The following is a 229893-nucleotide window of genomic DNA, read 5'->3' on the forward strand; positions in this document are numbered from 1 at the left end:
TTCCATGGCCAAGCGCACACCGAAGAACCGTCGCCGGCCTCGCGAGGTCGCGTCCGACCGACCCGTCGTCGTGGTCTGCCGCGGCGGTGACTGCGGCAACCGGACCAAGCACCCCGGCTTCGACCACGTCGCGCAGCTGCGCCGGATCCGCCTGGACCTCGACGGCGTCGCCGACGTGGTCTCGAGCAGCTGCCTCGACGCCTGCGACCACTCGAACGTGGTCGTCGTCCTTCCCGGGGAGGACGGCAGGGCCGCGGGCGCCGACCCCGTGTGGATCGGTCGGGCCAACGACGCCGACACCACCGCCGACATCGTCGGCTGGGTCGAGGACGGCGGGCCCGGGACGGCTCACGAACCCACGCTGGTCGCGATCAACGCCTTCCGGCCCAATCGGCTCAACCGGCACGAGCTCGAGGAAGCCGTCGGTACCGGCTGACGCCGTCGACCACGACGACACCCCCGCCTCCGTGCGGGACGAGCCGTCGCCGCCACGTCGTGCCGTCCGGTCAGCCGTGGGCCGGGTGGGCCCGGCCCGCCTTGCGGGCGGCGAAGGCACGGAGGACGTTCGTGGTGATGCGCTCCTCCAGCTTCCGGCTGCGTTCCCCGCGGCTGCCGGTCAGCCCGACGACCCAGCTCATCGTGCCCACGTCGAAGACGCCGGCCCCCGAACTTGTCGAGTAGTAGGTGGCGTCGGCGTGCGTGTAGGGGCCGCAGTAGACCGGTGACCGGAAGACGACGTCGAGCGGGTGCGGGGCGGGCATCCCCGGGACGACGGCATCGAACTCAGGGCCCAGGACGTCCGGGATCGTGTCGCCCATGCCCAGCCCGGTGCCGGCCAGGAGCCAGCTGGACGGGTCGAACACGACCAGCGCACCGGCCCCCGGGAAGCAGGCGTACGACTCCCCGACGAGGCTGCTCTCCGGGTCGGGGCTGGGGTTCGCGGGCCAGTCCGCGGTGGTCTGGCGGGGGTGGGTCCGGCTCACCGGGTCCTCCGCGGGGTCCTTGTAGTTCACCTCCAGCCGGTAGCGGCCGAGGGCGGTGGACTGGAGCCGGATCCTGCGGAAGACGGCGTTCGCCCCGAGGAACGCGAGGTTGGTGCCCTTGTCCCGCGCGGCCGTCAGGTTGGCGCGCATCCTGACCGAGTAGTACTCGTCGTGGCCCATCGACACGACCCCGGCGGCCCCGTCGAGCAGGTGCCTGTCCCGCTCGAGGTCGATGTCGTCGGCGTAGGCGAGCGGCAGCCTCAGCCGTTCGGCCAGCGCCACGACCGGGAGCATCCGGTTCAGGAACTCGCCGGCGCCCTTCCCGTAGGCGTAGGGCCGGTCGAAGGTGACCGCGCGGGCGCGACGGGCGGAGTCGCTCTTGCTCGTCGGGCCCCAGTACAGGTTGCGCCCGCCCCAGTCGTTGTACGCCTGCCAGGTGGTGTCGGGGGCCAGCAGCACGAGGCGCCCGCGCGTGCTCGGCGAACGCACGGTCAGGGGGACGTAGCTGGCGTGGTGCGAGACCTCGAGCCGGATCAGGTAGCTGCCGGGCCGCCAGCCGGCGGTCGAGACCGAGAGCGACCGGTGCCAGTCCGCGACCGGGGTCGAGGTCGAGCCCGAGGTGCGGGCACGGGCCTGCCTCGTGCCCTGGTGCCAGCCGCTCCGCCAGACCGACGCACCCTGCTTGCCCCCGTACCAGCCCATCCGGTACGCGGTGGCGCGCCACCGGTCCGCCGAGGTCGAGACGAAGAGCTGCACGCGACGACCGGGGGCGACGCTGCTCTGGTCCGCGTAGCCCTCGACGGGCGGCGACGGACGGGTGCCCGGCGACCTCCCGAAGTCCGGGCTCGGGTCGGACGTGATGCGCCAGCCCCGGTCGGGCTTCTCGGCGACGTACCGCGGGGTCGCCGGGGGCTGCGGCGAAGGCGGCACGGTCGGACCGGAGGAGGGCCCCGGTGCTGTCGCCGTGACGGCGGGGGGCGTGTCCGTCGGGCGGTCCTGTGGCGGGACCGTGCCGCAGCCGCCGACCAGGAGGGCGACCGCCAGGAGCGACGCCGGCAGCACGCGGCGCGGCCGGCCGGAAGCAGTCCGGGCGGCCACCGCGTTGACCTTCGTCACCAGCGCCAGCCCCCTCGCAGGTCCGGGCCGAGGACGGGTCGGACGACCTCGGGCCGTCGACCCAGCCGCAGTCTAGGCACGGTGCACACGCGCTGACCCGTCCTCCGCCCGCCTGTCGCGGACGCAGGTCGCGCCGCCGGCGGCGTGCCGTGCCGGGGTGCGCATCCCTCCGAGGGGTGGTCGGTCGGGCGGCCCGTGGGGACTCGCGTCCGCGCGCTCCCACGACCCCCGCTCGACGAGCGTGGCCGCTCCCGCCGGTCGCGGGTCAGAGGGGGCGCTCGACCTCGAACGGCGGCTCGCCGGAGCGGAGGTCCTCGTCGGAGTCCCGGAGGGCGTAGCGCATGGCGGCCTCCGCGGCTCCCGGGTCGGTGGCCCGGACGGCGTCGAGCACGGCCCGGTGGTCGGGCACCGGGTCCATCCAGCCCGCCCCGGGGTGGTGCTGGATCCGGTTCCGGGCCTCGAGGGCGTGCGTGACGACCATGTCGAGACGGGCGTAGAGCTCGTTGTGGGTCGCCTTGAGCAGCAGCAGGTGGAACTCCAGGTCCGCGGCTGCGAGCTTGTCGACGTCGCGGCCGGCGGCGGCGAAGGCGGCAAACGCTGCGTCGAGGGCGACGAGGTCCTCGTCGGTGCGGCGGATCGCGGCCAGCCGGGCGGCGGCCGGCTCGATCGCGTCGCGCAGCTCGGAGAGGTCGGCCAGCAGCCGGTCGTCCTCCCGGCGTGCCTCGCGGCGCCACATCATGACGTCGCTGTCGAGCAGGCTCCAGGCGTCGCGCTCCCGGACGAACGTGCCCCGCTTGGGTCGCGAGTCGACCAGGCCCTTGGCCCCTAGGACCTTGAGGGCCTCCCGGATGACGGTCTTGCTGACGCCGAACTCGGGCTCGAGGGCGTCGATGTCGATCACCGAGCCCGGCGGGTAGTCGCTGCGGATGATCCGCAGGCCCAGCGCGGAGACGACCTCGCCGTGCAGGCCGCGCCCCGGGTACACAGCCACGCCCTGACCGTAGCGCAGGTGCACCTCGCCGACGCCCCGAACGCTTGCCACTCTTCATTAATTAGTATTTTATGGAGGTTCTGACCTGGAGCTTACGAAGGAGTAACCCAATGGCTTTCCCGCACCCCCGCCGTTCCCCTCTGGCGGCTGTCGCCCTGGCCCTCGCGGCCGGGTTGAGCCTGACCGCCTGCGGAGGCTCGGCCGGCTCCGACGACGGCGGTGACGGCGGACCCGTCACGGTCACCTTCGCGGCCTCGACGTTCGGCGACCCCGGTCTCGGCCCGCGCCTCACCGCGCTCGTCGACACGTACAACGCCAGCCAGACGGCGGTGAAGATCGAGCCGGCCGCCGTGCCGTTCCCGACCTTCGGGCAGACCGTCCTGACCCAGATGGGCGGGGGCGAGGGGCCGGACCTGGTGCGCTTCGACATGCCCGAGTTCACGGCGGCCGCCGACGCGGACCTGCTGGAGCCGCTCGACGAGCGGGTGAAGACCGACGGCCTGCAGCTCCAGCCGGGTCCCGACCAGTACATGAAGCTGGAGGGCAAGCGCTACGGGATCGTCTTCGACACGTCCAACTACGTCATGTACTACAACACCGAGCTGGTGAAGACGCCGCCGAAGACCTTCGACGAGTTCATGAAGACCGCGAAGGCCACGACCAAGGGCGACGTGTACGGGCTGGCGTTCCGGCAGACGCAGGCCGAGGAGAACGGCGTCTGGCAGGACATCTTCAACTACGTCTACGGCTTCGGGGGCCAGTGGTCCGACGGCACGAACCTGACCCTGAACAAGGCCGAGAACGTCAAGGGCCTCGAGGCGTACCAGTCGCTGTACGACGCCGGGGTCATCCCCAAGGGCGCCGACGCGGCGACGTTCCGCAAGATGTTCGCCCAGAACAAGGTGGGCATGGAGCTGAACAACGGCGGCTACCTCGTGGCCACGCGCGGCACGAACCCCGACCTCAAGTTCAGCGTCGCCCCGATCCCTTTCCCGGTCCGCGCGCAGGGCGCGATCATGGCGCCGATCGTGATCAACGCGAACAGCGAGCACAAGGACCAGGCCACCGCGTTCATCGACTGGGTGCTCAAGAGCGAGAACCAGACGGCGCTGCAGGAGGCCCTGGGCGCCTCGAGCGTCGCGACGGTGACCCAGCGCAGCGCCAAGCAGCTGGAGGAGACGCCCTTCCTGCCCGTCTACGACGGGCTGACGAACTCCAGCGCGCCGCAGATCGTCGTCGGCTTCGGGCCGAAGACCGCGGACATCCGCAAGATCGTCGTCACCCAGGTGATCGCGGCCCTGCAGGGGCAGCAGAGCATGCAGCAGGCGATGGACAAGGCGCAGGACGAAGCGCTGAAGATCGTCGGCTGAGGTGGCTGACGCCGGCCTCGTGGCCCCCCGGCCACGGCGCGGCGCGCTGGGGAGCAGGAGCACGCCCTACCTGTTCCTGCTCCCGGCGGCCGTCTACATCGTCCTGTTCCAGGCCGTCCCGCTGGTGCAGGAGGTCTACCTCAGCTTCACCCGGACCAACCTGCTGAACCCGACCCGCAGCACCTGGGTGGGGCTGGCCAACTACGCGCGGATCTTCGCCAGCGCAGACTTCCAGCAGACCTTGGTGACCACGCTCGTGTACGTCCTCGCCTGCGTCGTCGGCGCCGTGGGGTCCGGCCTGGTGGTGGCGCTGCTGCTGAACGGCCGGTTCCCCGGTCGCGGGGTCGCCCGCGCTCTGGTCACCATCCCGTGGGCGGCACCGGGCATCGCCACGGCCCTCATCGCCACCTGGATGCTCAACGCCCAGTACGGCGTGCTGACCCGTGCGCTCCGCGCCGTCGGCGTGGACGTGGGGGAGAGCGGCATCCTCGACAACCCGCGCCTGGCGCTGGTCGCCATCCTCGTGACCACGGTCTGGCAGCTCTTCCCCTTCGTCTCCGTCGTCATCCTGTCGGCCCTGCAGGCGGTGCCCGCCGAGCTCGTGGAGGCCGCCCGGGTCGACGGGGCCCGCGGCGGGTGGATCTTCCTGGCGGTGACCTGGCCGGTCATCCGTCCCACGGTCGGGCTGGTCGCGCTGCTGATGACCATCTGGTCGCTGCGGCGCTTCGAGCTGATCTGGCTCATGACCCGCGGCGGCCCGCTCGGCCGGACGCGGACCCTCGTCATCGACCTCTACTCGCAGGCCTTCGACTCCAAGCAGCTCGGCGCAGCCGCGGCGGTGGGCATGGTCGGCATCGTGATCGCGCTGATCGTGGTCGCCGGCAGCCGGGCCGTCGCCCGCGCCGCGGAGCGGACCGCGTGATGCGCCGCCTCCACCTCGGCGTGACCGGCCGGGTGCTCGCCGTCCTGGTCGTCCTCGGCGTCGCGGTCTTCCCGATCTACTGGATGCTCACGACCGCCCTCACGAGCGACGCGGACCTCTTCGCGCCCCGCACCCGGCTCGTCCCCGACCTGGGACAGCTCGACGTCTTCGTCGACGCGCTCACGGAGGGCCGGACGCTCACCTGGCTCGCCAACAGCACCGTCGTCGCGATCGGCACGACCGTGCTGGCGATCGCGCTCGGGATCCCCCTGGCGTACGCGCTGTCCCGGTTCTCCTTCGTCGGCAAGAGCCTCGTCGGGCTGCTGCTGCTGATGACGCAGATGCTGCCCGAGGCGCTGATGGTCGTGCCGCTGTTCTCCCTCTACCGGCGATTCGACCTGCTCGACTCCCTCGGCGGTCTGGTGCTGGCCAACGCCGCCTTCGTCCTGCCGATCGTCGCGCTGGTGCTCAAGGGCGCCATCGACGGCATCCCGCGGGAGCTGGAGGAGGCGGCCCGAGTCGACGGCTGCGGACCCTTCGCGGTCCTGACCCGGATCAACCTCCCGATCATGACGCCGTCGATCGCGGCGGCCGCCGTCATCGCCTTCTTCCACGCGTGGAACGAGTACGTCTTCGCGGTCACGTTCATCTTCGACAAGGGCCTGCAGCCCGCGTCGGTGGGGCTGGCCGGCTTCGTCGGGGAGCAGGGCACGGCCATCCAGACGGTGATGGCCGTGGCGTTCATGTTCACGCTGCCGGCCGTCGCCTTCTACCTCTTCGCCCAGAAGTACGTCGTCTCCGGCATGACCGCCGGCGCGGTCAAAGGATAGGAACCCCATGAAGATCATCTCGCTCGACACGGTGACCGTCGACTTCTACCGGACCAACCTCGTGTTCCTGCGGCTGGTGACCGACGAGGGGCTGACGGGCGTCGCCGAGGCGACCCTCGAGGGTCAGGAGCTGGCCGTGCAGGGCGCGGTGCGCGTCCTCGAGCAGGCGGTGGTCGGCAAGGACCCGACCCGGATCACCCAGCTCGTCTACGAGGTGGCCCGGGACGCGTACTGGCGCGGCGGACCGGTCACGGGCACCGCGCTGAGCGCGCTCGAGATGGCGCTCTGGGACGTGTCGTCCCGAGCGCTCGGCGTGCCGGTGCACCGCATGCTCGGCGGCGCGATCCGGGACCGGGTGCGGGCGTACGCGAACGGCTGGTTCTCCGGGGCTGCCCGTCCCGAGGACTTCGCCGACGCGGCGGTGGCCACGGTGGGGGCGGGGTTCCGCGGGCTCAAGTGGGACCCGTTCGAGGCGGCCGACCTCTACGTGACGGACCGGGACCTCGACCGGATGCTCGAGTCCGTGGCCGCCGTCCGCGACGCGGTGGGCAGCGACGTCGAGCTGTTCGTCGAGGGTCACGGCCGCTTCGACGTGCCGACGGCGATCCGCGTCGCCCGGCGCCTCGAGCAGTTCAACCCGGTGTTCTTCGAGGAGCCCTGCCCGCCGGAGGGGATCGACGCCATGATCGAGATCCGCCGGCACTCCCCGGTCGCGATCGCGGCCGGTGAGCGCTGGTACGGCCGCCAGGGCTTCGTCCCGGCGCTGGAGCGGGGCGCGGTCGACTTCGTCCAGCCCGACGTGACGCACGCCGGCGGCCTGCTCGAGCTGTCCTTCATCTCGACCCTCGCCGCGCACCACTTCGTGCCGTTCGCGCCCCACAACCCCAGCGGCCCGCTGAGCACCGCCGCCACGCTCCAGCTCGGGGCGACGCTGCCGAACTTCCGCTACCTGGAGATCATGGCCGTCGACGTCCCGTGGCGCGCCGACGTGTCGAACGAGGACCTCGTCCTGACGCCCGAGGGCGACGTGATGATCCCGGACGGCGTCGGGCTCGGGATCGACCTCGACCTCGACGCGATCGCCGAGCACCCTTACGTGCCGCACCCCATGGCCCTGTTCCGGGACACGGTCGCCGACATCCGCCCGCCGGACGCGTGCTCGTACTTCAACCGCACGCCGGGGTCCGGCCCGGCCCTGACCGCCGACGACCTGCTGGCCTCCTAGCCGGCGGTCGTCGGACCCGGCCCCTCGGGTTCAGCGGGTGGTCGGGCTGCCGAGCTCCAGCCACTCCTCCGGGGTGACCTCGGGGTGGTCGAGCCAGTAATCGGCGTAGTAGTCGACCAGCGGCGCGAAGTCGTCGAAGGTCCGCCGCAGCTCGCGGATGGCGTCGCCGCCGACCGGGGCCACGTCGACGCGCAGGTCGAGCAGCGGGCGCGGCGAGGCGGGACCGGCGACGACGATCGTCGACGACAGGTGCTGGACGCCCTCGCCGCCCGCGTCGAGCCCGGCCTCCACGGCCAGCAGCAGCCGCTCCGCGAACGCGTGGTCGCCGCTGCCCTCGTAGCTCGCGGACATGGCGTCGAGGACCTGCTGGCCGACGAGCAGGTTGCCCATCACGGCGAAGCCGTCGCCGGTCAGGTGAGAGGCGTACGGGCCGCAGCGGGGGCCCGTGTGCGCGGCGACGCGGCCGTCGGGGGTGACGATGCCGAGCTGGCGGTAGTCGAAGTGCGCGTCGGTCGTGCCCAGCGCCGTGACCACGGCGGCCGGCTCGAGCCCGCTCTCGACCAGGTCGAGCGCGCGGCGGCCGAGGCGCCAGTCGCTGTGGCTCTGGGAGCCGATCGCGGCGACGCGCGAGCGGACGTGGGTGCAGCGCGACGCCACGCCCATGGCGCTGGTGCCCTGGCACAGGCCGACGGTGCCGGTCGCGGGGTCGTGGGCGACGATCGTGAAGGTCATGGGTGTCCTCTGCTCGACGGGGGGTCGGACCTGCGTGGGGAGGTGACGGCACCGTCACCCGGCAGGCGGCCTGCGTTCGCGCCGGTACGGCGCGCGGCCGGGCGCGACCTCGACGAGGCGCTGCGGCTCGCCCGGATGCTAGCGGAGGTGGCGCGCCGGTCCCGGTCCGTCCGCCGGGGTCCGACGGACGCGCTCGGGCCTCACCCGGTCCGCCCGGCCGTACGTCCTCACCGCTCGTTCCCACCGCCCGTCCGGGACCAAGGTCCCTGGCGGGCGGGCGCGTACCGGGGTTGGCTGGTGCCGCGTCACCGACCGCAGGTGAAGGTGCTGGGAGCACCGGCGGGAGGGCAGCCAGCACGTCGGTGACGCGTCTCCGGGGTGGTCGGCCGGAACCGGGGGACCGGCCGCCACCCCGGGGCGGGACGCCTGCACCGCGAGCGCCCCGCGTACCGGGTCCCGCGCTCGCGTCGTGGACCTTCCGCCAGGGGAGCCACGGCCCGGAGGACGAGCCCCCCGACGTCGCGGGCCACGACCAGGCAGGAGCCGGTGCGGGTGGCCGAGACCGATCGCGCTCAGCACCGGCTCGAGGTCCTCGTGCGGGCCAACCGGGCGATCCTGGGCGAGCTGTCGCTCACCACGGTGCTGCGCCAGATCGTGGAGTCGGCCCGCGAGCTCGTCGGCGCGCGCTACGCGGCGCTGGGGGTGCTCGGTCCGGACGGCGGGCTGGCGGAGTTCGTCCACGTCGGCATGGACGAGGAGACGGTGCGGCGCATCGGCCGGCTCCCGCGCGGCCTGGGGCTGCTCGGGGTGCTCGTCGACGACCCGCGGCCCCTGCGCGTGGACCGGATCTCCGACGACCCGCGCAGCGTGGGCCCGCCGGCGCACCTGCCGTCCATGGAGACGTTCCTGGGGGTGCCGGTCAAGGTGCGCGACGTGGTCTACGGGAACCTCTACCTGACCGAGCGGCTCGACGGCGCCGTCTTCTCCGAGGAGGACCAGGCGACGCTCGAGGCGTTCGGCGTCTCGGCCGGGAACGCGATCGAGAACGCCCGGCTCTACGAGGAGACCCGTCGCCGGGAGCGCTGGGCGGAGGCCGCGGCGGCGGTCAGCTCGGTGCTGCTCGATCCGCGCAGCGGCGACCCGCTCGGCCTGATCGCCGAGACCGTGCTCCGGCTGACCGACGGGGACGTGATCACCGTCGTCGTCCCGACCGGGGACCGGACGTTCCGGGTCCGGCTGGCCCGGGGCACGGGGGCGGTCGGGCTGGAGGGCACGCTCTACCCGTCGAGCCGCTCGGTCGCCGCCCTCGCCCTCGAGACCGGGCGGGCCGTCCGGGTGGCGTCACGCGAGCAGGAGGGCGCGTTCGCGGTCCATCTCCGCGACCTCGTGGACGTCGGGCCCGTGCTCGCCCTGCCGCTGATCGGCTCGACGGGCTCGTACGGCGTGCTCATCGTGGGCCGGCTCACCGGCCGGCCGCCCTTCGCCGCGGGCGACCTCGACCTCGGCGAGTCCTTCGCGGCGCAGGCGGCGATCGCCACCGAGCTCGCGCAGGCCCGGGAGGCCCAGCAGCGGCTGGTCGTCCTGCAGGACCGCGAACGCATCGCCCGCGACCTGCACGACCACGTGATCCAGCGGCTCTTCGCCTCGGGCCTGACGCTCGAGGGCCTCGCGGGCGCGCAGACCCCGGCCGTCGCGGCCCGGCTCGTGTCGGTCGTCGACGGCATCGACGCCACGATCCGCCAGCTCCGCACGCTCATCTTCCGGCTGCAGACCGCCCCCGCCGGGCGCACCCTGCGCACCGCCGTGCTCGACGTGACCGCGGCGGCCGCCCCGGGTCTCGGCTTCGAGCCGGACGTGGGGTTCGAGGGGCCGGTCGACACGGTGGCGACCGACGGGGTCGTCGACGACGTGGCGCTGGTCTGCGAGGAGGCGCTGACGAACGTCGCCCGGCACGCGCGGGCCCAGCAGATCTCGCTGACGGTGACGGCCACGCCGGCCGCGCTCACGGTCGTCGTCACCGACGACGGCGTCGGCCCCGGCCCGGGCCGGCCCCGCGCCGGCGCCGGGCTGCGTGACCTGGCGACCCGCGCCCGGACCTACGGTGGCCGCAGCGAGCTGGGGACGGGCCCGGCCGGAGGGACGGAGCTGGTGTGGAGCATCCCGCTGAGCTGAGCCGGAGGATCCGGCTCTTCCTGCTCGACGACCACGAGATCGTCCGTCGCGGCTTCGCCGACCTCCTCTCGAGCGTCGACGACATCGAGGTCGTCGGCGAGGCGGCCACGGCCGCCCAGGCCCTCGCCCGCATCCCCGCCTGCCGGCCCGACGTGGCGGTGCTCGACGCCCGCCTCCCCGACGGCAGCGGGATCGACGTGTGCCGCGAGGTGCGGTCGCGCCACCCGGAGATCCGCTGCGTCATCCTCACGTCGTACGACGACGACGAGGCCCTCTTCGCCGCCGTGATGGCCGGCGCCTCGGGCTACCTGCTGAAGCAGATCCGCAGCTCGTCCCTGACCGACGCCATCCGTGCGGTGGCCGCCGGGCAGTCCCTGCTCGACCCCTCGGTGACGGGCAAGCTGCTCGAGCGGCTGCGGCGCCCGCCGGAGCCGGACCGCCGGCTGAGCGGGTTGACCGAGCGCGAGCGCGAGATCCTCGACCTGATCGCCGACGGGCTGTCCAACCGCGAGATCGGCCAGCGCCTCTTCCTCGCCGAGAAGACGGTGAAGAACTACGTGTCGAGCGTGCTGTCCAAGCTCGACCTGCAGCGCCGGACGCAGGCGGCGGTCCTCGCCACCGAGATCCGGCGGGGCGACGGCCGGTCCGGGCGCCCCTGAACGTCGGCCCCCGAGCCCGGTCCTGACGCGGGAGCCGGTCGGGACGAAAGTCCCTGGTCCGGCACCCGGCCGAACGGGTTGACTCGTCTCCGACAGCAGGGACCACGTCGGCCGAACCGTGTGCTGGGGGGTAACCCGGGAGGTGCGGGCCACCGCTGTCGCCGCGGTGGAGGGCGACCGCCCACCTGGTCGCCCTCCACCCGGCTGTCCGGGCGCGGGGACCCGGACCCCCCGTACGCGGCGTCCGTCCGGCGGGCCCGCCGTCGGGTGCGACGACAGCCCTGGTCAGGGGTGCCCGCGGTGTCTAGCCTCGTTGCTGTGGAGACCTCGCGTCCCGCACCGGGCACCTCACCGCCGCCAGACCTGGGCTCGGGCTCCGACGCGGGCGCGCAGCGTCGGCTCGAGCTGCTGGTGGAGGCCAACCGCGCGATCCTCGGCGAGCTGTCGCTGACGGCGGTGCTGCGCCAGATCGTGTCCTCGGCCCGCGAGCTGGTCGGGGCGCACCACGCCGCGCTGGAGGTGCTGGGTCCGGACGGCGAGCGGACCGGGCTCGTCCAGGTGGGGACGGACGGGGAGCCGACGGGTCCCGCGGGTGCGTCCCGGACGTCCCTCGCCGTGCCGGTCAAGGTGCGCGACGTGGTCTACGGCCACCTCCACGTCGCCGATCGCGCGGAGGGCGGCGACTTCGCCCCGGAGGACCGGACGACCCTCGAGGCGTTCGGCGTCTCGGCCGGCATCGCCATCGAGAACGCGCGCCTCTTCGAGGAGAGCGGCCGGCGCCAGCTCTGGGCGGAGGCGGCGGCCGCGGTCAGCTCGGCCCTGCTCGACCCGGGTGGGGGCACGGACCCGGTCGCGCTGATCGCCGACACCGTCCTCCGGCTCACCGGGGCGGACGCCGTCTCGGTCGTGGTCCCGGTCGACGGGCTCGACGCCTTCCGGGTGCGGCTGGCCCGCGGGGTCGGCGCAGAGGGGATCGAGGGTCTGGTCTACCCGGCCCGGCAGAGCGTGGCCGCGCTCGCGATCGCCACCGGTCGCGGGGTGCGGCTGCGGTCGCCGGAGGACGAGGCGTCGTTCTTCGTGCACCTGCGGCGGGCGCTCGACGTCGGCGCGGTGCTCGGCCTCCCGCTGCACGGGTCGGCGACCTCGCACGGCGCGCTGGTCGTCGCCCGGCTCCGCGGCCGACCGGCGTTCGACCGCAGCGACCTCGAGCTGGGGCAGTCGTTCGCCGCCCAGGCGGCGATCGCGATGGAGCTCGCCGAGGCGCGGGCGGCCCAGCAGCGGCTGGTCGTCCTGCAGGACCGAGAACGCATCGCGCGCGACCTGCACGACCACGTCATCCAGCGGCTGTTCGCCGCCGGGCTCACCCTCGAGGGCCTGGCCGGCTCGCTCGACGCCCCGGCGGCGGCCCGCCTGGTGTCGGTCGTGGAGGACCTGGACGTGACGATCCGGCAGATCCGCAACCTGATCTTCCGGCTCCAGCCGGTACCGACCGGCCGGACCCTGCGCTCGGCCGTGCTCGAGGTCGTGGCCGAGGCGGCCCCGGTGCTCGGGTCCGAGCCGGACGTCGCCTTCGTCGGGCCGGTCGACACCGTCGCCGACGAGGCGCTGGTGGACGACGTCGTGGCCGTCGTGCGGGAGGCGCTGAGCAACGTCGTCCGGCACGCCCGCGCCCGGCACGTCGCCCTCACCGTGTCGGCGACGGCCGCCGAGCTCGCCGTCGTGGTCTCCGACGACGGCCGCGGGGCGGGCGGCGTCGCCCGTCGCAGCGGCCTGGACAACCTGGCCCAGCGGGCCGCGCGGCACGGCGGCACCAGCGGGCTCTCGGCCGGGCCCACGGGCGGGACCGAGCTCCGCTGGGTGGTCCCGCTGCGCTGAGCCTCCGCCTCGGGAGCCGTCCCCGCCGTCGTCAGCCCCGCCGCCCCGCGGGGGCCAGCGGCTCGGTCCGCCCGGAGACGGCGTCCACGTCCAGGCAGACCAGCCAGCTGTGCAGGTCGGACGGCCACCGCTCGTCGGGCAGGGCGTCGAGCACGTCGCCCACCGGCTCGACCAGCCGTGCGCGCGCGCGACGACCTCGATGCGCTCGGCCGTCCGTCCGTCGATCCGGGCCGAGACGTCGAAGGTGACGCGACGGCCGCCCGCGAACTGCGCCGCCTCGTCGTAGGCGGGCACCCGGACGACGAGGGTCGAGTCCCGTACGGCGTAGGGCCGGACCACGTGCCGCGGACCCCGTCCGGTGAGGTAGCCGAGCCGGCCCTCCTCGTGCTCGCGCAGCTCCGTCCAGCACTCCTGGGCGCTCAGGGTGCGGAGCTGCGCCGCGGGTGGGCGCGGGGCGTCGGGGGCAGCGTTCGGCTCGAGGGGGGTCATGCGTCGATCCTCGTCGGCGGCACCCGGGCGCGCCAGGGGCCAAGGCGCCCGCAGGTCGGGACCTAGGTCCCGCCGGGGGCCGCCGTCCGACCCTTCCGGCACGTCCCGGCGGGGGCGACGCTGACCGGGAGCAGAAGGAGCCCGCCATGCCCCAGCCCACGATCGTGGTCGGCGTCGACGACTCGCCCGCGACGAGGGCCGCCCTGCGCTGGGCCGCCGACCTGGCCCGGTCGGGCGGCGGCACCCTCCGGGCGGTGCACGTGCTGCCGTGGCCGCCGGCGAGCGAGGTCTACGCCTGCTCGGTCATGGGGGACCCGGTGCAGCTCGACCCGGTCTGGCTCGAGGACCTCGAGCGGGAGGCCTGCCGGGCGGCGTTCGACGAGGTGACGCCCGAGCCCGGCTGGACGCTGGCCTTCGTGCACGGCCACGTCGGACGGACCCTCGTGCAGGAGGCGCACGACGCCCGCGCGCTCGTGCTCGGGACGCGCGCGCACCGCGGGCTCCCGCGCGTGCTGCACGGCTCGGTCGGTCACTACTGCCTCGACCACGCGTGCTGCCCGGTCGTCGCCGTCCCCACGCCGGCGCACCACCCGTCGTCGGGGCACGCGACGTCGGCACCGCGCGCGACGGTCGGCTAGGGACCGGGCGGCGCGGGACGACGGCGACGGCCGGGCGGGCCATGGGGCTCGGGCCCGCCGCCCAGCTGGTGGCGGTGGGCGTGGACGGCGGCGAGGAGGCCATGCCCGCCGCCCGCGCGGCGGCCCTGCTCGCCCGCGAGCGGGGCTGGGACCTGATGCTCGTGCACAGCCTCCAGGACGCTCCCGGCGTACGGGCAGGAGCCGCGGCCGGACGTCCGAGCCGTCCGCAGGAGAGCGGTGAGGCTGTTCTCGACCGGGTGCTCGCCGCCCTGCCGCCGGACCCGACGACGCGGGTCCACCGGGTCGTGTCGGGCGCCTCCGCGGTCGACGCGCTCCGGGCGGTGTCGGGCTACGTCTCCCTGCTGGTCCTCGGACAGGGCGACGACGGTGGCGGTGACCAGCTCGTGACCGGCCGGGTGGGTTCGGCGGTGGCGGCCGCCGCCCGCTGCCCGGTGCTGGTCGTCCGGCGGGGGACCGCTCCGGTCGACCTCGGGGGCCGACCGGTGCTCGTCGCGCTGGACGAGGAGACATCGCCGGAGGCGTCGCTGCGCTGCGCCTTCGACGAGGCCGTCCACCGGGGAGCGACGGTCGTGGTCCTGCACCCGCCGCTGGACGGGGACGGCGGGGACGACGGGGACGGGGACGAGGACGCGGGTCGACGGTTCGCCGACGCGCTGGCGGTGGTCCGGCGCGAGCGGCCCGCGGTCCGGGTCCGGACGGAGGAGGTCGACGGGGAGCCGGACGGCCGCCGGACGGACGGGCCGCTGCTCGCGTCGCTGGTCGTGGTCGGTCGACCGCACCCCGGGCTGCACGTGGCCTCGTGGTCGCGCGAGGTCGCCGGCCGGGTGCTCGCGGCGTCCGCGTGCCCGCTGCTCGTGGCCCCGTCGGACGACCCGCCCGCCGAGGTCAGCGGCGGCGGTCGCCGGGGTGCCCGGGAACGGCGACGCTGACCGGGCGGCGCCTCAGACCGTGGCGGGCACCGGGGCCGGCACGAGGTCGCCCGCGACGTCCCACCACTGCCGCTCCAGCTCGACGTAGCGGCTGGTGGGGTCGAGCGGCGACTCCCAGGGCTTGTCGATGATGAAGTGGATGTTCTTCACCGCCGCCGGGTCCCACAGCGCCGGGTGCTGGAACGGCAGCGTCTTGAGCGCGTTGTAGACGTACGGCAGCGCCACCCAGCGGTCGCGGAAGTGCTCGTTCAGGAAGTCCTGCTCGGCGAACACGTAGCGCGAGAGGTCCTCGACGGCCGCGAGCTCGCCCAGCAGGGCGTCGAAGATCGCGAGGTCGGGCCGGATCACGAGGATCCCGCCGTTGAAGTACGGGTCCGGGACCTCCACCTCGGGCTCGGGGCCCGCTCCGGCCAGGTAGGTGTACGCGCACCCGCCCGGCGTCCAGCTGTCCGGATAGCTGGCGATCCGATTGGGGTTGCAGCGGCAGGCGTGGCAGGCGGCGATCTCGTCGTCGTCCAGCGCGAGGTCGAACAGCTCGTCCATGTTCCGCGTGACGAGCATGTCCGCGTCGAGGACGACCAGGCGCTCGAACTCGGTCAGGCGCCAGACGCCGAGCTTGGTCCAGACCTCGGCGAAGCGCGCGTTGGCGTAATTGTCCTGCAGCCCGCTCGGCGGGCGGAGGGGCTCGACGTCACGCAGGAGGCACCCGTCGGCCTCCAGCAGCGCACGGTCGTCCGGCCCGATCCCGTCGGTCACGGCGACGACGAGCGGGTACGGGCTGCCGACCCGCTCGAGCGACGCCCGGAGCGCCCGCACCCCGACGACGTAGCCCGGGTGCGTCAGCAGCGCGGCCCAGGCCCTCACGCGAAGAGCTCGGCGGTGAAGGCGTTCTCGAAGCGCCGCTGCGGGTCGAGCGACGCGCGCACGCCGCGGAAGGAGCCCCACCGCGGGTAGAGCGTCGACCAGTCGTACAGCGTCTCGTCGAAGTACTTGCCCCAGTGCGGTCGCCCGCCCTCGTCGGCCAGGACCCGCTCCACCGCGCGCAGGAAGCTCACGCCCTCCTCGGCGAGCGAGCCGTCCTCGGCGTAGTAGACGACGAAGCCGAAGAAGCAGGTCTCCTGCCCGTACGAGGGGCTGAGCCAGGAGTCCGAGGCGCCCGTCGCCCGGAGGATGACGGGGTAGTGCATGTGCGGCCGGGTGGCGGCGTGCCACTCCTTGATGGCGGTGACGACCCGGCCGGCGCTCGCCAGCGGCACGGCGATCTCGACGTTGATCTGCGGGGTCGCGATGCCCCGGCAGAACACCTGGTAGACGTCGCCCGTCACGTCGGAGAAGTCCTTGAAGCGCTGCACGGTCTGGAACGGCTTGCCGTCCGCGTCCAGGATCTTGGTGTCGCCGCGCATGTGCTCGAGGGTGCGGTCGACCGTGGCGTTGAGCACCGCGTTCGTCGTCTTCTGCTCCAGCAGCACGCTGCCGCCGGACGTCCAGCGCTCGGACTCCGCGCCGTCGGCCTCCTGGGCCACCCAGACGTGGACCTGGTCCTGGTCGGGGAACCACCACGCCTTGCTCATGGCGTTCTCCCGGTTCCAGGTCAGCAGGTCCGTCTCGAGCGTCGCGGCGCTGGTGACGGCCTTCTGGCAGGCGTAGACCGGCGAGACGACGGTGCGCAGGGTGACCTGGGTGACGACGCCGAGCAGGCCGAGGCCCAGCTTGACCGCGCCGAACCAGGGGTGCTCGACGTCGAACTCCTGGACGGAGCCGTCCGCGAGGACCATCCGCACGGAGAGCGCGGCGTCGGGGATGCAGCTCTGCCCGAGCCCCTGGCCGTGGGTGCCGGTGGCGAGCGCGCCGGCGAGCGTCTGGCTGGAGATCACGCCGGGCGCCGCGGGGAGCATCCGGCCGTGGGCCGAGAGGCAGGCGTAGATCTCGCCCAGGGTGGTCGCGGCGGCGAACGTGGCCCGGTCCTCCCCGAGCTCGACCAGCCCGCGGAAGTGGCTGAGGTCGAGCAGGATGTCGCCCTGCGCCGCGAGGGCGAGCATGCGGCCCGGGGACATCCGGCTGCCGATGACGCGGACGCCGCCCTGGGTGGTGGCGAGCAGGGTGCGGAGCTCCTCCTCGTCGCGCGGAGCGCTGACGGAGGCGGCCGGGCCGAGCGTCGCGTTGCGGGCCCAGTTCCGGGTGCGGACGTCCTCGCCCGCCTGGTCCGGTTCACGGCGCGGGTAGGCCACGAGTTGACGTTCCATAGAGCAGCTCCTGGGTCGCGCGGGTGTGCGGTCAACGGATGCGCGCTGGATCGTCTGCTCCCGGCGCCTTCGCCGAGATCAACCAACGCTGTCGGGTTTTACTTCCTCACGAAAGGGGTATCCCGACGCACCCCACCCGTAGGGGTGTGCAGCATCACGCCTGGGCAGAGGCCTGTTCGCCGCCCGTTCGGCCCGCGTTCCCGTGCCGTTCACGGTCGGCCGGGACCGGGTGGCAGGCTGCTCGCGTGACGGAGGGTGCGGCCTGGTCGAGCCCGGACGGGCGGTACCGCTACGCGCTGGAGCGGACCTGGGCGCCGGGGCCGCGGATGCTCTGGGTCCTGGGCAACCCGTCCCGCGCCTACGCGACGGCCGACGACCCCACGCTGCGCCGGTGCGTGCGGTTCGCCCGGGACCACGGGTGCGGCGGGGTCCTGCTCGCGAACCTGTGGGCCTGGCGGGCGACGCACCCGCGCGACCTGGCGGGCGTCGTCGACCCGGTCGGGCCGGACAACGACCGCTCGATCGCGGCGCTGGTCGCCCGGACCGACGGGCCCGTCGTCCTCGGCTGGGGCGTGCAGCGGTCGGCGACCCGCGTGGCGACCGTGCTGGGGCTCCTCGGCGACGGGCCACGGCACTGCCTCGGGCGTACGCGGGACGGGCACCCCCGCCACCCGCTCTACGTCTCGGCGCAGACGGGGCTCAGCCCGTGGTGAGCGGGCGCAAGACGGGCCTCACGGCGCTGCTCGGCGTCCTGGTCGTGGTGGTCGGGCTCGTCGTGCTGCGGTCCCCGGCCGCGCAGGCCGGGATCGGCTGGTTCTCGTACGGCGGCCCGCCCTCCCCGGAGGTCCTGGCCAGCCTCCTCCCGTGGAACCTGCCCCGGGCCGTCGGTGCCGCGCTCGTGCTCGTCGGCGTGGCCGTGCTGGCCCACCTGCTCGGTTCCGTCGCCGCACGACGCGGCCTGGTGCCCCCACGCGCGGCCGGGAGGGTGCTGGTGCTCGCCGTGCTGTTCGTCGTGGGCGGCGCCGTGGCGTTCGTCGCAGGGACGGGGGCTCGGGCGACGGACGTCACCTACGGGTCGTCAGCGTGGACCCAGAGCCAGACCGCGGCCGCCCTGGTCGTCGCGACCGGGCTGGTCGTCGCCGCGGTAGCGGCGGGGCTGCGGCGCGTCAACGCCCCCTGAGCCTGTCGAAGGGCCCGGGACGGGTCGGCGTTCCTCGCAGGGCGCTGACCTCTTCGAGGCCCTTGGACAGGCTCAGGGAGCGTTCGCGGTTGTCTCGGAGGGCCCTGGACGGGTCGGCGTTCCTGGCAAGGCGCCGACCTCTTCGAGGCCCTTCGACAGGCTCAGGGAGCGTTCTGCCTCTCAGGCGGAGGGAACGCTCTGCGGCCCACCGAACACGGTGCGCACGCCGGGGGAGAACAGGGCGGAGTCGGGCGCGCGGAGGGTGAGGCCGGGCAGGCCGGCCGCCGCGACGAGCTCGTCGTCGACCTCGCGCACGCGCACCCGCTGCAGGGGCCAGGGAGCGTGCTCGTTGGGCAGGAAGAACGTCCGCCCGAGGTGCCGCGTGAACAGCCCCCAGCGGGCGGTGAGGAAGTCGGCGAGGGGGTCGTCCCGCACGTCACCGGGCAGGACGTCGACGTCGACGCGCGAGTGCAGGCCGCGCGGGGCGGGCCAGCGCCGTCGGCTCTCGTACGTGTAGCGGTCGCCCTCGTGGGTCGTGCGCATCCGGGCCCAGGTGTAGGGGATGTTCAGCGCGACGCGCGAGCCGGCCACGAACGCCAGCCGCTCGGCCTCGAGCGAGGCGAAGACGACGCCCCGCCGGCCGGACGCGTCGACCCCGTACAGCCGGACGTTGGTCTCGGCGAACGAGCCGACGTACGGCAGCACCGGCCCGCTGCCGAACCGGGCGTCGGTGAGCCGGAACGGGATCAGCCCGACCCAGGTCGACCCGTCGTGCACGTCCGGCACGACGCCGGCCGGGAGCAGGGGGGCGACGAGGCTCGCGTCGACCCGCCAGTGCAGGAAGGTCAGGTCGCGCCACACCTGGTCGAGCAGCGCGGGACCGCGCAGGGCGGGAGCGTGCCGGGAGACCGGCTGGGGCGCGGTCGTCGCCGGGGCGGCGGGGTGGGTCACGACACGGTCAGCGCCGGGGCGGACGGCGGTGTTCCCGGCGTCGCGACCTGGACCCCGACGCGCACGGGCTGACCGGGCCGGAGGTCGCCGCCCCAGCCGGCGCCGGAGCAGGTGACGGTGCCGTCGTGGGCCGCGCACGTCATGCCCCAGGCGTTGACCATCGAGGTCGCGGAGGCGTCGGGCCAGCTGACGGTCCACCCCTGCCGCGCCTGGTCGCTGTCGACGGCCAGCTCGGCGACGTAGCCGCCGGGCCAGGCGCTTTGCACGGTCCAGGCGGCGTTCGTCCCGGCGGCGCCGGCGCTCGTCGACGTGCTCGACGGCGTGCTCGTCGGCGTGCTCGACGGCGTCGCCGTGGGAGAGGGGGAAGCCGACGTCGAGGGACTCGCCGGGCTCGTCGGAGTGACGGGGTCGGCCGGGGTCGTCGGCTGTGACGGGCTCGCCGTCGGCTGCGGGCCGCTCGTCCGCGGCGCGTCGCTGCTGGTCGACGACGGCTTCGCGCTGCGGCTCACCTTCACGGCGGTCGGCTTGCCCAGGATCGGGCGGAGCACGCCAAGCTTGGCCTGCTGCGGCGTCGTCCAGTCGTCCTTCACGAGGCCGCCGGTGTCGCCGCTGTTGGGGTTGAACGACCAGTAGGCGAAGCTCATCTTGTTGGTGCGCACGTACGCGACGAGCGCCGCCAGCCACTGCCGGTCCGACGTCGTCTCGAGCTTGGTGCCGAACTCGCCGAGGAGCACCGGCGTCGTGCCGTTCTCCTGCAGGTAGCCCCAGCTCGCCCGCCAGACGGCCGGCAGGTTCTTGGGGTAGGTCTTCGCCGAGAACCAGGGCTGCGCGAAGACCGACGCCGGGTAGTCGTGGGTGGAGTAGACGAGCCGGTGCGCGACCGCGAGCTTGACCGGATGCTTCTTGGCGTCGGCGAGGCCGCCGCCCCACCAGGTCGTCGACGCCTTCTGCTTCTCGACGCCCTCGACGACGACGAGCAGCTTCGGGTTCACCTTGAGCACCGCGTTCCCGGCGCGGGTGGCGGCCGCGGCCCAGTCCCGCTCCGGGTCCCCGCAGCCCCAGCACGCGCTCCCGTGCGGCTCGTTGTGCAGGTCGACGGCGACGACGGTCGGTTCCTTGGCGTAGCGCCCGGCCAGCATCGTCCAGTCGGCGATCCAGCGGCTCTCAGACCAGGTCGGGGTGTACCAGAGCTCGGACTGCGCGGCGGAGTCCGGACGGTGCCGGTCGAGGATCACGCTCAGCCCGTGCGCCTTCGCGCTGGCCACGAAAGCGTCCATGACCTCCAGCGGCGTCCTGCCCTTCAGGCCCGGGTTGAGCGTCAGGTCGATGCCCGAGGTCTGGCGGGAGGCCAGGCACTCGTTCGAGAAGGGCAGCCGGATGGCGTTGAAGCCGAACGACGCGATCTGCGCCATGCCGTCGTCGAGCCTGATCTGCCACAGCCCGTGCGGCGCGCAGTTCGCGGTCTCCATGCCGAACCAGCTCGTCGCCCGCAGCACGTGGGCCTTGTTCGTCGAGTCGAGGATCTGCGAGCCCTTGGTGTGCAGCCACCCGGTCGGCGTGGCGGCTGCGGCCGGAACGGCAGCGGCGACCACCACCGTGACGGCCAGCAGCAGCGCGCCGGCGAGGGTGGACAGCGGACGCAGGACGGACCTCAGCACGCGAGCAGGTTAGGCAGAGCGGGTACGGCCCCGTGGGCAGTTGAAACAGAAATGACCGACCTCGCGGAAATCCTGAGGCAGCACGTCCGCGACAGTGCGCGAACGGGTCCGGGAACGACGCAGCCCCTCGCTCCGGTGAGGGAGCGAGGGGCTGCGGCGACGTCGTGCGGTGCGGTCTAGCTGATCCGCTCGGACTCGTCGTGGATCTCGAGCGCGACCTGCTTGAGCCGGTCGGCGTGCTCCTTGCTGTGGTGCGCGCAGAAGAGGAGGTCGAACCCGCTGTTCAGAGTGACGCGGACGTACGCCTGGGCTCCGCAGCGATCGCAGCGATCGGCAGCGTTGAGCGCGGCGCCTTCGATGACGGATGTGCTCACGGACGGCCTCGCTTCCTTGATCTCGTGCTGGGGGGTGGTGCTCACGGTGCCCGTCGTCTCCGACATCTCCCGCGTCCTTCGACTAGTCAACATCCAACCAGGCCCAAATGTTTCCGCTTCGCGGTCTCGGTGCCGTGTCTTCTGTGTAACGGTTTGCGAAGGTCGTGCCCGGGGGTGCTGGTCCGGTCGTGACACCCGTCGTTCGCGGCCCGACACCCTTCGGATTGCCCAAGGTACGTGCCGGGCTCAAGGGGGTGCGGGGAGGTAGCCTCACCGCGTGCCAGCCGCCCCGAGCCCTGCCCCCAGCACCCGGCGTGGCGCGGCCCGCGGATCCGCGCCCGAGCTGGAGAGCCGGGACTACGAAGCCCGCCACCTGCTCGTCCTCGAGGGCCTCGAGGCCGTCCGCAAGCGGCCCGCCATGTACATCGGCTCGACCGACACCCGCGGCCTCATGCACTGCCTCTGGGAGATCATCGACAACTCCGTCGACGAGGCGCTCGGCGGCCACGGGCGTGAGATCGACGTCACGCTGCGCGAGGACGGCGGGATCACCGTCACCGACCAGGGCCGCGGCATCCCCGTCGACAAGGAGCCCCGTACGGGTCTCTCCGGCGTCGAGGTCGTTTTCACCAAGCTGCACGCCGGCGGAAAGTTCGGGGCCGGCTCCTACAACGCGACCGGCGGGCTGCACGGCGTCGGGTCCTCCGTGGTCAACGCCCTCTCGGCCCGCCTGGACGTCGAGGTCGACCGCGACGGCGCCACCTGGGCGATGTCGTTCCGCCGGGGCGTGCCGGGGACGTTCGACGGTCCGGGGCCGACCGCGCCGTTCACGCCGGGGGCGCCGCTGACCAAGGTCGGCCGCGTCGCCAAGGGCCGCTCGGGCACCCGCGTCACCTACTGGCCGGACCGGCAGATCTTCCTCGCCGAGGCCGGGCTGTCGCTGGACGACCTCCACAACCGCGCCCGCCAGACGAGCTTCCTCGTGCCCGGCCTGGCGCTCAAGGTCACCGACGCCCGCGACGCGGAGGCCGACGAGGCCAAGGTGGAGCTGTTCCGTCACGACGGCGGCATCGGCGAGTTCTGCGAGTACCTCGCGCCCGACGCCGCGGTGACGGAGATCGTCCGGCTGCAGGGCACCGGGTCCTTCACCGAGACCGTGCCGATGCTCGACGACGCCGGCCACATGGAGGCGACCGACGTCGACCGCGAGCTCGAGGTCGACGTGGCGGTGCGCTGGGGGACCGGCTACGACACGACCCTCCGCTCGTACGTGAACATCATCGCGACCCCGAAGGGCGGCACCCACGTCACCGGCTTCGAGCGCGGTCTGGTCAGGTCCGTCGTCAGCTCGCTCGCGCCGACCCGGCTGCTCAAGACCGGCGAGGAGGTCGTCAAGGACGACGTCCTGGAGGGGCTGACCGCGGTCGTCACCGTCCGGCTCGCGGAGCCGCAGTTCGAGGGGCAGACCAAGGAGGTGCTCGGCACCCCGGCCGTCGCCAAGATCGTGACGAAGGTCGTCGAGACCGAGCTGGGCGCGTTCCTGGAGTCCAAGGGCGGCGTGGCCAAGCAGCAGGCCCGTGCGGTGCTGGAGAAGGTCGTCAACGCCTCCCGCGCGCGCGTCGCAGCCCGTCAGCAGCGGGAGAACCAGCGCCGCAAGACCGCGCTCGAGTCGTCGTCGCTGCCCTCCAAGCTCGTCGACTGCCGCAGCAACGACGACCGTTCCGAGCTGTTCATCGTCGAGGGCGACTCGGCGCTGGGCACGGCCAAGGTGGCCCGGAACTCGGAGTTCCAGGCGCTGCTGCCGATCCGGGGCAAGATCCTGAACACGCAGAAGGCGTCGACGGGCGACATGCTCAAGAACACCGAGTGCGCATCGATCATCCAGGTGGTCGGGGCCGGCTCGGGGCGCACGTTCGACCTCGACTCGGCGCGCTACGGCCGGGTGATCTTCATGGCCGACGCCGACTCCGACGGCGCCCACATCCGCTGCCTGCTCGCGACCCTGTTCTTCCGCTACATGCGCCCCATGGTCGAGGCCGGGCGCGTCTTCACCGCCGTCCCGCCGCTGCACCGCTTCGAGCTGACGAACCCGAAGAAGGGGCAGAAGCGCTTCATCTACACCTACTCCGACGCGGAGTACCAGCGCACGGCCGCCGAGCTGACCAAGCGGAACCAGAAGTTCAAGGAGCCGCAGCGCTACAAGGGCCTCGGCGAGATGGACGCCGACCAGCTGGCCGAGACGACCATGAGCCCGCGGCACCGCACCCTGCGCCGGATCACCGTCGACGACGGCCTGATCGCCGAGACGACGTTCGAGATGCTGATGGGCAACGACGTCGCCCCGCGCAAGAGCTTCATCATCGACGGCGCGTACGCGTTGGACGCCGCGGCGATCGACGTCTGAGCCGCCGATGAACGCCCCCTGAGCCCGTCGAAGGGCCCGGAACGGGTCGGCTCATGAGCACCGACGAGAGCCGACCTCTTCGAGGCCCTTCGACAGGCTCAGGGGGCGTTCTGCGCGCCGGACCCGCACCTCCACCCGGCCCCCGGAACCAGCCCCGCGTCGCGTGCGAGGCTGAACGGGTGAACGTCGCTGAGCACATCGTCGAGCGGCTGCACGCCTGGGGCGTGGGTCGGGTGTACGGCTACCCGGGGGACGGGATCGGCGGGGTGCTCGCCGCTCTGACCGCCCGGATCAAGGACACCGGTCCGGGCCACATCGACTTCGTGCAGGTCCGGCACGAGGAGACCGCGGGGTTCGCGGCGACGGCCGACGTGAAGTACGGCGGCAACCCGATCGGCTGCTGCGTCGTCACGAGCGGGCCAGGCGCGCTGCACGCGCTCAACGGGATCTACGACGCCCTGCTGGACCGCGTGCCGGTCGTCGCCGTGCTCGGGCAGACGGCGGAGACGGCGATCGGCTCGGGCTACTACCAGGAGGTCGACCTCGCCAGCGTCTACAAGGACGTCGGCCGCGCCTACCTGCAGACCATCACCGCGTCGTCGCAGGTCAACCACATGGTCGACCGGGCCTGCCGTACGGCGCTGGCCGAGCGGCGACCGGTCGTGCTGATCATCCCCAGCGACGTCCAGGAACAGCCCGCCGTGGAGAACCCGCCGGACAAGCACGCGTTCTTCCACACCAGCACCGTCCCCAGCACGACCGTGCAGGGGGCCGCGCCCGCCGAGGTGGTGAAGGCCGCCGAGCTGCTGAACTCCGGCAGGAAGGTCGCGCTGCTGGTCGGGGCCGGCGCTCTCGGGTACAGCGACCTGGTCGAGCAGGTGGCCGACCGCCTCGGCGCCGGCGCGGCCAAGGCGCTGCTGGGCAAGACGGTGCTCGACGACAGGCTGCCCTGGGTGACCGGCGCGATCGGGCTGCTCGGCACCACGGCCAGCTGGCACCTGATGCGGCACTGCGACACGCTGCTGATCATCGGCTCACGGATGCCGTACTCGGAGTACTACCCCGAGCCCGGGCAGGCGCGGGCCGTGCAGATCGACATCGACGGGTCCCAGTGCGGGCTGCGCTACCCGACGGAGATCAACCTCGCGGGCGACGCGGGGGACACGCTGGCGGCGCTCCTGCCGCTGCTCGAGCAGCACGACGACGACTGGCGCACCGAGGTCGCGAAGCACAAGCGGCACTGGGACGACTACTCCGCCGAGCGGGCCGCGGCCAAGGCGGACCCGGTCAACCCCGAGGCCGTCGTCCGCGGCATCTCGGCCCGGCTGCCCAAGGACGCCGTCGTCGCCGTCGACTGCGGCACGGCGACCAGCTGGTACGCCCGCGACCTCGACCTCGGGCCGACGCACAAGGGGAGCCTGGCCGGCCTGCTGCTGTCGATGGGCGGCGGGATGCCGTACGCGATCGCCGCCAAGATGGCCAACCCCGACCGCCCGCTGCTCGCGATGATCGGCGACGGCGCGATGCAGATGAACGGCGTCAACGAGCTGATCACGGTCAGCCGCTACTGGAAGCGCTGGGGGAACGGCTCGTTCGTCGTCCTCGTGCTCAACAACCGGGACCTGTCGTACGTCTCGTGGGAGACCCGCGGGACGCTCGGCGCGCCGCCGGACCCGGAGCAGTCGAGCCTGCCCGACGTCCCGTACGCCGACTGGGCGAAGCTGCTCGGCCTCGACGGCGCGCGGATCGACCACCCGGACCAGATCGACCCGGTGCTCGACGCCGCGTTCGCCGCGGATCGGCCGTTCGTCATCGACGCGGTCGTGGACGCGGACGTGCCGCTCGTGCCGCCACACCTGACGGCGAGCCAGGTGCTCCTGACCGCCAAGGCCGAGTTCTCCGGCGACCCGGCGTTCTTCGGCATCGTCGCCGAGGGCGTGCGCGAAACCGTGGTGAGCAAGGCCAAGGCCGTGCTCGGGCGGCACGGTTCGTCCGACTGAGCCGGACGGGAACGCTTCTCGAGCACCCGTACGCCCCCTGAGCCTGTCGAAGGGCCCGGAACGGGTCGGCTCCGGCGTGGGATGCCCACCTCTTCGAGGCCCTTCGACAAGCTCAGGGGGCGTTCTGTCGGTCCCGTCGCGCCGCGGTGGAGCCCTGCGGGACGATCACGTCGAGGGCGTTCGCGGAGACCGTGAACGACACGGGCGTGGTCGCGATGACCTCGCCGTCGACGTTGACCGCCATCGGGTGGTCCGTGGCGACCTCGACGGCCCGGGTGCGCAGGTGCAGGACCTCCGGGTGCTCGACGAACGTCCCGGAGCGGAAGAAGCGGGCCGTGTTGACGTGCTCGCGCAGCCGGCCGTGCGGGATCGCGTAGAGGTCGAGGCTGTGGTCGTCGATCCCGGCGACGTGCGAGACGGCGTTCCCGCCGCCGTAGAAGCGGCCGTTGCCCACGGCCAGCTGCAGCAGGTGCTCGAGCCGGACGGGCTCGTGGTCGCCGGCCGGGAAGGTCAGCTCCGCCGTGAACGGGCGGTGGCGGCGGTAGGCCGGCACCGCGGCCAGCGGGTAGGCGAGCGGGCCGAGCCGGCGCTTCAGGACGGGGCTCATCGCCTTCGCCACCTCGACCGCGAGGCCGAGCGAGGCGACGTTGAGGAAGGTTGTCCCGCCGATCCGGCCGACGTCGATGTCCACGACCTTGCCGCTCGCCACGGTGGCGCACGCGGCGGCGAGGTCGAGCGGGACCTCCAGGGTCCGGGCGAGGTCGTTCGCGGTGCCGAGCGGCAGGAGCCCGAGCGTCACGCCGGTCCCGGCCAGCGCGTCCACCACGCTGCTGACGGTCCCGTCGCCGCCACCGACGACGACCAGCCCGTGCCCGCGGCCGACGGCCTGCTCGACCGTCTCGCGCAGCCGGGCCGGGTCGGTGACGGGAAACGCGTCGGTCACCGGGACCCCGCGCTCGAGGAGCAGCCGGTGCGCGGGCTCGTACGCCGCGGCGCCCCGTCGCGACGCCGTGTTCACGATCAGGGCGGCGGTCGTCACGGCAGCACGGCGGGCGTCGGCGTCATGGCGCCAGGCTAGGAGCGGCTCCTGTCCGGGGCCTGTGCCCGGAGGCCGCCGAGGCCGACCCGGCTCATGCGCCCGCGACGAGGTCGGTGGTCGCGGCGGACGCCTCCTGCGCCTCGACGTCCTCCAGGCGCGCCCGCAGCGCGTCGCGCACGATCCGGTGCGCGTCGCTCCCGGTCAGGAGGCGCAACGGGGCCGGGGAGACGTCGGCCGACGCGATGATGGCCGCCGCGACCTTCGCAGGGTCGCTGACCGAGGGCAGGGCCGGGTTCTGGATCCCCCGGCTCAGGGCCGCCGGCGTGCCGTCGTACGCGGCCATCGGGGCGGGCAGCCGGGAGCCGCCGACGCGGAAGCCGGTGGCTGCGCTGCCCGGCTCGACGAGGGTGACGCCGATGCCGAACGGGGCGAGGTCGTGCGCGTTGCCCTGCATGAAGCCCTCCACCCCCCACTTGCTCGCGTGGTAGAGCGAGGCGCCGGCGTTGGCGGCCTGGCCGCCGTACGTCGAGACCTGGATGAAGCGGCCGCCGCCCTGCTCGCGCAGGTGCGGCACCACGGCGCGCAGCAGCTGGATCGGGCCGACCAGGTTCGTCCGGAGCTGGTCGTCGATCTGCGCGTCCGTCAGCTCCTCGGCGGCGCCGAAGAGGCCGTAGCCGGCGTTGCTGAGCACGACGTCGACGCGGCCCAGCTCCGCGAAGGCCCGGTCGACGACCGTGCGGAGCCCGGCCGTGTCGGTCACGTCCAGGCGGGCGGTCCACAGGAGGTCGCCGTGGCGGCGGCGGAGGTCGTCGAGAGCACCGACGTCCCGTGCGGTCGCCGCGACCCGCTCACCCCTCTCGAGCAGCTGCTCCGCGACCAGCCGCCCGAAGCCGCTGCTGGAACCGGTGATGAACCACGTGCGCCCGACCATGTCGGCGTCCTCCTGTCGTCGGTGCCGCGTGGTCCGCGGCCCACGACGATGGTCGGCGCCCCCGGAGCACGGGACCAGACCGCGCGGACCCCAGGAGCGGGAGGGACAGGCTGAGCGCGGCGAGGGAGGTCCCCGCCTGCCTATCCTGCTCGGGTGAGGGAGCAGAACCTGCTCGGCGACTTCCTGCGTGCGCGGCGGGAGCTGCTCCGGCCCGAGGAGGTGGGGCTGCCCGCCGGCGCCCGGCGGCGGGTTCCGGGGTTGCGTCGCGAGGAGGTCGCCCTGCTCGCCGCGATCAGCGCGGACTACTACTTGCGGCTCGAGCAGGGGCGCGACCGGCACCCCTCGGAGCAGGTGCTCGAGGCCATCGCGGACGCGCTGCAGCTGGACCGGGAGAGCCGCGCGCACGCGCTCGAGCTCGCTCGGGACCGGCCCGCCGGGAGCGCGACCCGACGACCTCCGACGCGGAAGGTCCCCGCCGGCGTCTCCCTGCTCCTCGACGCGCTCGGCGTGCCGGCGTTCGTGCTGGACCCCTACCGCGACGTCGTCGCGGTGAACGCGCTCGCGACGCGGATGGAACCGTCCCTCGTGGTCGGGAGCAACCGTCTGGTGACGCTCTTCACCGACCCGGCCGCGCAGGCGTACCACCCGGACTGGGAGGCGAACACGGCGAGCGTCGTCGCCCAGCTCCGCGCGGACATCGGCGCCGCCGAGGACGACGTGCGCTACCAGGCGCTCGTCGGCGAGCTGTCGCTGCGGAGCGACCGGTTCCGTCGGCTGTGGGCCCGGCACGACGTCCGGGTCGGCGGTTCGGCGACGAGCGTCGTGCGGCACCCGGAGGTGGGCGACCTGCAGCTGCACCGCGAGAAGCTGGGCGTGATCGGCACCGACCTCGTGCTGGTCGTCTACCACGCGCAGCCCGGCACCTGGGCGGCCGAGCAGCTCGCGCGGCTCGCCGCGGACGCGTGAGGCGCGCCTCGCCTCAGTCGGGGCGGGTGAGGTCGAACCGGTCGCCCAGCTCGTAGTAGGCGCTCGGGCCGCCGCCGCGCAGGACGGGCCGGGCCAGCTCGGTCCGGTAGACCCCGTCGACCAGCAGGTCCTCCGCGATGTGGACCCCGACCACCTCGCCGGTGCACCACCAGCTGTCGGTGGGCGAGCCGTCGGCGGCGAGCAGCTGCAGCACCTGGGCGGTCCGGCACTCGAAGCTCACCGGTGCCTCGGCGACCCGCGGGGCGTCGACCTCGTCGCCGTCGACCGGGCCGAGCCCGGCCCGTTCGAACTCGTCCACGCCCTCACGGGTGGACGTCGCGTTCATCTGCTCGGCGAGCGCACGGGTGACGAGGTTCCAGGTGAACGCGCCGGTCTCTTGCGCGTTCCGGACGCTGTCCTTGGTCCCGATGCTGCTGAACCCGACCAGCGGCGGCGTGTAGGAGATCGCGTTGAAGAAGCTGTACGGGGCGAGGTTCCGGACGCCGTCGACCGAGCGCGTCCCGATCCAGCCGATCGGTCGGGGCGCGACGATCGCGTTGAACGGGTCGTGGGCGAGCCCGTGCCCGTCGGCGGGGCGGTAGAAGTGGTCCGGCACCGCGTCAGCCAACCACGTCCGGGCGGGCCCGACGGCGGCGTCCGGCGCGCGACGTCAGGACGGCAGCAGCGCGGACAGCAGGACCCAGGTGACCGCGGCCACGGCAAGGACGACGGCGACGGCGGCCGCTGGCAGGCGGAGCCCGTGCGAACGGGCCGGGGCCACGACGGGGCTGCGCCGCACGGTCTCGTCGGCGGTGCCGTCGGCAGCGTCGTCAGCCCTGGCGTCGGCCCGGTCGTCCTGGGTGGGGCCGGACCGGAGCTCGGCGAGCCGGTCGGCGAGCCGGCGGGCGGTGGCCGGGCGACGGGCCGGGTCGTACGCCAGCGCGCCGCGCAGCAGGTCGTCGAGGCCGGCGGGCCCGACCCCGACCGGCGCGGGCACCGCACCGGGGTCGCGGAGGGCGACCTCGCCAGCCGTCGTGTCCGCGAAGGGCCGCCGCCCGGTCAGCAGCAGGTAGGTCACGGCCGCCACGGCGTACACGTCGGCGCGCACGTCCAGCCCGGCCTGCTGGTGCGCCTGCTCGGGGGCCATGAAGGCCGGGGTGCCGACCGTGAGGGTGACGCCCGTGCTCTCGGCCAGGCGCTTGGCCATGCCGAGGTCCGCGATCACCACGCGGCGGTCGGGCAGGGGAGTCAGGAGCACGTTGCTCGGCTTCACGTCGCGGTGCAGGACGCCGTGGTCGTGCAGCACCTGGACCGCTCCGGCGAGCTGCTCGCCGAGGGCGAGCGCCTCGGGGACCGCGAGGGGCAGGCCGGGCAGGTCGGCGAGCGTGCCGCCGCCGACGTGGTCCATGACGAAGTAGGGCCGCTCGTCGGGAAGCCGGCCGATGTCGTGCACCCGGACGACCCGACGGTCCTCGACGCGGCGCAGCAGCCGGGCCTCCTCCAGGAACCGCTGGCCCACGTCGGCGTGGCCGACCCAGTTCTCGGCCAGCACCTTGATCGCCACGGGGGTGTCGAGGTCGTCGTCGTGGCTCAGCCACACCGTGCTGAACGCGCCGGAGCCCAGGCGGGAGACGACCCGGTAGCGACCGATCGACGACACGGGCCCAGCATGGCAGGGCCGGAGCGCGCCCCCAGGGTGCGAGGATCGCGGCGTGGCGGGCGTCGTGCGGGGTCGACGCCGCACGGCCGGCCCGCTGGCCGCCGCCGCGGTGCTGGGCGTGCTGCTCGGGAGCGCCGCCTTCGCCGTCGCCCCGCTGCCGCTCCACGGTCCCGGTCCCTCCGCCGGCGCGGACGGCCCCGCGCCGTCCTCCCCGAGCTCCCCGTCCGCCCCGGGGTCCCCGTCCGTCTCGAGGTCTCCGTCCGCCGGGGCGACGTCGGCGACGCCGTCGCCCGTCCGCGCGACCCCGACGGAGCACCCCTCACCGTCGCCCTCGCCGCGGTCGACCCCGCGCCGTACGCCCTCGGGCCCGGCCTTCACCGAGCGCGCGCTGCTGCAGACCAGCGAGCTCCTCGAGCACGGCTGGGGCAAGGCGGCGGAGCTCTCGCTGGAGCGCGGCGTCGCCACGAAGCCCCTGCTGCCGTGCGTGCGGCCCGACCGGCTACCGACGCCGCCGATTGCCGCGTACGTCGCCACCTACCAGGGCCTGCACACCGAGGCCGCCGAGCAGGTCCTCCGCCTGGCCGACCGGGACGAGGCCGAGGCCGCGGTGGACGGGTTCACGGACGAGGTGGGGCGCTGCGGCACGGTCACGAGCGCGCGCCGGGTGACGGTGGGCACCCGGCACGAGCCCGACCTCGAGGGCGTGTCCGAGGCCGTCTGGTGGAACGTCCGCGGCACGTCTGCGTCGGACCCGCTGCGGGGGGTGCTGGCGATCGCCCGCGTCGACGACCGGGTCACCGTACTTTACCTGCACGCGACCGCCACCGACCCCGCGAAGACCACGGACGTCGTCCCGCTCCTGCGGCAGGCGGGGCTGCGGCTCGTCTGACGCCCGGTCGGGGAGCGGGTCGCCCGTCAGAAGAGCTGCTGCAGCTCGCCCGAGTCGACGTCGTAGAGGAAGCCGCCGACCGTCGCCCGCTCGCCCACGTGCGGGTGGGTGCGGAGCAGGTCGACGTCCTCGATCAGGCGGGCCCGCTGGTCGGTCGACGCCCCGAGGGTCATGTCGGAGAGGTCCTGGCCCGTCTCCTCCCGCACCCGGGCGACCACGTCGGCGTCCTCGCCGCTGGCCATGGCGCAGCGGGTGTGCGGCACGACGAGGATGCGCGTCACGCCGAGCAGGTGGACGCCGAGCACGCAGCCGACCAGCGCGTCGGGCGTGACCCGACCGCCCGGCGTACGGATGATCTTCGCGTCGCCGGTGTGCAGGCCGATCATCTCGAGCGGCTCGATGCGCGAGTCCATGCAGGTGATCATCGCGACGCCCGCCCGGGCGATCCCGTCGAAGCCGGAGAGGGCGAAGTCCTCCTGGTAGCGGGCGTTCGCCGCGAGCAGGTCGGAGAAGTCGGGTTCGCTCACGGGCACGAGCCTACGAGAGGCGTGGGACACCGGTGTGAAGCGCCGACCCCTCCGGGGCCCTTCGACGGGCTCAGGGGGCGTGTTCAGGGGCGCCGACCCCTTCGGCAGGCTCAGGGGCGTAGGACGGAACGCTCCCTGAGCCTGTCGAAGGGCCTCGAAGAGGTCGGCGTCAGAAGCGCTGCCGGCGCCGCAGGCGGGCCGGGCGGCCGTCGGGGTCGTGGACGAGGCGGAGTATCGGGCGGGCCCACAGGCGGGCGAGCGGGCCGACGTGGGCGGGCCGCAGCCGGCGGAGGCGGCCGGGCGGGCGCGGCCCGACCTGGCCACCCGCGTACCAGGCGTCGAGCCGGTCGGCGGAGGCCGCGTACGCGTCGAACATCCCGTGCAGGTCCACGCAGTCGGCCATCACGTCGAGGAGCGCCTCGTCGTCCACGTCGACCGGCCGGTCCGGGTCGAGCAGGTGCCCTGTGTCGCCGGGGAAGCGGGCGGCGCCGACCTCGCGGTCGAGGTGCTCGGCGGCCAGCACGAGCCGCAGCCGGCGCGCGTACGCCGAGACCCCGGGCGCGTCCGCCGGGCTCGTCTCGTCGACGACGACGGCGGAGAGCTCGGAGTCGTGCGTCCAGGAGCGCCGGTTGAAGTTGTCGGAGCCGACCGTGGCCCAGACGTCGTCCATCACGCAGACCTTCGCGTGGACGTAGACGGGGCGGCCCGCGTGGTTCTCGAGGCTGTAGCAGGCGACCCGGTCGCCGCCGGCCCGCTGGAGCAGCTCGAGCGCCTCCTGCCGCGCGAGCTCCTGCGGGACCCGGGAGAGCGGCGAGGCCTGGTCGGGCACCGGCGGCAGCACGGCCACGACGCGTAGGTCCGGGCTGGAGCCCAGCGTCTCCTCGAACGCGCGGGCGACGTCGCGCGACCACAGGTACTGGTCCTCGATCGACACGAGACGCTGCGCCTTCCGCAGCGCCTTGCCGTAGCCGCGGGCGACGCTCCGCTCGCCGCCGCGGGCGAAGGGGTAGTCGCGGCCGTGGCGCAGGTTCGGGTAGGTCCGCAGCAGCTGGACGGTGTGGGTGCCGCCCTCCACGGGCTCCGGTGCCGGGGCCTGCGCGGGCAGCGGGTCGGGGGAGAGGTCGGCCCGCGTCAGCCGGTCGTGCAGCCAGAACAGCGGGTTCTGGCTGAGCGGCGTCGGGTCCTCCCACCGCTCCCGGAACACGGTCTCGACGTCGCGCACGGCCGGGCCCGAGATGACCACCTGGGCGTCGTGCCACGCCGGCGTCGGCCCGTACGCGGGCGCCATCGGCTGGGGCTGCGGGTCGCCCTCGTGGCGGGCGTCGTCGCGGCGGCTGTGCGAGAGGTCGATCCCGCCGACGTACGCGACGTCGTCCTGCGGCCGTCCCCGGTAGCGGATCACGACGAGCTTCTGGTGGTGCGAGCCGCCGGTGCGGACCCGCATGTCGAGCAGCGCCTCGGCGCCCTGCTCCTGGAGCCGGATCCCGAGGGTGCGGTTCTCGTGCGCCGAGAACGACAGCGCGTCGAGGTGGCTGCGCCAGATCAGCCCGCGCACGTCCACCCCGCGCCGGTCGGCCTCGCCCAGCAGCCGGAGGACGTCGTCGCCCTCCTCGCCGAGCAGCTGCTCGTCGGCGTCGCCGCGCCAGTCCGTGAACAGCACGAGGTCGCCCGGGCGGGCGGCCTCGACGTGCGCGGCGAGGTGCGCGAAGTAGGCGCCGCCGTGGATGAGCGGACGGACCACGTTCCCGCGCGACCACGCCTCGTCGCCCGGGTGCTCGTCGTCGAGGACGGTCTGCGCGTTGGCCCGCTCGGCCTTGCCGATCAGCCAGCCGGTCCGCTCGTCCGCCGGCCCGCTCACCCGGCGCTGCGGCTGGCCACGGCGGCGATCGGCTGCCCGGCCGGCACCCCGGAACCGTCGCGGCGCCCGTCCGCAGCCGGCAGCTCCACCGGCGCGCCGCTGGCCGCCGACGCGACCGCCGGTGCGGGTCCGACCCAGGCCAGCAGCAGCGCGTCCTCGCCCTTGAGGAAGCGGTGGCAGCGGACGCCGCCCGTGGCGCGGCCCTTGGCCGGGTACTCCGTCAGCGGCGTCACCTTGACCGTGCCCGCGTCGGTGCCGGGCAGCGCCGACGAGCTGCCGGCGACGGTGACGACGACGCCGTCGGTCGGGTCGGTGACGCCGAAGAAGACCGCCGACACCTTCGGTGCGAGCCGCACGCCCGCCATCCCTCCGCCGCCGCGCCCCTGCGGGCGTACGAGGCTGGCCGGGAAGTGCAGCAGCTGGGCGTCGCCCGTCACGAAGACGAGATCGGCGCCCGCCGCCTGCTCGGCGGTCAGCTCCACCGCCCCCACGACCTCGTCGGAGGCGTCGAGCCGGATCACCTCCCAGGCGTCGCGGTTCAGGACCTCGGGCGCGACGCGCTTGACCACCCCGGCGGCCGTGCCGAGCGCGAGACCAGGGCTGTCCGCCCGCAGGGTGGTGAGCGCGAGGGCCCGCTCGCCGGCCTCGAGGGTGACGAGCTCGCTGACGTGCGTGCCGCCCTGGAGGTTGGGCGCGCTGGCCGTCGCGGGCACGGTCGGCAGGTCGAGGGCGTTCAGCCGTACGCAGCGACCGCGGCTCGTCAGCAGCCCGACGTCCGCCCGCGCGGTGGTCAGGACCCGCGACACGAGGACGTCGTGGTTACTGCGGGGGCCGTCGGAGGCGAGCGGCTCGGCGTGGCCGGTGCGCGCCAGCAGCCCGGCCGAGGACAGCAGCACCCAGCACGGGTCGTCGGCCACCTCGAGCGGGCCAGCGGCGGCGGTCGCCGCGGTACCGCCGGCGGCGAGCAGGATGGTGCGGCGCGGGGTGCCGTGGGTCTTGGCGACCTCGGCCAGCTCGCTGGAGACGAGCGAGCGCAGCCGGTCGGGGTTGTCGAGGATCTCGCTGAGCGCGGCGATCTCGGCGTTCAGGGCGTCGCGCTCGTGCTCGAGCTCGATCACGCTGAGCCGGGTCAGGCGCCGCAGCGGCATGTCGAGGATGTAGGTCGCCTGGACGTCGCTGAGGTCGAAGGCCTCGATCAGCCGGGTCTTGGCGATGGCGGCGTCGTCGCTGGAGCGGACGATGGCGATGACGTCGTCGATGTCGACGATCGCGAGCAGCATGCCGGCGACGAGGTGCAGCCGGTCCAGCGCCTTCGTCCGACGGAACTCCGTCCGCCGGGTCGTGACGTCGTAGCGGTGCTGGAGGTAGACGTCGAGCATCTCGCGCAGCCCGAGGGTGCGCGGCTGGCCGTCGACCAGGGCGACGGCGTTGATGCCGAAGCTGTCCTCGAGCTTGGTCGCCTTGTAGAGCTGCTCGAGCAGCGCGTCGGGGTTGAAGCCGTTCTTGACCTCGATCACCAGCCGGGTCCCGTGCGCCCGGTCGGACAGGTCCTTGACGTCGTGGATGCCCTGCAGCCGCCGCGACTGCACCGCGGTCTTGATCTGCTCGATCACCCGCTCCGGGCCGACGAGGTAGGGCAGCTCGGTGATCACGATGCCCTTGCGCCGCGGGTGGACCTGCTCCACCCGCGTGGTCGCCCGGATCCGGAACGACCCCCGCCCCGTCGCGTACGCGTCCCGCACGCCGTCGAGGCCGATGATCTTGCCGCCGCTGGGAAGATCAGGACCCGGGATGAACCGCATCAGGTCGTCGAGGCTGGCCTTGGGGTGCGTGATCAGGTGCCGCAGCGCCTGCACCACCTCGACGAGGTTGTGCGGGGCGCAGTTCGTGGCCATGCCGACGGCGATGCCGGAGGCGCCGTTGACGAGCAGGTTCGGGAAGGCGGCCGGCAGGACCGACGGCTCGACGTCCTTGCCGTCGTAGTTGGGCCGGAAGTCGACGGTGTCGGCGTCGAGGTCGGCCGTCATCGCCAGCGCCGCCGGCGCCATCCGGCACTCGGTGTAGCGCATCGCCGCGGGTCCGTCGTCGAGCGAGCCGAAGTTGCCGTGCCCGTCGACCAGGGTCAGCCGCATCGACCACGGCTGCGCCGTGCGGACCAGGGCGTCGTAGATCGCGCCGTCGCCGTGCGGGTGGTACTGGCCCATCACCTGGCCGACCACGCGGGCGCACTTCACGTGCGACCGGTCGGGGCGGATGCCCATCTCCTCCATCCCGTAGAGGATCCGGCGCTGCACCGGCTTGAGCCCGTCGCGGGCGTCGGGCAGGGCGCGCGAGTAGATGACCGAGTACGCGTACTCCAGGAAGCTCGTCTGCATCTCCGAGGAGACGTCGACGTCGAGGATGCGCTCGGTGAAGTCGTCCTCGGGCGGGCTGGGGGTGCTCGACGTGCGGCGGGCCATGCGGTTCCTGCGTCTCCTGCTCTGGTGCGCGGGCGGCGGTGCACCCGCGATTGTGCCCGCCCGTACGCCCTCCCGGTCCCACGGCGCGCGTACGGGGCCGCCGTGGACCGGCGGTGCCCGGCTCTCGGTCACCTCCGGGGACATCGGTCGTGCCCGACTAGAGTTCCGTCCGGGCTCGAGCAGGAGGGTCCTCACATCACCAGCGGTGGGGAGCCCCATGGGCAGGGACGCGGAGCAGGCCGAGCAGCAGCTGCTGGACGAGCTGGACCTCGTGGAGCGGGCCGTCGCCCGCAACGTGGGCGGGGTGCGTCGGGCCCACGCGTCGGGGCAGGGCCTGCCGGGCGTCGACCCCGCGCTGCTCGCCCTCGTCGAGCGCGAGCACGCCGTCCTCCAGGAGCTCCGCCGGCGGCGCCGGCCCTCCTCGGCCGCCTGACGGAGCTCGCGGCCTCCCGAACCCCCGCGCCCGGGAACCGGACCTCCCGGAGGCCCGGAGCGACGACGGGGAAGAATCCTGGCGTGCGACGACTCCTCGACCAGGGCTGGACCGTACGGGCGACCGCAGGACCGGTGCCCCCCGCGCTCGAGGGCGTGGACGTGCCCGCGACCGTCCCTGGCAGCGTCCACACGGACCTCCTCGCGGCGGGGCTGATCCCCGACCCGTACCTCGACGCGAACGAGGCGCTGCTGGCCTGGATCGGTGACACGGACTGGCGCTACGCGACCACCTTCACGTGGGACGCCGACGACGCCCGCGCGGGGCACGAGGTCGTCGAGCTCGTTGCCGAGGGCCTGGACACGGTCGCCACCGTGGAGCTCGACGGGGCGGTCGTCGCCCGGACCGCGAACATGCACCGCACCCACCGCGTCGACGTCACCGGCCTCGGGGTCGGGGAGCACACGCTGGCCGTCACCTTCGCCGCGCCGGTACCCGCCGCGCACCGGCTGAGCGAGGAGCTGGGTCCGCGCCCGTACACCAACGAGCACCCGTTCAACGCGATCCGCAAGATGGCCTGCAGCTACGGCTGGGACTGGGGACCCGTCCTGGCCACCTCCGGCGTCTGGCGCCCGCTCGCCCTGGTCGGCTGGAGCACGGCCCGGCTCGCCGGGGTCCGTCCGCTCGTCGACGTGCGGACGGGCGACGACGGCGCCACCGGTCTGCTGCGCGTGCACGTGGACGTGGTCCGGGCGCCCGGGCAGGACGGCTCGCTGACCGCCACGGCCGAGGTGGCCGGCCGGAGCGCCGCGGTCGTCGTCCCCCCGGGCTCCACGAGCGCGACCGTCGAGCTCGAGGTCGACGACGTCGCCCTGTGGTGGCCGGTGGGGTACGGCGAGCAGCCGCTCTACCCGGTGGCCGTCACCCTCGCGGCCGGCGACGAGACCCTCGACCGCTGGTCCGGCGACGTCGGCTTCCGCACGGTGGCGCTCGACACCACGCCCGACGCGGAGGGCACCCCGTTCCGCCTCGTCGTGAACGGCACCCCGGTCTTCGCCCGCGGTCTGAACTGGATCCCCGACGACTGCTTCCTCACCCGGATCCCCGCCGAGCGCTACCGCACCCGGCTCACCGAGGCGGTCGACGTCGGGGCCAACCTGGTCCGCGTCTGGGGCGGCGGCATCTACGAGAGCGACGACTTCTACGACGCCTGCGACCGGCTCGGCCTGCTCGTCTGGCAGGACTTCCTCTTCGCGTGCGCGGCGTACGCGGAGGAGGAGCCCCTGCGCTCCGAGGTCGAGGCCGAGGCGCGGGAGGCGGTCATCCGGCTGTCCCCGCACCCGAGCCTCGTGCTCTGGAACGGCAACAACGAGAACATCTGGGGCCACCAGGACTGGGGCTGGATCGAGCCGCTCGCCGGGGCGACGTGGGGCTGGGGCTACTACACCGAGCTGCTGCCGGGGATCGTCGCCGAGCTGGACGGTTCGCGGCCCTACTGCCCGGGCAGCCCGTACGGGATGGACCCCGACGTCTACCCGAACGACCCGGCGCACGGGCCCACGCACCTGTGGGACGTGTGGAACAAGATCGACTACACGCACTACCGCGACTCGGACCCGCGCTTCGTCTCCGAGTTCGGCTGGCAGGCCCCGCCGACCTGGGCGACCCTGACGCGGGCGATCCACGACGCGCCGCTGGCCCCGGGCTCGCCGGGGATGAGCGCCCACCAGAAGGCGGCCGGCGGCGACCTCAAGCTCAGCCGCGGGCTGGAGCCGCACCTGCCGGAACCGCAGACGTTCGAGGACTGGCACTGGGCCATGTCGCTGAACCAGGCCCGCGCCGTCTCGCTCGGCGTGGAGCACCTGCGCTCGCTGACGCCGACCTGCTCCGGCGCGATCTGGTGGCAGCTGAACGACTGCTGGCCCGTCACCTCCTGGGCCGTCGTCGACGGGGACGGACGCCGCAAGCCCGCCTGGTACGCGCTGCGGCACGCCTTCGCCGACCGGCTCGTGACCGTGCAGCCGCGCGACGGCGGCCTCGCCGTCGTGCTCGTCAACGACACGGGGACGGACTGGGCGGGGGAGGCGGGGGTGCGCCGGCTGGGGTTCGACGGGACCGACGTGGAGACCGTCGCCCTGCCGTTCGCGGTGTCCGCCCGCGGTGCCGTCACGCTGCCGCTGCCCGCCGGGGTCGCCACCTCCGGCGACCCGTCCCGCGAGCTGCTGCTGGCGGAGGCCGGCGGCCTGCGGGGCTGGTGGTGGTTCGCCGAGGACCGCGACGCCGCCCTGCCGGCGCAGGACCTGACGGTCGCGGCCCGGGCGGTCGCGGACGGCTACGAGGTGACGGTGACGGCGCAGGCCCTGGTCAAGGACCTCGCGGTGCTCGCCGACCGCGTCGCGCCGGACGGCCGGGTCGACGACATGCTGCTCACGCTGCTGCCCGGGGAGTCGGCGACGGTCCGGGTCGCGGCACCCCCCGGCGCCACGCCGGAGGCGCTGCTGGAGCCGCTCGTGCTCCGGTCCGCGAACCAGCTCGTGACGCCCCGCTGACGGGCGGCGGGAGACGGCCTAGAGGAAGCGGCGCAGCTCGCGGACGACGCGCCGGGCCGCCTCCTGCTCGCGGGCGTGCAGGAGGCCCCAGGTGAAGCCGTTCTCGCCGTCGGCGCCGGCCTGGGCGCCGAGCTCGCGCAGCAGGCCCTCGGCGACCACGCTGTCCTGGTGCTCGCCGAGGAGCTCCTGGAACTCCTTGCGTGACGCGACGATCGCGTCGGCCTTCTTGCCGAGCACGGGACCCGCCAGCTCGACGGCGTAGCGGTGCCGCTTGCCCGCCTTGCGCGCCCGGTGCATGAGCTCGTCAGCGTCCGGCTGGTCGCGCCGGTACGCCTTGGACGCCTGGGCGAGGCGCTTGTGCGTCTTCTTGTCCGCGCGCTCGACGTAGCGGGCGACCCGCTTGGCGCCGACGTCGGCCGCGGCGGTGAACGGCGGGTCCGAGCGCCAGGCGTGCAGCAGCGCGTCGAGGGTGCGGTAGCGGGGCGAGTCGAGCGCCTCGTGCACGGCCGCGAGGGCGGCGCCGCGGCGGACGGCCACGAGCTCGGCGAGCTGGCGGCGGACCGGTCCCATGACGAGGTCGTCCGGCACCGCGTCGAGGGCGGCGGCCAGGCGTACGCCCTGCACGTCGAGGTCCCGGACGGCGCCGAGCGTGCCCGCCCACCACTGCAGCTCGTCGTCGAGGCGGCCGGCCTTGGGCACCTCGAAGAGCTCGGGGAAGACCCGGAGCGTGCTCCGGGTCCGCCGGACCGCGACGCGGGTCGGGTGCGTGACGTCCTCACCGGCGCGGATGTGGCCCGGGGCGTCGACGAGGACGGTGAGCTGGGCGGTCAGGTAGTCGGCGACGAGGGCGCGGAGCGTGGTCATGGGTCGCCCAATCTAGGCGGGCGGCCGGAGCCGTCCGGGCCGCGGGTCGGCGGAGCCGTCACCGATCCGTCACCTGCTCTGGATAACCTGAGAGCGTGTCCGCCGCTGCCGCTTCCACGGAGCTGGTCGACGACCCCCCGGGCTACCCGCGGGGGTGGGAGGCCGACGTCCTGCTGGCCGACGGCGGCACCGCCCGGCTGCGGCCGATCCGCCCCTCCGACGCCGACCTGCTGGTCGCGTTCTACGACCGGGTGTCGCCGGAGTCGAAGTACCTGCGCTTCTTCGCGCCCTACCCGCGGCTGAGCCGGCGCGACGTCAAGCGCTTCACCGAGGTCGACTACGTCGACCGGGTGGCGCTGATCCTCACCCTCGGCGGCGAGATGATCGGCGTCGGGCGCTGGGACCGCCTCGAGAGCGGCGAGGGATCGGGGAAGGCCGAGATCGCCTTCCTCGTCGAGGACGCCCACCAGGGCCGCGGCGTGGCCCAGCTGCTCCTCGAGCACCTCGCCGAGGCCGCCCGCGAGCGCGGCATCACCGGCTTCGTCGCCGAGGTGCTGCCGGAGAACCGCCGGATGGCGCAGGTGTTCGCCGACGCCGGCTACCGCGTCCGCAAGGGCGTCGAGGACGGCGTGCTCGTGGTCGAGTTCCCGATCCTGCCCACCGACACCTCGGTCGGGGTCATGGAGCGCCGCGAGCACCGCGCCGAGTCCGCCTCGGTGCGCCGGCTCCTCAGTCCGCAGCGCGTGGTCGTCTACGGCAAGGGCGACCGGGTGTCCGGCATCGTCGACTCGATGCTGCGCGGCGGGTTCCGCGGCGAGGTGCTCGCCGTGACCTCGGACGGCTCCGAGGTGCCGGGCGTGACGAACGCCGCCTCGATCGGCGACGTGCCCGGCAACCTCGACCTCGCGGTCGTCTCCATCGGCATCAGCGACCTCGGCTCGGTCGTCATCGACACCGCCCACAAGGGCGCGCACGGCCTGGTCGTGCTCACGGGCTCCGACTTCGGCCCGCAGGAGAACCGCCTGCTCGTGCAGCTCGCTCGCGCGTACGGGGTCCGCGCGCTCGGGCCCGACGCCCTCGGGCTGATCAACACCCGCCTCGGCGAGGAGATGAACGCGACCCCGGGCCCGATGCCGCGCACGGGGGCCGTCGGGCTGTTCTGCCAGTCCGCCGCCACCGGGGTGAGCCTGCTGAACGCGGCCCTGCGCCACGACATCGGGCTCAGCTCCTTCGTCTCCACCGGCGACTACGCCGACGTGACCGCGAACGACGTCCTGCAGTACTGGGAGGACGACGACGACACCCGCGTCTGCCTGATGTCGCTCGACTCCATCGGCAACCCGCGCAAGTTCTCCCGGATCAGCCGGCGCCTCGCCCGCCGGAAGCCGGTCGTGGCCTTCGCCCCCGGGCGTACGCACCGCTCCGAGCACCTGGGCGTGCGCGGCGGGCTCGGGCACGCGCCCGACGACGCGGTCGACGCCCTGTTCCGCCAGGCCGGGATCATGGTCACGCACCGGCGCAACGCGATGTTCGACATCGCCAAGATCGCCGCCCGCCAGCCGCTGCCCGGCGGAGAGCGCGTCCGGGTGATCGCCAACTCGGCGACCCTCGCCGCGCAGCTCACCACCAGCGCCGCCGCGGCCGGGCTGCTGACCGAGGTCCCGGCGGTCGTGCTGCCCGCGCAGTCGCCGCCCGCCGCCTTCAGCGCCGCCGCCCGGCAGGCCCTGGCCGAGGAGACCTGCGACTCGGTGCTCTGCGCCGCCGTGAACGTCTACTCCGAGGGCGTCGACCACGTGATCGCCGCGCTGGACGGGGTGGCCCGGCACGCGAGCAAGCCGCTGGTCGGGGTGTTCCTCGACTTCCACGACCCCCTCACCTCGATGGGCCCCGACGAGCCGCGCTCCCTGCCGCGCTTCGACTCCGGGGTGGACGCCGTCCGCGCGCTGGCCGCCGTCACCGCGCACGCCCGTTGGCGGGACCGCGACCCGGGCGCCGTGCCGATGCTCGAGCTCGACCGCGACCGGGCCCGCCGGCTGATCAACCAGGTGCTGCGCTCCGACCCCGAGGGCCGCGAGCTTAACGGCGACGAGGCGACCGAGCTGCTGGCCGCGTACGGGATCGTGCTGGTCCGGCGCTACCCGGTGTCGAGCCTGGAGGAGGCGTGCCGCGTCGCCGACTCGCTCGGCTGGGACGTGGTGCTCAAGGCCACGTCGCTGAAGATCGGCGGCCGTCCCGACCACGCGAGCGTCTACCGCAACATCGACGACCGCGAGGGCATGGCGCAGGCCTGGGACGACCTCTACGAGCTGCTCGTCGAGCTCGGGCTCGGTGCCGACGACGCGCTGAGCAGCGCGGAGCCGGTGGTCCAGGTGATGGCGCCGCCCGGGGTCGCGCTGGTCGTCACGAGCCGCGAGGACGCGGCCTTCGGCCCGATCGTCTCCCTCGGCCTCGAGGGCGTGGCGTCGCAGCTGCTCGGCGACACCGTCTACCGCGTCCCGCCGCTCACCGACGTCGACGCCGGCGCGATGGTCCGCGACCTGCGGACCGCACCGGTGCTGTTCGGGCGGAACGACAGCCCGGGCGTGGACATCGGACGCGTCGAGGACCTCCTGCACCGGCTGTCGCAGCTCGCCGACGAGCACCCGCAGCTCGCCTCGGTCAGCCTCAGCCCGGTGATCGCCTCGGCCGGTTCGCTGGCGGTGCTCGGCGCCAAGATCCACATCGCGCCGACCGGCGACCGCCGGGACCCGCTCGCCCGCATGCTCTGAGGGCCCCGGCGCCGGTGACGACCGACGGCCGTGGGGTGGTGGACAACTCCTCCGGCGCCGCGGTGGTGCGGCCCGCGCGTGGCAGGATGGCGATCATGAGGCTGGGCTCCACACGCAAGGACCTGCGTGCTGACATCGACGCGACCGGCTACTTCCCCGAGCTGGTGGAGGAGGGCATCACCCTCGCGGTCGCCGAGGAGGACCTCCTCGACTTCGTCGTCCACCACGAGCCCACGTTCGACCACGACGAGATCCACCGCCACGTCACCGTGCTCGCCCTGACGCCGACGCGGCTCGTGGTCGGCCACACCGACGACCAGCCCGCCGAGGCCCCGGCCACCGGCACGTACGCGGCGTCCTCCACCGAGTCGGTGCCGCTGTCGAAGATCAACTCCGTGGTGCTGACGCGCGTCGTGACGCAGCCCGAGCGCTACCGCGCGGGTTCCGACGACGTCGGCGAGACCTGGCTGACCGTGGGCTGGGACGGCGTGCGCCGGGTCGACCTGGAGCCGGCCGGCTGCGAGGACCCGCAGTGCGAGGCCGACCACGGCTACACCGGCACCCTCGCCGGTGACGACCTGACCGTCCGGATGAGCGCGGCCGCCGACGGCCCCGACCGCGTCGCCCGGCTCGTGCGCTTCTCCACGACGCTGCAGCGCGCGGCGGCGGTGTGAGGGTGACCGGGACCGCCCCGGTCGGTCCCGGGTCCCCGGAGGCGCCCGCCGGAGCGAGCACCCCGGCGCGGCCGGAACCGCTGGTGCCCGCGTACGGACGCTCGACGCTCGCCGACCTGCTGCCCTCGGTCGGGCACCACCTGGACGTGCCCGGCTGCGACGCCGACGTGCTCGGGCTGCCCGCGGCCAACCGCTACGTCGTCCTCCTGGTCGACGGCCTGGGCCACGACCTCGTCGTCCGGGCCGCGGACCGCGCCCCCTGGCTGGCCGCCCGGCTCGGCGACCGCCCGCTGACGTCCGGCGTCCCGAGCACGACCGTCACCAGCCTGACCTCGCTCGGCACCGGCCTGCCGCCCGGGCAGCACGGCCTGGTCGGCATCACCTCCCGGGTGCCGTCGACCGGCGAGGTCCTCAACGCCCTGTCCTGGGAGTCCGACCTCGTCCCCGAGGCCCACCAGCCGAACGCGACGATGTTCGAGCGGGCCGCCGCGGCCGGGGTGGCCGTCAGCTCGGTCGCCCTGCAGCGCTTCGCCCGCACCGGGCTCACGCAGGCCGCGCTGCGCGGTCCCCGCTTCGTGCCCTTCCCGAGCGAGAAGGACACCCAGCTGCGGATCGACCTGATCGCCGACGCGGCCAGCCGCGGCCAGCGCACGCTGGTCTACGCCTACGAGCGCGAGCTCGACCACACCGGGCACGCGAAGGGCTGCGGCTCGGCGGCGTGGCTCGACCAGCTGACGAGGATCGACGGGGTGCTCGCGCGGCTGCGTGACGCCCTGCCCAGCGACGTCGTGCTCCTGGTGACGGGCGACCACGGGATGGTCGACGTGCCGGCGGACCGCCGACTGGTCATCGAGGACGAGCCCGAGCTCGCCGCCGGCGTCGACGTCGTGGCCGGGGAGGCGCGGTTCCGGCACCTGTACGTGGACCGGGACACGCCGGCCGCGGTCGCCCGTCGCTGGCGGAGCCGGCTCGACGGCCGTGCCTGGGTGCGGACGCGCGACGAGGCGATCGACGAGGGCTGGTTCGGCCCCGTGCGCGACGACGTGCGCGAGCGCTACGGGGACGTGGTCGCCGCGCCGACGGGGGACTGGGCGTTCATGACCCGGACGTTCCCGCAGGAGATGGAGCTGGTGGGCATGCACGCGTCGCTGACGCCGGTGGAGATGCGTGTGCCCCTCGTGGTCGCGACCGGCACGACGGGACGGTGACGTGGTGATCGAGCAGGAGCAGGCGCAGGACGTCGCGGTGCGGGACTTCGCGGTGCCGGTGGTCGACCTCGGGCCCTGGGTCGACGTGGACGCGTACGACGACGCGGCCCGCGCGCGGGTGGCGCGGGAGCTGGACGCCGCCTGCCAGGCCGTCGGTTTCGTCCAGGTGCTCGGCCACGGCGTGCCGGACGCGGCGGTCGCCGGCCTCGCCTCGGCGATGGACGACTTCTTCGGGCTGCCGCTGCCGGACAAGCGCGCGCTCGAGGTGCCCGCGAACCGGGGCTACTCGGCCCCCAAGAGCGAGTCGCTGAGCCTCAGCCTCGGGGTCGAGCCGGCCAACCGCATGAACGACTTCTTCGAGGCCTTCAACGTCGGGGCCGAGGCCCGCTCGTACGCCGGGCTGGACCTCGACGAGGCCGACTACGGGCTGAACGTCTGGCCCGACGTCGCCGGGTTCCGGGAGCGGGTCGAGGCGTACTTCGCCGAGGCCGGCCGGGTCGCGCGCACCCTGCTGCGCGTCTTCGCCGCCGCGCTCGACCTGCCGACCGGCTACTTCGAGGACCTCACGGACCACTCGATCGACGTGCTGCGCATGAACAACTACGCGCTCCCGCCCGGCGAGATCACCCTCGACGGCGAGCTCACGGGCATGGGGGAGCACACCGACTTCGGGCTCGTCACGGTGCTGTGGGCCGACCAGGTCGCCGGCCTGCAGGTGCTGGGCCGCGAGGGCGGCTGGCACGACGTCAGCCCCGTGGACGGGGCGCTGCTGGTCAACCTGGGCGACCTGACCGCGCACCTCACGAACGACCGGTGGATGTCCACGCTGCACCGGGTCAAGCCGCCCGTCGTCGACGGCCGGATCCTGCGCCGCCGCTCGGCCGCCTACTTCCATGACGGCAACGTCGACGCCGTCGTCGCCACCCTGCCCAGCCACCTCGACGCGAGCGCCTGGGGCGGGACGCCGGGCGAGGCGTATGCGCCCGTCACGGTCCGCGACCACATCGCCGCCAAGCTCGCCGGCTCGCGCCAGGGTCGCGTCAACGTCTCCGCCGTCCGCGAGGCCGCCCGCGTGCTGGCCTCGCGGGACTGAGGTCGGCAGCTCCTCGCGATGGCGTCGTTCCGCTACTTCACGGGGCCGATGGACTGCGGCAAGTCCACGCTCGCGCTCCAGATCGACCACACCCACGCCGGCGGCGGTCGCCGTGGGCGGCTGTTCACCAGCCGGGACCGCGCCGGTGAGGCGATCATCTCCTCGCGCCTCGGGCTGCGCCGACCGGCGGTGGAGGTCCACCCGGCCTTCGGCTTCTGGGCCTACGTGGTCGAGCAGCTGAGCGCGGGCGCCCGCATCGACTACGTCATCTGCGACGAGACGCAGTTCTACACGCCGGCGCAGGTCGACGACCTGGCCCGACTGGTCGACGAGCTCGACATCGACGTCTTCGCCGTCGGCATCCTCACCGACTTCCAGACCCACCTCTTCCCGGGCTCGCGCCGGCTCGTCGAGCTGTGCGACTCGATGGAGGTGCTGCAGGTCGAGGCGCTGTGCTGGTGCGGGCGCCGCGCCACTCACAACGCCCGGACCGTCGACGGCCTGATGGTCGTCGAGGGTGCGCAGGTCGTCGTCGGCGACACGGCCGACCTCGGGGACGCGGCCGTCGAGGGGGCCGCGGTCGCGTACGAGGTCCTCTGCCGGCGCCACCACCGCGCGCACCTGACCCGCGTCGCCGCCCGCGCCGGGCTGGCCGAGACCCTGCCCTTCGAGCCGGGCGCGTGACCGATTCCCCTCACCCAGCCGCCCGGTCCGGAAAGTGGTCGGTCCGGGTCGTTCCTTGGCCCGAGATGCCAGTCCGAGTGACCACTTTCCGGGCGAGGGGTGGGGCGGGCGGCTCGGCCCGGCAGTCTGGGTCGGGAGCCCGACCGGGCCCTGGGACCGACGAGGAGAGCCGGTAGCGATGACCGTGGAGGCAGCCGACCGATCCGCCCGTGAGCGCGTGCTCGTCGAACCCGAGGAGCTGAGCCTGCGGCTCGCCCGCGGGGAGCGGGTCACGCTGCTCGACGTCCGCGGCAGCATCACCGGCCCGCCCGGGCGGCCTGACTACGAGGCCGGGCACCTGCCGGGGGCGGTGTTCGTCGAGCTGGAGACCGAGCTGTCGGGCGAGCCGGGGGAGGGCGGGCGGCACCCGCTGCCCGACGCGGACGCCTTCCAGGCCGCGATGCGCTCCGTCGGCGTGGAGGACGACGTGCCGGTCGTGGCGTACGACGCGGCGACCTCGCTCTACGCCGCCCGGCTGTGGTGGCTGCTGACCGACGCGGGGCACCCCGACGTGCGCGTCCTCGACGGCGGGTACGCCGGCTGGGTCGCCGACGGTCACCCCGTGGAGACCGGCGAGGGACCGGCCGTGACGCCCGGAGGCTTCCACGCCCGGTCCGGGCAGCGCGACCGGGTGGACCTCGACCAGATCTTGGCCGACCCGGACGCGTACGCGCTCGTCGACGTCCGGTCGGCCGAGCGCTACCGCGGCGAGGTCGAACCCATCGACCCCGTCGCCGGGCACATCCCCGGCGCGCTGAACCGCCCGGCGGCGCACCTGCTGGACGAGCACGCCCGCTTCCGCACGGCCGCCGAGGTCGCGGCCGCGTACGACGGGGTGGAGGAGCCGGTGCTCTACTGCGGTTCCGGGATCACGGCGGCGCAGGCGCTGCTGGCGCTCGAGGCGGCCGGCGTCGAGGGCGGGCGGATCTACCCCGGTTCGTGGAGCGACTGGATCCGGGACCCGGACCGGCCGGTGGCGACGGGCGAGGAGCCCGCCGCGCGCTGACGCTCGGACCCCGCGCCGCGGCGCGGGGTGCGGTGCGGCTCAGCCGGGCTTCGGGCCGCCGAACATGATCTCGTCCCAGCTGGGCACGGACGCCCGCTTGCGGCGGCCGGGCTTGCGCGAGGCACCGGGGCTGGGGATGAGCGGCTCCGGTTCAGCCTCGTCGTCGAGCGGGAGCGGCAGCTCCTCCGGCTCGTCGGACGACGCGGGCGCCGCCTCGAGCTGCGGCCGCTCGTCGCTCTCGAGCTCGGGCGTCGGGCTGCTCCCGAGGGCGATGGGCGACTCCACGGAACCGGGCGCCTCCTCGGACGCGGGTTCCGGTCCGTCGTCCCTGCCGGCCCCGTCGTCGGACGCGGGAGCCACGACCGGCTCGGCGGGCTCCGCCGTGTCGGCCGTGTCCGCCGTGTCGGCCGTGTCCGCCGTGTCGGCCGTGTCGTCGTCCGCGTCGGGCTCGGCCGGCACGAGGACGTCGGCGGCCGGCTCGAACTCGTGCTCGTCGACCACGGGCACCGCGGCGGCGTCGGACAGCCCCGCGTAGACCCGGGGCGACTCCTCGGCGTAGCCGCCGAGCATGTCGTAGAGGGTGTCGAGGGCCGACCGGGCCTCGTCCTCGGCCTCGGCCGCCGTGAGCGCGGACGCCGCGTCGTCGGAGGTCTCCGCGTCCGCGTCCGCATCGCCAGGGGCGTCGACCTCGAGCGTGTCGACCTCAACGGTCAGCCGCGTCAGGTGGCGGACGACGGCGATGGTCGGCTCGGCGGCCTCGTCGCGCACGACGAGGGTGGGTTCGTCGTCGGACGGACGGCCTCCGTACGCGGCGTCGTCCTCAGGAGCGCCGTCGTGCTCGTCGCTCTCGGGGTCGTCGGCGGCCAGCTCGGCCAGCTCCTCGACGCTGAGCTCCGCGGGCGGCACGACCTGCAGCACCTGCCCGAGCTCCTCGGAGATGGCGCGGACGAGGTCCTCCCGCTCGGCGGCGTCCATGGTCTCGGCGTCGTCGCCCTCGTCGTCGCCCGCGTCGTCGCCCTCGTCGTCGCCCGCGTCGTCGCCCTCGGCGTCGTCGTCGTGCGACGGCTCGCGGGTCGCGCGGACCAGGGCCAGCTCGTCGTCACGCTCGACCGACGTCACGGGGGACGGCGCCTCGCCGGCGAGCCAGCGGGCCTCGTCGTCCTCGGCGACCGAGAAGCGGCCCTGCGCGTCGAAGCGGAACTGGGCGTGCCGGGGCTCGCCGTGCACCTCGTAGTCGGCGCTGAGCTGCCACTGGGAGTCGGCGACCTTCCACGCGTCCCAGCTCACGTCGTCGCCGTCGACGCCCTGCGCCTGCAGCCGCTCGGCGACCACGGAACGCAGCGGGCGGTGCCCGGAGGCCTCGCCGCGGCGGCGGACCGACGACCCGAGGGCGGTGAGGGCGAGGTGCTCGCGCTCGGCGAGCACGGGCGCGGCGAAGCGCTCGATGCGCTCGGCGTCCATGCCGGAGCCGGCGACCACGTCCTCCAGCGACTCTCCGGAACGGATGCGGGTCTGGATGTCGCGGGGGCTGAGCGGGGTGTCCATGGGCGTCTCCCGACGTCGGGGCGGGCGGCGTACCGGCAGGGGGGTGGGGGTGGCCTCGGGCTCGTCGGCGTCGGAGGGCTCGCCGCCCTCGAGGGACCCGCCGGCGTCAGGACCGCCCCGGGCCTGCTGCAGCAGCGCGCGCCCTGCGGGGTCGTCGGCGTCGATGGCGACGCTGAGCTCTTCGCCGTCCTCGGTCACGAGGACCACCGACGTGCCGTCAGCCGTCGGTCCCACCAGTCGCGCGGTGCGCATCGCTCGCGGTGGTTCCCTCCAGGTCGGTCTTCGCGAACAACCTACCGTCCCCGGCGACCGACGGGTGGCAGGCGCACGTCCGGTGGCCCGCAGGCTTGGGTGCGGTCGTACGTTCTGACCCATGACCGAGACCACCCACCCGGCAGCGGCGACCCTGGGCCAGCTGCGCGCCGCAGGACACGTCAGCCGCGGGGTCGCGCAGGAGCTCCGGGAAAACCTGCTGAGCCGCCTCCGGGCCGGCGAGGACGCCTTCCCCGGCATCGTCGGCTTCGAGGACACGGTGCTGCCCGAGCTCGAGTCCGCGCTGCTCGCCGGCCACGACATCGTGCTGCTCGGCGAGCGCGGTCAGGGCAAGACCCGCATCATGCGCACGCTGGTCACGCTGCTCGACGAGTGGACGCCCGAGGTCGCCGGGTGCGAGATCCACGACGACCCGTACGCACCCGTCTGCGTCCGCTGCCGCAACCTGCTCGCCGAGCTCGGCGACGAGCTGCCCGTGGCGTGGCGCCACCGCGACGACCGCTACACCGAGAAGCTCGCCACCCCGGACACCTCGGTCGGCGACCTCATCGGCGACGTCGACCCCGTGAAGGTGGCCCAGGGCCGCACGCTGGGCGACCCGGAGACCGTGCACTACGGCCTCGTGCCGCGCGCCAACCGTGGGCTGTTCGGACTGAACGAGCTGCCCGACCTCGCCGAGCGGATCCAGGTCGCGCTGTTCAACGTGCTGGAGGAGCGCGACATCCAGGTGCGCGGCTACTCCCTGCGGCTCCCGCTGGACGTGTTCCTGGTGGCCACGGCCAACCCGGAGGACTACACGAACCGCGGACGCATCATCACGCCGCTGAAGGACCGCTTCGGCGCGGAGATCCGGACGCACTACCTCTCCGAGATCAGCGACGAGGTGGCGCTGCTCCGTCAGGAGGCCGAGGTCGTCGCCGAGGTCGGCGACCACCTGCTCGAGGTCCTCGCCCGGTTCGTCCACCTGCTGCGCGAGTCGTCCTCGGTCGACCAGCGCTCCGGGGTGTCCGCCCGCTTCGCCATCGCCGCAGCCGAGGGCGTCGCCGCCTCCGCGCTGCGCCGGGCCGCCCGTACGGGTGACTCGAACGACGCCGGGGCCGTGGCCCGGGTGTGCGACCTCTCGCCCGTCCTGCCCACGCTGCTCGGCAAGATCGAGTTCGAGATGGGTGAGGAGGGCCGCGAGCGCGCCGTCCTCGACCACCTCCTGCGCCTGGCCGTCGCGGCGACGTTCCGGGAGCGGCTCTCCGGGCTCGACCTCTCCGGCTTCACCTCGGTCTTCGCCGAGGGCGCCGTCGTCGAGACGGGCGACCTCGTCCCGGCCGCCGACGTGCTGGCCCAGCTCGGGACGGTGCCCGGCCTGGCCAAGGTCCTCGACCGGCTCGGCTACGGCGACGCCGCCTCGCGCGGGCAGGTCGCCGCGGCCGTCGAGTTCGTCCTCGAGGGCCTGCACCTGACGCGCCGCATCGAGAAGGAGACCGTCGACGGCCGTACGGTCTACGGTGCCGCCTGAGCCGTCGCACCTGAACGGCACCACCTGCTCCGGGAACGAGTCGTCACCCTGTCCTCCCTGACCTCGCTGTCGTCACCGCCCGACGCGCCCGTCGCAGCCGACGCGCCTGCCGACCCCGGCACCCTGCCGACGACCGGCACGCCGCTGGACGTGCTGCGGACCGTGTTCGGCTACGACGCCTTCCGCGGCGAGCAGGCGGCGATCATCGACACGGTCGTCGCCGGCGGGGACGCGCTCGTGCTGATGCCGACCGGCGGCGGCAAGTCGCTCTGCTACCAGGTCCCCGCCCTGGTGCGGGAGGGCACGGGCGTCGTCGTCTCGCCCCTCATCGCCCTGATGCAGGACCAGGTGGACGCGCTCGGCGCGCTCGGGGTGCGGGCCGCCTTCCTGAACTCGTCGCAGCGTCTCGACGAGCGCCGCGAGGTCGAGGCCGCCTACCTCGCCGGCGAGCTCGACCTGCTCTACCTCGCCCCCGAGCGGCTGACGGTGCCCGACACCGTCCGGCTCCTCGAGGGCGGGCGCATCGCGCTGTTCGCCATCGACGAGGCGCACTGCGTCTCCTCGTGGGGCCACGACTTCCGCCCGGACTACCTGGCGCTGGCGATGCTGCACGAGCGCTGGCCCGACGTGCCGCGGATCGCCCTCACCGCGACCGCCACCGCGGCGACGGCCGCCGAGATCGTGAGCCGGCTCAAGCTCGAGGACGCGACCCAGTTCGTCGCCAGCTTCGACCGGCCGAACATCGAGTACCGCATCGTGGCCAAGGACGAGCCGCGCCGCCAGCTGCTGACGCTGCTGCGCGACGAGCACCCCGGCGACGCCGGCATCGTGTACTGCCTGTCCCGCAAGTCGGTCGAGCAGACCGCCGCCTTCCTGAACAAGGAACGCATCACGGCCCTGCCGTACCACGCGGGCCTGGACGCGGGCGTCCGCTCGGCGAACCAGAGCCGGTTCCTGCGCGAGCCCGGGGTCGTCATGGTCGCGACCATCGCCTTCGGCATGGGGATCGACAAGCCCGACGTGCGGTTCGTGGCGCACCTGGACCTCCCGAAGTCGGTCGAGGGCTACTACCAGGAGACCGGCCGCGCAGGTCGTGACGGGGCACCGGCCACCGCCTGGCTCGCGTACGGGTTGGCCGACGTCGTCTCCCAGCGCAAGATGATCGACTCGTCCGAGGGCGACGCGGCCCACCGCCGACGGCTCTCCGCGCACCTCGACGCCATGCTCGCCCTCTGCGAGACGGTCGAGTGCCGGCGCGCGCAGCTGCTGGCCTACTTCGGCCAGGCGGCGGAGCCCTGCGGCAACTGCGACACCTGCACGAGCCCGCCGCAGACCTGGGACGGCACCGTCCCCGCGCAGAAGCTCCTGTCGGCCGTGTGGCGGCTCGCCGACCGCCGCCAGCGCTACGGCGCCGGCCACGTCGTCGACATCCTGCTCGGGAACGCGAACGAGCGCGTCACCCAGCTCGGGCACACCGACCTGACCGTGTTCGGGATCGGGACCGAGCTGGACGCCAACGAGTGGCGCGGCGTCGTCCGCCAGCTCCTCGCCCAGCAGCTCCTCGCCGTGGCCGACGGCTACGGGACCCTGGTGCTCACCGAGAGCTCGACGGCGGTGCTGCGCGGCGAGCGGACGGTCGCGCTGCGCCGCGAAGCGCCGAGAGCCGCGCGGAGCTCGTCGAGGAAGAAGTCGTCGGCCGCGGAGGCGGTCGCTCTCGACGCCCCCGGCGAGGCGGTGTTCGAGCGCCTGCGCGCGTGGCGCTCGGCGACCGCCAAGGAGGCGGGCATGCCCCCGTACGTGATCTTCCACGACGCGACGCTGCGCCAGATCGCCTCGTCCGCACCGACCTCGCTCAGCGACCTCGGGGCCGTCTCCGGCGTCGGGGCCAACAAGCTCGCCAAGTGGGGACCCGCGATCCTCGCGGTCGTCGCCGGCTGACGCCTCCTCGCCCAGGAGGGCGAGCGGTCAGGCGAAGGACAAAGACGCAGCAACGGATGGGTGACCGGCGACTCTGCCCTCGCGCCCCGTTTCGACCTGGGTCGACCCGCGATGCGTCTTGTGGCGTCAGAGGTCACGCGTACGACCTCGTGGCGTGACTTCTGGCGCCAGCGGTCACAGATCACGTCGAGCGGTACGCCTTCCCGGTTTTCGGGCCTCCGCGAGCGGGAGGAGGTACCGCTCGAAGGACAAAGACGCAGCAAAGAGGCGGGTGACCCGCGACTGCGCCCTCGCGCCCGGTCTCGATCGCCTGCGGCACGACTTCTGGCGCCGTAGGTCACGCGTACGGACTTGTGGCGTGACTTCTGGCGCCACCGGTCACACACCACCCCGAGCGGTACGCCTTCCCGGTCCGCGGGCCTCGCAGACCGGGAACACGTACCGCTCGAGGCGAAGGACGTACTGGCGGGGCACCTGCTGCTCGTTGCTGCGTCTTTGTTCTTCCACCTCGACGCGGACCGACGCCCGTCGGGGTGGGGCTGGAGACCTCGATGCGTCGTGCGGGCGCCAGCGGTCACCCACCATCTTGACCGGTACCCCATCTCGGTCCGGCAGCCTCCTAGACCGGGAACACGTACCGCTCGAGGCGACGGACCGTACTGGCGGGGCACCGGCTGCTCGTTGCTGCGTCTTTTCCCCGTTGGGCCGACCCGTTCCGGGCCCTTCGACGAGCTCAGGGGGCGTTCCTGCGCGGGACCGGCGGCCCCTCTGGAACGCGGGGCTACGTTGGCGGCATGAGCGCTGAGCGGTACGAGCCTCGCGACCCGCACGGTCGGTTCCGGTACGGGCCGTGGCGGGGTGGGCCCGACCCGCTCGCGGCCCCGTACGACGTGCGCGCGGCGATCGACAAGATCGGGGCGGACGTGCTGTCCGCCGGGAACGTGCGGGACTCGCTGCGCGAGCTGCTCCGCGAGGGGCTCGACGGGCGGGGCGGCCTGGACCGGCTGGCGGAGAAGATCCGGCGGATGCGGAACGCGGCCCGCAAGCGCGGGGACCTCGGCGGGACGCTCGACCAGGTCCGCGCGGCGCTCGACCAGGCGCTGGCCTCCGAGCGCGAGGCGCTGGCCGGGGACGAGAGCGACGATGCCCGGTTCGCGGAGATGGAGCTCGACACGCTCCCCGACGACGTCGCCGGCGCGGTGCGCGGGCTGGACGCGTACGACTGGAAGTCCCCCGAGGCGCGCCAGACGTACGAGCAGATCAAGCAGATGCTGCAGCGCGAGGTGCTGGACGCGCAGTTCGCGGGGATGAAGCAGGCCCTCGAGAACCCGGACCCCGAGGCCATGGCCCGGGTCAAGGACATGCTCGCCGACCTCAACCAGCTGCTGGCCAAGCACGCGCGGAGCGAGGACACGACCGACGCGTTCGCGGAGTTCATGGAGAAGCACGGGGAGTTCTTCCCCGAGCAGCCCGAGACCGTCGAGGAGCTCATCGACGCGCTCGCCCGGCGTCAGGCGGCGGCGCAGCGGATGATGAACTCGCTCAGCCCGGAGCAGCGCGAGCAGCTCGGGCAGCTGATGTCCGACGCGCTCGCCGACGCCGACCTCGCCTCCGAGATGGCGCAGCTGGGCGACAACCTCCGGGCGCTCCGTCCGGGGCTCGACCGGGGTTCCGACGCCGGGATGCGGCCCGGGGGCGAGAGCCTCGGCTACTCCGACGCCGTGGAGGCCGTGGCCGAGATCGCCGACCTCGAGGCGCTCGAGGCGCAGATGTCGCAGAGCGGCTACGGCTCGACGCTGGACGACGTCGACGTCGACCTGCTGGAGCAGCGGCTCGGGCACGAGGCCGTCCGCGACTTCCAGGCGCTGCGCGACCTCGAGCGCGAGCTCGAGGAGCAGGGCTACCTCAGCCGCGGCGACGACGGCATGCGCCTGACGCCGCGGGCCGTGCGCCGGCTCGGCCAGACCGCGCTCAAGCGCGTCTTCGACCAGCTCGCCGCCAGCGGCAACGGGGACCACGCGGACCACCGCACCGGTTCCGCGGACGAGCCGACCGGCCTCACCCGGCCGTGGGTGTTCGGTGACGAGCTGCCGATCGACGCGAGCCGTACGGTCGCGAACAGCCTGCGGCGACGGGCACTCCACCCGGTCGAGGAGGGCGGGATGCTGCTCGACGTCGAGGACTTCGAGGTCACGGAGACGGAGCGGCGGACGACCGCCGCGGTGGCGCTGTGCGTCGACCTGTCCTACTCGATGGTCCAGGACGGGCGCTGGGGCCCGATGAAGCAGACCGCGCTCGCGCTCAGCCACCTGATCGAGACGCGCTTCCGCCAGGACGCGCTGCAGGTGATCGGCTTCAACCGGCTCGCCCGCAAGCTCAGCCCGGTGCAGCTCGCCGAGGCCGAGCCCGAGTGGATCCAGGGCACGAACCTCCAGCACGCCCTGCTCCTGGCCACCCGGCACCTGCGCCGGCACCCGGACGCCGAGCCGGTCGTCCTCGTGGTGACCGACGGCGAGCCGACGGCCCACCTCACGGGCGACGGCGGGGCGCGGTTCCAGTGGCCGAGCACGCCCGAGACGATCCGGGCGACGGTGGCCCAGGTCGACGAGCTGGCCCGCTTCGGGGCGACGCTGAACACGTTCATGCTCGGCGACGACCCCGGCCTGTCCCGCTTCGTCGACGCCATCGCGCGGCGTGCGGGCGGACGGGTCTTCACCCCCGACATCGGCCGGCTGGGGGAGTACGTGGTGAGCGACTACCTGCAGGCGCGGCGCGGCCGGCGCTGACCCCGGGCCACCAGCCTCGAGGCCTCGAACCCCGAACCCCGACCGCCGCACCCGCGAACGGGCCGGGGGTCGTCGGTCTCAGGCCTTCAGCAGGGCCTCGACGATCTTGATCGCCCCGTCCTTGTGCTGGCCGGCGTCCCGCGGCGTGGCGACGAGGACCTGGTAGAAGATCTCGTCCTTCTGGGCGAGGACGTCGATCACGTTCAGCCCCGACTTCTTGCCGGTGAGGTAGCGGGCGTCGTCGGCGCCGGTGACGCTGAGCTTGGTGACCTTGCCGTCGAACTGGCTCTCGAGCTGGCCCTCGACCTGGCTCAGCGGACCCGGCAACGGGCCCTCCTGCGCGCTGAACACGGCGGCGTCTGCCGCCTTGGCGTCGGACGGGACCCACGTGCACACCGAGGACCCGCCGACGGCCTGGGTCGTGCCCTTGTCGACCTTCACCCCCGTGAGGTCCTCGACGTCGTCGGCGTCCAGGACCTTGCAGGCGTCCTTGACCTCGGCCGGCGCGGTGCCGGTGCTCGGCGTCGACGCCGGCGTGGTCGCGTCCGACGGGGCGGCGGCGCTGCTGGCGGGCGCGCTGGCCGCGGGGGCCGAGGTGGCCGGAGCGGCACCGGCGTCCCCGGAACCGCCGCAGCCGCTCAGGGCCAGGGCGGCGAGGGCGAGCGCGGGGAGCAGGGTCGTACGGGGCACGGGAGGACCAGCCTGTCGAGGAGGGGGAGGGCGCGGGAGCGCAGGAGAACCGTAGCCGGGCGAAGGTTCTCCGCCGGATGTCCCGACAGGGCGAGCCGCGGGCCGTCGGCGCCCGGCGGGGCCTCAGGCGTGCGCGCCGGCGGGCTCCTGGGTGCGCTCGAGCAGCTCGAGCAGGTACATGCCGTAACCGGACTTGGCCAGGGCCGTCGCGCGCTCGGCGAGCTCGTCGTCGCTGAGGAAGCCCTGGCGCCAGGCGGCCTCCTCGGGCGAGCCGACCTTGAGGCCCTGGCGCGACTCGAGCGTGCGGACGAAGTTGCCCGCGTCGTTCAGCGAGTCGAACGTGCCCGTGTCGAGCCACGCGGTGCCGCGCGGCAGGATGCCGACCTGCAGCCGCCCGGCCTCGAGGTAGGTGCGGTTCACGTCGGTGATCTCGTACTCCCCGCGCGGGGAGGGCTTCAGCCCGCGGGCGATCTCGACCACGTCGTTGTCGTAGAAGTAGAGCCCGGGCACGGCGTAGTGCGAGCGCGGCCGGACCGGCTTCTCCTCGAGCGAGACCGCGCGCCCCTCCGCGTCGAACTCGACCACCCCGTACGCCGACGGCTCGGCGACCCAGTAGGCGAAGACCGCACCGCCGTCCACGTCGACGAACCGCTGCAGCTGGGTGCCCAGGCCGGCGCCGTAGAAGATGTTGTCGCCGAGCACGAGCGCGACCTTCTCGTCGCCGATGAAGTCGGCGCCGATGACGAAGGCCTGCGCGAGCCCGTCCGGGGTGTCCTGGGTGGCGTACGAGATCGAGATCCCGAAGTGCGACCCGTCCCCGAGCAGGCGCTCGAAGCCCGGCCGGTCGTGGGGCGTCGTGATCACCAGGACGTCGCGGATCCCGGCGAAGATCAGGGTCGACAGCGGGTAGTAGATCATCGGCTTGTCGTAGACCGGGACGAGCTGCTTGCTGATGCCCAGGGTCACGGGGTGCAGCCGGGTGCCCGAGCCCCCGGCCAGGATGATGCCGCGCATGCGGAGCATGGTGGCACGGCTCCGGCGCCTCCGGGCGCCGTGCAAACTTCTGACGCATCACGCACTCGTGGCCGGGCGTCCCTAGGATGCGTGCGTGTCTGCGCTGCTCGTCACCGGCGGGGCGGGGTTCATCGGGTCGAACTTCGTCCGCCACGTCCTCGACCAAACCGATCACACGGTGACCGTCCTTGACCTCCTCACCTACGCCGGGAACCGGGCGTCGCTCGACGGCCTGCCGCCGGAACGGTTCTCGCTCGTGGTGGGCGACATCCGCGACGCCGCGACCGTCGACCCGCTCGTGGCGGGGGCCGACGCGGTCGTGCACTTCGCCGCCGAGTCGCACAACGACAACTCGCTGCGCGACCCGTCGCCCTTCCTGACGACCAACATCATCGGGACATACACGCTGCTCGAGGCGGTCCGCCGGCACGGCACCCGCTACCACCACATCTCCACCGACGAGGTGTACGGCGACCTCGAGCTCGACGACCCCGAGCGGTTCACGGAGCAGACGCCCTACAACCCGTCGAGCCCCTACTCCTCCACCAAGGCCGGGTCGGACCTCCTCGTGCGCGCCTGGGTGCGGTCGTTCGGCGTGCGGGCGACGATCAGCAACTGCTCGAACAACTACGGGCCCTACCAGCACGTCGAGAAGTTCATCCCGCGCCAGATCACCAACGTCCTCGACGGCGACCGGCCCAAGCTCTACGGCGCGGGGCAGAACGTCCGCGACTGGATCCACGCCGACGACCACAGCTCCGCCGTGCTGACGATCCTGGACCGGGGGACGCTCGGGGAGACCTACCTCGTCGGCGCCGACGGCGAACGGGACAACCGGCAGGTCGTGGAGGAGATCCTCGGGCTGATGGGGCAGCCGACCGACGCGTACGACCTCGTCACCGACCGCGCCGGGCACGACCTGCGCTACGCGATCGACTCCACCAAGCTGCGCACCGAGCTCGGCTGGGCACCCGCGTACGCCGACTTCACCTCCGGCCTGGCCGCCACGGTCGACTGGTACCGCGAGCACGAGGCGTGGTGGCGGCCGCAGAAGGCGCGCACCGAGGCGCAGTACGCGGCGCAGGGCCAGTGACGCCGCCGACCGCCGCCGTGGCGACGGGCAGCGTGCAGGCGACGGCCATCCCCGGCCTGCTCGTGGTCGAGCTCGCCGTGCGCGGGGACAACCGCGGCTGGTTCAAGGAGAACTGGCAGCGGGCCAGGCTCGTGGCCGACGGGTTGCCCGACTTCGGCCCCGTGCAGAACAACGTCTCGTTCAACACGGCCGCCGGGGTGACCCGCGGCATCCACGCCGAGCCCTGGGACAAGTACGTCAGCGTGGCCAGCGGGCGGGTGTTCGGCGCGTGGGTCGACCTGCGCCCCGGCCCGACCTTCGGGGTGAGCGTGACCCTCGAGCTGGGCCCGGACCGCGCCGTCTTCGTGCCGCGCGGCGTCGGCAACGCGTTCCAGACGCTCGAGGACGCGACCGCCTACTCCTACCTGGTCAACGACCACTGGAGCGCGGCGGCGAAGGACTCGTACACCTTCCTGAACCTGGCCGACGAGTCCGTGGCCGTCCCGTGGCCCATCCCGCTGGCGGAGGCCGAGCTGTCCGAGGCCGACCGGGCGCACCCGCGCCTGGCCGAGGTGCGCCCCATGCCCCCGAGGCCGACCCTGGTCGTCGGGGCGAACGGCCAGCTCGGGCGCGCCCTGGCCGCCGGCCTCGACGGGGCCGTGGCCGTGGGTCGCGACGTCCTCGACCTGGCCGACCCGGCCAGCGTTGCCGCGTTCGACCTCTCGCCCTACGGCACCGTCGTCAACGCCGCGGCCTACACGGCCGTCGACGCCGCGGAGACGCCGGACGGCCGCCTCGCCGCCTGGGCCACGAACGTCACGGGCGTCGCCGTCCTGGTCGAGGCCGCGCGCCGGCACCGCGCGACGCTGGTGCACGTCAGCTCCGACTACGTCTTCGACGGCACCCGGGAGCTGCACGGCGAGGACGAGCCCGTCAGCCCGCTCGGCGTCTACGGCCAGACCAAGGCCGCGGGCGACGCGCTCGTCGGCACCCTGGCGAAGCACTACGTGCTGCGGACGAGCTGGGTCGTGGGGGAGGGGCGCAACTTCGTCGCCACCATGGCCTCGCTCGCGGACCGCGGAGTCTCGCCCTCGGTGGTCGACGACCAGCACGGCCGCCTGACCTTCACCTCCGAGCTGGTCCGGGCGGTCCGGCACCTCCTCGAGGTGGACGCGCCGTCCGGCACCTACAACGTGAGCAACGACGGGCCCGTGCAGACCTGGGCCGACGTCGCGCGCGAGGTCTTCGCCCTGCGCGGCCGCGACCCGGGCGACGTCACCCCCGTGTCCACCGCGGCGTACGGCGAGGGGAAGCAGCTCGCGCCGCGGCCGCAGCACAGCGCGCTGGACCTCACCCGGCTGCGGGCCACGGGCTTCGTGCCCGAGGAGGCTTCCGTAGCGCTGCGCCGCTACCTCGCGGGCGCGTCCAGCAGCTCCTGAGCCACGGGCGCCGGCGTCCGGACCAGCGCCGCGCCAACGACGAGCAGGACGCCGAACCCCACGACGAGGGCGAAGCCGCCCATGGAGGCCATCCCGTCCACCGTCATCCCGCCGAGCGCCGCCCCGGTGGCCACGCCGGCCGACATCCCGGTGCCGGACCAGCCGAGCGCCTCGGTGAGCCGCACGGGCGGCACCGAGGTCTGGATGACGCTCACCGACGCGATCAGCGTCGGGGCGATGGCGAAGCCGCTGACCGTCAGCAGGACACCGAGGAGCCAGGCCGGGCCGACGAACGGCATCGGCACCAGCGTCAGGGCCAGCGCGACGGCACCGATGCGGTAGCGGACCAGCGGCGGGCGTCGCCACGACACGAGCCCGGCGACGAGCCCCGCGACCATCGAGCCGACGGCCCAGCACATGAGTAGCACGCCGGAGGACGACAGCACCCCGTGCTCGCGGGCGAAGGCCACGACGACGACCTCCATGCTGCCGAACACGCCCCCGCAGGCCCAGGACGCGATGACGACCATGGCGAGCAATCGCAGCGGCAGCCGGGTCGTCCGGTCGGCGGCGTGCAGCCTGGGGCGGCGCGGGGGCTCGGTGCCGCGCTGGACGGCCAGCAGCAGGGACCCCAGCACCCCGACCACGGCGCAGACGACCAGGCCGGCCGCGGGCTCGACCGAGGTCGCCAGGAACGTCACGAGCACCGGCCCGACGACGAAGGTCAGCTCGTCGATGACCGCCTCGATGGCGAAGGCGGTGTCGAGCAGCGGGGAGTCGCGGAGCCGGTGGCTCCAGCGGGCACGGACCGAGCTGCCGGTCGGCGTGAAGCACAGGCCCGCGAGCAGCGCGCCGGCGAGCGTGAGGCCGAGCGGCAGGCGCCGCTCGACCGAGACGACGACCACGGCCACCCCGGCGGCGTAGCCGAGCGCCGTCCCGACCAGGACCCGGGCCTGGCCGGCGCGGTCCATCACGCGGCCCCACAGGGGGGCCGCGACGGCCCCGGCGACGGTCACCGCGGCCGCCACCAGCCCGGCGCGCCCGAATGACCCGCTGGTCAGCGAGACGAGCAGGACGATGCCGATCCCGGTCATGGACTGGGGCAGCCGGGCGACGAAACCCGTGAGGCTGAACGCCCGGGCCGCGGGGTCGCCGAGGACGGCCCCGTACGCCGCGAAGCGCGACTCTCGATGCACGTCCAGACCTCTTTCCCCCGCGCCCGACGGTCACCTTAGGTCGGGGTTCCGACAACCACCCGCATGGCAGGATCGACACGTGCCCGACGCCGCTCCCGCTGCCGCCAGCGATCCCCGAACCGCCCCGTACGACGCGCTCCTCCTGGTGTCCTTCGGTGGCCCCGAGCAGCCGGCCGACGTGATGCCGTTCCTGGAGAACGTGACCCGCGGCCGCGGCATCCCGCGCGACCGCCTGGCCGCGGTGGCGCACCACTACGACGACTTCGGCGGCCGCAGCCCGATCAACGACCAGTGCCGGGAGCTGCTCGCCGCGCTGCGCACCGAGCTCGACTCGCGTTCGATCGACCTGCCGCTCTACTGGGGCAACCGGAACTGGGACCCGTTCCTCGGCCCCGAGGTCGAGCGGATCGTGGCCGACGGGCACCGCCGCGTGGTCGCCGTGCTGACCAGCGCCTACCCGTCCTACTCGTCGTGCCGGCAGTACCGCGAGAACCTGTTCGACGCCTTCGACCCGCAGTCCGCGAGCGGGGTGACGGTCGACAAGATCCGCCACTACTCCGACCACCCGGGCTTCGTCACCGCCTCGGTCGACGCCACCAACGCCGCGCTCGACGAGCTGGGGGAGCTGGGCGACGACGCCCGGCTGGTCTTCATGACCCACTCGATCCCGACCGCGATGGCCACCACGGCCGGACCGACGCCGCGCAGACCCGAGGGCGGCTACGTCGACTGGCACCTGGCCGTGGCCGCCGCCGTCACCCGCGGGGTCGAGGAGCGCAGGGGTCGTTCGTACGCCTTCGACCTCGCCTTCTGCTCGCGCTCCGGCCCGCCCAGCCAGCCCTGGCTCGAGCCCGACGTCAACGACCACCTGGCCGAGCTCAAGGAGGCCGGGGTCCCGGCCGTCGTGCTCGTGCCGATCGGCTTCGTGTCCGACCACATGGAGGTCATCTACGACCTCGACACCGAGGCCGTGGAGACGGCGCGCGAGCTCGGGATGCCCCTGGCCCGCGCCGCGACCGCCGGGACGCACCCCGCCTTCGTCAGCGCCCTGGTCGACCTGGTGCTCGAGCGCGCGGCCGCCGCGCGTGACGAGGAGCCCGCCAAGCCGGTCGTGGCCGGCGGGCCCGTGGGCTGGTACGACTGCAACCCGGACTGCTGCACGAACCTCCGCGAGCCGGGCCGTCAGGCCCTGTGCCAGCGGGTCGCCCAGCCCGTCTGAGGCCCTTCACAGCCACTGGGAATTTTCTGCGCCCAGATCCGTTGGAGGGTCCGCGGCGGTGAGCCCGGGCCGGGTCCCGGTGACGAGCCACGCAGACCGCCCCGCATGTGGTACACATGCGCTGCCCGTGGCGGCAGCGCTGCAGCAGCCGGGCACGAGATGCCTGTGAAAGGTGACAAGAGGTACAGATGGCGACCGACTACGACGCCCCCCGCAAGACCGACGGCGACGAGCTCAACGAAGACAGCATCGAGGAGCTCAAGACCCGTCGCAACGACAAGAACTCCGGGAAGGTCGACGAGGACGAGACGGAGGCCGCAGAGGCCTTCGAGCTCCCTGGTGCCGACCTCTCCCACGAGGAGCTGACGGTCCGGGTCCTCCCGCGCCAGTCCGACGAGTTCACCTGTGCCGGCTGCTTCCTGGTCCGGCACCGCAGCCAGATCGCCGAGGAGCGCAAGAACGGCGACGCCTACTGCTTCGACTGCGCGGGCTGACCGGCCCGTCGTCGTGTTCCTGACGCCGTCCTCCACCCGGAGGACGGCGTCTCGTGCGTCCGGCGCCGGTACGGTGGCCGGGTGCGTTTCCGGGAGCGGGTCCAGGTCCCGCTGAGCTGGTGGGTCTTCGCGGTGCTCTTCGCCGCGACCCTGGCCGGCGCCTTCGGCTTCTACCTCGGGCGGGGGTGGGCGCTCGGCATCGGGCTGCCCGCGCTGGTCTTCGTGGGGCTGGGGTTCTGGGCGTCCTCCTACGTCATCGAGGTCGACGGGACCGAGGTCCGGATCGGCCGCGCGGTGATCGGCCGAACGTGGCTCGGCGCCGTCCGCCCCCTCGACGCAGCCGGCACCCGCGCCCGCTCCGAGGTCGACGCGGACGCTCGGGCGCACCTCGTGCTCCGGCCGTGGGTCTCCACGACCGTCGAGCTGACCCTGGCGGACCCCGCCGACCCCGTGCCCTACTGGCTCGTCTCGACCCGGCGCCCCGGCGCGCTGGCCACCGCGCTCGGCTGGGTGGCCACCCCCGACCCGGAGGTCACGCGGCGTGGCTGAGCCCGACCGGGACGACGAGGTCGAGGTGGCGGTCGTGCTGCTGGACCCCGGCCTGCCCCTGCCCGCGTACGCGCACCCCGGCGACGCCGGCGCCGACCTGCACAGCGCGGAGGACCTCGTGCTGGCCCCGGGGAGCCGCCGCCTCGTCCGCACCGGCGTCGCGCTGGCCCTGCCGGACGGCTTCGCCGGCTTCGTCCATCCCCGCTCCGGCCTGGCCCACCGCCACGGTCTGACGATCGTGAACGCGCCCGGCACGGTCGACGCGGGCTACCGCGGCGAGGTCTGCGTGAACCTGCTCAACACCGATCCCGTGGTGCCGGTGACCATCACCCGCGGGGACCGGATCGCCCAGCTCGTCGTGCAGCGGGTCGCCCGCGCGAGGTTCGTGGTGGCCGACGGCCTGCCCGCCTCCGAGCGCGGGAGCGGCGGCCACGGGTCCACCGGGGGCATAAGGTCGTCGGCGACACGGCAGGACACCCCGCCGCGTCCGCAGCAGCAGGACCAGCAGCAGGACCCAGAGCCGGACGGCGTGCAAGGAGGAGAGGTCGCGTGATCTTCGGGCGCAAGAAGAAGGCCCGGTCGGCCGAGGACGAGACCGAGGCGGAGACCAGCGGCGCGACCGCGGTCGACCCCGACGGGACCGCCGAGGCCGCCGACGAGCCGACCGGCCCGACCAGCGACGTGGACGTCGAGCCGGCGGACGACGCCGCTGACGCGTCCGACGCGGCCACCGACGACACCGCGGACGGCGGGCTCGACACGACCGCTCTGGACGAGACCGAGTGGCGCACCTCCGGGCCGTTCGAGGTCTCCGAGCTCGCGGACGACGACGAGCCGGCGGACGACAAGCCGCGCATCGACCTCGGCAGCCTCATCATCAGTCCGGTGCCCGGCTCCGAGCTCCGGCTCCAGGTGAACGAGTCGCAGGACATCGTCTCGGCGATGCTCGTGCTGCCCGTGACGGCGCCGGCCACCAACGGCGCCCAGCCCGAGGTCGTGGGCAGCTCCGCGCTCGAGCTCAGCGCGTACGCCGCCCCCCGCTCCGGCGGGTTGTGGGCCGAGCTGCGCGACGAGATCTCCGAGGCCGCGGCCGAGGTCGGCGGTTCCGCCGAGCTGGCGGCCGGCCCCTTCGGCGTCGAGCTGCGCCGGCTCCTGCCCGTCACCACGCCCGACGGCGAGCAGGGCTACCAGCCGTCCCGGATGTGGGTCGCGGAGGGACCGCGCTGGTTGCTGCGCGGCATCGTCTACGGACAGGCCGCGATCGAGAGCGACGACGACGACCCGGCCGTGGCCGCGGTGCTGGAGGCCTTCCGCGACGTGGTCGTGCGGCGGGGCGACGAGGCCATGGCGCCCGGCGACCTGCTCCCCATGTCCATGCCGGCCGACCTGCAGCCCGCCGAGTGACCGGGCCCGATCTGCCGCTGCCGCTGCGGGGACGTTGCGGACGGTGGGATGCTGGAGTGATCCACGACCCCGTGCGGAGGACGAACCATGGGTAAGGAGAACATGCTGCAGCGGGCGCTGCGACGTCTCGCGACGTCCAACGCCGAGCTCGAGTCCGAGGAGCTGCAGCGCAACGTCCGGCAGGAGGGCGCCGTCCCCATCGGCACCTGCGAGGACCGTCAGCAGGTCTGCCTGACCGGGACCGTCTCGACGATCACCCTCAGCCCGAGAGCCGGTCACCCCGCGCTCGAGGTGGAGCTGCGCGACGGGTCGGGCGGCGTCACGCTGGTCTGGCTGGGTCGTCGGCAGATCCCGGGGATCGACGCCGGGCGCACGCTCAAGATCCAGGGCCGGATCAGCTGCCACGAGGGCCGCCGGCTGGTGTACAACCCGCGCTACGAGCTGCTGCCGACCCCGACCGCTTCGTGACCGCGGCCGAAGGGGCCGGCGCGACGACCGGTCGCACGCCCGTCGAGCGCCCGCAGTTCCGCTACGTCGAGGAGCTCGTGCGCCACGAGCTCAGCCGCACCCTCGGCGGGGTGCGCGGCATGGTCGAGGCCGCGCTGCCGTTCGTCGGCTTCACGGTCGCCTGGGTCAGCTCGCGGGCGCTCTACCCCTCGCTGGGGGTGGCCGTCGGCGTGGCGGTCGTCCTGGCCGTGGTGCGCCTCGTGCAGCGCTCCTCGCTGAAGTTCGTCGCCCAGGCGGTGGTCCCCACCGCGATCGCGGCGATCATCGCCACCCGCACCGGCCGCGCCGAGGACGTCTTCCTGCCCGGCATCCTCTACAACGGCGCGCTGGCGGTCGTGTCGCTCCTGACCGTCGCCGTACGCCGGCCGCTGATCGGCTTCGTCGTCGGTGCGGCGCTCGAGGACCCGACCGGCTGGATCCGCGACCGTGCGCTCGTCCGGATGAGCTCCCGGCTCACGCTCGTCCTGGCGGTCCCGTACGTGCTGCGGTTCGTCGTGCAGCTGCCGCTCTTCCTCGCCGGCGAGGTCGTCTGGCTCGGCGTCGCCAAGGTCGTCCTCGGCTGGCCCCTGCTGCTCGCCGCCCTCTTCGTCATCGGGGTCCTGCTGTCGCGGGGGCGCACCCCGATCGAGGGCTCGGCCGTCGGCGGCGCCCCAGCGGCGGACGACGTCGAACCGTCGCGGGGCCCGCTCGCCTGAGGCGCTCCGCCTGCCCTAACCGCGGGCTGCGGGGTGGGAGCCGGTCTGCGGCTTCTGGACCCGGGGCTGAGCGGACGCATGGGACGGAAGTGGTAACAATCACGTCCTGAGGACCACTATGTTCTCAGATTCGCCTCAGCCATGAGGCAGCATGATCTCGCGCCGCTGGCCGCCGGGCCCGGCCGTGATCGGAGATCGTGTCTTGAAGCCCTTCCCCCGTCCCCTCCGCACCGTCGCCGCGGTCGCGCTCGCCGGTCTGGTCTCCGCCAGCCTGGTCGCGACCGGGACGACCAGCGCCGACGCCGACGTGACGACCGTGTCGGTCAACAACATGCGAACCGGCTGGGACGCCAACGAGCCGGGCCTCAGCCCCTCGGACGCCTCGGCCCCCGACTTCGGGCAGCTGTTCGCGACGAAGCTCGACGGCCAGATCTACGCCCAGCCGGTGGTCGCCAAGGGCGTGCTGCTCGCGGTGACCGAGAAGGACAAGGCCTACGGGCTGGACCCGGTCACCGGGGCCATCAAGTGGACGCGTGACGTCGGCCCGGAGTGGAAGGCGTCGAACATCGGGTGCGGGGACCTCGTCCCGACCATCGGCATCACGTCGACCCCGGTGGTCGACCAGGCCACCGGCACCGCCTACTTCACCGCGAAGGTGGACGACGGCAAGGACGGCGACCACCCGCACTGGTACATGCACGCGATCGACATCACGAACGGCAAGGAGCGCGCCGGCTTCCCGACCACCATCAAGGGTGCGGCGGACAACGACAAGGACCACGATTTCAACCCCAAGACCGCCATGCAGCGGCCGGGGCTGCTGCTCCTGGACGGCGTCGTCTACGCCGGCTTCGCGAGCCACTGCGACAGGCAGCCGTACGTCGGCTACGTCGTGGGTGTCGACGCCTCGTCGGGCAAGCAGACCGCGATGTTCGCCACCGAGACCGGCAACTCCAAGGCCGGCGCCGGCATCTGGCAGTCCGGTGGCGGCCTCGTCTCGGACGGCCCCGGCCAGATCATCTTCGCCACGGGCAACGGCGTCTCGCCGTCCCCGCGCAAGGGCAAGAACCCGCCGGACCAGCTCGCGGAGTCGGTCGTGCGGGTGGGCGTGCAGAAGGACGGGACGCTCGAGGCGACCGACTTCTTCTCCCCGGTGAACAACAGCAACCTCGACACCGACGACGCCGACCTCGGCTCGGGCGGGCCCCTGGCCATCCCGGACGGCTACGGCACCGCCGACCACCCGCACCTCCTGGTCCAGGTCGGCAAGGACGGGCGCGTGTTCCTGCTCGACCGCGACGACCTCGGCGGCAGCGGCCAGAAGTCCGGCAAGAAGGACGACGTCCTGCAGACCGGCGGCCCGTACCACGGCGTCTGGGGCTACCCGTCCTTCTGGGGCGGCGGCAGCGGCTACGTCTACATGACCAACAACCGCGGTCCGCTGTCGGCGTTCAAGGTCGGCGTCTCGGGTTCCGGCAAGCCGGCGCTCAGCCGGGTCGGCACGAGCTCCGCGCGGTTCGGCTACACCTCGGGTTCGCCGATGGTGACCTCGAACGGCAAGAACGCCGGCTCCGCCCTCGTCTGGGTCGTCTTCAGCAAGGGTCCGGCCGGTGACGGCGGGCAGCTGCGGGCGTACGACGCCGTCCCGAACAAGGGCCGGCTGAACCTGCGCTACTCGGCCCCGATCGGGACCGCGACCAAGTTCTCGGTGCCGGCGACCACCGGCGGCCGCGTCTACGTCGCGAACCGTTCGGGCCAGGTCTACGGCTTCGGCCGGCCGACGACCGTCGCGCTGGCGAGCACCCCGACCGACTTCGGCATGGTCGCGGTGAAGGCGAGCGTGACCAAGCAGGTCACGGTCACGGCGAAGCGCACGGTCAAGCTCACCAAGGTCCGGACCGACGACCCCTTCACGATCGGCAAGGTCAAGCTGCCGGTCACGATCAAGAAGGGCGAGTCGCTCACCGTGCCGGTGACGTTCAAGCCGACGACGCCGGAGTCCGAGTCCGGCGCCATCTCCTTCGTCACCACGACGGGCACCTTCGCCTTCGACCTGCACGGGGCCGGGACCGAGGACGGGCTGCTGTCCGACCCGTCGACGCTCGACTTCGGCGAGGTCCCGACGAAGGGGATCGTGACGCTCGACGCGAGCATCACGAACAGCGGGTCGACCGCGACGACGATCACCGGCGCGACCGGTCCCAAGGGCCCGTTCAGCACGGACGCCCTGCCGACGACCGGCACCAAGCTGGAGGCCGGCAACTCGGTCTCCGTGCCGATCTCCTTCGAGCCGACCACGGCGGGGAAGTTCACGAGCACGCTCGTGGTGAAGTCGTCCACGGGCGACGTCACGCTGCCCATCACCGGCACCTCGATCCAGGGCAACGCGCAGCTCACCATCACGCCGGGGACGCTGCAGTTCGGTTCTGTGCAGGTCGGCAAGACGGTGACGAAGAACTTCGACATCAAGAACACGGGCAACCTGCTCCTGACCCTGACCAAGGCCGCCCCGCCCACGGAGCCCTTCGAGGTGCCGGACCCGGTGTCCGAGGGTCAGCAGATCGAGCCGGGTGACGTGATCCACCAGTCCGTGACGTTCACGCCGACCAAGGAGGGCTCGTTCGACGGGACCTACTCGATCACCGGGAACGACGGGCAGGGCGCCCACCTGATCTCGGTGCACGGGGCGGCGGTGGCCAAGCCCGTGAGCTACGCCATCCAGGGCCTGGGGGACCGCTGCGTCGACGTCCGCAAGGGCAAGGACAAGAACGGGACCGCGGTCCAGCTCTACAATTGCAACCAGACCGACAGCCAGACCTGGGTCCGCGACGGCGACACGCTGCGGTCCCTCGGCAAGTGCCTCGACGTCAAGAAGGGCGGGACCAAGAACCACACCAAGGTCCAGCTCTGGAACTGCAACGGCAGCGAGGCCCAGTCCTGGTCCGGCGGCAAGGACGGCTCGCTGGTCAACGCCAAGTCGGGCAAGTGCCTCGACATCCCCAAGGGCGTGTCGAAGAACAAGGTCCAGCTGCAGATCTGGACCTGCAACGGTTCCGACGCCCAGCGCTGGTCGCTGAACAGCTGAGCAGTCTGAGCGGCATGAGCGGTTGAACAGCTGAACGGCTGAGCACGGAGCGGCGGCGCGCCGGGGACCTGCCCGGCGGCCCGTTGTCGTCCGTCCGGGGGCGACCTTTCTCGTTCACCTGCCGTAGGAACGTTCCTCGGGCACGATGGGTCCCGCATCTCCGGTGGGGGCACCGGGGTCGGGGGATCGGGGAACGCTCATGCCTGCCAAGGCACAACTGTCACGCGCGCTCGTAGGGGCCGTGCTCGCCGGTCTCGTCTCGGCGGTGGTCGCCGTCGCCGGACCGGCCTCGGCCGACGTCACGACGGTCTCGACGGACACGCTGCGGACCGGCTGGGACGCCAACCAGCCCAAGCTGACGCCGTCCGACGTCACGGCGCAGGACTTCGGGCAGCTGTTCGCGACGCAGCTCGACGGCCAGGTCTACGGCCAGCCCGTCCTGGCGAAGAACACGCTGCTCGCCGTCACCGACAACGACAAGGCGTACGGGCTCGACCCGGTCTCCGGGGCGGTGCGGTGGACGCGCAACCTCGGGATGCCCTGGGCGGTCTCCGCGGTCGGGTGCGGCGACCTCGTGCCGAACATCGGCGCCACCGCGACGCCCGTGGTCGACCCGGCGACGGGGACCGCGTACTTCACCGCCAAGGTCGACGACGCGGCCAACCCGGACCACCCGCGCTGGGAGCTGCACGCGATCGACGTCGCGACCGGCGTGGAGCGGTCGGGCTTCCCGACGATCATCACCGGGTCGCCGGACAACGACCCGGGCACGGTCTTCTCCCCGCGCACCCAGCTGCAGCGCACGGGCCTGCTGCTGATGGACGGCGTGGTCTACGCCGGCTTCGGCAGCCACTGCGACGTCCACCCCTTCACCGGCTACGTGATGGGCTTCGACGCGACGACCGGCAAGAAGACGGCGATGTGGGCGACCCAGACCGGCGGCACCAATGGGGCCGGCGTCTGGCACGCCGGCGGCGGCCTCGTGTCCGACGGTCCCGGGCGGATCATCCTGACCACCGGCAACGGCGTCTCCCCGGCCAAGGGCCCGGGCAACGTGGTGCCGAACAACCTCGCCGAGTCGGTGATCCGGCTGCAGGTGCAGGGCGACCGCACGCTGAAGCCGGTCGACTACTTCTCCCCGGTGAACAACACGTTCCTGGACACCGACGACACCGACCTCGGCTCGGGCGGGCCGATGGCCATCCCGGACGGCTACGGCACGGCCTCGTACCCGCACCTGCTCGTGCAGAACGGCAAGGACGGCCGGGTGTTCCTGCTCGACCGTGACCACCTGGGCGGCACCGGCCAGGGCCCGAACGGGACCGACGACGTGCTGCAGACCAGCGGCCCCTACAAGGGCGTCTGGGGCCACCCGGCCTTCTTCGGCGGCAACGGCGGCTACGTGTACCTGGTCCCCAGCGAGGGCCCGCTGTCGGCCTTCAAGCTCGGCGCCTCCGGCGACGGGAAGCCGGTGCTGACCCGGACCGGGACGTCCGCGACCACCTTCGGCTTCAGCTCCGGCTCGCCGGTCGTCACCTCCAGCGGCACGACCGCCGGCTCGGCGCTCGTGTGGGTCGTCTACAGCAAGGGCTCCAACGGCGCCAACGCGCAGCTGCAGGCGTACGACGCCGTGCCCGCCAAGGGCCTCATGACCCTGCGCTGGTCCGCGCCGATCGGGACGGCCTCCAAGTTCGCCGTGCCGGCCACGGACAGCGGCCGCGTCTACGTCGGCACGCGTACGGGCCAGGTGTACGGCTTCGGCCGTCCCACCACCACCGCGGTGGCCGGGAGCCCGACCGACTTCGGCCTGTCGCCGGTCGGCACGCCGGTCACCAAGCAGGTGACCGTGACCGCGACCAAGGCCGTCACGGTCAGCGCCGTGGCGACGGCCGCGCCGTTCACGCGGGGGACGGTGACCCTGCCGAAGACGCTCGCGGCGGGCGCGTCGATGACCGTGCCGGTGACGTTCAAGCCGACGTCGTCGGGTTCGGTGGCGGGAGCGCTGTCGTTCACGACGTCGCTCGGCACGTTCGCCTTCGGGCTGACCGGCTACGGCACGCAGGACGGCCTGCGCTCCGACCCCGGGAACCTCGACTTCGGCGACGTCCCCGTCAAGGGCAGCGTGACCGCCAGCGTCAGCGTCTCCAACAGCGGCTCCACCGTCACGACGATCACCGGGGCCACCGCGCCGACGGGCACGTTCAGCTCGTCGAGCCTGCCCGTCGCCGGGACGACCCTCCAGCCGGGCACCTCGGTCTCGGTCCCGGTGACCTACAACCCGATGGCCGCCGGCCCCACGACGTCGGAGGTCGTCGTGTCGTCCTCGACCGGGAACGTGACGATCCCGCTCGTCGGGAACGGCGTCACCGGGTCGCCCCGGCTGAGCCTGACGCCGCAGCAGGTCGACTTCGGCGACGTGGAGGTCGGGAAGTCGGTCAGCCAGTCGTTCAACCTGAGCAACACGGGCAACCTGCTGCTCACGCTGACGAAGGCCGCGCCGCCGGCGGCACCGTTCCTGGTGCCAAGCCCGGTCTCCGAGGGCCAGCCCATCGAGCCCGGCGACACCATCCCGCAGTCCGTGACCTTCAGCCCGACCAAGGTGGGGGCGTTCAGCGGCAGCTACGTCATCACCGGCAACGACGGCCAGGGCCCGCAGACCGTGGACTTCACGGGCTACGGCGTCATCACGCCCAAGGTCGGGACGATCAAGGGCCTCGGCGACAAGTGCCTGGACATCAAGTCGGCGCTCCAGACCGAGGGCACGCCGGTCCAGCTCTACAGCTGCAACGGCTCGCGGGCGCAGACCTGGACGCTGCCCGGGGACGGCACGATCCGCGGCATCAACCGGTGCCTCGACGTCGCCGGCGGCGCGACCGTCAAGGGCACCAAGGTGCAGATCGGGCTGTGCAACGGCCGGGCCAGCCAGGTCTGGTCCTTCCGCGGCGGTTCGGCCCAGGCGCTGGTGAACACGGCGTCCGGCCTCTGCCTGGACATCCCGGGGGCCAAGCCGATCGACCGGGTCCAGCTGCAGATCTACAACTGCAACTACAGCGCCGCCCAGCGGTGGGTCATCCCGAGCTGACCGACGTCGTCCTCACGACGCGGTCAGCCGGACGGGCGTAGCCCGAGGCCGACCTCGACCCGGGCCAGGAGCGCGTCCTCGGTCCGGTCGAGGTCGACCTCGACGGCCGGCAGGCCGAGGCGTCGGCAGTCGCGGCGCAGCCGGTCGGTGAACAGGGCGTCGCGGGCGAGCAGGTTCGCCAGGGCGCGGGGCGGGTCGCTGGTCGTCCCGACCACCGTCCAGGTGCCCCCGCGGCTCGCGAAGGCGGCCTGCCGGAACGCCGGCGTGGGCAGCAGCCAGGCCGCCGTGCCCGGCTCGGCCAGGGGCGCCACGAGGTCGGGCAGCAGCCGGAAGCCCTCGGCCAGGACCGGGGTCGCGGGGTCGGCGCGGCGCAGCGCCCGCAGGTCCTCGACGACCAGGTGAAAGCCCTCGCCCGCGTACCAGTGGAACGTCGCGAGCATCTCCTCCGGCGACCGCAGCAGCCAGCGCTCGTCCATGGTCATCGCCTCGAACGCCCGCAGCAGCGGAGCTTCCGCGCCGGTGCGGCGGGCGTGGTTGGCCATCGCGGCGTCGGTGTCGTAGACCCTCAGGCCGTGCCGCTCCGCGAGCCGCCGCGCGAGCGTCGTCTTGCCCGCGCCGCTCCCGCCGCCGAGCCAGCGGACGCCGGCGAGGCGGCCGTCGTCAGAGGCCGTGGGTCATCCGGGTCGGGGCGAGGGACACGTCCACCACGCCGCCCTCGCGCGGCGACAGGACGTTCGCGAGCTCCTGCTCGTCCGCCTGCGCGGTGACGAACAGCAGCTCGTCGCCCGCCTCGAGGGAGCCGTCCGGGTCGGGGGCCTGCGTGCGGCCGTCGCGGATGATGGCCACGAGGACCGCATCGCCGGGCCAGTCCTGGTCGCCCACGCGGGCGCCGGCGACCGGGCTCGACTTGGGGAGCGTCATCTCCACCAGGCTCGAGCTGCCCTCGTGGAAGGTCATCAGCCGGACGAGGTCGCCGACGGTGACGGCCTCCTCCACCAGCGCGGACATCAGCCGCGGCGTGGAGACCGAGACGTCGACGCCCCAGATCTCGTTGAACAGCCACTCGTTCTTGGGGTGGTTCACCCGCCCGACCGTCCGCGGGACGCCGAACTCGGTCTTGCAGAGCAGCGAGATGACGAGGTTGGCCTTGTCGTCACCGGTCGCGGCGATCGCCACGTCGCAGGTGTCGATGCCGGCCTCCTCGAGCGAGGACAGCTCGCACGCGTCGGCCAGCAGCCACTCGGCCTGGGGGAGGGTGTCGGACTTGATCGCCCGCGGGTCGCGGTCGATGAGGAGGATCTCGTGACCCTTCTCGACCAGCTCGGCGGCGATGGAGCGGCCGACGTTCCCGGCTCCGGCGATGACGACGCGCATGCTCATGCCTCCTGAGGGGCGGCGGCGAGGACGTCCTCGACGCGGGCGAGGCTGTCGTCCTCGACGGCGGCGTAGACCAGGTCGCCGTCCTGGAAGATCGTGGCGTCCCGGGGGACGAGCGCCGAACCCATCCGGAAGAGGAAGGGCACGCGGGCGCCGGTGGCGTCCTCGATGTCGCGGACGGTGCGGCCGACCCAGGAGCGGTCCACGTGCACCTCGATGATGCGGACGCTGCCCGAGGGGTCGCGCCACAGCGGCTCGGAACCCGCGGGCAGCAGCCGGCGCAGCACCTGGTCCGACGTCCAACGCACGGTGGCGACCGTGGGGATGCCCAGGCGCTCGTAGACCTCGGCGCGTCCCGGGTCGTAGATGCGGGCGACGACGTTCTCGACGCCGAAGGTCTCGCGGACCACGCGGGCGGCGAGGATGTTCGAGTTGTCGCCGGAGGAGACGGCCGCGAAGCCGTCCGCGGTCTCGATCCCGGCCTCGATCAGGACCTCACGGTCGAAGCCGACGCCCTTGACCGTACGGCCGCCGAAGTCCGGCCCGAGCCGACGGAAGGCGTCCACGTCGACGTCGATCACCGCGACCGTGTGGCCGCGCTTCTCCAGCGAGCGCGCCAGGGTCGAGCCCACGCGGCCACAACCCATGATCACGATGTGCACCCGAGCGAGTGTAGGGGAGACCGGTTGGTTCGTTTCGTGGCTAGAGTCGCTGCTCGTGGTCCACGTCTCCGAGCTGGGCAAGCGCCTGCTCATCGGCCGCAAGCTCTCGAGCACGCAGCTGGGGGAGACGCTGCTCCCCAAGCGCATCGCGCTCCCCGTCTTCGCCTCCGACGCGCTGTCCTCCGTCGCGTACGCGCCGGACGAGATCCTCATCACGCTGTCGCTCGCCGGCCTGGCCGCGTACGCCTTCTCCTGGAAGATCGCGATCCTCGTCGCGGTGGTCATGCTCGTCGTGGTCGCCTCGTACCGGCAGAACGTGCACGCCTACCCCTCCGGCGGCGGTGACTACGAGGTCGCGACGGTCAACCTCGGCCCGAACGCCGGCCTGACCGTGGGCAGCGCGCTGCTCGTCGACTACGTCCTCACCGTCGCGGTGTCGATCTCCTCCGGCGTGCAGAACGCCAAGTCGGTCCCGCTGCTGCACTTCCTGGACGGCCACGAGGCCCTCGCGGCCAGCATCGCCGTCATCGTGCTGGCGGCGCTGAACCTGCGCGGCGTGCGGGAGTCCGGCGGGCTCTTCGCGATCCCGACCTACTGCTTCATGGCCGGCATGCTCGTGATGATCGGCTGGGGGCTGTTCCGGATCCTGGCCCTCGGCGAGCCGCTGCGGGCCGAGAGCGCGCAGTACACGATCGAGGCCGAGCCGCGCTACGCGCAGTTCAGCGGCTTCCTCATGGTCGCGCTGCTGGCCCGGACCTTCTCCTCGGGCTGTGCCGCGCTGACCGGGGTCGAGGCCATCTCGAACGGCGTGCCCGCGTTCCAGAAGCCGAAGAGCAAGAACGCCGCCACCACGCTGCTGCTGCTCGGCACGGTCGCGGTGACCATGGTCATCGGGGTCATCGTGCTGGCCCACCTCACCGGGCTCCGCCTGATCGACGAGGGCCGCTCGCACTACCTGCTGAACGGCCAGCGCGTCGAGGTCATCGAGAAGACCGGCATCGCGCAGCTGGCCGACGTCGTGTTCAACGACTTCCGGCCGGGCTTCTACTTCGTCATCGCGGCGACGTTCATCATCCTGTTCCTGGCCGCGAACACGGCGTTCAACGGCTTCCCCGTCCTCGGCTCGATCCTGGCCAAGGACGGCTACCTGCCCCGCCAGCTGCACACCCGCGGCGACCGGCTCGCCTACAGCAACGGCATCGTCGTCCTCTCGGCCCTGGCGATCGTGCTGATCGTGGCCTTCCGGGCCGACGTCACCGCGCTGATCCAGCTCTACGTGGTCGGCGTCTTCGTCTCGTTCACCGTCAGCCAGACCGGGATGCTGCGGCACTGGACGCGGCACCTGAAGACCGAGCGGGACCCGGCCGAGCGGTCGCGGATGAAGCGCTCGCGCATCATCAACGCCGTCGGCCTGACGATGACCGGCACGGTGCTCGTGATCGTGCTGCTGAGCAAGTTCACCCAGGGCGCCTACATCGCCATCATCGCGATGGCCGTGATCTTCCTGCTGATGAAGGGCATCCGCCGCCACTACGAGCACGTGGCCGAGGAGACGGCCCTGGTCGAGGGCGAGGACCGGATGCTGCCCAGCCGGGTGCGTTCCGTGGTGCTGGTCAGCAAGCTGCACAAGCCGACCATGCGGGCCATCGCGTTCGCCAAGGCGTCGCGGCCCAGCTCGTTGGAGGCGGTCACCGTCTCGGTCGACGAGGAGGAGACGCAGAAGCTCGTGCAGCAGTGGGACGAGGCCGGCATCCCCGTCCCGCTCAAGGTCATCGCCTCGCCCTACCGCGAGGTGACGACGCCGATCCTTCGCTATGTGAAGAGCCTGCGCACCGAGAACCCGCGCGACATCGTCACCGTCTACATCCCCGAGTACGTCGTCGGGCACTGGTGGGAGCAGATCCTGCACAACCAGAGCGCGTTCCGGCTCAAGACGCGCCTCCTCTTCACCCCCGGCGTGATGGTCACCTCGGTGCCGTTCCTGCTGCGCTCCTCCGACCTCGCCCGCAAGCGCCTGCACCGCGAGACCGAGGCGGAGCAGCAGCGGCGCAGCTACCTCCAGTGAGCGACTCCCTGGTTCCCGAGCCCACGCAGGGCCAGGTCGTCGGACCCGTCGAGGTCGGCCCGGTCGCGCACGGCGGGCACTGCGTCGCCCGGCTCGACGTCGGCGACGGCGGCCCAGGCCGGGTGGTCTTCGTCCGGCACGCGCTGCCCGGCGAGCGGGTGCTGCTGACCCTGACCGACACCAGCCACGCGCGGTTCTGGCGGGCCGACGCGACCGAGGTGCTCGAGGCCTCGCCGGAACGGGTCGAGCCGCGCTGCCCGGTCGCCGGCCCGGGCCTGTGCGGCGGCTGCGACTGGCAGCACGCGAGCCTGCCCGAGCAGCGTCGCCTCAAGACCGCGGTGGTCGCCGAGCAGCTGCAGCGCCTCGCCGGCCTGGCCTGGACGGGCGAGGTCGAGGCCGTCCCCGTACCGGGCGCCAAGGCCGACGACGGGCTCGACTGGCGGACGCGGATGCGCTACCACGCCGACGAGGACGGCCGGGCGGCGCTGCGCGTGCACCGGTCGAGCGACCTCGTGCCCGTGCCCGACGAGGGCTGCCCGATCGCCTCCCCGCTGACGCCGCCGGTCGTAGACCGGGCCTGGCCGGTCGGGGCCGAGCTCGTGGCCGGGGGTTCGACGACCGGTTCCGCGCTGCTCGTCGAGCAGCGGGTGGTGTCGACGTCCGGCGACGCGACCGCCGCGGGCGGGCTGCACGAGACCGTGCGCGGGCGGACGTACGCGATCCCGCCCGGCGGCTTCTGGCAGGTGCACCCGGCCGCCGCGACCGTCCTGGTCGACGCCGTGCTCGAGGGCCTGGCGCCCCAGCCGGGGGAGCGGGCCTTCGACCTCTACTGCGGGGTCGGGCTGTTCGCGGGCGCGCTCGTCGACGCCGGCGCCCAGGTCTGGGGGCTCGAGTCGGGCCGCGCGGCCGTCGCTGCCGCCCGGACGAACCTCGCCGACGCCGGTGGTCGGGCCCGCTTCACCGCGGAGCTCGTCGAACGCGGCCTCGCCCGCCTGCCGAAGGCCACCGACCTCGTCGTGCTCGACCCACCACGGTCGGGGGCGGGTGCCCGGGTGATGCGCGACATCGTCAGCCGCCGCCCGCGCGCGATCGTGTACGTCGCCTGCGACCCCGCGGCCCTGGCGCGCGACCTGGCCACCGCGGAGAAGCACGGCTACTCCGCGACGAACGTCCGCGCCTTCGACCTCTTCCCCATGACCCAGCACGTGGAGTGCGTCGCCCTCCTGCACCCGAGCTGATCCACCCCCTGAACCCGAAAGTGGTCGCTCCGGGAGCGGAACGGGCCGTCGGAGCGGGTGGCACCGACCACTTTCCGATGGACGGGCGGGGGTCAGGGGACCCTTACCGACGTCGCGGGACGCCGCTGGGGGACGCTGGTGTCGAGCCCGGGGCCTGCGTCCCGGCGTGATATCTTGACGTCAAGATACTTTGCTAGGCGAGGAGGCCGGATGAGTGACGGGTCGAGTGTCGACAGCTTTGGTGCGAAGGCGACGCTGCAGGTCGGCGAGCAGGCGTACGAGATCTTCCGGCTGGACGCGGTCGAGGGTTCCGACACCCTCCCGTACAGCCTGAAGATCCTGCTGGAGAACCTGCTGCGGACCGAGGACGGCGCGAACATCACCGCCGACCACATCCGCACCCTCGGGGGCTGGGAGGCGGACGCCAACCCCTCCCACGAGATCCAGTTCACCCCGGCGCGGGTGATCATGCAGGACTTCACCGGCGTGCCGTGCGTGGTCGACCTGGCCACCATGCGCGAGGCCATGGCCGACCTCGGCGGTGACGCCTCGAAGATCAACCCGCTGGCGCCGGCCGAGCTCGTCATCGACCACTCGGTGATCGCGGACGTGTTCGGCACCGCGGACGCCTTCTCCCGCAACGTGGAGATCGAGTACGGCCGCAACCGCGAGCGCTACCAGTTCCTGCGCTGGGGCCAGACGGCGTTCGACGACTTCAAGGTCGTCCCGCCGGGCACCGGCATCGTGCACCAGGTCAACATCGAGCACCTCGCGCGCGTCGTGTTCACCCGGAACGGGCAGGCCTACCCGGACACCTGCGTCGGCACCGACTCGCACACGACCATGGTCAACGGCCTGGGCGTCGTGGGCTGGGGCGTCGGCGGCATCGAGGCCGAGGCGGCCATGCTCGGCCAGCCCGTGTCGATGCTCATCCCGCGCGTCGTCGGCTTCAAGCTCAGCGGCGCGATGCCCGAGGGCGCGACGGCGACCGACCTGGTCCTGACCATCACCGAGATGCTGCGCCAGCACAAGGTCGTCGGGAAGTTCGTCGAGTTCTACGGACCCGGTGTCTCCGCGGTGCCGCTGGCCAACCGGGCGACGATCGGCAACATGAGCCCGGAGTACGGCTCCACCATCGCCGTGTTCCCGATCGACTCGAAGACCACCGACTACCTGCGCCTGACCGGCCGGGACGAGCACCAGATCGCGCTCGTCGAGGCGTACGCGAAGGAGCAGGGCCTCTGGCACGACGACGACCGCGAGCCGCGCTACTCCGAGTACCTGGAGCTCGACCTCGGCACCGTCGTGCCGAGCATCGCCGGGCCGAAGCGCCCGCAGGACCGGGTCATCCTGACCCAGGCCAAGCAGGGCTTCCGTGAGGCGCTGGCCGCCTACGTCGAGGACGACCAGGTCGAGCCGGCCAAGGCCGACCCGGACCGTCGCATCGACGACGCGCCCGTCCTGACCGGGGTGGACGAGTCGTCCGCGGAGAGCTTCCCGGCCTCCGACGCGCCCAGCCAGTCCGGCCAGGAGTCGAGCGACCCGCACGAGTTCGGTGACGGGGTCCCCGCCGACATCGGCCGACCCAGCCGGAAGACGAAGGTCACGCTCGACGGCCAGACGTTCGAGATCGACCACGGCGCCGTCACGATCGCGTCCATCACCTCGTGCACGAACACGTCCAACCCGAGCGTGATGATCGGCGCCGCGCTGGTGGCCAAGAAGGCCGTCGAGCGGGGCCTGACGCGCAAGCCCTGGGTCAAGACGACGCTGGCGCCGGGCTCGAAGGTCGTCACCGACTACTACGACCGTTCGGGTCTCACGCCCTACCTCGACAAGATCGGGTTCAACCTCGTCGGGTACGGCTGCACGACCTGCATCGGCAACTCGGGCCCGCTCATCCCCGAGGTCAGCCAGGCGATCCAGGACAACGACCTCGCCGTCGTCTCGGTGCTCTCGGGCAACCGGAACTTCGAGGGCCGGATCAACCCCGACGTGAAGATGAACTACCTCGCGTCGCCGCCGCTGGTCGTCGCCTACGCCCTCGCGGGGACGATGGACACCGACCTGGTGAACGACCCGCTCGGCACCGACGAGCAGGGCAACCCGGTCTACCTGCGCGACGTCTGGCCGACCGAGGCGGAGATCGACGAGATCGTCGGCGCCTCCATCGGCGCGGAGATGTTCTCGGAGTCCTACGCCGACGTCTTCGCCGGCGACGCCCAGTGGCAGGCGCTACCGACGCCCGAGGGCGACGTCTTCGAGTGGGACCCGCAGTCGACGTACGTGCGCAAGCCCCCGTACTTCGACGGCATGCCCGCCGACCCGCAGCCGGTGACCGACATCGAGGGCGCCCGCGTCCTGCTGATGCTCGGCGACTCGATCACGACCGACCACATCTCGCCGGCCGGCTCGATCAAGGCCGACAGCCCGGCCGGTGACTACCTCACCGCGCACGGGGTGGAGCGCCGCGACTTCAACTCGTACGGCTCGCGCCGTGGCAACCACGAGGTGATGATCCGGGGCACGTTCGCGAACATCCGCCTCCGCAACCTCCTCGCCCCGGGGACCGAGGGTGGCGTGACGCGGGACTTCACCCAGGCCGACGCGCCCGTGACGACCGTCTACGCGGCGTCGGAGCACTACCTCGAGCAGGGCACGCCGCTGGTCGTCCTGGCCGGCGTCGAGTACGGCTCGGGCAGCTCCCGCGACTGGGCGGCCAAGGGCACCGCGCTGCTCGGGGTCAAGGCGGTGATCGCGCAGTCGTACGAGCGCATCCACCGCTCCAACCTGATCGGCATGGGCGTCCTCCCGCTGCAGTTCCCGGAGGGCCAGAGCGCGGCGTCGCTCGGGCTGACGGGGGAGGAGACGTTCTCCTTCACCGGCGTGACCGCGCTGAACGACGGCACCACGCCGGCGACGGTGCACGTGACGGCCGGCGACGTCGAGTTCGACGCCGTCGTCCGCATCGACACCCCCGGTGAGGCGGACTACTACCGCAACGGCGGGATCATGCCGTACGTCCTCCGGTCCCTCCTAAAGTAGAGAGGGTTCGCCATGGCGGTCGAGTGATCTTCCGCTTGGCCTGGCGTAACTGCAAGTAGGGTAACCGGGAAGTTCTGGACGAGATGAGTGACGTATGGATCTGTGGATTACTCCCGCTGTAGGGGTCACGTCCGCGCTCATCAAGAACCGTGCGGACGTGCTCAAGATCTGGGACAAGCTGGTAGCTAAGGTCGCAGGGCCCGCGATCGACATCGCAGTGGTAGGGCAGCAGGGAGTTGGTAAGACTGTCCTAGTCGATCACCTCACGGGAGATGCTTTTTCGCCCGAGTACCAGCCGCCGGGCCAGTCGAACACTGTGGAAAAGGATTCAAGACGGGTTAATCGGCATCGTTACCGCTTTGCGGTTGTGCCTGGGCAACCCATCCACAGAGACCGAATTTCGGATCTCGACCATGAGCTTACTGAACGCAAGAGGCTGGATGGAGTTGTGTACGTCGTATCGAATGGTTACCACGAGAAGCGGAAGCTGATGTCCGAGCGGATTGCCGGCCATCTTGAGGACGTGGATCTGGCAACGGCTCAGTCGCGCGCACTCGCGAGTGAGTTAGATGACCTTCGACGGACCCTGGAGATTATCCGGCGGGGAATTAAGAAGTCAGGACAACCGTCCTGGCTGATTCTAGCGGTGAACAAGGTCGACCTTTACGGTTCTGATGAGGAACTTCAAGCAGTCCAATCGCGTTATCTATCGCCCGATAGCCCATTCCGTCAGTCGCTTGACGAGTTTAGCAACCAAGTCGGTAGCGACAATTTCATGTGGACGGCGACGCCAGTATGTTCCTGGCTCGAGAACTTTTCGGTTGGCAACGAAACAGTCAAGACCCAGTACAACCAGGCCCAGCGTAATGCGTCGCTTTTGGCCTTCTTCTCGTCGGTCGAGAAGGTCTCTGAGGCGAAAGCTTAAGGATGGCTGCTTCGACAGCGGGCAATGGTGCATACGTTGATCTCTCAAGTCTGCTTGAAATGGCCGAGCGTAGTGAAGATAGGCTTGAGCGCGAACTACGAAGTGTCAACGCCCTGCTGGGGCTCATCGCTCTAATTGTGTTGCTCTTTGCCTTCGAAGCCATTGATTTGCTTTATCAGGGCTCTACCCGGACAACAGATTTTGGTCCGTGGGCAGTACTCAGTGCGTTATTCCTGGCCGCGGTGGTGATCCTCTCCACCGTATTAGCAAGGTCTCGTCGGCTAGGGAAAGAGGCTGTGTATTATGAGAATTCCGCAGCGTTGGCAAGAGAGTTTTACTCTCTGATGCAGCCCGAGGCGTTTCCCCCGCTTGAGCGAATGCAGATAGAACTTCGGCTGTCGCGACTGCCACTGGCGTCGCCACTCGATCAGAACCTGCCCTTTCGATTTTTGCCGGCTTTAAGGCGCCGGATAGTGCATCAGAAGGCTCTGAGTTCGGAATACGGTAGTTTGGGGACCGGTGCAGGGGAGCGCCTCGCTTGGAGAGTTGCTCGGCTTCTGAGGGAAGGTCTGCCGGAGGCGCTGACCTTGGAACTGGGGTTGCCGGTCGACTTGGCCTTACGGGATCGCGAGCGAGATCGGTTCGTGGGATTTATCGAAGTGATAGTTCCTCAAAGCTACACGGTCCGCGAACAGGTTACTCGCGCCTACGATCAACTCGCTACTTTCCGGCGTAATCTAGGTCCGGAGTCTGGCTGGCCTAGGCTGTTTATAATCAGTGTTTACCCGGACAACGATCTATCGGCGGTTCGGCGCTACAAGGAGGCGGTCAAATCCATGTTGCTTAAAGACGTGACGCTGATCGATCTCACAGAGAGCGAGTTGGCCGAGATGAGCCCGAGTGCCATAACAAGAATTGTTCTTAGCAAATTTTAGCCGGTGAGCCGAGTTCGATCACAAGTTGATTGAGCTCGATGACACTAGTCATCGTATGTGCTCGTCCTTTAGCGACGCCGTTGCTCCTCGGCACCTGGCGTCAGCTAGATCAGCGGGCCCTCGGGCTACCCGCAAGTCACCGGGTTGGAACCGTCGTTCCCGAAGGCAATCCGAAAGTGGGTTGCTCAAGCAATGATCTCGTTGTCCGTGCGAGGCCAGCAGGAGAGACGGCAAGTCCTCAAAGACGAGACAGCTGGCGGTGCGTCGTGCCGCTTCGTCCTTTTGCTTTTTATTCCCTATCGGTGTCCGCCTGAATCAAATCACTGTCTGATATCGAGCTAGCTTTGGCTGATAGAGCCAGCGCCTCGCGCAGCAGGGCGGCGTACGCGTCTCGCTCGCCCTCGGCGTAGCGCTGACGGGGCCAGAAGAACCCGCGCAGGCCATCGCCCTTGCTGCGCGGGACGACGTGCACGTGCAGGTGGGGGACCGACTGGCTGACGACGTTGTTGACCGCGACGAACGTGCCCTGGGCACCGAGCGCGCTGCCGATCGCCCGCGCCACCCGCTGGGCGGAGGTCAGCAGCGGCACCATCTGGTCCTCGCCGAGCTCGAGCAGGGTGTCGACGTGCCGGACGGGGGAGACGAGCACGTGCCCCTTGAACACCGGGTGGATGTCGAGGAACGCGACCACGTCGTCGGTGCGGAGCACCACCGCCGCGTCGAGGGTCCCCCGGACCACCTGGCACACCACGTCGTCGTGCTCCTCCGCGTCCACCCGAGGACCCTACCCACGCGCACCCCTCTTGCCCGGTCGAACACGTGTTCGATAACATCGAGCCATGCCCGACCTCGTCGCCCCGCCCGGCTGGCCCGACGCCGTCCGTCCGCCGGGGGCCCCGGACTGGGACCGGACGGCCGTGGCCTACCTGCTCGACTGCTGCCCGGCCGACTTCCGCGGCTACCGGGTGCTGCGCCACCACCCGTTCGTGCTGGCGCAGTTCGCCGAGCACTTCGTCGAGGGCCAGTGTCGTGCGGTCCAGGAGGGGCTGGCGTCGGTGCGGACGTCGCTGAAGGGTCAGGTGCGCCCGGACGTCGTGGACACGGCCGCCGAGATCTGGCTCGAGCAGGGCGCCGCGCTCATGCGGACCCGTCGGGCCGTCGGCCTGATCGGCGAAGCGCTGCGCGGACGCACGTTCCTGGCGCGGCTGTGAGGCCCGCGCGGTGGCGCGTCGCGCACGCCAAGAGCGTGCGTCTCCTGGCCCACGTGGTGTCCGTCATGGCCGGCACGACGGGTCGTACGGCCACGGACGCCTGACCGGGCCTCTATCCTGGACGCATGGTGCCCGCCCCGGACGGCCTGCTTCGTCAGGTCCAGAGCCCGGCGGACCTCAAGGCCCTGCGACCCGACCAGCTCGACCAGCTCGCGGCCGAGATCAGGACCTTCCTCATCCAGAACGTCAGCCGGACCGGCGGCCACCTGGGCCCCAACCTCGGCGTCGTCGAGCTGACGATCGCCCTGCACCGCGCCTTCGACTCGCCGACCGACCCGATCATCTTCGACACGGGCCACCAGAGCTACGTCCACAAGATCCTCACGGGTCGCCAGGACGCGTTCCCCTCCCTGCGGCAGAAGGGCGGCCTCACCGGCTACCCGAGCCCGGCCGAGTCGGAGCACGACTGGGTGGAGAACTCGCACGCCTCGACCGCGCTGTCGTACGCCGACGGCCTCGCCAAGGCCATCCGGATCCAGCACCAGCCGGGCACCGTCCTCGCCTTCGTCGGCGACGGCTCGCTGACCGGCGGCATGGCCTGGGAGGCGCTGAACAACATCGCCGAGACCGACGACCTCCCGCTGGTCGTCCTGGTCAACGACAACGGCCGCTCGTACACCCCGACCGTGGGCGGGCTGGCGCGCCACCTCACGAGCCTGCGCACGCACCGGCGCTACGAGCAGGTGCTCGACCTGGTCAAGCGCGGCGTGAGCAAGGCCCCGGTCGTGGGCGGCGCGGCGTACGACGTCCTGCACGGCGTCAAGAGCGGTCTCAAGGACGTCCTGGCGCCGCAGGGGCTGTTCGCCGACCTCGGGCTCAAGTACGTCGGTCCCGTCGACGGCCACGACGTCGCGGCCGTCGAGCAGGCGCTCGTCCACGCCAAGCAGTTCGGCGGACCCGTGCTCGTGCACTGCCTGACCCGCAAGGGCAACGGCTTCGAGGCGGCCGAGGCGCACGAGGAGGACCGGTTCCACGCCGTCGGCAAGATCGACGCGGTCACCGGCCGTCCGCTGGGCGCGCCCGGGCCGCTGACGTGGACCGAGGTCTTCTCCGACGAGATGGTCCGCCTGGGGGCCCGCGACGAGCGCGTGGTGGCCATCACCGCGGCCATGACCTACCCGACGGGCCTGCACAAGTTCGCTGCGGCGTTCCCCGAGCGGGTCTTCGACGTCGGCATCGCCGAGCAGCACGCGGTCACGTCCGCCGCCGGGCTCGCGATGGGCGGCCTGCACCCGGTCGTGGCGCTCTACGCGACGTTCCTGAACCGGGCCTTCGACCAGCTGCTGCTCGACGTGGCGCTGCACCGGTGCGGGGTGACCTTCGTGCTCGACCGCGCGGGCGTGACCGGCCCGGACGGCCCCAGCCACCACGGCATGTGGGACATGTCGCTGCTGCAGCTCGTGCCGGGCCTGCGGCTCGCCGCACCCCGTGACGCGACCCGGCTGCGCGAGGCGCTCGACGTCGCCTCCCAGGTCGACGACGCCCCGACGGTCATCCGTTACTCCAAGGAGGCCGTGCCGGACGACATCCCCGCTCTGGACTCCGTCGACGGCCTCGACGTCCTGCTGCGCGCGGAGACGGACCCGCCGCAGGTCCTCGTCGTCGCGTTCGGCCAGATGGTCGGGACCGGCCTCGAGGTCGGCCGCCGGCTCTCCGACCACGGCGTCGGCGTCACCGTCGTCGACCCCGTCTGGGCCCTCCCCGTGAACCCCGCGCTCCTCGCGATGGCCGGCGACCACGAGCTGGTCGTCACGATCGAGGACAACGGCATCGTCGGCGGCTGCGGCGCCCGCCTCGCCCAGGAGCTGCGCCAGGCCGGCGTCCCGACCCCGCTGCGCGAGTTCGGCATCGAGCAGGAGTTCCTGGAGCACGGCACCCGCGCCGAGCTCCTCGCCCAGCTCGGCCTCGCCCCCCAGGACATCGCCCGCACGGTCGTCGAGACCATCGTCGCGCAGCAGTCCGACCTCAGCCCGGACACCGCCCACCGCAACGTCCCCTGACCAACCGACCCTCGCGCGTTTCGGCTCCGGTCACGTACGCCTCAGGACTTTCACGTTTACGTGAAACTCCGGTACTCACCACGGCAGATCTGCCAGGTAGAGCGGGGAGTTTCACGTTTACGTGAAAGTCCTGGGACCCATGCGACCGGCGTACGCGCCCCAGAGGGACGGCGCGCGGCGCGGGGACGACCGGGTCACACGGGGCGTCAAGGCGGAATAGCCGGGCTAAGCGTCAGGTTCGACCGAACATGACAACGATTGGTTTCATCGGTTCCGGGAACATCGGCAGCACGGTCGCGAAGCTGGCGGTCGACGCCGGGTACGACGTGGTGGTGTCCAACTCACGCGGGCCCGAGACGCTGGGCCAGCTCGTCGGCACGCTGGGGGAGCACGCCCGTGCGGCCAGCGCGGACGAGGCCGCGGAGGCGGGCGACATCGTCGTCCTGACCATCCCGCTCGGCAAGGTCGACCAGGTCGACCCCGCCCCGCTCGTCGGCAAGGTCGTCCTCGACACCTGCAACTACTACCCCGAGCGTGACGGCGACATCGCCGCCCTCGACGACAAGCAGACGACCACCAGCGGCCTCGTGCAGCAGCACCTCCCGCAGTCGCACGTGGTGAAGGCGTTCAACAACATCTTCTTCCAGCACCTGGGCTCCATGCAGCGTCCGGTCGGCGACCCCGACCGCAGCACGCTGATGATCGCCGGCGACGACGCGGCGGCGAAGAAGACCGCCACCGAGTTCATCGAGTCGCTCGGCTACGACGTCTACGACGCGGGCAGCCTCGCCGACAGCTGGCGCTTCCAGCGCGACCAGGCCGCCTACACCGGCGTGTACACGCCGGACGGCAGCTACGACAACCCGACGCCGGCCAAGCCGTCGCGCATTGAGCAGCTGCTCGCCCAGGGCGACCGCTCCATCCGCTGAACTGACGTTGAGGACGAACGGTGCCCTTCGGGGCACTGTTCGTCTCTTCTGAGGACCTGTGCCAGACCCCAGAATTTGCTAGAACGCGCTTAGCGAGACACGTTGTCGGCCAACCTGGTCTCGTGAGCGTTGAGCGGCCTGGATCGGACGAGCAGATCTTCGACCTCGGCTTCCCGCCCTGGACGGTAGTGACAGGACGCCCGTCAGTCGCCGACCTCTACTTCTCGAAGAGGCAGCGGAGCGGGATCTATGTCCTCGGGTTCGCGAACGGCGAGCGCTACGTCGGCCTCACGACGGATGTAGTTCGGCGGTTCGCTCAGCATCGCCGACGTCACAACGACATCAGATTCATCACCTTTCAAAGAGTGGCGCAGGCGAAGCAAGCGACTACCGAACGCACCTTCATCCGCCAGCTCGAAGCCGGCGGTGTACCACTTCGGAATCGCGCGGAGATGAGCGTCATCACCGGCGAGCACGACCTTGACGAGGTGGTCGCTCCGTCCGAACAAGCGCGCTGGCTCGAGCGAGGACCGATCGAACTTGACGCGTCGGGTCGGGTCGAGGACGCCGATCTCCGGCGCAGGTACAGGGGCCAAATGATCAGGCTCGGTAACGAACCGCTTGGTGCAGCGGCTGTGCGCGTACTGAGTCGCTACGTACCTCTGGCCTTGCCGGCGCCACGCTCGACCGAGTTGTCTTTCTGGTCACTCTCGTGCATGCCGTCGGGTACCAGAGTGAAGATGCTGGCCAGGCTGAACCTCAACATGCAAGAAGTGTTGGGTCTGTTCGAGCAGGACAACGTTTTGGTTGCTGCGCTTCAGCTGGCTAGCTCTCCGTTTGCGGAGCAGTACGGATCACGCTGGCAATCCGAGGTGAAGGCGCTTGGGTTCGGGCTCGAGGACTTCCAGTACAAGGCGGCTGGACACGACCAGTTCCGCCTCTACGCGGAGGGCGAGCCAGACATTCTTCGACTCCTTGACCTGCAGGTCGTGAATCGAGCCGTGCGCCTGCTCAACCTCAACCTCATGCGCAAGGGCCCGAGTTATTGGAGCCGCAACCACTGCTTCGCGCTGGCGGACGCCGTGTACGGCGACGCTTCAGACAAGCTAGCTACCCGCGGGTCGGGACACTCACCACGCCCACCGGCAGGAACCGCCGACCGATGATCCGCTCGGACCAGCCCTCGCGGTCCAGGTAGGGCGTGATCCCACCGAGGTGGAACGGCCAGCCCGCGCCCAGCACCAGGCAGAGGTCGACGTCCATGGGCGCGGCGACGACGTTCTCGGCGAGCATCGAGCCGATCTCCTCCGTCACCGCCGTCAGCACCCGCTCGCGCACCTGCTCCGCCGTGCTCGCCCGGTCGCCGACGGTGAGCAGCGCCGCCGTCTCCTCCGACACGTACGGGGTCCCGTCGGGCCGCCGGTCGTAGAGGCCGGGTCGCCCGGCCTCGACGAGCGCCCGGAGGTTCGGCGAGACCACGAACCGCGGGTCGAGCGTCTCGTGCAGCGTCTCCGCCACGTGCAGGGCCACCGCGGGCCCCACGAGCTGCAGCAGCGTGAACGTCGACATCGGCAGGCCGAGCGGCGCCAGCGCGGCGTCCGCGACCTCGACGGGGGTGCCCTCGTCGACCGCGGCCATCACCTCGCCCATGAACCGCAGCAGCACCCGGTTGACCACGAAGCCGGGCGCGTCGGCGACCAGCACCGCGTTCTTCTTCAGCGCCTTCGCGAGCTCGAGGGCCGTCGCCACCGTGGCGTCGTCGGTCCGCGGCGCGCGGACGACCTCGACGAGCGGGAGCACCGCGACGGGGTTGAAGAAGTGGAACCCCACGACCCGCTCCGGGTGCGCGAGCCCGTCGGCCATCGCCGCGACGGACAGCGAGGAGGTGTTGGTGGCCAGCACCGCCTCGGGGCTGACGTGACGCTCCAGCTCGGCGAACACCGCCCGCTTGACCTCGAGCTCCTCGAACACGGCCTCGATCACCACGGAGCAGTCCGCGTACGCCGCCTGGTCGGTCGTGCCGCTGATCAACCCGTGCAGCCGGTTCGCCTCGTCGGGCGTGACGCGGCGCTTGGCGGCGAGGGTGTCGATCTCGCCGTGGATGCCCGCCAGCGCCCGGTCGACGCGCCCCTGGTCGAGGTCGGAGACGACGACCGGCACGCGCAGCCGGCGCAGGAACAGCACCGCGAGCTGCGTGGCCATCAGCCCCGCCCCCACGACGCCGACCTTCGTGACCGGTCGGGCGAGCGCCTTGTCCGGCGCCCCGGCGGGCTTGCGCGCCCGCTTCTGCACGAGGTCGAAGGCGTAGAGGCCGGACCGCAGCTCCGGGCTCATCACCAGGTCGGCGAGCGCCTCGTCCTCGGCGGCGAACACGGCGTAGCGGTCGGCCGTCCTCGCCTGCGCCACGAGGTCGAGCGCGCGGTAGGGCGCGGGCGCGGCGCCGGACACCTTGGCGTCGGCAACCGCGCGGCCGCGGGCCACGGCGGCGTCCCAGGCCTCGCCCCGGTCCGGCTCGGGCCGTTCGACGACGACGGCACCCGTGACGACCCGGGCGGCCCACTCCAGCGAGCGCTCGAGGAAGTCGGCCGCGTCCAGCAGCACGTCAGCGACGCCGAGCTTCGCGTACTGGGGGCCGGTGAGCATGCGGTTCTGGCTCAGCGGGTTCTCGATGATCACCTGCACGGCGCGGTCGGCGCCGATCAGGTTCGGCAGCAGATAGCACCCGCCCCAGGCGGGGACGATGCCCAGGAAGCACTCGGGCAGGCCGAGCCCGGCCGCGGCGGCGGAGACCGTGCGGTGGTGGGCGTGCAGGGCCAGCTCGAACCCGCCGCCCAGGGCGAGGCCGTTCACGAAGGCGAAGGTCGGGACGGAGGCGGTGTGCAGCCGATCGAAGACGGCGTGCCCGATCCGGGCGATCGCCAGGGCCTGCGACCGCTCCGTCATCCGCGGGATCGCGCTGAGGTCGGCCCCCGCGGCCAGGATGAACGGCTTGCCGGTCACGGCGACGGCGGCCACGTCGTCGCGGGCCAGCGCGGTCTCCAGCGCGGCGTCCAGCTCGGCCAGCCCGCGGGCGCCGAAGGTGTTCGGGCGGCGGTGGTCCAGGCCGTTGTCGAGCGTGACCAGCACGCACGTGCCGGCCCCGTGGGGCAGCACGACGTCGCGGCTGAACGCGTGCGTGACGACCTCGTCGGGCGTCGCGGCCGCGGTCTCCGCCAGGAGCGTCCGCAGCTCGTCGGCGCCCGTCGTCGCGCTCACGCGGAGGCCCCGGCGCCCGTGTGGGCCGGGTTCTCCCAGACGACCGTGCCGCCCATGCCCAGGCCGATGCACATCGTCGTGATGCCGTAGCGCACCTCGGGGTGGTCCCGGAACGCCCGCGCCAGATGGATCATCAGCCGCACGCCGGAGCTCGCGAGCGGGTGACCGAGGGCGATCGCGCCGCCGTACGGGTTGACCTTCGGGTCCTCGGCGTCGACACCGAAGTGGTCGAGGAAGGCCAGCACCTGGACGGCGAACGCCTCGTTGATCTCGATGGCGCCGATGTCGTCGATGCCCAGCCCGGCCTTGGCCAGCGCCTTCTCGGTGCTGGGGACCGGCCCCACGCCCATGACCTCGGGGTCGACGCCGGCGAAGGCGTACGACACCATCCGCATCGCCGCGGGCAGGCCGAGCTCGCCGGCCACGTCCTCGGCGGCGACGAGGCAGGCCGTCGCCCCGTCGTTGAGGCCGGCGGCGTTGCCCGCGGTCACCCGGCCGTGCGGGCGGAACGGGGTCCGCAGCGCGGCGAGCGCCTCCTTGGTCGTGCCCGGGCGCGGCGGCTCGTCGGCGGAGGCGAGCCCCCAGCCGTGCTCGGCGCTGCGCAGGGCGACGCCGACCAGCGACTCCTGGATGACGCCGTCGGCGTACGCGCGGCCGACGCGCTGCTGGCTCAGGGCCGCGTACGCGTCGGACCGCTCGCGGGTGATCGCGGGGTAGCGGTCGTGGATGTTCTCGGCCGTCGCGCCCATCACGAGGGCGGAGGGGTCCACGAGCCGCTCGGAGACGAACCGGGGGTTCGGGTCGGCGTCGAAGCCCATCGGGTGGTGCGTCATGTGCTCGACGCCGCCGGCGATGGCCACGTCGTACGCGCCGAAGGCGATGCCCGAGGCGACGTTAGTAACGGCCGTCATGGCCCCGGCGCACATCCGGTCGATCGCGTAGCCGGGCACGCTGCGGGGGAGCCCGGCCAGCAGGGCCGTGGTCCGTCCGAGGGTCAGGCCCTGGTCGCCGGTCTGGTTCGTCGCGGCGATCGCGACCTCGTCGATGCGCTCGGGCGGCAGCTCCGGGTGGCGCCGCACCAGCTCCCGGATGCAGTTGACGACGAGGTCGTCGGCCCGGGTCTCGGCGTACATCGAGCCGGCCTTGCCGAAGGGGGTACGAACGCCGTCGACGAAGACGACGTCACGGGAGACGTGCGGCATGGCCGCATATTACTCGTCGGTAACTTCCGCCGGTCCGGTCAGGGCGGCCACCAGGAGGTCGACGGTCTGCGCCCGCTGCCAGGGCCTCGCACCGCACGCGACGAGGACCGCCTCGACCGACGCGTGGTCGATCTCGGCCGGCGGCGTCCAGGTCAGCCGACGCACGTGCTCGGGCGTCAGCAGGTTCTCCACGGGCAGCTTGAGCTCCGTCGCGCGGGCGGCGAGAGCCTCCCGCGCGCGGGCCAGCCGGGTCGCGGCCTCCGGGTTCTTCGACGCCCAGACGCGCGTCTGCGGCGGGCCGTCGGCGGCCACGTGCAGGGCCGGCAGCTCGGTGTCCGGCAGCTGCTCGACCTCACTGATCGCGGCGAGCCACTCGGCCTCGAAGCGCTTGGCCTGGCGGCGGGAGAAGGCCGGCACGCGGCGCAGCGCGTCGCGGCCGGGCGTCGCGGACTCCGCGACCTCGCTGATGGCGGCGTCGGGCAGGATCCGCCCCGGTGCACGGTCGAGCCGGCGCGCGATGGTGTCGCGGGCGTACCAGAGGGCCTCCACGATCCCGAGGCCGCGCCGGGTCCGGACGCGGTGGATGCCGGACGTACGGCGCCACGGGTCCGTCCGCCGCCGCGCGGGCACGCCGGCCCCGGCGACCAGGGCCGCGAACTCCTCCTCGGCCCACGCCCGCTTGCCTTGCGCGTCCAGCTCGGCGGCCAGCGCGTCGCGCAGCTCGACCAGCAGCTCGACGTCCAACGCGGCGTACGTGAGCCAGTCCTGCGGGAGCGGCCGGGTGGACCAGTCCGCCGCCGAGTGCTCCTTGAGCAGCCGGACGCCGAAGGTCTGCTCGATCATCGTGCCGAGGGCCACCCGCGGGTAGCCGAGCAGGCGGGCGGCGAGCTCGGTGTCGAAGATCGTCGTCGGCAGCAGGCCCACCTCGAACAGGCACGGCAGGTCCTGGCTGGCCGCGTGCACGACCCACTCGGCGTCCACGATCGCGCGGCGCAGCTCGGAGAGGTCGGCCGCCACGAAGGTGCCGTCGTCGTCGGTCCCGCCGAAGGCGATCGGGTCGATCAGGTGCGTCCCGGAACCGGCCCGGCGCAGCTGCAGGAGATAGGCGCGCTGGCTGTAGCGGAAGCCGTGCGCACGCTCGGCGTCGACGGCCACGGGACCGGTGCCCGCGGCGAGCGCCGCGATGGTGCGCAGGAGGGCCTCGGGGGTGGCGACGACGTCGGGGACGCCGTCGGCGGGCTGGGTCAGCAGCGGGACGTCGGGAGCGGCGTCGGCCGCCTCAGGAGCGGGGTCCTGCGGCGCGGCGACCGGCTCGGTCGCTGCGGCTGCTTCGTGTGGGGCGGTCAACGTCTCCGGGGGCTTCGGCTCGGCGTACCCCGCCGGGAGGGCATCGGCACCACGCCCGCAGGGAGCGGGGGAAGTCCCGCCGTCGTACAGAGTAATTCCGCCCAGGCGTCCAGGTGCGCCGCGAGACCGTCGCCGTCGGTGAGCAGCGGCGTCCAGGACGCCCGCACCTCCACCTCGGCCCGCGGGTCGTGCTCGGCCATCCCGCCGAACGACTCGCTGGCGACCGAGGTGACGGTGCCGCTCGGGGCCGTGTACGCCGCGCCGTGCGACTCGAGCGCGTCCAGCAGCCAGGACCAGCCGACGCGGGCCAGCAGGGGGTCGGTGACCATCTCGGGGTCCACGTCGGCGCGGGCGAAGGTCACGCAGCGGAACGCCCCCTGCCATGCGTCGTTGCCCGCGGGGTCGTGCAGGAGCACCAGGCGCCCGTTGCCGATCTCGTCGTCACCGACGAGGACGTCGGCGGTGACCGCGGCGGAGAAGGGGGCGATGCGCTGCGGGGCGGGGATGTCCTCCACCGCCAGCTCGGGGCGCCACGTCGCCGACGCCAGCGCCTCGACCGCCCGGCGGAACTCGTCCGGGGCGGTGACGGCCTCCGTGTGCGCGACCACCCAGGGAGCGTACGGGCGCAGCCGCCCCCGCGTGGGCTGACGCGCCGGACGGGAGGGCGCGCTCGGCGTGGAAGGATCGAGGGGTGCCCGACGCCCTGACGACCACGCCTGCGCCGACATCGGCCGAGCCCGGTGCGGACCCCGCGTCGTCCCTGCTCGTCCGCGCGTGCCGCCGTTCCCAGGGCGAGGGCCTGCCCGTGTGGTTCATGCGGCAGGCCGGCCGATCGCTGCCGGAGTACCGCAAGGTCCGCGAGGGCATCGCGATGCTCGACAGCTGCGCCCGGCCCGACCTCGTCGCCGAGATCACGATGCAGCCCGTCCGCCGCTACGGCGTCGACGCGGCCATCTTCTACTCCGACATCATGGTCCCGCTCAAGGCGGCCGGGGTCGACCTCGACATCGTCCCGGGCCGCGGCCCGGTCATCGCCGAGCCGGTGCGCGACCGCGCCGGGCTCGACCGGCTCGTGCCCCCGGAACCGGGCGACCTCTCCTTCGTGACCGAGGCGGTCGGCCTGCTCGTCGCCGAGCTCGGTGCGACGCCGCTGATCGGGTTCGCGGGCGCGCCCTTCACCCTGGCCAGCTACCTCGTCGAGGGCGGGCCGAGCAAGGACTACGCCAGGACCAAGGCGCTGATGGTCGGCGACCCCGCCCTCTGGGCCGAGCTCTGCACCCGGCTCGCGCGGCTGTCCGCCCACTTCCTCCGTACGCAGGTCGACGCCGGCGCCTCCGCCGTCCAGCTCTTCGACTCCTGGGCCGGCAGCCTGAGCGCCGCCGACTACACCGCCTCCGCGCTGCCGTGGTCCACGAGCGTGCTGGCCGAGGTCACCGACGTCCCGCGCATCCACTTCGGCGTCGGCACCGGCGAGCTGCTCGCGCTGATGGGCGAGGCCGGGGCCGACGTCGTCGGCGTCGACTGGCGCATCCCGCTCGCGACCGCGACCGACCGGCTCGGGCCGGCGTACGCGGTGCAGGGCAACCTCGACCCCGCCCTGCTCGGCGCGCCCTGGCCCGTCGTCGAGGAGCGGGTGCGGGAGGCGATCCGTTCCGGGGCCTCCGCGCCCGGGCACATCTTCAACCTGGGTCACGGCGTGCCGCCGGAGACCGACCCGGACGTGCTGGCCCGTGTGGTCGACCTCGTCCACGCCGAGGGCCCGGCGATCCGGGCCGACGTCCTGGAGCCGTGAGCACGACGGTCGGCACGAGGAGGGACGCGCGATGAGCGGGGTCGTCGTGGTCGGCGGCGGGATCAGCGGTCTCGCGGTCGCCCTGCGCCTGCACGACGCCGGTCTCGACGTGACGGTGCTCGAGGCCGGGACACGGTTCGGCGGCAAGCTCGCCCCGGTCCACGTCGGGGACCTGGTCCTCGACGGGGGAGCGGAGTCGGTGCTGGCCCGCCGTCCCGAGGCCGTCGGGCTGCTCGAGGAGCTGGGGTTGGGCGAGCGCCGGACCGCCCCGACCGGCGCGACGCCGCGCGTCTTCGTCGAGGGTGCGCCGCGTCGGCTGCCGCCGTCGCTGCAGGGGATCCCGACCGACCCCGCCGCCCTCCGCCCGCTGCTGACGCCCGAGGCGGCCGCGTACGCCGAGACCGAGACGGAGCGGGCGGCCCCGCCGCTCGAGCACGACGTGACGATCGGCTCGTACGTCGACGAACGCTTCGGCCCCCAGGTGACCGACCGGCTCCTGGAACCGCTGCTCGGCGGGGTCTACGCCGGCCGTTCGCGGGCGCTGTCCTTCGAGGCGGTCGCGCCGGCGCTGTTCGCGGCGGCGCGGACCGGGGGTTCGTTGGCGGAGCACGCGCGGGCCTCGTTGCGCCCGGGTGCCGGACCGGTGTTCGCGGGGTTGGACGGCGGCGTGCACGGGCTCGCGGACGCCCTCGTGGCCCGGCTCGAGCAGGCGGGGGTCGCGCTCCGCGCGAGGACCACCGCGACGGGGCTGCGCCGCGGCGGGGGCGCGCTCGTCGTGCAGACGTCGGACGGCGAGGTCGCGGCCGACGCGGTCGTCCTCGCCGTGCCCGCGCCGGCCGCCGCCCGGCTCCTCGCGGGCCTGGCCGGCGGCGGTCCCACGGCGCCCGTCCTCGGTGAGCTGGAGCAGGTCGCGTACGCGTCGGTCGCGGTCGTCACGATGCTTGTCCGCGGCCTCGCGCCGACCGACTCCGGGCTGCTCGTCCCGCCCGGGGAGCTGCCGACGGTGAAGGCGCTGACCTACTCCTCCGCGAAGTGGGGCTGGGTCGGGGACCGGGTACGCGACGCGTACGGCGACGACGTCGCGGCCCTGCGGGCGAGCGTGGGACGCGCCGGCGACGTCGGCGTGCTGCAGGTCGACGACGCGACGCTCGTGCGCCGGACGTACGCCGAGACCGCGACGCTGCCCGGCTGGGAGCGGGCGCAGCTGCTCGACGCCACGGTCACGCGGTGGGGCGGCGGCCTGCCGCAGTACGGGCTCGGGCACCGCCCGCTCGTCGAGCGCCTCCGGCTCGCGGTGGGGGAGGTCCCAGGCGTCGCGGTGGCCGGCGCCTACCTCGACGGGGTCGGGGTGGCGGCGTGCCTGGCGAGCGCCGCGGCCGCCGCGGAGAAGGTGCTGACCGACCTCGGGACACGCTGAGCCGCCCGCTGCGGGGCGGGTGGCAGGATTGGTCCCCGCCGTCCGGCGGGAGCACGGCAGGAGAAGCGGGAGCAGATGAAGGCGCGCGAGATCAACAACACGATCCGCTACACGATGTGGTCGGTGTTCCGCGCGACCCGGCCCCTCGAGGACGCTGCCGAGCAGGTCGCCGACGGCGCGCTGCGCTCCATCGAGCGCGGCACCCGCGACGCGGAGCACCACCACAACACCGACTTCGAGATCCGCGGCTGGTACGACGTGTCCGGCCTGCGCGCCGACGCCGACCTCATGGTCTGGTGGCATGCCGAGAGCTCGGACACCCTGCAGGACGCCTACCACGCGCTCAGGCGCTCGGACCTGGGCCGCGGCCTGGAGCCCGTCTGGTCGCAGCTCGCGCTGCACCGTCCCGCCGAGTTCAACAAGGGCCACGTGCCGGCGTTCATGTCGGGCGAGGACGCCAAGGACTACCTGTGCGTCTACCCCTTCGTGCGCTCGCTCGAGTGGTATCTGCTGCCGGAGGAGGACCGCCGCCGGATGCTCACGGAGCACGGCATGCTGGCCCGGCCCTACCCCGACGTGCGCGCGAACACGGTCAGCTCGTTCGCCCTCGGTGACTACGAGTGGATGCTGGCCTTCGAGGCCGACGAGCTGCACCGCATCGTCGACCTGATGCGCGCCCTCCGCGCCGCCGAGGCCCGTCGGCACACCCGCGAGGAGGTGCCCTTCTACACCGGGCGCCGCCTCGAGCTGGCGGAGATCCTCGAGCGCTGGTAGCGGTCCGGCTCAGCCGGCGTGGTGACGTCGCCACATGGCGGCGACGTGGCGTGCGTCCGTGCCGCAGCAGCCGCCGAGGACGGTGAGGGCGGGCAGCGCGGCGGTGAGGTCCCGCTGTTCGTCGGCCAGGGCCCAGGGGTCGCCCTCGTCCAGCTCCTCGGCCGCGTCCAGCTCGGCGTGGCTCCGGCGGGACGCGTTCACCCGCGTCCCGAGGATCCGCTCGCGCCACGACCCGGGCTCCAGGCCGCGCAGGACGTGGTCGGGGTGCGCGCAGTTCACCAGGAAGTAGTCGGGAGCGGCCACCGCGTCCACGGCGAGGACCGCCTCGCGGAGGCTGTGCCCGTCGGGCAGGCGGCCGTCGGTTTCCAGGGTGAAGGACACGGCCACCGGGAGCGCGACGTCCCGGGCCGCCAGCACGACACCGACCGCCTCCTCCACGGTCGTGAGGGTCAGCGCGGTCGCCAGGTCCGCACCCGCGTCGGCGAACGCGGCGAGCTGCGGACGGTGGTAGCTCGCGGCCTCGTCGGGGCTCGTCCGGTTGCCGACCACGTAGCCGTCCCCGCGCGGACCCACGGTCCCGCTGACCACGACGGGGAGCTCCTGGTCCGGGCTCGCCGCGTACGCCTCCCGGAGCCCGGCGAGGTAGGTGACCGCGTCCTCGTTCACCCGCCGCAACGCGTCCGCGTCGTCGCCCAGCCGTACGCCCCAGTCCGGGTTGGCTCGCCAGGTCGGCGTCTCGAGCAGCAGCCCGGCACCGACCTCGGCGGCGATGGCGGCGTACCCGTCGTAGTAGTCCGTCAGGACCGCCCGCCCGTGCTCTCCGGCGAGCAGCGGGTACGCCGCGAACGCGGGCAGGTCCAGCCCGCGGTGGAAGATCAGGTCGGTCTCCATGCCGCCGTCCGTGACCAGGGGCGTCCCGTTCAGCTGCGGGAGGTTCGGACCGGGAGCCATGGTCCGTCATACCAGCAGGTGCTCTGGCGCGACAGCCGTGAGGACGACAACGGGGAAGATCTGACCGCGTAGTCGCGGCCGGATCTTCCCCGTTCTCTCGTCGGCGGCGCTGGCCTCAGGCCTGCTTCGGCTCCAGGGTCAGGCTGATGGAGTTGATGCAGTAGCGCTGGCCGGTCGGGGTGCCGTAGCCGTCCGGGAAGACGTGGCCGAGGTGCGAGTCGCACGTGGCGCACCGGACCTCGACGCGCTTCATGAACATGCTGGTGTCCTCGATGTAGCGCACGCGCTCCTCGGCGAGGGGCGCGAAGAAGGACGGCCAGCCGCAGTGGCTGTCGAACTTGGTGTCGCTGCGGAACAGCTCCGTGCCGCACGCGCGGCAGTGGTAGACGCCCTCGGTCTTGGTGTCGGTGTACTCGCCGGTGAAGGCGCGCTCCGTACCGGCCTCGCGCAGCACGTGGAACTCGGCGCGGCTGAGCTGCGCCCGCCACTCGTCCTCGGACTTGACCACCTTGCCGACCTGCAGGGCCGGGTTCTCGAGATCGCTCACGATGTCCTCTCTCTCGTCTGCGTCGTCGGACGGTCCAACGGAGTTCGGTCGGCGGCTGTTCCCCGGACGCGAGGACCGTCGGTCCGTCCTCCTATGCTGCCGCCATGGCCGCCACGCCCGCTGTGGAGCTGACCGTGGGCGAGCGCACCGTCCGCGTCACCAGCCCCGACAAGCTCTACTTCCCGGAGGTCGGGCTGACCAAGCTCGACGTGGTCGAGTACGTCCTGGGCGTCGGCGACGGCATCTTCGCCGCCCTGCGTGACCGACCGGTCACCATGGAGCGCTGGCCCGGCGGCTACCGGCCCGAGATCGAGCTGAGCACCCGGGGCGGCAAGCCGCCCGCCGGCGGGTACGACGCGTTCTACCAGAAACGCGCGCCCAGCCGGGGCATGCCGGAGTGGGTGGAGACCTGCACCGTCACCTTCCCCTCGGGACGTACGGCGGACGAGGTCTGCGCGACCGAGCTCGCGACCGTCGCGTGGATGGCCAACCTCGGCACCCTGCGCTACCACCCGTGGCCGGTGACCCGCGCGGCGCCGGACCTGGTCGACCAGCTGCGCATCGACCTCGACCCGCAGCCGGGCACGGACTTCGCGGACGCCGCGCGCGCCGCCCTGGTGCTGCGCGAGGTGCTGGCGGAGGCGGGGCTCACGGGGTTCGCCAAGACGAGCGGCGGTCGGGGGGTGCACGTCTTCGTGCCCGTCGAGCCGACGTACGGCTTCGTGGAGGCCCGGCACGCGGTCATCGCGCTGGGCCGTGAGCTGGCCCGGCGGATGCCGGACGAGGTCACGATCAGCTGGTGGAAGGAGGAGCGCGGCGAGCGGGTCTTCGTCGACTTCAACCAGATGGCCCGGGACCGCACCATCGCCTCGGCGTACTCCATCCGCCCGACCACGGACGCCCGCGTGTCCGCCCCGCTGACCTGGGAGGAGCTCCCCGACGCCGCGCCGGAGGACTTCACGGTCCGCTCGATGCCGGCCCGGTTCGCCGCGCTCGGGGACGTCTGGGCGCCCTTCTACGACCACGAGCCCGGGACTCTGGACCGGGCGCTGGAGCTGTACGAGCGCGACGTGGTCGCGCTCGGCACCGGGACGTACGGCGGTGCGGAGATGCCCTACCCGCCGGACTACCCGAAGATGCCGGGGGAGCCCGCCCGCGTGCAGCCCAGCCGGATGACGGCGGCGACGCGCGAGACCGAGGGGCTCGCCTCCTCATGACGGCCCGACCCCGCCCGCAGCCCGGCCGCGCTCCGTAGCCCGGCTGCACCATCCGCTCGACGACGAGACAGGACACCGACGTGCTCAAGGGCATCCCCGCCATCCTCACCCCCGACCTGCTGTGGGCGATCCACGCGATGGGCCACGGCGACGTCCTGGCCGTCGTCGACGCGAACTACCCCGCGTACGCGCTGCACGACCGCGTCCTCCCGCTGGCGGGCGTGGACATCACCACGGCCGTCGCGGCGATCGGCGCGCTGTTCCCGGTGGACGAGGCGATCGAGCCGGCCGTCTTCGCCATGACGCCCGACGGGGACCCGGGCGCGACGGTCGAGTCGCACACCGCGGTCGCCGAGGTGCTCACGCGGACCGAGGGCCGTCCCGTCTCGATCGGACCCGTCGAGCGCAGCGACTTCTACCCCCGGGCGCGCAAGGCCTTCGCCGTCGTCCTCACGGGGGAGACGCGCAGCTACTCCTGCTTCCTGATCAGCAAGGGCGTCGTCGTCTGACGGTCGTCCGCCGTGGACGGGTGCGGCTCCGCACCCGTCCGGCTGACGCACATCCGCGTGGCCGGTCGTCTGCGGCGCGCCCGCCGCTCGGCGTCCCCGGCCGAGAAACCGCTGTCACGAAAAAATGACCTGTAATGCTCGATCAGCGAAACATCAGACTCAAGAGTCGTTCATCAGGCTTGAAGGTTCAGCGGGCGAGTAATGCACACGGTCTACCTAAGGGCAAGGGTGGAACCTAAGAACTCTCCCGCGACCTTTGCTGAACCTTTCTGAGACCTTCCTAGAAAAAGCCCTCCGACAACGTCGTCAGAGGCACTTGACCAGGAACCTGAGTGGGTTTCTTTCAGACATGAAGAGCCTTTTCATGCTGAGGGTCGTCCTTCATTCCTGAGTAGGCAGAATTCGTCGCTCGGGGGCTCCGGAGGCCTGCCTACAGTTCGGGGGCAGGCACGGACGGCCCCCGGAACCACGGGGTCGGAAGCGTCCTCGGGGGCAAGGAATTCGGTCATGAGCCGACGTACCGGCTCGGTCTTCGAGAGGCCCCCACCATGAGCTCTGCTGTTGTTGCGCTGCCCACTTTCTCTTCTGGTGCACGGATCGCGTGCATCGGCGCCGTCTCGGCGCTCAGCATCCTGGGGGGGATGCTGGTCCCCACGCAGGCCGAGGCCGCCACGGTCGTCGGCCAGGGGACCTACGAGAACGACGACGCGGCCCTCACCCTGGACGGGACCTGGTCGACGGTCTCCTCCAACCAGGACTCGGGCGGCTCGAACAGCAGCCTGAGCAGCGCCGGCTACGCCGAGCTCTCCTTCAAGACCTCCGGCATCCGCTGGATCACCCGGTTCAACGGCTACTCCGGGATCGCCGACGTCTACCTCGACGGCGTCAAGAAGAAGACGGTCGACCTCTACTCCGCGACGACCAAGACGCAGCAGGTCGCGTACGAGGTGACGGGCCTTCCCGAGACCACGCACACGATCCGGGTGGTGCGCACCGGGACGAAGAACGCGAGCTCGAGCAGCGCGAACATCCAGCTGGACGCCTTCGTCGCCCCCGACATCCACGCGCCGGGCGCGCCGACCGGCCTCAAGGCCGTCGTCTCCGGCTCCGACGTGGACCTGAGCTGGACCGCGAACCCCGAGACCGACGTCAAGGGCTACCGCGTCTACCGCCGCGAGGGCAGCAGCTCCACCCGCACGATGGTCGGCACCACCAGCGACGACGTCCGGAGCTTCACCGACGCCGCGCGGGCGCCGGGCGCGAAGTACACCTACGACCTCCTCGCCGTCGACACCTCGAACAACGTGTCCGGCTACTCCACCGCCGCCTCGGTCACGATGCCGATCTCCGCGCAGCCGGCCGGGGTCTACCAGAACGACGACGACGCGGTCACGCTGAACGGGCCCTGGTCGGTCGTCACCTCGAACATGGACTCGGGCGGCTCGTACTCCACCCTGAACGCGGCCGGCTACGCCGAGATCTCGTTCAGGACGAGCGGGATCCGCTGGATCTCGCGGGTCAACAGCTACTCGGGCATCGCCGACGTCTACCTCGACGGGGTCAAGAAGGCCTCCGTCGACCTCTACTCCGCCACCACGAAGTACCAGCAGCTCGCCTACGAGGTGAAGGGCCTGCCCGAGACCACGCACACGCTGCGAGTCGTGCGGACCGACAGCAAGAACGCCAGCTCCAGCGGCAAGACCATCGTCCTCGACAGCTTCGTGGCCCCGGACGTCTACCCGCCGGCCGCCCCGACCGGCCTCGTGGCCGCGCCGCAGACCGGCAGCGTCAAGCTCGGCTGGAGCACCAGCCCCGAGAGCGACGTCGTCGGCTACCGCGTCTACCGCGGCACCGCGACGGGCACCCTGACCGCCGTCACCACCGACCCGGTCACGACCACCACCTACACCGACGACGGCCTGCTGCCCGGCGCCACCTACCGCTACCAGGTCACCGCGCTCGACGCGATGGGCAACGAGTCGCCCGTCTCGGCCGTCGTCACCACCACCGTCACGATGAAGGCCATGCCGGCCGGCACGTACGAGGACGACGACACCGAAGCCCTGACCATGAAGGGCCCCTGGTCCAAGACGATCTCGACCGGCGCGGGCACCGACAGCGGCGGCTCGTTCTCCAGCCTCGGCGACACCGGCTACGTCGAGATGTCCTTCGCCACGAGCGGCATCCGCTGGCTCGCCCGGACCAACAGCTCCTCCGGCCTCGCCGACGTCTACATCGACGGCGTGAAGAAGGCGACCGTCGACCTCTACTCGTCCAGCACCCGGTACGCCCAGAACGTCTTCGAGATCAACGGCCTCGCCGAGACCGGCCACACCATCCGGATCGTCCGCACCGGCAACAAGAACACCTCGTCGGTCGGCCGCAACATCACCCTCGACGCCATCGTCGCTCCCGACATCTACGCCCCCGGTGCCCCGACCGCCCTCAAGGCGACCGGGACCCGGACCGGGGCCAAGCTGACCTGGACCAGGAGCACGGCAACCGACGTGGCCCGCTACCGGGTCTTCCGCCGGGCCGCCGGCGCCACCACCGACGTCCTCGTGGGCGAGGTCTCCGCCGACACCACCTCCTTCGCCGACGTCGGCCTCGCCGACGGGGCCAGCTACACCTGGAGCGTCGTGGCCCGCGACACGTGGCGCAACGACTCGACGCCGTCCCTCGCCGCGAGCTTCACCAACGCCGGCGACCCGTACGCCGCCTTCCCGCAGCGCTACGCCACCTGCCCGACCGCCACGGTCACCGTCTCCACCCGGGCCCAGCTCCTGAACGCCATCGCCGGCGCCACGCCGGGCACGGTCGTCCGCCTCAACCCCGGCAACTACGGCGCCAACTTCGACGTCTCCGCCGACGGCACGCCCGACAAGCCGGTCTGGATCTGCGGCCCGCGCACCGCCCTCGTCGACAACGCCGACATCACCAAGGGCTACGGCTTCCGGGTCAACGGGGCGCACAACCTGGTGATCGCCGGCATGACCGTCCGCAACGTCCAGAAGGGCGTCGCCGTCCTGAACAGCCAGGCCGTCACCGTCGCCGACCTCCGCGTCGAGAACATCGGCGACGAGGCCGTCCACCTCAAGAACCAGACCACCGACAGCACGGTCATCGGCAACTCCATCGCCCTCACCGGGCTCAACGCGCCGAACTACGGCGAGGGCGTCTACATCGGGACCGCGCAGGGCAACTGGTGCCTCTACAACGGCTGCGCCCCCGACGCCAGCGACCGCAACCTCGTCGCCTTCAACGACATCCGGGCCACCACCGCCGAGCCGATCGAGGCCAAGGCCGGTACCAACGACGGCACGATGTGGAAGAACACCCTCGACGGTGCCGCGGTCGTCTCCTCCGACTCGGACTCCCTGGTCCAGGTCATGGGCAGCGGCTGGGTCATCGCCGGCAACTCCGGGACGCACAGCCCCGGTGACGCGATCCAGGTCTGGAACACCGACGCCGACTACGGGCTGAACAACATCGTCTACGGCAACGCGGTCGCCGGCGCCCTCCCGGGCTACGGGGTCCGGATGCCCTTCGCCGAGGTCGGCAACGTGGTCGGCTGCGACAACGCCGCCACCCAGGCGGCCCTCGGGATGAGCAACAAGACCTGCCAGAACTGACGGGCACGTCACCGGCGGGAGGGGTCCGCGGCCGGTGGCCAGGGGAGCCGGCACCGGCGCAGGAGACTGCGCCGGTGCCGGCTCCTCGTCGTTCCGGGGCCGCTGCAGCCGGGTGGCGTGGGGGCGCCGCCCGGCGAAGCTCCCCGCACCAGACCGGGGAGGTGCGGTGGGACGCGGGCGGTCGTCACCGACGCTGGTCTTCTTCGCCAGGCCTAGACCGACGCCGGTCCTCGAGTCAAGTCGAAGGGTGGTTGTCTGAGGACCTCTGCTCGTGGTTCGAGCGCGACACCTGACCGAAACAACGAGAAACGCCAGCGACACCCGGTCCTGTAATTCTTGATGCAGTCAAGATTTTGACGACGACCTGCATCCTCGGGAGCCCTCTTGAAACGACGTTCCTTCTTGTCCGCCGGCGCTGGGCTGGCTCTCTCGGTGCCCCTGCTCTCGGCCTGCGGCAGCAGCTCCAGCGCAGCTCCTGCCGCCAGCGGTTCCGGTGGGGCGACGGCCATGTCGTACCAGCTGAGCTGGATCAAGAACTTCCAGTTCGCCGGCGAGTACGTCGCGGACAGCAAGGGCTACTACTCGGCCGCCGGTCTCGCGGTCGACCTGCTCGCCGGCGGACCCAACGTGGCGACCGACGCCGTGGCGGAGTCGGGCAAGGCCCTGGTCACCCAGAGCTCGCCCGACTTCACCGCCAACGCCGTCGCCGCCGGGGCGCAGCTGAAGATCATCGGGGCGAGCTACCAGAAGAGCCCGTTCTCGATCATCTCGATGGCGAAGCCGATCACCTCGCCCGCCGACCTGGCGGGCAAGAAGATCGGGATCCAGGCGGTGAACCAGGTGGCCTGGGACGCCTTCCTGGCGCTGAGCAAGATCGACGCGAGCACCTTCACGCAGGTTCCCGTCCAGCACGACCTGACCCCGCTGGTCTCCGGCGAGGTCGACGGCTTCTGGGGCTACTCCAACGACGACGCCGTGCAGCTGACCCAGAAGGGCCACGACATCACCGTCATGCTCCTGGCCGACCACGGCTACCTGCTCCCGACCGGCACCTACACGGTCCGCGCCGACAGCCTCACCGACCCGGCCAAGCGGGCCCAGGTCGTCGCCTTCATGAAGGCCGACCTCCAGGGCTGGCAGGACGCCATCGACGACCCGGCGCTCGGCGCCAAGCTCGCGGTCGAGACGTACGGCAAGGACAACGGGCTCGACCTCGAGGCGCAGACCGCGTCGTGCAAGGCGTCCAACGACCTGATGGTCACCGCCGAGACCAAGGCGAACGGCCTGTTCACCATGAGCGACGCCCTGATCGCCGAGTCCGTCAAGACCCTCGCGGCCGGCGGCATCACCGCCGCCGTCGACCTGTTCGACATGACCGTCCTGCAGGAGATCCACGCGGCGCGCTGAGCCGTCCGAGCACGCGACGCCCCCGCCGGCCCGGCCGGGCGCGGGCGTCCGACCGAAGAGAGAGACCCATGCCCCAACCCGAACAGAACGACGACGTCTGGAGCCGCGCGGTCACCGTCGGCGGCTTCCGCGTGGACGAGGTCCGCTCGGTCCTGCAGAAGTCGATCCGGCGCGGCCTGGTGGAGGAGGCGGCGCTCGCCGCCTACGAGCTGTTCCGCACGGGCCCGCAGACGGAGGACCTGCTCTGGCGGCGCCTCGAGATCATCGCGGTCGAGGACGTCGGCGCCGGCCTGCCGAGCGCGCCCGCGCTGCTCCACGCGATGAACGAGCAGCGCGTCCGTCAGACGACCGACCTGGAGCGGTGGATGTACTCCGCGCACGCGGTGAAGCTCCTGGCCACGGCGCCGAAGGACCGCAGCACGATGGAGCTGGCCTTCTGGGCCAGCACCCAGGTCGAGTCGGGCGAGCGGACCGTCGAGGTGCTGGACATGCACGTGGACCACCACACCCGGCGCGGGGTCCAGCTCGGGCGCGAAACCGACTTCTGGTGGGCGGCGGGCGGGCACCGGCTCGTCGGCGAGCTGCACCCGGAAGGCTCCCCGTGGTCGGCGTACGTCCGCACGCTGCTGGGCGGCGACGGGCCCGAGGACGCGACGTCCGACGGCCACGCCGCTCCGGCCGAGCGGGAGACCACCGACGCCGCGCTGAGCTCGATGCCGTGAGCCGGTGGCGCAGCCCACGGGCGGTGGGTCTCCTCGGCACCCTGGCCGTGCTGGCCCTGTGGCAGCTCCTGTCGCAGACCCTGCTGCGAGCGGGCGGCACCGTGCCCGGGCCGGTCCAGATCGTCGAGCAGCTCACGCGGGACGGGGGCGCGCTCTACCTGACGAACGCCCGCGTGACGCTGTCGGCGGCGGCCCAGGGCTATCTCTACGGGAACCTCGCCGCGATCGGCTTCGCCGTCGTCGCCCTCGTCGTCCCCCCGCTCGCGCGTCCGATCACCCACGTCGGCGTGTTCTCCTACTGCCTGCCGATCGTCGCCATCGGGCCCGTGTTCGCGATCGTGTTCCCCGCGGACCTGTCCCGCGTCGTGCTGGCGGGCCTGTCCGTGTTCTTCACCACCCTGGTCGGGACGACCGCGGGTCTGCGGGCGGCCGACCAGGGCAGCATCGACCTCATCACCGCTCACGGTGGCGGGCGGTGGACCGCGGTCCGCAAGGTCCGCGCCATGGCCGCGCTGCCCGCGCTGTTCGCCGGGCTCCAGATCGCGGCGCCGGCCGCCATGCTCGGAGCGATCATCGGCGAGTACATCGGCGCGGACAGCGGCCTCGGTGTACTGATGATCAGCTCGCAGCAGTCGATGCAGATCGACCGGACCTGGGCGGTCGCCTTCACCGGCGCCGCGCTGGCCGGTCTCGCCTTCCTCGTCGTCGGTCTCGCCTCCCGCCTGCTGCTGCCCTGGTCGACCCAGCTCAGCGCCGCCGCCATGGTGGGCCCGGTGGCACCTGCCGGCCGACGGGGCGTCTCGTTCGTCCACGGCCTGGTCGGGCTGGTCGTGGGGGTCGCGGTCGTCGTCGGGGTCTGGTTCGCCTTCCTCGCCATCACCGGGGTGTCCTCGTTCATCGGACGGTCTCCCCTCGACGTGCTGCACTTCCTCACCACCACGCCTCCCGCCGGCCGGCCCGACCCCCGCGGCCACCTGCTCGGGCTCTCGCTCACCACGCTCGGCGACGCGATGCTCGGGCTGCTCACCGGGGTCGTCGCCGCGCTGGTGGTGGCGTCGCTGTTCGCGCTCTCACCCACGCTGCGCAACGCGCTGATGAGCGCGATGCTCGCCCTGCGTGCGGTCCCCATGGTCGCCATGGCGCCGCTGCTCGTCCTCGTCGCCGGACGGGGCAGCGCGAGCGTGGCCGTCATCGGGGGTCTGGTGACCTTCTTCCCGACGCTCGTCGGGGTGCTCGCCGCGCTGCGCCGGATCCCCCAGGACTCCGCCGACCTGATGGCGGCGTACTCCGCCGGGCGCTGGCGGACGTTCGTCACGGTGCAGGCGCCCGTGGCGCTGTCGGCCCTGGTGTCGAGCCTGCGCATCGCCGCACCGTTGGCCTTCACGGGGGCGCTGCTGGCCGAGTGGCTCGCCACGGGCAAGGGTCTCGGCTACGACATGATCCTGTCCATGACGTCGGCCCGCTACGACCTGCTGTGGACCGAGGTGGTCGTCGTGACGGTGCTGTCGTTCGCCGTCTTCGCGTCGGTGGGGCTGCTCGAGCGGGCGGTCGCGTCCCTCTACACGGGCTCGGTGCCGACGGAGGCCCGGGCTGCTCCCGGCCTCCGGGTCCCGGAGCCGGCGCTGTGACCGTCGAGGACGCGAACGACCCCGAGCTGGGCCAGGCCATCCGGACCATGCGTCAGGTCCAGGGCCTCACGCTCGTCCAGCTCGCCGAGCGCGCAGGGTTGTCGAACCCCTTCCTCAGCCAGGTCGAGCGCAGCAAGGCCCAGCCCAGCATGCAGTCGCTGCAGCGCATCGCCACCGCGCTCGGCACCACCATCGCCCTGCTGACCGCGAGCGCCCAGTCGTCGAGGTCGGACTCGCTGGTGTCCATCGTCCGAGCCGACGACCCGCTCGTCAGCACCCACGAGATGGGTTACACCCGACCGCTCGTCCGCGGGGCCAGGAGCCTCAACCCCCTCGAGTTCCACGTCACGTCCGACCGGTACGAGGACCGTTACTGGCGGCACGCGGTGGCCGAGTTCATCCACATCCTGTCCGGCAGCCTGGTCGTCGACCTGGCCGACGAGGGCACCCACGTGCTCAAGACCGGCGACTCCCTCTACGTGCCCGAGCAGCTGGACCACCGCTGGCGGATCCCCGGGCGGTGGCCCGCCCGGGCCCTCGTCGTGCAGGCCGGACCGCACGACGACGCCGACCTCGAGGCACGAGCCGACCACGACCGAGAGGACGCCCCGCGATGAGGATCGCCCGCGTCACCCCCCTGCCCCTGCAGTGCCGTTCCGCGAACGGTCCGATGACCTTCTTCGTCGTCCGCATAGAGACCGACGACGGTCGGGTGGGCTACGGCGAGGCCTGCGACTGCTTCGGCGTCTCCTACCCGCAGGTCCACGCCGCGATCGTCCGCGACGCCTTCGCCCCGTCGCTCGTCGGCCGTGAGCTCGACGCGGTCGCCCCGCTCGTCCACGGGCTCCGCCGGGCGAGCCGGCGCGAGCTGGGGGAGAGCTGGGCCAGCGCCCAGGCCCGCAGCGCGGTGGAGATCGCGCTCTGGGACCTCGTCGGCCAGCAGGCCGGTCGCTCCGTCTCCGCGATCCTGGGCCGCGTCCGCGAGGACATCCCGGTGTACGCGGGCAGCAGCCCGTTCCTCGACGACCACGAGGCGGCCTTCCACCTCGAGCGGCTCGCCCCGATGCTCGAACGGGGCGTCCGGCACGTCAAGCTGCGGACCGGCCCGGACCCCGACCGTGCCGTGGACGTGCTGGCCGACCTCCGGCGGCTGCTCGGCCGGGACGTCGAGATCATGGTCGACGCGAGCGAGTCGCTCGACCTGCCGACGACCGCCCGGCTCACCGACCGGATGGCCGAGCTGGACGTGCGCTGGCTCGAGGAACCGCTGCTGCAGAGCCGGCACGGCGCCGTGGCCCGCGCCGCCGCCCGGAGCCGGGTCCCGATCGCCGCGGGCGAGCACCTGTTCAGCACCGAGGAGGCCATCGCCGCGCTCGTCTCGGGCGAGATCACCGTGATCCAGCCGGACCCGTGCATCTCGGGCGGCATCGCCGAGGCCCGGGAGATCGCCGGCCTGGCCGCCGGCTTCGGTGCCCGCGCCGTCCTGCACTACCACGCGGGCCTGGTCGGGCTCGGCGCCGTGCTCCAGGTCGCCGCCTGCGCGCCGGGGGTGGACCTGCTGGAGTACCCGGTGCACCTCGACACCGTCCTGCGCACGCAGTCGGGCAACGACGACCTCGGCATCGCGTCCATCGTCGACGGCCGGCTGTCCCTGCCCGACGGTCCCGGCCTCGGGGTGGCACCGCTGGAGCACGTGCTCGCCGAGAGCCTGCTGCCGTGAGGGTCCTGGTGACCGGGGTGCACGGCAAGGTCGGGCGGGCCGTCCGCCGGGCGCTCCTCGACGGCGGGCACGAGGTCGTCGGGGTCGACCTGGCCCGCCCGGACTACGACGGCGCGCCCTACGTGCAGGCCGACGTGACGGACGCCGGGGACATGTTCGCGGTGGTCACGGACGTCGACGCCGTCGTGCACACCGCCGGCATCCCCGAGCCGACGCGGAACCCCGCCCACGAGGTCTTCTCCACGAACGTCACCGGCACGTTCAACGTCGTCGAGGCCTGCGTCCGGTCCGGGGTCCGGCGTCTGGTGAACCTGTCGAGCGACAGCGTCACCGGCTACACCTGGTCCCGGGGACGTGTCCGGGCGGCGAGCTATCCCATCGACGAGGACCACCCGACCACGCCGATCGACCCGTACGCGCTGTCCAAGCTCTTCGGCGAGCAGCTGTGCGACGCGGCCTGCCGGCGGTCGTCGCTGGCGGCGGTGTCCATCCGGGCGACCTGGGTCATCACGCCGGAGACCTACGCGGACAACCTGGGGCCGTTCCTGGACGACCCCGCCCTGACGACGGCCGTGTTCTGGTCGTACCTCGACGTCGCCGACCTCGCGGAGCTCGTCGTGCTGGCGGTCGAGGCGGACACGTCCGGCCACGAGGTGGTGTTCGCCGCGGCGGCGGACAACATCGGCGGACGCGACATCCGGGCCGCGCTCGCCACCAGCCACCCGGAGGTGCGGGTCGGAGCGGTCGCCCGGCCCGACGCCGGGGGGTACGCCCTGGACAAGGCGCGCCGCCTCTTCGGCTGGGAGCCCACGCGGTCGTGGCGGGACCACCTGCTCGAACCGGGCCACCAGCACTGAGCCGTCGCGACCTGCGCGACGCGGAGCGGGAGCAGCCTGCGACGATCGTCCGGTTCGATCCGGACCAGGACCAGGAGCAGCCCGATGACCTCGACCACCACGTCCCCGCCCGCACCGCTGCGGGTGGCGATGATCGGCCACGCCTTCATGGGGGCCGCCCACTCGCACGCGTGGCGCAGCGCCCACCGTTTCTTCGACCTCCCGCTCCTGCCCGTCATGCAGGTCGTCGTCGGTCGCGACGCCGGACGCGCCGGCCACGCGGCCGAGCAGTTCGGCTGGGCCGAGTCGGCGACCGACTGGCGCGCCGTCGTCGAGCGCGACGACGTCGACCTCGTCGACATCTGCACGCCCGGCAACACCCACCGCGACATCGCCCTGGCCGCGCTCGCGGCCGGCAAGCACGTCCTCTGCGAGAAGCCGCTGGCCAACTCGGTCGCCGAGGCCGAGGAGATGACGGCGGCGGCCGAGGCCGCCCGCGCTCAGGGCACGTACGCGATGTGCGGCTTCACCTACCGGCGCGTCCCGGCGCTCTCGCTGGCCCGCGAGCTCGTCGCCGAGGGCCGGCTGGGGACGATCCGGCAGGTCCGGGCGCAGTACCTGCAGGACTGGCTCTCCGACGCCGACGCCCCGCTCACCTGGCGGATGGACAAGTCGCTGGCCGGCTCGGGCTCGCTCGGCGACATCGGCGCGCACGTCATCGACGCCACGCAGTGGATCACCGGCCAGTCGATCACCGGTGTCTCCGCCCTGCTCGAGACGTTCGTGACGAGCCGGCCGGTCGCCGGGCAGGCGTCGGGGCTGGGCGGCGCGGGCGACGCGTCGGGGGAGCGTGGCCCGGTCGACGTCGACGACGCCGCGTGGTTCACGGCGCGCTTCGAGGGCGGCGCGGTCGGCTCGTTCGAGGCGACCCGCTTCGCGCTCGGCCGCAAGAACGCGATCCGCATCGAGATCAACGGCACCGACGGCTCGCTGGCCTTCGACTTCGAGGACATGAACGTCCTGAACTTCTTCGACGGGACCCAGCCGTCCCGGGTGCAGGGCTTCACGCGCATCTACGTGACCGAGCCCGACCACCCGTACACCGGCGCCTGGTGGCCGCCCGGCCACGGCCTCGGCTACGAGCACGGCTTCACCCATCAGGTCGTCGACCTGGTGCGGGCGATCGGCGCCGACGAGCAGCCGACGCCCTCCTTCGCCGACGCCCTCGCCGTGCAGCGGGTGCTCGACGCCGTCGAGCGCAGCGCCGGCGACCGTTCCACCTGGACAGGAGTCTGATGACCGACCTCGCTGCGACCTCTCGTCCCTCGCGCCGCGCGCTCGTCGTGCGCGGCGGGTGGGAGGGTCACGTGCCCGTCGAGGCCACGGACCGCTTCATCCCGTTCCTCGAGGAGCAGGGCTTCGACGTGCGCGTCGAGGACAGCCCCGAGGTCTACACCGACGTGGCGGCGATGGCGGCGACCGACCTGGTCGTGCAGTGCTACACGATGGGCACCGCCAGCAAGGAGGCCGTCGCCGGCCTCCGCGCGACCATCGCCGCGGGCACCGGGTTCGCGGGCTGGCACGGCGGGATCGCCGACTCGTTCCGCAACACCAGCGACTACCTGCACCTCGTCGGCGGGTCCTTCGCCTGCCACCCGGCCCGGGACCCCGAGCACCCGAAGGGCGACCAGACCGACAACTACGTGTCGTACGTCGTCAACGTCCTGCCCGAGCAGGCCGGGCACCCGATCGTGGCGGGGCTGGAGGACTTCGAGCTCTACTCCGAGCAGTACTGGGTGATCAGCGACGACTACATCGACGTCCTCGCCACCACCACTCAGGCCGCGCGCCCGGGCGATCCCTGGAACCGGCCGGTCGTCTCGCCCGCCGTCTGGACCCGCAGCTGGGGCGAGGGCCGCATCTTCGTCGCGACCCCGGGTCACAGCCTCGACGTCCTGGACGACCCGAACGTCCGCACCCTGATCGAGCGCGGCATGCTCTGGGCGAGCCGGGGCTCCGAGTCGCCGTACGGGGTGTCCCGCGACGGGGAGTGAGACCACGGGCCCTCGTGCCCGCCGCCGGCCGGACGTGACGACGGTCGAGCTGGTCGGAGGGGTGGAGCCGCTCGCGCTGACGCTCCACCCCTACGACGACCGCTGGCCGGGCGTCTACCGCGACCACCGGCGGCGGATCGCGGACGCGCTCGGGACCCACGCGCTCGTGATCGAGCACATCGGTTCCACGGCGGTGCCCGGCCTGGCGGCCAAGCCGGTCGTCGACCTCGTGGTCGGGGTGGACGACATCACCGCCGCGGAGGACCACGTCGAGCGGCTGCTGGCCGTCGGCTACGTGCTGAGGGTCCGCGAACCGGGGCACCGGCTGGTGCGCACCCCGGCCCGTGACGTCCACGTCCACCTCTACGAGCGGGACGACCCCGCCGTGGAGGAGTACCTGCTCCTGCGCGACCGGCTGCGCACGCACCCGGACGAGCGCGAGCTCTACGAGCGCACGAAGCGGATGCTCCTCGAGCGGCGCTGGCACGACACGAACGCCTACGCCGACGCCAAGTCCGACGTCATCGCGGCGATCAAGGCCCGGGCGAGGGCCGCGCGGGCGGAGGGCGCCCCCACGGCCCTCGGTCGAGGACGCCCCCCGGCCTGACCGGCTTCAGACGGCGATGCGCCCGCCGTCGACGGGCAGGACCGCGCCGTGGACGAAGCTGGCGCTGTCGGTGGCGAGGAAGACGACCGCGTCGGCGACCTCCTGCGGCAGGCCGGGACGCCCGGCCGGTCCGCCCGCGGCGAGCTGGTCGAGGGCTTCGCCCATCGCGGCGGTGCCCTCGGTTCGGGTCGGGCCGGGGCTGACCGCGTTCACCCGCACGCCGGCGGGGCCGTACTCGGCCGCCCAGGACTTGGTGAGCAGGACCAGGGCGGCTTTGCTCGCGCCGTAGAGACCCATGCCCGCAGCGCCGAACTCGGCGACCATCGTCGTGACGTTGACGACGGCCCCGTGACCGCGGGCGGCCATCGCGGGCGCGAGCGCGGCGACGAGGAAGTACGGGGCGGTGACGTTGATCGCCAGCACCCGGTCGACGTCGGCCGGGGTCGAGCCGGCGGTCGGGCCGAAGGGGAAGACACCGGCGTTGTTGACCAGGATGTCGACGTGCCCGCCGCCCAGCGCGGTCGCGCGGTCGGCGAGCTCGCGGGCGGTGCCGGCGTCGGCCAGGTCGGCGGCGACGAAGTCCGCCGTGCCGCCGGCGGAGCGGATGGCCGCGACGGTGTCGTCCCCGCGGGTGGCGTCGCGGCCGGAGACGACGACGTGGGCGCCGCGCGCGGCCAGGGCGAGCGCGACGGCGCGGCCGATGCCGCTCGTCGCGCCCGTGACGAGGGCGGTGCTGCCGGAGAGGTCGGTGGTCATGGTGGTGGCCTTTCGTCAGAGGTGTTGTTGGAGCGACCGCTCCAGAATGAGCCGATCTTTTTGGAGACACCACTCCAGAACGGGCTACGCTCGACCCATGACCACCACGACGTCGTCCGTCCACGCACCGGCCGTACGCCGGCTGACGGCGAAGGGCGAGGCGACCCGGGCGCGGATCGTCGAGGCGGCCTCCGCGCTGGTCTTCGCGCACGGCGTCACCCGGACGGGCGTCGAGGACGTGCAGCGCGAGGCGGGGGTCAGCGCCTCGCAGCTCTACCACTACTTCGGAGACAAGCAGACCCTCATGCGCGCGGTCATCGCGCACCAGACCACGGCCGTGCTCGCGGCCCAGCAGCCCGAGCTCGACGCCCTCGACACCTTCGAGGCCCTCGAGCGGTGGCGTGACCGGCTGGTCGCGCTGCAGCGGTCCCGGCACTGCGTCGGCGGCTGCCCGATCGGGTCCATCGCCGCGGAGATCGCCGACGACGACCCGGAGGCCCGGGCCGACCTCGTCGCCGGCTTCGAGCAGTGGGAGGCGCCCCTGCGCTCGGGCCTGACCACCATGCGCGAGCGCGGCCTCCTGGCCGACGACGCCGATCCGGACCGTCTCGCCCTCGCGCTGCTCGCCGCCCTGCAGGGCGGCCTGCTCCTCACACAGACCCGCCGGACGACCGTCCCGCTCGAGACGGCGCTCGACGCCGTGATCGAGCTGATCCGGGGCTACGCCGCCTGACGAGGCGGCGGCGCCCACCGACGGGCCGGGGCGGTCGTGCCAGGCTGCGGTCATGAGCACTGGTCTGGTCGAGAAGGACCGTCCCGGCACCGGCCGTACGTTCTTCGGCCATCCCCTGGGCCTGGCGAACCTCGCGGGCGTGGAGATGTGGGAGCGCTTCAGCTTCTACGGGATGCAGGGCATCCTCGTCTACTACCTCTACTACAGCCTGACCCAGGGCGGCCTGGGGCTGCAGGAGAGCGCGGCGACGTCGATCGTCGGGGCGTACGGCGGGCTGGTCTACCTGTCCGCGATCATCGGCGCGTGGGTCGCGGACCGGCTCCTGGGCGCGGAGCGGACGCTCCTCGCGGCGGCCGTGGTGATCATGGTCGGGCACCTCTCGCTGGCCCTCGTCCCCGGCCTGGCCGGCGTCGGGATCGGGCTGGTCTGCATCGCCCTGGGGTCCGGGTCGCTAAAGACCACGACCAGCTCGGTGCTCGGCGACCTCTACCGACCCGACGACACGCGGCGCGACGCCGGCTTCTCGATCTACTACATGGGCGTCAACCTCGGCGCCCTGTTCGGCCCGCTGCTGACCGGCCTGCTGCAGGGCATGAAGGGCTTCCACTGGGGCTTCGGGCTCGCGGCGGTGGGCATGGCGCTCGGCCTGACCCAGTACCTGCTGCTGCGCCGCCGCACCCTGGGCGACGTCGGGCACGAGGTCGCGAACCCGCTCGACCGCCGCGGCCGGATCCGGTACGGCGGTGCCGCGCTGGTCGTGGTGCTGCTGGTGGTGGTGCTCTCCGTCGTCGGCGTCATCACCGCGACCCGGCTCTCCGCGATCGTCGTGGGCATCACCGTGGTCGCGACCGTCGCGCTGTTCGCGGTGATCCTGACCTCGGCCAAGATCACCGCCGACGAGCGGAGCCGGGTGGTCTCGTTCATCCCGATGTTCGTCGCCAGCGCGGTGTTCTGGTCGCTGTTCCAGCAGCAGAGCACGGTCGTCGCGGTCTACGCCGACCAGCGCCTGGACCGGGACATCTTCGGCTGGACGATGCCGCCGAGCTTCGTGCAGTCGATCAACCCCGTGTTCATCATCGTCTTCGCCGGGGTGTTCGCCGCGCTGTGGACACGGCTAGGGGACCGTCAGCCGCCGACGCCGGTGAAGTTCGCGCTCGGCACGCTGTTCATGGGGGTGGCCTTCCTGCTGTTCCTGCCGTACGCCGGCGGGGCTCCGAACAGCACCCCGCTGCTCTGGTTGGTGCTCATCCTGTTCTTCTTCACGCTCGCCGAGCTCTGCCTGTCGCCGGTCGGCCAGTCGCTCTCGACCAAGCTCGCGCCGGCCGCCTTCCACACCCAGATGATCGCGCTGTACTTCCTCTCGATCGCCGTCGGCACGGCCACGGCGGGGACGCTCGCCGGCTTCTACGACCCCGGGCGCGAGACCCCGTACTTCCTGATCATCGGCGTCGCGTCGATCGCCGTCGGCGTGCTGCTGCTCCTCGGCCGTCGCTGGATCAGCGCGCGGATGGCCGGGGTGCGCTGAGCGGCGCTCTCGGAAGAGGGACCGGCGGGAGGCTCAGCGCGGGAGCGTGAAGCCGGTGAAGCCCGTCTGGAACCCGCTGAACGCCGGCCGGTTGCCGTTGACGGCGATCCAGTCGCCGTGCGGGCGCAGGCGGGACAGGCCGGTCCCGACGTTCTCGAGCGTGATGCCGCCGTGCAGCAGCGTGCGGGTCGTCGCCTGCAGGGCGGTGTCGATCGTCGCGTCCGGGCCGAGGGTGTCCGAGCCCGTGGCCAGGATCGAGCGCGAGCCGAACAGCCAGTCCACGGCCGAGCCGGCGAAGCCGGGCGCCGGGGTGCTGACGTACGGCGAGCCCGAGCCGCTGCCGTCGTCGAACAGCGCGGCGTAGCCGGTGAGCAGCAGCACGCAGCCGTGCGCCGGGATGCGCCCGTGCCGGCGTTCCCACGCGCGGAGGTCCTCGCGGCTGACGAGGAAGTCCGGGCCGTCGTCCCGGATCCGGCGGCGGACGTCGACCACGGCGAGCGGCATCAGCGTGAAGTCCTCGTCGAGCTGGTCGAGGCGCTTCCCGCCGAGGATGAAGTGCACCGGCGCCGAGACGTGGCTCGCCGTGTGCGTGCCGAGGCTCGTGACGTGCTCGAGCAGGTAGCCGCCGTCGTCGTGCGCGGGCGTCCGGGTGTCGACGGCCACCTCCCACGTGAAGTCGGGGTCGCCCTCGTAGAGCGGGACGCCGTCCCGCAGCGACAGGGTGAGCGGCACGCGTACGGCGGTCCGCGGGTCGACGTGCTGGTAGCCGGCCGGGATCCTGCGTCCCCGCCCCCGTCCATCGGTAGGTGTCTGGGCCTGGGCGGACGCCGGCAGGCCGACGGCACCCGCGGCCGCCAGGCCCGCCGCGATCACGGCGCGCCGCCCGACGGCGGCGGGAGGGTGGGGTTCGGGGGACATCGCGGACTTCCCTTCGTCGAAGGTCAGTCTGGCCGCTCCGCGCGCCGGTGTCACCGCCTCCGGGCTCAGTGGTGCGCGGGCACGATGTGCAGCGGGAGCCGGGAGCTGCCGCGGAGCTCGAGCTCGACGGTGAGGTGGGAGCGGCGGGCCATCACGAGGCCGGCGGCGACCGAGACGAGCGCCACGAGGGTGCCGCAGCCGAACATGCTGGCGCGGGCGCCGTAGTGGTCGATCAGCCAGCCGACGCACGGGCCGCCGAGGGCCTGGCCGCCGAGCAGCACCAGCAGGTAGACGCCCATGACCCGACCGCGGAGCGCGGGGGCCGCCGTGGTCTGCACGAGCGAGTTGGCACCGGTCAGGAACTGCAGGGTGCAGAACCCGACCGCCACCAGCGCGGCACCGAAGACCCAGACCGAGGGGGCGAAGGCGGCGAGCATCAGCCCGCCGCCGAGCAGGACGAGGTTGCTCGTGAGCGCCCGCAGCCGCGGCACGGACTGGCGGCGCGCCGACAGGATCGCGCCGGCGAGCGCACCGACCGCGCTGAGGGAGTTGAACAGGCTGTAGCCGCGGACGCCGGTGCTGAACACGTGGTCGGCGAAGGCCGCGAGGATCACCGGCATGTTGAGCCCGAAGAGCCCGATGGTGGCGGCCAGGGCGATCGACCAGCCCACCTCGGACGTACGCCCGATGTAGCGCAGCGCCTCGCGCAGCTCACCGCGCCCGCCGGTGGCGCGCTCGTGCGCCGGGACGGGGCGTGGACGGATCACGGCGACCATGATCACCACGACCAGGCAGGACGCGGCGTTGATCAGGAACGACCAGCCCTGCCCGACGGCGTGGATCAGCGCGCCGGAGACGGCCGGGCCGACGAGCGCGCCCAGCTGGAACACCGAGGAGTTGAGGCTGACCGCGTTGCGGATGTGGGCCTGCCCGACCAGCTCGGAGACGAAGACCTGCCGGGTCGGGTTGTCGACCACGGTGACCATCCCGAGGACGAAGGCCAGGACGTAGACGTGCCACGCCTCGACCGCGCCGGTCAGGGCCAGCACGCCGAGCGTGGTGGCCACGGCGGCGAGCGTGGACTGGGTGACGATGAGGATGGTGCGCTTCGGGAACCGGTCCGCGACGACGCCCCCGAAGAGCCCGAACATCAGCATCGGCAGGAACTGCAGCGCCACGGCCACGCCTACGGCGGTCACGCTGCCGGTCAGCTCGAGCACGAGCCAGTCCTGGGCGATGCGCTGCATCCAGAGCCCGGTCGTGGCGACCATCTGCGAGGTCAGGTAGAGCCGGTAGTCGCGCACCTCGAGGGCTGCAAATGATCGCGGCCACCTTCGTGCCGGGGCTTCCGGGTCGGCCGGGTCGAGGTCGGACAGCGGGGCGAGGGACGGCGTCGGAGAGGACGGGGCCGTACGGACGTGTTCGGCGGGAGCCGCGGACACAGTGGTTCACCTGATTCAGGACTAGCGGGGCGGTGCGGAGCGGAAGGGCTCACAGGGCCGGCTCGTCACTGAACCGATAAAGACACGGTAGGACTGACGTGTCCATCGGTTCGGGAAATGGACGCGATATCTCCTATTGTGATTCGTAATGACTGCCCGTAGCTCGGGTGGCACGACGACGAGGTGGGCCGTGGCGCAGGAGACGAACTTCGACCCGGTGCTGCTGCGGACCTTCCTGGCTGTTGCGAACGGGCTGAGCTTCACCCGGGCGGCCGAGCAGCTCGGGCTGAGCCAGCCCACGGTGTCCCAGCACGTCCGTCGCCTGGAGGAGGCGGCCAAGCGCCAGCTCGTCAGCCGCGACACGCGCTCGGTCGCGCTGACCGACAACGGGCAGGCCATGGCCGGCTTCGCGCGCACGATCCTGGCGGCGAACGACGAGGCGGTCTCGTACTTCACCGGCTCGGCGATGAGCGGTCGGCTGCGGTTCGGGGCGGCCGACGAGCTGGCGCTGAGCGAGCTGCCCACGATCCTGCGGCAGTTCCGGGAGCTCTACCCGCGGATCAACCTGGAGCTGACGGTCACGCAGAGCGGCACCCTCTACCGCCGCCTCGCCGCCAACCATCTGGACCTGATCTTCATCAACCAGGAGGCCGACCTCGGCCGCGGCACGCTGGTCCGCCGCGACCGGCTGGTGTGGGTCGGGACCGAACGGCTGCAGCTGGCCCCGGAGCAGCCCGTCCCGGTGATCACCTACCACGCGCCGAGCCTCAGCCGGTCCGCCGCGATCGACTCGCTCGACGGGGCCGGCCGGACCTGGCGGATCACCTGCAACACCCGCGAGATCAACGGCGTCCTCGCCGCGACCCGGGCCGGCATCGGCATCTGCGTCCTGGCCCAGAGCCGGGTGCCCGGGGACCTGCGGATCCTGTCGGGCCGCTTCGACCTGCCCGCCCTGCCGGACGTCGAGATGGCGCTCGTCGACAACCCGCGGGCCGCACGGCCGCCGATCGAGGCCCTGAGCCGGGCCATCCTCAACCTGCCGCTCGGCCCGCACACGGCGACCGACCGGGGCGCCCGGTAGTCCTTCCGGCGGTCGGCGGGTCGAGGCTCAGGCCTCGAGCAGGTCCCGCAGCCGCTCGAGGTCGGCCCGGACCAGGCCGGCGTCGCGGTCCAGCTCGTCGTCGGTCATCGCGAGCTGACGGAGGGTGAAGACCACCTCGGCGCCGTCGGGGTGCGCGAGGACGCGCAGCGGGTTGTGCGTGGTGACGCCGTCGGGGGTGGTCACGTCGTGGTCGAGGACGCCGTACGCGTTGCGCTCGACGAAGACGATCCGAACGGGCCCCATGGGCGAGGCCGCGACCAGGGCGGCGCCCTCGCGGTGGACGTCCGCAGAGGCGAGGCCCGCCGCCCAGCGGACCAGGTTGTCGGGCTCCGCGGCGAAGTCGTAGACCTCGAAGGGTGGCCGGCGGATCACGACGCTGAGGTGGCGGCTCTGCACCCGACCGAGGTTAGGACGCCGGGCGGAGCAGGTCGGGCCGGGTCGGGTCGGGCAGCAGCGTCGGCGTCCGGCGCAGCACCAGGGCGAGGACGCCGACGGCCACGACGAGCCCGCCGGCGAGCAGCACCACGCTCGACCAGCCGGCGCTGCTCCAGGCGCGGCCGCCGAGGGCGCCGAAGACCGACGCCCCGACGTAGTAGGTGAAGAGGTAGAGCGAGGCCGCCTGGCCCGTCGCCAGACCGGCGGCGTGCGCGCGCGCCGGCACCCAGCCGCTCGCGACGCCGTGGATGGTGAAGAACCCGCCGATCACCAGCGCGAGACCGACCACGAGCAGCGGCAGCGACGCGGGCAGCGTGAGCAGCACGCCCAGCAGGGCCACGGCGCAGCCCAGCGGCAGCACGGCCCGGCGGCCGTAGCGGTCGGCGAGGCGCCCGGACACCGCGGAGCTGACCGAACCGAGCGGGTAGACGAGGAAGAGCAGGCTGGCGGCCGCGAGGCCGAGGTGGAACGGGCTCAGGGCGAGGCGGAAGCCGACGGTGTTGAAGACGACGGTCAGCACGCCGATCGAGCAGCCGCCGATGAGGAACAGCGCGAGCAGGCCCCGGTCGCTCACCGCGAGCCGCGTGGTCTCCAGGACCGAGCGCCAGCCGGCGGCCCGGGGGACGAAGTGCCGCGACGCGGGCAGCAGCACCCGCACGACCACCGCGCAGACCAGCCCGAGGCCCGCCGCGGCCGCCAGGGCCCAGCGCCAGCCGGCCAGCTCGGCCACGGCCCCGGTCAGCAGGCGGCCGGTCATGCCCCCGATCGCGGTGCCGCCGACGTAGAGCCCGACGGCGCGGGCGTGGCTCGCGGGGTGCAGCTCCTCGCGGAGGTAGGCGGTGGCGACGGCGGGCAGCCCGGCGAGGGCGATCCCCTCGAACGTCCGCAGCGCGAGCAGCGTCGGCCAGCCCGGGGCCACGGCGCAGGCCAGCCCGACGAGCGCGGCGAGGGCGAGCGAGGTGTGGATCAGCGGCGTACGGCCGAAGCGGTCCGACAGGGGACCGGCGACGAGCAGCGCCACGGCCAGCCCGAGCATGGTGGCCGAGAGCGACCACGCGCTCTCGCCCGCCCCGATGCCGAACTGCTCGGCGAGCGCCGGCAGGACCGCCTGGGTGCTGTAGAGGAGCGTGAACGTCGCGATGCCCGCCGCGAAGAGCGCGACGACGATCCGTCGGTAGCCCGGCGACCCGGGACGGTGCTCCGTCCGGTCGTCGGACGTGTGCTGCGTGATCACGGTCCTCACGCTGCTCCCGTCGTCGCGATACGTCCAATGCGCACGAAGGCTTGAGCTCATGCAGGAGGTGCATGACGTCCGGCTACCGTTCGACCATGCTGATCCGCGATCTCGGCTGGCTCGTGGCGATCGCCGACCACCGGCACGTCTCCGCCGCGGCCGACGCGCTGGGCACGTCCCAACCGACCCTGTCGCGGGCCCTCGCCCGCTGCGAGGCCGAGCTCGGCGCGCGGCTCTTCGAACGCCTGCCCGACGGCGTACGCCCCACCCCGGCCGGCGACCTCGTGGTCGACGCCGCCCGGGACCTGACCTCCCGCTACGGCCAGCTGGTGTCGTCCCTCGCCCGCGTCCTGGACAGCGGCACGGGCCTGGTGCGGCTCGCGTTCCTGGACTCGATGGCCACGTCGCTGGTGCCGTCCCTGCTGCGGGCCTTCCACGCGCACGCGCCGCAGGTGCGCGTCCAGCTCCGGCAGGAGCCGGGCCACGAGATCGTGCACGACTTCGGGCTCGGCGCCGTCGACCTGGCGATCACGTCGGTCCCGCCCGACGGCCCGTACGGCTGGCACCTCCTCCAGGAGGAGCGCCTCGTCCTGGTCGTGCCGGCGACGCACGCGTGGCGCGACCGGGACGAGGTCGCGCTGGCCGAGCTGGGGACCGAGGAGCTAATCACGACGCCGCAGGGGTTCGGCCACCGCTCACTCGTCGACGGGCTGCTGCGGGAGGCGGGCGTGGCGCCGGCGGTCTCGTTCGAGAGCCAGGACCTCGCGACCATCGAGGGCCTGGTGGCGGCGGGGCTCGGGGTGGCGGTGGTGCCCGAGGCGTTCGCCGGGCTGTCGGGCACGGTCGGCCTGCGGATCACGGCCGCGGGCGCCCGCCGGACCATCGGCCTGACCTGGCGCACCGACCGCGAGCTCACCCCGCCGGCGCAGCGCTTCCTCGACTTCCTGGTCGGCCGGGGCGCCGGCTGAGCTCTGGCAGGGTGGGGCCGTGCAGGGGATCCTGGCCGGCGCGTTCCTGGCCGGTTCCGGCGTCCTCGCCGGCGTGATCGGGACCGCGGGCGGCATCACGTCGCTCGTCGCCTACCCGGCCCTGCTGGCCGTGGGCGTCCCGCCGCTCGCCGCGAACGTCACGAGCTCCGTCGCGCTCGTCGGCAGCGGGGCGAGCTCGGCCCTGCGCGCCGGGCCCGACGTCACCGGTCACGGTCCGACGCTGCGGCGGTGGCTGCCGCGCACGGTCGTCCTCTCCCTCGCCGGCGCCGTGCTGCTCGTGGTGACGCCGACGAGCCTGTTCGACCGGCTGGTGCCGTTCCTGGTGCTCACGGGCTCCGCCCTGCTGCTCCTGCAGCCGCGGGTCTCTGCCTGGCAGCGGAGGCGCGACCACCGGCCCGGGCGGTGGGCCGTCGGCCTGGCGGGCGGGGCGGTCGCGCTCTACAACGGCTACTTCGGGGCCGGGGCCGGCATCCTGCTGATCGCCCTCCTGGCCCTCACCGCGGAACCCGTCCTGCGCCGGGCCAACGCCCTCAAGAACGTCATCCTCGTCGTCTCCGACCTGCTGCCGGCGGTGCTGTTCGCCGTCCTGGGTGCCGTGGTGTGGCGGGCGGCCCTCCCGCTCGGTGCCGGGGCGGTCGTCGGCGGGCTGGTCGGTCCGTCCGTCGCGCGCCGACTGCCCGAGGCCGTGCTGCGGGTGTTCGTGGGCTGCTGCGGGGTCGCGCTGGCGGCGTACCTGCTCGTCCGCGGCTGACGACCGCGTCAGATCCCGGGGCGGCGGTAGACGGAGACGTGCGACGTCGCGTCGTCGGTGAACGGCTCGCGGTCCCAGCCGGCCCAGCGGTGCTCCAGCTCGAGGCCGGCGAGCTGCGCCATGAGGTCGAGCTCGGCGGGCCAGGCGTAGCGGTGCCGGCTGCGGAACAGCTGCGCCCCCGTCCCGTCGCCGAAGCGGAAGTGGTGCGACACCAGGTGCTGCGTGGCCACCTCGTACGCGTCCAGCCCCATGCGGCCGGGTGCGGTCTCGAAGATCACCGCGGACTGGCCGGGCGGGAGCCGGCGCAGGTCCGGGACGCCGAGCTCGACGACGAACCGGCCGCCGGGGCGCAGGTGCGCGGCGGCGTTCCGGAAGCAGGCCACCTGCTCGGACTGCTCCAGCAGGTTGGAGACGGTGTTGAAGACGAGATAGACGAGCGTGAACGCCCCGGGCACCCGGACGTGCGCCATGTCGCCGACGACGACGGGGATCGCGTCGGGCCCGGCCTTGGTCCGCAGCCGGGCGACCATCGGCTCGGAGAGCTCGATGCCGGTGACGGCGACGCCACGGGCCGCGAGCGGGACCCCGATCCGTCCGGTGCCGATGGCCAGCTCCAGCGCGGGCCCGCCCTCCGCGAGCTCGACTAGGCGGTCCACCGTCCGCGCCACGACCTCGGCCGAGCCCATCGCGCCGAGGTCGTCGTCGTACGCCTGCGCCGTCGCCTCGTCCCACACGTCCGCGTGCTCCACGCGGTCAGCGTCGCAGCCGGAGGCCCGCCCGGGCACCTGCTTTTCGGGCGGGCGTCACTCCAGCCGGCCGACCGGCTTCTCGGGCAGGGTGCGGTAGCTGGTGAACAGGGCGTCGTCGTCCGCGTGCAGGACGTAGGAGAGGGCGAGGTCGACGGGTTCGGGGAGGCCGGCGCCGCGGGTGGTGCGCGAGCCGGTGCCGCCGACGACCTGCGGGGCGTGGGTGAGCAGCACCTCGTCGACCAGGCCGAGCGCGAGCAGCTCCCGGTGCAGCGCCGGTCCGCCCTCGCAGAGCAGGCGCGGCTGGCCGCGTCCGGCGAGGTCGTCCAGCACCGCCCGCAGGTCGACCTGGTCGGTGCCCAGCTGCAGCACCTCGACGCCCGCCGCGCGCAACGGGTCCAGCCGGGCCGCCGCAGCGGCGGTGGTCGTGGCCACCACGACGGGCCCGCCCTCGCCCTGGGCCGGCACGGCGATGTTCGGGTCGAGGTCCGCGCTTGCGGTGACGATCACCAGGGTGGGGTAGGGCGCGAGGCCCTCCGCGGCGCGGACGTCCCGCTGCCAGTCCGTCAGGTCGACCGCCCGGTAACCCTCCGCCCGCGCCGTGCCGCCCGCGACGACGACCGCGTCGCACAGCGCCCGGTGCAGCGCGAAGTGGTGCCGGTCGCTGTCCGGGCTGATGCTGCCCGAGCTGGCGTCCGCACCCGTGATCGAGCCGTCGACCGTGGCGACGAAGTTCGTGCGCAGCCACGCGTCGGACGGCGGCACGGGGAAGCGCAGCAGCTCGACCAGCTCGGCCTGGCCGAGCTCGCCGGCCGGGGTGCCGCGACGGTCGAAGAGGAGGTGCACGACGCGCATCCTGGCACGCCTCCCGCTGCGGCCGAGGAGCCCGGACGACCCCGGGTCCGTCCGGCCCTCCGTGGACGGCATGATCAACGACGTGGCCAAGCACCCGAGCAAGACCGTTCCCGTCGCCGAGGAGCAACGGCCGCTGTCGGACCTGCTCCGGCTGCCCGCCGGACCGGTGGACCTGTCGACCCTCGCGACCGACGCGACGCTCGGCTTCCCGGGCGCGGGCAAGGCGGACGCCGCTCACGTCGACACAGTCCTGCAGCCGGAGCTCGACGACCTGCAGGAGCGGCTGTTCGCCAACGGGCGGGCCACGCCGGAGGCCGCACCGCGCGTGCTGCTCGTGCTGCAGGGGATGGACACGTCCGGCAAGGGCGGCGTCATCCGCCACGCGATCGGCATGGTCGACCCGCAGGGGCTGGCGATCACCTCCTTCAAGGCGCCGACCAAGGCCGAGCTGGCTCACCCCTTCCTCTGGCGCATCGACCGGGCGCTGCCGGGCCCCGGGATGATCGGCATCTTCGACCGCTCCCACTACGAGGACGTCCTCGTCGTGCGCGTGCACGACCTCGTCCCCGAGGACGTCTGGGGCGCGCGCTACGACGAGATCAACGCGTGGGAGGAGGCGCTCGTCGCCTCCGGGACGACGATCGTCAAGTGCTTCCTGCACGTCTCCCACGACAAGCAGAAGGAACGCCTCGCCGAGCGGCTGGCCGACCCGACGAAGTACTGGAAGTACAACCCCGGCGACGTCGACGAGCGCCTGCGCTGGCCCGCGTACACCGAGGCGTACGAGGCGGCGCTGGAGCGCTGCAGCACCCAGCACGCGCCGTGGTTCGTCGTGCCGGCGGACCGCAAGTGGTACCGCAACTGGGCCGTCGCCCAGCTCCTGACCGAGCACCTGCGCGGGCTCGGGCTGTCGTGGCCGGCCGCGGACTTCGACGTCGAGGCCGAGCAGAAGCGCGTCGCCGCGTCCTAGATCGAGGCGCCCCGGACGGGTTGAGGAGGTCCGCCGCTGGGTACTGCACCTGGGATAGGACACATCGACATCCAAGGAGCACTTCCTGATGGCAGAGCGCGACACCCTCATCCGTTCGATGCACGACCTCGGTGCGGCCGCCTGGTTCGGCGGCGGCCTGATGGGCGCCGTCGGCCTCAACGGCGCGGCGGACGCGGCGAAGGACCCGACGGAGCGGACGCGGCTGTCCAGCATCGGCTGGGCCAAGTGGACGCCCTGGCAGGTCGCTGCGGTGGGCGTGCACGCCGTCGGCGGCATCGGCCTCCTCGTCAGCAACCGGCGTCGCTCGCGCCAGCAGCCCGGCGCCACCGCGAACAACGTGGTCAAGATCATCGTGACGGCGGCCGCGGCCGGCGTGACCGCCTACTCGGGCGTCCTCGGCGCCAAGGTCGCCAAGCACGCCGACGAGGGTGCGGCCGGTTCGGTCACCCCCGGCAGCACCAGCAGCGCCGAGCTGGCCAGCGCGCAGCGCCAGCTCAAGGTCTGCCAGTGGGCCATCCCGGCCCTCTCGGGCACGCTCATCGTCCTCGGGGCGATCCACGGCGAGCAGCAGCGCGGCGTCGCCGGGCTGCTGGACCTCGGCAGCGACGAGGTGCTGCACGGCGTGAAGCAGGCCGTGCGCAAGGTCCTCTGACGTGGAGATCTTCGAGCGGATCCGCTACGCCCGTGACCAGGCCCTCGAGGCCGAGCGCACGGAGCGCCGCCGCCTCGCCGACGCCGACACCGCCGAGCTCCAGCAGGCGGCCTCGGTCCGGCTGGCCACGCGCCAGGCGGTCCGCGAGGCGCTCGACGACGTGCTCGACGAGGCCTCCGACCCGGAGGCCGACCTGAGCGGCGGCGCCGCAGGCGCCCAGTCGTAGCAGCAGGCGCACGAACGACTCAGCCCCTGACCACCACGGTGGTCAGGGGCTGAGCCTTCTCTGCCGAACGCCCGCCTAGGCGCTGACGATGGAGAGGTGGCGCTCGGGGAGCTCCTCGAGCTCCTCCGCCTCGAAGCCGTCGTCGTAGCCCGCGGGCTCGTACGCGTCGTCGTCGAAGGCGAGGCCGCCCTCGTAGGGGACCGGGGTGTCGACGTCGACGAGCTCCATGGCCGCGACGACGTAGCGGGTGAGGGCGACCTCGACGATCTCCGGCTCACCGCCCATCGGGGCGGACACGGCCGTGGCGCCGGCCTCGAGGGCCGCCTCGGACTCGGCGGTCCACAGCAGGCCGGGGGAGAGGTACCAGCTGCCGACCGCGACGTGGCGGCGGCCCTGGGCCCGGAGCGTGCGGACCGCCTCGGCGGTGCTCGGGCCCGAGCCCGTCCCGTACGCGGTCACGCAGGGCAGCCGGTGGTGGGTCGCCCACTGCCGGGCGCGCCGGGCGATGATCGCGTTGCTGCGGACGTCGACGCTGCCGGCGGCCGCGAACACCAGGCCGTCGAGCTCGGCGACGTGCCGGGCGCGCAGGGCGTCGCGCAGGCGCCGGTCGACCACGGAGAGCAGCTGGGCCTCCGGGCCGATCGGGCGGGAGGCGCCGATGCGCACGCCGTCGTACGCCGCGTTCAGCTCGGTGACGAGGGTCGGGACCTCCTCCTGCGCCCCGAAGGCGTCGGACAGGAGCAGCGGGACGAAGACGATCTCCTCGACCCCCTTGGCCGCGAGGCGGGCGACGACGTCGTGCGCCGAGGGCCCGTTCACGTCGAGGTAGGCCGCGTGGACGTCGAGGGCCGGGCGCAGCGCGCGCAGGCCCTTGGCGATCTGGCGGCTGATCTCGGGGGTGCGGGGGTCGTGGCTGCCCGGTCCGAGGAGGACGACGGTGGGTGCGGTCATGTGGTCACCGGTTCTGGTGTCTGGTCGTTCAGGTCGACGTCGAGGGTGCGCAGGCTCGTGGGTCCGGCCATGCCGGCCGCGAGGGTCCAGCCGTCCGCCTCGTCGACGAGGATGAACGAGCCGGTGCCGCGGTGCTCCTTGTAGGGGTCCACGGGCAGGGGCGACGCCAGCGACAGGCGGACGCGTCCGATGTCGTTGAGCGTCAGGGCGTCGGTGCTGCGCCAGGTCGGCACCGAGCGCGTGTCGAAGTCGAGGTCGAGGACCCCGTCGAGCTGCTTGACGATCGCCTTGGTCAGCGACGTGCCGTGCTGCACGAGCACCCGGCTGCCGACCGCGAGCGTGCGGTCGGTGAGCCAGCAGACCGTGCCCACGAGGTCGCGGGTCGGCGCGGGCGGCGCGTCCACGGAGGCGAAGATCGCCCCGCGCGAGACGTCCAGGTCGCGGTCGAGCCGCAGGACGACGGACTGGCCGGCCACGGCGACGTCCAGCGGACCGTCGGGGGTGTCGACCGCCTCGATCCGGGCGTGCCCGCCGGTCGGCAGCACGACGACCTCCTCGCCCACCGCGATGCGGCCGGAGGCGACCTTTCCGGCGTAGCCGCGGTAGTCGCCGTCCACCTCGGGCGCGTGCGCCGCCCAGGGCGCCTGCCCGGCGGACTGCGGCCGCACGACGCTCTGCACCGGGAACCGGAAGTCCTCGCCGACGTCGAGCGACGTGTCGTCCACGCTCTCGAGGTAGCCGAGGACGGTCGGGCCCTCGTACCAGGGCATCTTCGGCGAGCGGATCACGACGTTGTCGCCGTCCAGGGCCGACACCGGGATGGCGTGGCTGTCCCGGACGCCCAGCCCGCGGGCGAGCAGGGCGAAGTCGGTCGCGATGCGCTCGAAGACCTCCTGCGAGTAGTCCACGAGGTCGATCTTGTTCACCGCGAGCACGACGTGCGGCACGCGCAGCAGGGCGGCGACGGCGAGGTGCCGGCGCGTCTGCTCCATGACGCCCTTGCGGGCGTCGACGAGCAGCACGATGACGTGCGCGGTGGAGGCGCCGGTCACGGTGTTGCGGGTGTACTGCACGTGCCCGGGGCAGTCGGCCAGCACGAACTTGCGCCCGGTGGTCGCGAAGTAGCGGTAGGCCACGTCGATCGTGATGCCCTGCTCACGCTCGGCCCGGAGGCCGTCGGTGAGCAGCGCGAGGTCGGCGCGGTCGAGGCCCTTGCGGCGGCTGGCCGTCTCGATCGAGTCGAGCGTGTCGGTCAGCACCGAGTTGGTGTCGAAGAGCAGCCGGCCGACGAGGGTCGACTTGCCGTCGTCCACGGAACCGGCCGTGGCGAGCCGCAGGAGCGTGCGGCGCCCCTGCAGGGAGGCCTCGCGCTCCGCCTGGAGAGTGGGGCTCATCAGAAATAACCTTCCCGCTTGCGGTCTTCCATGGCCGCCTCGCTCAGCCGGTCGTCGGCGCGCGTCGCGCCACGCTCGGTGAGCGAGCTCAGGCCGACCTCGGTGATCACGTCGGCGACCGTCGTGGCGGTCGACAGCACGGCCGCGGTGCACGACATGTCGCCCACCGTCCGGTAGCGGACGGAGCGGACGGTCGTGTCCTCGCCGTCGGCGACGGGGGTCACCGGGGTGATCGCGACCCACATGTTGTCGCGCAGCGCGACCTCGCGCTCGTGGGCGTAGTAGATCGACGGCAGCGCGATCTTCTCGGCCTCGATGTAGTCCCAGACGTCGATCTCGGTCCAGTTCGACAGCGGGAAGACGCGGACGTGCTCGCCGGGCAGGTGCCGGCCGTTGTAGAGCGACCAGAGCTCGGGCCGCTGGTTGCGCGGGTCCCACTGGCCGAACTCGTCGCGCATGCTGAAGATGCGCTCCTTGGCCCGGGCGCGCTCCTCGTCGCGACGGCCGCCGCCGAAGACGGCGTCGTGCTTGCCCGCCGTGATCGCGTCGAGCAGCGGGACGGTCTGCAGCGGGTTCCGCTGCCCGTCCGGGCGCTCGCGCAGCCGGCCGTCGTCGATGTAGTCCTGCACCGACGCGACCTTGAGCCGGGCGCCGTAGAAGGCGGTGGCCTCGTCGCGGTAGGTGAGGACCTCGGGGAAGTTGTGCCCCGTGTCGACGTGCAGGAGCTCGAACGGCACCGGGGCCGGCCAGAAGGCCTTCGCCGCCAGGTGCAGCATGACGACCGAGTCCTTGCCGCCGGAGAACAGCATCACCGGGCGGGCGAAGGTCGCGGCCACCTCCCGGAAGATGTGGATGGACTCCGACTCGAGCGCCTGCAGCTCGCTGAGCGGGCGCAGGGCGCGGGCGGTGGTGGGGGTGGTCACGAGGTGGTCCTCTCCACGGGACGGTCGAGGATCGCCGACAGCAGCGCGAGCGCCATCGCGGCGGAGGTGTCGAGGTCGATCGCGGCGGTGTCGAGCTCGAGCTCTGCGGTGGCCGGCTGCTCGTACGGGTCGTCGACGCCGGTCATGCCGGTGATCTCGCCGCGCCGGGCCCGTGCGTAGAGACCCTTGACGTCCCGCTGCTCGGCGACCTCGAGGGAGGTCGAGACGTAGACCTCGGCGAACGGCACGCCGTGGGTCTCGTGGTCGGCGCGCACGGCCTGGCGGGCCTCGGCGTACGGGGCGATGACGGGGACGAGCACGACGGTGCCGTGCGACGCCAGCAGCCGGGCGACCCAGCCGATCCGACAGACGTTCACGTCGCGGTCGGCGCGGGTGAAGCCCAGCCCCGCCGAGAGGTGCGGCCGGACCTCGTCGCCGTCGAGGACCTCGACGTCGACGCCGTCACCGCGCAGCCGGTCGGCCAGCGCGTGCGCCACGGTCGACTTGCCGGCCGACGGCAGCCCCGTGAACCACAGCGTCGCCCCGACGTCGCGCCGGGCGAGCTGCTGCACGAGGGCGCGGTCGAGCTCGACGGCGTCTGCGCGCGCGCTCACAGGTGGATCCCGCACTCGGTCTTGCCCAGCCCGGCCCAGCGCCCGGCGCGGGCGTCGGGGCCGGTGGCGCGGACGGTGCAGGGCTCGCAGCCGATGGACGGGTAGCCGTCCTCGAGCAGCGGGTTGACCATCAGCGAGTTCTCCTCGATGTAGGCCTCGACGTCCTCGTCGGTCCACGACGCGATGGGGGACACCTTCACGAGCCGGCGCTTGGGGTCCCAGGCGACGACGGGGGTGTTCGCGCGGGCGGCCGAGTCGGCGCGGCGCACGCCCGAGGCCCACGCCGTGTAAGGCTGGAGGGCTTTCCCGAGCGGGGCGACCTTGCGCATGCCGCAGCACTGGTCGGGCGCGGTGCGGAAGAGGTCCTTGCCGTACGCGGCGTCCTGCTCCGCGACGGTCAGCTCGGGCAGGACGTTGATCAGGTTCACGTCGTGCACGAGCTTGACGGCCTCACGGGTGCCGATCGTCTCGACGAAGTGGTAGCCCGTGTCCAGGAACACCACGTCGATGCCGGGGGCGACGCGTTCGGCGAGGCTGATCATGACGGTGTCGGCGAGCGACGAGGTCACGACGAGGCCGCTGCCGAACTCCGCGTGGGCCCAGCCCATGATCTCGAGCGCCGTGGCGCCCTCGAGCTCGTGGCTGGCCTGCGCGGCCAGCTCGGACAGGTCGAGCATCGTGCTCATCTCACGCCTTCCCGCGTACGGCTCGGGGCCACGAGACCCCGGAACACGACCGAGAACGCGCGCAGGCACGAACGGCATTCCCAGCCGCCGCCCTCGAGGGGGAACAGGTTCTCCTCCGAGCAGTACGGGCAGTAGCCGATCGACTGGCGCTCGGCGCGGGGTGCGTGCCCCGTGGGGGAGGTGTCGTCGGTCGCGTCGCTCATACGAGGACGCTCTCGTCGGCCCTCGCGACCCACTGCGCGAAGCGCTCGCCCTCGGTGCGCTCGGCGGTGAAGGACTTGGCCAGGCGCTCGACGTAGTCGGGCAGGTCCTCGGCCGTGACCTTGTGGCCGCGGAGCTTGCGGCCGAAGCCGGCGTCCAGCCCGAGGCCGCCGCCCAGGTGGACCTGGAAGCCCTCGACCTGGTCGCCGCCCGGGCCGGTGACGAGCTGCCCCTTGAGGCCGATGTCGGCGGTCTGGATCCGGGCGCAGGAGTTCGGGCAGCCGTTGATGTGGACGGTGATGGGGGAGTCCATCGCGCCGAGCCGGCTCTCGAGCTCGTCGACGACCCGGGCGGCCTGCGCCTTGGTCTCGACGATCGCCAGCTTGCAGAACTCGATGCCGGTGCACGCCATCACCGAGCGGCGCCAGGCGTCGGGACGCGCGGACAGGTCCAGCGCCTCGGCGCCGGCGACCAGCGAGTCGACCTGGTCGGGGGCGACGTCGAGCACGAGGATCTTCTGCATCGGCGTGGTGCGCAGCCGGTGCGAGCCGTGCGCCTCCGCGAGGTCGGCGAGCGCGACGAGGGTCTCGCCGCTCACCCGGCCAGCCTTGGCCGCGAGCCCGACGAACTTGCGCCCGTCCTTCTGGTCGTTGACGCCGACGTGGTCGCCGGGGCGCTCCGGGGTCGCCGGGGCGGGGCCGTCGACGAGGCTGCGGTGCAGGTACTCCTTCTCGAGCACCTCGCGGAAGTGCGCGGGGCCCCAGTCGGCGACGAGGAACTTGATGCGGGCCCGCGTACGCAGGCGGCGGTAGCCGTAGTCGCGGAACACGCCGCAGACGCCGGCCCAGACGTCGGCGACCTCGTCGAGCGGCACCCAGGCGCCGAGGCGCTGGGCGAGCATCGGGTTCGTGGACAGGCCGCCGCCGACCCACAGGTCGAAGCCGGGGCCGTGCTCGGGGTGCTCGACGCCGACGAAGGCGATGTCGTTGATCTCCGGCACCACGTCCTGCAGCGGGTGCCCGGTGATCGCGGTCTTGAACTTGCGCGGCAGGTTCGCGTACTGCGGGTCCCCGATGAAGCGGTCGCGGATCTCGCGGATCGCGGGCGTCGGGTCGATGATCTCGTCGATCGCGATGCCGGCGACGGGCGAGCCGAGGACGACGCGCGGGCAGTCGCCGCAGGCCTCGGTCGTGTCGAGCCCGACCGACTCGAGCCGACGCCAGATCTCCGGCACGTCCTCGATGCGGATCCAGTGCAGCTGCACGTTCTGCCGGTCGGTGATGTCGGCGGTGCCGCGGGCGAAGTCGACCGAGATCTGGCCGATGACGCGCAGCTGCTCGCTGGTGAGCGCACCGCCGTCGATGCGGACCCGGAGCATGAAGTACTCGTCGTCGAGCTCGTGCGGCTCGAGCGTCGCGGTCTTGCCGCCGTCGATGCCCGGCTTGCGCTGCGTGTAGAGGCCGTACCAGCGGAAGCGGCCGCGCAGGTCACCCGGGTCGATCGAGGCGAAGCCGCCGTGGGCGTAGATGTTCTCGATCCGCGCCCGGACGTTCAGCGGGTTGTCGTCCTTCTTGGACTGCTCGTTGGGGTTGAGCGGCTCGCGGTAGCCGAGGGCCCACTGGCCCTCGCCGCGGGGCTTGCGCGTACGGGCCGGACGCGGTGCGGCGGGCGTGCTGGCGGGCAGGGCGTTCATGGGTTCCTTCGCGGGGCAGCCCGGGGCGCGCGGTGCGGTCGTCGGGGGCGGGTCGGGGGGTCGTTCCGGGCGTCAGCGCCCGGGCATCCAGCCCAGACACATCATCGACGCGGTCCGGGCGAGGTCGACCACGCGTCGCGTGGTCAGCTCCCGGGGTCGCGCGGCGGGGTCGGCGCAGCGAGCCGCCGAGATCTCCCGGCAGCGGCTGACCCCTCCAGCGGCGCGCACCCTCACACAATCCGTCGGCGCGAGCCGCTGATCAAATCGAAATCTCATTAAATGAGACCCGTGTCCACATCGTGGTCCTCCTCGGCCGGGTCGATGCCGGTGAGACCGGGCCAGAGGACGTCGGCGGCCGCGTTGAAGGCCGCGCCGACGAGCACGGCGAGCGACATGACGTACAGCCAGATGAGGACGGCGATGGGCGCGGCGAGGGGGCCGTAGATGGTGGACGAGCCCGTCGAGGCGCTCAGCGCGTAGCGCAGCAGCACGCTGCCGATGACCCAGATCAGCAGGGCCAGCGCCGCGCCCGGCAGCCCGCTGCGCAGCCGGCTCTTGAGCGGCAGGGAGCGGTCGTAGACGCCGGCCAGGAACACGCCGGCCCCCAGCAGCACCACCGGCCAGTAGAGGCTGCCGACGAAGTCGAGGCGCTCCGGCAGGACGCGGTTCACGAAGCCGGGCCCCGCCAGCACCAGGGGCACGAGGACGACCCCGATGACCACGAGGACCAGGTAGAAGACGAACGAGAGCAGCCGGGTCTGCACGAACCCGCGCCGCCCGGCCAGCCCGTACATGATCGTGATCGTGTCGACGAACACGTTGACCGCGCGCGAGCCCGACCACAGCGCGACCAGGAAGCCGACCGAGACCACGGCCGCGCTGCCCTGGGCCAGCACGTTCTCCAGCGTCGGGGCGAGGATCGTGTTGACGATGTCCTCGGTCAGCACCCGGCGGGCGAGGGCGAGGACCTGCGCCTGCACGTTGGCGACGGTCACGACGTCGAAGGCGCCGGCCACGAAGCCGATGGCGCCCGCCAGCCCGAAGATCAGCGGCGGCAGGGACAGCACGGTGAAGAACGCGGCCTCGGCGGCCAGCCCGGTGACCCGGTACCGCAGGCAGGCGAGCAGCGTCTCCTTCGCCGCGCGGGCGCCGCGCGTCCCGCCGAACCGCCGCGCGGCGGCACCCGACGCGGTCACCAGCCGGGAGCGTCGTACGCGGGTACGGAGCGGGACCGCCCGGGCCGGGGACCTGCGGCTCTCGCTCACCGGGTCAGGCTAGTGCGGCGGGGTCTCCGGGCCGCCCGGCTGCGGCCCGCGCCGCGGGTGATTCCCGCGACCGCGGACCGCCGGCGACCGCTGCGTCAGAAGCCGCTGCCCGCGTAGTCCTCCCCGGCCGGCTCCGGCCGGTGGGCGCCGTCGGGGTCGTTCGTGGAGCCCTCGGCGTAGTCCTGCTCGACCACGGCGCCCTGACCGGGCTCGGGGTCGGCCGGCTGCGGCGGGTCGGGCACCTCGGCCAGCTCCGCGTCGTCCATGGCGCGGGGGTCCTGCTCGGGTTCGCTCATCTGTCCTCCTCGGGGAATCTGCTCCGAGTCTTACCCGATAGTGGGCGGCCACCCGGTCGGGGCTGGGCCCCGCGTACGCGGCGTCGTGCACCCCCGCACCACGACTTCCATAGCCAGGCGTAGCGTCCGTCGTCGTCGAGAGACGTCAGGCACGGGTGCCGCGGTCCAGGGGCAGCAGAGGTCGGCGTCGGAAGGAGCACCCGTGTCCACGACCACGACCTCCACCGGACGGGTGCCGCTCACCCCCGACCAGCGCAGCTCGTTCCTCGCCGCCTTCCTGGGCTGGACGATGGACGCCTTCGACTACTTCATCGTCGTGCTCGTCTACGCCGACATCGCGAAGGAGTTCGGCGTCTCGCTGCCGCGGATGGCGTTCATCACCACGGTCACGCTGCTGATGCGCCCCGTCGGCGCGCTCATCTTCGGGCTGTGGGCCGACCGGGTGGGACGCCGCATCCCGCTCATCGTCGACGTCTGCTTCTACAGCGCGGTCGGGTTCGCGTGCGCCTTCGCCCCGAACTTCACGGTGCTGATCGTGCTGCGCCTGCTCTACGGGATCGGGATGGGCGGCGAGTGGGGCCTCGGCGCCGCGCTGGCGATGGAGAAGATCCCCACGGCGCGCCGCGGCTTCTTCTCCGGGGTGCTGCAGCAGGGCTACTCGACCGGCTACCTGCTCGCCGCGGCGGTCTACCTGGTCCTGCACCAGGCGTTCGGGCTCGGCTGGCGCTACCTGTTCGCCTTCTCGATCCTGCCCGCGCTGATCAGCCTGATCATCCGCAGCCGGGTCAAGGAGTCGGAGGTCTGGGAGGCCACCCGCGACCGCAAGGTCTCGAGCAGCGTCTCGGCGGCGTCGGTGTTCAAGAACCCGACCGTCATCCGTCGCTTCGTCTTCCTCATCGTCCTGATGACCGCGTTCAACTGGATGAGCCACGGGACCCAGGACGTCTACCCGACGTTCCTCAAGGCGACGGAGGACGGCGGCGCGGGCTTCTCCGCCGACACGGCGCTGGTCATCGCGATCCTCTACAACGTCGGGGCGATCGTCGGCGGGCTGGTGTTCGGCGGGCTCTCGGAACGCCTCGGCCGCCGCCGGATCATCGTCTTCTGCGCCGTCCTCGGCCTGCCGGTCGTGCCGATCTTCGCCTACTCCCACACCGCCGGCATGCTCGTGCTCGGCTCGTTCCTCATGCAGCTCTTCGTGCAGGGCGCCTGGGGCGTCATCCCGGCGCACCTCACCGAGCTGTCGCCGGACGAGGTGCGCGGCTTCTACCCCGGCGTCACCTACCAGCTCGGCAACTGCCTCGCCGCCTTCAACCTGCCGATCCAGGAGGCGGTCGCCTCGACCCACGGCTACCCGTTCGCGCTGGCCGTGACGATCGTCCCCGTGCTGATCGCCGTCGCCGTCCTCACCGCCCTCAGCCCCGAGAACCGCGGCGTCACCTTCGGCTCGAAGGAGAGCTCCGCGCTCGCTGACGCGACCACGCGCTAGAACGCCCCCTGAGCCTGTCGAAGGGCCTCGGGAGGTCGGCTTCTTCATCGCCAACCCGTTCCGGGCCCTTCGACAAGCTCAGGGGGCGTAGTGCGAGCTGCTCGCGGCCGGATGCTCCAGGTCGGCGCTGACGCCCCCTGAGCCTGTCGAAGGGCCTCGAAGAGGTCGGCTCCTGGGGCGCCGACCCGTTCCGGGCCCTTCGACAAGCTCAGGGGGCGTAGTGCGAGCTGCTCGCGGCGGGATGCTCGACGTCGGCGCTGACGCCCCCTGAGCCTGTCGAAGGGCCTCGAAGAGGTTGGCTCCTGAAGCGCCGACCCGTTCCGGGCCCTTCGACAAGCTCAGGGGGCGTAGTGCGAGCTGCTCGCGGCGGGATGCTCCACGTCGGCGCTGACGCCCCTTGAGCCTGTCGAAGGGCCTCGAAGAGGTCGGCTTCTGAAGCGCCGACCCGTTTCGGGCCCTTCGACGAGCTCAGCCGGCGCGTCGCTCGGCGGCCGGCTGCTCGACGTCCGCGCGGTCGCGCCCGGCCTCGACCACCTGAGCCCACAGCTCCTGGGCGGCCGCCCGTACGTCGGCCTCGGGGACGTCGTGGGTGGCGCTGGCGCCGTGGCCGCACCAGCCGTCCAGCACCCGCATGCCGCACACCTGGCAGCCGCCGTGCCAGGACACGAGGACGCGGTGCCACGTGCGCGTGAGCGGGGCGACGTCGGCGAGGTTCGCGTACGTGAAGACGCCGACGGTCGGGGTGCCGACCGCGCCGGCGAGGTGCCGGGGGCCGGAGTCGTTGCCGATCATCAGGGCGGCGCGGGCCAGCGTGCCCACCAGCCCGCCGAGGCTCAGCCCGCCCACCACGGTCTCGACGTCACCGCCGAAACCCTCGGCCACCTGCGCGACGCGGTCGGTGTCCGCGGGGCCGCCGACGACGACGACCCGGGCACCGTCGTCCGCGAGGGTCCGGGCCACGCGGCCCAGCCGGTCCTCCGGGTAGCAGCGGCGGGCGTCGGTCGCCCCCGGGTGCACGACGACCAGCGGGCGGTCGTCTGCTGGCACCACCGCCAGCGAGTCGGCGAGGTCGGCGTCGGTGACCGCCACCCGCGGCTCGAGCCGTGTGCTCCACGCGCCGGCCGCGGCGACGACCTCCAGCCAGCGCACGGTGTCGTGCTGGTAGGCGGTGTAGGGGACCCAGCGGTCCAGCCGCGGGGCGCCGGGGGCGACGGCTCCGACGCTCGTGCGGGCGCCGAGCCGGAGTAGCAGCGGGTTGGAGTTCCCGCCGCCGCCGTGCAGCTGGACCGCGAGGTCGTAGCCGTACGCGCGCTGCTCCGCGCACCACGCCTCGAGCTCCTCCGGCGTCGCGTCCGGGACGTCCGACTTCACCCGTACGCCGCTCACGAGGGGCAGCTCGACGACCCGGTCGACCGGGCCCGGTCGGCCGCGCAGCAGGGCCGCGTGGTGGGCCGCCCCGAGCAGGGTGATCTCGGCGTCGGGGTAGGCGTCGCGCAGGGCGCTCAGCGCCGGCTCGGACACGACGTAGTCGCCGATGCCGTTGGCCCGCAGGACCGCGATGCGGCGCACGTCGGGGAGCGGGCCGGCGGCGCGCGCGGGCAGGTCGAGAGCGGGTCCGGTGGAGGCAGGGTGCAGCACGGTTCGATGCTTACCCCGCCGCGCGGCCGGTCACCCCGGGCTCCGGCCGGCACCCGGCGGTCCGGATGGTGCCGACGGCGTACGGACGTGCTCGGGGAGGAACCCGACGCCGATCAACCGGGTCAGCCGCGGTCGGACCAGCGGGAGGACGAGGCCCAGGAGGCGGACGGCCCAGCCGGGAGCCACCCGACGGCCCGCCGCCCCGCGGGCGACCACCCGGTGGCCCGCGCGCTGCAGCCGCTGCATCCTCGCGACCGGGATCTCCCGCCGGCGCTGCACCTCGGCCAGGTGCTGGTCGGGGACCGCGCCGGCGGCGAGGTCGGCCGCGACGGCGTTGGCCAGCGCCACCGCGTCCTGGATCGCGTAGTTGACGCCCACCCCGAACATCGGCGACATCGCGTGCGCAGCGTCACCGATCGCGACGAAGCCGGGCCGCCACCACCGCGGCAGGTGGTCGATCTGCACGGACAGGAGCTTCACCTGGTCCCAGTCCGTCAGCGCCCCGACCACCGGGCCCAGCGCGGGCACGGCCTCGCTCAGCCGGGCCCGGAAGGCGGGCAGCCCGCGGGCCCGGATGTCGTCGGCGTCGCCCTTCGGGATCACCATGCCCGCCTGGTACCGGTCGCCGCGGTCGATGGTCAGGACCATGCCGTGCCGGGAGAGATGCGCGAGGGTCGGTGGCGGGGGTTGCGGGGGCTTGGGCAGGCCGAACCACAGCACGTCGATCGGCACCCCCGTCCCCTCGGGCGTCAGCCCGGCGGCGACCCGCAGCGTGGAGTCGCGGCCGTCGGCGGCGACGACGAGGGTCGCGCGCAGCTCGAGGTCCCCGTCCGGACCGGTGGCCCGTACGCCCACCACCCGGTCGCCGTCGAGGACCAGCCCCGTGGCCGCCGTGCTCCGGCGGAGCTCGAAGCCGGGGAAGCGGCCCGCCTCGCCGGCCAGGAAGTCGAGGAAGTCCCACTGCGGCGCCAGGACGAGGAAGTCGTCCGGCGGCGGGAGCGTACGGAAGTCGACGACGTGCAGCCGGTGCCCGTAGAGGACGGCGTCCAGCGTGGGCAGCCGGTGGACCGGCAGCCGCAGGAACCTCTTCCGCAGCCCGAGCTCGCCGAGCAGCGTGAGGGTCGAGGGGTGGATGGTGTCGCCGCGGAAGTCCCGGAAGAAGTCGGCGTGCTTCTCCAGGACCGTCACCCGCAGCCCGTACCGGGCCAGGACGTGGCCCAGCACCATCCCCGCCGGCCCGCCCCCCGCGATGACGCAGTCGCGCTCGAGCGGGCCGTCCGTCATGCCGTCCCTCCGCCCCGAGCAGGTCCTCCCAGGATCGACCCCGGCCGGTCTGGCGTCCATCCCCGACCTCGGACCCGCCCGCCCGGGCGGCCGGACGGTCGTCAGGACCCGGCCGGGTCCCCGGTCCTGCGACGGCGGAGCAGGACGACCGCGACGGCGACCGCCACGAGCACCAGGGCGACCAGCAGGACGACGGCACCCGTCGGCAGGCCGGCGGGCTCCACCGGAGCCGGGACGGCGGGCGCGACGCTCGGTACGGTCCCGCTGCCCGGGCTGGTCGAGGTGAACGTGAACGTCCCGGTCACCGGGTGCCCGTCCGCGGAGGTCACCCGCCAGGCGACCGTGTAGTCGCCGGCCGGGGCGCCGCCCGTCAGCGCCTGCGTCACGGTGCTGTCGACGAGCCGGGGTGGACCGTCCTGGACCTGGCCCGACGGACCCGTGACGAGGATCTGAGTGCCCATGGCGACGGCCGGCTGGTCGAACGTGAGGACGACCGCGCCCGGCGTCGCGCCCACCCGGGACCCGCCCGCGGGGGTGGTGCCCAGGAGAACGTCGTGCGCGGCCGCCGGGCCGGTGCCCACCACGAGGGTGAGCACCGTCCCGACCAGCACGAGCAGCAGCCGTCCGCCGTGGCGGACGCGTCGCAGCGGTGCCACGTTCACGCCGGTGTACCGGTCCGGCGGCGACGGGCGCCGAGCAGGGCGACGACCAGAGCGGCCAGCCCCAGCACCAGTCCGGCCCCGCCGAGGGCGCGCGCGACGCCGTCCGGGCGGGTCGTCGCGGTCGACGCACCGGCGTCACCCGCCGGCGCCGACGCGGCCGGGGGGGAGGCGGCCGCTCCCGGCGAACCCGAGGTGGCCGCGACCACCAGCTCGGGCGCCGGGTGCTCGGGCTCCTCGCCGCCTGCCGGGGTGGGCTGGTCCCACCGGACGACCTCGCCGTCGGAGTAGGTCTGGGTCGCCGGCAGCAGCACGGTCCCGGCCGCGGGGAGCGGGCCGACCGAGATCGCGAACTCCTGGTACTCGCCCGGCTCGATGCGGGTGCCGCGCTCGGCGGTCCAGGTCACCGTCCGGACGGCCTTGGTGAGCGTGGTGCCCTCGGCCTCGACCGGCTTCGGCAGCGTCGCCTCGGTCGTGGCCGAGCGCCACCCGGGCACCGGCCGGGTCGAGACGTAGAGGAACGGGGTGTCCTGCGGCAGCTGGACGCTGACCTTCACGGTCCCGGCGGTGGCGGACTCGTTGGGCACGCGGAACGTGAGGGCGCTGAACGCCCCCGGCGTGGTCGCGTCCGCGGAGACGCGGACGTGGGCGTCGGCGTACGAGGCCGGGACGAGCAGCAGGGCGCCGAGGCCGACGGCGGCGCCGGCCCGGAGGAGGGAGGGACGAGGGGTGGTGAGGGTCTTCACGGTGGGGTTCCTGTCGGTACGAGGACGCACCGGCGGCGCGACGAGGCGCGGCGCACCGGGTGCGGGGACGGGAGGGCGGCGCCGACCGACGGGGTCGGTGGCGCGAGGCGCGGGAAGGCTGGTTCAGGCAGCCGGCAGGAGCGGTGGACCGCGCGGGGCGGCCGCGGACCGGAGGGCGGCACGGCAGACGGCCGGCACCCGTCCGACCGGCTGACCGTCACCCGAACCGCGAGGTGCTGGGTGGCCCAGGGCCAGCCCGGCGGCGATGACGACGCGCTGGACGGTGCGCCACAGCCAGGCCTCGCCGCGCGCCAGCAGCCAAGCGGTGGCGAGGACGGCGACGACGTGCAACGCGGTCATCACCCACGCCGGTGCGCCCGACGCCATGACCATGTCGCCTGCCGCGCAGGTGGGCACGGTCGAACCGACGGCGGCGTGGGCGGCGTGGGCGGCGTGCGTGCCGTGGGTGGCGTACGTGCTGGGCGGTAACGCTCCGGGGGCGCAGGCCCGGGCCACCCCCGCGAGACGGAACAGCTCGTGCAGCGCCAGCTGCTCGGCGCCGAGCAGCCCGACGAGGAGCGGGAGGCGCAGGCGGCGCGCGGTCAGCAGCGCGGCCAGCAGCCCGAGGAGCACCGACGCGACGAGCAGCACCCCGGGTCCGGGCAGCGAACCGCCGCCGAGGACGTGGGCGCCCGTCGCCAGCATTAGCGAGGTCCCGCCGAGCACGGCGGCCCGGACGACCCGCACGCGGCCGCCCGTCGGGACCGGGGCCGCGCCACGCAGCGTCCGCAGCCCTGGCACCTCGTCAGCATAGGAGCCTGGGCGGCCGTGCACGCGGTCGCGACGGCCGACGGCACGACGGTCGGGATGGCCCGGCTGATCAGCGACGGCGGGTGGTACTTCCACGTCATCGACGTCGCCGTGCTGCCGCCGCACCAGCGCCGGGGGATCGCCGACGCGATGCTGACCCACCTGCTCACGCTCGTGCGCACGACCGCCGCGCCAGGCGCGTACGTGTCGCTGATGGCCGACCAGCCGGGACGCCGGCTGTACGCGCGCCACGGCTTCACCGACAGCGCGCCGCACTCGGTCGGCATGGTGCAGGTCCTCGGCGGCACGCCCGACTGACCGTCAGGTCGACCCGCCCGCCTCTGGCCGGGGCGGGCGCGGGCCTGTTAGCGTCGGCCCCGAGCTGGTCGTGCACCACGCGAGTGGTGCCAGGGAACCCGGTGAGACTCCGGGACTGGCGCGCAGCGGTGAGGGCGATGGGTGTGGCGATGCCACTGGGACGACTCCGCGAGGAGGGGTCCTGGGAAGGCGCCACAGCCGTGTGACCCCGAGTCCGAAGACCTGCCGGCTCGTCAGTCCCACCCGCCGCAGCCTCGCGACCAGGCCGCCCGACGAATCGAGCCGCTCGTGCCGCCGTCCTTCCGCACCCCCTCCGGTGCCGCCCGCCCCCTCGCCGCGCCGTCCGGCCGCTCGACGCGGGCCAAGACCCTGAGCCTCCTGGCGGTCGTCCTCGCGCTGCACGTGGTCGCGTTCGGGCTGCTGCTCGCCTTCGTCGTACCCGCCCAGCTGCACGTCGGGGCCCAGGTCTTCGGCTTCGGGCTCGGGATCACGGCGTACGTCTACGGCCTCCGGCACGCCTTCGACCCCGACCACATCGCCGCGATCGACAACACCACGCGCAAGCTGATCGCGGACGGGCAGCGCCCGGTCTCGGTCGGCTTCTGGTTCGCGATGGGTCACTCGACGATCGTGGCGATCATGGCCGTGGCGGTCGCGGTGGGCGCCAAGTTCGTGACCTCGCTGCTCAGCGACGGCTCGGAGGCCCGCGAGACGTTCGGCCTGATCGGGACCCTGACCTCCGGCGGGTTCCTCTACCTCATCGGCATCCTCAACCTCGTCGCCCTGATCGGCATCGCCCGGGTGTTCCTCGCGGCCCGCCGCGACGCCATCGACGAGGCGCACCTCGACCAGCTCCTCGCGAACCGCGGCCTGCTCGCCCGCATCCTGCGGCCGCTGACGCGCGCCATCACGCGGCCGTGGCAGATGTTCCCGATCGGCTTCCTCTTCGGCCTGGGCTTCGACACGGCGACCGAGATCTCGCTGCTCGTGCTGGCCGGTGCCGGCGCCGCGTCGGGGCTGCCCTGGTACGCCGTGGTCGTCCTGCCCCTGCTCTTCGCCAGCGGGATGAGCCTGCTCGACTTCCTCGACGGCGTCTTCATGAACACCGCGTACGCGTGGGCGTTCGCCAACCCGGTGCGAAAGGTCTACTACAACCTCGCCATCACCGGGCTCTCCGTCGCCGTCGCCCTGCTGATCGGCACGATCGAGATCGTGGGGATCCTGCACGACAAGGCCGGCTGGACCGACCCGGTCTCCTCGGCGATCGCCTCGATCAGCCTCGAGAACGTCGGGTTCATCGTGGTCGGCCTGTTCGTCGTCTTCTGGGCCGCCGCGATCGGCTACTGGAAGATCGGCCGCGTCGAGCAGCGCTGGACGCACTGAGACCGACGCTTGGCCGCTGAAGACTTCAGTCGAGGTAGCCGTAGCTCGGCAGGAGGTAGGTCTTCCCCGAGTTCGGGCCGGCCAGGTCCTCGGGCCGGTTGCCCACGTTGACGACGACGGTGAGGCCCTGCGCGACCCAGGCGGCGCGGCAGGCGGTCTTGGACGCCTCGACGGTCACCTTCGGGTCGCGGAAGCACAGGTGGTCGGGCGCGACCGTGTAGCCGGCCGTCCGCAGCTCGGCCAGCGTCTCGCCCGCGTCGGGCGACCGGTTGCCGGCGACCAGGACCTGGTAGCCGTCCTGCTCGGCCCGTCGGGCCAGCTCGAGGACGGCCGGGACGGGGCGACCGAGCGGGGCGCCGAACATCAGCGCCGTGTTCTCGAGGTCGAGCACGATCGCCCGTCCGGGCACCGACGCGCGGCTGTCGAGGTAGTCCGCCGCGCCGTCGAGCGCGCGGGCGGCGTCGGCCAGCCACTGCTCGTCGGTCGCGACGGCGAGGACGTCGGGGATCCTGGCCGTCCGGGAGGCGCCGGCCCCGTCGCGCACCGTCAGCGTGACCTCGTACGGACCGGGCCGGGCGTAGGTGTGGGCCACGCGGGGGACCGAGGCGGTCGTGCCGTCGCCGAAGGTCCAGGCCCAGCTCGCGATCGGGCCCTCGGCGTCCCGGGACTGGCGCCCGTCGAAGTAGACCGTCAGGCCGGGCGGTGACGCCGTGGTGAAGATCGCCTGCGGCGGCTCGTCGGGGATGACGGTCGCCCGGAGGTCGTCGACGTCGGTGACCACCGGCGTGGCCGTGGCCGAGCCGCTGAGGTAGCTGCGCACGCCGACGCTGCCGGCACCCTGCAGGGCGGAGGTCGCGTCGTCCGCCACCACCTGCCAGGTGGAGGGCTCACCGACGCCGGCGCGCCACGCCCGGGCCCGCAGGACCGTGGGGTTCGTCCCGGCGGCCCGCAGGCGGACGCGGACCTTCGACCCGGCCGTGGCGGTCACCCGGGTCAGGAGCACGGTCTCGATGGCGGTCTCACCGCGGTGCACGGACAGCCGCACCTCGCCGGAGCGGGTCAGCACCAGCCGCGCGTTGTAGTCGGTGCCGTTCCGGCGGCGGACGACCAGGCTCTCGTAGACGCCGCTGCCGGTGGGCGTCGTGGTGGTGGAGAAGGTCGCCACCGCGTCGACGTCGCCCAGGGAGACCGCGTCGAGGTAGGCCGACCGGGTGAGGCCCCGGCCCACCTCGAGGTGCGCGGCCCCGCCGGACACGGAGAAGTCCGAGGGCGCCCGCGCCACCGTCCACGCTCCTCCCGAGTCCGCGGTCCCGAGACCGGACGCGACCGTACGGTCGAAGCCGTCGGCGGCCACCCCGCTCACCGCTTCCGCCCGACCGACGCCGACCGGGACGCTCGAGCAGCACAGCAGCAGCACCACCAGAGCCCGGAGCGCCGGCCCCCGCCCCCGTCGCCGCCAGACCGCGGCCTTCTCGTCGGGGGCCTGGTCCAGCAGGCCCGGACCCGTCCGACTCGCTCTCGTCCCGGCCATGGCGGCCTCCCTGATCTCGGTGAGGACCGCGACCCGCGTCCGTACCGATCCACTCTGGCCCCGTCCGACCGCCTCCGCCAGCACGTGTTCTCGCCGTTGCCGTCCGGGGTGGAGACGTGCGCCGGCCTCAGCCCCGGGTGCCCGTCGTCGGACCCAGCAGGTCGAGAGCCGCGTCGACCGTGGCCCGCGCGCTCGCTCCGACGCCGATGAGCGTGGCCGAGGCCGGCCCGCACCAGTCGCCGTAGCCGACGAAGAAGAGGCGTGGGTCGTCCACCGAGCGCGACCTCAGGGCCGGGTCGGTGACGGGCCGACCTTCCCGACGCGTCAGCTCGAGACCGGCGAGGTGCCTCAGGTCGGGGCGGAAGCCCGTGCACCACACGACGGCGTCGACGCGGAGGTCGCGGGCCGGGTCGTCCCAGGCCACCCCGTCCGGCGTGAACCGGTCGGGCACCGGCAGCGCCTCGAGCTCGCCCCGACGCCGGGCGGCCAGCACCGGGGGCACCATCACGATGTCGCCCAGGTCCTCCTCGTCCTGGACCGGCTCGCCCGCCGCGAGCGCACGCACGTGCCGTGTGGCCCGCTCGAAGAGGGCCCGCCCGTCAGGTGGTCGGGCAGGAACCGCGGCGGCCGACGGGTCACCCAGACCGTGCGACCAAGCCGTCGGCGGTTCAGGTCGGCCGCGACCTGGGCGCCGGAGTTGCCGCCCCCGACGACGAGGACGGTCCGGTCCTCGAGGTCGTCGGGCCCGCGGTAGGCCGCGCTGTGCAGCTGGCGACCCCGGAACGCGGCCTGCCCGGGGTAGGACGGCACGAACGGCCGCCCGGTGCTCCCCGTCGCGCTGACCAGCACGCGGCACCGCCAGACGCCGTGGTCCGTCGTCACCGTGAACCCGTTCGTCGTCGCGCGGGTCCCGAGCGCGCGGACCGGTCGGTGGACGGGCAGCGCGTAGCGCTCCTCGTACGCGGCGAGGTACGCCCGGACGTGCTCGCCGGACGGGGCACCCGCACCGGGCCAGGCGGGCATGGGCCAGCCGGGCAGGGAGCTGATCGTGGCCGGCGAGAAGAGCCGGAGGCTCTCCCAGCCGCCCGTCCAGGCTCCACCCGGGCGAGCGCCGGCGTCGAGCAGCGCGAAGGTCAGGGCCGTCGCCCCGCGCCGACGCGCGCGCTGGAGGTGGTAGCCGACGGCCAGGGCCGCCTGCCCGCCGCCGACGACCAGGACGTCGACGTCGTACTGGTCCTCCGCCCGGTCCTCCGCCCGGTTCGCCGACGGGTCGACGCCGGGGGAGGTCACGCCGTCAGTGTCGCCCGAGCAGGCTGCCGACGCTCACCAGCTGGGGTTCGGGAGGCTGCCCGGTCGGGACGACGGGTCCGCAGCAGCCGCCGGACGGGTCCGCAGCCGGGGCGTCGAACAGGCCGGCGCCACCGCACACCCCTGTCTCGGGCAGGACGAGCTCGACCCGGGCCGCGGCCTCGTGGTCGCCGGCGAGCGCGGCGGCGACGCTTCGCACCTGCTCGTAGCCCGTCATGGCCAGGAAGGTCGGGGCGCGTCCGTACGACTTCATGCCCACCAGGTACAGCCCGGGCTCGGGCTGGGCCAGCTCGGTGGCACCGTGCGGGCTGACGCTGCCGCAGGAGTGCAGGTTCGGATCGATCTCCGTGGACAGCCGCACCGGCGCCTGCAGCACCGGATCGAGGTCCAGGCGCACCTCGGTGAGGAACGACAGGTCGGGACGGAACCCGGTGAGCGCGACGACGTGGTCTGCCGCGGGCAGCCGACGGCCGTCCTCCGCCGCGAGGACCACGCGGTCGTCGGCCTCGGGCGCGACCGACACGACCCGGAACCCGGTCGCCGGCTCGACGAGTCCGGCCTCCACGGACTCGCGGGCCCGCGCGCCGAGAGCCCCACGCTGCGGGAGCCCGTCGGCCGCGCCGCCACCGAAGGTGTCGCCGACCACCCCGCGACGGAGCACCCAGGTCACGGTCGTCCCGGGCTCGCGGCGTACGAGATCGGCGAGGTCGTTGACGGCCGTCAGCGCGGAGTGGCCGCTGCCGACCACGACGACGTGACGCCCGGCCAGGCCCGCGACCTGCTCGGGGGTCGGCGACCGGTAGGTGAGCGTCCCGGCGGACGCGGCGGCGCGCTCGCCGAGCGCCGGCAGGCCGTCGGCGCCGACCGGGCCCGGTTGGTGCCAGGTGCCCGAGGCGTCGACGACGGCCGAGGCATCGAGGCGTCCCTGGACCGACGCGGTCGTCACGTGGACGGTGAAGGGCTGGTCGGCCCGGCCGTCGGACACCAGCCGGTCACGTCCCCGCCGCGACACCCCGGTCACCCGGGTCCCGAGGCGTACGCGGTCCCCGAGCGCGGCGGCCAGCGGGGCGAGGTAGGCCTCGACCCAGGCGCCGCCGGTGGGGAAGGCCTCGTCCGGCGGCACCCACCCCGACCGGGACAGCAGCCGGGCGGCGGCCGGGTCGACCAGCTCGGACCAGGGGGAGAAGAGCCGGACGTGCGCCCACCCGTGGACCGCAGCGGCCGGCGCGTCACCGGCCTCTAGCACGAGCGGCTCCAGGCCCCGCTCGAGGAGGTGCGCGGCGGCGGCCAGACCCTGGGGACCGGCCCCGATCACGACGACGGGCAGCGTCATGCACCGGCTCCTTCGTATCGACATCGATGAATACGGCCAACCTAGCGCCGGATCGACACCTGTCAATACGAGAGGCATGATGAAGACATGGCCACGGCGACCCCCCTGCTCCCGCAGGACGACCTGTCCTCCTGCTGCGCGCCGGTCACGGGCGGGGCGTTGACCCCGGGCGCGGCCGAGCGGCTGGCGTACGCGTTCAAGGCCCTGAGCGACCCTTCGCGGGTGAGGCTGATCTCGCTCATCGCGACGGCCGACGGCGGGGAGGCGTGCGCCTGCGACCTCACGGAACCCGTCGGGCTGTCGCAGCCGACGGTGTCGCACCACATGCGGATCCTCGTGGACGCCGGGCTGGTGACGCGTGAGCAGCGCGGACGGTGGGCCTACTACCGCGTCGTGGGGGACACCCTCTCCGTGCTGGCCCGCGCCCTCACCCCGGCCTAGGACCGCCGTGCCCGTCACCACCAGGCCGATGACGACGGCCGACGCTCCCGCGGTGCTCGCGATCTACCAGGCCGGGATCGACGAGGGGAACGCCACCTTCGAGACGGTCGCGCCGACGTGGGAGCAGTTCGAGGCGGGCCACCCGGCGCCCTTCCGCCACGTGGCCGTGGACGAGGACGACACGGTCCTCGGCTGGGTCGCGGCCAGCCCCGTCTCCGCCCGCCGCTGCTACGCGGGTGTGGTCGAGCACTCCGTCTACGTCCACCCCGACGCCCGCGGTTGCGGCGTCGGCCGAGAGCTGCTGGCCCGCCTGGTCGAGGTGACCGAGGCCCGTGGCGTCTGGACGATCCAGTCGTCGGTCTTCCCCGAGAACCACGCGAGCGTGGCCCTGCACGCGGCGGCAGGGTTCCGCGTGGTGGGCACCCGCGAGCGGATCGCCCGGCACCACGGCCGGTGGCGCGACACCCTGCTCATCGAGCGCCGCAGCGTCTAGGTCGTCGACACCGACCTGGCGGGCCGGCGGTGTTGTCCGGAGTGGCGTACCTCCCCTCGACGAGGGGAGGATGTGCCGATGCGGCCGGACGGTGTGAGCGCGCTGCTGACGTCGACCAGGGCTGCCGTCATCGGCCTGGTCGTGGTGGCTGCCCTGGCGGCCTGCGGCTCGGCGCCGGAGACGCCGGGCGACACGTCCCCGGAGTTCAACGAGGCCGACGTGGTCTTCGCGCGGGCCATGATCCCGCACGGGGAGCAGGGCGCCGCCATGAGCGAGCTCGTGCTGGAGGAGGAGAAGGGCCTCCCGCCGGGCGTGCGGGCGCTGGCCGTCGAGCTCCGGGACAAGCGTGGCGCCGAGACGGACCGGCTGCAGCAGTGGGTCGCGGAGCGTGGCGAGCCGGTGGCGGCGGAGGCCGGGCACGACCACGGCGGGGGCGAGGACGGGGTCGCCACCCCCACGCAGATGAGCGCGCTGGACGAGGCTGGCGGCGCCGCCGCGCACACCCTGTACATCGAGATGATGACCAAGCACCACCGCGGTGCCCTCGTTGCCGCGCGGGAAGAGCTCGAGCAGGGGCAGAGCCCGGTCCTGGTCGCGTTCGCGCAGATGGTCGTCGACAGCCGAGAGGCGCAGCTGGTCGTCCTCCTCGACGCCGCTGCCGCTGAGACGTCGAGCCCACCGACGGTGGAGGCTCCGACGCGCTGACGACGGGATACCCCCAGGGGGTTCCGCGCTAGCCTGGCCGGGACCGGGATGACGAGCGGAGGTGCGACGTGCAGTTCGACATGCGCCCTGCCGTGCACCACCGCCCTCGGCCCGCACGACGTGGACGTCGACGGCTGCTGCTCTCGCTGACCCTGGTGGTCCTGGTGCTGAGCGTCGTCGGGATGCACCAGCTGGCCTTCGGCCACGAGATGGCGACCGGCCCGACCGCCTCCGTCGCCTACGCCGGACCCGTCGACCACGCCGCTTCCGGCGAGATGTCGGCCGGGGGGCATGCGGGGCACGTGGGAGACCACCTCGGCTCGGAGTCTCCCGGCCCCGCGGCGGGGGACCCCTGCCCGGACTGCGGCGACCACCAGATGGCCCTCGGGTCGTGCCTGCTGGCCCTGACCCTGCTGGTGCTCGGCTGGCTGCTGGCCCCGCCGCGCCCGACTCAGGTCCTGCCGTTCCTGCTCCCCCTGCAGGCTCCATCTCTGGCCGTGCCCGTCGTGGGCCGGCTGGTTCCTCCGCTGTCGTTGGCGGAGCTCTCCCTCTGCCGTACGTGACGGACCTGTGCAGCTGACGGTCCGCTGAGCCTCGGCTCGGCCTCACCCGGAGCAGCCCGCCTCGAGCGGGCGGCGGCACGGGTGCCCGGATGTCCCCACAGACCCGTACGGAGAGAAGAACCTTGATGACGCACGCACGCCCGAAGAAGATCGGCCTCGTCGCCCTGGCCCTGACCGCGGTGCTCGCCGTGGCCGGGTGCAGCGACCACGACATGGGCACCACGGCTCCCGGCGCGTCGGCGCCCGCGGCCAACCCGACAGGCAGCTCCAGCGCTTCGGCCGAGTTCAACGACGCGGACGTCATGTTCGTGCAGATGATGCTGCCCCACCACGAGCAGGCCGTCGCGATGAGCGACACCCTGCTTGCCAAGAGCGGTGTGGCCCCCGACGTCGCCGCGCTCGCGGAGCAGATCAAGGCCGCGCAGCAGCCCGAGATCGACACCATGAAGGGCTTCCTCGCCGCCTGGGGTCAGCAGGAGACGGGCGGCGGCATGGGTGGCATGGACCACGGCGGCGACGACGGCATGGCCACCGACGCCCAGCTGAAGGAGCTCGACCAGGCCGACGGCGCGGCCGGGCAGCAGGCGTACCTGCAGCTCATGACCGCTCATCACGAGGGTGCGGTCACGATGGCGCAGACCGAGGTCCGCGACGGCAAGAATGCGGGAGCCGTCGACCTGGCCAAGACCATCATCACCACGCAGCAGCAGGAGATCGGCGTGATGAAGGACCTGCTCGCCAGGCTCTGAGCGCGCGGTCGGCGGGGACGGTCAGGCCCGATCGCCCTGAGATCCACTCACTCGATGGCGCGCGCGGTCGTCCCGCACGCTCAGCGGCTCGCCGGCGCGCCGTCGAGTGAGTGGATCTCAGGGAACCGTGCGGACCGGGCGCACACGGGTGCTGGTCGCCGGCCTCGGCCCTCGTGCCCGCCGCGATGGCGGTCGTGCTGCTGGGGATGTCGACCCTGTGCGACGTCGTCAGGCGGCGACGAGCGGGATCGACCGGCCCAGCCGCTGCCCGTACCCGGCGATCGCCGCACCGACCGGGAGGCGCTGCGCCTGGTAGCGCTCGAGGGCCGCCTCGACCGGTTCCCCTCTCGCGAGGACGCGCGCGAGGGCGAGAGCGTCACCCGCCGCCTTCGCGGCGCCCATCGCCGTGTGCGGGCGGACCGTCACCGCGGCGTCGCCGAGCAGGGCGGCCCGGCCGCGGACGATGCGCGGCGGGACGAAGTCCACGATCGCCTGCAGGAACGGCTCCGGTTCGGCGAGCACCACCTCCGCGAAGGGCGGGGGCAGCCGGAGGGTCGCGGCCTTCGCGAGGTCGCGGCGCAGGTCCTCCTCGAGCTCGCCCGGCGCGAGCGACACGCTCGACGGCGGACGGCCCGAGGCGACCATCACGGTCCGCAGCGCGTCGGGCGTCAGCGGGCGGTACCAGACCCAGTTGTAGCGCCGGTGCCCCGGCTCGACCTCGCCGCCGGCACCCGGGACGAGGTAGCCGAGCACGTGCTCGCCCGGCGCGGTGTAGAACGCGAACCGCCCGAGGAGGGTGCGGGCCGCGTCCGCGGGGAGCGCCGACTCCGGGATCAGGCCCCGCCACGTCGAGTAGCCGACGTAGCGGTTCGCGGTGGCGCCGGGCACGACCGCCTCGCGGGCGACCGAGCCGCTCCCGTCGGCCCCCACGACCAGGTCGAAGTCGAGCCGCCGACCGTCGTGCAGCTCGACCGTCGCCGCTCCCGCCGAGGACGGGTCCTCGATCGAGGCGACCGCGTGGTCGAGCAGGTACCGGTCGGCGGGGACCAGCGCGCGGAAGGTCTCGTAGACGTGGTCCCACGAGAGCTGCGTCTGCGGCGAGGGGTCGCGCGACGCGACGCGCCCGGAGCGGTCCAGGGTGATCCGCTCGCGCGCGACCACCCCGAGCCGGCCGGCGTCCTCGCGGCCGACCTCGTCCAGCAGGTCGAAGAGCTCCTGCTGGGCGACCAGCCCGGCGCCACGCCGCGCGAGCCCCCTCCGTGACCGCTCGAGCACGCTCACGCGGTGGCCGTCACGGGTCAGCAGCGCTGCTGCGAACAGACCGCCGATCGAGCCGCCTACGACGCCGATGTCCAAGGCGTGCCCGGCGGGCTCGGGGCTCCCGGTCTCGCGTCGCTGTGCCATGCGCGTGACCGTAGCGTCGAGTGCTTCGCCGCGGTTCCTACAAGCGACGGAACCCTGTCCGGCTCGGCCGACGTGTGCCCGGCGTGCTCGTCGCGGCAGGATGCCCTCATGACCCGGAACGACGCGCACGCCCCGCACGAGCTGTGGATCACCGGTGATCACGACGCTGATCATCTGCTGACCACGAGCGGGAACGCGCTGCTGATCGGGATGGTCCTTGATCAGCAGGTGCCGATGGAGAAGGCGTTCGCCGGGCCGCACGTGATCGCGACGCGGATGGGCGGGGCGTTCGACGTGCCGGCGATCGCGGCTCTCGAGGTCGACGACTTCGTGGCGGTGTGCGCGGAGAAGCCGGCCGTGCACCGCTTCCCGGGCTCGATGGGCAAGCGCGTGCACGAGGTGGCGCAGCGCCTGGTGGAGGAGCACGACGGCGACGCGGTCCACCTGTGGTCGTCCGTGCCCGACGGGCCGGCGCTCAAGGCGGCGATCGCGGCGCTGCCCGGGTTCGGTGATCAGAAGGCGTCGATCATGGTCGCGCTGCTCGGCAAGCGGTGGGGCGTCCGCCCCGACGGCTGGCGCGAGGCCGCCGGGGCGTACGGGAACGAGGGCGAGTTCCGTTCGGTCGCCGACGTGGTCGACGCGGAGTCGCTGCAGAAGGTGCGGGCCTTCAAGAAGCAGGCGAAGGCCGCGGCCAAGGCCGGTTAGGGCCGAGGCTGGGGGATGAGCACCGCCCTCAGACGGAGCCGGCCCCCGGAACCACCGTCTGCAGGGACTCGTCGGTGAGCTCGTCCGTTGTGGGGTCAACGACCTTCCGGCCGGCGAGGTGGCGCTGCAGCCGCCAGGCAGCCGCGATGGCGACCGCGCTGATCAGCACGTGCAGCCCCACGAACTCCCGCCCGTGGCCGCCGCTCAGCACGACGCCGGCGACCAGCGGGCCGAGGGCGGAGACGCCGGTCTGCAGCCCCGTGAACAGCCCGAGCGTGGATCCCACGTGACCCTCGGGGGCGAGGCTGGCCACGAGCGGGTTGAGCACGGGGCCGTACATCGTCTCGCCGAGCGCGAAGACGCCGAAGGTGCTGACGAGCACGACCGGGGCGAGCGCCGGGAACGAGGCGACGGCCCCGAGGCCGACCCAGCAGGCGAGCCAGATCGCGCCCACGGCCATCAGCAGCGGTGCGGCCGGCCGGTTCGCCGTCCAGCGGACGACGGCGAGCTGGAGCAGGATCAGCACGAAGCAGTTCACCGCGGCGGCGAGGCCGACGGTGCGGGCGGGCACGTCGAGGATCGTCAGCGCGTACGCCGGCAGGCCCGTGTCGAACTGGGCGTAGAAGGCGAGCGCGAGGGCGATCGTCAGCACGGCCGTCCAGCGCAGCGCGGGCTGGCGCAGGACGAGCCGCATCGCCTCGGTCGCCTGCCCGCGACCGCGGTCGACGGCGGGCGAGCCGGGCTGGTGCACCGGCCCGCGCGGGAGCGTCGCGAGCATCCCGGCGGACACCAGGAACCCGAGCCCGGCGGCCAGGAAGGCGACGTCCAGCCCGTCGGGCCGGGCGAGGTCGACCAGGTAGCCGGCGGCGAAGGCACCGACGCCCATGCCGAGCGCCTGCCCGGCGGCGAGCCAGGCGAAGGTCGTCCGCCGGTCGGTGCTGGCGCTGCGCTCGAGCAGCAGGACCGACTGGGCCGGACCGCCGGCGGCGAGGGCGAAGCCGAACGCGGCCATCCCGACGACGAAGGTCGTGGGGGTGTCCGCCAGGACCAGCGAGCCCGCGGCCAGCGCGGCGGCGAGCTTGGTGACGACGGCGACGAGCACGGGGGAGAAGCGGTCGGCCAGGCGCCCGCCGACCGGACCGGCGACCAGCGCGGCGACGGAGAAGAGGCTCGCGGCGACGGCCGCGACGGCCCCGCCCCAGCCGCGGGTGCCCGACGCGTAGGCGTACTGGTACGGCAGCACCGTGCCCCACCCCAGCATCGCCACCGCTGATGCCCCGACGACCCACCGACTGCCCCGCACGTCCCACCTCCTGGTTCTCGACTGACGAAGTCCCACAACGAAGACTTCTATATCGAAATTCCGGGAGGGAGGAGGCGGTCTCAGGAGTGTTCCGGGGACGTTCACGAGCCGTTCCGCGCGCGGGTGGCGGCCGAAGTGGGCTCAGCCGAGGCGGTCCCGCACCCGCTGCACCCGGTCCAGCACCGTCTTGCGGTCGGCGTGGGCCCGCTCGTACGCCTCCACCGCCTCCAGCGCGCCGGCGTCGTCGAGCCGGCCGACGGCCTTGACCGCCTCCTTGGCGTCGAGGTCGGCGTAGCCGGGGACCCCGGGGTCGCCGTCGTCGTGCTCGCGCGCGTGCCGGCCGGCCTCCTTCGCGGCCTCGGGGTTGGCCACGAACTGCTCCCCGTGTGCGCTGCCCTCGGCCTTGACCGCGTCGGTCTCCCGCTTCTCGGCGTCCGAGAGCTCGTCCCAGGCTGTCTTGGGCAGGTAGCGCTTCGACGCGCCGCCCTTCTCCCGGCTCGACCCGGTGGACGCGTCGGCGCTGCCGTCGGACGTCTGCCAGTCCTCGCCGCTCCACTGCGAGAGGTGCTGCTGGGTCTCGTCCTTCTCGCCGAGGTAGCCGCCCCCCTCTCGCTCGTACGCGGCCTTGAGCAGCTGCGCCTTGCGCGCGCTCCACTGCCCGGGCTTCCCGCCCTTGTCGTCGGCCTGGACCTCGTCCTTCAGCCGGGCACGGAGGTCGGGGTCGGTGTACTTCTTCGCCCAGTCCTTCGGGTGCTCGGTCGCCATACCGGTCAGTTATCCGGCGCGGGCCGTGCCGGACGCAGGACGTCTAGCGCGCTTCTGCGGACGGGCTGCAGCAGGCGTCGGCGCAGCCCGGGCCGCAGCCGCAGGACTCCTCCGGCCCGGCGTCCGCGCGGAGCGCGTCGGCCACCGGCGAGCAGCAGCCGTCGCCGCGCCAGGCCTCGAGGCCCTCGCGCACGGCCACGGCGGCGATGACGAGCCCGGCGACCGGGTCGGCCCACGACCACCCGAACAGGGTGTTCAGCCCGAGCCCGACGAGCAGCACCGCGGACAGGTAGGTGCACAGCAGGGTCTGCTTGGAGTCGGCGACGGCCGAGCGGGAGCCGAGCTCGCGGCCGGCCCGGCGCTGGCCGAAGCTGAGCAGCGGCATGACCGCCAGGCTCACCGCGGCGAGGACCAGGCCGACGGTGGAGTGCTCGGCCTGCGTCGACGCGGTGAGCGCGCGGACCGCGTCCACGGAAACGAAGGCGGCGAGCGCGAAGAAGGAGAAGGCGATCACCCGCAGCGCGGTCTTCTCGCGGGCCTCGGGGTCGCGCCCCGCGAACTGCCACGCGACGGCGACCGCGGAGGCCACCTCGATGACCGAGTCCAGCCCGAAGCCGATCAGCGCCGTCGACGACGCCCGCGAGCCGGCGGCGAGGGCGACGACCGCCTCGACCACGTTGTAGGTGATGGTGCCCGCGACGAACCAGCGGATCCTTCGCGCCAGCAGCGCGCGGCGGGCGGGGGAGACGCCCAGGTCGAGCACGGTCACGTCGTCACCTCCGGCATCGGGAGACCTGCACGGCACGACCGTACGGCGTCGGGCTCACGTCGTGACGTCGCCGGCGTACAGGTCGAGGCGCGAGCACCCGAGGCACCGGCGGGCGATCACCGCACGGCGCTCGATGCCGAAGCGCTTGACGCCGAACAGCCCTGTCTCGCGCGGCGCTGCGTAGTAGCGGACCAACGAGTCCGACGTGCCCTCCACGAACCCGTCCTCGTGGTCGTTCGACCCGCACCCCGGACAGGGCGGGGCGGCGTGGCCGGTCCGGGGCTCCGCGGCCGGCGGGGTGGCGGCCGCCTCCTGGTCGCCGTACAGCGGGTACTCGTCCGAGGGCGTCACCGCAGCAGTCTTCCGGGCCGAGGTGTCAGGCGGCGAAGAAGTGCTGGAAGTCGGGGTCGGCCCAGGCCCCGCCCCACGACCACCCGACTCGTGCGAACGCCCGCACGACGACGTCGTCGGCCACGATCGCTCCCTCGGGGGCGTCGGCGCCGGGCGACCGGTCCAGCTCGACGAACGTCCGCCCGGCCTCCGGGGCGACGTCGTCGGAGGTCACGTACGGGTTCTCGACCGGGTTGAGGTCGACGGCCGCGCCGTACGCGTGCCGCGAGAACGACGTCTGCCCGGCGACCGTGCGGCAGTTGTAGGCGGAGGTGTTGTTGGCGGCCATCGAGCGGTCGTCGTCACCGCCGTAGTCGTCCACGAGCTGCATGCGGCGGATCGGGAACCGCTCGCGATACAGCTCGGCGAACACCTTCACGAGGTCGCGCGCGTGGTCCTCGTGCACGACGAGCTGGCCGTTGTGCGACCGGCCGTCGTAGCCCACGTACGTCAGGTGGAGCAGCCGCAGGTCGGCGAGCCCGACCGGGCACCGCGACGAGGAGTGGCTCGCGTCCCGCATCCGGTCGCGTAGCGCGCCGGGCAGCTTCTGGACCGAGGACGCGTACGCGGGCAGCGCGGCCGCGGCGTCGCCGGTCGACCGCGGTGGGCTCGGCACGGGGGCGAGGTTCGTGCAGCCGCCGAGGTCCTCCCACTCCTCGACGGCGCCGGCCCGCGCGCTGCCCGTGAGCGGCTGCGGCTGACCGCCGCCGGAGGGGATGGTTCCGGGGACCCACTGGTCGTCGACGACCGCGCCCTCGCGGAGCTTGACGGTCAGCACCCCCGTGTCGGGCTGGTTGCCGTGGTACCAGAGGAAGTTGCCGAGCCCGTAGCTGACGTACGTGTCGCCGAGCATCCCCGACCCCTGCGCCTGGTGGGCGTGGGAGCCGACGACGACGTCCGCGCCGGCGGCGGAGAGGTCGGCGGCCAGGTCGAGCTGGCCGGCGGTCGGGCAGCCGACGTTCTCGCGGCCCCAGTGCAGGTAGACCGCGACCACGTCGTTCGCCCTGGCCGCCTGCCGGACCGCGGACACCAGACGGCTGCCGGCGCGGGCGATGCCGGGGCCGTCGCGACCGACGTCCCAGATCGACGCGTCGCTCTCCAGCGGCGAGGCGTCGGCGGCGAGCACCGCGACCTTCGTGCCGTCGACCGTGGTGCGGGAGGGCCGTAGTGCCTGGTCGCGGCCGTCGCCGATCCCGACGACGTCGACCTTCGCGTCCCGCGCGGCCGCGAGGCTGTCGCGCAGCCCGTCGGCGCCGTAGTCGGCACCGTGGTTGTTGGCCATGGAGACCACGTCGACGCCCGACCGGTCGAGGAACGCCAGGGCCGACGGCGGGCTGCGGAACCAGTAGCGGTTGTCCGCGTCCTCGAGCTCCTTGTCGGCCGGCGACCCGCCGTCCGTCAAAGCGCTCTCGAGGTTGACCACGGCGACGTCGGCCGAGCGCAGGGCGTCGGCCATGGGCCCGAGGTCGGCGTCGGGGTCGTCGAGCAGGGGAGCGACCCCGCCCTCGAAGTGCACGTCACCGGCGAAGGCGAGCGTCACCGTCCGGCTGGAGCGCGGCGCCTCGTTGGCGGGCTCCTCGGCGGGCGGCGGTGGCGGGGTCGAGGCGGCCGGAGCGGTCGACGCGCTCGTGCCGTCGGCCTCGTCCCGCCGCTCGACGTCGGGCGTGCAGCCCACGAGGGCGAGCACCACCGCGAGGCCGGGCACCAGCCCGGGTCGTCGTCTGGTCGCTCGCACCATCGGGGCCCCCGCTCCACGTCCTGGAACGACAACGCCCCGGACGTACGAAAGGTTCGGCGGCGCGCGCGGAAGGAGATGCGTGGCCCGGCCGGTGCGCCCTAGACCGGTTGGGAACGGACGCGGGCCAGCTCGTCGCGGGCGAACCGCACACGGTCGCTCTCCGCCCCGTTCGCCGAACCGAGCTCGTCGGCGAGGTCGTGCGCAGCCATCAGCACGAGCCGACGCCGTCCACGGTCCTGGGCCACGCGGCGGTAGGCCCTGCGTGCCCTGCCGTCGCCCGCGAGCGCTCCCGCCTCCTCGGCGGTGATGGTCCCGGACTCGACCTCAGGAGCGAGAACCGCCCGCATGTAGGCGCGCTCCACCCCCACGGTGCGACGGAAGACGCGGACCACGATCACGAGGGTGAGGGCCGTCAGGAGCACCCAGGCGACGAGCGCGAAGCCGATGGCCGGACCGAGGATCCCACCGGAGTTGTCCCAGACCCCGTGCAGGAGCATCGCGGTCAGCATCAGCCCGAGACCGGCGCCGACCCGCCGCGGCTGACCCGGCCGGCCGAGGAAGAGCACCAGCCCCGTGCAGAAGATCGCGCTGTAGGCGATGTGCGCCCCCAGGCCGAACACGGCACGCACCTCGACGAGCTGCAGGACGCTCCCGGACGGGTCGGCACCGAATCCCTTCCCCGCCGCGGCGACCGCGTAGGTGAGGTCTTCGACGATCTGGAACCCGAGCCCGATGAACGCGCCGAGGATGAACCCGTCGAACGCGGTCGAGACCGCGCGGCTCGCCAGCGCGATCAGCAGCAGCAGACCCAGGCCCTTCGCCAGCTCCTCGTCGATCGGGGCGGCGATCCCGGCACCCCAGTCGCTCGCCCACGAGAGGCCGAACGCCTTGCCGAGCAGCGACAGGATCGGCGAGTTCGCGTACGAGGCCATGATGATGGCCCCGAAACCGCCCCAGAAGAAGGCGATGACGAGGAGCTTGCGGGGCAGGTGGGCGTAGCGGTCGATGTGCTGGGTGAACCACCAGAACAACCCTCCGTAGAGGGCGAACAGCACCACGGCGACGGTGATCGGGGTCCCGTAGACCACGCTCGCGTTCGACAGGTAGCGCAGGATCACCGACAGGCCGAAGCCGACGAGCGCGACGTACACCCAGAAGGCGGCGTTGCGGGGCTGGACGAAGCGCACCGGGGCACCCCACCCCGACTCGCGCACGACCCGCAGGCGCTCGACGGCGACGTCGGTCAGGGTCGGCGGTGCAGCGGGGCTCGCCCCGGTGCCCGGCTCCGGGAGTGCGGTGGTCATCGGCTCTCCCCCAGGGGAGCGATGCTCTCGACCATGGTGGTGACGTCCGCGGCACGGCCGGTCCCGGCGTCGCGTGGGCCGGAGACGACGACCTCGACGCCGGTGCCGTCGATGACGAAGGCCGCGATCAGACCGGTGGTGGTGGCGCTGCGGGTCTCGGTCATGACCCCGTCCTGCCCGGCCGCCGTACGCACCGGCCTCGGGTCCCCGACCACCTGAGGTCCACGCCCGGCACCCGTACGCTCCTGGAGGCCCTCGACCTGGGTCAGCAGCTGCTGCGGGGAGCCGGCGAACTTCGCCGTGGTCACGCCGAAGGACACCGCGTCCGCCACCACCGACGCCGTGCTCGGGTAGTCGCCCGAGCGCGTCGGGTCGCCCAGCCTCACCCCGTCGACCACGTCCCAGCCCGTGGCGGGCGCGAAGCCCACGCCCCCGTCCAGGGCCAGCACCTCGCCCGGCACGACCGGGCGCCCGGCCGGCACCGCCCGGTCCACCGCGGGGACGACGAAGATCATGAGGACGGCGACGGCGAGGACGACCGCGGCCGGCCGCAGCGTCCCCCGGTCCAGACCCAGCCACCGTCGCTCGACCGGCACCCACCCCTCCGGCGCCACGGAAAGCCTCTGCTGCTCGAGTGCTGGCACGAGCCACCTTCTCGGGTCGCGCAGGACGACTGCCCCGCTGGTGGCTGCGAGAGTAACGGCGAGGGCCGTCAGATCCTCGTCGCGGGCCCGGAGTTGAGCGCGGCAGGGGAGGTTCAGTTGATGCGGGACACCGCGAACGTCTCGGCGAGCCGGCCGTGGGCGAGGCCGGCCCGGGTCGCGTTGCCCTCGTTCCAGCCGCGGAGCATCGTCTCCAGCCCGTCGCCGAGGTGCGCGGTCTGCGAGACGTGCGCCCGCAGCGCCGCGACCTTGCGGTCGAACCGGTCGGTGATGTCGACGACCTCGGAGGTCTCCGGGTGGGCCATCAGCCAGAGCTCGGTGACCTTCCACGGCTCCAGGCCCTCGTCGAGCAGCTCGGGCCAGGCGAAGCGGTTCTCCGAGGCGGGGTAGACGGCGCGCACCGTGGCCTCGCCCGCGGCGAGGTGGTCGGGGTGCGACGCCTGCAGCCGCTGCAGCATGCGCTGGGGGGACTGGCACAGCACCCGCTGCGGCCGCACCTGGCGCAGCACCCGGACGATCTGGTGCTGCAGGTCCCAGCTCGGCTCGAGCCAGCCGTCGCTGTGGCCGTCGAGGAACCGGACGTCGGTGACGCCCAGCTCTGCGGAGGCCGCGCGCTGCTCGCGCTCGCGGAGCAGCGGCATCTGGTCCCGGGGCGTGTCGTCGAACCCGCCCTGCTCACCCCTGGTGCACAGGAGCAGGGTGACGGCGATGCCGGCGTCGACCCAGCCGGCGATGGTGCCCGCGGAGCCGAAGTCGGCGTCGTCGGGGTGCGCGGCCACGACGAGGGCGCGCTCCACCTCGGCGTCGGGGAGAGGTTCGGCCCAGGCGAGGGGGTCGCGTTGCGGCTGGGCGGGCCCGGCTTGCTCGGTCACGCCCGACACCCTAGGTCGCGGCGCGCGCCGTGCCGGCCAGGTCCGCGGCGGGCTCCAGCAGGGCGGGCTGGAGGCGCCGCAGGGCGTCGAGGTGGTCGCCCGTCCAGATCATGCGGACGCCGGTCGGGCTCGCCGTGCCGGCGCGGCCCTCGAGGTCGCGCCGCACGGCCTCGACGAGGCGGTCGTCACGGGCGACGTCCCGGGCGGCGACGGCAGGCGGCGGGGCGCCGCCGGCGAGGGCCTCGCCGAGGCGTGCGTACCAGCCGGCCACCGCGTCGGCGTCCTGCCCGAGCTCGCGCCCCGCCGCGGAACGGTCGCCGCCGAGCGAGCCGTCCTCGTGCTCCCACAGCGCCAGCACGGCGTCGGCCACGAGCCGTGGCGCCACCACGCCGGTGACCAGGGCGGCGACGCCGGCCAGGTCGGACTGCTTGCGGCCGCGCTCGGCGAGGTACTCCCGGAAGGCGTCGTCCAGCCGCCGCGCGGCCGCCGCGGCCTGGGTCGACTCGAGCACCGGCCGGGGCAGCGACGGGACGCCCCGCTCGCACCGGGCGACCCCGTAGCGGACGGCGCGGGCCAGGTAGAGCCCCGTCGTCGCGTACGCCTCGGAGAGCGCCCGGCCCAGGGCGGAGGCCGCGCCGCGCGGCCAGAACAGCGCCCCGAAGACGAGGCTCACCGCGCAGCCGATCGCGATGTCCTCGATCCGTACGAGCCCGATCCGGTAGCCGACCGGCGCGACGATGTTGAAGAAGATCGTCAGGGTCAGCGTGAAGGCCGCCTGCCCCGCCGCGAACGAGATCGCCGCCGGGGCCAGGCCGGCGACGAGGATCGACACCGGCAGCAGCGCCCAGAGCACCGCCTCGTTCGTCCCGACGAGGGTGACGAGCACGCCGCCGACGACGATGCCCACGACCGTGCCGGCGATCCCGCGGAGCACGGTCTGCCCGGTGCTGAGCGCGTTCGAGCGCAGCACCGAGAGCGTGCCGAGCACCACCCAGAACGAGTGCTGCAGCCCCGAGAGGTCGGCGACGAGCACCGCCGCGCCGAGGGCGACGCCGCCGCGGACGCTGTTGTGGAGCCAGACCGAGTGCGGGTCGAGGTGGGTCCGCGCCCGGTCGAGGGCGGTGCCGAGGACGCCGCCCGTGCCCTAAGGGTCGCGCCCCAGGACCCGGCGCAGCCACGGCCGCCGCTCGGCCTGGAGCGCGCGCGCCACGTTCCGGGTGACCTCCATGACCGCGAACGCGACCTCCTGGGCCCGGAAGGTCGGCTCCAGCGCGTCGACCGCCCCGGCGTCCTCGCCGAGCCCCCCGAGCGGCAGGTCCTCGGCGCTGGACTCGAGCACGTCGACTGCCTGCCGGAGCGCATCCAGGGCCTCCCGCAGCCGGGCCTCGCCGTCGTCCGCACGCCCCAACGCCCCGTGGCTCATGGCGTCCAGCTCGTCGGCGGCCACCTGCAGGGCGCCGACGGACGCGTCCCAGACGGCGACGACGCGGGCGTCCACGCGCTGCGCAGGCCCGACCGGGGGCGACTGCTCGTCCACGGTCAGCAGCCAGCCGAGCTCGTCGACCAGCCGGACGAGGATCCGGGAGGACGTGCCGAGGTCGGTGGGCCGGTTCGGGGTCGCGTAGAAGGCGTCGCGCAGGCCGGTGTACGCGGACCTCAGCCGGTCGCTGACCTCGTCCCGCTCCGCGCCGGTCAGCTCCCCGGCCGCGACCCGGCGGTCGGCGACGAGCCGTTCGGCGAAGAGGCGGCAGGTGCGGGCCGACGGGCCGCGCAGCGGGCTCCGCGGCGGGGCCGGCCACCAGAACGCGACGGCGACGGCCGCCACCGCGGCGGCCAGCAGCCAGCCGGCCATCCGCCAGGGGATGGACTCCAGCGGTCCCGGCGTGGCGACCGGGAGCACGAAGGCGAGCAGCAGGGCGGTCGACGCCCCGGCGAGCTCGGAGCTGACCACCCCGACGAAAAGGACCACGCACCCGACCACCGCCATGGTCAGCGCGGCCAGCACCGGCTGCCGGGACACGACCGTGGCGAGGCCCACCAGCAGCGAGCCGACCACGGCCAGCCAGGCGATGCCGAGCACGCGCTCCGAGCGCGAGCCGTTGACGTCGACCAGCAGCAGCAGGGCGAAGGACCCGAACGCCGCGAACGTGGCCACGTCGGCGTTCCCGACGACCCGCGCCCCGAAGGCGAAGAGCAGCGGCATGACGATCGCCACCCGCCCCGCGCGGCGGAGCGCCCGGAGACCGGGGTCGTGCCGGCGCAGCCAGGACAGCGGGCTCACGCGGAGAAACCTAGCGAGACGGTCAGGTCTGCGACACGGGGCTGATCACGAGCTCGTCGATGCGCACGTGGGCGGGGGAGTCGAGGACGAACTGGACCGCCCGGGCCACGTCGTCGGGCGAGAGCATCACCGCCCGGGCCTCGGCGTCCGGGACGTTCGGCCGGAGGCGCAGGAAGTCGGTGTCGACATCGCCGGGACAGAGGTGGCAGGCGCGGACGCCGTGACCGGCCTCCTGGGCGTTCAGCGTCTGGCACACGGCGGTGAGCGCCGTCTTGCTGGCCGAGTAGGCGACGCCGGCGCCGGGCGAGAAGCGCCAGCCGGAGTAGGAGGACACGACGACGACCTGCCCGCCGGCCGCGCGCAGGTCCGTCAGGGCGGCGTCGACGACGGTGACGACCCCGGTGAGGTTCGTCGCGACGACCTCGGCGAACACGTCGACGCTCTGGTCCGCCCACGTCCGGCGGGGGTTGTTCAGCCCGGCGGCGAGCACGAGGTCGTCGACGCCGCCCCACCGCTCGGCGATGTCGCGGCGCGCCTGCCCGACGGCCGCCGCGTCCGTGACCTCGAGCGGGACGACGAGCGCCTCGCCGCCCGCGTCGGCCACGAGCTGCGCGGTCTCCACCAGCGCGTCCTCGCGGCGGCCGCTCAGCGCCACCCGGCGCCCGGCCCGGCCCGCCGCGAGAGCGCTCGCCCGACCCATGCCGCTGCCGGCCCCGGTCACCCAGAGCACCCGGCCGCTCACGCCTGCCGCCCCTCGCCCGCGGCGGCCCGGTCCCGGCCGGGCGCGTCCGGGAGCTCGTACGCCTTCTGCGGCAGCTGCGTGGCGAGCTTGCCGCCGCTCACGTCGAGCAGCGTCCCGGTGACGTAGCGCGCGGCGTCGCTGGCCAGGAAGACGACGGCGTCGGCGACCTCCTGCGGGTCGCCCCACCGCCGCAGCGTCAGGGTGTCCAGGAGCCGGCCCTGCGTGGCGGCCGGCATGTCCGCGAAGCCGTTCATCGCCGTCGGGATCATCCCCGGCGCGTACGCGTTGGCCGTGATCCCCCACGGGCCGAGCTCGCCGGCCAGCGTGCGGGTGAGCTGGACGACGGCCGACTTGGACGCCGCGTACGCGCCGGCCCCGACGCTCGGCACGATCGCCGCGAAGGAGGCGGCGTTGACGATCCGGCCGGACCCCTGCGCCTTCATCGCGGGCGCCACGGCCCGGCACATCTTGAACACCCCGCCGACGTTGACGGCGAAGCAGCGGTCCCAGGCGTCGTCGTCGAGGTCCTCGATGCGGCCCTCGACGTTGATGCCGGCGTTGTTGACCAGCACGTCGATCCGCCCGAACCGGGCCACGACCTCGTCGGCGAGCGCCCGCGTGGCGGGCCCGTCGGTCACGTCGCAGGCCAGCCCGGCCCCGTCGAGCCCGGCGGCGGCCCGCGCGTCGTCCAGCCACGCAAGGCCGTCCGCGGTGACGTCGACGCCGACGACCACGGAGCGTTCGCGGACGAACGTCTCCGCGATCACCCGTCCGATGCCGCGCGCGGCGCCGGTCACGACGACCACGCGCCCGCTCAGGTCCAGCTCCATCTCAAGCCCCTTCCGTCCGTCCACCCCGTCGGGGCCATCGTGGCAGGGCCGAGCCGACGGCCACCGCGGTGAGTCCCGCCGGGAGCGTCCGGGCCATCCGCGCCATGGCCCGCAGCGTCCCCGCGGGGTCGCTGCGGTCCGAGAGGTAGGCGCGCTGCAGCGCGGCCGGGAGCGCGAAGAAGGCGGCGAAGAACCGCTCGACCCCGTCCGCGGGCAGCCGCAGCAGGGTGGTCAGGCCCATCTCGCGCAGCTGCTGCACCCGGCGCGCGGACGCCGGCCACAGCACGTCCCAGACGTCCTGGGCGTCCCCGCCCGCCGCGACGGCCCGCGCCACCTCGTCGGCCAGCCGCAGCGAGACGGCCACGCTGTAGCCGGTGGCCGGGTGCATCACGCCGGCCCGCGCGCCGAGGGCGACCGGCCGGCCGACGGGCGCACGCCGCGACGCCCGCGGGGTCTGGGGGTCGGCCTCAACGCTGAACCGGACCCGCTCGACGCGCTCGTCGCCGTGCAGGACCACGCCGCGCGCCGCGAGCCGGTGCTCCAGGCGCCGGCGCAGCTCGTCGAGCCCGAGCGCGGGGCGGCCCACGAGGCAGGTCTCCTCGAGCAGGGTGTGCCCGGCGTCCAGGGGGACGGCGTAGAGGAAGGACGGCACCGCGCCCGGCCCCGCCCCGTGGTCGCGCCGCCAGTCCATGAACCACGGTCCGCCAGCCGGCGCCGCGCGCTCGTGCGGCAGCACGAGCCCGTACGCGGTCTGCGCCGCCCGGTCGGCGCCGAGGCGGGTGCCGCGGGCGTCGAGCACCAGGTCGGCCGTGATCGCGGTCCCGTCGGCGAGGGTCACGCGGTGCGCGTCCGCCGCGGTCACGGAACCCGCCACGACGTCCACGCCCGTGAGGTGGAGGGCGTCCTGGAGCCCGGGGGTGTCGAGCACGACGTAGGTCCGGTCCAGCCGGTGCTCGCGCCCGGCCCAGGCCCGCGCGTGCGGTGTGCGGGTGGCGACGACTGCACGCGGCAACCAGCCCGGCAGCTCGTCCTCCCATGCCGCGTACGTCGGGGTCCAGCGCCGTTCCGGGTGCGGGTCGACCGCCGTCACGGTCACGCCGGCGGCCGCGAGACGGCTGGCGACCGCGCGGCCGGCGGGTCCGAGCCCGAGGACGGCGACGTGCCGGTCGGCGCTCACCGGTACACGTCGCTGCGCGGGCCGACGGTGACGACCTGGACGAGCACCCGCTCGTCGACGATCCGGTAGACGACGCGGTAGGAGCCGCGGCGGGCGGAGTGCAGCCCCGCGAGCTGACGCTCGAGCGGCGTGCCGACGCGGTGCGGGTCCTGCGTGAGGGGACCGTGGACGAAGGCCAGCACGGCGTCACGCACCTTCTCGGGCAACCGCTTCAGCGAACGTCGGGCGGCGGGGGAGATCTCGACCGACCAGCTCACTCGTGCTCGGCGGCCCGTTCGCGCACGGCGGCGTCGGGCGAGGCGAGCAGGTCGGCCCGGACGGCGGCCCGCGCGGCGTCGTACGCCTCCCGCCCCATCCGCGCCACCAGGCGACGCTCCGACTCCTCCGTGGAGAACGTGTGCGTGCCGTCGCAGATCTCGTCCTCCGCGTGGAAGAGCCCGTGCCTCGTGGTGATCCTGCTCTCCGCGAGGTCGACGAGCGCGTCCCGCTCGGACAGCAGGGCGAGCGTCTCCTCGAGCGACGCGAGGTCGTCGACCGACATGAGCACCGCGGCGGGGCGACCGTTCTTGGTCACCACCGTGCGCTCGTGCGTGGTCTCCGCGGAGGCCACCAGCTCGCTGAGCCGGTTCTTGGCGTCCGCCAGGCTCGTCGTCGTCATGGCCATGATTCTAGCCATGCCTACGGAAGACGGCGGCGGCCCGCGTCAGGGCCGGGTGATCTCGTCCGAGACCAGCACCTTGGTGGCGTGCTCCGCGTCGAGCGAGGTCAGCAGCGCGGTCGCGGCCTCGGCGACGGGGAAGGCGTGCGACACCATCTCGGCGAACGGCACCTCGTGGGCGTGGCGGGCCATCAGGGCCAGCGTGCCCGGGTAGGCCGCGAGGTCCTCCCCGCCCGTGCCCATCACCGTGAGGCTGCGCCCGCAGACCACCGCCGGGTTGAACGCCTCCGGACCCATGTCGACGAAGGCGCCGACCTCGACGATCGTGCCCGCGTCGCGGACCATGCCCAGGGCGGAGGCGAACGAGCCGGGGAAGCCGGTGGCGTTCACGACGAGGTCGGCGCCCTCGCCCTCGGTGAGCTCGCGGACCTCGGCGACCTCGTCGCCGGCGGCGAGCACCGTCTCGGCGTCGACGAGCCGGCGGGCCAGGGCGAGCCGCTTGGCCGACCGGTCGACGGCGATCACGCGGCCCGCGCCCATCAGGGCCGCCTTGACGAGGTGGGCCATGCCCAGCGACCCCACGCCGACGACGGCCACGGTGTCGCCGGGCAGGAAGCCGCCGGGCCGGCGTACGGCCGCCGCCCGCTCCAGGCTGTGGGTGACCGCGAAGATCTCGGTCAGCACGGCGACGTCGGAGGGCAGCGACTCCGGCACCCGGAACACGGCGGTCCGGGGGTGGAGGTAGAGGTGCTCGGCCCACCCGCCGAAGAGGTGCGGGGCCTCGACGGAGCTCATCGAGTTGCCGTAGTTCCGCAGGTTGCGGCACAGGTAGTAGGGGAAACCGCGCTGGCAGCTGCGGCAGTGCCCGCAGGCCACGTTGGGCGCCGGGACGACGCGGTCGCCGACCTGCAGCAGGCTCCCGTCGTACGCGCGGACGTCGCCGTCGCCCACCCCGTCGACGACCCCGACGTTCTCGTGGCCCTGGATGATCGGGAAGGGCGTGCTCCGCTCCATCGCGGTCCCGGCGTACTGGACGTTCTCGCCGCGGAAGGTGTGCTTGTCCGTGCCGCAGATGCCCGAGGCGATCATCCGCAGCAGCACGGCGCCGGGCTCGAGCCGGTCCGGCATCGGGTAGTCGCGGACCTCGATCCGACCGGGCGCGAGCAGGGTGGCGGCCTTGACCATGCCCGCACGCTAGACGGTCGCCGGACCGGGGCCGCCCGCGGCTGTGCGAGGGTGACGCCGACCGTCCGCGGGGCCGGTGGGACGGACCGGTGCGGGCACCGGTGGAGGGAGCCGGGCGGGTGCGCGGGCTGCTGCTGGTCGTCCTGGCCGGGGTGATCTGGGGGACGATCGGGCCCGGTGTGAGCCTGGTGCACGAGGCCTCGGGCCTCGGGCCGGTGGCCATCAGCGCCTACCGGGCGGCCGTCGCGGTCGTGGTCCTCGTCGCCGCGTTCCTCGTCACGGGCCGGGTGCGGCAGCGCTGGTCGGCGGCCCGCGGCCAGTGGCGCCGGGTCGGGGTGGTCGGGGTCCTGACCGCAGCGTTCCAGCTGCTGTTCTTCGTCGGCGTCGTCGCCACCGGCGTCAGCGTGGCGACCGTCGTCTGCCTCGGCTTCGCGCCGGTCCTGCTGCTGGTGCTCGACTGCGTCCGGCGCCGCCGCCTCCCGGCCCCGGCCAGCGCGGTCACCGTCGCGGCGGCCGTCGTCGGCCTGGTGCTGGTCAGCGTGGCGGGCGGCGCGGGCGACGTGGGTCCGCACCCGGGCCTGGGCGTGCTGGCCTCGCTCGCCTCGGGAGCGGCGTACGGGCTGTCGGCCGAGGTCTCGGGCACGCTGTCGCGCCGGCTCGACACGCTCACCATGACGACCGCGGTGATGGTGGTCGCGGCCGTCGTGCTCGTGCCCGGCGGGCTGCTGCTGACCCGGCTGCGCGGGGAGCAGGTCGGCACCACCGACGGTGCGTCCTGGTGGGGCATCGTCTACCTCGGCGTCGTGACGATGGCCGTGGCCTGGGCCGTGTTCTTCACGGGCCTGCGGAGCACGGCCAGCGGGGCCGCGATGATCGCGACGCTGGTCGAGCCCGTGACCGCCGTGCTGATCGCGGTCCTGCTGCTGGGCGAACGCCTGACCCCGGCCGGCGTGGCCGGCTGCGTCCTGATCCTGGCTGCGGTGGCCAGCCTGGGTCGCCGCCCTACGGAGCCGGCGCCGGCGCCGCAGTGACCCGCGCGGGCCGCGCGAGCACCAGCAGGCCGATCATGGACGCGGCCGCGCCGAGGACCATGATCACCGCCATCGGGACGGCCGTGCCCTCACCGCCCAGGCCGGCGAGCGGGGCGATCGTGCCCGCGGCGACCCACTGCACGAAGCCGAGCAGGGCCGAGCCCGTCCCGGGGTGCTCGGGCACCTCGGCGGCGGCGAGCGCGCCCCCGTTGGGCCCGATGAGACCCTGCGCGGCCATCAGCACGAAGAAGCAGACGAGCACGAGCGGCAGCGGGGTGCCGAACCACAGCGCGCCGACCAGCATGCCCACGCCGGCGAGCAGGGCTGCGACCTGCCCCACGAGGATCACCGGCCGCGTGGCGACGCGGCCGGCGAGCCGGGCGGCGACGAGGGCGGCCAGGGTCATGCCGCCGGCGTTGGCCGCGAAGTCGACCGAGTAGGCGACCGGGGAGAGCCCGTTCATGGACTGGAGCACGAAGGCCGAGGTCGCGACGTAAGCGAACAGAGCTCCCATCGCCGACCCGGCGACGACGAGGTAGCCGACGTAGCGGCGGTTCCGCAGGACCTCGCGCCCGGCGCTCACGAACGTCCGCAGCCCGCCGCCGTGGCGTCGACCGGGCGGCAGCGTCTCGGGGACGGCGACGAGCACGGCGACGGCCATCGCCACGCCGAGGGCGGCGACGACCCAGAAGGAGACGCGCCAGTCCGACAGCTGCAGGATGGCCGCGCCGAGCAGCGGTCCGAGGACCGGCGCGACCCCGCCGACCGCCGCGATGACGTTGAGCACGCGGACGAGCTGGGCGCCCCGGGCGAGGTCGATGATCACCGCGCGTCCGATGACCATGGCCCACCCGCCGGCGAAGCCCTGGACGAGCCGGGCGGCCATCATCACGCCGATGCCCGGGGTGAGCGCGCACACGACCGAGGCCACGCTCATCGCCACGACGGCCGCGACCAGCGGCCGCCGCCGGCCGCGCGCGTCCGAGACGGGCCCGCCGACGAGCTGCCCGAGGGCCATCCCGACGAAGAACGTGGTCAGCGTCAGCTGCACCTGGGTCGCGCCCGCGCCCAGGTCCCGGGCGACGCGGGGGAAGGCGGGGACGTACATGTCGGTGGCCAGGGGCGCGATCGCGGTGAGGAACACGACGGTCGCGACGACCGCCGCCCCGACCTGCTGACGCGCCGCGTCGGGTGTCGAGGTCGGTCGGGGGCTGGGGGAGCCGGCGCGCTCGGGCGCGGGGGCGTGCTGCTGCGTCATCGGGGTCCAGCCAACCCTGCGGCGGAGGGGTGAGGAAGTCACTGCCGAGAGGTGTACCGGCAGGGAGTCCCTCCCGGTCCGCGACCGCCCTACTGTCGGCGCATGGACAACCGGGCCGAGGTGCGCGAGTTCCTCACGTCGCGGCGGGCCAAGGTCAGCCCGCACCAGGCCGGGCTGCCCGAGGTCGGCGCACGCCGCGTCCCCGGGCTGCGCCGGGGCGAGGTGGCGATGCTCGCGGGCGTGAGCATCGAGTACTACTCCAAGCTCGAGCGCGGCGCGATCGCCGGCGCGTCGGCCTCGGTGCTCGACGCACTCGCCCGGGCCCTCCAGCTGGACGACGCCGAGCGGGGGCACCTCTTCGACCTCGCGCACGCGGCGGACGGCACCCTCGCCGGCCGACGACCGCGACGCCGGCCCGGGCGGACCTGGGCGCCGCCATCCGGCCTGCAGTGGGTCCTCGACCGGTTCACCGCGCCGGCGCTGGTCCGCAACGGCCGCATGGACCTGCTGGCGACCAACCACCTCGGTCGCGCGATGCACGAAGCGGTCTACAGCTCGCCGGCCGCGAACGCGAACGGGACGCCGAGCTTCGCCCGCTTCACCTTCCTCGACCTCGACGCGGCGCACGACTTCTACCCCGACTGGGAGGGCGCCGCCGACATCTGCGTGGCGATCCTGCACACCGAGGCCGGCCGTGACCCGCACGACAAGGACCTGCACGACCTCGTCGGCGTGCTGTCCACGCGCAGCCCCGCCTTCCGCCGCCGGTGGAGCGCGCAGGACGTGCGGACCCACGGCGCGGGGACCAAGACGTTCCGCCACCACGAGGTCGGCGAGCTGGTGCTGGCGTACGAGAGCGTCGACATGCTCTCGGCGCCGGGCTTCACTCTCACCCTGTACGCCGCCGAGCCCGGCTCGCCGACGGCCCACGCGCTCGACCTGCTGGCGTCGTGGGCGGCGACGCGTGAGGCCGACGAGACCGGCTTGCCCAGCGCATCGACAGCGGTCAATATAGACGGGTGACGATGTCCCAGCTCCTGCTCAGCCCTGTGGAGACGGTGGCCTGCTGCTCGCCGCTCTCACGCGAGCCCCTCAGCCAGCCGCAGGCGGAGCAGGTCGCGTCGCTGCTGAAGGCGCTGGCCGACCCGGTGCGGCTGCGGCTGCTGTCGCTGGTGGCGTCGCACGAGGGCGGGGAGGCGTGCGTCTGCGACCTCAACGACCGCTTCGACCTCTCGCAGCCCACCATCAGCCACCACCTCAAGGTGCTGCACGGCGTCGGCCTGCTCGACCGCGAGAAGCGCGGGACGTGGGTCTACTACCGCGCCCGACCCGAGGCGCTCGCCGACCTCGCCGCCCTGATCGCGCCCGTCGCCGGGACCCCCTCGGCGTCGGGTCGCTGCGCGTGAGCGCGCCGACGTCCGAGCTGGTCGCGGGGGAGCAGGAGACCCGCGCGCGGCTGTCCACCGTCGACCGGTTCCTGCCCGTGTGGATCCTGGCGGCGATGGCGCTCGGGCTGCTCCTGGGCCGGGTGGTTCCCGGGCTCGCCGGGGTCCTCGACGCGGTCAAGGTGGGTTCGGTGTCGTTGCCGATCGCCGTCGGGCTGCTCGTGATGATGTACCCGGTGCTGGCCAAGGTCCGCTACGCGGAGACCGGCCGGGTGGTGGCGGACCGGCGCCTGATGATCACGTCGCTGGTGATCAACTGGGTGTTCGCGCCGGCGTTCATGTTCGCCCTGGCCTGGCTCTTCCTGCCCGACCTGCCCGAGTACCGCACCGGGTTGATCATCGTCGGGCTGGCCCGCTGCATCGCCATGGTGCTGATCTGGAACGACCTGGCCTGCGGGGACCGCGAGGCCGCCGCCGTGCTCGTCGCGATCAACTCGGTGTTCCAGGTCGTGGCCTTCGGCGCGCTGGGCTGGTTCTACCTGCAGGTGCTGCCGGCCTGGCTGGGGCTGCCGACCACCTCGGCGGGCTTCTCCGTCTGGTCGATCACCGCGAGCGTGCTGGTGTTCCTCGGGATCCCGCTGGTGCTCGGCTTCCTGACCCGGACGCTCGGCGAGCGCCGTCTCGGGCGGGAGGCGTACGAGGAGCGGGTGCTGCCGAGGATTGGGCCCTGGGCGCTCTACGGGCTGCTGTTCACGATCGTGGTCCTGTTCGCGCTGCAGGGCCGGACCATCACCTCCGAGCCCGGCCACGTCGCCCGCATCGCGCTGCCGCTGCTCGTCTACTTCGCGGTCGTGTTCTCGGTCAGCCTGCTCGTCGGGCGCGCCCTCGGCCTCGGCTACCCGCGGGCCACCACGCTGGCGTTCACGGCGGCGGGCAACAACTTCGAGCTCGCCATCGCCGTCGCCATCGCGACCTTCGGGGTCACGTCGGGCCAGGCCCTCGCCGGGGTCGTCGGCCCTCTGATCGAGGTCCCCGCCCTCGTCGCCCTGGTCTACGTCGCGCTCTGGGCGCGCCGCCGCCTGTTCGCCCCGACCAACGCCCCGACCAATGCCCCGACCACCGCCGCGCCGCTGCCCGCGGCCCCCGACCGAGGAGCCCGCCCGTGAGCGCGTCCCCGAACGACCGTCCCAGCGTCCTGTTCGTCTGCGTCCACAACGCCGGGCGCTCGCAGATGGCCGCGGCCTTCCTGACGGCCCTGTCCGACGGCGCGGTCGAGGTGCGGTCCGCGGGCTCCGAGCCGGCCGACCAGGTCAACCCGGCCGCCGTGCAGGCGATGGCCGAGGTCGGCATCGACATCACCGCCGAGCGACCGAAGGTCCTCACCACCGAGGCCGTGGTCGCCTCCGACGTGGTCGTCACCATGGGCTGCGGCGACACCTGCCCCTTCTACCCGGGCAAGCGCTACGAGGACTGGGTCCTCGACGACCCCGCCGGGCAGGGCGTCGAGGCCGTCCGCCCGATCCGCGACGAGATCCGGCGACGGGTCGAGCAGCTCGTCGCCGAGCTCGTCCCGGCCTGACGGTCCCGACCAGCCCCGACCACCAACGTTCACCTGGGCCTGGGAGCGTCGCGCCCGTGGGTTCCGCCGTACCGCCCGTCGCCCCCGCGCTGCGGCGGGAGCTGGGGCTGCGCGACGCCGTGGTGGTCGGGCTGGGCGCCATGCTCGGCGCCGGCGTCTTCGCCGCGTTCGGTCCCGCTGCCTCGGCCGCCGGCACAGGCTTGCTCCTCGCCCTGGCCGTCGCAGCCGTCGTCGCGTACGCCAACGCCACCTCGAGCGCCGAGCTGGCGGCGGTCCACCCGCTCGCAGGCGGCACGTACGTCTACGGCCGCCGCCAGCTCGGTCCGGTGTGGGGCTTCGTCGCCGGGTGGGGCTTCGTGGTCGGGAAGACCGCGAGCTGCGCGGCGATGGCCCTCACCGCCGGGGCGTACGCCTGGCCGGCGCACCCGCGGGTCGCCGCCGTGGTCGCCGCGCTGGTCCTGACCGCGGTGAACTACCGCGGCGTCGCCAAGACCGCGGCGCTGACCCGCGTGCTCGTCGGCGTCACGCTGCTCGTGCTGGCGGTCGTCCTCGTGGCCTCCTTCGGCGGCGGCGCCACCGACCCTGCCCGCCTCGCGCCGCTCGGCGGGACCGGGCCGTACGGCGTCCTCCAGGCGGCCGGGCTGCTGTTCTTCGCCTTCGCCGGCTACGCCCGGATCGCCACGCTCGGCGAGGAGGTCCGCGACCCGGCCCGGACGATCCGCCGCGCCGTCCCGCTGGCCCTGGGGGTCGTCGTCGTCACGTACGCGCTCGTCGGCGTGGCGCTGCTGCTCGTCCTCGGCGCGGCCGGCACCGCCGCCAGCCCGGCCCCGCTGCGTGACGCGGTCGCGGCCGGCCGGTTCGACGCGCTCGCGCCGCTGGTCCGCGTGGGCGCCGTGGCCGCGAGCCTCGGCGTCCTGCTCAGCGCGATGGCGGGTGTCGGCCGGACCACGCTGGCCATGGCCCGCGACGCCGAGCTCCCGCGCTTCCTCGCCGCCGTGCACCCGCGGTTCGCGGTGCCGCACCGGGCCGAGCTCGTCCTCGGCGGCGTCGTGGTGCTCCTCGTCTGCGTCACCGACCTGCGCGGCGCGATCGGCTTCTCCAGCACGGGCGTGCTGGTCTACTACGCGATCGCCAACGCCAGCGCGTGGACGCTGCCGGGCCGCGCGCGTCGGTGGCGTCGCCCGCTCGCCGCGCTGGGGTTCGTCGGCTGCCTCGTCCTGGTCGCGTCCCTGCCGACGGGCAGCGTGCTCGTCGGCCTCGGCGTGCTGGTCGTCGGGGTCGTCGTCCGCGCCGTCCTGCGGCGTCCGGCATCCGGAGGTGCCTCGCGTCCGCCGTTAGGTTGAGGTGGTGCGTGCTGGAGAGATCGCGGAGGAGTACCCCGTCGTGGGTGTCGACCACCCGGCGCTGGAGGCGGTGGGGCTGATGTCGTCGCGACGGCTGCCCGGGCTGGTGGTGACCGAGGCCGACGGGCGGCCGAAGGCGGTGCTGGCCGCGTCGCAGGTCGTGCAGTACATCGTGCCCGACTACATCCAGCGCGACCCCTCGCTGGCCGGCGTGCTGGGGGAGAAGGCGGCCGACAAGATCGCCCAGCGCCTCCGGACCGCGAAGGTCGGCGACCTGCTGCCCGAGCACCCGCAGGAGCTCCCGGTGCTGCAGGTGGACGACACCGTGCTGGAGCTGGCGGCCGTCATGGCGCGCCTGCGCAGCCCGCTCTGCGCGGTGGTCGACCAGGGCCGGATCGTGGGCGTGGTCACCGCCTCCCACCTGCTCGAGCTGATCTGCGCGCCCCTCACCTGATGATGTGGGTCGCGGTCGTCGTCTTCGTCGTCGTCTACGGGCTGATCGCCTCCGAGAAGGTCAACCGGGTCGTCGCGGCGCTCGCGGGTGCCGGGATCGTCCTCGCCGTCGGGATCGTCGCGCCGGAGGACGCCTTCTTCTCCGAGGAGACGGGGATCGACTGGAACGTCGTCTTCCTGCTCTTCGGGATGATGGTGATCGTCGGCGTCCTGCGGCAGACCGGGGTGTTCGAGTACGTCGCGATCTGGGCGGCCAAGCGCGCCCGCGGCCGGCCGTTCCGCGTCATGGCCCTGCTCTGCGTGATCACGGCGGTCGCGTCGGCGGCGCTCGACAACGTCACCACCGTGCTGCTCATCGCCCCCGTGACCCTGCTGGTGTGCGACCGGATCGGCGTGCGGCCGGTGCCCTTCCTCATCGCCGAGGCCCTGGCCTCGAACATCGGCGGCACGTCGACCCTCATCGGCGACCCGCCCAACCTCATCGTCGCGAGCCGGGCCGGCTTCACCTTCAACGACTTCCTGGTCAACCTGGCGCCGATCGTCGTCGTGATGCTGGTGGCCTTCGTCCTCCTCTGCCGGGTGCTCTTCCGACGGGACTTCGAGGCCGACCCCGAGCAGGTCGCCGAGGTGATGGAGCTGACCGAGCGCGAGGCGATCCGTGACGGGCGCCTCCTGCGGCGCAGCCTGGTCGTGCTGGCGGCCGTGCTGGCCGCCTTCAGCCTGCACCCGGTGCTGCACCTCGAGCCGTCCGTCGTCGCGCTGCTGGGTGCGGGGGTCCTCGTGGCCGTCAGCGGCCTCAGCCCGGAGACCTACCTCGCCGACATCGAGTGGGAGACGCTGCTCTTCTTCGCCGGGCTCTTCATCCTGGTTGGGTCCCTGGTCAAGACCGGAGCCGTGGACCACCTGGCGTCCGGGCTCGCGACGGCGATCGGCGACAGCCCGGTGCGCGGGATGATGCTGCTGCTGTGGGGATCGGCCGTCCTGTCGGCGGCGGTCGACAACATCCCGTACGTGGCCACGATGGCGCCGGTCGTCCAGCAGCTCACCGCGGAGGGACCGCTGGCCGGGCACGAGGGGCTGTGGTGGTCGCTGCTGCTCGGCGCCGACCTCGGCGGCAACGCGACGGCGATCGGCGCCAGCGCCAACGTGGTGATCACGGGCATCGCCAAGCGCAACGGCCACCCGATCTCGTTCTGGGAGTTCACGAAGTACGGCTCGGTGGTCGCGGCGGTGACGCTGGCGATCGCCACGCCGTACGTCCTGCTGCGCTACTGAGCGGCGCCGGGCCCTGCGGCGAGCGCCTCGCGCACGTCCCGGCCCAGCCCCGCCATCCGGGCGGACTCCACATCGTCGAGGTCCTGGCGGGCCACGGTGGCGTCGAGCCGCCGCAGCTGGTCCGCGACCGCCGCGCGGTCCTGGTCGTCCACGTGCACCGCGAGGTCGGCGAGGAGGCCGTAGAGACGGGCCAGGACCTGGGGGTCCGACGCCCCGTACGCCCGCGGCTGCGCGACCACCAGCTCCAGCAGGTCGGCCAGCGTGGGCCGGTCCAGCACGACGCGCGGACGGTCCTGGTCGTCGGCGAGGACGAGCGGCCCGAGCCGGTAGGCCGACGCGGCGGCCAGGAGGGCCGAGGCCTGACCGAGGCCGTGGACCGCCGTCGTCGGGTCGTTGACGCCGGGGGAGAGCGCCTTGTTCACGATGTCGGTCACCTGGCGGAAGCCGTAGCCGACGTCCTGCGCGCCGGTCCGTTCCGCGCCGAGCCGCACCGACCTGGCCACGGCCTGCCGGAGCCGGTCGAGAGCCTCCCCGCCCAGCGGGCCGTCGTCCGACGACCAGGCGCGCCCGAGCACCGTCCCCTCCACGACGAACGAGCCCGGCCGACGTCCGACCAGCACGCACGCGTCGGCCTCGACCGCGGCCCGGAGCAGCCGGTCCTGGTCGACCGCGGTGAGGAAGCCCGACCCGGACGCTCGGAGCACCGACGCCGACGGGGGAGGGGCGGGCACGGCGTACGTCGGGTCGGAGGCGTCGCGGCGGACGAGGTTGGTGCCCAGCGTGGAGGCCGCGTCCTCCCGCACCCGCAGCAGCATCGTCTCGACCCGGATCTGACGGGTGAGGTGCGCGAGGAAGAGCACGAGCGCGACCACGCTCGCCAGCGCCAGCACGAACGCCAGCGTGACGGCGAGGCGGGGGACGAAGGCCGTCCCGCCCTCGTCCGGCGAGCGGACCGAGCGCAGCACGGTGAGCGCGAAGGTGAACGTGGCCAGGAAGATCCCCAGCGTCACCTGGACGAACAGGTCCTGGGTGAAGGTGCGGAGCAGCCTCGGCGAGAACTGGCTGCTGGCGAGCTGCAGCGTCACCACGGTCAACGAGAACGTCAGCGACGTGACCGTGATCAGCGAGCTCGCGACCGCGTCGAGGACGGTCCGCGCGGCACCCGGGTCGCCGTTGAAGACGACGGTGTCCAGCACGGCGGGCAGGTGCTGGTCGACGCGCAGGTCGAGCAGCGGCACCAGGATCCCGAGCACCACGGCCAGCACGATCGCGAGGGTCGGCAGCGGCCACAGCTGGTTGCGCACGCCGTCCTGGACCCAGCGGACGGCACGGAGCAGCGACGGGGTCATGAGGGGCGGGCCTCCGGCCTGGTCGTCGCACGCGGCAGCCGGTCGGACCCGCCCGGATGCTACGGCAGGTGCGGGGTGGACGGCCCGGGCCGCCGCGCCGACGCCGGCTCTTCGGGGAAACCGTCAGGAGACGAGCCAGCCGAGGGTGTCCAGGGTGGGCGGGGGCGGTCCGGCTCCGTCGAGGAGGTCGAGGACCGGGTTCAGGCGGAGCTCCTCGTGACGGAAGTGGGTGTCCAGGGAGGCGGCCAGCCTCTCGACCCGTCCGCCGAGCTCACCGGCCGAGGCCCTGCTCTCGCACGCCTGGCGAAGGTCCTCGACCAGCCCGGCGACGAGGGCGTGGTCCTGCCGCAGGGCGTGCAGGGCGGGACCGAGCTCCGGTCGACGCGCCGCCAGCACCGGGAAGAGGGACTGGTCCTGGCCGCGCTGGTGCTCGACGACCGCGCGGCAGAGACCCTGGCACAGGACGACCCCGTCCGGAACGGACCGGTCCTGTCCGCCCCCGAGGGCGTGGCGCGTCACGTCGAGCGCCTCGCGGAGCCGCTCGTGCGCCTGGTCGAGCTCCCGGTGCCCGTTCGCGGTCGCCGCCACGTCAGCGGGTCCGGCGGTCGGACGCCTCCGCTTCGCGCGCCTCGGTCGGGTCCGTCTCCGTCCTGTCCGTCTCCGGCCGGCCCGTGCCCGGCTCCGGACCACCGGCCGACAGCGCACCGATCGGCGGGAGCCCGATGTGGTGGGCCTCGTGCCGCTTGCGGGACCGGGCCGTCGCGGTGATCGCGACCAGTGCGACCACGACCACCACCACCACGATCAAGACGATCAGCCATGTGCTCATCTGTGCACCGTCCTTCCAGCGTCTCGGCGTCGGGAGGACCCCGGCGCCGCGGTACGCCTTCCACGGTTACGCAACGATTGCGCTCAGGCAATGGTTGCGGTTCGCCGTTATCCAGACGTTACCGACGCCGTCCGTGCTCGACCGACGGCTACGGCAGGTGGTCGTGCGGAGCCTGCAGGACGTCCTCGGCGGCGGCGGTGAAGGCCGCCAAGGCGTCGGTCACGGCGGACCGCTGGGCGTCCGTCATCCGGTCCAGGACCTGGAGCAGCACCGTGCGCCGGTGCCCGGTGACCGCGTCCAGGAGGCGCGTGCCCGCCTCCGTGATCGTGAGCTGGACCTGCCGGCGATCGCCGGGTGCGTCCCGCCGCGACAGCAGGCCGACCTGCACCAGCCGGTCGCAGATCCGGCTGGCATTCGAGATGTGCACCCCGAGGGCGGCCGCCACCTGACGGTTGTTCAGGGCGCCCGCGCCGGAGGCCAGGGTGAGCACCCGGAGCTGGGGGAGGGTCACGCTGTCCCCGGCCTGCGCCATCGACTCCGCGGTGATCGCCGAGAAGGTGCGCGCGGCGCGGAGGGCGACCTCGACGTCTGCCGCGGTCCGCCCGTCCTCGAGGGGCACGCCTGCGTCGGGCACGGGTGGATGCTAACCAGGCGGGTGCGGTTCGGCAACCGATGCGTTGCGCCAGCGCAAGGGTTCCGTTAGCCTCGGCCCTCGTGCCGAGACAGCCGGGTGGCCACGACCCTCACCGTGAGCCGGCGTGCTGACCGCCCTGGGCTGGGGAGCGGTCGCGGCCCTCTCGCTGACCATCGGTGCGGTGCTGGCCCTGGTGCGCCGGTGGCGGACCGGGCTGCTCGGCGCCGTGCTGGCGTTCGGGGCCGGCGCGCTCATCTCGAGCGTCGCGTTCGAGCTCGCGCAGGAGGGGCTGCGCCTCGGCGGACCCTGGTCGGTGGCCGCGGGTCTGGTGGTGGGCGCGCTGAGCTACTTCCTCGCCGACCGACTCGTCCAGCGGGTGGGCGGTCGCCAGGGTGGTGGCGCCGGCGGGCTCCCGCTCGCGGTCGGCGCGCTGCTGGACGGCATCCCGGAGCAGGCGGTCCTGGGGATCGGGCTGGCGACGGGCCAGGGCGTGAGCGTGGCGCTGCTGGTCGCCATCTTCGTCTCCAACCTCCCCGAGTCCATCGGCTCGGCCAGCGACATGCGGGCCTCGGGGAAGTCGAGGCGGCTGGTCCTGGGCCTGTGGCTGGCCGTGACCGTCGTCTGCGCGCTGGCGACGGTCGGCGGCTACGCGCTGGCGGATGCGGCCGGCGGGAGCCTGAAGGCCGCGATCGACGGCTTCGCCGCGGGAGCGCTGCTCGTCATGCTCGTCGACTCCATGGTCCCGGAGGCCAAGCGGAAGGCTGGCAACCGGGCGGGGCTCGTGACCGTGCTGGGGTTCGCGGTCGCGGCCGCGCTGTCCAACCTGACCTGAGACCGGTAGCGGCCCGTACTTCTTGGGCGACGCCGTCGTACGCCTCAGGCGCCGCGGGCCGGCTCGTCCTCGTAGTAGTCCGGGGTCCCGTCGGCGTCGGAGTCCCGCTCCTCCTCCGCGCACAGCCGGCGGTAGGTGCGGTTGCGCAGGCGGAGGATCACGGCGGCGACCACGGCCGCCAGCAAGGAGCCCACGAGGACGCCGACCTTGACGTGGTCGTCGCGCTCGCTGCCGCTGCCGTACGCGAGCTCGCCGATGAGCAGCGAGACGGTGAAGCCGATGCCCGCCAGCACCGCGACCCCCAGCACGTCGACCCAGCGCAGGTCCTCGTCGAGGCTGGCGCGGGTGAACCGTGCCATGAGGTAGGTCGCCCCGAAGACGCCGATCGTCTTGCCGCCCACGAGGCCGACGACGATGCCGAGGGCGACCGGGCTGGTGAGGGCGTCCGTGAGCCCGCTGAACCCGCCGACGGTGACCCCGGCGGCGAAGAACGCGAAGACGGGGACCGCGAAGCCGCTCGAGAGGGGCCTGACCCGGTGCTCGAGGTGCTCGGCCATGCCGGGCCCGGCGTCCGGACCTCCGGCGGCCTGGCTGCGGATCACCGGGACCGTGAAGGCGAGCAGCACCCCGGCCACGGTGGCGTGGACCCCGGAGGCGTGCACGAGGCCCCACGTGGCCACGGCCAGCGGGACGAGCAGCCACCACGAGCGCACCCGGCGCTGCACCAGGAAGCCGAACGCGGCGAGCGGCAGGAGCGCCAGCGCGAGGAAGGGCAGGTGCAGCTCGCGGGTGTAGAAGAGCGCGATGATCGTGATGGCCAGGAGGTCGTCGACCACGGCCAGGGTGAGCAGGAACGTCCGCAGCCCGCTCGGCAGGTGGGTGCTGACCACGGCCAGCACGGCGAGGGCGAAGGCGATGTCGGTGGCCGTGGGGATCGCCCAGCCCTGCAGCGCCTCGCTGCCGCCGCCGAGGTTCACCAGCACGAAGAGCAGCGCCGGCACCGCCATGCCGCCAACGGCGGCGACCACGGGCAGCGCGGCGCGGCGGGGGTCCCGCAGGTCGCCCGCGACGAACTCGCGCTTGAGCTCCAGCCCGGCGACGAAGAAGAAGATCGCCAGGAGCCCGTCAGCCGCCCAGGCGCCGAGGCTCAGGTCGAGGTGCAGGGCGTGCGGGCCGACGGTCAGGTCACGCAGGCGCGCGTACGCGCCGCTCCAGGGCGAGTTCGCCCAGACGAGCGCGAGGACGGTCGCGCCGAGCAGCAGCGCGCCGCCGACGGTCTCGCGGCGCAGGAGCTCGGTGATCCGGGCGGTCTCGGGCCAGGAGCCGCGCGGGAAGACGGAGCGCGGCGGGGTGGTGGTGGCGGTCACAAGGTCCTCAGGGGTCGTCGTCGTCGTCGCCGACCAGACTTCCCGGCACACCGCGGACCACTCTATCGGTCCGACGCCCTTGCGCGGACCTGGCGAAACCAACCCTCACGGAAGGGTAGGGTTCACCGCGTGCGGCCTCGACGGCCACCGACGGGCCTCGTGCCCGTCCCGCGTCACCTCACCTTCCCGGGCAGCGTCGTCCGGAGACGTCCCGCTTCCCCCGCCTCCAGACCCTGATCGGACGTGCGTGTCCTCCACCGCTGCTGCACCGCCCCTCGCCCTGCCCCGTGAACCCGACTCCGTGCTGGCGGCCCTTCGCTCGCCGCGCCGCCTGCGCACGGAGGTGCTGGCCGGCCTGGTCGTCGCCCTCGCGCTGATCCCCGAGGCGATCTCGTTCTCGATCATCGCGGGCGTCGACCCGCGGGTCGGCCTCTTCGCCTCGTTCACCATGGCGGTGACGATCTCGATCGTGGGCGGCCGGCCCGCGATGATCTCCGCCGCCACCGGCGCCGTCGCCCTGGTGATCGCGCCGCTGGTCCGGGCGTACGGCATGGACTACCTCGTGGCGACCGTGCTCCTCGCGGGCGTCCTGCAGATCGTGCTGAGCCTGCTCGGCGTCGCGAAGCTGATGCGGTTCGTCCCGCGGAGCGTCATGATCGGCTTCGTCAACGCGCTGGCCATCCTGATCTTCTCGAGCCAGGTGCCCTACCTCGTCGGCGTCCCGTGGCTCGTCTACCCGATGGTCGCCGCCGGCATCGCCGTGATGGTCTTCCTCCCCAGGCTGACGCGGGTCGTCCCGGCGCCGCTGGTGGCGATCGTGCTGATCACCCTGGTCACCGTCGTGCTCGCCGTCCAGGTCCCGACGGTCGGCGACGAGGGTGCCCTGCCCGACAGCCTGCCCACCCTGTTCTTCCCGGACGTGCCGCTGACCTGGGCGACCCTGAAGATCATCGCCCCGTACGCGCTCGGCGTCGCCCTGGTCGGCATCCTCGAGTCGCTGATGACGGCCAAGCTCGTCGACGAGGTCACCGACTCGCACTCGGACAAGCGGCGCGAGACCTGGGGCCAGGGCGTGGCCAACCTCGTCACCGGCGCCTTCGGCGGCATGGGTGGCTGCGCCATGATCGGGCAGACGATGATCAACACCAAGGTCTCCGGCGCCCGCACGCGCATCTCGACCTTCCTGGCCGGGACGTTCCTGCTGATCCTGGTCGTCGTGCTCGGCGACGTGGTCGCGATCATCCCGATGGCGGCCCTGGTCGCGGTCATGGTGATGGTCTCGGTCGGCACCTTCGACTGGCACAGCATCCGCCCGTCCACGCTGCGGCGGATGCCGGTCAGCGCGACCGTGATCATGGTCGCCACCGTCGTCGTCACCGTCGCCACGCACAACCTCGCGTACGGGGTCGTCGTCGGCGTGATCGTGGCGATGATCTTCTTCACCCGGCGGGTCGCGCACTTCACCGAGGTCGTCGACGTCGCCCACCCCGACGAGGACACCCGGGTCTACGCCGTGCGGGGGGCGCTCTTCTTCGCCTCGAGCAACGACCTCGTCACGCAGTTCGACTACGTCGGCGACCCGCAGCACGTGATCATCGACCTCAGCGAGTCCCAGATCTACGACTCCTCGACGGTGGCCGCGCTCGACTCCATCGAGCAGAAGTACCGCGAGAAGGGCAAGGAGGTCGAGATCGTCGGTCTCAACGAGCCCAGCCTCGCCTGGCACAGCCGGCTCTCCGGCCAGCTCGGCGCCGGCCAGTGACACCGGCGCACGGCCACGTGACGGAGGAACGCAGGACCGGCGGGGGCGACGGGCCCCCGACCACCCACATGCAGATCGGCCAGGTCGCGGAACGGACCGAGCTGTCGGTCCGCACGCTGCGGCACTGGGAGGAGGCGGGCCTGGTGACGCCGTCGGCGCGCACCGCCGGTGGGTTCCGCCTCTACACCGAGCGCGACGTCGAGCGGCTGCGCACCATCCGGCGGATGAAGCCGCTCGGCTTCACCCTCGACGAGATGAAGCAGCTGCTGGCCTCCCTCGACGTGCTCGCCCAGGTCCCGGACGAGAGCGGTGCCGCCTCCGACGAGGACGCCCGGGCGGAGGCCGCGGCCTTCGTCGCGGAGTGCCACACCCGGGCCGAGGAGAGCTGCGTGACCCTGCGGCGCCAGCTCGCGTACGCGGAGGAGTTCCGGGACCTGCTGGCTGCGCGCGGCTGACCACGAGATCTGACGAGGCGGAGGTTCAGAAGCTGCCGTAGGTGTCGATCCGCGACCGGGCCCGCCAGGAGGCGAGCCAGACGAGCACGCCGGCCACCAGGGCGGGCACCCAGCCCGGCCCGACCCGCAGGTCGACGTCGAGCCCGTGCAGCTGCACGGCCCCGACGAGCAGCGGCACGCCGGCCAGCAGGAGCGGGTAGGCCGACAGGTGCAGGAACCACCAGGCGATGCGGTTGATTTCGTCGGTCAGCAGGGCCCAGCACGACAGCACGGCGACGACGGTGCCGATCTGCTGCAGCCCCGGTCCGGCGGCCGCGAAGTTCAGCGCCAGGTTGTAGTCGGAGCGGATCTCCGGGCGGTAGCCCGGCAGGTAGGTCGGGTCGACGCCGCCCAGCAGCCCCGCGGCCCCGAACAGCCGGGGCGTGCCCGTGACGGGTCGGGACGCCGGGTCGAGGTAGCCGAGGGTGACGTAGGGGAGCACCGCCCCCAGCAGCAGCAGGACCAGGACCCCGCCGACGAGGAGCGCGCGGTCGCGGGTCACGACGAGGTTGCCGCGCCGCAGCAGCACCCGTTCTCCCCGCCCGTCGGGAGGAGGGGGGTCGTCGGAGGGTCGTCGCTCGGACCGGGCCATCACCTCACGATGCCAGGTCCGCGTCCGTCGGGCCCCTGTCGTCTGTACGGGGGCCGTCACCTTTTTCGTGCATACTGCGCAACATATGAGCACGCGCACCCCGCACCCCGCACCCGCTGAGCACCGTCCGACGATCGTCTACGACTCGTTCGCCGGCCGCTACAGCGACAGCCCCCGCGCGCTCCACGCGTGGCTGCAGCCGCGGGTCCGCGCCGAGCACGTGTGGCTGGCCGACCCGGCCCACCGTCGCGGCTTCCCCGCCGACGTGCGCACCGTGACCTACGGGTCCCCGGAGTGCGTCGCGGCCCTCGAGTCGGCCGACCTCGTGGTGGGCAACACCCACATCGAGGTCGAGTGGCAGAAGCGGCCCGGCTCGACCTACCTCCAGCTGTGGCACGGCACGCCGCTCAAGACGGTGCACCGCGACGTCCGCTGGGCGCCGCCCGGCCGGCTCGACTGGCTCGAGCTGGACATCGACCGCTGGGACTACCTGCTCTCGCCGAGCCCCGCGAGCACGCCGCGCCTGCGCAGCGCCTTCCGCTGGGGCGGCAAGGTCCTCGAGCTGGGCTACCCCCGCAACGACGTCCTGCAGCCGCCGCGCGTGGACGAGGTCCGCGCCCGGACGCGCGCCGCGCTCGGCCTGGCCGACGACGAGACCGTCGTGCTCTACGCGCCCACGTTCCGCGACCGGATGTTCTCCGACCGGAGCACCCCGCTGGAGCTGGCGCTCGACGTGCCCCGGCTGGTGGCCGACCTCGGCCCCCGCGTCCGGGTGCTGACGCGCGTGCACTACTTCATGACGGACCGGCTCAAGCCTTCCGACGTGCCGGGGGTGCTCGACGTGTCCTGGCACCCCGACATCGCCGAGCTCTACGCGGCCGCCGACGTGCTGGTCACGGACTACTCGTCGTCGATGTTCGACTTCGCCGTCACCGGCAAGCCGCTGATCTTCTACACCTACGACCTCGAGACCTACCGCGACGTCGACCGGGGCTTCTACTTCGAGCTCGAGCCGGTCGCGCCGGGTCCGGTCGTGCGGACGCAGGAGGCGCTGACCGAGGCGCTCAACGACCTGCCCGGCGTCCGGCAGGAGTACGCGCAGCGCTACGCGGCGTTCCGCCAGACCTACTGCGCGCTCGACGACGGCCGCGCGACGAAGCGCCTCGGCCGCTTCGTGAAGAGCCACCTGCTCGCCCGCCACGACGAGGTGCTCGCCGGCGCCTGACGCCGGTTCGACCGCGTCGGTCGGGCTGGTGGCCGTCCGCTCGTCTTTGTCAGCGGTGCCGCCTACGGTGGCGCCCGTGGTGAGTGCAGTCGGGACCGCGGACGTGGCCGCGCTGCTGCGGGACGGCACCTTCGACGCCACGACCCGGCAGCGCGGGCAGGCGTACGTCCGCGAGGATCGGGTCGGGCCCGTCCAGCAGGACCGTGAGGGCGGGTCGCTCTTCGCCTCGGCCGTCGTCCGGGGGAGCCAGCCCTACCGGACGACGCTGCTCCTCGAGCGGACCGCGACCGACGAGCTGCTCGTCCGTACGGGCTGCACCTGTCCCGTCGGGGAGCGGTGCAAGCACGCGTACGCGCTGGCGGCCGTGCTCGCCGCCGGGCCGGCCGAGGACGGCGGCGACGGCCCGCGTCCCGACTGGCGCACCGTCCTCGACGGCGTCCTCGACGAGGCGGCGTCGCAGCGACGACCCACCGCGGACCCGGAGGTGCGGCTGGGCGTCGAGCTCGTGCTCCCCAAGGCCCGGCCGGCGACCCGGTGGGGGCCGGCGGAGGCGCCGTTCCGGCTGTGGGTGCGGGCCGTGCGGCGGGGGCGGAACGGCCGCTGGGTCCGGCGCGGGGTCGAGTGGTCCCGGATCGGCACCGACCCGTACGACGACGGCTGGGGACGCACGCCGCAGGCCCCGGTCGGCGACCCCGCCGACCTGGAGATGCTCGCCGACCTGAAGACGGCGCTGCTGGGGCGGCGGGGCTACCTCGCCACCTCCTCCGACGCCATCGACCTGCACGCCGCCGGTCCGGGCGTCTGGCGCGCCCTCGAGCGGGTCGTCGCCGCGGGGCTGCCGCTCGTGGGTCCGGAGGGGGTCGACGTCCGGCTGGCCGACGCCGCCGCGCTGGCGGTGGACGTGCGCCGGGGCGACGACGCGGTGGAGGTCGGGGTCGGCGTGACCGTCGGCGGCGTCCACCATCGCGCGGAGGACGTCGCCCTGGTCGGCGAGCCCACGCACGGCGTCGTCCTGCGCGAGCGCGCGGCGGGCGGCGACCGGGCGACCAAGGGGCTGGTCCTCGCTCCGCTCACCGCGGCGGTGCCGCCGACCGTGCGGTCGTGGCTGGACACCGGGCTCGACCTGCGCGTCGGGCCCGAGGCGCTGACCGAGCTGGTCGGGGAGTACCTCCCGGTGCTCGCCGCGAGCGTGCCGGTGACGTCGCGCGACGGTTCCGTGGACATCCCGGGGCCGCCGACCGTGACGCTGCGCGGCGACGTGACCTGGAGCGAGGACGGACGCGTGGAGCTCGGCTGGCGCTGGCTCTACCGACGCGGCGACCGGGCGCAGCAGTTCCCGCTGGAGGGCCACGAGGGGGTCCGCGGCTGGCGCGACCGCAAGGCCGAGGCCGCCCTGGTGGATCGGCTCCGGTGGGACGAGGAGCTCGACGCCCTGCTCGGGCTGCGGCTCCGCGGCCCCGGCACGCTGACCGCCCGCGTCCGGCTGCGCGACGTCGAGGCGATGCGGTTCGCCGAGCGGGACCTGCCCCGGCTCCAGGCCCATCCCGACCTCGAGGTGGTGACCAACGGCTCGCCGCCGGAGTTCCGTGAGGTGACCGGGGTGCCCCAGGTCCAGTTCCACCCGCGCGGGGCGGCGATGCGCCACGACCGCACGGACTGGCTCGACCTCGAGGTGCTCGTGTCCGTCGAGGACGCCCGGCTCGGCACGATCTGGCTCGGGCTGCCGACGGTGCTCAAGGCCCTGGCGACCGGGCGGACGACGGTGATGGTGCGCAAGGGCGTCTTCGTCGACCTCGACCGGCCCGAGCTCGACCGGCTGGCGCGGCTCGTGCAGGAGGCCCGGACGTTCGCGGACCGGCGCGCGCCGCGGACGCCCGAGCCGGACGAGCCCGAGGCCGACGAGGACGGCGTCGTCCGGCTGAGCCGCGAGGCCCACGGCCTGCTCGCCGACGTGCAGGAGATCGGCGCCACCGAGGGCCAGCTGACCGAGTGGGCCGCGGCGTCCACCGCCCTGCGCCGCCTCGTCGAGACCGACGCCCCGCTGCCGACCGAGCCGCTTCCCCTCGGGCTCCGCGCGACGCTGCGGCCGTACCAGCACGACGGCTACCAGTGGCTCAGCTTCCTGCGCCGGCAGCACCTCGGCGGGATCCTGGCCGACGACATGGGACTGGGCAAGACGGTCCAGACGCTCGCCATGATCGCCCGGGCGCGCGAGGAGCGCGGGCCGGACGAGGGTTCGGGGCTGCGGCGCCCCTTCCTGGTCGTCGTGCCGTCCAGCGTGGTCGCGACCTGGCGCACCGAGGCGGAACGCTTCACCCCCGACCTCCGGCTGGTCACGGTCACCGGGGCCACGGCCCGGCGCGGCTGGTCGCTCGAGCAGGCCCTGCGGCCCGAGGGTCCGGACGAGCAGGTCGACGTCGTCGTCACGACGTACACGCTGCTCCGCCTGGAGGCCGCCGACTACGCCGCCGTGCGCTGGGCCGGGCTGGTGCTGGACGAGGCGCAGGCGGTCAAGAACCACCGCAGCAAGACCTGGGCGGCGCTGCGCGACGTCGAGGCCGACTGCCGCTTCGCCATCACCGGCACCCCGCTGGAGAACAACCTGATGGAGCTGTGGTCGATCCTGTCGCTGACCGCGCCCGGGATGTTCCCGTACGCGGAGGCGTTCCGGACGACCGTGGCCCAGCCGATCGAGCAGCACGCGGACCCCGGTGCGCTGCCCGCGCTGCTGCGGCGGATCCGCCCGGTCGTGCTGCGGCGGACGAAGGAGCTCGTCGCCGGCGAGCTGCCGCCCAAGCAGGTGCAGGTGGTCGAGGTCGAGCTGGGGCAGCAGCACCGCACCCTCTACGACACCCACCTCGCCCGCGAGCGCCAGCGCCTGCTCAAGCTGCTGGACGACGAGGAGGGCGTGGAGAAGAACCGCATCACGATCCTCGCCTCGCTCACCCGGCTGCGTCAGCTCGCCCTCGACCCGGTCCTGATCGACCCGGTGCACGCCGACGTCGGCTCGGCCAAGGTCGACGAGCTGCTCGACCGGCTCGAGGAGCTCGCGGCGGAGGGGCACCGGGCGCTGGTGTTCAGCCAGTTCACGCGGTTCCTGGGCCGGGTGCGCGAGCGCCTCGACGCGGCGGGCATCGCGTACGCCTACCTCGACGGCCGCACCCGGCGGCGCGAGGAGGTCGTGGACGCGTTCCGGCGGGGGAGCGCGCCGGTGTTCCTGATCAGCCTCAAGGCCGGCGGCGTCGGGCTGAACCTGACCGAGGCCGACTACGTCTTCGTCCTCGACCCCTGGTGGAACCCGGCCGTCGAGGCGCAGGCGATCGACCGGACGCACCGCATCGGCCAGACGCGGCCGGTCATGGTCTACCGCCTCGTCGCCGCCGACACGGTCGAGCAGAAGGTCGTCGCGCTGTCGGAACGCAAGGCCGAGCTGTTCGCGAGCGTGCTGGACGGCGAGGTCGCGCTCGGCGCCCCGCTCACCGCCCGCGACATCGCCGCCCTGGTCGGGTAACGGCCCGACCTCAGCGCAGCGGCAGCTGCACGAGGCAGGGCCCGTCGTCGGCGGGCTTGACGGTCGCCGACAGCCGGCCGCCGTCGACGCGCACCTCGGCCGACCCGTTCAGGACCTGCACGTCGCGCGCGTCGACCGCGTCGGCGTCGACCCCCAACGGAACCGTCCCCGTCCCGTCGACCACGGCCACGAGGTGGCCCGGGACGGCGAGCCAGCGGACCCACGGGTCGTCGCTCGGGGCGGCGACGGCGGGGTCGACCGGCGAGGACGCCCGGAGGACGGGTCCGGCGGCGGCCATCCAGCGGCCCAGGCCCTCCAGCGCACGCTGCTGCACGGGCGGGATGACCCCCTCGGCGGTCGGCCCGACGTTGAGCAGCAGCCGTCCGCCGCGCGCCACGATGTCCGTGAGGTAGCGGGCGAGCGCGCGCCCGTCCAGGTACTGGCTCTCGTCCTCGGTCTGGTTGTAGCCGAACGAGAAGCCGATCCCGCGGTTGTTCTCCCACGGCTCGGCGCCCTCCACGTGCCGGTTGTGCTCGTACTCGCTGGTCACGAAGTCGTGGTGCGTGTCGCCCCAGCGGTCGTTCACGACGCCCTCGGGCACCGCGGCGTAGTAGTCCGCGAACAGCGCGTGCAGCGACTGCGGACCGCCGCGCTTGCCGGCGTCGGGCCACTCGATGTCGTTCCAGAGCATGCTGGGGGAGTAGCGCCGCACCAGGTCCTGGACGTGCTCGAAGGCGTACAGGTTGTACGCCGCGTCGAGCGGGCGCAGGCTCTGCACCTCGGCGAAGGTAGTGGCCGGCGGGAACGGGCTCGTCGACCAGTCGAGCCCGCCGGAGTAGTAGACGCCGAAGCGCATCCCCTCGGCCCGCACCGCGTCGGCGATCTCGGCGAGCAGGTCGCGCTTCGGGCCGCGGTGGACCGTGTTCCGTGAACCCGTCCCCGGCGCCTCCCACAGCGCGACGCCGTCGTGGTGCTTGCTCGTCGGGATGACGTACTCCGCGCCGGCCTGGGCGAAGAGCCGCGCCCAGGAGGCAGGGTCGAAGTCGCGGGCCGTCCACGCGTCGATGAAGTCGTCGTACGGCGCCCCGCCGTGCACCTCGGCGTGGTGCTGAGCGGCCGGGCTCCCGGGGATCCGGATCGTGTTCAGGTACCACTCCGCGTACGCGTTGTGCGTGAACCAGACGTCCTCGGGGACCGCCCCGAGGGCCCCGCTCGGCTCGGCCCAGGCGGGCACGGAGTAGGGGCCCCAGTGGACGAAGATCCCGAGCTTCGCCTCGGCGTACCAGGTCGGCAGCGGCCGCTCGAGCGTGGCCCAGAGCTCGGGCGAGTCCGGCTGGTCGGCGCTGCTGGCGATCGGGGTGGGGGGCATCGGTGCTCCTCTGTGGATCCGGCGGGGCGGGTCGGGCGGGTGGGAAGGGGCAGGTCGGGACGTCGTCAGGTCAGGACGCGTCAGGTCGGACCGGTGGCGCGCCACTCGCGCGGCGTGGTCCCGTACGCCTGGCGGAAGCGGCGGCTGAAGTGGCTGGCGTCGCGGAACCCCGACCGCCGGGCCACGGTGGCGATGCTGGTGGTCGCCGGGTCGGAGGTGGCCAGCAGGTCCCGGGCCCGCTCGAGGCGCCGGTGCAGGACCCACTGGGCGGGGGTGGACGTGTGCCCGGCCCGGGTCCAGACGTCGTAGAGGTGGCGCACCGAGACGTGGTGGGCGGCGGCCGCGCGCTCGACCGTCAGGTCGGGGTCGGCCAGGTGCGTCTCGAGGTAGAGGGCGATCCGCGGCCCGAGCGCGTCCTCCAGCACCCGGTGCTGGCCGTCGGGGGCGGCGGCGGTGGCCAGCAGGAGGCGGACCAGCGCGGTCGTCGCCTGCCCTGCGGCGGCGCGCAGGTCCGGGGGCAGCGGCCGGACGGCGTCGAACAGGGCGGCGACGTGGTGGCGGACCAGGTCGTAGACGGGGCTCCGGCGCAGCACGGGGGCCGCGGCCCGGACGAGGTCGACGCTGACGCCGGCCTCGTCGTTCGGCAGGATCAGGACGTCGTGCGCGTGGTCCGTCGTGTGCGCGAGGCGGTAGGGCCGGGTCATGTCGACGCAGTTCAGGTGGCCGGTGGGCAGGTCGGCCTCGTCGCCGGCCACCGACAGCAGCCCCCGGCCGTGGCGGCGCAGCCCGATGGCGAGGTGCTCGGGCGCGTCGGCCCGGACCTGGTGGGCGGTGCGCAGGATCTGCAGGGGGGTCCCGCCGGTCCGCAGGACGTGCGACCGCGGGCCGAGCCCCACCTGCTCCACCCGGTGCCGGACCGCAGCGGTTCCGAGGACGACCCGGCGCCGGGGCTGCTGGTCCTCGTAGGCCGCGTGCAGCGCCTCCGCCCGCTCCCGCGCCGGGAGCAGGTCGGTGTCCAGGAGGACGGCCAAGCAGTCACCTCGGGGCGGTGCGGCGTCGGGCAGGGCGGGGCGGCCGTACGGGTCTCCCCGCCGGCCGGGCCCCACCCTGCCACGCCCCGCGCGGCGCCGGTCAGGCGCTGGTCGCCCGCACCGCCTCGCGGACGAGCTCGACGACGGCCTCGGGGTGGGCGAGCATCACGAGGTGCGAGGACTCGACCTCGCGGACGGTCATCCCGGCCCGGCTGTAGCCGAAGCGCTCGACCTCGGGGTTGATGGTGTGGTCGGCCGCCGAGACGAGGCCCCAGGACGGTTTGGTGCGCCACGCGGCGGCAGAGGCCGGCTCGCCGAACGCGGCGCCGGCGAGCGGGCGCTGGGAGACCGCGAGCACGCGGGCCAGCCCGGGGTCGACGCCCTCGGCGAAGACGGCGGGGAACTTGGCGACGTCGACGTACACGTCCGTCCCGTCGTCCCCGCCCTCGACCGGGTAGGGCCGGTAGACGAGCGCCTGGGCGAGGTCGGAGTCGGGGAAGCGGCCCTGGAGCTCGGCGAGGCTCTCGCCCTCGGTCAGGGCGTAGCCGGCGAGGTAGACCAGGCCGACGACGTTCTCCTCGACGCCGGCGACGGTGATCACCGCTCCGCCGTACGAGTGCCCGACCAGCAGGACGGGCCCCTCGATCTGGCGGACGACGGAGGCGACGTACGCGGCGTCGCCGACGAGGCTGCGGTTGGGCACGGCGGGCACGACGACGGACAGGCCGTCGTCGAGCAGGGTCGGGACGACGGCGGCGAAGCTGGCCGCGTCGGCGAAGGCGCCGTGGACGAGCACGACGGTGGGGGCGGTGGGCACGAGAGGTCTCCTGGCGTTCCGGTTCCGGGCCGCGCGGTCAGCCCGCGCGGTCAGCTCCCAGGCTGGAGAGGAACGGGTCCGGGCAGAAGGACCGGAGACCGGTCGTGCAGGCGCAGCACAACCCTGTGCACACCCGGACGGTTCCGGGGGCTGGACGCTGAGGCCATGACGCTCGGAGGGGAAGCACCCGCTCGGGGCGCCCCTGGACCCAGGCGGGCGGTCGCTAGAGGTCCAGCGCGAACGCGGCCACGATCGCTTCGGCCAGCGCCGGCTCCTGGTCGTCGAGCAGGTAGCCGAGCAGCCGGCCGACGTCGTCACGATGCACGGTGTCGATGTCGTCGCAGCTGACCACGCTCGCGTGGTCGATCCCGTTCGCCCGCCCGACCGAGACCTCGACGGACAGCCCGCGCACGGTCGACGTGATCGGAGCGACCGTCACCCACGGGCGCAGGTCCAGGACCTCGGGACGCGTGAGCAGGACGGCCGGCCGAGGCTCGTCCATGTGCACGACGTGGATCGGTCTCACCGGTCGGCGTCGGCGTCGTGCGCCAACCGGCTCCGGGCCGCGGCCTCGTGGAACCCGGACAGCTCCGGGTCCTCACCCTCCCGCGCGTAGATCAGGGCGTCCTGCATCGCTCGCACCCGCCGGATCTCCCGGCGTACGAGCTTGTCCAGCGCCGCGGCCCGAGAGGCAGCGGTCCCGCCCTCGACCTGCTCGTCGATGAAGGCCGCACTCTCGTCGGACAGCCGGACGGTCATCTGCGTGCTCGTACCAGGAGCATACCGGTGTGGTACTCAGCAAGGACGATGCGAAAACGCCGACGAGGGCCACGCCCCCGGGAGAACCGGGACCGTGACCCTCGTCAGGTCGAACCTCGTGGGCGATACTGGGATCGAACCAGTGACCTCTTCCGTGTCAGGGAAGCGCGCTACCGCTGCGCCAATCGCCCGAGGTGGAGACGGGATTTGAACCCGTGTACACGGATTTGCAGTCCGTTGCCTCGCCTCTCGGCCACTCCACCGGGGAACTACTTCTCCCCAACGGGGTGGGCGAGACTCGCTCCGAGCGGACGACGGGATTCGAACCCGCGACCCTCACCTTGGCAAGGTGATGCTCTACCAACTGAGCCACGTCCGCGTTGCGACCTTCCCGGTTTCCCGGGGGGTGCGAGAAAGGACTCTAGCCGGATCCCGGGCGCGAAACCAAACCGATCCGGCCGTCGGCGCGCCTCGTGAGAGCGGTCGTCCGTCCGCCTCCGCCGCCCCTAGGCTGTCGCGGTGCTGGACGAGGAGGGCGTGGACGCCGGACCGAGCTCGGACCCCGTGATCTGGGTGGACGGCCAGCTGTACGCCGACCCTAAGGACGCCCGGGTGCCGGCGACCGACCACGGCCTGGTCGTGGGCGACGGGGTCTTCGAGGCGCTCAAGGTGACGCCGGCCGGGCCCTTCGCCGTACGCCGCCACCTCGACCGGCTCGAGCGCTCCGCCGCAGCGATGGGACTGCCCGCGCCGGACCGTGCCGCGGTGCGCGAGGGGATCGACGCCGTGCTCGCCGACCGCCGGTTCGCGAACGGCAAGGTCCGCATCACCTACACCGGCGGCGACGGCCCGCTCGGGTCGCAGGCCGCGTACGGGCGCCCGATGCTCGTCGTCGCGGCCGCGGCGATGACGCTGCCGCCGGTCAGCACCGACGTCGTCACAGCGCCCTGGCGGCGCAACGAGCACGGCGCGCTCACCGGCGTGAAGTCGACCTCGTACGGCGAGAACGTCCGCGGGCTCGCGTACGCCCACGCCCACGACTGCGGCGAGACCGTCTTCCGGAACACGGCCGGGAACGTCTGCGAGGGCACGGGCACCAACGTCTTCTGCGTCTTCGGCGACGAGGTCGTGACCCCGCCGCTGAGCGCCGGCCCGCTCGCCGGGATCACCCGCGACCTGCTGCTCGAGTGGTTCCCGGTGACCGAGCGGGACCTCACCCTCGAGGAGGCGCTGGGCGCGGACGAGGTGTTCCTGACCTCCTCGCTGCGGGACGTCCAGCTCGTCGAGCGCTGGGACGGCCACGCCTTCACGGGGCTCGGTGCGGTGACCACCCGAGCCGCCGCCGTGTTCGCGGAGCGGTCCGCAGGGGACCTGGACCCCTGATCGTCGGGTAGTGTGGCGTCCGCCCTGAGGGGCACGGGGGCGATTGGCGCAGTGGTAGCGCGCTTCGTTCACACCGAAGAGGTCACTGGTTCGAACCCAGTATCGCCCACCCCCACCTGACGGCCCGAGACGGCGGGAAAGATCCGACCGCGTCTGCCCGGGCAGAACTTCCCCGCTGACGGCGACCCGCAGGTCAGGGCCGCTGGGACCTCGGCAGGCCCGCCACCACGAACGCGTACGAGTCGTCGATCAGCTCGGCGACGTCGTCGTCGGGGATCGTGCCGTCCAGGGCGAAGGTGTTCCAGCCGTGGCGCGCCAGGTAGCGCATGGGCGTCGCCGACCCCGGGAAGCGCTCCAGCCAGAGGTCCGCGGCCTCGCGGTCCCCGCACTTCAGCCCGATCGACGTCGGGTGGTCGGGGTCGCCGAGGAAGGCGAAGATCTTCGGGCCCACCTTGGCGACGACCGTGTCCGACCACGGCTGGTCGCGCCACGCGCCCGGCTTCGCCAGGCAGTGCCCGAGCCAGTCCTGCGCCATGCCGGCGATCGTGCCACCGCCGTGCCGCTCGGAACGGCGGGGTGCTCCGGCGCTGCGAGGAATAGTCTGGCGACGCGCTGCGGGCCCCCGCAGCCGTGCTCAGGAGGTCAGCAGTCCCGTGGTCGACCCGTCCCCGTCCCCGTCCGTCGACGACCCGGCGAAGGACGACCGGACGGACGCGACGACCGGCGAGCAGACCGGCCTCGACCGCTTCGGCGACGACAAGCGCGTCGTCGCGGTGCGCGTCGACGGCGAGACCTGGGACCTCAGCCGCCCGATCCCCGACGGCGCGGCCGTCGAGCCGGTCCTGATCGACAGCCCCGACGGCCTGGCGATCCTGCGGCACTCCGCGGCGCACGTCGCCGCCCAGGCCGTGCAGAGCCTGCACCCGGAGGCGAAGCTCGGGATCGGCCCGCCCATCACCGACGGCTTCTACTACGACTTCGACCTCGCCGACCCCTTCACCCCGGAGTCGCTGCGCGAGGTCGAGAAGGTCATGCAGCGCATCGTCAAGGAGCGGCAGCGGTTCCGCCGTCGCGAGGTGACCGACACCGAGGCGGCCGCCGAGCTGGCCGACGAGCCGTACAAGCTCGAGCTGATCGCCGACAAGAGCAGGGTGGCCGAGGACGTGGTTGTCCACGTCGGTGACGGCGACGGTTCCGGGGACGCGTCCTCGGTCGAGGTCGGCGCCGGCCAGCTGACGATCTACGACAACCTCAAGCGCGACGACTCGGTGGCCTGGTTCGACCTGTGCCGTGGCCCGCACGTGCCGCACACCGGCTACATCCCGGCCTTCTCGATCACCCGCAGCTCGGCGGCCTACTGGCGCGGCGACCAGGCCAACAAGCAGCTGCAGCGCGTCTACGGAACCGCCTGGCCGAGCCGCGACGAGCTCAAGGCGTACGAGTTCCGGCTCGCCGAGGCGGCCCGTCGCGACCACCGCAAGCTCGGCGCGGAGCTCGACCTGTTCTCCTTCCCCGACGAGCTCGGCTCGGGGCTGCCGGTCTTCCACCCCAAGGGCGGGGTGATCAAGCGCGAGATGGAGGACTACGTCCGGCGCCGGCACATCGAGGAGGGCTTCGACTACGTCGGGACCCCGCACATCAGCAAGGAGGGGCTGTTCCACACCTCCGGGCACCTGCCGTACTACAAGGACACGATGTTCCCGCCGATGGAGCTCGAGGGGTCGAGCTACTACCTCAAGGCGATGAACTGCCCGATGCACAACCTGATCTTCCGGGGGCGCGGGCGGTCCTACCGTGAGCTGCCGCTGCGGTTCTTCGAGTTCGGCAGCGTCTACCGCTACGAGCGCTCGGGCGTGGTGCACGGCCTGACCCGCGTGCGCGGGCTGACCCAGGACGACTCGCACTCGTACGTGACCCCGGAGCAGGCGCCCGGCGAGATCCGGCACCTGCTCGACTTCGTGCTCGGGCTGCTGCGCGACTTCGGCCTCGACGACTACTACCTCGAGCTGTCGACCCGCGGCGACTCCGACAAGTTCATCGGCTCCGACGAGGAGTGGGCGGTCGCGACCGCGGTCCTGGAGGAGGCGGCGCTGGGCTCCGGCGTGCCCGTCGTCCCGGACCCGGGCGGCGCCGCGTTCTACGGCCCGAAGATCTCGATCCAGACCCGCGACGCGATCGGGCGCAGCTGGCAGATGTCGACCATCCAGTACGACTTCAACCAGCCGGCGCGCTTCGGGCTGGAGTACCAGGCCGCCGACGGCACCCGTCAGCAGCCGGTGATGATCCACTCGGCCAAGTTCGGGTCGATCGAACGCTTCATCGGCGTGCTCGTGGAGCACTACGCGGGCGCCTTCCCGCCCTGGCTGTCCCCGGTGCAGGTCGTCGGCGTCCCGGTGGCGGGGGAGTACGTGCCCTACCTGGTCGAGGTGGCCGACCGGCTGCGCACGGCCGGGATCCGGGTCGAGGTCGACGACAGCGACGACCGCATGCAGAAGAAGATCCGCAACGCGCAGAAGGAGAAGGTGCCCTTCATGCTGATCGCGGGCGGCGACGACGTCGCGGCCGGCGCGGTCTCCTTCCGCTACCGCGACGGGACCCAGAAGAACGGGGTCCCCGTCGAGGAGGCGATCCGCGAGATCACCGACGCGGTCGCGGCGCGCGTGCAGGTCTAAACGGTCCGTTGCGGGTAGGACGGTGACGGCGCCCCCGGGCGGGACCCACGACGGGCAGGAGAGGGACACAGTGCAGGACGAGGTCGAGCCGGCCGGCGAGCGCCCCGGCGACCCCGACGGCTTCCAGCGGCTCTGGACGCCGCACCGGATGGTCTACATCGGCGGGCAGGACAAGCCGAAGACGGCCACGGCAGCGGACTGCCCGTTCTGCACGCTGCCGAAGCGGTCGCCGGGGCGGGACCGGGAGTCGTTGATCGTCCACCGCGACGAGGTGGCGTACGTCGTCCTCAACCTCTACCCGTACTCGCCCGGCCACCTGCTCGTCTGCCCCTACCGCCACGTCGCGGACTACACGGACCTGACGCAGGAGGAGACCCACGCGGTCGCCCGCCTCACCCAGCAGTGCATGCGGGTGGTGCGGGAGGCCAGCGCGCCCGACGGGTTCAACCTCGGCCTCAACCAGGGCGCCGTCGCCGGCGCCGGCATCGCCGCCCACCTGCACCAGCACGTCGTCCCGCGCTGGGCCGGGGACGCGAACTTCCTCCCCGTCGTCGGCCAGACCAAGGCCCTGCCCCAGCTGCTCGACCAGACCTGGGAGGTCGTCACCGACGCGTGGCACCGTCTCGCCGGGACGGCGCAGGACGCAGCGACCGGTCGAACGCCCCCTGAGCCTGTCAAAGGGCCACCAGGAACGCCCCCTGAGCCTGTCGAAGGGCCACGAAGTGGTCGGCATCCCAGCGAAGCCGGCCAGGAGAGCCAACCTCTTCGAGGCCCTTCGACAAGCTCAGGGGGCGTGACCGGCGACGCCGAGGTGCCCGTGGCGCCGGGGGGTGAGGTCTGATGCTCGAACGCTTCCGCTCGCTGTCCGGGCTCGTCCTGGGACCGGTCGTGCGCTGGCTGGTCGGCCACGGGGTCTCGCCCGACGTCGTCACCGTGGCCGGGACGATCGGTGTCGTCCTGGGTGCGCTGATCTGCTTCCCGCAGGGCTGGTTGTGGCAGGGCGTCTTGATCGTGACCGTCTTCGTCGTGTCGGACATGATCGACGGGCTGATGGCCAAGTCCACGGGTACCGCCTCGGCCTGGGGCGCGTTCCTCGACTCGACGTCGGACCGCCTCGGTGACGCGGCGGTGTTCGGCGGGATCCTGCTCTTCTTCGCCTACCGCCAGGACTCGACGCTGTGGGCCGCCGTGGCACTGGCCGGCCTCGTCTTCGGGCAGTGGACCTCGTACGTGAAGGCGCGGGCGGAGAGCCTGGGCTTCACCTGCGGCGGCGGGCTCGCGGCCCGCGCCGACCGGCTCGTCATCGTGCTCGTCGGGGCGTTCCTCGCCGGGCTCGGCGTGCCGTACGTCCTCGAGGCCGCGATGGCGCTGCTCGCCGTCACGAGCATGATCACCGTCTTCCAGCGCATCGAGCAGGTCCGGCGCCAGGCGAAGGGCGTCACGGGCTCACGGGGCTCACGAGACCCGGGTGCACCGCATGGCCAGCCCGTCTGACCGCGTGCGCCGGCGTCGTCCCGACCGCGCCCGGGTGGTCCGGGAGGCCTTCCGCCTCGGCTGGCGGTACGGGGGCCGTGTGCCCCAGCCAGTCGTCCGTGCCGTCGCCGCCCTCGCCGCGCGCGTCGTCGTCGCCCGTGACGACGTCCACGTGCGCCGCCTCCGCGAGAACCTCACGGCCGTCGCCGGACGCCCGGCCGACGCCCGGCTGCTCCGGCTCGGCATCGCCTCGTACGTGCGCACGTTCTGGGAGGTGCTGGCGCTGCCGCGCTGGTCGCCCGCCGAGGTGGTCGACCGGGTGGAGCTGGTGAACGGCGCCGTGGTGCACGACGCCTTCGCGACCACCGGGGCGGTCATCGCGCTGCCGCACAGCGGGAACTGGGACCTCGCCGGTGCCTGGGCCTGCCTCACCGGCATGCCCGTCACGAGCGTGGCCGAGCAGCTGGGGACCGAGGAGTTCGCGGCGTTCCTGGCGTTCCGCGAGGGCCTCGGGATGGAGATCCTCTCGCACCGGGCCCCGGCGCTGGTCGACACGCTGGTCGAGCACGTCGTCCGCGGGCGCCTCGTCTGCCTGATGGCCGACCGCAACTTCAGCGGCCGCGGCGTCGAGGTCGACTTCGCGGGCCACCGGGTGACCATGCCGGCCGGGCCGGCCCAGGTCGCCCGCCGCAGCGGCGCCGCCCTCATCCCGACCGTCGCCCACTACGGCGGCGAGCCCCTGCGCCGCGGCGCGCCCATGCGGCTGGTCATCGGCCCGGTCGTCCCCGCGCAGCCGGGCGACGACGGGCTGGCGGCCATGGTGCAGGCCTGCGCCGACTTCTTCGCCTCGGTCCTGCACGAGCACCCCGAGGACTGGCACCTCCTGCAGCCCTTCTTCGACCTGCCTACCTCGACCCAGGTGTCCGCCCGGTGAGGGGGCTCATGCAGGAGGGGGGACGAACCCCCGCACCCGGACTGCGCATCGGGCTCGTCTGCCCGTACGCGCTCGACGTCCCCGGCGGTGTGCAGAACCAGGTGCTGGGGCTGGCGGCGTTCCTGCGGCGGGCCGGGCACGACGTGCACGTGCTGGCGCCCGGCGGGCTGCCCGACGACGCGTACGGGCTCGAGGCGGACCGGTTCACGTCGGCGGGGGCGGCCATGGGCGTCCGCTACAACGGTTCGGTGGCGCCCGTCGCCTTCGGGCCGCTCGCCGCGGCGCGGACCCGGCGCTGGGTCGCCGCGCACGCCGTGGACCTGCTGCACGTGCACGAACCCCTCGCGCCGAGCGCCTCGCTGCTCGCCCTGGGCGCGTCGCGCGGACCGGTGGTGGCGACATTCCACACGGCCACCCCCCGCTCGCGCGCCCTGCGCCTGGCGGGCTCGGCCCTGTCCGGCGCCGTGGACCGGATCGACGCGGGCATCGCCGTGTCGCCGACGGCCCGCGAGGTCGTCGTCGGTCACCTCGGGCGCGACGCCGTCGTGGTCCCCAACGGCCTCGACGTGACGGCGTACGAGCCGTCCGACGCGCGGCTGCCGGCGGACGGGCGGACGGACGGGCCTCCGCGGCTGCTGTTCCTTGGCCGCAGCGGGGAGCGGCGCAAGGGCCTCGACGTGCTGCTCGCGGCGCTGCCGGCGCTGCGGCGAACCCACCCCGACCTGGAGGTCCTGGTCGCCGGCCCCGGTCCGCGTGACCTGCCCCCCGGCTGCCGCAGCCTCGGCCTCGTCGACGAGGCCGAGAAGCGGGCCCTGCTCCGCACGGCGGACGTCTACGTCGCGCCGCACACGGCGCGGGAGAGCTTCGGCATCGTCGTGCTCGAGGCCATGGCCTCCGGCGTGCCCGTGGTCGCGTCGGACCTGGCGCCCTTCGCCGAGCTGCTCGGCGGCGCCCACGACCCCGCCGGCCGGCTGTTCCGGCGCGGGGACCCGGAGGCGCTGGCGGCCGCCGTGTCGGCCGCCCTGCTCGAGGGCCGCGGCCCGCGGACCCGCCGGGCCCGTGCGCTGGCGCACCGCTACGACTGGTCCGTGGTCGGGCCGGAGGTCCTCGCCGTCTACGACGACGTCCTCGGTCGTCCCGCGCTCGTGGCCCCGGTGGGGGAGGAGGTCTCGTGAGCACGCCGCCGACGGCCCCGCCGCGTCGCGTCGACGCGAGCATGGACCTGCTGAACCAGATCCTGCGCGAGCCGGTCGACCCCGACTACGCCCGCGTCGCCGCCGACGTCCCGCCCGGGCAGCGCCGCCGGCCCCGTGCCCACTGGTGGCTGGCCCTGGTGCTCGTGCTGGCCGGCACCCTCTTCGCCGTCGGCGCGCTCCAGACCAACCGCGCACGGCCGGTGCAGGAGACCGAGCGGGCCGAGCTCGTCGAACGCATCGGGGCCGCCGAGAGCCAGCAGGACGCGCTCCGCCGCCAGGTCGAGGACCTCGACGGCCAGATCGACGGGCTGCGTTCGTCGGCCCTGGGCACCGACGCGTCCAGCCGCGCGCTGGAGGCGCAGATCGACCGGCTCGGCCCCGCGGTCGGCCTCGCCCCGGTCACCGGACCGGGGATCGTGGTCGTCGTCGACGACGCGTCCACGACCGACGACGACGCGCGCGACCAGGTCCTCGACCTCGACCTGCAGGTGCTGGCCAACGGGCTGTGGGCGTCCGGCGCCGAGGCGGTGGCGATCAACGGGCACCGGCTGTCGGCGCTGACGGCGATCCGGGGCGCGGGCGACGCCATCACCGTCGACTACCGCTCGCTCACGCGTCCGTACCGGGTCGAGGCGATCGGCGACCCGCGTACGCTGCAGGCCCGGCTCGCCGAGTCGGCCGCCGGAGCCTGGTGGAACGACCTCGCCCAGAACCGCGACATGACCTACCAGACCTCCGACGCCTCCCGGCTCGTGCTCGACTCCGACCCCGGGATCACCCTGCGCTACGCCCGGACGGTGGACCGGTGATCCCGCTCGTCGGCCTCGTCGTGGGCGTCGTGCTCGGCCTGCTGCTGCAGCCGACCCTGCCCGTGGGCCTGCAGCCCTACCTCCCGATCGCCATCGTCGCGGCGCTCGACGCCCTGTTCGGCGCGTTCCGGGCCTACCTCGAGGGGACGTTCACCGACCGGGTGTTCGTCGTGTCGTTCGTCTCCAACGTCCTCATCGCCGCCCTCATCGTCTGGGTCGGCGACCAGATCGGCGTCGGCTCGCAGCTCTCCACCGGGGTCGTCGTCGTCCTCGGCATCCGGATCTTCACCAACGTGGCCGCCATCCGGCGGGTGCTGTTCCATGCCTGAGACGGTCGGGGCGACCCGTGGCTGAGCGGCGCGTCAGCTCCCGGAGGCTCGCGGCCCTCGCCCGGAGCCGCGACCGGCTGACCGAGGACGAGGCCGGCTCGTCGTCCGACGACGCGGAACGGTCCGACGGCAGCCCCGACGCGGGCCGTCGTCCCGGCGGGGACGCCCCGCGGCCCGGGGTCTGGCGTCGGATCGGGCGGGCGGCGCTGCACCCGGGCCGCAGCCAGCTCGTGGCCGCGGTCGTGCTCTGCCTGCTCGGCATGGCCGGCGTGGTGCAGATCCGGTCGAACGACTCCGGCGACGCCTACCGCAACTCGCGCCGCGAGGACCTCGTGCAGATCCTCGACGGCCTGGGCGTGGAGTCGCGACGCCTCGAGGCGGAGGTCGCGGAGCTGCAGGGGACCAGGGCGCGGCTGGAGTCGGGCGCCGACAGCCAGCGCGTGGCCCGCGAGGACGCGCAGCAGCGCGTCGACGAGCTGGCGATCCTGGCCGGCACGGCCCCGGCGCGCGGGTCCGGGATCCGGATGCGGATCAGCGACCCGCAGGACAAGGTCGACGCGAACGTGGTGCTGGACGCCGTGGAGGAGATGCGAGACGCGGGCGCCGAGGTCATCGACATCAACGGCCAGGCCCGCGTGGTCGCGTCGACGTGGTTCGGCGACGACGGCACGACCCTCGTGGTCGACGGGATCCGGGTCGCCCGGCCGCTCACGATCTCCGTGATCGGCGACCCGCACAGCCTCGAGGAGGCCGCCCGGTTCCGCGGCGGCATCGTCTCGGAGATCACCGGGCCCAAGATCGGCGGCGACGTGCAGATCGACCAGAGTGACGACGTGGTGGTGACGTCCTTGCACGTGCCGCCCGCCTCTCAGTACGCTCGGCCCGCAACCTCGGGGCCCACCCCGCGCTGACCTCGGACGACCCTGACCTCGGACGACATCGCGCGCGGACCCGCCGAGCCGATCCCACCCTTCGCACCACAGGAGCCTCGACGCGTGCCCGACTACCCCGAAGACCTCAAGTACTCCGCCGACCACGAGTGGGTGCGGCAGGGCAACGAGCTCACCGTCCGCGTGGGCGTCACCGCGTACGCCGCCGAGCAGCTCGGCGACATCGTCTACGTGTCCCTGCCGTCGGTGGGGGACAGCGTCGACGTGGGTGACGCGTGCGGCGAGCTCGAGTCGACCAAGTCGGTCTCCGACGTCCTCAGCCCCATCGCCGGCACGGTGAGCGCCGTCAACCCGCTGCTCGAGGGCAGCCCGGAGACCGTCAACGCCGACCCGTACGGCGACGGCTGGCTCTTCGAGCTCGAGGTCAGCGAGGACGCCGACCTCGACGACCTGCTCGACGCCGACGCGTACGCCGAGCAGCTGGGCGCCTGACCATGACCGTCCAGGCGTCCGCCCTGCGGTCGGGCACCACGGGTGCACCGCTGGTCGAGCGGTGCGAGGCCCTCTAAACTCTCGATCACGTCTCGAGTCTTCGAGACCCGGCGAAAAGCGAGCCCATGCCCTTCTGCACCAACTGCGGACACGACAACCCCGACGGGGCGAACTTCTGCGCGCAGTGCGGGGCCCCGCTGACCGCCACCCCGCCGCAGGCGCCCGCGCCGTCGTCGGTGTCGACCGGTGACACGACCCGCACGATCCCGGCCGTCGTCGACGAGCCCACGCCCGACGCGCTCAGCAGCGTCGACGAGGCCGCGGTGCACGCGCTGCCCCAGGGCTCGGCGCTGCTGATCGTGCAGCGCGGGCCCAACGCGGGCAGCCGCTTCCTGCTCGACCACGACGTGACGACCGCCGGGCGCCACGTCGACTCCGACATCTTCCTCGACGACATCTCGGTCTCCCGCAAGCACGTGCAGTTCCTGCGGGCCGCCGACGGCGTGCGGGTGAAGGACCTCGGGAGCCTGAACGGGACCTACGTCAACCGCGAGCTCGTGGACGAGGCGCTGCTGCAGCCCGAGGACGAGGTGCAGGTCGGCAAGTTCCGGCTCGTCTACTACGCCAGCGCCAAGGACGCGGACCGGTGAGGCGGCACGTGCGGTGACGGCGTCCCCCGAGCCGCGCCGGCCGGGCAGCGGGCGCGAGGTCACCCGCAGCATCGGGCAGGTGCTCACGGCGCTGAGCGGCGAGTTCCCCGACATCTCGATCTCGAAGATCCGCTTCCTCGAGTCCGAGGGGCTGATCACGCCGCAGCGCGCGCCGTCCGGCTACCGGCGCTACGCCGAGCACGACGTCGAGCGGCTGCGCTACGTGCTCTCGGTCCAGCGCGAGCACTACCTGCCGCTCAAGGTGATCCGCGAGCACCTCGAGATGATGGACCGCGGCCAGACGCCGCCGGAACCCAAGACCCTCGAGGCAGGGTCGAGCCCCACCGGCACCGCCGCGCCCGTGGTGGCCCCGACGCCGTCCGCGCCGCCGGCGGCACCGAAGAAGGCGCTGCGGCTCTCCCGTCAGGACCTGCTCGAGGCCAGCGGGCTGAGCGAGGCCGGGCTCGTCGAGCTGGAGCGCACCGGGATCGTGGTGCCGCGCCGGGGCGGCAGCTTCTACGGTCGTGACGCCCTCACCCTGGCCATCGCCGCGCGACGGCTGGGGGAGTACGGCATCGACGGCCGACACCTGCGCGCGTTCAAGATGTCGGCGGACCGCGAGGTCGGGCTCGTCGAGCAGGCCATCGCGCCGTACGTGCGCCGGGCCGGCGGCAACACCGACGTCTCCGGCGAGGTCACCCAGCTCGTCATCAGCTTCCACGCCGCCCTCGTGCGCACCGCGATGGAGCGCTGACCGACCTCCCGCCGAGCGGGTCGAGCGGCGCCACCGGGTCTGCGTACGGGTCGGGTCGGCTCCCGGACGGTGCCCGCCGCCACCCGGCTGCGGTACCCCTCCGCAAGTCCTGCGGGCGGACGTAGGGTTGGGCCATGCGAGAGCTCGATGTGGTCGGCGTCCGGGTCGAGATGCCGTCCAACGCACCGATGGTGCTGCTGCGCGAGGTGGGCGGGAGCCGCTTCCTCCCCATCTGGATCGGGGCCAACGAGGCCTCCGCCATCGCGAACGCGCAAGAGGGCGTGGTCCCGCCCCGTCCCCTCACCCACGACCTGATGGTCGACGTCCTCGCGGGCCTGCAGCACCGGCTCACGGCGGTCCACATCACCGAGCTCGAGGGCGGCACGTTCTACGCCGTCCTCGTCATCGACGACACCGAGATCAGCGCCCGTCCCTCGGACGCGATCGCGCTCGCGCTGCGCGTCGGCTCGGACATCTTCTGCGCGGAGGACGTCCTCGACGTCGCGGGCATCGAGATGCCCGAGGCCGAGGAGGACGAGGTCGAGAAGTTCCGGGAGTTCCTCGACAACGTCGACCCGGACGACTTCGTGACCGGCGAGGAGCCCAAGGCCTGACCGCGGAAGCGCGGTCTGGTGAGGGGGAACGATCCCACGACGTCCGTGCGGGAGCTCCTCGACCGCGCCCGTGAATCTCTCGACCCGCTCTCGAGACTTGAGGTCGGTCGACCCCGGAGACGGCGTGTCGGTGGCCCGGAGAGCGGCCCGGCCCTAGGTTTCGGGAGAAGTACCGCAGGGGAATTACACGAGGTGCGCAGCCAGACCCGTACGTAGGAAGACTCGGGGGACGAGTCCTCCGCCCGCCAGAACCCGTTCCATCACGGCACGGGTCACCACCGGAGGTGTCCGTGAGCAGCACCGATCAGCCCGTGTCGACGCGGCCCGACGAGGCCGCACGGCCCGAGGTCGTCGACGCGGCCCAGGCGCTGCTCTTCGAGGGCGACTTCTCCCCGCTGCCGCGGGACCTGGGGTTCCGTGGGCCGGTGGCCTGCAGCGCCGCCGGGATCACCTACCGCCAGCTCGACTACTGGGCCCGCACCGGGCTCGTCGTCCCCGAGATCCGCGGGGCCAGCGGTTCCGGTTCGCAGCGGCTCTACAGCTTCCGCGACATCCTGATCCTCAAGGTCATCAAGAAGCTCATCGACGCCGGCATCTCGCTGCAGCAGATCCGCACCGCGATCACGCACCTGCGGGCTCGCGGGGTCGACGACCTCACGCAGGTCACGCTGATGAGCGACGGCATCTCGGTCTACGAGTGCACCAGCAACGACGAGGTCATCGACCTCCTCAGCGGCGGCCAGGGCGTCTTCGGCATCGCGCTCGGCGGCGTCTGGCGCTCGATCGAGGGCACGCTCTCGTCGCTGCCCGCCGAGCGGGCCGAGCCGGAGCCCGAGGCCGGCGCGACGTCGTCCGCGGCGGACGAGCTCTCGCTCCGTCGCCGCGCCCGCGCCGCCGGCTGAACCAGTCGACGGGGCGTTTCTCCGTAGTCGGCCGCTCGTGGCGTTCCCGACGCCGGAGCTGCTCGGGGTAGGGTTCTGCGTAGTCCAGCGACCACGCGGGAGAGTGCACGCTCAGCGATGAGACGTGCCGCCGAAGGGGCAACATCCCCGGAACCTCTCAGGCACCCAGACCGCGCGGCCATGACGACTCTGGAGCCACCGGCGACAGAGGGGGATCGGTGACCGCCCACGCGCGGCCGCCGGCGCAGCCGAGCCGTTCCCCGGGAGCACCGTCCATGGCCCACGACGCCGCAGCAACCGACCTCGCACGCTCCGCCCCGACCGTCTTCGCCGACCGCCACATCGGTCCGCGCGCCGACGAGCGCGACAAGATGCTCGCCACCCTCGGCCTCGGCTCGCTGGAGGAGCTCGTCGCCCAGGCGATGCCCGCCGGCATCCGCATGCAGGCCCCCCTGAACCTTCCCCCGGCGCTGTCGGAGACCGAGGCGCTGAGCTCCCTGCGCGGTCTCGCCGCCCGGAACAACCCGCTCCGCGCCATGATCGGCCTCGGCTACCACGGCACGGTCACCCCGTCGGTGATCCGCCGGAACGTCCTCGAGGACCCGGCCTGGTACACCGCCTACACGCCGTACCAGCCCGAGATCAGCCAGGGCCGGCTCGAGGCGCTGCTGAACTTCCAGACGATGGTCAGCGACCTGACCGGCCTGCCCACCGCCGGGGCGAGCCTGCTCGACGAGGCCACCGCGGTCGCCGAGGCGATGACCGTCGCCCGCCGCTCGACCAAGACCGGCCGCGTCCTGCTGCTGGACGCGGCGAGCCTGCCGCAGACCATCGCGGTCGTCCGCACCCGCGCCGAGCCGCTCGGCATCGAGGTCCAGCTCGCCGACGACCTGCCGGCCGCCCTGCGCGAGACCGACGCCTTCGCCGTCGTGGTCCAGACCCCGGCCGCCGACGGCCGCGTGGCGCCGACCGCCGAGCTCCAGGCGCTCGCCACCCAGGCCCACGAGCAGGGTGCGCTCGTCATCGCCGCCTGCGACCTGCTCGCGCTCACCCTCGTCACGCCGCCCGGCGAGTGGGGTGCGGACATCGCCGTCGGCTCGAGCCAGCGCTTCGGCGTCCCGCTCTTCTACGGCGGCCCGCACGCCGCCTTCATGTCGGTGCGCGCCGGGCTGGAGCGCACGCTGCCCGGCCGGCTCGTCGGCGTCTCCCGCGACGTCCACGGAACCGCCGCCTTCCGCCTCGCCCTGCAGACCCGCGAGCAGCACATCCGCCGCGAGAAGGCCACGTCGAACATCTGCACCGCGCAGGTGCTGCTCGCCGTCGCGGCCAGCATGTACGCCGTCTACCACGGCCCCGACGGCCTGCGCACGATCGCGGAGCGCGTGCACGCCGACACGACGGCGCTCGCCGCCGACCTGGCCGCGGCCAAGCTCGTGCCCGACCACGCGTCCTTCTTCGACACCCTCACGGTCGCCGTCCCCGGGGAGGCCGCCGAGGTCGTCGAGCGGGCCCGGCGGTCCGGGGTGCACCTGCGGCTCGTCGACGCCGGTCGCGTCGGGATCTCCGTGGGCGAGGACACCACCACCGCTGACCTGGACGCCGTCCGTGCCGCCTTCGGCATCGACCACGGCAGCACCGACGGCACGGCCGCGCACGAGGACCTGTCGGCGTACGGCGACCTCACCGCCAGCGCCCGCACCTCGTCCTACCTGCAGCACCCGGTCTTCCGCACGCACCACAGCGAGACGGCGATGCTGCGCTACCTCCGTGCGCTGTCGGACCGCGACTTCGCGCTCGACCGCGGGATGATCCCGCTCGGCTCCTGCACGATGAAGCTCAACGCGACGACCGAGATGGAGCCGATCTCGTACGACGGCTTCGCGAACCTGCACCCGCTCGCGCCCGCCGAGGACGCCGAGGGCTACGCCGAGCTCGTCGGCACGCTAGAGGGCTGGCTCGCCGAGGTGACCGGCTACGCCCGTGTCTCGGTCCAGCCGAACGCCGGCAGCCAGGGCGAGCTCGCCGGCCTGCTGGCCATCCGGGCCTACCACGACGCCCGCGGCGACGACGCCCGCCGCATCTGCCTCATCCCGTCCTCGGCGCACGGCACCAACGCGGCCTCGGCCGTCATGGCCGGCATGAAGGTCGTGGTGGTCAAGGCGACCGACGACGGCTCGGTGGACCTCGACGACCTGCGGGCCAAGATCGAGACCCACGCCGACGCGCTCGCCGCGATCATGGTCACCTACCCCTCGACGCACGGCGTGTTCGAGGAGACCATCACCGAGCTGTGCGCCCTGGTGCACGACGCGGGCGGCCAGGTCTACGTCGACGGCGCGAACCTCAACGCGCTGCTCGGGCTCGCCCAGCCCGGCCGCTTCGGGGCCGACGTCAGCCACCTCAACCTCCACAAGACGTTCTGCATCCCGCACGGTGGCGGCGGGCCCGGCGTCGGTCCGGTCGCCGTGGGGGAGCACCTCGTGCCCTACCTGCCCGGGGACCCCCGCACGGGTCGCGTCGGTGCAGGCGTCGGTCCGGTCTCGGCGGCCCCGTACGGGTCGGCCGGCATCCTGCCGATCAGCTGGGCCTACATCGCGATGATGGGCGCCGACGGGCTGACCTCGGCGACCGAGCACGCGCTGCTCGCCGCTAACTACGTCGCCGCCCGGCTCGGCGCGGCCTACCCGGTGCTCTACGCGGGCCGGGACGGGCGCGTCGCGCACGAGTGCATCCTCGACCTGCGCCCGATCACGAAGGCCAGCGGCGTGACCGTGGACGACGTGGCCAAGCGGCTGGTCGACCACGGCTTCCACGCCCCGACCATGAGCTTCCCGGTCGCCGGGACGCTGATGGTCGAGCCGACCGAGTCGGAGGACCTGGGCGAGCTCGACCGGTTCTGCGACGCGATGCTCGCGATCCGCGACGAGATCGCCCGCGTCGAGTCCGGCGAGTGGCCGCACGACGACAACCCGCTGGTCAACGCGCCGCACACGCAGGGCGCCGTGACCGCCGACGAGTGGGAGCACCCCTACTCCCGGCGGGTCGGCGCCTACCCGGCCGGCCTGCACGCCGGCCCGATCTACGCCACGGGGGGCGACAAGTACTGGCCGCCGGTCGGCCGCATCGACGGCGGCTTCGGCGACCGGCACCTGGTCTGCACCTGCCCGCCGCCGGAGGCCTTCGAGGAATGAGCCCCAGCCCGTCCCCCCCAGGAGACGCTGACTCCCGACGTCCCGCCCGCCCCGGCGCGTGTCGGGAGTGAGCGTTTCCTGCGTCCCGCGGGACAGTGGTGGGGATGCAGAGTCGACGAGGGGGTCGCGATGGGGCTCGGGCGGTCAGGCCAGGTAGGGGTCGACCCACGCGCTGATGATGCGCGCGGCGCGTGCCGCCTGGCCCTTGCCGGTGAGCAGGTGGTCCGCGCCCTCCAGCGCCACGAAGCTCCGCGGGTGCCGGGCGGTCTGGAAGATCAGGCTCGCGTTGCGGACGCCCACGGTGTTGTCCGTGGGGGAGTGCATGACCAGCAGGGCCCGGCGCAACGTCCGGATCCGGTCGCGCAGGTCGGTCGCCCGGACGTCCTCGATGAAGTGGCGCCGCAGGGTCAGCGCCTTGCCGCCCGCGACGAAGAGGGCCTCGCCCTCGGCCTCGATGCGTTCGAGCAGGGCGTCGTAGTTGTGCTCGACGTGCCGCGGCTCGTACGGCGCCCCGATGCTCGCGACCGCCTTCACGCCGTCGACCAGGTGCGCGGCCGCGATCGCGGCGGCGCCGCCGAAGGAGTGGCCGACCAGCAGCCGCACCGGCCGGCCCGCGTCCTCCATGAACCGCACGGCCTGGGCCGTGTCCTCGACCTTGCGGGAGAACGACCCGTCGCCCCAGTCGCCCTCCGAGTCGCCCAGGCCCAGGTTGTCGAACCGCAGCACCCCGACCCCCTCGCGGGCCAGCTGCTTGGCGATCCGGCTCGCGGCGGGGGAGTCCTTGCCGAGCGTGAAGCCGTGCGAGAGCACCGCCCAGCCGCGTACGGGCCCCTCGGGCAGGTCGACGAGACCCGCCAGCAGGGGTCCGCTGGTGCTCGGGAACGTCACGCGCTCGGCCACGCCCCGGATCATCGCAGGGCCGCCGGGCGGCACGACACGCTCGGGCGACCGGGATCACAGTGCGGACGGGAAACCCTGGACCCCGTCCGAGCGTTGATCACTCGATGACTTCTCCGACGCTCGCTGCTGCCCGCCGCCCCCGTTCCCTGCTGAGGACCGGTGGGCTGTTCGTGCTCGTGAGCGTGGTGTGCGGGCTGCTGGTGACCGCGCTGACCCTGCCCTTCGTGGGCGGGGCGGCCTGGGGGGCCAAGACGGCGCGCGACGGGATGGCGAGCCTGCCGCTCGAGTTCGACGCGCCGGCCCAGGCGCAGCGCTCACGTGTGCTGGACGCGGAGGGCCGGACGATCGCCTACTTCTACGACCAGAACCGCACGTACACCAAGCTGGCCGACATCGCGCCGGTGATGCGCACGGCGCTGATCTCGATCGAGGACCACCGCTTCTACGAGCACGGTCCCCTCGACGCCCAGGGCACGGTCCGCGCCTTCGTCAAGAACTTCTTCGCTGGCGGCGTCACCCAGGGCGGTTCGACGCTCACGCAGCAGTACGTCAAGCAGGTCCAGGTCAACGCGGCCGCACTCAGCGGCGACGAGGCCGCGGTCGAGGCCGCGACCGACACCAGCTACCAGCGCAAGCTCCGCGAGCTGCGCTACGCCGTGTCCGTCGAGGACACGATGAGCAAGGACCAGATCCTCGAGCGCTACCTGAACATCGCCTACTTCGGCGACGGCGCGTACGGCATCGGCGCGGCCTCGCAGCACTACTTCGGCACGAGCGCGAAGAAGCTCACGCTGCCGCAGGCCGCGCTGCTCGCCGGCCTGGTGCAGAACCCCAACGGCTACGACCCCGTCGCGCACCCCGACGCCGGCATCGAGCGCCGCAACGTCGTGCTCGACCGGATGGCCGAGCTGGGCACCGCGAGCCAGGCCGCCGTCACCAAGGCGAAGAAGACGTCGTTCTCCGAGAAGCAGGTGACCGAGGTCGCCAGCGGCTGCCAGAGCACCGACCTGCCGTTCGTCTGCGACTACGTCCGTCGGACCGTGCTGCAGATGCCGAGCCTGGGCAAGACCGAGGCCGACCGGGAGAAGCTGCTGATGCGCGGCGGCCTCACCATCCGAACGGCGATCGACCCGGACACGCAGGACGAGGTGCAGGAGAAGGTGAACGACGCCGTCTCCGCCAAGGACCCGGTCATCTCCGTCATGGACATGATCGAGCCCGGCACCGGCAAGATCGTGGCGATGGCGCAGAGCCGTCCCGTGATGGGGTCGGACGCCAAGAAGGGTCAGACCTACTGGAACTACTCCGCCTCGCCGGAGATGGGCGGCGCCCAGGGCTTCCAGGCCGGGTCGACGTTCAAGGCCTTCACCGCCGCCGCGGCGCTGGAGAACGGGATCCCCCTGGCCAAGCGCTACAACGCGCGCGCCAAGATGGACTTCTCGGGCGCCGACTTCGACAGCTGCGAGGGCAGCACCCGTGTCGTCGGCGACTTCCCCGTGGAGAACTCGACCGGCGTCAACGGGAACATGGACATGTACCGGGCCGCCGAGTTCTCCGTGAACACCTACTTCGTCCAGCTGGCGCTCGATGTCGGCATGTGCGACGTCACCAAGATGGCCGAGAAGCTCGGCGTGCAGTCGAGCACCCCCGACCGGCCGATCAGCTGGTACGACGACAAGCCCTCGTTCACCCTGGGCACCGCCGAGGTCAGCCCGCTCTCGGTGGCCAACGCGTACGCGACCTTCGCCTCCGGCGGCATCCACTGCAACCCGGTGATCGTCTCCAAGATCACCGACGGCAGCGGCAAGGACCGGGAGGTCCCGGGCGCGGACTGCAAGCGCGTGATCAGCGAGGACGTCGCCAGCGCGATGGACTCCCTGCTCTCCAGCGTCGTCACCAAGGGCACCGGCGCCCGGGCGCGGACGGCCGACGGTCGCCCGCAGGCCGGCAAGACCGGGACGATCGACAGCAACGCGGCCGTCTGGTACGTCGGCTACACGCCGCAGATCGCCGGCGCCGCGATGATCAGCATCGACAAGGAGCGCAGCTCCCGCACGAGCCTCAAGGGCTACACCGTGCCTTCCTCGGGTCTCTACCTCGAGGGTTCCGGCAGTGGCGACGCGGGTCGGCGCATCTGGAAGCCCGTCATGGAGGACTACCTCGACGGCAAGCCGAAGGAGTCCTTCCCGACGCCCCCGGTCGACCTCGTCCGTGGCGACCCGAGCGACCGCACGACGTCGAACGACCGGTTCAGCCAGTACGGCCAGGACGGCCGCCCCGGCGGTCGCTGACCGCAGCAGGGCTCACGCCCCCTGAGCCAGCCGAAGGGCCTCGAAGAGGTCGGCATCGAGAGACGCCGACCACTGCGTGGCCCTTCGACAGGCTCAGGGGGCGTTCGTCCGTCTCGCGACCGAGCACCGCTCTCCTGCGGTAGAAGCACCAACGCCCCCTTCGACAAGCTCCGGGGGGCGTTCTTCCGCATGCCGACCCAGACCTCCTCTCTTGCGGGGAGGAGCACCAACGCCCCCTGAGCTCGTCGAAGGGCCTCGAAGAGGTCGGCATCGAGAAGCGCTTACCACTGCGTGGCCCTTCGACAGGCTCAGGGGGCGTTCTGGCGTCGCCGTCAGTGCCCGGTGAGGCTCCGGTACAGGTCGAGGTGCCGCTCGGCGGCTGCTCGCCACGTGTGCCGGCGGGCGAGGTCCTCGCCGCCGGGGAGGGGGCCGTCGGCGACGGCGGCGAGCAGGGCGGTGGCGATGCTCGCGGGGTCCTGCCCGTAGCGGACGTGGTCGCCGAACACCTCCCGCAGCACCGGCAGCGGGCGCGTGACGACGGGGACCCCGGCGGCGAGCGCCTCCATCGCCGCGAGCCCGAACCCCTCCTTCGTCGAGACGAACCCGAGCACCGCGGCGCCGGCGACGAGCCCCGGCAGGACGTCGTGGTCGACCGGTCCGAGCACGTGCGTCTCGACCCCGAGCGCGACGGCCCGGGCGTCGAACGCCGCGCGGTAGTCGCGGTAGTCGAACAGGGTCTCCCCGCCCGCTACCACCAGCTCCAGGTCGGGCAGCGTCTCCCGGGCGAGCGCGAACGCTTCCAGCAGGTCCAGCGTGCCCTTGCGCGGCTCGATGCCGCCGACCGCGAGGACGTAGCGCCCGAAGCGGTCTCGCCAGGGAGCGGCCGCGCCGGGGTCGGCCGCGGCGGCCGCGAACCGCTCCGCCTCCACGCCGTTGGGGATCACGACCGGGTGCAGCCCCCAGCCCGCCTCCACCTCGGCGGCGACGGCGGCGGACACGCAGACGTGGGCGTACGGCCGGACGATCGCGCGCTCGTGGCAGGCCACCAGCTCGGGCGTCGTGAACTGGTCGAGGTGGTGGACCGTCCGCACGCACCGCGGGACGGCGTTCGCGCTGATGCAGTCCTGCGCGTGGACCACGTCGTACGCGCCCGCCCTCCGCGTGCGCTCGGCGAACGCGGCCCCCAGGGTGCTGATGGAGCGCAGGATCCGTTCGCCGACGGACTCACCCTCGAGGTGAGGCAGAGGCACGACCTCGACCTCCACCCGAGGGTCGACCGCGCGGAAGAACCCGTCGTCGCCGCCGCGGCCGAGGGTCCAGACGCTGACGTCGACGCCGAGGTCGGCCAGGGCCTCGGCCAGCGCCAGCGTGTGCACGACCCCGCCGCGCGGCTTGGTCGAGTAGGTGAGCAGCGCGACCCTCACCCGTGCCTCAGCCCCTCGCCGTGCGCGACCGCCCCGTACGCGGCCGGCCGCCGTTCCACGAGGTGGTGCAGCAGCCGACGGGCGCGGGCCACCTCGACCTCGACGTCCAGCTCGACGCTGGCCATCCCGCCCTTGGTGCCGGTGCGGGCGAGCGTCTGCCCGCCCGGCCCGACGACCTTGGCCTGGCCGAGGAACCGCAGGTCCCCGAACACCCCGGTCTGGTTCGAGGACACCCACACGATCTGGTTCTCGGCGGCCCGCGCGGCGTCGTAGATGTCGAACAGCCGGGACTGCCGGTCGTCGGTGAGCCGTTCGGCGCGGTTCGTCACGCTGGCGGGCCAGGCGGACAGCGCCGCCACGACCTCCGCGCCGTCCAGGGCCAGCGCCCGGGCCGACTCGGGGAAGGTCTTGTCGTAGTCGACCAGCAGGCCCATCCGCCCGACCGGGGTGTCGAAGGCCGCGAACCGGTCGCCGGCCGCGTACGCCGCGTACTCGCCGAGCGGCTGGTGGACCTTGCGGTGGCGGCCCAGGACGCCGTCACCGGTCACGCAGACCGCGGTGTTGTAGCGCAGGCCGTCCTCCAGCTCGCAGAAGCCGAAGCAGAGCACGAGGTCGCCGGCCAGCGCGCAGACCCGCTGGACCACCTCGGCGTCGAGGGCGAAGGCCGGCGGGAGGTCCTGGACGCCCTCGGTGCGCGAGAGCCCGGACGCCCACGGGAACTGCAGGTCCGGCACGTAGCCGCCGATCGTGGCGCCGGGGAGCACGAGCAGGTCGACGCCGTCGCGCCGGGCGCCCGCGACCATCGCCTCGAGCTTGGCCAGCGTCCGGTCGACGTCGCGCCCGAAGTGGGCCGCGACCGCTCCGAGCCGAACGGGACCCATCAGCCCCGGCCCGGCAGCTCGGCGCCCCAGGACGCGAGCGTCACGAGGTCAGCCGGAGCCGGGCGGGCGGCCGCAGGGCCTCGACGACGTGGTCCACGACGTGCTCGGCGTCCCGCGTGAGCCCGGCGAACCGGCCGGAACCCCAGGTGTGCAGCCAGGGCAGCCCGAGGAAGTGCAGGCCCTCGACCGCGGTGATCCCGCGGTGGTGGCCGACCATGCCGCGCCCGTCGAAGACCGGCACCCGCACCCAGCGGAAGTCGGGGACGAAGCCGGTCGCCCAGACGACGGAGGTGACGCCGGCCTCCCGCAGGTCGAGTCCGGTCGGCTCGACCTCCGGGCGCCAGACCGGCGTGTAGCGGGCCTCGGTGGGCACGTCGAGGCCGAGGCGGTCGACGTGCCGGTCGATCGCGTCCTTGATGTCCTCGGCGACCCGGTCGGCGCGGTCGAGGGCGGCCTCCAGCGTGGGGGCGAAGGCGAGCCGCTCGCCCGTCACGTCGACGAGGCGGCCGTAGAGGCCCATGCCCTCGAGGGCGAAGCGCCGCAGGTCGATGTCGTGGCCGCCGTCGCGACCCGTCATGTAGTGGTTCGTCTTCTCGCGCTCGCGCAGCCCGCCGGCCGTGTCCTCGACCGGGACGTCGTAGAGCCCCATCTCCTCCAGCCAGTCGATGCAGTCGCGGCCGCGGTAGCGGCGGGCGCACCGCGGCGCGGAACCCACGACCAGGTGCACCTGCCGCCCGGCGAGGTGCAGGTCCTCGGCGATCTGGGCGCCGGACTGCCCGGTGCCGACGACGAGCACCGCACCGGGCGGCAGCGCCTCCGGGTTCTTGTAGGTCGAGGAGTGCAGCTGCACGACGTCGGCCGGCAGCCGCTCGGCCAGGCGGGGGACGCGCGGCAGGTGGTAGCCGCCGACCGCGACGACGACCTGCTCGGCCTCGAGGACCGAGGGCCCGTCCGGGGTCTCGAGCTCGAGCACGAACCCGCCGTCCGCCGCCTGGCGCAGCTCACGCACGGTCGTCCCCTCGCGCAGCGGCGGCGCGGTCCGGCGGACGTACTCCGCCAGGTAGGCCACGGTCTCCGCGCGGGTCATGAACCCGTACGGGTCGTCGCCGGGGTAGGGGAAGCCGGGCAGGCGGCACTGGACGTTCGGCGTGACGAGGGTGAAGGAGTCCCAGCGGTGGTCCTGCCACTCGTGGGCCGCGGTCTGCCGCTCCAGCACCACGTGCTCAATCCCGGCCCGCGCGAGGAACCAGCTCGCGCTCAGCCCGGCCTGGCCGCCGCCGACGACGGCGACCTCGACGCGTTCCGGCTCGCGCACGAGTGCGGTCACGACGCCTCCCGGTCCGCGGGCAGCGAGGGCGGGTCCATGGTCTCGACGACGACGGTGCCGGCCGGCTGCCCGGCGGCGACGCGGCGGATCGTGGCCAGCGACGCCTGGGCGACCGTGCAGGGGTGGCCCCAGCGGGCCTCGACGCGGTCGCTGGCCTCGGTGAGCGCGGCGCCGGCGCGGTCCAGGAACTCGGCCACCGCGTATGGGCGCCCGACCTCGAGGTGGTCGTGGACGACCAGCGACGGCGACCAGGTCTGCAGGGAGCGGCCGTCGGGCCAGCGGGTGGTGAAGGTCAGCTCAGGCATACGCGGGCTCCGGACGCTCGGCGGGGTAGTCGGACAGGACGGCGTCGAGGCGGTAGGCGCCCGGGCGGCGGTCGCGCAGCGCGTACATGCCCTGGCGGACGGCGGCGAGCTCGGCGTGGACGTCGAGGGTGACCGTGGCCAGCCCGCCCTCGACGCCGGTCTCGGCGCGGACGTCACCGCCCGGGCCGACGATCTTGGCGTTGCCGACGAACCGCAGCGAGCCGAAGGTCCCCGTCTGGTTGGACGCGGCCCAGACGACCTGGTTGTCCAGCGCCCGGGCGGCGTCGTAGAGGTCGAACCGCTTCTTCCAGCGGTCGTCCTCGATCCGGTCGGCGGCCGCGGTGCGGGCCGTCGGCCAGGCGGACAGCGCGGCGATGATCTCGGCCCCGTCGAGGGCCAGCGTGCGGGACGCCTCGGGGAACGCCTTGTCGTAGCAGATGAGCATGCCGATCCGGCCGACCGGCGACTCGAAGGCCTCGAAGCTCGACGCGGCGGCGTAGCTGAGGTTCTCTCCGAGCGGCTGGTGGACCTTGCGGTGCGCGGCGAGCACGCCGTCGCCCGACACGGCCACGGCGGTGTTGTAGCGGACGTCGCGCCCGTCCGCGTCCTGCTCGTCGGTCGCGGCCTCGCACATCCCGAACAGCACGGTCATGTCGCCGGCGAGCGCCACGACGCGGGCGACCTCGGGGCCGTCGACGCGGAAGGCGGGCGGCATGTTCCGTCGGCGGCGAGCCCGGGTCTCCTCGTCGTCGTCGACGCTGCCGAGGCTGGGCAGGTAGCCGCCGAGGCATGCCTCGGGCAGCACCAGCAGGTCCGTGCCGCGGGCCCGGGCCTCCGTGACGATGCGGCCGACGGTCGCGTACGCCGCCTCGAGGTCGCGGCCGAACGCGTCGGCCACGACCGTGATGGTGGTGCGGGACGGTGTGCTCATGCGGTTCCTAGTCCGGTGACGGGGGAGGTGAGGGCGGGGGTGGAGCGGCCGTCCGGCCAGCGCAGGCGGACGCCGGCCCCGTCGGTCAGCACGCCGCAGGCCCGGGTGGTGGCCGGTCCGGCGGAGGCGGGTGCCCGGCCGGGCACGTCCGCGGTGATCATGGCGAAGCCGGAGAAGCAGGTGAGCCAGTCGCCGGTCGTCGCCCCCACCGGGGCCGGCACGTCGGCGACGTCGAGGACCGCGCCGCAGCCGCTGGCCTCCGCCAGCATCCCGAGCGTGCCGACGAGGCCGGCCATGCTGACGTCCTTGGCGGCCGCCGGGCGGGTCCGGGCGACGTACGAGCCCATGGCCCGCAGGTCCTCGGTACGGCGGCCGCTGGTGGAGTCCCACTGCGCGCCGGTGTAGCCGGGACGCCAGGCACCGCCGAGGTCGGCCGCAACAGTGACGGCGTGGCCGGACCGGCCGCCGCCGGCCGGGACCGGGTCGGCCGTCCGGCCCAGAGCGGTCACCGACAGCGACGCGGGCACGCCCAGCTGGGTGTGGCCGCCGAGCACGGGGACGTCCCAGGCGTGGGCCGCGGCCGTGATGCCGCGGACGACCCGGCTGGCGAAGCTCGCGTCGCGGGCCCCGAGCGCGTCGAGCAGCGCGACGGGGGAGGCGCCCATGGCGGCGACGTCGTTGAGGTTGACCAGGACGGCGCACCAGCCGGCCCAGGTCGGGTCGCGCTCGACCATCGAGGGCAGGATCGCGTCCGTCGCGGCGACCAGGTCGGAGCCGGGCACGGGAGCCGCGTCGTCGCCGACGAACCCGTCCCCGCCGAGCCCCGCGGTACCGGTCGCGAAGGGGGCGAGCAGGGGACCGAGCGGGGCCTTGGTCCGCGCGACCAGCCTGGCGACGCGGTCGACGGGCCAGGTCATGAGGACGTGCGGGACCCCGTACGCCTCCTCGTCCGCGAGCCGGGTCCAGCCGAGCCGACGGAAGAGGGGAGCGTTCGCCCGCTGCACGTGGGCGTCGAAGCGCAGCGCACCCAGCCGTTCGGCGTGGGCGCAGGCGGCCCGGACGAGCGCGGCTCCCACCCCGGCCTCGTGGCCGCGCGCCGTGCGGGCGACGGCCAGCCGGCTGCCCACCCACCAGCCGAGGTCGCGGTCGGGCAGGACCGGCGCGAGCCGGACGGTTCCGAGGACGTCCCCGCCCGCGTCCCGGGCCACGAGGGTGAGAGCGCGTCCGTCCTCGTCGACCTCGTCGCGGTCCGACCCGGCGAACAGCCCCTGCTCGAGCACGAAGGTGTCGTGGCGCAGCCGGTGGGCCGCCGCCAGGTCCCGCGCGTCCTCGGCCACGGCCACCGTGAACGCGTGCGGGGTGGACGGGTCGGTGGAGGGGGCGAGCCCACGGGTCAGCAGCTCGACGTCGAAGACGGTCATCAGGCCCCCTGCTGCTTGAGCGTGCTGCAGGCGCCGCAGGCCGCGCAGCCGGCGGACTGCCCGTCTGACGTCATACCGGCGGCGACGAGGTCGCGGGCGACGCGCCGGGTGACGTCGTCCAGGACCGCCGCGTCGGGCGCGGCGGCCCCGTCGAGGGCGGCGAGGGTGCCGGCCAGCGGCCGGAACGGCACGACGAAGGGGTAGACGCCCAGGGCGATCAGCTCGCGGGCACCGGCCACGAGCTCGTCCGGGTCCTCCCCGAGACCGACGAGGAGGTAGGTCGACACCTGGTTCCGGCCGAAGACGCGCACGGCCTCGGCCCAGGCCGCCCGGTAGTCGGCCAGCGGCACCCGGGACTTGCCGGGCATCCACCGGCGCCGGACGTCGTCGTCGAGCGACTCGACGTGGATGCCGATCGCGTCGGCCCCCGCCTCGCGCAGCTCGGTGATCGTGGCCAGGTCACCGGGCGGCTCGCACTGCACCTGGATCGGCAGGTCCGGCACCCGGGCCTTGACCGCCCGCACGCAGCGCGCCAGGTGCGTGGCCCCACGGTCGCGGCCCGCTGACGTGCCGGTCGTCATCACCATCTGGCGGACGCCGTCGAGCCGGACGGCCGCCTCGGCGACCTCGGCCAGCTGGTGCGGCCGCTTGACCGCGGTCGTCGCGCCCGCGGTCAGCGACTCCTCGATCGCGCAGAAGCGGCAGCGTTCCGCGGCGTCGTACCTGATGCACGTCTGCACGACCGTGGTCGCCAGGACGTCGCGCCCGTGCAGCCGGGCGAGCTGCTCGTACGCGACCCCGTCGCCCGTTGTGAGGTCGTAGAAGCGGGGCCGGCGCACCGGCTCCACCGCCGCGTCCTCGACCATGACGCCGTCGCGCATCAGCGTGCCGCCGTCGAGCCAGTAGGGGCTGGCGTCGTTCAGCGGGACGGCGACGCTCGCGCCGTCCAGCACCAGGTGCCCGTCGGCGCTCGGCCCCGCACCGGCCGGCCGGCTCACCGGGGCGCGCCCGCGGATGCCGAGGATCGCGAGGTCGACCCGCGTCGTGACCGTCATGCTCTGGCTGCCCGTGCCGCTCGTGGCCGGGCTCAGACCATGTAGGTCGAGTTGATGATGGCGCCCTTGTTGGCGAAGTAGATGAGGGCGTCCTGGACGTCGAGGGGGTGGCAGGGGATCGTCCCCGGCATCAGGTCCTCCTCGCGCAGACCGTGCAGCGACAGGCCGAAGCGGCAGACGAAGACCGTCCCGCCCTCGTCCATGAAGGTCTGCAGCGTGTTGTTGATGTTCTGCTCGCCCGGGAACGCGGAGTCGCCGGTGGTCGGGAAGCCGCGCGTGGCGATCGCGTTCATCGAGCCCGGGCCGTAGAAGTAGACGACCGAGTCGAAGCCCTTGCGCAGCGCGCGCAGCGCCTGCAGGCAGGCCACGAAGCTGACGCTCGACTCGTGGGCGATGCCGTGGATCAGCGTCAGGTACGACTGGCCGGGCTCGGCCTGGATGTCGGGGAAGATCTTGGTCGAGCCGTAGATCGAGCTGCCCTTCTCCAGCGAGGGGTGCGGGATCTCGTTGCGGGAGGTCTCGATCTTGGCGAGGATCTCGTCGTCGAACAGCGGCACGGGTGGCTCCTGGATCCGGGTGAGGGGCCGCGGGCGCCCCATGCGCCGCGTTCCGTCCTCTGTCTCGATCCTGCGGCCGCAGCGGTTCCGGGCGGGTTACGTCAGGAACAAGCCCCCGTTAACCGCGTAACGGTCGTGTCGCGTACGACTCACTCGTGCGCTCGGCGTCGGTGATCTTGGAGTGATCAACAGCGAGGCCGACCCGTTCCGGGCCCCCTTCGACAAGCTCAGGGCACCGCTTCGACAGGCTCAGGGGGCGTAGCTGTGAAGGACGCTCCCTGAGCCTGTCGAAGGGCCGAGGGACGCTCCCTGAGCCTGTCGGAGGGCCGAGGGACGCTCCCTGAGCCTGTCGGAGGGCCGAGGGACGCTCCCTGAGCCTGTCGAAGGGCCGAGGGACGCTCCCTGAGCCTGTCGAAGGGCCGAGGGACGCTCCCTGAGCCTGTCGAAGGGCCTCGAAGAGGTCAGCGTCCTTCCCGGATCAGCGCCTCGATGCGGTGGGCGAGCTCGACGTCGTACTGGGTCACGCCGCCGGAGACGTGGGTCCACAGCGCGAACCGGACGGACGTGTAGCGGAGGTCGACGTCGGGGTGGTGGTTCAGGGACCCGGCCTCCTCGGCGACGGCCACGACGAGCGCGAGACCGGCGGCGAAGTCGGGCCGCTGGACGTCCCGGACGAGCGCGTCGCCCTCGAGCCGCCAGGCCGGCAGGCTCGTGAGCTGGGTCTTGAGGTCGTCGGGAGCGAGGAGGCGGGGCACGAAATCACGCTAGCCTCGCCGCCGTGGGACGCGCACCGTGGATCTAGCCGAGCTGGCCGGAAGGGTCGGCCCGATCCTGGGGTTCGTCGTCTGCATCACCGTCGTGGCCGAGCTGGCCGACGGGCTGGGCGTGTTCGCGCTGCTGGCGCGGGGGACCGCCCGCCTCGCGCGCGGCTCCGTGCTGCGGCTGTGGCTGCTCGTCGTGCTCGTGGCGGTGCTGGCGACCGCCGTCCTGTCGCTCGACACCACCGCCGTCCTGCTGACCCCGGTCGTCCTCGCGCTGGCCGCCCAGCTGGGGCTGGACCGGATGCTCTTCGCCTTCACCGCGGTCTGGCTCGCGAACACCGCGTCGCTCTTCCTGCCCGTCTCCAACCTCACGAACCTGCTCGCCCTCACCCGCCTCCCCGACCCTGGCGTGCCCGCCTTCCTCGCGCTCACCTGGCCGGCCGCGGTCGCGTGCACCGTCGTCACCGTGGTCGCCCTGGCCCTGTTCTTCCGCCGGTCGCTGCGCGGCACGTACGTCCTCGACGGCGCCCCGCGCTGGGAGCACCCGCGGCTGCTCTGGCTGGGCGTCGTCGTCTGCGCGCTGCTGGGCCCAGCCTTCGTGGTCGTGGGGAACGTGCTCGTCGTGTCCGCGGTGGGAGCGGCGATCCTCGTCGTGGCCTGCGCGGTCGGCGCGCGGCACCTGCTGCACTGGCGGATGCTCCCGTGGCAGCTCGTGGTCGGCGTCTCCGTGCTCTTCGTCCTCGTCCAGCTCGCCCACGACCACGGGCTCAGCGACGTGCTCGGACGGTTGGCCGGCACCGGTTCGGGCTGGCCGGAGCTGCTCCGGCTCGCCGGGCTCGGCGCGCTGGGGGCCAACCTCCTCGACAACCTGCCCGCCTACCTCGCGCTCGAGCCCGTCGCGCTGGACAGCCCCGTACGCCTGGTGGCCCTGCTCGTCGGCGTCAATGCCGGACCGTTGATCACCCCGTGGGCCAGCCTGGCGACGTTGCTCTGGGCCGCCCGCTGCCGCTCGGCCGGCGTCTCGGTCTCGTGGGGCACCTTCGCGCTCCGGGGCCTGGTCCTGGTGCCCGTGCTGCTGGTCACCGCGACCCTCGCGCTCGCGTTCGTCTAGCCGGCGAGCGCGTGCCACTCGCGGTCGAGCATCGCGAAGTCGATCTCGGTCGACCACGCCCCCTTGAACCACTCGTTCTCGACGAGCACGGCCTCCTGGCGCATGCCGAGGTGGCGCAGGACGGCGGCGGACGCCGGGTTGCGGGCGTCGATCCGGGCGACCACGCGCCGCAGGCCCAGGCGGTCGAAGGCCATCGCGAGCATCGCCCGGGCCGCCTCGGTCGCGTAGCCGTGGGCGGCGTACGCCGGGTTGACGACGTAGCCGAGCTCGGCGGTGCGGTTCTCCTCGTCGCGCCAGATGATCATGACGTCCCCGACGAGCTCACCGGTCTCCGCCAGCGTGATCGCCAGGCTCGCCCCCGAGCCGGGTGCGGCGATCGTCGTCACCGCGCGGCGGGGCAGCCAGGCGGCGACCTCCTCGCGCGTCCTCGGCGTCCACGGGATGTAGCGGCAGACGTCCTCGCGGGAGGCGTACGCGTGGATCGCGTCGACGTCCCCGGTGGGGTCGATCGCCCGGAGCACCAGCCGCCCGGTGCGGACCGGGTGGTCGAGGCTCAGCACCCGCCGACCCGTTCCGGGCCCTTCCACAGGCTCAGAGAGCGTGGGCCCGCCTCCTCCGACCAGGTCAGGGGGCGTCGGAACGCCCCCTGAGCCCGTCGAAGGGCCTCGAAGAGGTCGGTCCTCCTGCTCAGCGCTCATGGGCGCAGGCGGACTCAGTGCTCGGCGGGCGGGGCGGGCTGCGCCGGCGGCTGGCCGATGCCGCTGAGCAGCTCGCCGTACCAGGGGACCGTGATGTCGAACGCCTTGCCGCCCTTGATGCGCTCGAACTCGATCGCGCGCAGCTCGTCGCCGCGCTCCTCGTCGTGCCCGATGACGCCGGGCTCGCCGCGCAGAGCCGAGTCGACCGCGAGGTCGGTCATCGAGCGGATCAGCTCGAGGTCGGCGTCGTTCGCCGCGGCGGAGCGCGAGAAGTAGCCGGACTTCTGGACCAGGACCTTCTCGGCGCCGAGCAGCTCGGCGAACTGCTTGGCGAACCACTGGCCCGGGTTGATCGTGTCGATCCGGACGTGCCCGAACGCGTCGCGGTCGACGTCCTGCCCGGAGCTCTCGAGGTCGGCCACGATGGTGCTCAGCCCGGCGCCCTCGGAGAGGAAGATGTTGACCGCGCCGACGGTGTCCATGACCTCGCGCAGCCGCTTGCCCTCGGTCTCGAGGTCGAAGTCGGCCTCCGGCACGTAGATCGCGTGGACGTCCCACGCCTCGCGGGAGAGCCCGATCTCGGGGAGCCACGCGCGGGTGTCCAGCCAGTCGCGGTAGGCCTGCGCGGTGGCGGCGGTCAGCCAGCCGCAGGACCGGCCCATGACCTCGTGCACGATGAGCTTGCGGGTGCCGGAGTTGTGCTCGGCGATGACGTTCTCGGCGAACCGCGCACCCTGCTCGGCCGCGGTCCAGGCGCCGAGCGACTGGCGGATCGGGATCACGTCGTTGTCGATGGTCTTGGGCAGGCCGACGACGGTCAGGTCGTAGTCGTTCTCGGCGAGGAACGCGGCCAGGTCGGCGGCCGTCGTGTTCGTGTCGTCGCCGCCGATCGTGTGCAGCACGTCGACGCCGTCCGCGGTCAGCTGCTCGGCCGCCGCCCGCAGCGGGTCGACGCCCTCGGCCACGAGCCCGCGCTTGACGCAGTCCTTGGCGTTGGTGAGCTTGACCCGCGAGTTGCCGATCGGCGAGCCGCCGAAGGCGTGCAGCCGGTCCGCGTGCTCGCGCACGGCGTCGGTCACGACCAGCGAGTCACCGAGCAGCAGGCCCTGGTAGCCGTAGCGGTACGCGATGATCTCGACCTCGGGCGCGACCTGCGTGTAGCGCTCGATCAGCCCCCCGAGCGCGGAGGAGAGGCAGGGCGCGAACCCGCCGGCGGTCAGGAGGGCAACCTTCTTCACCATGGTCCGAACCTAGCCGAAGCGGGCGTACGGGCTCCGTCGGCGCCGCTCCTCGGAAGGTCGCTCGGCAGCCGTCCTCAGGAGAGCGAGGACTCCTTGTGGGCCGCCTTCTTGCCGCTCTTACTCGACTCGACGACCCAGTACGGCTCGTCGTCGGACGCCTTGAACTTCTGCCCGTCGAGGGTGAACTCCTTGGTCTTCTTCTCGACCGCCTCGCCCTCGGTCTCGCCCTGCGAGGTGTTCCAACGGACGGTGTCGCCCTTGCTGATCGCCATGGCCCGACCGTACGAGCCTGTGTCGCTGACGTGCGGGGCGCCGAGGTGCGGGGCGGTGAGGTGCGGGGCCGGGGGATAAGACAGGGGCATGAGTGCAGCGGAGTACGTGCCCCCGGCTGGCGGCATCGCGGAGCTGAGGGCCGCGGCGCAGGACTGCCACGGCTGCGAGCTGTGGGAGCCGGCGACGCAGACCGTCTTCGGCGCCGGGAGCCCCGGGGCGAAGATCCTGCTGGTCGGCGAGCAGCCGGGCGACGCGGAGGACCAGCGCGGGCTGCCGTTCGTCGGGCCCGCGGGCAAGGTGCTGCAGAAGGGCCTCGACGAGGCCGGCGCGGACCGCTCGATGCTTTACGTGACGAACGCGGTGAAGCACTTCCGGTTCACGTGGCAGGGCAAGCGCCGGCTCCACCAGACGCCGGACGCGGGCAACGTCAACGCCTGCCGCCCCTGGCTCGAGGCCGAGATCGCCCGCGTCGACCCCGAGCTCGTCGTCGTCCTCGGCGCCACGGCCGGCAAGTCGCTGCTCGGCAGCGGGTTCCGCGTGACCAAGGAGCGCGGCGTCGTCCAGGAGCGCGACACCCCCGCTGGTCGGCGCCGGGTCCTCGCGACCATCCACCCCTCGGCGATCCTGCGCATGGACGCGGACGTGCGCGACCAGGGCTACGCCGACTTCGTCGCCGACCTCCGCACCGCCGTCGCCGCCGTCAGCGCGGGGTGAGGGTTCGGGGTGCTCTCGGCGCGCGTCGGTGTTGGGTCCCTGCCGTCCCTCGCGCCTCAGGACTTTCACGTTTACGTGAAACCCGGGTACTGACCACGGCAGATCTGCCGTGCAGAGCACGAGACTTCTGTTGTCAGTGGCCTAGACGGGCGGGGCGGGCGTCCAACGGAGGGGCTGGATGCTGGACGTCCCTCGCGCCTCAGGTCTTTCACGTTTACGTGAAAGACCGGTACTGACCACGGCAGATCTGCCGGGCAGAGCACGAGACTTCCGTGGTCAGTGGGCTGCGGTACGCCCGGTCGGGCTCGGTGACGTGGCCGGCGAGCGTCTGCTCGCCTTCGTGTCGTCTGCGCGTGCTTGAACCCGCGCAGACGACACAAGATCGAGCAGACGTGAGCCTGCCCGACCCGTGAAGGCTGTCCGGACTAGCTGTTCTCCTCGAGCTTCAGCGCGACGCCGAGGGCGAAGAACGTCGGCGCCCAGTGGCCGACGAAGATGCCCCAGCGGTCGGCCTGGGCCTTGGAGTCGCCCTTCTTGCCGCGGCTGGCGTAGTGCGCCACCCACGAGGCGGCGATGGAGGCGAAGCCGCAGGCGTACGCGTACTCGCTCTTGAAGCCGGCGTTGCTGAGCGCGGCGACGACCCCGCCGCCGTTCTTCACGGTCTTGACGGCGTCGTTGGCGGCGCCCTTGGCGGAGCTGCTTAGGTCGTCGGCCTTGTCGGACAGGCTCATGGTGGTCCTTCCATCGGGGGGCGGCGGTCTGGGCACGACCCCCGCTCGCGTCCATCGGACCACACGCACCCGCACGGGCCCCGCTCGACCCGACCACGTTCCGGTCCCAGGCCCTCGGGGGCTGCGCCGGTCTGGCACGATGGTCGTGCTCGGAAACATGCCCGTAACACGGCTGTCCGAGCCCGCTGGTCGACGACGATCGGAAGAACGACATGGGTACGACTGCACTGCTGGTCTTCGCGCTGGGTGCCGTGCTGGCGATGATCGCCGGCGTCACCTGGATCCTGTGGGAGGACGCGTCCACCCACCGCCGCGCGCACAACGACCTCGAGGTCTGCGAGTCGATCTGGGCGCTCACCTCCGACCGCTGAACCCGCCCGCGCCCGTACGCCGCGGGCCGGGCGAGCCGGGCTAGGCCGGGCGAGCCGGGCTAGTCCGCGGCGAGTGGCGGCAGGTCGTGCCCCTCGTCGTGCTCGGCCAGCCACGCCACCGCCTCGCGGGCCGCGGCCTGCGAGGACCAGGCGGGGGCGTAGCCGAGCCGGTCGATGCCCTTGGCGATCGAGCACACCTGGCTGCGGTGCAGGTGCTCCCAGCTCGTCGAGGCGTGCTCGGCACCCGCGAGCCGCTCGAACTCGTCCCACGGCACGCTGCGGATGCGCGGCTCGTGACCCCACCACGCGTACGCCGCCGCCGCGAACCCGCGGACCGTCAGCGCCCGCGCGCTCACGGCGTGGAAGGACTGCCCGACGGACGCCTCCGGCACGTCCAGCACCCGCTGGAACACCTGGGCCACGTCGTCGGCGTGGACGTGGTGCATCGCCGCCGACGCGTCGCCGGGGACGACCAGCTCCTCGCCGCGCGCGATCGTCTCCCACACCCGTGGGTCCACGTTGCCCACGGGGTTGATCACCGGCCAGCCCGCACCGCTGATGTGGCCGGGGTGCACGACGGTCGACGGCAGCCCGCCGGCCAGGGTCTCGGTGAGCAGCAGGCGCTCGATCGCGTGCTTGGCCACGCCGTACTCGCCGAACGGGTGCTTCGGGTCGTCCTCCGCCATCGGCAGGCTGGTGCTCAGCCCGTGCGACCAGATCGACCCGCAGTGCGCGTGCAGCCCGACGTGCCCCCGCAGGCCCTCGACCAGCTGCGCCGCCGACGAGGGCGTGAAGCACACGAGGTCCACCACCGCGTCCGGCCGCTCGGCCAGGATCTGCGCCGCGGTGGTGCCGTCCGCGTCGGTCGCGTCGCGGTCCAGCACGACCCGCTCGGCCTGGTCCCAGGCCTCGTCGTGGTGGTACGGCTCGCGCGTCCCGCGGCTCGCGGCGACGACCGAGTGACCCGCCCGGATGAGTCGGGGGACGAGGTGTGTCCCGATGTGCCCGGTCGCTCCGAGGACGTAGATGCGCATGGCTGCCACGGTAGGGGTCCGCGATGCTTCCTCCCGGCAGGTGGGTCTGGCACGACGGCGCCTCGCAACCATCCGCCCGGACGCGGCGACCACGTTCTGGCTCCCGGCTGCGGCCGCGTCCGGGCTCCCGCCAGACCCATCCACGCTCCGCGCCGTCGTGCCAGACCCACCTGCCTCGTTGCCGCGTCGGCCTGCCGGGGCTGCCCTGCGCCTTCCGTCCTGCCTCGCTCCACGGCTCCGCGGCGGGTGCGGTTCGGCCGCGCCGTGGGCCGCGGGCGGCCAGACCTAGGCTCGGCAGGAAGACGTGTTCGTACGCAGGCAGAGGAGACGCAGGTGGCAGTGAGCGACGCGGGCACGATCGAGCTCGGGGGCAAGACGGTCAACCGGTTGGGGTTCGGGGCGATGCGGATCACCGGGGACGGGATCTGGGGGCCGCCGAAGGACCACGACGAGGCGCTGGCGGTGCTGCGCCGGGCGGTCGAGCTCGGGGTGACGCTGATCGACACGGCCGACTCGTACGGGCCGTACGTGTCGGAGGACCTCATCCACGAGGCGCTGCACTGGCAGGTCGGGGGCGAGCACTACGGCGACGTGGTGGTCGCGACCAAGGGCGGGCTCACGCGGCACGGCCCGAACGTGTGGCCGCCGCTGGGCCGGCGGGAGTACCTGCGCCAGTGCATCCTCATGTCGATGCGGCGCCTCGACGTCGACAAGATCGACCTGTGGCAGCTGCACCGGATCGACGAGCGGACGCCGCGCGAGGAGCAGTTCGGCGAGATCAAGTCGTTCCTGGACGAGGGTCTTGCGCTGCAGGTCGGGCTCTCCGAGGTGAGCGTCGACGACATCAAGTCCGCGCAGGACGCCGGGCTGCCGATCGCCTCGGTGCAGAACCGCTACAACCTCGCGGACCGTGCGGCGGAGGACGTCCTCGACTTCTGCGAGGCGCAGGGCATCGCCTTCATCCCGTGGGCGCCGATCGCGTCGGGCTCGCTCGCCCGCCCGGGCGGCGCGCTGGACCAGGTGGCCAAGGAGCACCCGGGGGTCACGACCTCGCAGCTCGCGCTCGCCTGGCTGCTGCGTCGTTCGCCGGTGATGGTCCCGATCCCCGGGACGGGCTCGGTCGCGCACCTCGAGGAGAACCTCGCGGCGGCCGACGTCGAGCTGACGGACGAGCAGTTCCAGGCGCTGACCGACGCCGCCTGAGAAAGACCGGTACCGGTTTCCCGAGGTGGGTGGACAGCCGTAGGTGGCGGCTCTAAGGTGATTCTTAATCACGATCGCCGAACGAAAGCGCGCCGCGGATATGAATCCCCTCGCGCACCTCGCTCGACGCGGTCCACGGCCGGCGGAGACCCCGCCGGCCGGGCTCGGGGGGGCTGACGTCGGGCCAGGTGCCCTCTCGACCCTGGAGCTCGAGCGCGCGCCCGAGACCGGGAGCGGGCCCGCGGAGCCGACGGACGCGTACGCGGCCGACCGCTTCACGGTCGACCCGAGCGAGTGGGGCGAGGTCGGCGCCCTCGACCCGGACGACTGGAACCACGGCGTTCCGGCCCCGGCCCTGCCGGCCACCAGCACATCGACGGTGCGGCAGCAGACCACGCCCGTCCGGCTGCTGGGCCGGCTCGCGCTCGTGGTCGTGCTGAGCCTGGTCGCGTTCCACCACAGCGTGGGCAGCCTGCTCCACACGATCGGCAGCGGCTCGATCGTCGCGTACGTGCTCGCGGTGCCGCTCTACGGTGCGCTGGCGGCGGTGGCGGGCAACCGCCGACCCGGCGTGGTCCTCGCCTCCGGCGTCCGGGTGCGCGACGTCGTGCTGGGTGCCGCGACCTGCCTCGTCGCGCTGGGCGTGACCACCCTGCTCGGCCCGGGCCTCAGCGGCGTCTACGGGCTCTGGCGGCTCGACCTCCTCATGCTCTGGCTGTTCCTGCTGGGGGCCACCGTGCTGTGCTTCGGGCTGCGCCAGGTCGTCCGGTCGTGGCTCTTCTGGGCCGTGCTGCTGCTCCTGTGGCCCTTCCCGGTCCGGCTCGCGAACTCGGTCGCCGGCGGCGCGGTCGGCGGTGCGCTGCTGCTCGTCCTCGTCGTCCTGGCCGTCGTCGCGCTCGGCCACCGCCCGCACGACCCGCCCCGGCGACGGGTGCTGGGCAGCACCGCCCTCGTCGGGCTGGTCGTGCTCGCGCTGAGCGGGCTGACCACCCACCCCCAGCGCCTGCTCTGGGGCAGCGTGGTCGCCACCGTCGTGGCCCTGCTCTGGTGGGCCGGGCAGGCGCACCGCCCTTCGCTCGCGTCGGTGCCGGAACGCCGGGTGCGCGGCGGTGCCGTCGTGCTGGTCGCCCTCGCCGTGGTCGGCCTCCTCGCCCTCCCGGCCGCACCCCGTGCGGCGGCACCGAGCACGCCGACAGGGGTCACCAGCCTGTCCCTGGGTGCGGTGGAGGTGCCCGGCTGGGACACCACGGCGCGGCGCACCTCCAAGGAGCAGCAGCGCTACTTCGGCCGTACGTCGACCTGGCAGCGGATCAGCCTGCGCCAGGACACCGGGACGGCGGACACGACGGGACGCGACATCGTGGTCGACGTGATCAGCACCCCCCGGCCGCAGGTGCTCGACCTCTACCCGGTCGTCACGACCTACCCGATGGGGACGCTGTCCTCGACGCCGGACGCCGTGGTGGACCTGGGGCACGGGGTGCAGGGCCAGGTGTTCCGGGCGCACGACGCCGGCCGCGACATCGGTTACACGCTGCTCACGTTCTCCTGGAGGCTGCCGGTCGACATCGCGCTCACCGGCGGCTACACCGGCCCTCGCGCGCAGCTGACCCAGCGCATCACCCTGATCGCCGTCGACGACCAGCGCGAGGACGCGCCGTTCCCGACCCCGGGCAACGCCACCCTGGACGGCATCCGGGCCGCCTTCGCCTCGCTCGGCCGTGAACCCCAGGTCCGCGCCGGGGCCCGCCTGCAGAGCGACGAGCAGCTGCTCGACGACGCCGCGCGCGCCCTCGTGCACCAGCGCCTCACGGGCGGCTGAGCCCGCCGTCGGCGGCTCAGGCGTCCAGGCTGAGCAGCGGCTCGCCGAGCCGCTCCAGGTCGACGGTGATCCCCAGGCCCGGCCCGTCCGGCAGCGAGCCGTGACCGTCGACGGAGCGCGGCCGGTACCCGGCGACGTGCCCGTCGGTCCAGTCGTTGAAGAACGACGTCATGAAGAGCGACTCCTGGCGGGTGCTCGCCGCCAGCTGGGCGACGGCGGCGGTGATCACGTCGCCGCCCCACATGTCCTCCAGCGACACCCGCAGCCCGAGCTCCTGCATCGCGTCGCGCAGCAGGGCGGTCCGGGTGAGGCCGCCCACGCGGCTGATCTTGAGGTTCACCGAGACGGCGCCGGCGTTCTGCTTCGCGCTCCAGACGTCGGCCAGCGTCGACACCGACTCGTCAAGGACGAGCGGCAGGGGCGAGCCGCGGTGGGCGAGCGCGCAGTCTGCGGTGGTCCGGCAGGGCTGCTCGACGAACACCGGCAGCTCGGCCAGCCCGTGCACGGCCGTGCGCGCGGAGGCCAGGTCCCACCCGCCGTTGGCGTCGGCCACCACGACGGTCGAGGCGCCCCCGGCCTCGACGCAGGCCCGCGTGCGGTCCACGTCGGTGCGCGGCTCGTTGCCGACCTTGAGCTGGAAGCGTTCGGTGCCCGCCTCGCGACGGCCCTGCACGAAGGCGGCCATCGCGGCGGGCTCGCCCAGCGGCACCGCCTCGTAGAGCGGCCAGCGCTCGGTGAGCACCCCGCCGAGGAGGTCGGCGACCGGGCGGTCCAGCGCCTTGCCCGCGAGGTCCCAGCACGCGACGTCGAGGGCGCTCTTGGCGTACGGCTGCCCCAGCAGCGTGGCGTCCATGACCCGGTTCACCAGCGACGGCCGGGTCGGGTCGAGCCCGAGCAGCGCGGGCGCCAGCTCGGCCAGGCCCGCGCGGATGGTGCCGGGCGAGGTCGGGAGGTAGGTGCGCCCGAGCGTCGTCACCTCGCCCCACCCGTCGAGGCCCTCGTCGGTCCGCAGCCGCACGAGGGTGCCGTCCTCGTGCGTCGCCGCCCGTCCGCCGGACATCACGTACGTGCCGTGGACGTAGCCCACCGCGTACGCGTGGACGTCGATCCCGATGATCTTCATGCGCGCATCCTCGCCGGTCGTCCGGGCGGGGTCAGGGCGTGGGTGTCCCGGCGGTTGCGCCGGCGACCTCGTCGGGGAGGCCGCGCGGGATCCGGTGCGCGTCCAGCAGCGCCCGGAGCCGGTCGACCTCGGCGCGCAGCGGTTCCGGCTCCGCGCCCCGGTCGACGCCGGCCTCGGCCTCGCTCGCGGCCGCGGCGGCGTCGGCGGGCTGGACGCGGGACACCAGCCAGGACGAGAGCGTGGCGGTGACCGCGCCGAGGAAGGCGACGCCGGCGACCATCAGCACGCCGGCGACGAGCCGGCCCTGGGTGGTGACCGGGTAGACGTCGCCGTAGCCCACCGTGGTGATCGTGGTGATCGCCCACCACACCGCCGTGCCGAAGGTCCCGATCGTGCTCCCCGGCGCACCGCGCTCGGCCTGCAGCTCGGCGAGCGCGGCGGCGTAGATCACGAGCACGGTGGCGCACACGACGTACGCCGCCACCCGGCCCTGCAGGGACCGGATGACGCCGCGGTCGATGAAGCGCAGCAGCACCAGGAGCCGGAGCAGCCGCAGCGGGCGGAGCAGCGGCAGCAGGACGACGAGCAGGTCGGGCAGGTGGTGGAGCACCCAGCGGGCCCGGGCGGGCGCCAGCACCACCTGACCGACGTAGTCCACGACGAACACGCCCCACGTCAGCAGGTCGACCACCCGCAGGACGCGGACCACGGGGTCTGCGAGGCCCGGCTGCAGGACCTCCCAGGAGTAGCTGATGAGGAACAGCACGGCCGCGACCGTGAGGGGCCACTCGCCCCGGCGCTTCCACGTCTCCGGCGTCATGGGGCCACTGTGCCGGGTCGGCGGGGCTCCGTACGCGGGTCAGTCCTGCGTCATGGACAGGATCACCCGGCGGGCGAACCACCCGGCCGACCCGAGCAGGAACCCCCCGACCGCCATGAGCACGACGTCGA

General features: G+C 73.4%; 214 protein-coding genes, 4 tRNA genes, 3 pseudogenes and 2 riboswitches (1 of these 223 running past the window's edge). Of the genes and pseudogenes, 114 read left to right on the forward strand and 107 right to left on the reverse strand.

Features of this window, described 5'->3' with window-relative positions; translation table 11 throughout:
• Positions 1 to 436: (2Fe-2S) ferredoxin domain-containing protein (locus ABD665_RS00305; protein WP_344740636.1), on the forward strand; the 436-nt coding region annotated here is incomplete at its 5' end.
• A 70-nt stretch (positions 437 to 506) separates the two neighbouring features.
• Here the strand turns inward: ABD665_RS00305 and ABD665_RS00310 are convergent.
• Positions 507 to 2099, reverse strand: a complete 1593-nt coding sequence (locus ABD665_RS00310; protein WP_204912762.1) for a N,N-dimethylformamidase beta subunit family domain-containing protein — start codon at positions 2097 to 2099, stop codon at positions 507 to 509.
• 265 nt (positions 2100 to 2364) lie between these two features.
• Complete coding sequence (locus ABD665_RS00315) at positions 2365 to 3090, reverse strand: FCD domain-containing protein (RefSeq protein ID WP_204912761.1); 726 nt, start codon at positions 3088 to 3090, stop codon at positions 2365 to 2367.
• Positions 3091 to 3200: 110 nt separating this feature from the next.
• Between ABD665_RS00315 and ABD665_RS00320 the strand changes: the two genes are divergently transcribed.
• From ABD665_RS00320 to ABD665_RS00335, 4 genes are read left to right on the forward strand one after another with little or no spacing between them, the layout of a single operon-like run.
• Positions 3201 to 4460 carry an extracellular solute-binding protein gene (locus ABD665_RS00320; protein ID WP_204912760.1) on the forward strand — a complete coding sequence of 420 codons (1260 nt, stop codon included), beginning with the start codon at positions 3201 to 3203 and terminating at the stop codon, positions 4458 to 4460.
• Position 4461: 1 nt separating this feature from the next.
• Positions 4462 to 5382: an ABC transporter permease subunit gene (locus ABD665_RS00325; protein ID WP_204912759.1), complete on the forward strand. Its 921-nt coding sequence runs from the start codon at positions 4462 to 4464 to the stop codon at positions 5380 to 5382.
• Positions 5382 to 6212, forward strand: coding sequence for an ABC transporter permease subunit (locus tag ABD665_RS00330; protein WP_204912758.1), 831 nt, complete (start codon positions 5382 to 5384; stop codon positions 6210 to 6212). The genes ABD665_RS00325 and ABD665_RS00330 overlap by 1 nt, the downstream gene beginning before the upstream one ends.
• 7 nt (positions 6213 to 6219) lie before the next feature.
• A complete protein-coding gene (locus ABD665_RS00335) occupies positions 6220 to 7437 on the forward strand; it encodes an enolase C-terminal domain-like protein (protein ID WP_204912757.1) in 1218 nt (405 codons plus the stop codon).
• A 30-nt stretch (positions 7438 to 7467) separates the two neighbouring features.
• Here the strand turns inward: ABD665_RS00335 and ABD665_RS00340 are convergent, their stop codons facing one another.
• The gene (locus tag ABD665_RS00340) at positions 7468 to 8169 is read right to left on the reverse strand and encodes a DUF1028 domain-containing protein (protein ID WP_204912756.1); all 702 of its coding nucleotides are present in this window, start codon (positions 8167 to 8169) and stop codon (positions 7468 to 7470) included.
• A gap of 552 nt (positions 8170 to 8721) precedes the next feature.
• Between ABD665_RS00340 and ABD665_RS00345 the strand changes: the two genes are divergently transcribed.
• The 3 genes from ABD665_RS00345 to ABD665_RS00355 all read left to right on the forward strand — a co-directional run bounded on the left by ABD665_RS00345 (position 8722) and on the right by ABD665_RS00355 (position 12875).
• The gene (locus ABD665_RS00345) at positions 8722 to 10341 is read left to right on the forward strand and encodes a GAF domain-containing protein (RefSeq protein WP_204912755.1); all 1620 of its coding nucleotides are present in this window, start codon (positions 8722 to 8724) and stop codon (positions 10339 to 10341) included.
• On the forward strand, positions 10320 to 11000 hold the full coding sequence (locus tag ABD665_RS00350) for a response regulator (protein ID WP_344740646.1): 681 nt from the start codon (positions 10320 to 10322) through the stop codon (positions 10998 to 11000). The genes ABD665_RS00345 and ABD665_RS00350 overlap by 22 nt, the downstream gene beginning before the upstream one ends.
• A gap of 318 nt (positions 11001 to 11318) precedes the next feature.
• Positions 11319 to 12875 carry a GAF domain-containing protein gene (locus ABD665_RS00355; protein ID WP_204912754.1) on the forward strand — a complete coding sequence of 519 codons (1557 nt, stop codon included), beginning with the start codon at positions 11319 to 11321 and terminating at the stop codon, positions 12873 to 12875.
• A 31-nt stretch (positions 12876 to 12906) separates the two neighbouring features.
• Here ABD665_RS00355 and ABD665_RS00360 read toward each other — a convergent pair whose 3' ends face one another.
• Positions 12907 to 13038, reverse strand: coding sequence for a hypothetical protein (locus ABD665_RS00360; RefSeq protein ID WP_344740649.1), 132 nt, complete (start codon positions 13036 to 13038; stop codon positions 12907 to 12909).
• Positions 13039 to 13510: 472 nt separating this feature from the next.
• Here ABD665_RS00360 and ABD665_RS00365 point away from each other — a divergent pair, with 472 nt between their 5' ends.
• Complete coding sequence (locus ABD665_RS00365) at positions 13511 to 14002, forward strand: universal stress protein (RefSeq protein ID WP_204912753.1); 492 nt, start codon at positions 13511 to 13513, stop codon at positions 14000 to 14002.
• 41 nt (positions 14003 to 14043) lie between these two features.
• On the forward strand, positions 14044 to 14952 hold the full coding sequence (locus ABD665_RS00370; protein WP_204912752.1) for a universal stress protein: 909 nt from the start codon (positions 14044 to 14046) through the stop codon (positions 14950 to 14952).
• Between the two features lie 12 nt (positions 14953 to 14964).
• On the opposite strand, the gene ABD665_RS00375 is transcribed toward ABD665_RS00370, so the two are convergent.
• A complete protein-coding gene (locus tag ABD665_RS00375; RefSeq protein WP_204912751.1) occupies positions 14965 to 15816 on the reverse strand; it encodes a glycosyltransferase in 852 nt (283 codons plus the stop codon).
• The gene (locus ABD665_RS00380; protein WP_204912750.1) at positions 15813 to 17195 is read right to left on the reverse strand and encodes a D-arabinono-1,4-lactone oxidase; all 1383 of its coding nucleotides are present in this window, start codon (positions 17193 to 17195) and stop codon (positions 15813 to 15815) included. Before ABD665_RS00380 ends, ABD665_RS00375 begins: the two co-directional genes overlap by 4 nt.
• A gap of 245 nt (positions 17196 to 17440) precedes the next feature.
• On the opposite strand from ABD665_RS00380, the gene ABD665_RS00385 reads away from it, so the two are divergent.
• Together ABD665_RS00385 and ABD665_RS00390 are read left to right on the forward strand one after the other, a co-directional pair.
• Positions 17441 to 17908: a DUF1643 domain-containing protein gene (locus ABD665_RS00385; protein ID WP_204912749.1), complete on the forward strand. Its 468-nt coding sequence runs from the start codon at positions 17441 to 17443 to the stop codon at positions 17906 to 17908.
• On the forward strand, positions 17902 to 18375 hold the full coding sequence (locus ABD665_RS00390; protein WP_204912748.1) for a hypothetical protein: 474 nt from the start codon (positions 17902 to 17904) through the stop codon (positions 18373 to 18375). The genes ABD665_RS00385 and ABD665_RS00390 overlap by 7 nt, the downstream gene beginning before the upstream one ends.
• A gap of 180 nt (positions 18376 to 18555) precedes the next feature.
• Here the strand turns inward: ABD665_RS00390 and ABD665_RS00395 are convergent, their stop codons facing one another.
• From ABD665_RS00395 to ABD665_RS00405, 3 genes are all read right to left on the reverse strand, one after another.
• The gene (locus ABD665_RS00395) at positions 18556 to 19326 is read right to left on the reverse strand and encodes a DUF2071 domain-containing protein (protein WP_204912747.1); all 771 of its coding nucleotides are present in this window, start codon (positions 19324 to 19326) and stop codon (positions 18556 to 18558) included.
• Positions 19323 to 20984 (reverse strand): cellulase family glycosylhydrolase, encoded by a 1662-nt coding sequence (locus tag ABD665_RS00400; RefSeq protein ID WP_204912746.1) that lies wholly within the window; start codon positions 20982 to 20984, stop codon positions 19323 to 19325. The genes ABD665_RS00395 and ABD665_RS00400 overlap by 4 nt, the downstream gene beginning before the upstream one ends.
• Positions 20985 to 21160: 176 nt before the next feature.
• The gene (locus tag ABD665_RS00405; RefSeq protein ID WP_204914599.1) at positions 21161 to 21358 is read right to left on the reverse strand and encodes a DUF7455 domain-containing protein; all 198 of its coding nucleotides are present in this window, start codon (positions 21356 to 21358) and stop codon (positions 21161 to 21163) included.
• Between the two features lie 277 nt (positions 21359 to 21635).
• On the opposite strand from ABD665_RS00405, the gene ABD665_RS00410 reads away from it, so the two are divergent.
• Together ABD665_RS00410 and ABD665_RS00415 are read left to right on the forward strand one after the other, a co-directional pair.
• Entirely contained in the window at positions 21636 to 23762 is a 2127-nt protein-coding gene (locus ABD665_RS00410) for a DNA gyrase/topoisomerase IV subunit B (RefSeq protein ID WP_204912745.1), read from the forward strand.
• Positions 23763 to 23941: 179 nt separating this feature from the next.
• A complete protein-coding gene (locus tag ABD665_RS00415) occupies positions 23942 to 25762 on the forward strand; it encodes a thiamine pyrophosphate-requiring protein (protein WP_344740655.1) in 1821 nt (606 codons plus the stop codon).
• Between the two features lie 112 nt (positions 25763 to 25874).
• Here ABD665_RS00415 and ABD665_RS00420 read toward each other — a convergent pair whose 3' ends face one another.
• Together ABD665_RS00420 and ABD665_RS00425 are read right to left on the reverse strand one after the other, a co-directional pair.
• Entirely contained in the window at positions 25875 to 26801 is a 927-nt protein-coding gene (locus ABD665_RS00420; protein ID WP_204912743.1) for a lipid kinase, read from the reverse strand.
• A gap of 91 nt (positions 26802 to 26892) precedes the next feature.
• Positions 26893 to 27732 (reverse strand): SDR family oxidoreductase, encoded by an 840-nt coding sequence (locus ABD665_RS00425; protein ID WP_204912742.1) that lies wholly within the window; start codon positions 27730 to 27732, stop codon positions 26893 to 26895.
• Between the two features lie 153 nt (positions 27733 to 27885).
• Here ABD665_RS00425 and ABD665_RS00430 point away from each other — a divergent pair, with 153 nt between their 5' ends.
• Complete coding sequence (locus ABD665_RS00430; RefSeq protein WP_204912741.1) at positions 27886 to 28698, forward strand: MmyB family transcriptional regulator; 813 nt, start codon at positions 27886 to 27888, stop codon at positions 28696 to 28698.
• Between the two features lie 13 nt (positions 28699 to 28711).
• Here the strand turns inward: ABD665_RS00430 and ABD665_RS00435 are convergent, their stop codons facing one another.
• Positions 28712 to 29314 carry a flavin reductase family protein gene (locus ABD665_RS00435; RefSeq protein WP_344740660.1) on the reverse strand — a complete coding sequence of 201 codons (603 nt, stop codon included), beginning with the start codon at positions 29312 to 29314 and terminating at the stop codon, positions 28712 to 28714.
• A 54-nt stretch (positions 29315 to 29368) separates the two neighbouring features.
• Complete coding sequence (locus ABD665_RS00440) at positions 29369 to 30358, reverse strand: protein kinase domain-containing protein (protein WP_204912739.1); 990 nt, start codon at positions 30356 to 30358, stop codon at positions 29369 to 29371.
• A 52-nt stretch (positions 30359 to 30410) separates the two neighbouring features.
• Between ABD665_RS00440 and ABD665_RS00445 the strand changes: the two genes are divergently transcribed.
• Positions 30411 to 31247: a hypothetical protein gene (locus tag ABD665_RS00445; RefSeq protein ID WP_204912738.1), complete on the forward strand. Its 837-nt coding sequence runs from the start codon at positions 30411 to 30413 to the stop codon at positions 31245 to 31247.
• A gap of 26 nt (positions 31248 to 31273) precedes the next feature.
• Here ABD665_RS00445 and ABD665_RS00450 read toward each other — a convergent pair whose 3' ends face one another.
• From ABD665_RS00450 to ABD665_RS00460, 3 genes are all read right to left on the reverse strand, one after another.
• Positions 31274 to 31774: a beta-class carbonic anhydrase gene (locus ABD665_RS00450; protein ID WP_344740662.1), complete on the reverse strand. Its 501-nt coding sequence runs from the start codon at positions 31772 to 31774 to the stop codon at positions 31274 to 31276.
• 169 nt (positions 31775 to 31943) lie between these two features.
• Positions 31944 to 33632: a phospholipase D-like domain-containing protein gene (locus ABD665_RS00455; protein ID WP_204912737.1), complete on the reverse strand. Its 1689-nt coding sequence runs from the start codon at positions 33630 to 33632 to the stop codon at positions 31944 to 31946.
• Entirely contained in the window at positions 33629 to 36091 is a 2463-nt protein-coding gene (locus ABD665_RS00460) for a DNA topoisomerase (ATP-hydrolyzing) (protein ID WP_204912736.1), read from the reverse strand. Before ABD665_RS00460 ends, ABD665_RS00455 begins: the two co-directional genes overlap by 4 nt.
• A gap of 217 nt (positions 36092 to 36308) precedes the next feature.
• Here ABD665_RS00460 and ABD665_RS00465 point away from each other — a divergent pair, with 217 nt between their 5' ends.
• Both ABD665_RS00465 and ABD665_RS00470 read left to right on the forward strand, forming a co-directional pair.
• Positions 36309 to 36524 (forward strand): hypothetical protein, encoded by a 216-nt coding sequence (locus tag ABD665_RS00465; protein ID WP_204912735.1) that lies wholly within the window; start codon positions 36309 to 36311, stop codon positions 36522 to 36524.
• Positions 36525 to 36607: 83 nt separating this feature from the next.
• Complete coding sequence (locus ABD665_RS00470; RefSeq protein ID WP_204912734.1) at positions 36608 to 39073, forward strand: glycoside hydrolase family 2 protein; 2466 nt, start codon at positions 36608 to 36610, stop codon at positions 39071 to 39073.
• A gap of 18 nt (positions 39074 to 39091) precedes the next feature.
• Here ABD665_RS00470 and ABD665_RS00475 read toward each other — a convergent pair whose 3' ends face one another.
• Positions 39092 to 39937 carry a CHAD domain-containing protein gene (locus ABD665_RS00475; RefSeq protein WP_204912733.1) on the reverse strand — a complete coding sequence of 282 codons (846 nt, stop codon included), beginning with the start codon at positions 39935 to 39937 and terminating at the stop codon, positions 39092 to 39094.
• Between the two features lie 95 nt (positions 39938 to 40032).
• Here ABD665_RS00475 and ABD665_RS00480 point away from each other — a divergent pair, with 95 nt between their 5' ends.
• From ABD665_RS00480 to ABD665_RS00505, 6 genes are all read left to right on the forward strand, one after another.
• Positions 40033 to 42705 carry a GNAT family N-acetyltransferase gene (locus ABD665_RS00480; protein ID WP_344740667.1) on the forward strand — a complete coding sequence of 891 codons (2673 nt, stop codon included), beginning with the start codon at positions 40033 to 40035 and terminating at the stop codon, positions 42703 to 42705.
• A 95-nt stretch (positions 42706 to 42800) separates the two neighbouring features.
• Positions 42801 to 43379: a DUF5998 family protein gene (locus tag ABD665_RS00485; RefSeq protein WP_204912732.1), complete on the forward strand. Its 579-nt coding sequence runs from the start codon at positions 42801 to 42803 to the stop codon at positions 43377 to 43379.
• A gap of 80 nt (positions 43380 to 43459) precedes the next feature.
• A complete protein-coding gene (locus ABD665_RS00490; RefSeq protein ID WP_204914592.1) occupies positions 43460 to 44587 on the forward strand; it encodes an alkaline phosphatase family protein in 1128 nt (375 codons plus the stop codon).
• A gap of 4 nt (positions 44588 to 44591) precedes the next feature.
• The gene (locus ABD665_RS00495; protein ID WP_344740669.1) at positions 44592 to 45680 is read left to right on the forward strand and encodes an isopenicillin N synthase family dioxygenase; all 1089 of its coding nucleotides are present in this window, start codon (positions 44592 to 44594) and stop codon (positions 45678 to 45680) included.
• Between the two features lie 18 nt (positions 45681 to 45698).
• The gene (locus ABD665_RS00500; protein WP_204912731.1) at positions 45699 to 46364 is read left to right on the forward strand and encodes a thymidine kinase; all 666 of its coding nucleotides are present in this window, start codon (positions 45699 to 45701) and stop codon (positions 46362 to 46364) included.
• A 178-nt stretch (positions 46365 to 46542) separates the two neighbouring features.
• Positions 46543 to 47409, forward strand: a complete 867-nt coding sequence (locus tag ABD665_RS00505; protein ID WP_204912730.1) for a rhodanese-like domain-containing protein — start codon at positions 46543 to 46545, stop codon at positions 47407 to 47409.
• A gap of 39 nt (positions 47410 to 47448) precedes the next feature.
• Here ABD665_RS00505 and sepH read toward each other — a convergent pair whose 3' ends face one another.
• Positions 47449 to 49329 (reverse strand): septation protein SepH, encoded by a 1881-nt coding sequence (sepH, locus tag ABD665_RS00510; RefSeq protein ID WP_344740672.1) that lies wholly within the window; start codon positions 49327 to 49329, stop codon positions 47449 to 47451.
• Here sepH and ABD665_RS00515 point away from each other — a divergent pair.
• The 3 genes from ABD665_RS00515 to ABD665_RS00525 all read left to right on the forward strand — a co-directional run bounded on the left by ABD665_RS00515 (position 49328) and on the right by ABD665_RS00525 (position 55461).
• Positions 49328 to 50737, forward strand: coding sequence for a sigma 54-interacting transcriptional regulator (locus ABD665_RS00515; RefSeq protein ID WP_204912728.1), 1410 nt, complete (start codon positions 49328 to 49330; stop codon positions 50735 to 50737). The two genes, sepH and ABD665_RS00515, sit on opposite strands and share 2 nt — an antisense overlap.
• Before the next feature lie 150 nt (positions 50738 to 50887).
• Positions 50888 to 52675: a DNA helicase RecQ gene (gene recQ, locus ABD665_RS00520; protein ID WP_344740675.1), complete on the forward strand. Its 1788-nt coding sequence runs from the start codon at positions 50888 to 50890 to the stop codon at positions 52673 to 52675.
• A gap of 794 nt (positions 52676 to 53469) precedes the next feature.
• Entirely contained in the window at positions 53470 to 55461 is a 1992-nt protein-coding gene (locus ABD665_RS00525; RefSeq protein WP_204912727.1) for a hypothetical protein, read from the forward strand.
• A 78-nt stretch (positions 55462 to 55539) separates the two neighbouring features.
• Here the strand turns inward: ABD665_RS00525 and ABD665_RS00530 are convergent, their stop codons facing one another.
• Together ABD665_RS00530 and rfbA are read right to left on the reverse strand one after the other, a co-directional pair.
• A complete protein-coding gene (locus ABD665_RS00530) occupies positions 55540 to 56151 on the reverse strand; it encodes a DUF3558 domain-containing protein (RefSeq protein ID WP_204912726.1) in 612 nt (203 codons plus the stop codon).
• Positions 56152 to 56274: 123 nt separating this feature from the next.
• Positions 56275 to 57165 (reverse strand): glucose-1-phosphate thymidylyltransferase RfbA, encoded by an 891-nt coding sequence (gene rfbA, locus ABD665_RS00535; RefSeq protein WP_204912725.1) that lies wholly within the window; start codon positions 57163 to 57165, stop codon positions 56275 to 56277.
• Positions 57166 to 57259: 94 nt separating this feature from the next.
• On the opposite strand from rfbA, the gene rfbB reads away from it, so the two are divergent.
• Both rfbB and ABD665_RS00545 read left to right on the forward strand, forming a co-directional pair.
• Positions 57260 to 58258 carry a dTDP-glucose 4,6-dehydratase gene (gene rfbB, locus ABD665_RS00540; RefSeq protein WP_204912724.1) on the forward strand — a complete coding sequence of 333 codons (999 nt, stop codon included), beginning with the start codon at positions 57260 to 57262 and terminating at the stop codon, positions 58256 to 58258.
• Complete coding sequence (locus tag ABD665_RS00545) at positions 58255 to 59676, forward strand: sugar nucleotide-binding protein (protein WP_425562098.1); 1422 nt, start codon at positions 58255 to 58257, stop codon at positions 59674 to 59676. The genes rfbB and ABD665_RS00545 overlap by 4 nt, the downstream gene beginning before the upstream one ends.
• On the opposite strand, the gene ABD665_RS00550 is transcribed toward ABD665_RS00545, so the two are convergent.
• Positions 59646 to 60872, reverse strand: a complete 1227-nt coding sequence (locus tag ABD665_RS00550) for an MFS transporter (RefSeq protein ID WP_344740679.1) — start codon at positions 60870 to 60872, stop codon at positions 59646 to 59648. The two genes, ABD665_RS00545 and ABD665_RS00550, sit on opposite strands and share 31 nt — an antisense overlap.
• Positions 60873 to 60951: 79 nt before the next feature.
• Here ABD665_RS00550 and ABD665_RS00555 point away from each other — a divergent pair, with 79 nt between their 5' ends.
• The 9 genes from ABD665_RS00555 to ABD665_RS00595 all read left to right on the forward strand — a co-directional run bounded on the left by ABD665_RS00555 (position 60952) and on the right by ABD665_RS00595 (position 71907).
• Complete coding sequence (locus ABD665_RS00555; RefSeq protein WP_344740681.1) at positions 60952 to 62091, forward strand: ferrochelatase; 1140 nt, start codon at positions 60952 to 60954, stop codon at positions 62089 to 62091.
• A gap of 188 nt (positions 62092 to 62279) precedes the next feature.
• Complete coding sequence (locus ABD665_RS00560; protein WP_204912722.1) at positions 62280 to 62585, forward strand: DUF4193 family protein; 306 nt, start codon at positions 62280 to 62282, stop codon at positions 62583 to 62585.
• An 81-nt stretch (positions 62586 to 62666) separates the two neighbouring features.
• Complete coding sequence (locus tag ABD665_RS00565) at positions 62667 to 63134, forward strand: DUF3093 family protein (protein WP_204912721.1); 468 nt, start codon at positions 62667 to 62669, stop codon at positions 63132 to 63134.
• 25 nt (positions 63135 to 63159) lie between these two features.
• The gene (gene dut, locus ABD665_RS00570) at positions 63160 to 63687 is read left to right on the forward strand and encodes a dUTP diphosphatase (RefSeq protein ID WP_344741891.1); all 528 of its coding nucleotides are present in this window, start codon (positions 63160 to 63162) and stop codon (positions 63685 to 63687) included.
• Entirely contained in the window at positions 63684 to 64538 is an 855-nt protein-coding gene (locus ABD665_RS00575) for a DUF3710 domain-containing protein (protein WP_204912719.1), read from the forward strand. The genes dut and ABD665_RS00575 overlap by 4 nt, the downstream gene beginning before the upstream one ends.
• Before the next feature lie 87 nt (positions 64539 to 64625).
• Complete coding sequence (locus ABD665_RS00580; RefSeq protein ID WP_204912718.1) at positions 64626 to 65006, forward strand: single stranded DNA-binding domain-containing protein; 381 nt, start codon at positions 64626 to 64628, stop codon at positions 65004 to 65006.
• Entirely contained in the window at positions 65003 to 65740 is a 738-nt protein-coding gene (locus ABD665_RS00585) for a DUF3159 domain-containing protein (RefSeq protein ID WP_344740686.1), read from the forward strand. Before ABD665_RS00580 ends, ABD665_RS00585 begins: the two co-directional genes overlap by 4 nt.
• A gap of 202 nt (positions 65741 to 65942) precedes the next feature.
• Positions 65943 to 68825 carry a choice-of-anchor D domain-containing protein gene (locus ABD665_RS00590; protein WP_204912717.1) on the forward strand — a complete coding sequence of 961 codons (2883 nt, stop codon included), beginning with the start codon at positions 65943 to 65945 and terminating at the stop codon, positions 68823 to 68825.
• 199 nt (positions 68826 to 69024) lie between these two features.
• Positions 69025 to 71907 carry a choice-of-anchor D domain-containing protein gene (locus tag ABD665_RS00595; protein WP_204912716.1) on the forward strand — a complete coding sequence of 961 codons (2883 nt, stop codon included), beginning with the start codon at positions 69025 to 69027 and terminating at the stop codon, positions 71905 to 71907.
• A gap of 23 nt (positions 71908 to 71930) precedes the next feature.
• Here the strand turns inward: ABD665_RS00595 and ABD665_RS00600 are convergent.
• The 3 genes and pseudogenes from ABD665_RS00600 to ABD665_RS00610 form a co-directional block, all read right to left on the reverse strand.
• Positions 71931 to 72512 (reverse strand): annotated as a pseudogene (locus tag ABD665_RS00600) (hypothetical protein); the annotation flags it as partial.
• A 55-nt stretch (positions 72513 to 72567) separates the two neighbouring features.
• Positions 72568 to 73281 carry an NAD-binding protein gene (locus ABD665_RS00605; RefSeq protein WP_204914580.1) on the reverse strand — a complete coding sequence of 238 codons (714 nt, stop codon included), beginning with the start codon at positions 73279 to 73281 and terminating at the stop codon, positions 72568 to 72570.
• Between the two features lie 2 nt (positions 73282 to 73283).
• Positions 73284 to 73931, reverse strand: a complete 648-nt coding sequence (locus tag ABD665_RS00610; RefSeq protein WP_204914578.1) for an NAD-binding protein — start codon at positions 73929 to 73931, stop codon at positions 73284 to 73286.
• Between the two features lie 70 nt (positions 73932 to 74001).
• Between ABD665_RS00610 and ABD665_RS00615 the strand changes: the two genes are divergently transcribed.
• From ABD665_RS00615 to ABD665_RS00635, 5 genes are all read left to right on the forward strand, one after another.
• Positions 74002 to 76011 (forward strand): APC family permease, encoded by a 2010-nt coding sequence (locus tag ABD665_RS00615; protein ID WP_344740690.1) that lies wholly within the window; start codon positions 74002 to 74004, stop codon positions 76009 to 76011.
• On the forward strand, positions 76008 to 77249 hold the full coding sequence (locus tag ABD665_RS00620) for a class I SAM-dependent RNA methyltransferase (protein ID WP_344740692.1): 1242 nt from the start codon (positions 76008 to 76010) through the stop codon (positions 77247 to 77249). The genes ABD665_RS00615 and ABD665_RS00620 overlap by 4 nt, the downstream gene beginning before the upstream one ends.
• Positions 77250 to 77459: 210 nt before the next feature.
• Complete coding sequence (locus tag ABD665_RS00625) at positions 77460 to 80294, forward strand: aconitate hydratase AcnA (protein ID WP_204912714.1); 2835 nt, start codon at positions 77460 to 77462, stop codon at positions 80292 to 80294.
• A 94-nt stretch (positions 80295 to 80388) separates the two neighbouring features.
• The gene (locus tag ABD665_RS00630; protein ID WP_204912713.1) at positions 80389 to 81219 is read left to right on the forward strand and encodes a GTPase; all 831 of its coding nucleotides are present in this window, start codon (positions 80389 to 80391) and stop codon (positions 81217 to 81219) included.
• 2 nt (positions 81220 to 81221) lie between these two features.
• Positions 81222 to 82154: a hypothetical protein gene (locus ABD665_RS00635; RefSeq protein WP_204912712.1), complete on the forward strand. Its 933-nt coding sequence runs from the start codon at positions 81222 to 81224 to the stop codon at positions 82152 to 82154.
• A gap of 289 nt (positions 82155 to 82443) precedes the next feature.
• Here the strand turns inward: ABD665_RS00635 and ABD665_RS00640 are convergent, their stop codons facing one another.
• Complete coding sequence (locus ABD665_RS00640; RefSeq protein ID WP_204912711.1) at positions 82444 to 82929, reverse strand: HIT domain-containing protein; 486 nt, start codon at positions 82927 to 82929, stop codon at positions 82444 to 82446.
• 64 nt (positions 82930 to 82993) lie between these two features.
• Here ABD665_RS00640 and ABD665_RS00645 point away from each other — a divergent pair, with 64 nt between their 5' ends.
• The 4 genes and pseudogenes from ABD665_RS00645 to ABD665_RS00660 all read left to right on the forward strand — a co-directional run bounded on the left by ABD665_RS00645 (position 82994) and on the right by ABD665_RS00660 (position 87520).
• Positions 82994 to 83365 (forward strand): hypothetical protein, encoded by a 372-nt coding sequence (locus ABD665_RS00645; protein ID WP_204912710.1) that lies wholly within the window; start codon positions 82994 to 82996, stop codon positions 83363 to 83365.
• Between the two features lie 125 nt (positions 83366 to 83490).
• Positions 83491 to 85425, forward strand: a complete 1935-nt coding sequence (gene dxs, locus ABD665_RS00650) for a 1-deoxy-D-xylulose-5-phosphate synthase (RefSeq protein ID WP_204912709.1) — start codon at positions 83491 to 83493, stop codon at positions 85423 to 85425.
• A gap of 227 nt (positions 85426 to 85652) precedes the next feature.
• Positions 85653 to 86354: pseudogene (locus tag ABD665_RS00655) on the forward strand (NADPH-dependent F420 reductase); the annotation flags it as partial.
• Between the two features lie 122 nt (positions 86355 to 86476).
• Complete coding sequence (locus ABD665_RS00660) at positions 86477 to 87520, forward strand: GIY-YIG nuclease family protein (protein ID WP_204912707.1); 1044 nt, start codon at positions 86477 to 86479, stop codon at positions 87518 to 87520.
• Here the strand turns inward: ABD665_RS00660 and ABD665_RS00665 are convergent.
• From ABD665_RS00665 to ABD665_RS00680, 4 genes are read right to left on the reverse strand one after another with little or no spacing between them, the layout of a single operon-like run.
• The gene (locus ABD665_RS00665; protein ID WP_204912706.1) at positions 87465 to 89609 is read right to left on the reverse strand and encodes a 3-hydroxyacyl-CoA dehydrogenase NAD-binding domain-containing protein; all 2145 of its coding nucleotides are present in this window, start codon (positions 89607 to 89609) and stop codon (positions 87465 to 87467) included. The two genes, ABD665_RS00660 and ABD665_RS00665, sit on opposite strands and share 56 nt — an antisense overlap.
• On the reverse strand, positions 89606 to 90811 hold the full coding sequence (locus tag ABD665_RS00670; RefSeq protein WP_204912705.1) for an acetyl-CoA C-acyltransferase: 1206 nt from the start codon (positions 90809 to 90811) through the stop codon (positions 89606 to 89608). The genes ABD665_RS00665 and ABD665_RS00670 overlap by 4 nt, the downstream gene beginning before the upstream one ends.
• A 9-nt stretch (positions 90812 to 90820) precedes the next feature.
• Positions 90821 to 92158, reverse strand: coding sequence for an HRDC domain-containing protein (locus ABD665_RS00675; protein WP_344740699.1), 1338 nt, complete (start codon positions 92156 to 92158; stop codon positions 90821 to 90823).
• On the reverse strand, positions 92155 to 92766 hold the full coding sequence (locus ABD665_RS00680; RefSeq protein ID WP_344740701.1) for a DUF3000 domain-containing protein: 612 nt from the start codon (positions 92764 to 92766) through the stop codon (positions 92155 to 92157). The genes ABD665_RS00675 and ABD665_RS00680 overlap by 4 nt, the downstream gene beginning before the upstream one ends.
• An 83-nt stretch (positions 92767 to 92849) precedes the next feature.
• Between ABD665_RS00680 and hemE the strand changes: the two genes are divergently transcribed.
• The 3 genes from hemE (at position 92850) to hemQ (ending at position 96141) form a co-directional block, all read left to right on the forward strand.
• Positions 92850 to 93950, forward strand: coding sequence for a uroporphyrinogen decarboxylase (hemE, locus tag ABD665_RS00685; protein ID WP_425562099.1), 1101 nt, complete (start codon positions 92850 to 92852; stop codon positions 93948 to 93950).
• A gap of 31 nt (positions 93951 to 93981) precedes the next feature.
• A complete protein-coding gene (gene hemG, locus ABD665_RS00690) occupies positions 93982 to 95367 on the forward strand; it encodes a protoporphyrinogen oxidase (protein ID WP_204912703.1) in 1386 nt (461 codons plus the stop codon).
• Positions 95368 to 95442: 75 nt separating this feature from the next.
• Positions 95443 to 96141 (forward strand): hydrogen peroxide-dependent heme synthase, encoded by a 699-nt coding sequence (gene hemQ, locus ABD665_RS00695; protein WP_204912702.1) that lies wholly within the window; start codon positions 95443 to 95445, stop codon positions 96139 to 96141.
• A 9-nt stretch (positions 96142 to 96150) separates the two neighbouring features.
• Here the strand turns inward: hemQ and ABD665_RS00700 are convergent, their stop codons facing one another.
• A complete protein-coding gene (locus ABD665_RS00700; protein ID WP_204912701.1) occupies positions 96151 to 97092 on the reverse strand; it encodes a homocysteine S-methyltransferase family protein in 942 nt (313 codons plus the stop codon).
• Between the two features lie 115 nt (positions 97093 to 97207).
• The gene (gene msrB / locus ABD665_RS00705) at positions 97208 to 97639 is read right to left on the reverse strand and encodes a peptide-methionine (R)-S-oxide reductase MsrB (RefSeq protein WP_344740706.1); all 432 of its coding nucleotides are present in this window, start codon (positions 97637 to 97639) and stop codon (positions 97208 to 97210) included.
• Positions 97640 to 97743: 104 nt separating this feature from the next.
• Here msrB and ABD665_RS00710 point away from each other — a divergent pair, with 104 nt between their 5' ends.
• From ABD665_RS00710 to ABD665_RS00765, 12 genes are all read left to right on the forward strand, one after another.
• Positions 97744 to 98856: a non-homologous end-joining DNA ligase LigD gene (locus ABD665_RS00710; protein ID WP_204912700.1), complete on the forward strand. Its 1113-nt coding sequence runs from the start codon at positions 97744 to 97746 to the stop codon at positions 98854 to 98856.
• Between the two features lie 80 nt (positions 98857 to 98936).
• Positions 98937 to 99365, forward strand: coding sequence for an RbsD/FucU domain-containing protein (locus ABD665_RS00715; protein WP_204912699.1), 429 nt, complete (start codon positions 98937 to 98939; stop codon positions 99363 to 99365).
• Positions 99366 to 100006: 641 nt separating this feature from the next.
• A complete protein-coding gene (locus ABD665_RS00720) occupies positions 100007 to 102997 on the forward strand; it encodes a fibronectin type III domain-containing protein (protein ID WP_204912698.1) in 2991 nt (996 codons plus the stop codon).
• A 507-nt stretch (positions 102998 to 103504) separates the two neighbouring features.
• On the forward strand, positions 103505 to 104404 hold the full coding sequence (locus ABD665_RS00725; RefSeq protein WP_204912697.1) for an ABC transporter substrate-binding protein: 900 nt from the start codon (positions 103505 to 103507) through the stop codon (positions 104402 to 104404).
• A 68-nt stretch (positions 104405 to 104472) separates the two neighbouring features.
• Positions 104473 to 105126, forward strand: coding sequence for a hypothetical protein (locus ABD665_RS00730; protein WP_204912696.1), 654 nt, complete (start codon positions 104473 to 104475; stop codon positions 105124 to 105126).
• Positions 105127 to 105149: 23 nt separating this feature from the next.
• Positions 105150 to 106754: an ABC transporter permease subunit gene (locus ABD665_RS00735; protein WP_204912695.1), complete on the forward strand. Its 1605-nt coding sequence runs from the start codon at positions 105150 to 105152 to the stop codon at positions 106752 to 106754.
• Positions 106751 to 107371, forward strand: coding sequence for a cupin domain-containing protein (locus ABD665_RS00740; protein ID WP_204912694.1), 621 nt, complete (start codon positions 106751 to 106753; stop codon positions 107369 to 107371). Before ABD665_RS00735 ends, ABD665_RS00740 begins: the two co-directional genes overlap by 4 nt.
• Positions 107368 to 108474 carry an enolase C-terminal domain-like protein gene (locus ABD665_RS00745; RefSeq protein WP_204912693.1) on the forward strand — a complete coding sequence of 369 codons (1107 nt, stop codon included), beginning with the start codon at positions 107368 to 107370 and terminating at the stop codon, positions 108472 to 108474. Before ABD665_RS00740 ends, ABD665_RS00745 begins: the two co-directional genes overlap by 4 nt.
• Positions 108471 to 109331, forward strand: a complete 861-nt coding sequence (locus ABD665_RS00750) for an NAD-dependent epimerase/dehydratase family protein (protein ID WP_204912692.1) — start codon at positions 108471 to 108473, stop codon at positions 109329 to 109331. The genes ABD665_RS00745 and ABD665_RS00750 overlap by 4 nt, the downstream gene beginning before the upstream one ends.
• Positions 109332 to 109415: 84 nt before the next feature.
• Positions 109416 to 110606: a Gfo/Idh/MocA family protein gene (locus ABD665_RS00755; RefSeq protein WP_204912691.1), complete on the forward strand. Its 1191-nt coding sequence runs from the start codon at positions 109416 to 109418 to the stop codon at positions 110604 to 110606.
• On the forward strand, positions 110606 to 111364 hold the full coding sequence (locus tag ABD665_RS00760; RefSeq protein ID WP_204912690.1) for a ThuA domain-containing protein: 759 nt from the start codon (positions 110606 to 110608) through the stop codon (positions 111362 to 111364). Before ABD665_RS00755 ends, ABD665_RS00760 begins: the two co-directional genes overlap by 1 nt.
• A 34-nt stretch (positions 111365 to 111398) precedes the next feature.
• A complete protein-coding gene (locus tag ABD665_RS00765; protein ID WP_204912689.1) occupies positions 111399 to 111971 on the forward strand; it encodes a GrpB family protein in 573 nt (190 codons plus the stop codon).
• A 6-nt stretch (positions 111972 to 111977) separates the two neighbouring features.
• Here the strand turns inward: ABD665_RS00765 and ABD665_RS00770 are convergent, their stop codons facing one another.
• Positions 111978 to 112727, reverse strand: a complete 750-nt coding sequence (locus ABD665_RS00770; RefSeq protein WP_204912688.1) for a glucose 1-dehydrogenase — start codon at positions 112725 to 112727, stop codon at positions 111978 to 111980.
• Positions 112728 to 112824: 97 nt separating this feature from the next.
• Here ABD665_RS00770 and ABD665_RS00775 point away from each other — a divergent pair, with 97 nt between their 5' ends.
• Positions 112825 to 113460, forward strand: coding sequence for a TetR family transcriptional regulator C-terminal domain-containing protein (locus ABD665_RS00775; RefSeq protein WP_204912687.1), 636 nt, complete (start codon positions 112825 to 112827; stop codon positions 113458 to 113460).
• Between the two features lie 52 nt (positions 113461 to 113512).
• Positions 113513 to 114985 (forward strand): oligopeptide:H+ symporter, encoded by a 1473-nt coding sequence (locus ABD665_RS00780; protein ID WP_204912686.1) that lies wholly within the window; start codon positions 113513 to 113515, stop codon positions 114983 to 114985.
• A gap of 33 nt (positions 114986 to 115018) precedes the next feature.
• On the opposite strand, the gene ABD665_RS00785 is transcribed toward ABD665_RS00780, so the two are convergent.
• Together ABD665_RS00785 and ABD665_RS00790 are read right to left on the reverse strand one after the other, a co-directional pair.
• On the reverse strand, positions 115019 to 115903 hold the full coding sequence (locus tag ABD665_RS00785; protein ID WP_204912685.1) for a cyclase family protein: 885 nt from the start codon (positions 115901 to 115903) through the stop codon (positions 115019 to 115021).
• A gap of 65 nt (positions 115904 to 115968) precedes the next feature.
• Positions 115969 to 117345: an MFS transporter gene (locus tag ABD665_RS00790; protein WP_344740716.1), complete on the reverse strand. Its 1377-nt coding sequence runs from the start codon at positions 117343 to 117345 to the stop codon at positions 115969 to 115971.
• A 190-nt stretch (positions 117346 to 117535) separates the two neighbouring features.
• Between ABD665_RS00790 and ABD665_RS00795 the strand changes: the two genes are divergently transcribed.
• The gene (locus ABD665_RS00795) at positions 117536 to 118426 is read left to right on the forward strand and encodes a LysR substrate-binding domain-containing protein (RefSeq protein ID WP_344740718.1); all 891 of its coding nucleotides are present in this window, start codon (positions 117536 to 117538) and stop codon (positions 118424 to 118426) included.
• A gap of 27 nt (positions 118427 to 118453) precedes the next feature.
• Here ABD665_RS00795 and ABD665_RS00800 read toward each other — a convergent pair whose 3' ends face one another.
• Together ABD665_RS00800 and ABD665_RS00805 are read right to left on the reverse strand one after the other, a co-directional pair.
• Positions 118454 to 118843: an SRPBCC family protein gene (locus ABD665_RS00800; protein ID WP_204912683.1), complete on the reverse strand. Its 390-nt coding sequence runs from the start codon at positions 118841 to 118843 to the stop codon at positions 118454 to 118456.
• A 10-nt stretch (positions 118844 to 118853) separates the two neighbouring features.
• Positions 118854 to 120116 (reverse strand): MFS transporter, encoded by a 1263-nt coding sequence (locus ABD665_RS00805; protein WP_344740721.1) that lies wholly within the window; start codon positions 120114 to 120116, stop codon positions 118854 to 118856.
• 95 nt (positions 120117 to 120211) lie between these two features.
• On the opposite strand from ABD665_RS00805, the gene ABD665_RS00810 reads away from it, so the two are divergent.
• The gene (locus ABD665_RS00810) at positions 120212 to 121084 is read left to right on the forward strand and encodes a LysR substrate-binding domain-containing protein (protein WP_204912681.1); all 873 of its coding nucleotides are present in this window, start codon (positions 120212 to 120214) and stop codon (positions 121082 to 121084) included.
• Positions 121085 to 121103: 19 nt separating this feature from the next.
• On the forward strand, positions 121104 to 121856 hold the full coding sequence (locus tag ABD665_RS00815; RefSeq protein WP_204912680.1) for a TSUP family transporter: 753 nt from the start codon (positions 121104 to 121106) through the stop codon (positions 121854 to 121856).
• A gap of 8 nt (positions 121857 to 121864) precedes the next feature.
• On the opposite strand, the gene ABD665_RS00820 is transcribed toward ABD665_RS00815, so the two are convergent.
• The gene (locus ABD665_RS00820) at positions 121865 to 122605 is read right to left on the reverse strand and encodes a methyltransferase domain-containing protein (RefSeq protein ID WP_204912679.1); all 741 of its coding nucleotides are present in this window, start codon (positions 122603 to 122605) and stop codon (positions 121865 to 121867) included.
• A 54-nt stretch (positions 122606 to 122659) separates the two neighbouring features.
• A complete protein-coding gene (locus ABD665_RS00825; RefSeq protein WP_204912678.1) occupies positions 122660 to 123457 on the reverse strand; it encodes a dihydrofolate reductase family protein in 798 nt (265 codons plus the stop codon).
• 70 nt (positions 123458 to 123527) lie between these two features.
• Between ABD665_RS00825 and ABD665_RS00830 the strand changes: the two genes are divergently transcribed.
• The 3 genes from ABD665_RS00830 (at position 123528) to ABD665_RS00840 (ending at position 125326) form a co-directional block, all read left to right on the forward strand.
• On the forward strand, positions 123528 to 124427 hold the full coding sequence (locus ABD665_RS00830; RefSeq protein WP_204912677.1) for a PPK2 family polyphosphate kinase: 900 nt from the start codon (positions 123528 to 123530) through the stop codon (positions 124425 to 124427).
• 88 nt (positions 124428 to 124515) lie between these two features.
• Positions 124516 to 125100 carry a hypothetical protein gene (locus tag ABD665_RS00835; protein WP_204912676.1) on the forward strand — a complete coding sequence of 195 codons (585 nt, stop codon included), beginning with the start codon at positions 124516 to 124518 and terminating at the stop codon, positions 125098 to 125100.
• Between the two features lies 1 nt (position 125101).
• Positions 125102 to 125326, forward strand: coding sequence for a hypothetical protein (locus ABD665_RS00840; protein WP_204912675.1), 225 nt, complete (start codon positions 125102 to 125104; stop codon positions 125324 to 125326).
• Between the two features lie 75 nt (positions 125327 to 125401).
• On the opposite strand, the gene ABD665_RS00845 is transcribed toward ABD665_RS00840, so the two are convergent.
• From ABD665_RS00845 to ABD665_RS00885, 9 genes are all read right to left on the reverse strand, one after another.
• Positions 125402 to 126277, reverse strand: coding sequence for a CbiX/SirB N-terminal domain-containing protein (locus tag ABD665_RS00845; protein ID WP_204912674.1), 876 nt, complete (start codon positions 126275 to 126277; stop codon positions 125402 to 125404).
• Positions 126274 to 127671: a GTP-binding protein gene (locus ABD665_RS00850; protein ID WP_204912673.1), complete on the reverse strand. Its 1398-nt coding sequence runs from the start codon at positions 127669 to 127671 to the stop codon at positions 126274 to 126276. Before ABD665_RS00850 ends, ABD665_RS00845 begins: the two co-directional genes overlap by 4 nt.
• Entirely contained in the window at positions 127671 to 128594 is a 924-nt protein-coding gene (cysD, locus tag ABD665_RS00855) for a sulfate adenylyltransferase subunit CysD (protein ID WP_204912672.1), read from the reverse strand. Before cysD ends, ABD665_RS00850 begins: the two co-directional genes overlap by 1 nt.
• A complete protein-coding gene (gene cysC, locus ABD665_RS00860) occupies positions 128591 to 129208 on the reverse strand; it encodes an adenylyl-sulfate kinase (RefSeq protein ID WP_344740729.1) in 618 nt (205 codons plus the stop codon). Before cysC ends, cysD begins: the two co-directional genes overlap by 4 nt.
• Positions 129205 to 129894: a phosphoadenylyl-sulfate reductase gene (locus ABD665_RS00865; protein WP_204912671.1), complete on the reverse strand. Its 690-nt coding sequence runs from the start codon at positions 129892 to 129894 to the stop codon at positions 129205 to 129207. Before ABD665_RS00865 ends, cysC begins: the two co-directional genes overlap by 4 nt.
• A complete protein-coding gene (locus ABD665_RS00870) occupies positions 129891 to 130097 on the reverse strand; it encodes a hypothetical protein (protein WP_204912670.1) in 207 nt (68 codons plus the stop codon). Before ABD665_RS00870 ends, ABD665_RS00865 begins: the two co-directional genes overlap by 4 nt.
• Positions 130094 to 131788, reverse strand: coding sequence for a nitrite/sulfite reductase (locus ABD665_RS00875; RefSeq protein ID WP_204912669.1), 1695 nt, complete (start codon positions 131786 to 131788; stop codon positions 130094 to 130096). Before ABD665_RS00875 ends, ABD665_RS00870 begins: the two co-directional genes overlap by 4 nt.
• Before the next feature lie 275 nt (positions 131789 to 132063).
• Complete coding sequence (locus ABD665_RS00880) at positions 132064 to 133053, reverse strand: YihY/virulence factor BrkB family protein (protein ID WP_344740733.1); 990 nt, start codon at positions 133051 to 133053, stop codon at positions 132064 to 132066.
• A 95-nt stretch (positions 133054 to 133148) separates the two neighbouring features.
• Complete coding sequence (locus ABD665_RS00885) at positions 133149 to 133349, reverse strand: hypothetical protein (protein WP_204912668.1); 201 nt, start codon at positions 133347 to 133349, stop codon at positions 133149 to 133151.
• Positions 133350 to 133551: 202 nt separating this feature from the next.
• Between ABD665_RS00885 and ABD665_RS00890 the strand changes: the two genes are divergently transcribed.
• Positions 133552 to 134838: an MFS transporter gene (locus ABD665_RS00890; protein ID WP_204912667.1), complete on the forward strand. Its 1287-nt coding sequence runs from the start codon at positions 133552 to 133554 to the stop codon at positions 134836 to 134838.
• Positions 134839 to 135306: 468 nt separating this feature from the next.
• Here the strand turns inward: ABD665_RS00890 and ABD665_RS00895 are convergent, their stop codons facing one another.
• From ABD665_RS00895 to ABD665_RS00915, 5 genes are all read right to left on the reverse strand, one after another.
• Positions 135307 to 136476: a glycosyltransferase family 9 protein gene (locus tag ABD665_RS00895; RefSeq protein WP_204912666.1), complete on the reverse strand. Its 1170-nt coding sequence runs from the start codon at positions 136474 to 136476 to the stop codon at positions 135307 to 135309.
• 30 nt (positions 136477 to 136506) lie between these two features.
• Positions 136507 to 137760 (reverse strand): FAD-dependent oxidoreductase, encoded by a 1254-nt coding sequence (locus ABD665_RS00900; RefSeq protein ID WP_204912665.1) that lies wholly within the window; start codon positions 137758 to 137760, stop codon positions 136507 to 136509.
• 101 nt (positions 137761 to 137861) lie between these two features.
• Complete coding sequence (locus ABD665_RS00905; RefSeq protein ID WP_204912664.1) at positions 137862 to 138416, reverse strand: copper resistance protein CopC; 555 nt, start codon at positions 138414 to 138416, stop codon at positions 137862 to 137864.
• Positions 138417 to 138418: 2 nt separating this feature from the next.
• Positions 138419 to 139165, reverse strand: a complete 747-nt coding sequence (locus ABD665_RS00910; protein ID WP_204912663.1) for a DUF1775 domain-containing protein — start codon at positions 139163 to 139165, stop codon at positions 138419 to 138421.
• 123 nt (positions 139166 to 139288) lie between these two features.
• Positions 139289 to 139966, reverse strand: a complete 678-nt coding sequence (locus ABD665_RS00915; protein ID WP_204912662.1) for a hypothetical protein — start codon at positions 139964 to 139966, stop codon at positions 139289 to 139291.
• 27 nt (positions 139967 to 139993) lie between these two features.
• On the opposite strand from ABD665_RS00915, the gene ABD665_RS00920 reads away from it, so the two are divergent.
• Both ABD665_RS00920 and nicT read left to right on the forward strand, forming a co-directional pair.
• Entirely contained in the window at positions 139994 to 140293 is a 300-nt protein-coding gene (locus ABD665_RS00920) for a GNAT family N-acetyltransferase (protein WP_204912661.1), read from the forward strand.
• A 48-nt stretch (positions 140294 to 140341) separates the two neighbouring features.
• Positions 140342 to 140537: riboswitch (cobalamin riboswitch) on the forward strand.
• A 44-nt stretch (positions 140538 to 140581) separates the two neighbouring features.
• The gene (nicT, locus tag ABD665_RS00925; RefSeq protein ID WP_204912660.1) at positions 140582 to 141676 is read left to right on the forward strand and encodes a Nickel transporter NicT; all 1095 of its coding nucleotides are present in this window, start codon (positions 140582 to 140584) and stop codon (positions 141674 to 141676) included.
• A 25-nt stretch (positions 141677 to 141701) separates the two neighbouring features.
• Here the strand turns inward: nicT and ABD665_RS00930 are convergent, their stop codons facing one another.
• The 4 genes from ABD665_RS00930 to ABD665_RS00945 all read right to left on the reverse strand — a co-directional run bounded on the left by ABD665_RS00930 (position 141702) and on the right by ABD665_RS00945 (position 145848).
• On the reverse strand, positions 141702 to 143207 hold the full coding sequence (locus ABD665_RS00930) for a PKD domain-containing protein (protein WP_204912659.1): 1506 nt from the start codon (positions 143205 to 143207) through the stop codon (positions 141702 to 141704).
• Positions 143208 to 143334: 127 nt separating this feature from the next.
• The gene (locus ABD665_RS00935) at positions 143335 to 143772 is read right to left on the reverse strand and encodes a hypothetical protein (RefSeq protein WP_204912658.1); all 438 of its coding nucleotides are present in this window, start codon (positions 143770 to 143772) and stop codon (positions 143335 to 143337) included.
• On the reverse strand, positions 143712 to 144497 hold the full coding sequence (locus ABD665_RS00940; RefSeq protein WP_204912657.1) for an NAD(P)-binding domain-containing protein: 786 nt from the start codon (positions 144495 to 144497) through the stop codon (positions 143712 to 143714). Before ABD665_RS00940 ends, ABD665_RS00935 begins: the two co-directional genes overlap by 61 nt.
• Before the next feature lie 4 nt (positions 144498 to 144501).
• Complete coding sequence (locus ABD665_RS00945; RefSeq protein WP_204912656.1) at positions 144502 to 145848, reverse strand: FAD-dependent oxidoreductase; 1347 nt, start codon at positions 145846 to 145848, stop codon at positions 144502 to 144504.
• Between the two features lie 87 nt (positions 145849 to 145935).
• On the opposite strand from ABD665_RS00945, the gene ABD665_RS00950 reads away from it, so the two are divergent.
• From ABD665_RS00950 to ABD665_RS00970, 5 genes are all read left to right on the forward strand, one after another.
• Positions 145936 to 146289 carry a metalloregulator ArsR/SmtB family transcription factor gene (locus ABD665_RS00950; protein WP_204912655.1) on the forward strand — a complete coding sequence of 118 codons (354 nt, stop codon included), beginning with the start codon at positions 145936 to 145938 and terminating at the stop codon, positions 146287 to 146289.
• Positions 146290 to 146296: 7 nt separating this feature from the next.
• A complete protein-coding gene (locus tag ABD665_RS00955; protein WP_344740742.1) occupies positions 146297 to 146782 on the forward strand; it encodes a GNAT family N-acetyltransferase in 486 nt (161 codons plus the stop codon).
• A gap of 78 nt (positions 146783 to 146860) precedes the next feature.
• Positions 146861 to 147487, forward strand: a complete 627-nt coding sequence (locus ABD665_RS00960) for a DUF305 domain-containing protein (RefSeq protein ID WP_204912654.1) — start codon at positions 146861 to 146863, stop codon at positions 147485 to 147487.
• Between the two features lie 68 nt (positions 147488 to 147555).
• Entirely contained in the window at positions 147556 to 148050 is a 495-nt protein-coding gene (locus ABD665_RS00965; protein ID WP_204912653.1) for a hypothetical protein, read from the forward strand.
• 125 nt (positions 148051 to 148175) lie between these two features.
• Positions 148176 to 148799, forward strand: coding sequence for a DUF305 domain-containing protein (locus ABD665_RS00970; RefSeq protein ID WP_204912652.1), 624 nt, complete (start codon positions 148176 to 148178; stop codon positions 148797 to 148799).
• 228 nt (positions 148800 to 149027) lie between these two features.
• On the opposite strand, the gene ABD665_RS00975 is transcribed toward ABD665_RS00970, so the two are convergent.
• Positions 149028 to 150203 carry an FAD binding domain-containing protein gene (locus ABD665_RS00975; RefSeq protein WP_204912651.1) on the reverse strand — a complete coding sequence of 392 codons (1176 nt, stop codon included), beginning with the start codon at positions 150201 to 150203 and terminating at the stop codon, positions 149028 to 149030.
• Positions 150204 to 150311: 108 nt separating this feature from the next.
• Here ABD665_RS00975 and ABD665_RS00980 point away from each other — a divergent pair, with 108 nt between their 5' ends.
• Complete coding sequence (locus ABD665_RS00980; protein ID WP_204912650.1) at positions 150312 to 150908, forward strand: HhH-GPD-type base excision DNA repair protein; 597 nt, start codon at positions 150312 to 150314, stop codon at positions 150906 to 150908.
• A gap of 28 nt (positions 150909 to 150936) precedes the next feature.
• Here ABD665_RS00980 and ABD665_RS00985 read toward each other — a convergent pair whose 3' ends face one another.
• The 16 genes from ABD665_RS00985 to ABD665_RS01060 all read right to left on the reverse strand — a co-directional run bounded on the left by ABD665_RS00985 (position 150937) and on the right by ABD665_RS01060 (position 165584).
• A complete protein-coding gene (locus ABD665_RS00985) occupies positions 150937 to 152211 on the reverse strand; it encodes an MFS transporter (protein ID WP_204912649.1) in 1275 nt (424 codons plus the stop codon).
• Positions 152212 to 152352: 141 nt separating this feature from the next.
• Positions 152353 to 152976: a hypothetical protein gene (locus tag ABD665_RS00990; RefSeq protein ID WP_204912648.1), complete on the reverse strand. Its 624-nt coding sequence runs from the start codon at positions 152974 to 152976 to the stop codon at positions 152353 to 152355.
• A 43-nt stretch (positions 152977 to 153019) separates the two neighbouring features.
• On the reverse strand, positions 153020 to 153745 hold the full coding sequence (locus ABD665_RS00995) for a cation efflux transmembrane domain-containing protein (RefSeq protein WP_204912647.1): 726 nt from the start codon (positions 153743 to 153745) through the stop codon (positions 153020 to 153022).
• Between the two features lie 54 nt (positions 153746 to 153799).
• Positions 153800 to 154096: a hypothetical protein gene (locus ABD665_RS01000; RefSeq protein ID WP_204912646.1), complete on the reverse strand. Its 297-nt coding sequence runs from the start codon at positions 154094 to 154096 to the stop codon at positions 153800 to 153802.
• Between the two features lie 25 nt (positions 154097 to 154121).
• The gene (locus ABD665_RS01005) at positions 154122 to 155840 is read right to left on the reverse strand and encodes a CapA family protein (RefSeq protein WP_204912645.1); all 1719 of its coding nucleotides are present in this window, start codon (positions 155838 to 155840) and stop codon (positions 154122 to 154124) included.
• 131 nt (positions 155841 to 155971) lie between these two features.
• Positions 155972 to 157177, reverse strand: a complete 1206-nt coding sequence (locus tag ABD665_RS01010; protein ID WP_204912644.1) for a PrsW family glutamic-type intramembrane protease — start codon at positions 157175 to 157177, stop codon at positions 155972 to 155974.
• Complete coding sequence (locus ABD665_RS01015; RefSeq protein ID WP_204912643.1) at positions 157174 to 157821, reverse strand: hypothetical protein; 648 nt, start codon at positions 157819 to 157821, stop codon at positions 157174 to 157176. The genes ABD665_RS01010 and ABD665_RS01015 overlap by 4 nt, the downstream gene beginning before the upstream one ends.
• 113 nt (positions 157822 to 157934) lie before the next feature.
• Positions 157935 to 158711 carry a PIG-L family deacetylase gene (locus tag ABD665_RS01020; protein ID WP_204912642.1) on the reverse strand — a complete coding sequence of 259 codons (777 nt, stop codon included), beginning with the start codon at positions 158709 to 158711 and terminating at the stop codon, positions 157935 to 157937.
• A gap of 10 nt (positions 158712 to 158721) precedes the next feature.
• Positions 158722 to 159744: an FUSC family protein gene (locus tag ABD665_RS01025; protein ID WP_204912641.1), complete on the reverse strand. Its 1023-nt coding sequence runs from the start codon at positions 159742 to 159744 to the stop codon at positions 158722 to 158724.
• Between the two features lie 111 nt (positions 159745 to 159855).
• Positions 159856 to 160992 (reverse strand): hypothetical protein, encoded by a 1137-nt coding sequence (locus ABD665_RS01030; protein ID WP_204912640.1) that lies wholly within the window; start codon positions 160990 to 160992, stop codon positions 159856 to 159858.
• 22 nt (positions 160993 to 161014) lie between these two features.
• A complete protein-coding gene (locus ABD665_RS01035; protein WP_204912639.1) occupies positions 161015 to 161734 on the reverse strand; it encodes an SDR family NAD(P)-dependent oxidoreductase in 720 nt (239 codons plus the stop codon).
• Entirely contained in the window at positions 161731 to 162564 is an 834-nt protein-coding gene (locus ABD665_RS01040) for a glucose 1-dehydrogenase (protein ID WP_204912638.1), read from the reverse strand. Before ABD665_RS01040 ends, ABD665_RS01035 begins: the two co-directional genes overlap by 4 nt.
• 1 nt (position 162565) lies before the next feature.
• Positions 162566 to 163741: a lycopene cyclase family protein gene (locus ABD665_RS01045; RefSeq protein WP_204912637.1), complete on the reverse strand. Its 1176-nt coding sequence runs from the start codon at positions 163739 to 163741 to the stop codon at positions 162566 to 162568.
• On the reverse strand, positions 163738 to 163998 hold the full coding sequence (locus ABD665_RS01050) for a type II toxin-antitoxin system RelE/ParE family toxin (RefSeq protein ID WP_204912636.1): 261 nt from the start codon (positions 163996 to 163998) through the stop codon (positions 163738 to 163740). Before ABD665_RS01050 ends, ABD665_RS01045 begins: the two co-directional genes overlap by 4 nt.
• A complete protein-coding gene (locus tag ABD665_RS01055) occupies positions 163995 to 164399 on the reverse strand; it encodes a type II toxin-antitoxin system prevent-host-death family antitoxin (RefSeq protein ID WP_204912635.1) in 405 nt (134 codons plus the stop codon). The genes ABD665_RS01050 and ABD665_RS01055 overlap by 4 nt, the downstream gene beginning before the upstream one ends.
• Before the next feature lie 45 nt (positions 164400 to 164444).
• Positions 164445 to 165584: a zinc-binding dehydrogenase gene (locus ABD665_RS01060; RefSeq protein WP_204912634.1), complete on the reverse strand. Its 1140-nt coding sequence runs from the start codon at positions 165582 to 165584 to the stop codon at positions 164445 to 164447.
• Between the two features lie 89 nt (positions 165585 to 165673).
• On the opposite strand from ABD665_RS01060, the gene ABD665_RS01065 reads away from it, so the two are divergent.
• Positions 165674 to 166615, forward strand: a complete 942-nt coding sequence (locus ABD665_RS01065) for an EamA family transporter (protein WP_204912633.1) — start codon at positions 165674 to 165676, stop codon at positions 166613 to 166615.
• On the opposite strand, the gene ABD665_RS01070 is transcribed toward ABD665_RS01065, so the two are convergent.
• Positions 166587 to 167873, reverse strand: a complete 1287-nt coding sequence (locus tag ABD665_RS01070; protein ID WP_204912632.1) for a Bcr/CflA family efflux MFS transporter — start codon at positions 167871 to 167873, stop codon at positions 166587 to 166589. The two genes, ABD665_RS01065 and ABD665_RS01070, sit on opposite strands and share 29 nt — an antisense overlap.
• A 102-nt stretch (positions 167874 to 167975) precedes the next feature.
• Here ABD665_RS01070 and ABD665_RS01075 point away from each other — a divergent pair, with 102 nt between their 5' ends.
• Genes ABD665_RS01075 through ABD665_RS01105 form a run of 7 tightly spaced genes read left to right on the forward strand, consistent with a single transcriptional unit; the run spans position 167976 to position 173908 of the window.
• Entirely contained in the window at positions 167976 to 168896 is a 921-nt protein-coding gene (locus ABD665_RS01075; protein ID WP_204912631.1) for an MmyB family transcriptional regulator, read from the forward strand.
• Positions 168897 to 168898: 2 nt separating this feature from the next.
• Positions 168899 to 169279: a metalloregulator ArsR/SmtB family transcription factor gene (locus ABD665_RS01080; RefSeq protein ID WP_204912630.1), complete on the forward strand. Its 381-nt coding sequence runs from the start codon at positions 168899 to 168901 to the stop codon at positions 169277 to 169279.
• The gene (gene arsB / locus ABD665_RS01085) at positions 169276 to 170424 is read left to right on the forward strand and encodes an ACR3 family arsenite efflux transporter (RefSeq protein ID WP_344740757.1); all 1149 of its coding nucleotides are present in this window, start codon (positions 169276 to 169278) and stop codon (positions 170422 to 170424) included. The genes ABD665_RS01080 and arsB overlap by 4 nt, the downstream gene beginning before the upstream one ends.
• Complete coding sequence (locus ABD665_RS01090) at positions 170421 to 170837, forward strand: arsenate reductase ArsC (RefSeq protein WP_344740759.1); 417 nt, start codon at positions 170421 to 170423, stop codon at positions 170835 to 170837. The genes arsB and ABD665_RS01090 overlap by 4 nt, the downstream gene beginning before the upstream one ends.
• A gap of 56 nt (positions 170838 to 170893) precedes the next feature.
• A complete protein-coding gene (locus ABD665_RS01095) occupies positions 170894 to 172180 on the forward strand; it encodes an APC family permease (RefSeq protein WP_344740761.1) in 1287 nt (428 codons plus the stop codon).
• A gap of 4 nt (positions 172181 to 172184) precedes the next feature.
• On the forward strand, positions 172185 to 172634 hold the full coding sequence (locus ABD665_RS01100; RefSeq protein ID WP_204912629.1) for a CBS domain-containing protein: 450 nt from the start codon (positions 172185 to 172187) through the stop codon (positions 172632 to 172634).
• Positions 172634 to 173908 carry an ArsB/NhaD family transporter gene (locus ABD665_RS01105; RefSeq protein ID WP_344740765.1) on the forward strand — a complete coding sequence of 425 codons (1275 nt, stop codon included), beginning with the start codon at positions 172634 to 172636 and terminating at the stop codon, positions 173906 to 173908. The genes ABD665_RS01100 and ABD665_RS01105 overlap by 1 nt, the downstream gene beginning before the upstream one ends.
• On the opposite strand, the gene ABD665_RS01110 is transcribed toward ABD665_RS01105, so the two are convergent.
• The 4 genes from ABD665_RS01110 to ABD665_RS01125 form a co-directional block, all read right to left on the reverse strand.
• A complete protein-coding gene (locus ABD665_RS01110) occupies positions 173902 to 175257 on the reverse strand; it encodes a DUF2254 family protein (RefSeq protein ID WP_204912628.1) in 1356 nt (451 codons plus the stop codon). The genes ABD665_RS01105 and ABD665_RS01110 overlap by 7 nt on opposite strands.
• 123 nt (positions 175258 to 175380) lie before the next feature.
• Positions 175381 to 175845 (reverse strand): hemerythrin domain-containing protein, encoded by a 465-nt coding sequence (locus tag ABD665_RS01115; protein ID WP_204912627.1) that lies wholly within the window; start codon positions 175843 to 175845, stop codon positions 175381 to 175383.
• 1 nt (position 175846) lies between these two features.
• On the reverse strand, positions 175847 to 176086 hold the full coding sequence (locus ABD665_RS01120) for a hypothetical protein (protein ID WP_204912626.1): 240 nt from the start codon (positions 176084 to 176086) through the stop codon (positions 175847 to 175849).
• Positions 176087 to 176234: 148 nt separating this feature from the next.
• Positions 176235 to 176720 carry a MarR family transcriptional regulator gene (locus ABD665_RS01125; RefSeq protein ID WP_204912625.1) on the reverse strand — a complete coding sequence of 162 codons (486 nt, stop codon included), beginning with the start codon at positions 176718 to 176720 and terminating at the stop codon, positions 176235 to 176237.
• Positions 176721 to 176844: 124 nt separating this feature from the next.
• Here ABD665_RS01125 and ABD665_RS01130 point away from each other — a divergent pair, with 124 nt between their 5' ends.
• Positions 176845 to 177552, forward strand: coding sequence for a ZIP family metal transporter (locus tag ABD665_RS01130; protein ID WP_204912624.1), 708 nt, complete (start codon positions 176845 to 176847; stop codon positions 177550 to 177552).
• Positions 177553 to 177596: 44 nt separating this feature from the next.
• Here ABD665_RS01130 and nhaA read toward each other — a convergent pair whose 3' ends face one another.
• Positions 177597 to 178919, reverse strand: coding sequence for a Na+/H+ antiporter NhaA (gene nhaA / locus ABD665_RS01135; protein ID WP_204912623.1), 1323 nt, complete (start codon positions 178917 to 178919; stop codon positions 177597 to 177599).
• Between the two features lie 247 nt (positions 178920 to 179166).
• Between nhaA and ABD665_RS01140 the strand changes: the two genes are divergently transcribed.
• Positions 179167 to 180681, forward strand: a complete 1515-nt coding sequence (locus tag ABD665_RS01140; protein ID WP_344740770.1) for a SulP family inorganic anion transporter — start codon at positions 179167 to 179169, stop codon at positions 180679 to 180681.
• Between the two features lie 17 nt (positions 180682 to 180698).
• Complete coding sequence (locus tag ABD665_RS01145; RefSeq protein WP_204912622.1) at positions 180699 to 181136, forward strand: MerR family transcriptional regulator; 438 nt, start codon at positions 180699 to 180701, stop codon at positions 181134 to 181136.
• A gap of 25 nt (positions 181137 to 181161) precedes the next feature.
• Here ABD665_RS01145 and ABD665_RS01150 read toward each other — a convergent pair whose 3' ends face one another.
• Positions 181162 to 181704, reverse strand: coding sequence for a hypothetical protein (locus ABD665_RS01150; RefSeq protein WP_204912621.1), 543 nt, complete (start codon positions 181702 to 181704; stop codon positions 181162 to 181164).
• A 148-nt stretch (positions 181705 to 181852) separates the two neighbouring features.
• Between ABD665_RS01150 and ABD665_RS01155 the strand changes: the two genes are divergently transcribed.
• The gene (locus ABD665_RS01155) at positions 181853 to 182992 is read left to right on the forward strand and encodes a CDP-glycerol glycerophosphotransferase family protein (protein WP_204912620.1); all 1140 of its coding nucleotides are present in this window, start codon (positions 181853 to 181855) and stop codon (positions 182990 to 182992) included.
• Positions 182993 to 183068: 76 nt separating this feature from the next.
• Positions 183069 to 186503: an SNF2-related protein gene (locus tag ABD665_RS01160; protein WP_204912619.1), complete on the forward strand. Its 3435-nt coding sequence runs from the start codon at positions 183069 to 183071 to the stop codon at positions 186501 to 186503.
• A 10-nt stretch (positions 186504 to 186513) separates the two neighbouring features.
• Here ABD665_RS01160 and ABD665_RS01165 read toward each other — a convergent pair whose 3' ends face one another.
• From ABD665_RS01165 to ABD665_RS01200, 8 genes are all read right to left on the reverse strand, one after another.
• Entirely contained in the window at positions 186514 to 187872 is a 1359-nt protein-coding gene (locus ABD665_RS01165) for an alpha-L-fucosidase (RefSeq protein ID WP_204912618.1), read from the reverse strand.
• Between the two features lie 80 nt (positions 187873 to 187952).
• A complete protein-coding gene (locus ABD665_RS01170; protein ID WP_204912617.1) occupies positions 187953 to 188903 on the reverse strand; it encodes a helix-turn-helix domain-containing protein in 951 nt (316 codons plus the stop codon).
• A 100-nt stretch (positions 188904 to 189003) separates the two neighbouring features.
• Positions 189004 to 189720, reverse strand: a complete 717-nt coding sequence (locus ABD665_RS01175; RefSeq protein WP_204912616.1) for an alpha/beta fold hydrolase — start codon at positions 189718 to 189720, stop codon at positions 189004 to 189006.
• Positions 189721 to 189943: 223 nt separating this feature from the next.
• Positions 189944 to 190222, reverse strand: a complete 279-nt coding sequence (locus ABD665_RS01180) for a type II toxin-antitoxin system PemK/MazF family toxin (protein WP_344740774.1) — start codon at positions 190220 to 190222, stop codon at positions 189944 to 189946.
• Positions 190223 to 190242: 20 nt separating this feature from the next.
• A complete protein-coding gene (locus ABD665_RS01185; RefSeq protein ID WP_204912614.1) occupies positions 190243 to 190479 on the reverse strand; it encodes a hypothetical protein in 237 nt (78 codons plus the stop codon).
• 119 nt (positions 190480 to 190598) lie between these two features.
• A tRNA-Val gene (locus ABD665_RS01190) sits at positions 190599 to 190670 on the reverse strand.
• Position 190671: 1 nt separating this feature from the next.
• A tRNA-Cys gene (locus ABD665_RS01195) sits at positions 190672 to 190742 on the reverse strand.
• 43 nt (positions 190743 to 190785) lie between these two features.
• Positions 190786 to 190858, reverse strand: a tRNA-Gly gene (locus ABD665_RS01200).
• Positions 190859 to 190998: 140 nt separating this feature from the next.
• On the opposite strand from ABD665_RS01200, the gene ABD665_RS01205 reads away from it, so the two are divergent.
• A complete protein-coding gene (locus tag ABD665_RS01205) occupies positions 190999 to 191862 on the forward strand; it encodes an aminotransferase class IV (protein ID WP_204912613.1) in 864 nt (287 codons plus the stop codon).
• Between the two features lie 37 nt (positions 191863 to 191899).
• A tRNA-Val gene (locus ABD665_RS01210) sits at positions 191900 to 191971 on the forward strand.
• A gap of 84 nt (positions 191972 to 192055) precedes the next feature.
• Here the strand turns inward: ABD665_RS01210 and ABD665_RS01215 are convergent.
• Positions 192056 to 192397, reverse strand: a complete 342-nt coding sequence (locus tag ABD665_RS01215) for an MmcQ/YjbR family DNA-binding protein (RefSeq protein ID WP_204912612.1) — start codon at positions 192395 to 192397, stop codon at positions 192056 to 192058.
• 118 nt (positions 192398 to 192515) lie between these two features.
• Between ABD665_RS01215 and thrS the strand changes: the two genes are divergently transcribed.
• From thrS to gcvP, 14 genes and pseudogenes are all read left to right on the forward strand, one after another.
• Entirely contained in the window at positions 192516 to 194534 is a 2019-nt protein-coding gene (gene thrS, locus ABD665_RS01220) for a threonine--tRNA ligase (RefSeq protein WP_344740778.1), read from the forward strand.
• A gap of 70 nt (positions 194535 to 194604) precedes the next feature.
• Positions 194605 to 195150, forward strand: a pseudogene (locus tag ABD665_RS01225) (HIT family protein); the annotation flags it as partial.
• A 224-nt stretch (positions 195151 to 195374) separates the two neighbouring features.
• Positions 195375 to 196028: a phosphatidylinositol phosphate synthase gene (gene pgsA / locus ABD665_RS01230; protein ID WP_204912610.1), complete on the forward strand. Its 654-nt coding sequence runs from the start codon at positions 195375 to 195377 to the stop codon at positions 196026 to 196028.
• Entirely contained in the window at positions 196012 to 196941 is a 930-nt protein-coding gene (locus tag ABD665_RS01235; RefSeq protein WP_204912609.1) for a phosphatidylinositol mannoside acyltransferase, read from the forward strand. Before pgsA ends, ABD665_RS01235 begins: the two co-directional genes overlap by 17 nt.
• Positions 196942 to 196949: 8 nt before the next feature.
• Entirely contained in the window at positions 196950 to 198116 is a 1167-nt protein-coding gene (locus ABD665_RS01240; protein WP_344740781.1) for a glycosyltransferase family 4 protein, read from the forward strand.
• Entirely contained in the window at positions 198113 to 198946 is an 834-nt protein-coding gene (locus ABD665_RS01245) for a DUF881 domain-containing protein (protein WP_204912608.1), read from the forward strand. The genes ABD665_RS01240 and ABD665_RS01245 overlap by 4 nt, the downstream gene beginning before the upstream one ends.
• Positions 198943 to 199275, forward strand: coding sequence for a DUF1290 domain-containing protein (locus tag ABD665_RS01250; protein WP_204912607.1), 333 nt, complete (start codon positions 198943 to 198945; stop codon positions 199273 to 199275). Before ABD665_RS01245 ends, ABD665_RS01250 begins: the two co-directional genes overlap by 4 nt.
• A gap of 17 nt (positions 199276 to 199292) precedes the next feature.
• Positions 199293 to 200186 (forward strand): DUF881 domain-containing protein, encoded by an 894-nt coding sequence (locus tag ABD665_RS01255; protein WP_344740784.1) that lies wholly within the window; start codon positions 199293 to 199295, stop codon positions 200184 to 200186.
• A gap of 84 nt (positions 200187 to 200270) precedes the next feature.
• Entirely contained in the window at positions 200271 to 200657 is a 387-nt protein-coding gene (gene gcvH, locus ABD665_RS01260; RefSeq protein ID WP_204912606.1) for a glycine cleavage system protein GcvH, read from the forward strand.
• Positions 200658 to 200782: 125 nt separating this feature from the next.
• Entirely contained in the window at positions 200783 to 201307 is a 525-nt protein-coding gene (locus tag ABD665_RS01265) for an FHA domain-containing protein (protein WP_204912605.1), read from the forward strand.
• Positions 201308 to 201320: 13 nt separating this feature from the next.
• Positions 201321 to 202061 (forward strand): transcriptional regulator FtsR, encoded by a 741-nt coding sequence (ftsR, locus tag ABD665_RS01270; RefSeq protein WP_204912604.1) that lies wholly within the window; start codon positions 201321 to 201323, stop codon positions 202059 to 202061.
• Between the two features lie 134 nt (positions 202062 to 202195).
• Complete coding sequence (locus ABD665_RS01275) at positions 202196 to 202675, forward strand: bifunctional nuclease domain-containing protein (RefSeq protein ID WP_204912603.1); 480 nt, start codon at positions 202196 to 202198, stop codon at positions 202673 to 202675.
• A gap of 311 nt (positions 202676 to 202986) precedes the next feature.
• Positions 202987 to 203577, forward strand: coding sequence for a MerR family transcriptional regulator (locus ABD665_RS01280; protein ID WP_344741894.1), 591 nt, complete (start codon positions 202987 to 202989; stop codon positions 203575 to 203577).
• An 86-nt stretch (positions 203578 to 203663) separates the two neighbouring features.
• Positions 203664 to 203760, forward strand: a riboswitch (glycine riboswitch).
• A gap of 92 nt (positions 203761 to 203852) precedes the next feature.
• Positions 203853 to 206768 (forward strand): aminomethyl-transferring glycine dehydrogenase, encoded by a 2916-nt coding sequence (gene gcvP / locus ABD665_RS01285; RefSeq protein WP_204914531.1) that lies wholly within the window; start codon positions 203853 to 203855, stop codon positions 206766 to 206768.
• Between the two features lie 144 nt (positions 206769 to 206912).
• On the opposite strand, the gene ABD665_RS01290 is transcribed toward gcvP, so the two are convergent.
• Positions 206913 to 207668, reverse strand: a complete 756-nt coding sequence (locus ABD665_RS01290; RefSeq protein ID WP_204912601.1) for an alpha/beta fold hydrolase — start codon at positions 207666 to 207668, stop codon at positions 206913 to 206915.
• A gap of 104 nt (positions 207669 to 207772) precedes the next feature.
• Here ABD665_RS01290 and ABD665_RS01295 point away from each other — a divergent pair, with 104 nt between their 5' ends.
• Positions 207773 to 209959, forward strand: a complete 2187-nt coding sequence (locus ABD665_RS01295; protein ID WP_204912600.1) for a transglycosylase domain-containing protein — start codon at positions 207773 to 207775, stop codon at positions 209957 to 209959.
• Between the two features lie 332 nt (positions 209960 to 210291).
• Here ABD665_RS01295 and ABD665_RS01300 read toward each other — a convergent pair whose 3' ends face one another.
• The 9 genes from ABD665_RS01300 to ABD665_RS01340 all read right to left on the reverse strand — a co-directional run bounded on the left by ABD665_RS01300 (position 210292) and on the right by ABD665_RS01340 (position 218615).
• Complete coding sequence (locus tag ABD665_RS01300; RefSeq protein WP_204912599.1) at positions 210292 to 211383, reverse strand: MSMEG_0565 family glycosyltransferase; 1092 nt, start codon at positions 211381 to 211383, stop codon at positions 210292 to 210294.
• The gene (locus ABD665_RS01305) at positions 211380 to 212264 is read right to left on the reverse strand and encodes a nitrilase-related carbon-nitrogen hydrolase (RefSeq protein ID WP_204912598.1); all 885 of its coding nucleotides are present in this window, start codon (positions 212262 to 212264) and stop codon (positions 211380 to 211382) included. The genes ABD665_RS01300 and ABD665_RS01305 overlap by 4 nt, the downstream gene beginning before the upstream one ends.
• A 40-nt stretch (positions 212265 to 212304) precedes the next feature.
• Complete coding sequence (locus ABD665_RS01310) at positions 212305 to 213591, reverse strand: MSMEG_0569 family flavin-dependent oxidoreductase (RefSeq protein WP_344740790.1); 1287 nt, start codon at positions 213589 to 213591, stop codon at positions 212305 to 212307.
• Positions 213588 to 213896, reverse strand: a complete 309-nt coding sequence (locus ABD665_RS01315; RefSeq protein WP_204912597.1) for an MSMEG_0570 family nitrogen starvation response protein — start codon at positions 213894 to 213896, stop codon at positions 213588 to 213590. The genes ABD665_RS01310 and ABD665_RS01315 overlap by 4 nt, the downstream gene beginning before the upstream one ends.
• Positions 213889 to 214827, reverse strand: coding sequence for a nitrilase-related carbon-nitrogen hydrolase (locus ABD665_RS01320; protein ID WP_204912596.1), 939 nt, complete (start codon positions 214825 to 214827; stop codon positions 213889 to 213891). Before ABD665_RS01320 ends, ABD665_RS01315 begins: the two co-directional genes overlap by 8 nt.
• Positions 214824 to 216248, reverse strand: a complete 1425-nt coding sequence (locus ABD665_RS01325) for an MSMEG_0567/sll0787 family protein (RefSeq protein ID WP_204912595.1) — start codon at positions 216246 to 216248, stop codon at positions 214824 to 214826. Before ABD665_RS01325 ends, ABD665_RS01320 begins: the two co-directional genes overlap by 4 nt.
• Complete coding sequence (locus tag ABD665_RS01330; protein ID WP_204912594.1) at positions 216248 to 217303, reverse strand: MSMEG_0568 family radical SAM protein; 1056 nt, start codon at positions 217301 to 217303, stop codon at positions 216248 to 216250. The genes ABD665_RS01325 and ABD665_RS01330 overlap by 1 nt, the downstream gene beginning before the upstream one ends.
• Before the next feature lie 32 nt (positions 217304 to 217335).
• A complete protein-coding gene (locus tag ABD665_RS01335) occupies positions 217336 to 217860 on the reverse strand; it encodes an MSMEG_0572/Sll0783 family nitrogen starvation response protein (RefSeq protein WP_344740795.1) in 525 nt (174 codons plus the stop codon).
• A gap of 461 nt (positions 217861 to 218321) precedes the next feature.
• Positions 218322 to 218615 (reverse strand): 4a-hydroxytetrahydrobiopterin dehydratase, encoded by a 294-nt coding sequence (locus ABD665_RS01340; protein ID WP_204912592.1) that lies wholly within the window; start codon positions 218613 to 218615, stop codon positions 218322 to 218324.
• Positions 218616 to 218652: 37 nt separating this feature from the next.
• Between ABD665_RS01340 and ABD665_RS01345 the strand changes: the two genes are divergently transcribed.
• Positions 218653 to 219732 (forward strand): SLC13 family permease, encoded by a 1080-nt coding sequence (locus ABD665_RS01345; RefSeq protein ID WP_204912591.1) that lies wholly within the window; start codon positions 218653 to 218655, stop codon positions 219730 to 219732.
• Here ABD665_RS01345 and ABD665_RS01350 read toward each other — a convergent pair.
• The 3 genes from ABD665_RS01350 to ABD665_RS01360 form a co-directional block, all read right to left on the reverse strand.
• On the reverse strand, positions 219729 to 220292 hold the full coding sequence (locus ABD665_RS01350) for a GNAT family N-acetyltransferase (RefSeq protein ID WP_344740798.1): 564 nt from the start codon (positions 220290 to 220292) through the stop codon (positions 219729 to 219731). The two genes, ABD665_RS01345 and ABD665_RS01350, sit on opposite strands and share 4 nt — an antisense overlap.
• Before the next feature lie 152 nt (positions 220293 to 220444).
• The gene (locus ABD665_RS01355) at positions 220445 to 221671 is read right to left on the reverse strand and encodes a pyrophosphate--fructose-6-phosphate 1-phosphotransferase (protein ID WP_204912589.1); all 1227 of its coding nucleotides are present in this window, start codon (positions 221669 to 221671) and stop codon (positions 220445 to 220447) included.
• A gap of 74 nt (positions 221672 to 221745) precedes the next feature.
• Complete coding sequence (locus tag ABD665_RS01360) at positions 221746 to 222033, reverse strand: hypervirulence associated TUDOR domain-containing protein (RefSeq protein ID WP_344740801.1); 288 nt, start codon at positions 222031 to 222033, stop codon at positions 221746 to 221748.
• Between ABD665_RS01360 and ABD665_RS01365 the strand changes: the two genes are divergently transcribed.
• On the forward strand, positions 222032 to 222658 hold the full coding sequence (locus ABD665_RS01365; RefSeq protein ID WP_204912588.1) for a UdgX family uracil-DNA binding protein: 627 nt from the start codon (positions 222032 to 222034) through the stop codon (positions 222656 to 222658). The two genes, ABD665_RS01360 and ABD665_RS01365, sit on opposite strands and share 2 nt — an antisense overlap.
• A 425-nt stretch (positions 222659 to 223083) precedes the next feature.
• Here the strand turns inward: ABD665_RS01365 and ABD665_RS01370 are convergent, their stop codons facing one another.
• Positions 223084 to 223389: a hypothetical protein gene (locus ABD665_RS01370; protein ID WP_204912587.1), complete on the reverse strand. Its 306-nt coding sequence runs from the start codon at positions 223387 to 223389 to the stop codon at positions 223084 to 223086.
• 212 nt (positions 223390 to 223601) lie between these two features.
• On the opposite strand from ABD665_RS01370, the gene ABD665_RS01375 reads away from it, so the two are divergent.
• The gene (locus ABD665_RS01375) at positions 223602 to 223760 is read left to right on the forward strand and encodes a hypothetical protein (protein ID WP_204912586.1); all 159 of its coding nucleotides are present in this window, start codon (positions 223602 to 223604) and stop codon (positions 223758 to 223760) included.
• Positions 223761 to 223819: 59 nt separating this feature from the next.
• On the opposite strand, the gene ABD665_RS01380 is transcribed toward ABD665_RS01375, so the two are convergent.
• Positions 223820 to 224794, reverse strand: a complete 975-nt coding sequence (locus ABD665_RS01380) for an NAD-dependent epimerase/dehydratase family protein (protein ID WP_204912585.1) — start codon at positions 224792 to 224794, stop codon at positions 223820 to 223822.
• Between the two features lie 333 nt (positions 224795 to 225127).
• On the opposite strand from ABD665_RS01380, the gene ABD665_RS01385 reads away from it, so the two are divergent.
• Complete coding sequence (locus ABD665_RS01385; RefSeq protein WP_344740806.1) at positions 225128 to 225997, forward strand: aldo/keto reductase; 870 nt, start codon at positions 225128 to 225130, stop codon at positions 225995 to 225997.
• Positions 225998 to 226097: 100 nt separating this feature from the next.
• Positions 226098 to 227819: a hypothetical protein gene (locus tag ABD665_RS01390; RefSeq protein WP_204912584.1), complete on the forward strand. Its 1722-nt coding sequence runs from the start codon at positions 226098 to 226100 to the stop codon at positions 227817 to 227819.
• 16 nt (positions 227820 to 227835) lie between these two features.
• Here ABD665_RS01390 and ABD665_RS01395 read toward each other — a convergent pair whose 3' ends face one another.
• The 3 genes in view from ABD665_RS01395 to ABD665_RS01405 are tightly spaced (at most 39 nt apart) and all read right to left on the reverse strand, a layout consistent with a single transcriptional unit that may run on beyond the window.
• Positions 227836 to 228942, reverse strand: a complete 1107-nt coding sequence (locus ABD665_RS01395; protein ID WP_204912583.1) for an enolase C-terminal domain-like protein — start codon at positions 228940 to 228942, stop codon at positions 227836 to 227838.
• Positions 228943 to 228973: 31 nt separating this feature from the next.
• A complete protein-coding gene (locus tag ABD665_RS01400; protein ID WP_204912582.1) occupies positions 228974 to 229762 on the reverse strand; it encodes an ion channel in 789 nt (262 codons plus the stop codon).
• A gap of 39 nt (positions 229763 to 229801) precedes the next feature.
• Positions 229802 to 229893: the end of an insulinase family protein gene (locus ABD665_RS01405; protein ID WP_204912581.1), read on the reverse strand. It continues 1612 nt past the right edge of the window; only the last 92 of its 1704 coding nucleotides appear in the window; its start codon lies off the right edge, out of view; the stop codon is at positions 229802 to 229804.

The sequence above is a fragment of the Microlunatus spumicola genome (assembly GCF_039536445.1).
Taxonomy (GTDB): Bacteria; Actinomycetota; Actinomycetes; order Propionibacteriales; family Propionibacteriaceae; genus Microlunatus; species Microlunatus spumicola.

Excerpts from the sequence above, each read along its gene's own strand:
- ABD665_RS00320 (WP_204912760.1), top strand. The coding sequence starts at position 3,201 with ATGGCTTTCCCGCACCCCCGCCGTTCCCCTCTGGCGGCTGTCGCCCTG.
- ABD665_RS00330 (WP_204912758.1), top strand. The coding sequence starts at position 5,382 with ATGCGCCGCCTCCACCTCGGCGTGACCGGCCGGGTGCTCGCCGTCCTG.
- ABD665_RS00335 (WP_204912757.1), top strand. The coding sequence starts at position 6,220 with ATGAAGATCATCTCGCTCGACACGGTGACCGTCGACTTCTACCGGACC.
- ABD665_RS00340 (WP_204912756.1), bottom strand. The coding sequence starts at position 8,169 with ATGACCTTCACGATCGTCGCCCACGACCCCGCGACCGGCACCGTCGGC.
- ABD665_RS00365 (WP_204912753.1), top strand. The coding sequence starts at position 13,511 with ATGCCCCAGCCCACGATCGTGGTCGGCGTCGACGACTCGCCCGCGACG.
- ABD665_RS00370 (WP_204912752.1), top strand. The coding sequence starts at position 14,044 with ATGGGGCTCGGGCCCGCCGCCCAGCTGGTGGCGGTGGGCGTGGACGGC.
- ABD665_RS00380 (WP_204912750.1), bottom strand. The coding sequence starts at position 17,195 with ATGGAACGTCAACTCGTGGCCTACCCGCGCCGTGAACCGGACCAGGCG.
- ABD665_RS00425 (WP_204912742.1), bottom strand. The coding sequence starts at position 27,732 with ATGGTCGGGCGCACGTGGTTCATCACCGGTTCCAGCAGCGGCTTCGGG.
- ABD665_RS00460 (WP_204912736.1), bottom strand. The coding sequence starts at position 36,091 with ATGGCCCGCCGCACGTCGAGCACCCCCAGCCCGCCCGAGGACGACTTC.
- ABD665_RS00465 (WP_204912735.1), top strand. The coding sequence starts at position 36,309 with ATGGGCAGGGACGCGGAGCAGGCCGAGCAGCAGCTGCTGGACGAGCTG.
- ABD665_RS00475 (WP_204912733.1), bottom strand. The coding sequence starts at position 39,937 with ATGACCACGCTCCGCGCCCTCGTCGCCGACTACCTGACCGCCCAGCTC.
- ABD665_RS00485 (WP_204912732.1), top strand. The coding sequence starts at position 42,801 with ATGAGGCTGGGCTCCACACGCAAGGACCTGCGTGCTGACATCGACGCG.
- ABD665_RS00500 (WP_204912731.1), top strand. The coding sequence starts at position 45,699 with ATGGCGTCGTTCCGCTACTTCACGGGGCCGATGGACTGCGGCAAGTCC.
- ABD665_RS00505 (WP_204912730.1), top strand. The coding sequence starts at position 46,543 with ATGACCGTGGAGGCAGCCGACCGATCCGCCCGTGAGCGCGTGCTCGTC.
- ABD665_RS00515 (WP_204912728.1), top strand. The coding sequence starts at position 49,328 with ATGACCGAGACCACCCACCCGGCAGCGGCGACCCTGGGCCAGCTGCGC.
- sepH (WP_344740672.1), bottom strand. The coding sequence starts at position 49,329 with ATGGGTCAGAACGTACGACCGCACCCAAGCCTGCGGGCCACCGGACGT.
- ABD665_RS00525 (WP_204912727.1), top strand. The coding sequence starts at position 53,470 with ATGAGCGCTGAGCGGTACGAGCCTCGCGACCCGCACGGTCGGTTCCGG.
- rfbA (WP_204912725.1), bottom strand. The coding sequence starts at position 57,165 with ATGCGCGGCATCATCCTGGCCGGGGGCTCGGGCACCCGGCTGCACCCC.
- ABD665_RS00560 (WP_204912722.1), top strand. The coding sequence starts at position 62,280 with ATGGCGACCGACTACGACGCCCCCCGCAAGACCGACGGCGACGAGCTC.
- ABD665_RS00580 (WP_204912718.1), top strand. The coding sequence starts at position 64,626 with ATGGGTAAGGAGAACATGCTGCAGCGGGCGCTGCGACGTCTCGCGACG.
- ABD665_RS00595 (WP_204912716.1), top strand. The coding sequence starts at position 69,025 with ATGCCTGCCAAGGCACAACTGTCACGCGCGCTCGTAGGGGCCGTGCTC.
- ABD665_RS00605 (WP_204914580.1), bottom strand. The coding sequence starts at position 73,281 with ATGCGCGTCGTCATCGCCGGAGCCGGGAACGTCGGCCGCTCCATCGCC.
- ABD665_RS00610 (WP_204914578.1), bottom strand. The coding sequence starts at position 73,931 with ATGGGTTGTGGCCGCGTGGGCTCGACCCTGGCGCGCTCGCTGGAGAAG.
- ABD665_RS00625 (WP_204912714.1), top strand. The coding sequence starts at position 77,460 with ATGAGTGACGGGTCGAGTGTCGACAGCTTTGGTGCGAAGGCGACGCTG.
- ABD665_RS00630 (WP_204912713.1), top strand. The coding sequence starts at position 80,389 with ATGGATCTGTGGATTACTCCCGCTGTAGGGGTCACGTCCGCGCTCATC.
- ABD665_RS00635 (WP_204912712.1), top strand. The coding sequence starts at position 81,222 with ATGGCTGCTTCGACAGCGGGCAATGGTGCATACGTTGATCTCTCAAGT.
- ABD665_RS00645 (WP_204912710.1), top strand. The coding sequence starts at position 82,994 with ATGCCCGACCTCGTCGCCCCGCCCGGCTGGCCCGACGCCGTCCGTCCG.
- dxs (WP_204912709.1), top strand. The coding sequence starts at position 83,491 with ATGGTGCCCGCCCCGGACGGCCTGCTTCGTCAGGTCCAGAGCCCGGCG.
- ABD665_RS00670 (WP_204912705.1), bottom strand. The coding sequence starts at position 90,811 with ATGCCGCACGTCTCCCGTGACGTCGTCTTCGTCGACGGCGTTCGTACC.
- hemG (WP_204912703.1), top strand. The coding sequence starts at position 93,982 with ATGAGCGGGGTCGTCGTGGTCGGCGGCGGGATCAGCGGTCTCGCGGTC.
- hemQ (WP_204912702.1), top strand. The coding sequence starts at position 95,443 with ATGAAGGCGCGCGAGATCAACAACACGATCCGCTACACGATGTGGTCG.
- ABD665_RS00700 (WP_204912701.1), bottom strand. The coding sequence starts at position 97,092 with ATGGCTCCCGGTCCGAACCTCCCGCAGCTGAACGGGACGCCCCTGGTC.
- ABD665_RS00710 (WP_204912700.1), top strand. The coding sequence starts at position 97,744 with ATGGCCGCCACGCCCGCTGTGGAGCTGACCGTGGGCGAGCGCACCGTC.
- ABD665_RS00720 (WP_204912698.1), top strand. The coding sequence starts at position 100,007 with ATGCTGGTCCCCACGCAGGCCGAGGCCGCCACGGTCGTCGGCCAGGGG.
- ABD665_RS00725 (WP_204912697.1), top strand. The coding sequence starts at position 103,505 with ATGTCGTACCAGCTGAGCTGGATCAAGAACTTCCAGTTCGCCGGCGAG.
- ABD665_RS00730 (WP_204912696.1), top strand. The coding sequence starts at position 104,473 with ATGCCCCAACCCGAACAGAACGACGACGTCTGGAGCCGCGCGGTCACC.
- ABD665_RS00745 (WP_204912693.1), top strand. The coding sequence starts at position 107,368 with ATGAGGATCGCCCGCGTCACCCCCCTGCCCCTGCAGTGCCGTTCCGCG.
- ABD665_RS00755 (WP_204912691.1), top strand. The coding sequence starts at position 109,416 with ATGACCTCGACCACCACGTCCCCGCCCGCACCGCTGCGGGTGGCGATG.
- ABD665_RS00760 (WP_204912690.1), top strand. The coding sequence starts at position 110,606 with ATGACCGACCTCGCTGCGACCTCTCGTCCCTCGCGCCGCGCGCTCGTC.
- ABD665_RS00770 (WP_204912688.1), bottom strand. The coding sequence starts at position 112,727 with ATGACCACCGACCTCTCCGGCAGCACCGCCCTCGTCACGGGCGCGACG.
- ABD665_RS00775 (WP_204912687.1), top strand. The coding sequence starts at position 112,825 with ATGACCACCACGACGTCGTCCGTCCACGCACCGGCCGTACGCCGGCTG.
- ABD665_RS00780 (WP_204912686.1), top strand. The coding sequence starts at position 113,513 with ATGAGCACTGGTCTGGTCGAGAAGGACCGTCCCGGCACCGGCCGTACG.
- ABD665_RS00785 (WP_204912685.1), bottom strand. The coding sequence starts at position 115,903 with ATGTCCCCCGAACCCCACCCTCCCGCCGCCGTCGGGCGGCGCGCCGTG.
- ABD665_RS00810 (WP_204912681.1), top strand. The coding sequence starts at position 120,212 with ATGCTGATCCGCGATCTCGGCTGGCTCGTGGCGATCGCCGACCACCGG.
- ABD665_RS00825 (WP_204912678.1), bottom strand. The coding sequence starts at position 123,457 with ATGCGCGTCGTGCACCTCCTCTTCGACCGTCGCGGCACCCCGGCCGGC.
- ABD665_RS00830 (WP_204912677.1), top strand. The coding sequence starts at position 123,528 with ATGATCAACGACGTGGCCAAGCACCCGAGCAAGACCGTTCCCGTCGCC.
- ABD665_RS00835 (WP_204912676.1), top strand. The coding sequence starts at position 124,516 with ATGGCAGAGCGCGACACCCTCATCCGTTCGATGCACGACCTCGGTGCG.
- ABD665_RS00845 (WP_204912674.1), bottom strand. The coding sequence starts at position 126,277 with ATGACCGCACCCACCGTCGTCCTCCTCGGACCGGGCAGCCACGACCCC.
- ABD665_RS00850 (WP_204912673.1), bottom strand. The coding sequence starts at position 127,671 with ATGAGCCCCACTCTCCAGGCGGAGCGCGAGGCCTCCCTGCAGGGGCGC.
- ABD665_RS00865 (WP_204912671.1), bottom strand. The coding sequence starts at position 129,894 with ATGAGCACGATGCTCGACCTGTCCGAGCTGGCCGCGCAGGCCAGCCAC.
- ABD665_RS00870 (WP_204912670.1), bottom strand. The coding sequence starts at position 130,097 with ATGAGCGACGCGACCGACGACACCTCCCCCACGGGGCACGCACCCCGC.
- ABD665_RS00875 (WP_204912669.1), bottom strand. The coding sequence starts at position 131,788 with ATGAACGCCCTGCCCGCCAGCACGCCCGCCGCACCGCGTCCGGCCCGT.
- ABD665_RS00885 (WP_204912668.1), bottom strand. The coding sequence starts at position 133,349 with ATGAGCGAACCCGAGCAGGACCCCCGCGCCATGGACGACGCGGAGCTG.
- ABD665_RS00900 (WP_204912665.1), bottom strand. The coding sequence starts at position 137,760 with ATGACGGACGGCCCGCTCGAGCGCGACTGCGTCATCGCGGGGGGCGGG.
- ABD665_RS00930 (WP_204912659.1), bottom strand. The coding sequence starts at position 143,207 with ATGGCCGGGACGAGAGCGAGTCGGACGGGTCCGGGCCTGCTGGACCAG.
- ABD665_RS00945 (WP_204912656.1), bottom strand. The coding sequence starts at position 145,848 with ATGACGCTGCCCGTCGTCGTGATCGGGGCCGGTCCCCAGGGTCTGGCC.
- ABD665_RS00950 (WP_204912655.1), top strand. The coding sequence starts at position 145,936 with ATGGCCACGGCGACCCCCCTGCTCCCGCAGGACGACCTGTCCTCCTGC.
- ABD665_RS00960 (WP_204912654.1), top strand. The coding sequence starts at position 146,861 with ATGCGGCCGGACGGTGTGAGCGCGCTGCTGACGTCGACCAGGGCTGCC.
- ABD665_RS00970 (WP_204912652.1), top strand. The coding sequence starts at position 148,176 with ATGACGCACGCACGCCCGAAGAAGATCGGCCTCGTCGCCCTGGCCCTG.
- ABD665_RS00975 (WP_204912651.1), bottom strand. The coding sequence starts at position 150,203 with ATGGCACAGCGACGCGAGACCGGGAGCCCCGAGCCCGCCGGGCACGCC.
- ABD665_RS00980 (WP_204912650.1), top strand. The coding sequence starts at position 150,312 with ATGACCCGGAACGACGCGCACGCCCCGCACGAGCTGTGGATCACCGGT.
- ABD665_RS00990 (WP_204912648.1), bottom strand. The coding sequence starts at position 152,976 with ATGGCGACCGAGCACCCGAAGGACTGGGCGAAGAAGTACACCGACCCC.
- ABD665_RS01010 (WP_204912644.1), bottom strand. The coding sequence starts at position 157,177 with ATGACCACCGCACTCCCGGAGCCGGGCACCGGGGCGAGCCCCGCTGCA.
- ABD665_RS01040 (WP_204912638.1), bottom strand. The coding sequence starts at position 162,564 with ATGGAGCTGGACCTGAGCGGGCGCGTGGTCGTCGTGACCGGCGCCGCG.
- ABD665_RS01055 (WP_204912635.1), bottom strand. The coding sequence starts at position 164,399 with ATGACGACGACGAGCCTGGCGGACGCCAAGAACCGGCTCAGCGAGCTG.
- ABD665_RS01060 (WP_204912634.1), bottom strand. The coding sequence starts at position 165,584 with ATGGTCAAGGCCGCCACCCTGCTCGCGCCCGGTCGGATCGAGGTCCGC.
- ABD665_RS01070 (WP_204912632.1), bottom strand. The coding sequence starts at position 167,873 with ATGACGCAGCAGCACGCCCCCGCGCCCGAGCGCGCCGGCTCCCCCAGC.
- ABD665_RS01075 (WP_204912631.1), top strand. The coding sequence starts at position 167,976 with ATGGACAACCGGGCCGAGGTGCGCGAGTTCCTCACGTCGCGGCGGGCC.
- ABD665_RS01080 (WP_204912630.1), top strand. The coding sequence starts at position 168,899 with ATGTCCCAGCTCCTGCTCAGCCCTGTGGAGACGGTGGCCTGCTGCTCG.
- ABD665_RS01105 (WP_344740765.1), top strand. The coding sequence starts at position 172,634 with ATGATGTGGGTCGCGGTCGTCGTCTTCGTCGTCGTCTACGGGCTGATC.
- ABD665_RS01110 (WP_204912628.1), bottom strand. The coding sequence starts at position 175,257 with ATGACCCCGTCGCTGCTCCGTGCCGTCCGCTGGGTCCAGGACGGCGTG.
- ABD665_RS01120 (WP_204912626.1), bottom strand. The coding sequence starts at position 176,086 with ATGAGCACATGGCTGATCGTCTTGATCGTGGTGGTGGTGGTCGTGGTC.
- ABD665_RS01155 (WP_204912620.1), top strand. The coding sequence starts at position 181,853 with ATGAGCACGCGCACCCCGCACCCCGCACCCGCTGAGCACCGTCCGACG.
- ABD665_RS01165 (WP_204912618.1), bottom strand. The coding sequence starts at position 187,872 with ATGCCCCCCACCCCGATCGCCAGCAGCGCCGACCAGCCGGACTCGCCC.
- ABD665_RS01180 (WP_344740774.1), bottom strand. The coding sequence starts at position 190,222 with ATGGACGAGCCTCGGCCGGCCGTCCTGCTCACGCGTCCCGAGGTCCTG.
- ABD665_RS01185 (WP_204912614.1), bottom strand. The coding sequence starts at position 190,479 with ATGACCGTCCGGCTGTCCGACGAGAGTGCGGCCTTCATCGACGAGCAG.
- ABD665_RS01215 (WP_204912612.1), bottom strand. The coding sequence starts at position 192,397 with ATGGCGCAGGACTGGCTCGGGCACTGCCTGGCGAAGCCGGGCGCGTGG.
- pgsA (WP_204912610.1), top strand. The coding sequence starts at position 195,375 with ATGCTCGAACGCTTCCGCTCGCTGTCCGGGCTCGTCCTGGGACCGGTC.
- ABD665_RS01235 (WP_204912609.1), top strand. The coding sequence starts at position 196,012 with ATGGCCAGCCCGTCTGACCGCGTGCGCCGGCGTCGTCCCGACCGCGCC.
- ABD665_RS01240 (WP_344740781.1), top strand. The coding sequence starts at position 196,950 with ATGCAGGAGGGGGGACGAACCCCCGCACCCGGACTGCGCATCGGGCTC.
- ABD665_RS01265 (WP_204912605.1), top strand. The coding sequence starts at position 200,783 with ATGCCCTTCTGCACCAACTGCGGACACGACAACCCCGACGGGGCGAAC.
- ABD665_RS01275 (WP_204912603.1), top strand. The coding sequence starts at position 202,196 with ATGCGAGAGCTCGATGTGGTCGGCGTCCGGGTCGAGATGCCGTCCAAC.
- gcvP (WP_204914531.1), top strand. The coding sequence starts at position 203,853 with ATGGCCCACGACGCCGCAGCAACCGACCTCGCACGCTCCGCCCCGACC.
- ABD665_RS01295 (WP_204912600.1), top strand. The coding sequence starts at position 207,773 with ATGACTTCTCCGACGCTCGCTGCTGCCCGCCGCCCCCGTTCCCTGCTG.
- ABD665_RS01305 (WP_204912598.1), bottom strand. The coding sequence starts at position 212,264 with ATGGGTCCCGTTCGGCTCGGAGCGGTCGCGGCCCACTTCGGGCGCGAC.
- ABD665_RS01315 (WP_204912597.1), bottom strand. The coding sequence starts at position 213,896 with ATGCCTGAGCTGACCTTCACCACCCGCTGGCCCGACGGCCGCTCCCTG.
- ABD665_RS01320 (WP_204912596.1), bottom strand. The coding sequence starts at position 214,827 with ATGAGCACACCGTCCCGCACCACCATCACGGTCGTGGCCGACGCGTTC.
- ABD665_RS01325 (WP_204912595.1), bottom strand. The coding sequence starts at position 216,248 with ATGACCGTCTTCGACGTCGAGCTGCTGACCCGTGGGCTCGCCCCCTCC.
- ABD665_RS01330 (WP_204912594.1), bottom strand. The coding sequence starts at position 217,303 with ATGACGGTCACGACGCGGGTCGACCTCGCGATCCTCGGCATCCGCGGG.
- ABD665_RS01355 (WP_204912589.1), bottom strand. The coding sequence starts at position 221,671 with ATGGTGAAGAAGGTTGCCCTCCTGACCGCCGGCGGGTTCGCGCCCTGC.
- ABD665_RS01365 (WP_204912588.1), top strand. The coding sequence starts at position 222,032 with ATGAGTGCAGCGGAGTACGTGCCCCCGGCTGGCGGCATCGCGGAGCTG.
- ABD665_RS01360 (WP_344740801.1), bottom strand. The coding sequence starts at position 222,033 with ATGCCCCTGTCTTATCCCCCGGCCCCGCACCTCACCGCCCCGCACCTC.
- ABD665_RS01370 (WP_204912587.1), bottom strand. The coding sequence starts at position 223,389 with ATGAGCCTGTCCGACAAGGCCGACGACCTAAGCAGCTCCGCCAAGGGC.
- ABD665_RS01375 (WP_204912586.1), top strand. The coding sequence starts at position 223,602 with ATGGGTACGACTGCACTGCTGGTCTTCGCGCTGGGTGCCGTGCTGGCG.
- ABD665_RS01380 (WP_204912585.1), bottom strand. The coding sequence starts at position 224,794 with ATGCGCATCTACGTCCTCGGAGCGACCGGGCACATCGGGACACACCTC.
- ABD665_RS01390 (WP_204912584.1), top strand. The coding sequence starts at position 226,098 with ATGAATCCCCTCGCGCACCTCGCTCGACGCGGTCCACGGCCGGCGGAG.
- ABD665_RS01395 (WP_204912583.1), bottom strand. The coding sequence starts at position 228,942 with ATGAAGATCATCGGGATCGACGTCCACGCGTACGCGGTGGGCTACGTC.
- ABD665_RS01400 (WP_204912582.1), bottom strand. The coding sequence starts at position 229,762 with ATGACGCCGGAGACGTGGAAGCGCCGGGGCGAGTGGCCCCTCACGGTC.